152 protein-coding genes, 2 tRNA genes and 2 rRNA genes are annotated in these 207881 nt (G+C 48.9%); 38 read left to right on the forward strand and 118 right to left on the reverse strand.

From position 1 onward, the window contains the following. The 10 genes from B9Y77_RS13625 to B9Y77_RS13670 form a co-directional block, all read right to left on the reverse strand. Nucleotides 1-91, reverse strand: a 16S ribosomal RNA gene (locus tag B9Y77_RS13625); the annotation flags it as partial. A 4-nt stretch (nucleotides 92-95) separates the two neighbouring features. Beyond that, nucleotides 96-392, reverse strand: coding sequence for a hypothetical protein (locus tag B9Y77_RS13630; RefSeq protein ID WP_085492033.1), 297 nt, complete (start codon nucleotides 390-392; stop codon nucleotides 96-98). Between the two features lie 232 nt (nucleotides 393-624). Continuing rightward, on the reverse strand, nucleotides 625-1998 hold the full coding sequence (locus B9Y77_RS13635; protein ID WP_085492034.1) for a diguanylate cyclase domain-containing protein: 1374 nt from the start codon (nucleotides 1996-1998) through the stop codon (nucleotides 625-627). A gap of 89 nt (nucleotides 1999-2087) precedes the next feature. After that, the gene (locus B9Y77_RS13640; protein WP_254900050.1) at nucleotides 2088-5189 is read right to left on the reverse strand and encodes a cellulase family glycosylhydrolase; all 3102 of its coding nucleotides are present in this window, start codon (nucleotides 5187-5189) and stop codon (nucleotides 2088-2090) included. Nucleotides 5190-5329: 140 nt separating this feature from the next. Beyond that, a complete protein-coding gene (locus tag B9Y77_RS13645) occupies nucleotides 5330-6223 on the reverse strand; it encodes a hypothetical protein (protein WP_073425426.1) in 894 nt (297 codons plus the stop codon). A gap of 128 nt (nucleotides 6224-6351) precedes the next feature. Beyond that, on the reverse strand, nucleotides 6352-7062 hold the full coding sequence (locus B9Y77_RS16080; protein ID WP_176221774.1) for a hypothetical protein: 711 nt from the start codon (nucleotides 7060-7062) through the stop codon (nucleotides 6352-6354). Continuing rightward, entirely contained in the window at nucleotides 7062-7811 is a 750-nt protein-coding gene (locus B9Y77_RS13655) for a tetratricopeptide repeat protein (protein ID WP_085492036.1), read from the reverse strand. Before B9Y77_RS13655 ends, B9Y77_RS16080 begins: the two co-directional genes overlap by 1 nt. Before the next feature lie 51 nt (nucleotides 7812-7862). Continuing rightward, nucleotides 7863-9437, reverse strand: coding sequence for a glycosyltransferase family 39 protein (locus B9Y77_RS13660; RefSeq protein WP_085492037.1), 1575 nt, complete (start codon nucleotides 9435-9437; stop codon nucleotides 7863-7865). Beyond that, nucleotides 9437-11173, reverse strand: a complete 1737-nt coding sequence (locus B9Y77_RS13665; RefSeq protein ID WP_254900051.1) for an NPCBM/NEW2 domain-containing protein — start codon at nucleotides 11171-11173, stop codon at nucleotides 9437-9439. Before B9Y77_RS13665 ends, B9Y77_RS13660 begins: the two co-directional genes overlap by 1 nt. After that, nucleotides 11160-12326: an acyltransferase family protein gene (locus B9Y77_RS13670; RefSeq protein ID WP_085492039.1), complete on the reverse strand. Its 1167-nt coding sequence runs from the start codon at nucleotides 12324-12326 to the stop codon at nucleotides 11160-11162. Before B9Y77_RS13670 ends, B9Y77_RS13665 begins: the two co-directional genes overlap by 14 nt. A 118-nt stretch (nucleotides 12327-12444) precedes the next feature. On the opposite strand from B9Y77_RS13670, the gene B9Y77_RS13675 reads away from it, so the two are divergent. Continuing rightward, entirely contained in the window at nucleotides 12445-13596 is a 1152-nt protein-coding gene (locus B9Y77_RS13675; protein ID WP_085492040.1) for an acyltransferase, read from the forward strand. Between the two features lie 22 nt (nucleotides 13597-13618). On the opposite strand, the gene B9Y77_RS13680 is transcribed toward B9Y77_RS13675, so the two are convergent. Continuing rightward, entirely contained in the window at nucleotides 13619-14908 is a 1290-nt protein-coding gene (locus B9Y77_RS13680) for a M18 family aminopeptidase (protein WP_085492041.1), read from the reverse strand. Between the two features lie 66 nt (nucleotides 14909-14974). Here B9Y77_RS13680 and B9Y77_RS13685 point away from each other — a divergent pair, with 66 nt between their 5' ends. Both B9Y77_RS13685 and B9Y77_RS13690 read left to right on the forward strand, forming a co-directional pair. After that, on the forward strand, nucleotides 14975-15967 hold the full coding sequence (locus B9Y77_RS13685; protein ID WP_073425414.1) for an MlaD family protein: 993 nt from the start codon (nucleotides 14975-14977) through the stop codon (nucleotides 15965-15967). Then, nucleotides 15961-16737, forward strand: a complete 777-nt coding sequence (locus B9Y77_RS13690; protein ID WP_085492042.1) for a hypothetical protein — start codon at nucleotides 15961-15963, stop codon at nucleotides 16735-16737. The genes B9Y77_RS13685 and B9Y77_RS13690 overlap by 7 nt, the downstream gene beginning before the upstream one ends. On the opposite strand, the gene B9Y77_RS13695 is transcribed toward B9Y77_RS13690, so the two are convergent. From B9Y77_RS13695 to B9Y77_RS13825, 27 genes are all read right to left on the reverse strand, one after another. Continuing rightward, a complete protein-coding gene (locus tag B9Y77_RS13695; RefSeq protein ID WP_085492043.1) occupies nucleotides 16738-17577 on the reverse strand; it encodes a hypothetical protein in 840 nt (279 codons plus the stop codon). Nucleotides 17578-17584: 7 nt separating this feature from the next. Continuing rightward, nucleotides 17585-18472, reverse strand: coding sequence for an orotidine-5'-phosphate decarboxylase (pyrF, locus tag B9Y77_RS13700; protein ID WP_085492044.1), 888 nt, complete (start codon nucleotides 18470-18472; stop codon nucleotides 17585-17587). Continuing rightward, on the reverse strand, nucleotides 18472-19716 hold the full coding sequence (locus B9Y77_RS13705; protein ID WP_085492045.1) for a TrmH family RNA methyltransferase: 1245 nt from the start codon (nucleotides 19714-19716) through the stop codon (nucleotides 18472-18474). The genes pyrF and B9Y77_RS13705 overlap by 1 nt, the downstream gene beginning before the upstream one ends. Beyond that, complete coding sequence (dxs, locus tag B9Y77_RS13710; protein WP_085492046.1) at nucleotides 19713-21581, reverse strand: 1-deoxy-D-xylulose-5-phosphate synthase; 1869 nt, start codon at nucleotides 21579-21581, stop codon at nucleotides 19713-19715. Before dxs ends, B9Y77_RS13705 begins: the two co-directional genes overlap by 4 nt. Then, nucleotides 21582-22469, reverse strand: coding sequence for a polyprenyl synthetase family protein (locus B9Y77_RS13715; RefSeq protein ID WP_014546321.1), 888 nt, complete (start codon nucleotides 22467-22469; stop codon nucleotides 21582-21584). Nucleotides 22470-22744: 275 nt separating this feature from the next. Further along, nucleotides 22745-24373, reverse strand: a complete 1629-nt coding sequence (locus B9Y77_RS13720; protein ID WP_085492047.1) for a carboxypeptidase-like regulatory domain-containing protein — start codon at nucleotides 24371-24373, stop codon at nucleotides 22745-22747. Beyond that, on the reverse strand, nucleotides 24370-25206 hold the full coding sequence (locus B9Y77_RS13725; RefSeq protein ID WP_073425402.1) for a TIGR02147 family protein: 837 nt from the start codon (nucleotides 25204-25206) through the stop codon (nucleotides 24370-24372). The genes B9Y77_RS13720 and B9Y77_RS13725 overlap by 4 nt, the downstream gene beginning before the upstream one ends. Nucleotides 25207-25304: 98 nt before the next feature. Next, a complete protein-coding gene (locus B9Y77_RS13730; protein ID WP_085492048.1) occupies nucleotides 25305-25676 on the reverse strand; it encodes a hypothetical protein in 372 nt (123 codons plus the stop codon). Nucleotides 25677-25685: 9 nt separating this feature from the next. Continuing rightward, nucleotides 25686-26975 (reverse strand): GGDEF domain-containing protein, encoded by a 1290-nt coding sequence (locus B9Y77_RS13735; RefSeq protein ID WP_254900052.1) that lies wholly within the window; start codon nucleotides 26973-26975, stop codon nucleotides 25686-25688. Nucleotides 26976-27085: 110 nt separating this feature from the next. Further along, complete coding sequence (locus B9Y77_RS13740) at nucleotides 27086-28135, reverse strand: SGNH/GDSL hydrolase family protein (protein ID WP_085492050.1); 1050 nt, start codon at nucleotides 28133-28135, stop codon at nucleotides 27086-27088. A gap of 117 nt (nucleotides 28136-28252) precedes the next feature. Continuing rightward, nucleotides 28253-29089 (reverse strand): PDZ domain-containing protein, encoded by an 837-nt coding sequence (locus tag B9Y77_RS13745; protein WP_254900053.1) that lies wholly within the window; start codon nucleotides 29087-29089, stop codon nucleotides 28253-28255. 44 nt (nucleotides 29090-29133) lie between these two features. Continuing rightward, complete coding sequence (locus tag B9Y77_RS13750) at nucleotides 29134-29547, reverse strand: hypothetical protein (RefSeq protein ID WP_176221775.1); 414 nt, start codon at nucleotides 29545-29547, stop codon at nucleotides 29134-29136. Next, a complete protein-coding gene (locus B9Y77_RS13755; protein ID WP_085492052.1) occupies nucleotides 29507-30445 on the reverse strand; it encodes a hypothetical protein in 939 nt (312 codons plus the stop codon). Before B9Y77_RS13755 ends, B9Y77_RS13750 begins: the two co-directional genes overlap by 41 nt. Nucleotides 30446-30467: 22 nt before the next feature. Continuing rightward, nucleotides 30468-31385 (reverse strand): DUF6345 domain-containing protein, encoded by a 918-nt coding sequence (locus tag B9Y77_RS13760; RefSeq protein ID WP_085492053.1) that lies wholly within the window; start codon nucleotides 31383-31385, stop codon nucleotides 30468-30470. A gap of 198 nt (nucleotides 31386-31583) precedes the next feature. After that, the gene (locus tag B9Y77_RS13765) at nucleotides 31584-33479 is read right to left on the reverse strand and encodes a hypothetical protein (RefSeq protein WP_085492054.1); all 1896 of its coding nucleotides are present in this window, start codon (nucleotides 33477-33479) and stop codon (nucleotides 31584-31586) included. 133 nt (nucleotides 33480-33612) lie between these two features. After that, nucleotides 33613-36330, reverse strand: a complete 2718-nt coding sequence (locus tag B9Y77_RS13770) for a helicase C-terminal domain-containing protein (RefSeq protein ID WP_085492055.1) — start codon at nucleotides 36328-36330, stop codon at nucleotides 33613-33615. Nucleotides 36331-36343: 13 nt separating this feature from the next. Further along, complete coding sequence (locus B9Y77_RS13775) at nucleotides 36344-38113, reverse strand: Ig-like domain-containing domain (RefSeq protein ID WP_085492056.1); 1770 nt, start codon at nucleotides 38111-38113, stop codon at nucleotides 36344-36346. Between the two features lie 8 nt (nucleotides 38114-38121). Beyond that, entirely contained in the window at nucleotides 38122-39432 is a 1311-nt protein-coding gene (lepB, locus tag B9Y77_RS13780) for a signal peptidase I (RefSeq protein ID WP_244536649.1), read from the reverse strand. Between the two features lie 51 nt (nucleotides 39433-39483). Continuing rightward, nucleotides 39484-40248 (reverse strand): LytR/AlgR family response regulator transcription factor, encoded by a 765-nt coding sequence (locus B9Y77_RS13785; protein WP_073425390.1) that lies wholly within the window; start codon nucleotides 40246-40248, stop codon nucleotides 39484-39486. Nucleotides 40249-40260: 12 nt separating this feature from the next. Beyond that, nucleotides 40261-40686 (reverse strand): copper resistance protein NlpE N-terminal domain-containing protein, encoded by a 426-nt coding sequence (locus B9Y77_RS13790; RefSeq protein WP_085492057.1) that lies wholly within the window; start codon nucleotides 40684-40686, stop codon nucleotides 40261-40263. A gap of 45 nt (nucleotides 40687-40731) precedes the next feature. After that, nucleotides 40732-41610 (reverse strand): formylglycine-generating enzyme family protein, encoded by an 879-nt coding sequence (locus B9Y77_RS13795; protein ID WP_139829329.1) that lies wholly within the window; start codon nucleotides 41608-41610, stop codon nucleotides 40732-40734. Nucleotides 41611-41642: 32 nt separating this feature from the next. Continuing rightward, nucleotides 41643-45032 carry a hypothetical protein gene (locus B9Y77_RS13800; RefSeq protein ID WP_085492059.1) on the reverse strand — a complete coding sequence of 1130 codons (3390 nt, stop codon included), beginning with the start codon at nucleotides 45030-45032 and terminating at the stop codon, nucleotides 41643-41645. 144 nt (nucleotides 45033-45176) lie between these two features. Next, entirely contained in the window at nucleotides 45177-45950 is a 774-nt protein-coding gene (locus tag B9Y77_RS13805) for a hypothetical protein (protein WP_085492060.1), read from the reverse strand. A gap of 6 nt (nucleotides 45951-45956) precedes the next feature. After that, the gene (locus B9Y77_RS13810; RefSeq protein WP_085492061.1) at nucleotides 45957-47873 is read right to left on the reverse strand and encodes a tetratricopeptide repeat protein; all 1917 of its coding nucleotides are present in this window, start codon (nucleotides 47871-47873) and stop codon (nucleotides 45957-45959) included. Nucleotides 47874-47893: 20 nt separating this feature from the next. Continuing rightward, the gene (locus tag B9Y77_RS13815; protein ID WP_085492062.1) at nucleotides 47894-48655 is read right to left on the reverse strand and encodes a PASTA domain-containing protein; all 762 of its coding nucleotides are present in this window, start codon (nucleotides 48653-48655) and stop codon (nucleotides 47894-47896) included. A gap of 15 nt (nucleotides 48656-48670) precedes the next feature. Next, complete coding sequence (locus tag B9Y77_RS13820; RefSeq protein ID WP_085492063.1) at nucleotides 48671-49381, reverse strand: Crp/Fnr family transcriptional regulator; 711 nt, start codon at nucleotides 49379-49381, stop codon at nucleotides 48671-48673. Nucleotides 49382-49401: 20 nt separating this feature from the next. After that, a complete protein-coding gene (locus B9Y77_RS13825) occupies nucleotides 49402-50685 on the reverse strand; it encodes an adenylosuccinate synthase (protein ID WP_072829615.1) in 1284 nt (427 codons plus the stop codon). A gap of 211 nt (nucleotides 50686-50896) precedes the next feature. Between B9Y77_RS13825 and B9Y77_RS13830 the strand changes: the two genes are divergently transcribed. After that, nucleotides 50897-51364: a hypothetical protein gene (locus B9Y77_RS13830; protein WP_085492064.1), complete on the forward strand. Its 468-nt coding sequence runs from the start codon at nucleotides 50897-50899 to the stop codon at nucleotides 51362-51364. On the opposite strand, the gene dacB is transcribed toward B9Y77_RS13830, so the two are convergent. Genes dacB through aroA form a run of 3 tightly spaced genes read right to left on the reverse strand, consistent with a single transcriptional unit; the run spans nucleotide 51361 to nucleotide 56447 of the window. Then, entirely contained in the window at nucleotides 51361-53511 is a 2151-nt protein-coding gene (gene dacB, locus B9Y77_RS13835; RefSeq protein ID WP_085492065.1) for a D-alanyl-D-alanine carboxypeptidase/D-alanyl-D-alanine endopeptidase, read from the reverse strand. The genes B9Y77_RS13830 and dacB overlap by 4 nt on opposite strands. A 9-nt stretch (nucleotides 53512-53520) precedes the next feature. After that, nucleotides 53521-55122: an extracellular solute-binding protein gene (locus B9Y77_RS13840; RefSeq protein ID WP_085492066.1), complete on the reverse strand. Its 1602-nt coding sequence runs from the start codon at nucleotides 55120-55122 to the stop codon at nucleotides 53521-53523. Then, complete coding sequence (gene aroA / locus B9Y77_RS13845) at nucleotides 55119-56447, reverse strand: 3-phosphoshikimate 1-carboxyvinyltransferase (protein WP_085492067.1); 1329 nt, start codon at nucleotides 56445-56447, stop codon at nucleotides 55119-55121. Before aroA ends, B9Y77_RS13840 begins: the two co-directional genes overlap by 4 nt. 89 nt (nucleotides 56448-56536) lie before the next feature. Here aroA and B9Y77_RS13850 point away from each other — a divergent pair, with 89 nt between their 5' ends. Then, the gene (locus B9Y77_RS13850; RefSeq protein WP_085492068.1) at nucleotides 56537-57283 is read left to right on the forward strand and encodes an acyl-[acyl-carrier-protein] thioesterase; all 747 of its coding nucleotides are present in this window, start codon (nucleotides 56537-56539) and stop codon (nucleotides 57281-57283) included. Between the two features lie 103 nt (nucleotides 57284-57386). Here the strand turns inward: B9Y77_RS13850 and B9Y77_RS13855 are convergent, their stop codons facing one another. Continuing rightward, the gene (locus tag B9Y77_RS13855; protein WP_085492069.1) at nucleotides 57387-59108 is read right to left on the reverse strand and encodes a beta/alpha barrel domain-containing protein; all 1722 of its coding nucleotides are present in this window, start codon (nucleotides 59106-59108) and stop codon (nucleotides 57387-57389) included. A 166-nt stretch (nucleotides 59109-59274) separates the two neighbouring features. After that, nucleotides 59275-60114 carry a ComEC/Rec2 family competence protein gene (locus tag B9Y77_RS13860; protein ID WP_085492070.1) on the reverse strand — a complete coding sequence of 280 codons (840 nt, stop codon included), beginning with the start codon at nucleotides 60112-60114 and terminating at the stop codon, nucleotides 59275-59277. A gap of 135 nt (nucleotides 60115-60249) precedes the next feature. On the opposite strand from B9Y77_RS13860, the gene B9Y77_RS13865 reads away from it, so the two are divergent. Continuing rightward, nucleotides 60250-60606 (forward strand): hypothetical protein, encoded by a 357-nt coding sequence (locus B9Y77_RS13865; protein ID WP_014546294.1) that lies wholly within the window; start codon nucleotides 60250-60252, stop codon nucleotides 60604-60606. A 92-nt stretch (nucleotides 60607-60698) separates the two neighbouring features. Further along, nucleotides 60699-60772: transfer RNA gene (locus B9Y77_RS13870), tRNA-His, on the forward strand. 86 nt (nucleotides 60773-60858) lie between these two features. On the opposite strand, the gene B9Y77_RS13875 is transcribed toward B9Y77_RS13870, so the two are convergent. The 13 genes from B9Y77_RS13875 to B9Y77_RS13930 form a co-directional block, all read right to left on the reverse strand. After that, entirely contained in the window at nucleotides 60859-62763 is a 1905-nt protein-coding gene (locus tag B9Y77_RS13875; RefSeq protein ID WP_085492071.1) for a SpoIIE family protein phosphatase, read from the reverse strand. 158 nt (nucleotides 62764-62921) lie between these two features. Continuing rightward, complete coding sequence (locus B9Y77_RS16085; RefSeq protein WP_176221776.1) at nucleotides 62922-63098, reverse strand: hypothetical protein; 177 nt, start codon at nucleotides 63096-63098, stop codon at nucleotides 62922-62924. 116 nt (nucleotides 63099-63214) lie between these two features. After that, on the reverse strand, nucleotides 63215-68968 hold the full coding sequence (locus tag B9Y77_RS13880; protein ID WP_085492072.1) for a GLUG motif-containing protein: 5754 nt from the start codon (nucleotides 68966-68968) through the stop codon (nucleotides 63215-63217). Between the two features lie 35 nt (nucleotides 68969-69003). After that, nucleotides 69004-71295 carry a fibrobacter succinogenes major paralogous domain-containing protein gene (locus B9Y77_RS13885; RefSeq protein WP_085492073.1) on the reverse strand — a complete coding sequence of 764 codons (2292 nt, stop codon included), beginning with the start codon at nucleotides 71293-71295 and terminating at the stop codon, nucleotides 69004-69006. 44 nt (nucleotides 71296-71339) lie between these two features. Continuing rightward, the gene (locus tag B9Y77_RS13890) at nucleotides 71340-73694 is read right to left on the reverse strand and encodes a fibrobacter succinogenes major paralogous domain-containing protein (protein ID WP_176221777.1); all 2355 of its coding nucleotides are present in this window, start codon (nucleotides 73692-73694) and stop codon (nucleotides 71340-71342) included. Between the two features lie 49 nt (nucleotides 73695-73743). Then, nucleotides 73744-74616: a TIGR02147 family protein gene (locus tag B9Y77_RS13895; protein ID WP_085492075.1), complete on the reverse strand. Its 873-nt coding sequence runs from the start codon at nucleotides 74614-74616 to the stop codon at nucleotides 73744-73746. 182 nt (nucleotides 74617-74798) lie between these two features. Then, a complete protein-coding gene (locus B9Y77_RS13900; protein ID WP_085492076.1) occupies nucleotides 74799-80252 on the reverse strand; it encodes a M26 family metallopeptidase in 5454 nt (1817 codons plus the stop codon). Nucleotides 80253-80290: 38 nt separating this feature from the next. Beyond that, nucleotides 80291-82177 carry a hypothetical protein gene (locus B9Y77_RS13905; protein WP_085492077.1) on the reverse strand — a complete coding sequence of 629 codons (1887 nt, stop codon included), beginning with the start codon at nucleotides 82175-82177 and terminating at the stop codon, nucleotides 80291-80293. A gap of 18 nt (nucleotides 82178-82195) precedes the next feature. Beyond that, on the reverse strand, nucleotides 82196-83683 hold the full coding sequence (locus tag B9Y77_RS13910; protein ID WP_176221778.1) for a fibrobacter succinogenes major paralogous domain-containing protein: 1488 nt from the start codon (nucleotides 83681-83683) through the stop codon (nucleotides 82196-82198). A 60-nt stretch (nucleotides 83684-83743) separates the two neighbouring features. Continuing rightward, on the reverse strand, nucleotides 83744-85642 hold the full coding sequence (locus B9Y77_RS13915) for a GLUG motif-containing protein (RefSeq protein WP_085492079.1): 1899 nt from the start codon (nucleotides 85640-85642) through the stop codon (nucleotides 83744-83746). 20 nt (nucleotides 85643-85662) lie between these two features. Further along, nucleotides 85663-87240 carry a fibrobacter succinogenes major paralogous domain-containing protein gene (locus B9Y77_RS13920; RefSeq protein ID WP_139829331.1) on the reverse strand — a complete coding sequence of 526 codons (1578 nt, stop codon included), beginning with the start codon at nucleotides 87238-87240 and terminating at the stop codon, nucleotides 85663-85665. A gap of 40 nt (nucleotides 87241-87280) precedes the next feature. Continuing rightward, entirely contained in the window at nucleotides 87281-89620 is a 2340-nt protein-coding gene (locus tag B9Y77_RS13925) for a fibrobacter succinogenes major paralogous domain-containing protein (protein WP_085492081.1), read from the reverse strand. Nucleotide 89621: 1 nt separating this feature from the next. Beyond that, nucleotides 89622-90515 carry a TIGR02147 family protein gene (locus B9Y77_RS13930; protein ID WP_254900054.1) on the reverse strand — a complete coding sequence of 298 codons (894 nt, stop codon included), beginning with the start codon at nucleotides 90513-90515 and terminating at the stop codon, nucleotides 89622-89624. A gap of 195 nt (nucleotides 90516-90710) precedes the next feature. Between B9Y77_RS13930 and B9Y77_RS13935 the strand changes: the two genes are divergently transcribed. After that, nucleotides 90711-91829: an AAA family ATPase gene (locus tag B9Y77_RS13935; RefSeq protein ID WP_085492082.1), complete on the forward strand. Its 1119-nt coding sequence runs from the start codon at nucleotides 90711-90713 to the stop codon at nucleotides 91827-91829. Nucleotides 91830-91886: 57 nt separating this feature from the next. On the opposite strand, the gene B9Y77_RS13940 is transcribed toward B9Y77_RS13935, so the two are convergent. The 11 genes from B9Y77_RS13940 to B9Y77_RS13990 form a co-directional block, all read right to left on the reverse strand. Beyond that, on the reverse strand, nucleotides 91887-93932 hold the full coding sequence (locus tag B9Y77_RS13940) for a hypothetical protein (RefSeq protein WP_139829332.1): 2046 nt from the start codon (nucleotides 93930-93932) through the stop codon (nucleotides 91887-91889). 42 nt (nucleotides 93933-93974) lie between these two features. Then, nucleotides 93975-96200, reverse strand: coding sequence for a fibrobacter succinogenes major paralogous domain-containing protein (locus B9Y77_RS13945; protein WP_176221779.1), 2226 nt, complete (start codon nucleotides 96198-96200; stop codon nucleotides 93975-93977). An 8-nt stretch (nucleotides 96201-96208) separates the two neighbouring features. Beyond that, nucleotides 96209-97066 (reverse strand): TIGR02147 family protein, encoded by an 858-nt coding sequence (locus tag B9Y77_RS13950; protein WP_085492084.1) that lies wholly within the window; start codon nucleotides 97064-97066, stop codon nucleotides 96209-96211. 186 nt (nucleotides 97067-97252) lie between these two features. Beyond that, entirely contained in the window at nucleotides 97253-99688 is a 2436-nt protein-coding gene (locus B9Y77_RS13955; RefSeq protein ID WP_085492085.1) for a fibrobacter succinogenes major paralogous domain-containing protein, read from the reverse strand. A gap of 8 nt (nucleotides 99689-99696) precedes the next feature. Continuing rightward, complete coding sequence (locus B9Y77_RS13960; RefSeq protein ID WP_254900055.1) at nucleotides 99697-100557, reverse strand: TIGR02147 family protein; 861 nt, start codon at nucleotides 100555-100557, stop codon at nucleotides 99697-99699. A 276-nt stretch (nucleotides 100558-100833) separates the two neighbouring features. Next, nucleotides 100834-101994, reverse strand: a complete 1161-nt coding sequence (locus B9Y77_RS13965) for a sodium ion-translocating decarboxylase subunit beta (protein ID WP_014546278.1) — start codon at nucleotides 101992-101994, stop codon at nucleotides 100834-100836. A gap of 14 nt (nucleotides 101995-102008) precedes the next feature. Next, on the reverse strand, nucleotides 102009-102374 hold the full coding sequence (locus tag B9Y77_RS13970; protein ID WP_085492087.1) for an acyl-CoA carboxylase biotin carboxyl carrier protein subunit: 366 nt from the start codon (nucleotides 102372-102374) through the stop codon (nucleotides 102009-102011). Nucleotides 102375-102422: 48 nt separating this feature from the next. Beyond that, complete coding sequence (locus B9Y77_RS13975; RefSeq protein ID WP_085492088.1) at nucleotides 102423-103265, reverse strand: hypothetical protein; 843 nt, start codon at nucleotides 103263-103265, stop codon at nucleotides 102423-102425. Between the two features lie 115 nt (nucleotides 103266-103380). Continuing rightward, entirely contained in the window at nucleotides 103381-105606 is a 2226-nt protein-coding gene (locus B9Y77_RS13980; RefSeq protein ID WP_085492089.1) for a histidine phosphatase family protein, read from the reverse strand. A 20-nt stretch (nucleotides 105607-105626) separates the two neighbouring features. Then, entirely contained in the window at nucleotides 105627-107648 is a 2022-nt protein-coding gene (locus B9Y77_RS13985) for a histidine phosphatase family protein (protein WP_085492090.1), read from the reverse strand. Nucleotides 107649-107811: 163 nt separating this feature from the next. Continuing rightward, nucleotides 107812-109299 carry an acetyl-CoA hydrolase/transferase C-terminal domain-containing protein gene (locus B9Y77_RS13990; protein WP_254900056.1) on the reverse strand — a complete coding sequence of 496 codons (1488 nt, stop codon included), beginning with the start codon at nucleotides 109297-109299 and terminating at the stop codon, nucleotides 107812-107814. A gap of 30 nt (nucleotides 109300-109329) precedes the next feature. On the opposite strand from B9Y77_RS13990, the gene B9Y77_RS13995 reads away from it, so the two are divergent. Next, nucleotides 109330-109746 (forward strand): GtrA family protein, encoded by a 417-nt coding sequence (locus B9Y77_RS13995; RefSeq protein WP_085492092.1) that lies wholly within the window; start codon nucleotides 109330-109332, stop codon nucleotides 109744-109746. 307 nt (nucleotides 109747-110053) lie between these two features. Here the strand turns inward: B9Y77_RS13995 and B9Y77_RS16305 are convergent, their stop codons facing one another. Together B9Y77_RS16305 and B9Y77_RS14005 are read right to left on the reverse strand one after the other, a co-directional pair. Beyond that, nucleotides 110054-112156: an OmpA family protein gene (locus B9Y77_RS16305; protein WP_073425341.1), complete on the reverse strand. Its 2103-nt coding sequence runs from the start codon at nucleotides 112154-112156 to the stop codon at nucleotides 110054-110056. Between the two features lie 19 nt (nucleotides 112157-112175). Next, nucleotides 112176-114296 (reverse strand): polysaccharide biosynthesis tyrosine autokinase, encoded by a 2121-nt coding sequence (locus tag B9Y77_RS14005; protein ID WP_085492093.1) that lies wholly within the window; start codon nucleotides 114294-114296, stop codon nucleotides 112176-112178. A 237-nt stretch (nucleotides 114297-114533) separates the two neighbouring features. Here B9Y77_RS14005 and B9Y77_RS14010 point away from each other — a divergent pair, with 237 nt between their 5' ends. The 3 genes from B9Y77_RS14010 (at nucleotide 114534) to B9Y77_RS14020 (ending at nucleotide 117233) form a co-directional block, all read left to right on the forward strand. Continuing rightward, entirely contained in the window at nucleotides 114534-115313 is a 780-nt protein-coding gene (locus B9Y77_RS14010) for an ABC transporter ATP-binding protein (protein WP_085492094.1), read from the forward strand. After that, complete coding sequence (locus B9Y77_RS14015; protein ID WP_085492095.1) at nucleotides 115310-116515, forward strand: ABC transporter permease; 1206 nt, start codon at nucleotides 115310-115312, stop codon at nucleotides 116513-116515. The genes B9Y77_RS14010 and B9Y77_RS14015 overlap by 4 nt, the downstream gene beginning before the upstream one ends. Before the next feature lie 76 nt (nucleotides 116516-116591). Then, nucleotides 116592-117233: a bifunctional 4-hydroxy-2-oxoglutarate aldolase/2-dehydro-3-deoxy-phosphogluconate aldolase gene (locus B9Y77_RS14020; RefSeq protein ID WP_085492096.1), complete on the forward strand. Its 642-nt coding sequence runs from the start codon at nucleotides 116592-116594 to the stop codon at nucleotides 117231-117233. A gap of 117 nt (nucleotides 117234-117350) precedes the next feature. Here the strand turns inward: B9Y77_RS14020 and B9Y77_RS14025 are convergent, their stop codons facing one another. After that, nucleotides 117351-118220, reverse strand: coding sequence for a GGDEF domain-containing response regulator (locus tag B9Y77_RS14025; RefSeq protein ID WP_085492097.1), 870 nt, complete (start codon nucleotides 118218-118220; stop codon nucleotides 117351-117353). 50 nt (nucleotides 118221-118270) lie between these two features. Then, entirely contained in the window at nucleotides 118271-119092 is an 822-nt protein-coding gene (locus tag B9Y77_RS14030; RefSeq protein ID WP_073425331.1) for a menaquinone biosynthetic enzyme MqnA/MqnD family protein, read from the reverse strand. Between the two features lie 87 nt (nucleotides 119093-119179). Here B9Y77_RS14030 and B9Y77_RS14035 point away from each other — a divergent pair, with 87 nt between their 5' ends. Continuing rightward, nucleotides 119180-119470 carry a hypothetical protein gene (locus B9Y77_RS14035; protein ID WP_015732053.1) on the forward strand — a complete coding sequence of 97 codons (291 nt, stop codon included), beginning with the start codon at nucleotides 119180-119182 and terminating at the stop codon, nucleotides 119468-119470. A 51-nt stretch (nucleotides 119471-119521) separates the two neighbouring features. After that, a complete protein-coding gene (locus B9Y77_RS14040; RefSeq protein ID WP_085492098.1) occupies nucleotides 119522-120595 on the forward strand; it encodes a glycoside hydrolase family 5 protein in 1074 nt (357 codons plus the stop codon). 232 nt (nucleotides 120596-120827) lie between these two features. On the opposite strand, the gene B9Y77_RS14045 is transcribed toward B9Y77_RS14040, so the two are convergent. The 6 genes from B9Y77_RS14045 to B9Y77_RS14070 form a co-directional block, all read right to left on the reverse strand. Then, complete coding sequence (locus B9Y77_RS14045) at nucleotides 120828-121286, reverse strand: hypothetical protein (RefSeq protein WP_085492099.1); 459 nt, start codon at nucleotides 121284-121286, stop codon at nucleotides 120828-120830. Between the two features lie 193 nt (nucleotides 121287-121479). Next, complete coding sequence (locus B9Y77_RS14050; protein ID WP_085492100.1) at nucleotides 121480-122631, reverse strand: glycosyltransferase family 2 protein; 1152 nt, start codon at nucleotides 122629-122631, stop codon at nucleotides 121480-121482. Next, nucleotides 122628-123104 carry a thioredoxin family protein gene (locus tag B9Y77_RS14055; protein WP_085492101.1) on the reverse strand — a complete coding sequence of 159 codons (477 nt, stop codon included), beginning with the start codon at nucleotides 123102-123104 and terminating at the stop codon, nucleotides 122628-122630. Before B9Y77_RS14055 ends, B9Y77_RS14050 begins: the two co-directional genes overlap by 4 nt. Continuing rightward, nucleotides 123101-123433, reverse strand: coding sequence for a hypothetical protein (locus tag B9Y77_RS14060; RefSeq protein ID WP_254900057.1), 333 nt, complete (start codon nucleotides 123431-123433; stop codon nucleotides 123101-123103). Before B9Y77_RS14060 ends, B9Y77_RS14055 begins: the two co-directional genes overlap by 4 nt. Nucleotides 123434-123435: 2 nt before the next feature. Beyond that, on the reverse strand, nucleotides 123436-124356 hold the full coding sequence (gene ftsY / locus B9Y77_RS14065; RefSeq protein WP_085492103.1) for a signal recognition particle-docking protein FtsY: 921 nt from the start codon (nucleotides 124354-124356) through the stop codon (nucleotides 123436-123438). Beyond that, a complete protein-coding gene (locus B9Y77_RS14070; protein ID WP_085492104.1) occupies nucleotides 124356-124937 on the reverse strand; it encodes an ATP-dependent Clp protease proteolytic subunit in 582 nt (193 codons plus the stop codon). The genes ftsY and B9Y77_RS14070 overlap by 1 nt, the downstream gene beginning before the upstream one ends. Before the next feature lie 102 nt (nucleotides 124938-125039). Between B9Y77_RS14070 and B9Y77_RS14075 the strand changes: the two genes are divergently transcribed. The 4 genes from B9Y77_RS14075 (at nucleotide 125040) to B9Y77_RS14090 (ending at nucleotide 127952) form a co-directional block, all read left to right on the forward strand. Beyond that, complete coding sequence (locus B9Y77_RS14075; protein ID WP_085492105.1) at nucleotides 125040-125801, forward strand: type I 3-dehydroquinate dehydratase; 762 nt, start codon at nucleotides 125040-125042, stop codon at nucleotides 125799-125801. A 77-nt stretch (nucleotides 125802-125878) separates the two neighbouring features. Continuing rightward, a complete protein-coding gene (locus B9Y77_RS14080) occupies nucleotides 125879-126343 on the forward strand; it encodes a PTS sugar transporter subunit IIA (RefSeq protein ID WP_073425317.1) in 465 nt (154 codons plus the stop codon). A 136-nt stretch (nucleotides 126344-126479) separates the two neighbouring features. Continuing rightward, nucleotides 126480-126554: transfer RNA gene (locus tag B9Y77_RS14085), tRNA-Val, on the forward strand. A gap of 99 nt (nucleotides 126555-126653) precedes the next feature. Continuing rightward, the gene (locus B9Y77_RS14090; RefSeq protein WP_085492106.1) at nucleotides 126654-127952 is read left to right on the forward strand and encodes a TolC family protein; all 1299 of its coding nucleotides are present in this window, start codon (nucleotides 126654-126656) and stop codon (nucleotides 127950-127952) included. Here the strand turns inward: B9Y77_RS14090 and B9Y77_RS14095 are convergent. Then, entirely contained in the window at nucleotides 127949-129103 is a 1155-nt protein-coding gene (locus B9Y77_RS14095) for an NYN domain-containing protein (RefSeq protein WP_085492107.1), read from the reverse strand. The two genes, B9Y77_RS14090 and B9Y77_RS14095, sit on opposite strands and share 4 nt — an antisense overlap. 197 nt (nucleotides 129104-129300) lie before the next feature. On the opposite strand from B9Y77_RS14095, the gene B9Y77_RS14100 reads away from it, so the two are divergent. Together B9Y77_RS14100 and B9Y77_RS14105 are read left to right on the forward strand one after the other, a co-directional pair. Further along, complete coding sequence (locus tag B9Y77_RS14100; protein ID WP_085492108.1) at nucleotides 129301-130851, forward strand: T9SS type A sorting domain-containing protein; 1551 nt, start codon at nucleotides 129301-129303, stop codon at nucleotides 130849-130851. 245 nt (nucleotides 130852-131096) lie between these two features. Beyond that, entirely contained in the window at nucleotides 131097-132611 is a 1515-nt protein-coding gene (locus B9Y77_RS14105) for a T9SS type A sorting domain-containing protein (protein WP_085492109.1), read from the forward strand. A 120-nt stretch (nucleotides 132612-132731) separates the two neighbouring features. Here B9Y77_RS14105 and glmM read toward each other — a convergent pair whose 3' ends face one another. From glmM to B9Y77_RS14135, 6 genes are all read right to left on the reverse strand, one after another. After that, on the reverse strand, nucleotides 132732-134072 hold the full coding sequence (gene glmM, locus B9Y77_RS14110) for a phosphoglucosamine mutase (RefSeq protein ID WP_085492110.1): 1341 nt from the start codon (nucleotides 134070-134072) through the stop codon (nucleotides 132732-132734). 21 nt (nucleotides 134073-134093) lie between these two features. Next, nucleotides 134094-134426: a cupin domain-containing protein gene (locus B9Y77_RS14115; protein ID WP_015732050.1), complete on the reverse strand. Its 333-nt coding sequence runs from the start codon at nucleotides 134424-134426 to the stop codon at nucleotides 134094-134096. A gap of 60 nt (nucleotides 134427-134486) precedes the next feature. Beyond that, nucleotides 134487-135257 (reverse strand): lysoplasmalogenase family protein, encoded by a 771-nt coding sequence (locus tag B9Y77_RS14120; protein WP_085492111.1) that lies wholly within the window; start codon nucleotides 135255-135257, stop codon nucleotides 134487-134489. 109 nt (nucleotides 135258-135366) lie between these two features. Continuing rightward, nucleotides 135367-136272 carry a bile acid:sodium symporter gene (locus tag B9Y77_RS14125; RefSeq protein ID WP_015732049.1) on the reverse strand — a complete coding sequence of 302 codons (906 nt, stop codon included), beginning with the start codon at nucleotides 136270-136272 and terminating at the stop codon, nucleotides 135367-135369. Between the two features lie 183 nt (nucleotides 136273-136455). Beyond that, entirely contained in the window at nucleotides 136456-137715 is a 1260-nt protein-coding gene (gene lysA, locus B9Y77_RS14130) for a diaminopimelate decarboxylase (protein ID WP_085492112.1), read from the reverse strand. Nucleotides 137716-137803: 88 nt separating this feature from the next. Continuing rightward, complete coding sequence (locus B9Y77_RS14135) at nucleotides 137804-138280, reverse strand: glycogen-binding domain-containing protein (RefSeq protein WP_085492113.1); 477 nt, start codon at nucleotides 138278-138280, stop codon at nucleotides 137804-137806. Between the two features lie 69 nt (nucleotides 138281-138349). Between B9Y77_RS14135 and rpe the strand changes: the two genes are divergently transcribed. Together rpe and B9Y77_RS14145 are read left to right on the forward strand one after the other, a co-directional pair. After that, nucleotides 138350-138997, forward strand: coding sequence for a ribulose-phosphate 3-epimerase (gene rpe / locus B9Y77_RS14140; protein ID WP_085492114.1), 648 nt, complete (start codon nucleotides 138350-138352; stop codon nucleotides 138995-138997). A 233-nt stretch (nucleotides 138998-139230) separates the two neighbouring features. Then, the gene (locus tag B9Y77_RS14145) at nucleotides 139231-140838 is read left to right on the forward strand and encodes a chorismate-binding protein (protein WP_085492115.1); all 1608 of its coding nucleotides are present in this window, start codon (nucleotides 139231-139233) and stop codon (nucleotides 140836-140838) included. Nucleotides 140839-140933: 95 nt separating this feature from the next. On the opposite strand, the gene B9Y77_RS14150 is transcribed toward B9Y77_RS14145, so the two are convergent. From B9Y77_RS14150 to B9Y77_RS14180, 7 genes are all read right to left on the reverse strand, one after another. Continuing rightward, nucleotides 140934-142694 (reverse strand): glycoside hydrolase family 9 protein, encoded by a 1761-nt coding sequence (locus tag B9Y77_RS14150; RefSeq protein ID WP_085492116.1) that lies wholly within the window; start codon nucleotides 142692-142694, stop codon nucleotides 140934-140936. Nucleotides 142695-142898: 204 nt separating this feature from the next. Then, on the reverse strand, nucleotides 142899-143954 hold the full coding sequence (locus tag B9Y77_RS14155) for a glycoside hydrolase family 18 protein (protein ID WP_085492145.1): 1056 nt from the start codon (nucleotides 143952-143954) through the stop codon (nucleotides 142899-142901). Nucleotides 143955-143971: 17 nt separating this feature from the next. Continuing rightward, nucleotides 143972-144616, reverse strand: a complete 645-nt coding sequence (locus B9Y77_RS14160) for a hypothetical protein (RefSeq protein WP_073425298.1) — start codon at nucleotides 144614-144616, stop codon at nucleotides 143972-143974. 12 nt (nucleotides 144617-144628) lie between these two features. Next, on the reverse strand, nucleotides 144629-146809 hold the full coding sequence (locus B9Y77_RS14165; RefSeq protein ID WP_073425296.1) for a hypothetical protein: 2181 nt from the start codon (nucleotides 146807-146809) through the stop codon (nucleotides 144629-144631). Nucleotides 146810-146824: 15 nt separating this feature from the next. Next, nucleotides 146825-149071: a hypothetical protein gene (locus B9Y77_RS14170; RefSeq protein ID WP_085492117.1), complete on the reverse strand. Its 2247-nt coding sequence runs from the start codon at nucleotides 149069-149071 to the stop codon at nucleotides 146825-146827. A gap of 15 nt (nucleotides 149072-149086) precedes the next feature. Beyond that, nucleotides 149087-151372 carry a hypothetical protein gene (locus B9Y77_RS14175; RefSeq protein ID WP_073425293.1) on the reverse strand — a complete coding sequence of 762 codons (2286 nt, stop codon included), beginning with the start codon at nucleotides 151370-151372 and terminating at the stop codon, nucleotides 149087-149089. A gap of 9 nt (nucleotides 151373-151381) precedes the next feature. After that, nucleotides 151382-152125, reverse strand: coding sequence for a carbohydrate binding domain-containing protein (locus B9Y77_RS14180; RefSeq protein ID WP_088641503.1), 744 nt, complete (start codon nucleotides 152123-152125; stop codon nucleotides 151382-151384). Between the two features lie 327 nt (nucleotides 152126-152452). Here B9Y77_RS14180 and B9Y77_RS14185 point away from each other — a divergent pair, with 327 nt between their 5' ends. Then, complete coding sequence (locus B9Y77_RS14185; RefSeq protein WP_073425290.1) at nucleotides 152453-153613, forward strand: glycoside hydrolase family 5 protein; 1161 nt, start codon at nucleotides 152453-152455, stop codon at nucleotides 153611-153613. Between the two features lie 10 nt (nucleotides 153614-153623). Here B9Y77_RS14185 and lpxA read toward each other — a convergent pair whose 3' ends face one another. Beyond that, nucleotides 153624-154391 (reverse strand): acyl-ACP--UDP-N-acetylglucosamine O-acyltransferase, encoded by a 768-nt coding sequence (lpxA, locus tag B9Y77_RS14190; RefSeq protein WP_073425288.1) that lies wholly within the window; start codon nucleotides 154389-154391, stop codon nucleotides 153624-153626. Nucleotides 154392-154425: 34 nt separating this feature from the next. Here lpxA and B9Y77_RS14195 point away from each other — a divergent pair, with 34 nt between their 5' ends. Beyond that, nucleotides 154426-155529: a glycosyltransferase gene (locus B9Y77_RS14195; protein ID WP_085492118.1), complete on the forward strand. Its 1104-nt coding sequence runs from the start codon at nucleotides 154426-154428 to the stop codon at nucleotides 155527-155529. A 13-nt stretch (nucleotides 155530-155542) separates the two neighbouring features. Here B9Y77_RS14195 and B9Y77_RS14200 read toward each other — a convergent pair whose 3' ends face one another. From B9Y77_RS14200 to B9Y77_RS14215, 4 genes are read right to left on the reverse strand one after another with little or no spacing between them, the layout of a single operon-like run. Beyond that, on the reverse strand, nucleotides 155543-156889 hold the full coding sequence (locus tag B9Y77_RS14200; RefSeq protein ID WP_085492119.1) for a CCA tRNA nucleotidyltransferase: 1347 nt from the start codon (nucleotides 156887-156889) through the stop codon (nucleotides 155543-155545). Continuing rightward, nucleotides 156889-157254, reverse strand: coding sequence for a hypothetical protein (locus B9Y77_RS14205; RefSeq protein ID WP_073425284.1), 366 nt, complete (start codon nucleotides 157252-157254; stop codon nucleotides 156889-156891). Before B9Y77_RS14205 ends, B9Y77_RS14200 begins: the two co-directional genes overlap by 1 nt. A gap of 21 nt (nucleotides 157255-157275) precedes the next feature. Further along, nucleotides 157276-159588 (reverse strand): ligand-binding sensor domain-containing protein, encoded by a 2313-nt coding sequence (locus B9Y77_RS14210; protein WP_085492120.1) that lies wholly within the window; start codon nucleotides 159586-159588, stop codon nucleotides 157276-157278. Nucleotides 159589-159617: 29 nt separating this feature from the next. Further along, the gene (locus B9Y77_RS14215) at nucleotides 159618-160265 is read right to left on the reverse strand and encodes an RNA polymerase sigma factor (RefSeq protein ID WP_244536642.1); all 648 of its coding nucleotides are present in this window, start codon (nucleotides 160263-160265) and stop codon (nucleotides 159618-159620) included. 127 nt (nucleotides 160266-160392) lie between these two features. Here B9Y77_RS14215 and B9Y77_RS14220 point away from each other — a divergent pair, with 127 nt between their 5' ends. Further along, a complete protein-coding gene (locus B9Y77_RS14220) occupies nucleotides 160393-162204 on the forward strand; it encodes a protein-disulfide reductase DsbD family protein (protein WP_085492121.1) in 1812 nt (603 codons plus the stop codon). Between the two features lie 86 nt (nucleotides 162205-162290). On the opposite strand, the gene glgA is transcribed toward B9Y77_RS14220, so the two are convergent. The 7 genes from glgA to B9Y77_RS14255 form a co-directional block, all read right to left on the reverse strand. Then, on the reverse strand, nucleotides 162291-163523 hold the full coding sequence (glgA, locus tag B9Y77_RS14225) for a glycogen synthase (RefSeq protein ID WP_085492122.1): 1233 nt from the start codon (nucleotides 163521-163523) through the stop codon (nucleotides 162291-162293). 197 nt (nucleotides 163524-163720) lie between these two features. Next, entirely contained in the window at nucleotides 163721-165028 is a 1308-nt protein-coding gene (locus tag B9Y77_RS14230) for a poly(ethylene terephthalate) hydrolase family protein (protein WP_085492123.1), read from the reverse strand. A gap of 176 nt (nucleotides 165029-165204) precedes the next feature. Continuing rightward, nucleotides 165205-166386 carry a poly(ethylene terephthalate) hydrolase family protein gene (locus B9Y77_RS14235; protein ID WP_085492124.1) on the reverse strand — a complete coding sequence of 394 codons (1182 nt, stop codon included), beginning with the start codon at nucleotides 166384-166386 and terminating at the stop codon, nucleotides 165205-165207. A 125-nt stretch (nucleotides 166387-166511) separates the two neighbouring features. Further along, entirely contained in the window at nucleotides 166512-167078 is a 567-nt protein-coding gene (gene folE / locus B9Y77_RS14240; protein WP_073425275.1) for a GTP cyclohydrolase I FolE, read from the reverse strand. 76 nt (nucleotides 167079-167154) lie between these two features. Further along, nucleotides 167155-167745 (reverse strand): nitroreductase, encoded by a 591-nt coding sequence (locus tag B9Y77_RS14245; protein ID WP_085492125.1) that lies wholly within the window; start codon nucleotides 167743-167745, stop codon nucleotides 167155-167157. A gap of 20 nt (nucleotides 167746-167765) precedes the next feature. Then, nucleotides 167766-169124, reverse strand: coding sequence for an amino-acid N-acetyltransferase (argA, locus tag B9Y77_RS14250; RefSeq protein WP_073425272.1), 1359 nt, complete (start codon nucleotides 169122-169124; stop codon nucleotides 167766-167768). A gap of 102 nt (nucleotides 169125-169226) precedes the next feature. Continuing rightward, on the reverse strand, nucleotides 169227-170024 hold the full coding sequence (locus B9Y77_RS14255) for an FKBP-type peptidyl-prolyl cis-trans isomerase (protein ID WP_254900058.1): 798 nt from the start codon (nucleotides 170022-170024) through the stop codon (nucleotides 169227-169229). 189 nt (nucleotides 170025-170213) lie between these two features. On the opposite strand from B9Y77_RS14255, the gene B9Y77_RS14260 reads away from it, so the two are divergent. The 3 genes from B9Y77_RS14260 (at nucleotide 170214) to B9Y77_RS14270 (ending at nucleotide 172418) form a co-directional block, all read left to right on the forward strand. Further along, entirely contained in the window at nucleotides 170214-170465 is a 252-nt protein-coding gene (locus B9Y77_RS14260) for a hypothetical protein (protein ID WP_085492126.1), read from the forward strand. A gap of 157 nt (nucleotides 170466-170622) precedes the next feature. After that, nucleotides 170623-171462, forward strand: coding sequence for a bifunctional methylenetetrahydrofolate dehydrogenase/methenyltetrahydrofolate cyclohydrolase FolD (gene folD / locus B9Y77_RS14265; RefSeq protein ID WP_085492127.1), 840 nt, complete (start codon nucleotides 170623-170625; stop codon nucleotides 171460-171462). Next, nucleotides 171462-172418 carry an alginate O-acetyltransferase AlgX-related protein gene (locus tag B9Y77_RS14270; protein WP_085492128.1) on the forward strand — a complete coding sequence of 319 codons (957 nt, stop codon included), beginning with the start codon at nucleotides 171462-171464 and terminating at the stop codon, nucleotides 172416-172418. Before folD ends, B9Y77_RS14270 begins: the two co-directional genes overlap by 1 nt. Before the next feature lie 22 nt (nucleotides 172419-172440). On the opposite strand, the gene B9Y77_RS14275 is transcribed toward B9Y77_RS14270, so the two are convergent. Genes B9Y77_RS14275 through B9Y77_RS15825 form a run of 4 tightly spaced genes read right to left on the reverse strand, consistent with a single transcriptional unit; the run spans nucleotide 172441 to nucleotide 176725 of the window. Continuing rightward, on the reverse strand, nucleotides 172441-173427 hold the full coding sequence (locus B9Y77_RS14275; RefSeq protein ID WP_085492129.1) for an SIR2 family protein: 987 nt from the start codon (nucleotides 173425-173427) through the stop codon (nucleotides 172441-172443). Between the two features lie 34 nt (nucleotides 173428-173461). Beyond that, nucleotides 173462-174139: a histidine phosphatase family protein gene (locus B9Y77_RS14280; RefSeq protein WP_085492130.1), complete on the reverse strand. Its 678-nt coding sequence runs from the start codon at nucleotides 174137-174139 to the stop codon at nucleotides 173462-173464. A gap of 43 nt (nucleotides 174140-174182) precedes the next feature. Next, a complete protein-coding gene (locus tag B9Y77_RS14285) occupies nucleotides 174183-174728 on the reverse strand; it encodes a phosphatase PAP2 family protein (RefSeq protein WP_085492131.1) in 546 nt (181 codons plus the stop codon). A gap of 20 nt (nucleotides 174729-174748) precedes the next feature. Then, complete coding sequence (locus tag B9Y77_RS15825) at nucleotides 174749-176725, reverse strand: FISUMP domain-containing protein (protein WP_176221780.1); 1977 nt, start codon at nucleotides 176723-176725, stop codon at nucleotides 174749-174751. Between the two features lie 75 nt (nucleotides 176726-176800). On the opposite strand from B9Y77_RS15825, the gene B9Y77_RS16090 reads away from it, so the two are divergent. After that, nucleotides 176801-176944 (forward strand): hypothetical protein, encoded by a 144-nt coding sequence (locus B9Y77_RS16090; RefSeq protein ID WP_176221781.1) that lies wholly within the window; start codon nucleotides 176801-176803, stop codon nucleotides 176942-176944. Between the two features lie 212 nt (nucleotides 176945-177156). Continuing rightward, complete coding sequence (locus B9Y77_RS14295) at nucleotides 177157-178338, forward strand: acetate/propionate family kinase (protein WP_085492132.1); 1182 nt, start codon at nucleotides 177157-177159, stop codon at nucleotides 178336-178338. Between the two features lie 158 nt (nucleotides 178339-178496). Here the strand turns inward: B9Y77_RS14295 and B9Y77_RS14300 are convergent, their stop codons facing one another. Beyond that, nucleotides 178497-181577, reverse strand: coding sequence for an Ig-like domain-containing protein (locus B9Y77_RS14300; RefSeq protein WP_085492133.1), 3081 nt, complete (start codon nucleotides 181575-181577; stop codon nucleotides 178497-178499). Between the two features lie 92 nt (nucleotides 181578-181669). Further along, nucleotides 181670-183526 (reverse strand): ATP-binding cassette domain-containing protein, encoded by a 1857-nt coding sequence (locus B9Y77_RS14305; protein ID WP_085492134.1) that lies wholly within the window; start codon nucleotides 183524-183526, stop codon nucleotides 181670-181672. A gap of 104 nt (nucleotides 183527-183630) precedes the next feature. Between B9Y77_RS14305 and B9Y77_RS14310 the strand changes: the two genes are divergently transcribed. Then, nucleotides 183631-184722: a BamA/TamA family outer membrane protein gene (locus B9Y77_RS14310; protein ID WP_073442641.1), complete on the forward strand. Its 1092-nt coding sequence runs from the start codon at nucleotides 183631-183633 to the stop codon at nucleotides 184720-184722. A 109-nt stretch (nucleotides 184723-184831) separates the two neighbouring features. Here B9Y77_RS14310 and B9Y77_RS14315 read toward each other — a convergent pair whose 3' ends face one another. Then, nucleotides 184832-185224 carry an NADH-quinone oxidoreductase subunit A gene (locus tag B9Y77_RS14315; RefSeq protein ID WP_073425255.1) on the reverse strand — a complete coding sequence of 131 codons (393 nt, stop codon included), beginning with the start codon at nucleotides 185222-185224 and terminating at the stop codon, nucleotides 184832-184834. A 69-nt stretch (nucleotides 185225-185293) separates the two neighbouring features. On the opposite strand from B9Y77_RS14315, the gene B9Y77_RS14320 reads away from it, so the two are divergent. From B9Y77_RS14320 to B9Y77_RS14330, 3 genes are all read left to right on the forward strand, one after another. Further along, nucleotides 185294-186193: an FISUMP domain-containing protein gene (locus B9Y77_RS14320; RefSeq protein WP_085492135.1), complete on the forward strand. Its 900-nt coding sequence runs from the start codon at nucleotides 185294-185296 to the stop codon at nucleotides 186191-186193. Nucleotides 186194-186290: 97 nt separating this feature from the next. Next, on the forward strand, nucleotides 186291-187694 hold the full coding sequence (locus tag B9Y77_RS14325) for a TrkH family potassium uptake protein (RefSeq protein ID WP_085492136.1): 1404 nt from the start codon (nucleotides 186291-186293) through the stop codon (nucleotides 187692-187694). Between the two features lie 20 nt (nucleotides 187695-187714). Further along, on the forward strand, nucleotides 187715-188374 hold the full coding sequence (locus B9Y77_RS14330) for a potassium channel family protein (protein ID WP_073425250.1): 660 nt from the start codon (nucleotides 187715-187717) through the stop codon (nucleotides 188372-188374). On the opposite strand, the gene B9Y77_RS14335 is transcribed toward B9Y77_RS14330, so the two are convergent. From B9Y77_RS14335 to B9Y77_RS14345, 3 genes are all read right to left on the reverse strand, one after another. Next, nucleotides 188371-188790 carry a Fur family transcriptional regulator gene (locus B9Y77_RS14335; RefSeq protein WP_085492137.1) on the reverse strand — a complete coding sequence of 140 codons (420 nt, stop codon included), beginning with the start codon at nucleotides 188788-188790 and terminating at the stop codon, nucleotides 188371-188373. The genes B9Y77_RS14330 and B9Y77_RS14335 overlap by 4 nt on opposite strands. An 83-nt stretch (nucleotides 188791-188873) precedes the next feature. Continuing rightward, a complete protein-coding gene (locus tag B9Y77_RS14340; RefSeq protein WP_073425247.1) occupies nucleotides 188874-189431 on the reverse strand; it encodes an NADH peroxidase in 558 nt (185 codons plus the stop codon). 226 nt (nucleotides 189432-189657) lie between these two features. After that, nucleotides 189658-190236: a hypothetical protein gene (locus B9Y77_RS14345; RefSeq protein ID WP_073425246.1), complete on the reverse strand. Its 579-nt coding sequence runs from the start codon at nucleotides 190234-190236 to the stop codon at nucleotides 189658-189660. Nucleotides 190237-190340: 104 nt separating this feature from the next. Here B9Y77_RS14345 and aroC point away from each other — a divergent pair, with 104 nt between their 5' ends. From aroC to B9Y77_RS14365, 4 genes are all read left to right on the forward strand, one after another. After that, a complete protein-coding gene (gene aroC, locus B9Y77_RS14350) occupies nucleotides 190341-191423 on the forward strand; it encodes a chorismate synthase (RefSeq protein WP_073425244.1) in 1083 nt (360 codons plus the stop codon). Nucleotides 191424-191626: 203 nt separating this feature from the next. Next, the gene (locus B9Y77_RS14355) at nucleotides 191627-192496 is read left to right on the forward strand and encodes a tetraacyldisaccharide 4'-kinase (protein ID WP_085492147.1); all 870 of its coding nucleotides are present in this window, start codon (nucleotides 191627-191629) and stop codon (nucleotides 192494-192496) included. A gap of 80 nt (nucleotides 192497-192576) precedes the next feature. Further along, complete coding sequence (locus B9Y77_RS14360; RefSeq protein ID WP_073425238.1) at nucleotides 192577-194130, forward strand: hypothetical protein; 1554 nt, start codon at nucleotides 192577-192579, stop codon at nucleotides 194128-194130. 14 nt (nucleotides 194131-194144) lie between these two features. Next, a complete protein-coding gene (locus B9Y77_RS14365; RefSeq protein ID WP_085492138.1) occupies nucleotides 194145-195101 on the forward strand; it encodes a hypothetical protein in 957 nt (318 codons plus the stop codon). A 64-nt stretch (nucleotides 195102-195165) separates the two neighbouring features. On the opposite strand, the gene B9Y77_RS14370 is transcribed toward B9Y77_RS14365, so the two are convergent. The 5 genes from B9Y77_RS14370 to rrf form a co-directional block, all read right to left on the reverse strand. Further along, on the reverse strand, nucleotides 195166-197052 hold the full coding sequence (locus tag B9Y77_RS14370; protein ID WP_254900059.1) for an ABC-F family ATP-binding cassette domain-containing protein: 1887 nt from the start codon (nucleotides 197050-197052) through the stop codon (nucleotides 195166-195168). A gap of 68 nt (nucleotides 197053-197120) precedes the next feature. After that, complete coding sequence (locus tag B9Y77_RS14375) at nucleotides 197121-198260, reverse strand: hypothetical protein (protein WP_085492140.1); 1140 nt, start codon at nucleotides 198258-198260, stop codon at nucleotides 197121-197123. 283 nt (nucleotides 198261-198543) lie between these two features. Then, a complete protein-coding gene (locus B9Y77_RS14380; protein WP_085492141.1) occupies nucleotides 198544-202821 on the reverse strand; it encodes a fibro-slime domain-containing protein in 4278 nt (1425 codons plus the stop codon). Nucleotides 202822-202956: 135 nt separating this feature from the next. Continuing rightward, the gene (locus B9Y77_RS14385) at nucleotides 202957-207321 is read right to left on the reverse strand and encodes a fibro-slime domain-containing protein (protein WP_085492142.1); all 4365 of its coding nucleotides are present in this window, start codon (nucleotides 207319-207321) and stop codon (nucleotides 202957-202959) included. Between the two features lie 470 nt (nucleotides 207322-207791). Further along, nucleotides 207792-207881: ribosomal RNA gene (gene rrf / locus B9Y77_RS14390) — 5S ribosomal RNA — on the reverse strand; the annotation flags it as partial.

Below are 207881 nucleotides of genomic sequence, written 5' to 3' on the forward strand. Positions count from 1 at the left end.
TTCGCCGCTCGGCATTGCTGCCTCGCTCGACTTGCATGTATAAGACACGCCACCAGCGTTCGTTCTGAGCCAGGATCAAACTCTTCATTGATTTTCTAAATAGTCTGTCCTGTTTTTCGTAAATTGGCGATACTTAAAGTATCGCTTAAATCTTCGGCTCGGTCATGCCCAAGCAGGCTTGGTCGCGACTCTCGCCTCTTGATTAATTGACTTCCAAGAAATTTTCTTGGGCCGTCACTAAGCACATCTCCGATTCCTTCAATCTTCCCGAAAGTCTCGCGGGCTTTCGCTTTTTCCTTCGTGACTCGGTTTCGACCTCGTCTCTCAGGAACGGCGCCAATTATAGAATTTTCAGATATCTTTGCAAGGGGTAAATTCGAAAAAAATTTCATTTTTTTCACTTTTTTCGATGAGAACGGGATGAACGCCGCCGGAAATACACAAAGTCAACAACCTATAAACAGAAATCTTTTTTTTCGCCAAAGGAAAGAATTGACTGGACCCTTCACTTCGTTCAGGGTGACGATTGAAAGAAGACAATCCTCAGGAAAAGGGCGATGCCGGAACAGGGTCCGGCATGACAACTAGAGGAAAGCCCAGGGTAACGAATGAAAAACAAACGTTTTACCGGTACTTTAAGCCGGGGAAAGCCTCGTAATACGACTTTTTGTCAGCGTACATGCGTTCATCGGCAAGTCGCATTGCAGTACGTATATCGCTCTCACCATAACAGACTCCGACAGAGAAGCGAACGTCCTCTGTAATTTTCGACAAGTAATGGACTTGATCGACACGACGTCGGACTTCATCTTCAGCGATTTTGGACACAATTATCATGAACTCGTCACCGCCAGCACGGAAGACCTCGCCATCATGGAAAACGCTTTGCAAAATCGAGGCTGCCTTACGCAACATCTTATCGCCCGCAGCATGTCCACGTTCATCATTCACTCGTTTAAGCCCATTTAAGTCCGCAAATAGTACAGCATCCGGCATCGGAACCTGACCTTCGACAATCTGATTGACCCAATTATTCATCACGTTTCGATTCTTGATACCCGTCAGGGAATCTATCGTACTCATGACTTCAAGTTTGTTCAAAAGCTTATAACTTGCAATTTCGGATGCGATAAAGAACGTTGTAAGCTCAAGCGTTTCCTTAATCTTCATGACATCTTCGACATTGAAGTTGAGCGACCACATATAGCCGAGCAACTTTCCACCGTGACGCAACGGGAACAGCACCACTGTTTTAACCCCGGCATAACGAAGAGACGCATGCCAAACAGGATTCCGTTCGCGCAGATTTTCCATATCGCGGTCATCTTTCAAGATGATGCAAGTGCTCCCTGCAAGCGTATCTGGCCACGTTTCCAAAATCGCATAGAACCCCTGTATATAGCGAGCCATCGGGTACAGCCCAGACCCTTCACGGAGAGATTCCGCAAAAATCGAGCAAGTACATTTTTCATCATCGGTCAACAAAATACAGCAATGGTCCGAGCCACAAATCTTGCGGATATCCTCGACCACATCCTGGAACGCGTGCTTGATATTACCCGAGCCACGCAACTTGATGCAAGCTTTCAACACGTCAGCAGCGGTATCCGCAGAAAGGTCCGCCATCGCAGAAGAATCCGCCTTGGGGGCAACGTCATAACAGTAAATGCAATAGCCAATATTTTCTTTGTCCGAATCAAGCGGCAAAAGGAACATATTGAGCCAAAGACCCATCATGTAAAGATTCACGTAGGCATGGAGCGGCTTTCCATCGCGAATGCAACGGAAGCAATGCTCTTCAAAATTCGGATTCTTGGGGAAACAAGCCTCATAGGGGCAACCGGGTTCAAACGGATGATTCAGCGCAGCCATGTCATCGCAATGAGCTTTATTGCCCGCAACTACACGGATATTTCCATAAGTCCCATCTGGGAAAAATTCAACAGAAACAACACAAGCCTTAGCTTTATAGTGCGACAGCAAATCATCAAAGTTCATAACAAATCCCCTATTTTTCGTTTATTAATATAACCTTTTTGGACGGGAAAGTCATTCAGAAATTTTATTTGTACTACCCATTCCAGCCCCTAAGTTCTAAAAATTCGCCATCCTAGGTTTTTCCACAAGTTGCGAATATACTCATCGCCAAAGCGCAAGCGTTGCGGCAATGTCGGTATGCGGTCATAGAGCATTTGCACAAACTCGTCTTTCTGACCCGCGAAATCGAGAATTTCGACCGTATAAACGCTCGGCACTTTGGGGTTGCACGAATGATGAATCGAGACAACAGTTCCCTTGACATTCAAGTCTTTGTTGTCCGTAGAAATTCCAAGCTCTACTTGCTCGCCCAAATAAAGTACATCAACTTCATCGACAAAGACATCCACCGAATGCTCGGTTAGCTTGGTCGTCACGCCTTCCACAAGTTTTCCATCGCCCTTGTGGAGCGCAACAAGATCGGCAGCAAAGACCTTCACATTTTCGCTATCAGAATCACGACCAAAACCAAGGAACAAGCACATCGTGAGGTAATACGAATTGCGCACAAGCCAGAACAGCACCGCCAAAATTCCGATGTATTCAAATGCCACCATCATGTAAGTCATGTGTACAATCCCCGCAAGCGTGAGCACCAAAAGAACCGCAAACGGCAAAAGGCTTCGCTTGTCGATAACTCTACGAACACTTACCTTTTCTTTTTTCGTTACTTTAAACTTGGAAAGCGTTATGCCAAACACCTCCTTCACGACAGGCATCAAGAGGAACGGCATCACGGACGTCTCGTAAATACCGCTCCACTGCGCAGAGATTTTGCCTTGGCTCGTAACGCGGAGTGCAAGGATTTGCAAAATGTGCATCGGCAACCAGAATAACGCAAGGTCCACAAGCGTACACTTGAAAATCGGGATGCAGAACACAGCAAACATCAACGGCGAAATGAGATAAATCAAGTTCTTGATCGGCGAGAACCAGTAAAGCACGGAATTCAAGTAACTCATCTTTTGCGACACATCCAATTTATGGTTACGCAAGAACTTGAGCTGCCTTGCAGTCGCAATCACACCACGCCCCCAACGGGTGCGCTGTTGCACATGTTCCTGGAACGTCGAGGGAGCAACACCCGACGCAAGCGGTTCAGAAAGCCCGAGGCTAACATAACCCGCCGATTCAATCAGCATGCCCGTCGCAAAATCTTCCGTAATAGACTTTGTATAGAATCCGCCGATATCTTCGAGCGCTTTACGGGAAAGGATTGTATTCGAACCACCGTAAATTACGCTGTTCGTTGAAGTTTTTGCAACCTCAATCACGTCATAGAAATAATCCTGTTCATTCGGCACAACGCGCTCGGCATAAAGATTGTGCTGGAACACGTCAGGCGTATAAAAACTTTGCGGGGTCTGGACAAAACCAAGCGCACGGCGACGTTCCTTTGGCAAGCTCGCATTGATGCGCTCGGCATCGACAAAGTACGGAATCGTCTTGAGCAAGAACTTCCGTTGCGGAATCATGTCGGCATCAAACGTTACCACATACGGAGAATTCGTCCGGGCAAGAGCAGCGTTCAAGTTTCCCGCCTTTGCACCTTTGTTATCCGGGCGATCAAAGTAAATCACGCCAAGCTCTTCGGCAAGGGCACGCATTTCCGGACGGCGGTTGTCATCGCACAGGCAAATATGGACTTTGGACTTGTCCGGGTATTCCATGTGCTTACAGCCGATAATCGTCTTGCGCAAAAGTTCCACAGGCTCGTTGTACGTCGAAATGAAAATATCGACATCCGGGAATTCTTCATCTGCAATTTTTGGAAGCGGATGATCGCGCAACTTGAGCAAACCACCGTAATGGACAAATGATTCAAAAAAGCCGAGAACTTCTACAACAAGCAGGAGAAAACTCCCCACCACAGCTATCCAGCCATAAGCATACGGAATCGAGCATGACACACGCCAGCAGAGGTAAACGAGCGTGCAGAGCGTACTAAACAAGAGGAACATATCGCCAAAAATCACCTTGGCTGGGCTCTTATTAAATTTTTTTGCCGCTTCGTCCGTACTGTATTTTAGCAAGTCATCGTAAGAGCGGATAATTTTGTTTTTAGAACGCTTTCTGTACTTTTCCAACGCAAGACACAGAAAGAGAAAAATAAACAGAGGCCCAGCAAACATCAGCCAGACCTTGTGTGGCTTAGAACGGGCTAAAATCTTGAAATTTTCAATCGCGCTATACTCAAGCGTAATTTGATCAATCGGTTTTCCTTGGAATAGCGCCTTTGCAAAACGTCCCGAAATTGTCAAATCACCATCCGTCAAATATTCCACAGCACGGGAATCATCACGGATCATCGAAGATTCTTCTTCTTTATTCGAAAGATTCCAAATGGTATAGCTTATATGCAAGGAGTCAATCAAGCTATACCAAATCCTTACATTTTCAAAATCAATTTTTCCATCACCCGATTCTTCGCAAAGACCACTTTCCGTAATAAATATCGGCGTTCCTCGTTTCATGACATTACGAAGTTTTGCACGAAAGACATAAGTATGCGAAGTTGCATAAAAATGGAACGAATACATCACGTTGTCGAACGGAAGCGGATCCTCTGCCGGGTACTGGATTTCACGAGCATAGTTTGGCGTACCAATGACAATCAGAGCATCAGGTTTGTGCCTGCGAATCACCGGGATAACGACATGCGCATATTCCTTGATGTCTTCCCAAGTGCAGTCGCCATTGGGCTCATTGCAAATTTCAAAAATCACGTTCGGGACATTCGCATATTCCCTAGCCATTTCGTTAAAGAAGGAAATCGCCTCGGCAAGATACACATTAGGATTCTGATCTTCTAGAACATGCCAGTCCACAATAACATACATGTCATTTGCAATGGCGTATTCAACCCCCTTGCGCAAAATTTCCATGTTCTTTTTGCGGTCGCCCTCCACATAGTCCTTGGAGTACATGGCAAGGCGAATGAGGTTCGCATTCCACTCTGTGCTGAGTTGCTTAAACAGTTTGTTATTCACAAACTGCGGAAACCACGTGAGACCATGGGTGCTTGCGCCCTTAAGAACGACGACATTCCCATGCTCGTCGTGAAGCTCCGTACCCACAACATGAAGTTTACCGCTCGTCGATGGACGCGCAACAGGAGTCGCCACCGCAAACGAGACAAAAAACAAAACCAAAAAGAATAGAAAGAAATATTTCCGCACAACCATATCATTAAGATATGAAAATAAACAGAATATTGCAACGTTTATCTTTACACATTAAAAAAGCACCCCACATTTGCAGGGTGCATTGTACCTATTATGAATAGCGTTTATTACTTGCCGTGGCGGAGCTTGGAACCAATAGCGCGGAAAATATCCTTAATCTGTTTTTCGGTCATCGTCGGCGTTTCGGCAGACTTGGCAAGACCCGTCCTATTATGGAAGTTTGTAATCAAGTCTACAAATTCAGCGGAAGCAGAGATGTCCTGATCATAGAGATCAAAATTGAAGAATTCCTGCGTTTCGCCGTTTTCATATTCTTGCTGATAATCCTTAAAAGCCTTTTTACAATCATTTTCGACATACGCATAGCGGAAACCCTGCTTGACGGTGCTAGTCACGCCACCATACGACACCGTATATTCAATGGAACCCTGCGTATGAGAGACATAAGTCATTTCAAGACCTTCAATGCTGAGAGTCTTGCAGCTCATGTTAATAGAGTTCTTCGGAACTTTCGCAATCAAGGAAAGCGTTTCTTGCATTTCGCCAAAGTTTTCGAAAATGCAATCCGTATTGATATAGATAACATCACTGTAATACGGATCTTCGAGAACGACACCTTCAATCAGCGGACTTTTAACTGTCGCGCTCTTATAGAAATTGCCTTCTGGGAACTGTTCACCGGCAGCAACTCTAAATTCATAAGTGTTCTTGCCAGCACCATCACCCAAATCCATTTGAGCCGTGCCGTTGCCAGCATCCGTCAATGCACCATGCTGAGTCGTCTTTTTCCAAACAGCTTCGTTTGCATAATCCGTGCAAGTAGCCTTGGTAATTTCCAAGGTGCCATCGGCAGCATAGCTATATTCACCCATTTCAGAAATGATATAGTCCGTCGGGAGGGCGGCTGGAGTTGGAGCCACGGAGCTGGAATCATCGGAAGACGATACGCAACCCGTCATAGCAAGGGCGACCGCAGGGAGTACGGCAAGAACTTTTTTCATATAAATCCTCATTATTAAATTGTCCTTACTAATGTACAATTTTTTTAAGCTTTACACAAGAAAAAACATGTACAAAGTGAAGATTTATTTACTTGAGTTGTAAAATCGCTAATAAAGGATTATAGATCTTACCAATCCTTAGCCGGGCGAGCTTGACCGCGGACGGGTTTCCAGGGCTTGCGTTCACCGTTCTGTTCGTCAAAGTCCTTGAGGAGCTGGGCCGCTTCTTCAGGAGTCATTTCGCCAGGTTGAAGCGGCTGCTGTTCTGGCTCACCGCCGTTACTATCACTGGAATTCCCTTCGGACTGTTCGGGCTGCTGCTGCTCTCCGGCACCGCCATTGCTATCAGAACTATCGCCACCCTGGCTACTGCTAGACTGACCGTTCTGACCTTGATTCTGTTGATCTTGGTTTTGGTCATTCTGGGCGCTAGAGGAACTCTGGTCGCCATTCTGGTTCTGATTTTGCTGATCCTGGTTCTGCTGATCTTTATTCTGGTCTTGGTTTTGCTTGTCCTGATTCTGATCCTGGTTTTGATCCTGATTATTTTGGTCTTGATTCTGGTCGTTTTTAGGATCGTTCTTCTTATTTTCGTTCTTTTGCTCGTCCTTCGCTTCGTGAATGCGGTCGAGGAGCATCTGCAATTTCTGATCGTTCGGGTAGTATTGCAAGCCTTCGTTGCAAGTGATTTCTGCTGTCGGCAAGCGGTTTTCGATGTACTGGAACGCCGCATCGCCATAGTAGGCAGAAGCCGACTTCGGAGCCGCGAATGCAACGGATGCAAGGAACAAAGTTACAGACGAGAGACGAATGACGAGAGAGGAGAGAGACTGCTTCATTAGATCACCTCCAGGTCGTTGTCGGTGTTGCTAGCGTCAATCTTTGCCTTGGGCTTGCGACCGGCTTTGATTTCGATAACGTCATCAATGCGCTGGACATGGCCGCTCAATTGGCTTGCGGTTTCATCTTCGGCAATCAGATTCTCGAGCATCTGCTTGCCTTCGGCATACTTGCCATCCTTGCAAAGCTGGAGCGCACGAGCCAAAACCTGCTTAGCTTTTTCGCTCAGCGGAGGTTGTTTCTGGTCATTCTGATTTTGGTTCTGGTCCTTGTTTTCTTTTTGCTTGTCGAGTTCTTCCTTAAGCTTACGCTGGACAATTTCAACGTTCTTCTTCGCGTTTTCAAAATCGTTATCGAGGTCAATTGCCTTTTTCAAATAAGCAACCGATTCACGCCAGGCCGCAATGCGCGCACTCGGTTCCTGAGCTTTTTCGCCCACGCGGAAATGCGTATTCGCCAAGTTATACGCCGCCTTCGCCGCCATATTCCTGTCGGGCATGCGCACAGCGCTTTCGAGTTCCTTCTTGGCTTCTTCAAAATTGCCAAGCTTGTATTGGCACGTTCCAATGTTGTAGAACAAAAGCGGATTTGCGGGCTCCGCTTCGCGGGCCTTCATGTACTTTTCAAGCGCACCGGCATAATCGCCAGCGGCAAAAAGCTTGTTGCCATCATTGATTGGTCGGGCAAACGTCGCCACAGCCATAAGCATCGTCAAAGAACAAATCTTAAATACAGTAGAAATTCGCATATTCACACTTCTTATTCTTTTTCGAACACCAATATATCAAATTTCAACTTCTCAGAGTAATTTTGTGGGGTATGCTACAATATATTTTCCAAAATTACGGACTGAAAAGCCGCGCTGTTCAAACCACGAAAGCCTTGAATCCTTGTTTTCCATAAGATAAACGGCTTGCGTATCGGCATTGCCCAAATCAAACGTGAAAACATAGCGGTCAAATTCGTGCACGTAGAGGAACGCGCTCGGGAAATTCGTGTAGCGCACCGTCGAAAGGTAAGAATTCAAGTCCACCTTGCCATAAAAAAGTACTCGCGGGTAGCTCACGTTCGGGTCCACATAAATTTTATCGCCCGGTTTCGACTGCGACTGCGCAAATTCCATGGCATCGCCAATGCCTTCGCAGAACGGATTTGCAATCTGGTCCTTATATACCGTAAAATATTCACGTTCAAAATTGGCAAAGCTCAAGAGGTACGCCACCAACGGAACATAAATCAACTTCGGGTGGATATAGCTAAACGCGATAATAATCCCTTGCGCAGCCATAATTATAATCGGGATAAAAATCAAGTTCACGCGATTGACATTGACATTGATTAAAATTCCAATCGTAAAAGCGGCGAGCAGCCAGACAATCATAAAGAACGAGAGCCCAAGCTTGCGCGACTTTACATCACGCACGACCTGCCAAATGTTTTCGACAAGCCCGACAAAAAAGAACGCAAGTGTCACCGGATAGAAAAGCCCAAAATTGCGGATGCAATTCCACGGGAGTCCATCGGACTGGTTCTTCAAAATATTCCAGAGGTTCATGAAATTTTCAGGGATGCGCTCAAACGAAATTTCACTCTCCCTGAAATAAACAAGCTTCGGGATGCTAATGAACGGCAAGCGGATTTCATTGATGACGCCCTTGTTCACGAACATAAAGAGCATAAGCGGGAGCGCAAGTGCAGCAAGCACGCCAAGCGAAATCCAAGTGTAACGATTGTTGTGAATAGACTTTGTCCAAAGTGCATAAAGCACGTTCAGCAAAATAATGAACGGAACGGCCACCCAGATGGTCGCATACGCATAAAGCGAGAGTCCGTAAAATGCAGCCGAGGCAATCAAGAACTTCGGTTTTTCAAGACCTTTCACAAAGAAGAAAAGTCCGAACAGCACAAAACCCGGCGCCAAGTTCGATTCAAGAGCCCAGCGCGAAAGCATCACATGCCATGGAGAAATCGCAAGCAGAAGTGTTGCTCCCAAAGCAAAGCGTTCGCTCGAGAATCGGCGCACCAAGAAGTAAACCGCCGCAAGCGACAAGAGGCCCACCAAAAGCATCGGCAAACGGATCACCCAGACATGCATCCCGAAGAGTGCCACAAACGGAATCATCAAATACGATTCAAGTGCGTTCATGCCGGAACCCCAAGCAGTCAGGTAAACCGGCAAGCGGTAGCCGTAAGAATCAGCAGCATGGTGTAAAAGCGTATAGGCGTTATAGCCCGCAAAAGCTTCGTCCTGGTTGATATCGCCCGGCACGGAGCCGAACATGTAGACACGCGCAAACGTCCCTAGCAGCAAAATTACAGCAAAGACAAATTGCGCAGCCGTTCGCGATTTCAGCCAAGCAAAAACCTTGTCCATTACTTCCTCTTTGTCACGATGACGTTCAGCCAGTCGGCATGGTCGTAAGCGTTGTCGCCATCGGCATCTGCCTTGAGGATAATCGTCTGCTGACCACCGATATAGACTTTAGCCGATTGCGGCTTTCTATTGCCAAATACAACGTCACCTTTCCAGAGCGTTTCTTCGGGCGTTGCCACAATAAAGCGCACGGAGCCACCGCCACCCGCTTCATCGTCAATGCCCACGACAAATTCGAGCGAATCCGCATCCGCGGGCATCTTGAAGAACAGTTCAGAATTGGCGTGCGTGCCAATGCCATTTTTGTACTGCTGACCACGAACAGTAAGCGTAGCGCCATCGACAGCGCGGTTCACACGAGGCCTCCCGTACTGTTGCGTGTAATGGTCAATCGGCAAATCCGTGAGGTAGAACTGGTTCGATGAAAGTTCCACATTGACCGGCATGAGTCCGACAATTTCAGAAATGAGCATCGGGAAAAGGAACAATGCAAGCACCACGTACGGCGTAAAGCGCGGGAACGGGATGCGAGCAAGCTTTTCAATCAGCGTCGGGAACGCACGCGGGGCAAAGTTGTTCACAACACCCGCAATGAAGATGAGGAGCGCAAGTCCAGAAACCGGCACCCACAAATCGGCACCCTTGAAGCCATTCACCATCGAAATATTCATGGCACAAATGGCAGTCACTAGAATTGACCAGATCCAGGATTTCTTCGTTTCAACCACCATCCACACGCAAGCAAACGGAACGGCGTAAATCAGGTAACGTTCATGCATGCCCGGCAACACAAGGAAGAACGCAAAAGCTTCCCAAGTCGCAAGTTCAAACGTGCGGCGGAGTGTTTTGGCAAAGAGAGCGCACTTCAAAATGTAAGCAGAGATAATCACGAACAGAATCTTTCCAAGCCAGGACGGCGAAAGCAAAAATCCAATGCCATCCGGTGAGAGTCCGAAAAGCGGATTCACGTCACGGCTCGTATTGCCCACAAAGAACATCCAAGTGTTCGCTGCATTGTAAGTCGAGAACGGGTACTGTTCCGTCGTGTTGAGGTAAGCATGCGTGAGGAGCCCCGAGAGGTTCCCTGCAACGATGAAAGGCAAGAACACAAGTGCAATTGCAACCACCATGAGCGGGAGCCCGCGCCAAGACTGCTTATAGCGACGGAGGAAAATGCCACCGAAAATCGGCAAAAGCAAAATCATCTGGAACTTTGCCAAAAGCGCAAGTGCAAAGAACATCGAAGCGTACTTTAAAAGTCCGCGGAAGTTGATGCAGTAAAGAGCGGCAATGCCAAAGATGCAGGGGAATAAATCGACCTGTCCCCAAATCGGGCCGTCGAGCAAAAGCGCCGGGTTCAAGGCCACAAACGCAAGCACGAGATGTGCAGAGTACTTCGGCAACTTGAAGCGCGCCACCAGTCGGCTCGCCAAATCGACAAGTCCTACATGTCCAAAATAAACCGGCCACAAGCAGAAGAACTTGAGAAGGGTTCCCTTTTCTATCGGGATGTTTGCCAAGTTATGGACTTGCGCCACAATCCAAAGCCAAAAAACATAAAGCGGAGGATAGTTGCCGTTAAAGCGTTCAAGCCCGTTATTCGCCAGTTGCTTGACCCAATCCGCCCAATAATTTTGATCTCCACCAAATGCAGCAGCATTTGTACAGAACAAGTTTGCAAGCAGGCAGATAACGCCCCAAATCAAAAAGTACTGGATAGACTTATCGTTTTTCACCAGAAGCTCCAAAATGTTTAAAATGAATATTCACGGAATTCGCTTTCCGATACACAAAACCAAGTCCCTTCCAGAAATAATCCAAAAGCACAGAGGCAATATACGTCATTGCAATAAGCACCAACAGCGACGGGATAGCATATCGCGGAGCTGCAACAATCTTTGCCGGAACATCGAAATAGTAACAGAAGAACGGGTGGATAAGCCACATAAATGTGCTCTGGCGACCGAGATGCCAAAATCCCTTTTTCAGCAATTTCATGCGATTCAGGAGATCCATGCTCGCAACCGTCAAAACGGGAATGAAGAACACATCAAAAATTTCGCCCACTTCATTTTGACGCATGACAATGACCATGCACCAGACGAGGAAATCCGCAAACGGATTCAAGAGTCCATGCTGTTTTGCGGAATCATGCAAGCGGTCGAACAACCCATTACGAGCCACAACAGCGCCCATCCAGAAGCAAGCCGCATACGGTGCAATCTGGCAGAACATGCGAACATACATGTGGCTATTGCCAAGAACGCCAAGTGCAGGGACTGTTTTAAGCCCTGGGAAAATGTGAGCAAACAAAAGCGACACAACGACGACAATAAAAAGATTCACCCTAGCCGAATAGCGGTCGATAATCGCACGAATGAACGGGAAAGTAATCAAGGCAAACGCATAACTTATCAAGAACCACCATTCCCTGTTGTATGTTGAGGTGAATCCCAAAAAGTTCGAGAGCAGTTCTCTTGGCACAAGTTTTTCAAAGCGCGAGTAAATAAAAGGATCAATGCAATACGGAAACTGCGAAGAGAAGAACAAGAATCCTATCGGAATGAAAACGAGAAAAACTTTCCAATAAGCAAAGTAAAGTCTCTTAAGCCTACCAACGATATCATACGACTTTCCGTAACTGCTCTTGTAAACGCCATAGCCGCCAAAGAAGAAAAACATCGGTACGCAAATTTTACCAAAAATTCCCAAATAAAGAGTCGAAGGCATACCAAACAATGTGAACAAGCCCACAACGCCACCACCGGGAATACGATTCGGGAAAAACCAAAGGTGATGCATGAGCATGCAAACAATTGCAATCCCCTTCATAATTTTGGTATCATCGGGCGTTAAGAAATTATCGATTGCGTTTGAACTTTTTTGCATAATATTCTTTTACGTAATTTGATTTGGAAATTATAGAAATCTTTTGGCACATTGCCATTTACATTGTTCCCATTTTATAAATTTAAATGCTAGGATTTACAACGGAGAAGGAACTGTTATGCCCGAAATAAAGAGCACAACGTGTAAAAATCATTCCATAGAACTCATTAGGATTGTGGCGTGCCTGCTAGTGATTATGGCACATAGTCAAATCAGCATCTTAAACAACAATGAACTGATTAGCGGTAGACTCGCCATTTCGACAATCCTCGCCGACGACGTTCCGCTATTTTTACTGGTAACCGGTTTCTTTTTCTTTGGCAGAATCAAGTCCGATGCAGACATCATCCCGACTTTCCCGCATAGAGCAAAATCATTTTTCTCCCGCGTTTATATCCCCACGATTGTCTATATCCTAATCAACATCATTTACCGTTATTACAACAGTCCAACACCACTCAATTCCATTTTAAATGCCGACTGGGATTATCTCGGACGATTCATTTTCAGGTTACTCCCCGGCGACCATTTGTGGTACATTTGTACTTACATGTCGTTTATCTTCTTTTTCCCGATGCTAGCTTTCGTTTGTCAAGACAGCCCGCAAAAGAACAAATTAAGGCAGACTCTTTTGGGAACTGCCATCGGTGCTGCAGTCATTGGCGACGTGCAATATTTTTTCAAGTTGAGCATGATTGATTTCGAAAAATTCCTTTGGGGGTATTGCACTATTTTCCTTATTCTCGGATACGAACTTTCACTGTTCATCTGCAAATTTGAAAACAAGCGGAGCAAGCTTTTTGCCATCGGCATCGTTATTTATCTACTCGGCTTTTTCATCAAGTTTGGCCTGCAATATTACATGTTCACCGAATACGGCGAGAATTACGCGAACAACAGATTCCGTTGGCTCCAGTGTTCGCCTTGCTTTATAACGACTGTGGGAATGTTCATCGCCGTGTACGCACTTGGTACATTAATCAAAGCAAAGGGCATCGTGGCACGCATCATCAATTACGTTGGTTCCTGCACATTCGCGATTTACCTTTTCCATTTCATGGTCATCCTTGAAACGGGAAATTTGCGCAGCACGATTTTCTGGAAAACGGGAGCCGCAATGACATTTTTCAATGCCATCGCGTATTACATCCCTTACGCCCTCGCCGTATTTGGTTTGACTTTGGTTGTGGCGATTGTCTTCAAATACGTTGTCGAAAAGCCCGTAGAGAGACTTTTCAAAAAGGAGATGCCCGTTCAGAGACGGGCATGACAAGCTTCGGCAAGCAAGACTACTAGCAATACAGAGCCTTCACAAGCTTAATCATGTCTTCGTGGTCGCTCGCGGCCATCATCTCGCGGATGCTGTGCATGCTAAGCATAGGTTCGCCAATATCGACCGTCGGGATTCCGAGATTTGCAGAAACCGTAGGGCCGACCGTCGAGCCACAGGGCATGTCGTTTCGCATGATGAATACCTGCAACGGGATTCCCGCCTGCTCGCAAAGCAAACGGAGCTGAGCAGAGCTCATCAAGTCGCTCGCGTAACGCTTTTGTGCATTTGTCTTAAGTACAATACCTTTTCCCAAAAGTGGCGCATGATTCGGTTCGTGTTTTTCCACGTGATTCGGGTGCTCGGCATGTGCCATGTCGATAGAGAGGGCGATACTAGACGAGAGAGGCGCTTGGGCCCTATCGTGCTCGCGCACTCCAGGGTGACAGTCATTCTGGAGCGAAGCGATAGAATCCAAGACACTCTTTAAAAAGTTGCTGGCGGCACCTTCGCGGGTGTTAGAACCGACTTCTTCATTGTTGAAGAAACACGCCACAAAACAATCGTTTTCAGCCGACTTGGCTCCAACAATCGCTTCGGCAATGGCATGGCAACTGCTCAAGTTGTCGAGCCTGCCCGAATAAATCCATTCGTCATTAAAGCCACCACGATTTGCAGGCTGCGCATCAAATAACTGCACATCAAAATCAATCAGGCGAGCCCCCGCAGGGAGCTCCTTTTCAAGAGCCTTCACAAACAAGTTCTTACGATTTTCAGAAGCATTACCTTCCGAAGCGCATGCCCACAGTGCATTGAAATCAATCTGAGGATTGACCTTGAGACCATCCTGGTTCACACCTCGGTTCAAGTGAACCGCCAACTGTGGAATCCTGAAAAGTTTTTCACCGCGGAAGAGCTTCGTTTTGAGCGTTGAATTATCGGCATCGACGTATGCGAGCATCCCTGCATATCCAAGATCGCGGTCGAGCCAGCTCGTGTAAAGCGGAGAACCGTAAACCTCCATATGGAGCGTGCACACACCCGCATTCACGCCATCTGGATTCGGGGAAATCTTAAGCGTCGGAAAGTCCGTATGCGCAAGCGCAATCCTGAACTTCGACGTGTCACACCACTGTTTTGGCGTACGGAACGCAATGACAGAACCTTCGCGGCACACGAAATAGGCTTTTGCAGGCTCAAGACTTGCGCCTAATTCCATTTCAGCAAAAGAATTTGCCTTAAAAAACGACTTCAAAGCGTCTACAGTATGGTACGGCGTCACAGCGGTATTCAAAAATTCAAAAAAATCCATATTTCCTCGAAAAAATTCAATTAAATTCAATTTGACAATATAATCTATTTATATTTCACGCAAGCAATGGCATTTCAAAAGATAAAACAGATCAACTGGATGGAAATGTCCGGCCTCCTGGTCGGCGTTGTGACCACCGTTGCTGTAATGATTTTTTCGCTGACGCTCTACCACTACCTCAATGACAACGGAGTCATCAAGGTCAAAGAGTACACGCTGCACAGTAAGTTCGAAAAGGCTCTCGGCCTTAGACCGGGTACCCGTGTACAGATTAGCGGTGTCGATGTCGGACAGATTAAAAACATGAAGATCAATTCCGATGGCATGGGTGTGCTTATGGAATTTGCCATCCGCCAGGAATTCCAGCCGCTGATTACCGACAGTGCATCAGTCTACGCCATCCGCGACCAGAACATGATTTCGGCTCGAGTCATCAATATTGACATCAGGAACGGCAAAGGAAATATTCTTCAAGACGGGGATACCTTAACGGCAGGCAAAGCTCAAGATATCGAAACCGTCGTGGAAACCGCCAACGAACTTTTGGGCCGCGTAAACCACCTCATCGATGCCGCCGACACGCTTATCGCAATGGCTCTCGATACAGGAACGACCATGGGTGCGTTGTTCGGTTCCCGTGCACTTTACGACAATCTCAACCGTCAATTGTTCCGCCTAGACGAAATTACATTCATCGGCAAGAACGTGCTGAAGAAGACATCCTTCTTGCTCGATACAATGAAGACCGACGTACCGCGACTCGTCAGCCGCGCAAACGAAGTCACGGATAACGTAAGCAATTTGCTTGAAGATTTCAAACCGTTACCGGGTCAGGTCACTTCGCTTTTGAACTCTATGGATTCTACCGTGGGCCGTGTAGACAACCTCGTGACAGACTTCGGCACGGTCACTACCGGACTGCAAGACTTCATGAATACAACGGAAAGCACCTTGCAGAGTGCAGACGACTTAATGAACGGCATGTCCAAGATGTGGCTTTTGAAAGGCAATATACCGAAGCATGACTCTGTGCCCTTTGTCGTGGAGACGCTATGGTAACGAAGGCTTTGAAAATCGCTCTTTGCGTAGCGCTTAGCGGAACCGCTGCATTTGCCACGGAATCCGGGAAAATCGCCTCACGTGCGCAGAAGTCCATTAAGGCAGGGAATTTTGCCAAAGGCTATTCGCAGCTCGAACGCGCTCTCGTTGCAAGCCGTAAAGAAGCGGACCTCAATTCCGAGACTCGCATCTTTATCGCCATGGGTCAAATCCGCACCATGAGTCTCGATTTTGAACTCGCCGATTCACTGTTGAACGTCATCCACGATGATGGCTTGGACCGTTCCACAAAAGCAATGCTCATCAAGTCAAAAGTGACTTTGAAAAACGCAACCGAAAAGTTTAACGAAGCAGTTTCGCTTTGCGAGAGCGTTAGTGAAGAGGAACTGGATAAACTTGCCGACGAATTGCAAGGTTCATTCTATTCGGAATGCGCTATTGCCTATGCAGGCGCCCACCGCGAAGACAAAGCCAAGCAAGCCCTCAAGATGGTCGACAAGCGCCTCGATGACGATACGGGAATTTACTACTGGACGGAAGCCCGCACTAGGGATTTGCTAGGTCAAGACGATGCCGATAAATTCTACCACAAGGCAGAATCTGAATCGGTCAAGTCCAATACACCTTACATGACCGCAAGCATTCTTTACCATCGCGCAAAGCTTATGAGCAAGACAAATCCTGCAGTTGCAAAGGATTTGCTCCGTCGCTGCAAAACATCATTTGAGCTGATGGGTCTCCCCAACAACACTAAACGCTGCGCAGAATAATTATTTCTGTACTAAAGAATCCGCAACACTTACTTTAGCCGTATCAGCGGCAGTAGAATCCACGGCGGGTTCTTCGACTTTTTTCATGGCAAGGAGGCGGTTGTAAACGACAACCGGCGGGATGCGGCCTTCGACCATGCCATCGACAAGGTATTTGACCTTCTGGTAGTTTTCGTCCTTGTCGTAGTCGGCAATCAAGCCCTTGTAACCGAGGAGCTTGAGAATCTTTGTATAAAAGCTTGCACGAAATTTCTTGAAACGCGGTTGCATCACGTCGTTCAAGATTGTTTCAAGCGCAGTCTCGGTCTGCATGGAGTCGAGTTCAAAGCTGCGGTAAATCGTGCGGATGTGATCGGGAATCGTTGTATCCGGACTATCGAAATACTTGCGCATCACGTTAGCGGCTTCGGTCTTGTTGGGGTACGGACCACGAGCGAGGCGGAGTGCAAAGTAAAGCGAAAGGCGCCAGTTTTCAGGATAAACGCGAGTCGCACGGCGGAGTACCGAGAAGTCCGAAGTATCGGGAGCATCTACGGGCGTCACGCCACCGACAAAATAATACGGCGTATAGAATAGCGAATCCAAGCTCGTCGAAAGTTCGGCGACATGGCCGAGATACGCATATTCCTTGCCGGTGAGGTAGCTTTCACCAAGTTCGGTAAGGCCCTTGATCCAAAAGAGCCCCGCTACCGATGCGTCATGCCCTGCTGCCACATAGCGAACAGACGAAGCCTTCGGCAAGAAGGATTCGTCAAAGTTCGTGTCAGGCAACGGCTTGGCGTAATGGAACGCAAGCGCGATGATGGCAATAGCAGTTATAATAGCAGCAAGGAAACGCATAAGTTAATTAAAGCTGGCAAGCCTCTGCGAGTTTTTCGAGTGCATCGACGCAATCGTTCGCGTAGTTTGCCGGCGTATCGTTACGCTGCCAAGCAAAGTTGAGTCCACTGCTCGAGTTGAGCACATGGAACTTGCGCTTGCCGCCACCGTTTTGGATAGCCTGGAGAACAGTCTTGGCATCGCCGCCCTGACCACCCGGCACGCCCGGAATGGACACGCCCGGAATGAGGAACGGGATTTCGTGTTTGTGAGCAACGGTGTAAGCCGTAATCTTCTCAAGTTCTTCCGGGTGGGTTGCACCGACAACGGCACCGAGGTAACCCTTGTCAGCATCCCATTCCATAATCTTGTCCGCTACGGAATAGAACGCTTCGGCAACGTCGCGCGGATCGTCACTGCGAGTAACAGGCAAATCCTGGAAATCGTGAGCGCCCTTGTTGCTTGTGCGGAGGAGCACGTAGGCACCGTTTTCGCTATCTTCGCGAATGAACGGACCGACAGAATCGGCACCCATCCACGGAGAGACGGTCACGGCATCTGCACGGTAAACATCGTAAGCGGCGTTGGCGTAGGCGGCACTGGACTTGCCAATGTCACCGCGCTTTGCATCCAAGATAACCGGGATGCCTGCGCTTCTGTAATCGGCAATGAGCTGCTGCAAAACGAGCATCGACTGCACGCTCACGCATTCGTAATAAGCGCTGTTCGGCTTTACGACAGCCGGCTGCACGTTACGCTTGAGGCAGCATTCCAAGATGTCGGAATAGAAGCGCTTTATGCGGTCTTCGGGAGTGCCTTCGAGCGGGATGAGCTTGAGCACAGGGTCCATGCCCATGCACACCGGGTTGCCGCACTTTGCAATACGCTGTTCAAGGCGATCGTAAAAGCACGTCATTACTTCAATTCCTCCTGAATCTGGGCGGCTTCGTAAGAGAGAATGCCGTGTGCGACAGCCACATTCAGAGATTCAAGTTCACTGCTCATCGGGATCTTCACCGTTTCGTCGGCGAGTTCGATGAAGTACGGGTTCGTGCCAGCACCTTCGTTACCCACGAGGAAAGCCATCTTGCGGAGCTTGTGAGCCGGGATTTCGCGGAGGGACTGCTTAGCATGCAAATCCGTAGCGATGATGGTATAGCCCTTGCTGCGAAGGAAGTTAATCTGGTCCACGAGATCCACGTCGAATTCAAACGGAACACGGAGGAACGTACCCGAGGAACCGCGAACGACCTTCGGGTTGAACGGGCTCACGGTACCACGACCGAGAATCATGCCCGAAGAATTGAAACCAAGGCTCGTGCGGAAAAGCGTGCCGAGGTTACCCGGATCCTGCACGGCATCCACAAGCGTAAGCACGCTGCGGCTCGTTTCGTAGACCGGCTTCTTGCTTGCGATGTTGCAGTAAGCGATGATGCCCTGCGTCGTCATCGTCGAAGAGAGGCGCTTCATCTGGTCTTCGGTAAGAGTGTGGAGCGTAATTTCGGCTTCGTTAATAGCTTCGATGAGTTCTTCATTTTCAAAGCCTTCGACAACGTAAACAGAAATCACGAGTTCGCGGTGGTGCTTCACGAGTTCTTCAACAACGTGAACGCCTTCACCAAGGAACTTGCCTTCGCGTTCGCGACCCTTTTCAGTCGTGCAAGCGATGAGGCGCTTGAACCACGGCGGTGTAGAGCCTGCATCTTCAACGGCTTCAATCTGGGCGGCGCGTGCTTCGAGTGCGGCTTCGTCCAAGTTTTCGTCAACGGCTTCCTTCTGTTCCGGACGCTGACGGTAGACCGGGGCGTTCATGGCACCGCGCGGTCCGCGGTTAAACGGCTTGTCGCCAAAGCGGCGCGGACGGCGATCACGGTCAAAGCGACCACCACCACGGCGTTCTTCACGATTGAACGGACGGCCTTCGCGGTTTTCATCGCGGTTGTCACGGTCGAAACGGCGTTCACCACGGTCAAAGCGGCGGTCGCCGCGGTCACGGTCAAAACGACGATCGCCACGATCACCACGGAACGAGGGCTTGTCGCCAAAGGAACCGCGGTCATCGTCACGACGAGGGCGGCGTTCAGGAGCTTCACTGACTCCGAATTTACGATCCAGCGTGATTCTTACAGTACGCTTCGGTTTGTTTTCTTCTTCACTCATAGTTTTTCCATCAACTGTTTGGCGACGGATTCCCCGTCAATTTCTAAGATCTTGTAGAGAGCCTTGATTTCTCCCTGTTCAACGAATCTGTCCGGAAGACCAAACCGGTACAGCTTCTTGTCCGTATAGCCGAGATCGGACAAAAGTTCCGCAATGGCTGAACCATAGCCACCCACCTTCGTATTGTCTTCGAGCGTCACAATGACATTGTGGCTGTCAAACAGCGAACGGTAGCATTCCTGGTCTAGCGGCTTAATAAAACGGGCATCCACAAGCGTCGGGTTGTATCCGTTTTCACGAAGCACGGCGGCTGTTTTCTTGAGTTCATTTGTCATGAAGCCGGCACCCAAAAGGAGTATGCCGGAGCCCTTCTCAAGAATCTTGGGGCTTTTATAATCGAACAGTCCTTCCGAGGGGACAAGCTCTGCAGAAAGTGCAGTGCCTCTCGGATAGCGGATAGCCACGACACCTTCCATATCGATGGCGGCAGTCAACATGTCGCGCAGTTCATTTTCATTGGAGGGTGCCAAGATGGTCATTCCGGGAACAGTCCGCAAGAACGACAAGTCAAAGGCGCCATGATGCGTCGGACCGTCAGCACCGACAAGGCCGGCACGGTCGAGCACAAGCACCACATGCAAGTTCTGGAGTGCAATGTCGTGGATAATCTGGTCGTAGGCGCGCTGCATGAACGACGAATAAATCGCGACCACAGGCACAACGCCATCGCAAGCCATGCCCGCCGCAAACGTCACGGCATGCTCTTCGGCAATGCCCACGTCAATCACGCGGTCCGGGAGTTCCTTTGCGACGATATCCATGCCGCAGCCTGTAGGCATTGCAGCCGTGATCCCCATGATGCGCTTGTCCTTACGGGCAAGCTGCAAAAGCGTATTGCCAAACACGCTCGTGAGAGACGGGTTCGGATTGCCCGGAGCAAGCGGGAGTCCGCTTTCAGGGTCGAACGCCCCGCAACCGTGATACTTTGTCGGATTCTTTTCGGCAGCATCAAAACCGCGACCCTTCTCGGTCAGCACATGAACAAGGCACGGCCCCTGCTGCTGCTTGACGCGTTCAAGAATCATCACGAGTTCATCGATGTCGTGACCATCAATCGGACCAAAGTAGCGGATGCCGAGGTCTTCAAAGAAGCGACCAGGCTTCACAGCGTTCTTCGCCGCATTCTCGACCTGCAAGAAGAGGTCACGGAAACGAGAACCCAGAATGCCCGGCAAACGATGCATCAGGCGATCCAGGTCCGTACGCATCTTGTTGTAAACCGGATCCGAAATCACGCGGTTCAGGTACTTGCTAAAGCCGCCGATGTTCGGTGCGATACTCATCTTGTTATCGTTCAAGATGATGGTCATGTTCTGCTTGGAGGCGCCAACGTTATTGATAGCCTCGTAAGCCATACCGCCCGTCATGGAGCCATCTCCAATGACAGCAACCACGTTGTTGTTGCGGTTGAAATGGTCGCGCGCAACGGCAAAGCCGAGAGCCGCAGAAATAGACGTCGTGGCGTGGCCCGCCCCGAAGCAGTCGTAAACGCTTTCATTCCTCTTGAGGAAGCCGGAAATGCCTCCCTGCTGGCGCAAGGTATCGAATCGGTCATAGCGACCGGTCAATAGCTTGTGCACGTACGCCTGGTGTCCCACGTCCCACACGATCTTATCGTCAGGTGCGTTGAACACGTAGTGCAGCGCAAGAGTCAGTTCAACAACGCCAAGGCTCGATGCCAAGTGACCACCGTGCTTAGCCACTTGACCAATGATGGTCTCGCGGATCTGCGCGGCGAGATGGTTCAGTTCCTCGACGGAACAGTGCTTCAAGTCCTGAGGCGACTTAACGTCTTTCAGTTCCATTTATTTCACTCGCGTGATGATGTATGCCGCTATAGAACGGAGGATGGAGGTATCGCATGTAAGGCCATCCAAAGCCTTGATGGATTCCTCGTAGAGTTCCCTAGCGCGTTCCCTAGACTTTTCCAGTCCAACGATGGACGGGTAAGTTGCCTTGCCCTTTTCGATGTCAGACCCGGCGTCCTTACCGAGTTCTTCGGTCGTAGAGACAATGTCCAGAATGTCATCCACAATCTGGAAGGCAAGCCCGATGGAGCGGCCGTAGTTGCGGATGATTTCCATATCCTTTTCACTTGCCTTTGCAAGCATCGCACCCACGAGGAGAGAGGCTTCGATGAGGGCTGCCGTCTTGTGGTAGTGAATGTAATCGACAATTTCGAGATCGACAGTCTTGCCTTCGCATTCGATATCGGTCATTTCGCCACCGATCATGCCGTAAGTGCCGAGCAAGTGAGCAAGGAGTTCGATAGCCTTTGCGTTACCGGTCTTGCCCATCATCTCGAAGGCGTGGATGCAGAGGGCGTCGCCAGCCATCACGGCAGTAGCTTCGCCAAACTTCTTGTGGCTCGTGAGCTTTCCACGGCGGTAGTCGTCGTTATCGACACACGGAAGGTCATCGTGGATAAGGCTGAACGTGTGGAGCATTTCGAGAGCGCTCGTTGCAAGCCAAATTTTTTCTCCCTTGCCGCCAAACATGTCGAACGTGGCCTTCGCAAGTCCCGGACGTAAGCGCTTGCCGCCTGCGAACATGGAATAGCGCATAGCCTCGTGCAAACGGCACGGACGGTCCTTTACTGGGGGGAGATGTTCATCAAACTTCGCCTCGGCATCTTTTGCGATGCGGGCGAGATATTCCTGAGCAATTTTTGCTTCTGATTCAATAGACTGCATGTGCACAAAGATACTTAATTCGAGGCGCACTTAAAAGGGCTTTACCACTAAAACTAGAGTTTTAAATCTTTAATTTAAGAAGTTTAGCATGCGGGAGGGGCCCCAGCTCGGAGTTGCGAAGGCCGCACGGGCCCCTCCCTGCACCCTCCCCATCCTTGGCCGACGCTTTTTTCTCTAAACGAGTCCACATACATAACAAAAAAATAACAAGTCCTCGCTTATTACCGAGAAACTTGTTAATTTTAATTTATTTGTAAAAAGTTATTTCTAAATCTCTAGAAAAGAGCGCCATAGAGCACTATATCGTCGAGATAGAATTCTGTTCCATTTCTTACGAAGAAATGCAGCTGGCGGACATCGTCCTTAAGCGTATTCCATGCGATATAGCAGTTGCTTACATCCTGGGCGGTATAGCACAGGTCATCGTATTTCACGACATAACGCGTCCATTTCTGAGAATTCAGGTCCTTCCATTCCGAGGCGGCCTTGAGCGAGAGCCCTGCGACTTCGGATTCACGGGTCCAGTTTTCAAGAGACACGCGAATCTGGCCCGAACCCTTGGCATAGAACGAAATAGAATCGAGCGTGGAGAGGTTCCAACCTTCGTCGCGGAGGAACATGCCGGTCAAAACCCAAGCGTAAATATTATTCGTTCCCACCAGGTTGTACTTTCCGTGGAACACCTTGGACTTGCGCTCGTTATCCGTATCGAACGACTTGGACAGAATCTTGGAGCCAACAGAATCCGTGCTAAAATACCAGTTTCCGGTATCCTTCACGTTTTCGAAGTTCTGCATCACTACATACGGATAGTCGAAATCAGCAGAGCCCTTGGAAGGCGCAATGCGCTTTGTTACATACAAGCTATCTTTAGTAGTGACAACATAGATATCGAGCGAATCGTTCGTCGGGAGCGTCGGGAGTGTGAACGTCCCTTCTTCGTTCGTCTTCGTCAAGACGTCGAGACCATAGACACCCACCCACGCATACTTTTCGCCGGCATGGAGTGTCACACGGCTCATGTAGTTTGCCGTTTCCTGAAGTTCAATCGTATCAAGGGCAGCAATCTGCTTTGCCGAAAGCACCTTGGAATAGGCGGCACCCGACTGCATTACAGTGAGGCGGTAATCGCCAGACTTCAAGGAATCAATGACAAAGAGACCGTCCTTGTCAGCATAAGCATCTGCTTCGGCAATGACGTTACTCACGTGCAAAGAATCAACACGCGCGTCAGCCTTGCGGATTGCAAGCGATGCATACGGAACAACCTTGCCGTCTGCCACTGCCACAAACTTAACCTTCCCGGCGTACGGGTCCGGCTTTTCGGGCTGGAGGTCAACCATTTCCGTTTCGTTCGGCGAGAGCTTTACAGCCAAGTCATCATAGACCGTGTTGTCGTCACCGCGCAAGAAGTACACCTGCAACGAGTCGTTCGATGGCAACTGCGAGAGCATAAAGCGGCCGGTCGAATCCGAGCGCACAAGCACATCCATGCCGCGCACGCCCACCCAGACAAAGTCGCAATCTTCAGGCACATCCGCCAAGCCGCCAAGGGCCGCAGTCGGTTCAAGGTTCACGCTGCCCAAGGTCGTATCGCCCGAGTAAAGTCCAGTGTAGGCAGAACCGCCATACACAATCGTCAAGCGGTACTCGCCTTCCGGAGCCTCGAACGAGAAGTTACCGAGGGAATCCGCGTAGAAGTCCGCGTTCACAAGTTCATTTGTCGCACTATCAGCCGTCGAAGTGTGATCAACACTTCTGATAGCCACACGTGCATAAGACGCCACAGCGCCATTGCCCAAGTAAGCAATGCCGTTCGTCGTTTCGCTGCCGGGGCCACCAGCGACCTTGTCCGAGCAGCTCCAGAGCATAAGAGCTGAAAGTATGCAGGCTAGCCTTTTCATTTTGACTTCTCCTGCAGTTTCTTAGTAAAAGCAAGCGGGAACAGCTGAACATTCAGCTGGAACACCGTATCGTCACCCGTACCATCCTGCGAAAGACGCAGCAAGTCCGAGCGGAACTCCTTGATCTTTTCACGAATGAGCTGGATATCGTTCATGTTGAACGTCATCGTCACCGTGCTGATATCGCGCAGAGGAGGCGCATGCCGTTCCAGCGATTCACCCGCAAGGCGAATCGTCTCCTTCTGGAATGTCCGAACCGCTTCGGATCTCCAGTTACCACCTGTACTCACAAATGTATCATTCACTTTCCAGTACCCGTCCTTACCCTCAGAAATCATGTTCAGGTCATGCAGGAGTTTGATGGCATCCTTTGCCTGCTCCACCGTGATAGCCGGCGTGCAGCATTCGGCAAGACCTTCATAATCATCTTTAAAATTACAAATACCGATAACAGAACGGATAGCGTTGTAGTACCAATGGCGGTAAAATTCAAGTTCTTTTTTGGCAAGGCGCTTTAAGGGAATACCCTTCAAAGCTTGCATCTTCTCGTAATGGTTCAAGGCTTCCTGGTCGCTTTTCGCGCGACCGAAGTACACGAGTTCCGACCAGTAGGCGGTTTCCTTTTCGTCAAGCTCAAAGAACTCTGCCATCGGCTTGATGAAGTTTACAGCGAGGTGGATTTTACCCTGCGAAATACGGAGGAGGTTGCCGGGGTCTGCGCCGAGCTTCATTGCCATGTATCGCCAGGATATAACGGTCTTACGCTTCTTGAAATCTTCAAAAGCATCCCTAATCCATTCGCGATAATCGGTATATTCAAAAATCGGTTTCACAGAAATTCCTCACGGCGAGCTGCCGACACTAGACAATGCGGGCGGTTTGAACCTCTATAAAGATATCTATATATGGTTCAATAGGTTAGGGTACGCCGTTATCGTTCGTTGTGGAATTTTACAACGGACGCCGAACCGCCAGAGCAAGTCGACTGCCAGGAGCACTCCAACAAATCGCTAAAACGAGTGTCGCCACAGCGGCCATCAAACACGAGACCGCCCTTTTCATCTAGCTGGTAAAAGACTTCGTAAGAGATTTCAACGAGCTTGGACTTGAGCACCACCGGATCGCTCATTACCTTCGATGTGATTTCAATCACACATTTGTCTTTGGACTCCGACGATTCTGCCGCTTCGTCAACGGCATTCCAATGGAGCTGAATTTGCTTAAAGCCGTCCACTTCCGGATGCTTGGAGCACGAAACGAGCCACAAGACCGAAACTGCGAGAATAAGCCAAATGCGGATCATCGTGAACCCTTAGTGGTTACGTCTGAACGTTGCGACCGTCACGCGGTTGCGGCCATTTTCCTTAGAAGAGTAGAGAGCCTTGTCCGCACGGGCAATGAGAGACTTCGGATCTTCGCCAGGCACCATCTCGGTCACGCCGAAGGAGCAAGTCACCTGCTGCTGCGTGATAAGCGTCGAAGCTTCGATCGCCTTGCGCAACTTCTCGGCGAGGAACGCGGCATTCTGGATGCTCGTGTCTTCACTCAAGATCACAAATTCTTCGCCGCCCCAGCGCACGAGCGAGTCCGTATTGCGGATCATGCCCTGCACGAGCTTTGCGAGATTCACGAGAACTTCGTCACCGACAAGATGTCCGTAAGTGTCGTTCACGTTCTTGAAATGGTCAATGTCGAAAATCATGAACGAGACCGGAGAACCCGTGCGGTTGAGCTTTTCCTGTTCGCGGAGGAGCACACCGCTGAAGCCTGCGCGGTTGAGACAGCCCGTGAGCGGGTCTTCCTTGCTGGACTTTTCGTATTCACTCTTTTCGATTTCGAGAGCTATGAGGTTCTTCTTGAGTTCTTCTTGCTTCTTCTTGTTCAGAGCGCGTTCACGACTGTAGTCAAAGAATCTGATGATCAAGATGATAAGGAAGGTGACAAACCAGAGAGCGACAAGCGTCGTCACGAGGTCTACCTGCGAAATCTTCTTGCCCTTGAAGCGAAGTCCCTTGATTTCCCAACCGCCATAACCGAGCGGAGCGTTCGTACCAGTCTGGATTTCAATAAGCGGGATATTCGAAAGGTCTACGCGAGCCTTGTGAACGTTGATTTCGTTCTGGGAAACCCACCAGCCAGCCACGCGGAATTCCTGCGGGACAAACACAGCCGGATACGGTTCCTTGGTCGGAGTAAATTCGATTTCGTTAAACTTGAGGGAAGTTTCGTCATTCTTGCGGTAGAGAGCGCTATCGTAACCGCGCATGTAAAGGCGGACGGAACCCTCGTTACGCGGCTTGAGCCACACGAAGATGCTGTCGTAGTTGGAAAGGTCGCGGCCCATGGTCTTGCCATCGCCGAGATAGACCTTGATGCCCACATACGGGTAAGCGTAACCTTCACGGAGTTCATACTCGATGAGGACCGAGCTATCGGTGCGCGTCATGGAAATAGCAGAAGTACCGCCATCCACGGAGTCGGCACTTGCGACCACGTACGGATATTCGCCGAGATTAATCTCCATGATGTCGTCTAAGAAATGCCTATACGCAAACATGGCTACGGCAGTAATTACCAGAAGCACAATAATCAGGAAATTCATCCTGAAAAGGGCATAAACTTTTCTCATAACTTTTGAAGACATAATCACATATCCATTTTTGGCATCAGTGTTTTCTAAATATATAAAAAAGGATTTTTCCCGTGCCTAAATTATCTTGAAAGCCACCGTCCAAGCCGGGCTATTATGGGCCTCAAGGTGTTCGCGAGTTCTTCCTGGGAATGGGTGTCAGGATGTCCATGCAAACCGACATTCGACGTGAGAACGTGTTTATATTCCAAATCCTTGTGACCGGCAGCAATTTGAGCGTCGTAAATCGACTTTATCGTCGGGGCGAGGTCATCATTGGGCCATACTTTCGTGGAAACGAGCAGGAATTTTACGCCGGGGTGCGCCTTGCGGAGCTTATCGAGCAATTTAGCATATGCTTTCTTGAATTTTCCTTTATCTGCATACGGCGGATTACCCTGAAAATCGTTAATTCCTTCAAAAATTACGATGACCTGCGGGTGGAACTTTTCCAAATCCCAGCGTTCCGGCTTCGTATACGAGGTCACGGAGCCCATGACCGTGTAATCATAGAGTCGTTCGTACGTCCATTCGGGTACCATGTTGTCATAGTTGCGCACAAGGCCGCGTCCGCTGTAGGCATTCACCTGATAGTCGGCATTGAAACCGCTCGCAAGGAGGTAGGCGTAGCTCTTGGAAGCGTTCGTCTTGTCAAACTCGGGCGCGTCCTCGGCAGAGGAGCCTTCGCAGCCATAGCCCGCGGTAAAGGAATCGCCGATGAACTCGATGCGGCGATTGGACGGCTTGGGTGCTTCGCCAAATTCACCATCGACGGAAATGCCGTAGAACTTGATTTCGGGAACGCCGCTTTCGCTAATCTTGATGAAACGGTACTTGTGGAAATTGCCATCGTCCTCTACCTTGATGGTTCGCTCTTCCTTGGAATCGACTTCGAACTGTTCAACGGGCTTGCCGTCGCGGTCTAGGCGCCAGCGGGAATGACCTTCGACCGTAAACGTAATCTTTGAAGCCTTGGCGTTGAACGTGATGGATGCGGCAGGCGCACTCGCGCGGCTTACGCCGTTATCATGGGCCCAGCGGCCATTGAACAGAAGGTTTTCCATAGAAGAGGATGCTCCGAAAGAGTACGCGGCAAGCGCACCCAGGAAAAGGAATATGCGGACAAGATTCATTGAAGGAATAGTAGAAATTTAGACGAAAAACGAAATACGACAAAGCCTCCAATTCATAAAAAAGGCCCCGACTTTAACAAATCGGAGCATTCACAATCTAAATAGATTGCAACTTAATTATTTCAGCATAACATTTTTTCCACTAACAGAGCCGTTGTGCTCGATAGTTACCATATAACGGCCACTGAGAACATTCTCCAAATTCCATTTCAGAGAATTATATCCAGATCGAGCGTTTTCATAAACAAACGTTGCAACCACAGAACCATCAGCATTCATAATGGTAATTACAGCATTACCGGCAGATTTCAGTTCAAAACCAACCGACGTTCGACTCAGTTCTTTCAATATCGCCGATACGTTTTTATTTAAATTGGGCCGTTTCACTTTGTGGGCAAACTCGTTCTTTTTTTCGACGTAAACCCCATTTAGCCCCCTAGCAAAAACCGGCGATTCCGACTTTACCAACGTTCCGTTTTGCAACACAGCCACCAGTCGCTTGTCACCTTCAGTCGCACCAGCATAAGTTTCAATCTCCTGAGCATTTAACTCAGACTTATTGCCATACCAAGATTCAATTTGTTCACTATCCAAATCCTTTACCGTAATCTGAGTACGGCGAAGCGTTGTTGAAAGTGTATCACCATTGCTGACGAAAATGATTTCAAGTGGTCTATTTTCCTGTCCACGAAGTTTCGACTTCGACACTTCAATAGACATACCTTTAAGCGATTCTCCATCAACCGCAATGATAATATCTTTTGCTTGTAGCTTTGCCTCTGCAGCGGGTGTGCCGGGGATAACCTCCGCAACTTCAACACCATCTTTTGTTTGACAAATCAAAACACCAATACCACTGAAAGATTCAGAAGCAAAGAGGGATGTCACCGACATCAAGAAACACAAAGGAATTGAATAAAAACAATTCTTCATAAAACCTTCAAAAAAATGCATAAGCACCTCTTTTAATGAAACTGTACCTTTTCTTAAGCAATAATCTACTCTCTAAAAACAACAGTCTTAACAAAAAAACGCTTTCTTTGTAGCACGAGATATTTTGCAAACAGCATATCGTTCGGAATATCCACTTCAACCTCAGCCATGCAACTGCATGACGTACTAACGTCACCTTTCGTTTTCGCATCCACAAATAACGTATCACCATTCATATCAGAATAAAGTGAAAATTCAATATCTCCACAAGAAACCGGAATTTCAATATTCGCATATACCTGACCATTGGCCCTTTTCTCAAAATACACCGTATCATTCGTCGCGGTCTCTTGATTTTCACTATCACTTTTAGACAACGTTTGTACAGGACGATCCTTACAGCGATCCTTTATGCTAAAATTCAAATTGCCTACGTCTTCACTTGCGGAGCACGAACATAGAACCGCTAACGCCGCCATTAGCATAATGAATATGTTTCTTCTTACCATTTTTATAATTCCTCCATGATTTAAGTGAATGCGGAGCATCTATAATTGTAAATACAGATTCCCCATTATCAAGTTCCATAGTTGCAGTATAGGATATACACGGATGCAATTTTATTTTGCCACCATCTTCAACTTCACAATACGCCTCTGCAGCACTATTGGCAACTACAGATTTAACATTTCTTCTTTCATGAGTCTGTCTATTTTCCAAAGAATCAATGGTTGTAGAAACAACCTCACCTAACGCATTTTCATTTTCATCGACGCTTTCTTCTGTTTCAACGTATTCCAACGTTGTTTTCAAATCACTCATCATAATTTCAGCCCATTTGAGCTTACCATCTGAATCTAAAGCAATCGTAAGGTAATCATACGCACTACGAACAATTCTGTTATTATACACTCTTTGATAATTAAAAATGTAGCCTATTTCTTCAGCTTTATCAGAATAAAGATCAAACTGTTGTTCTACATCAAGAGATATAAAATCAAATTGTTTAGCAATAAAATCGGGTAATAGTTTTTTTAGAACTAACTCACTAAACTTCGATTCATTTTTTTTCATCTTATCCATAGCAATACGGAACTTATCATTTTTTATCCGTAACGAATTATCATCATTTTTCAAGACGCTACATTTTCCTTTTAAAGAAAGCATAATTAAAGACTGCATCTTCGACGTTGTATCCACATCTACCACAAACGACTTTCTAGAATCTTTTCGTACTGCTGTAGAAAAACTCATACGGTGACCAGATATCAAATGTCGTTCTTTCAAAAACTTTTTTGCTGATTGATCAAACCTCAAATTTGGTTTTGAATAGGATACGCAAAACATCAACAAAATAGTAACTAAAATTTTCATCATAAGAAATAACCTTCCTCTTACCTTAATAATATTTAGGAGAACCAATAGAAACAGCCTTAAATCTTATCGAATACCCACTAACGCTGCCATCACTTACAGGAGCATCATAAGAAAGTGCGTACGATTCTAAGGACATATCCAACGCATTTCCATTTGTTCCCTGTTTATAGAAATAAGCAATAGCAGGTTTATATCCCGTTATACCAGTACTATAACCTAACGCGCTATCATCTTTAAAGTTTTTATAAACTTTTTTCACAGCAGATACATAAGAGTCCCATATTCCACTTCCATTTTTAATAAAGTATTGTGCAAAATAATTAAAGCGATCTTCAGTTCGCCAACGAGCACTACTATACCAATGTTTTTTAATCGTTCCTTGCCACCCATTTGCATAATTACCCAAAATAGCATGAACCCCATTAAACATACTTGCAATTATAGCCATTTTATTATAATCAATATTTTCATTATCACTCAAGCTAGCACTCAACCGATCACTCTTATTCACATTCAAAAACATACACGCCTCAAGGAAAACCCAACGAGTTTTCCCGCCAAATCTTTTTGTATTGATTCCAAAATTTTGTTGTTTATCATGGAAAAACAGCGTTTGAGGTTCCCCATGCCCAGAAAAGAAAACGATTTCTGAATTATCAGTATAATCCGTCAAAAAGCTATTCGCAGTCGCATTAGCATTTTCCCGATCACGTAAATGTCGAACCGTCGTATTAGGATATTTCGCTTTTATCTGACTAGTCATTTGTTCAACAAATCTATTTTTATCAGCAATTGACCGTGACAAATCATTGCATCGTTCCACCCTTGAATAATCATTAATCGCATACGTAGACATATTCACTTCCGTAGGAGCTCGTAATAAAACACCAGCATATACAGAACAAGCAGCAAAAAGCATCATTAAAGATAATTTCTTCATTTATTCATTCCTTCATTGTTAACCACAATATATACAAAATAAAAATTTAGAACAAGAAAAAAAACTTTACTCAAAATTTATTTATTTATAAACTAAAAAAAATAACTCACCTAGTCGATAGTATTCTTTTATATAAAAAAGACCCCGCAACGGTGTGCGGGGTGACATTGCAAAAGAGCCGAACGGCAAAACAAGCGCTTACCCTTGCGGGGCGGCGGCCTTTTTGCTCAAGACCTTGATTTCTTGAATAAACGAAAGGTCGAGCGAGAACTTTTCTTCCTTGCCACTTTCCTGGATTTCGACCATCGACGGGGATTTCGCGAGGTGGAGCGCATGCACGTAGAACATCTTTTCTTCGAGCTTTGCGTTTCGCTTGGTCTTGTCCATGATCTTGGCGGCAAGCGGAGTGCCAACAGTCTTTGCGTAACGGAGGACCTTCACGAGGTCAAATGTGCTCAACTTCTGATAAACACTACCGTACTTGGTAGAATCCATCGTCGCCTGGGCAGAAGCTTCGTCAGCCTCGTCGCGCAATTCGTAGTCAATCTTCTTTGCTTCAGGCCATGCAATCGAGAATTCAGCCTTCCATTCTTCTTGAGCGGCAGGCGTGCGGTTTTCGGTTGATTCGCCAGCATACGGGAAGAAGCCATAGTTTTCGAGAATTTCGAAAGCACGGGATTCCAGCTCCGGATTCAAAATGAAGCCGTACCCCGGGATGTATTCCTCGGTGCATTCCATGAACTGCGGGAAGCGGGAAAGTTCGCTAAGGACTTCCTTGCTTTCGACCTTGAGGAGTCGGGCGGTGCGAACCTTAGCGCCGTAGAACGAAGCGTTCCATTCAGCAAGTGTCGAAGAGACGTTCTCAGGCGGCTTAAGCCAGCTGCGGAGATTTTCAACTTCGGATTCCGGGAAACCGCTCTTGAGGCCCGCGACGTATGTTTCTTTTTCGAGCGTGAAGCAGAGGAACGTTTCGTCGTTCTTGACTTTCGCCAAGCATGCGAGGGAATAGAGCACACGCGGAGCCATGCCGGTCGAGACGACCAAGTCAAAGTTCGGGAGTGCAGTGAGGTTTGCTTCAGGAATCGAAGCGATAGAAGTTTCGAGCCAGTCCTTGCCGGACTTGCTCACGACAACGGCAGTCACCTTGCCTTGAGCCATGCGGAAATCGACAAGGCCCAAAATCCAGAGTTCGCAAAGCGGACGCGGCAGGAATTCCCACGGCAGCACCTTGTTCTTTTCTTGCAAGCGGTAGGACGGATCCATCACCCAAAAGAGCTGTGCGGCGTCAGCAGCGGAGAGGCCTTCGCCAATGCTAGTAAGCAAGCGGGCGCAAAGGTCGCGGTCGCCATGGAAACGTTCCTTGATCCACCAGGAAATCACGTCTTGATGGAGACGGAAACCGTTCTTGTGGATAAAGTCAATAGCGGATGCGGACGGGAGCAAGAAGGTGTTTTCGCGTTCGAGCCATCCGTTCTGCACGAGGAAACTGAAGATGAGCGAGATTTCCTGTTCGCAAGCCTTTTCAGAAGCGTGGCGGGAAGCGGTAAACACTTCGGCACAGATCTGGCGGCCACGGCGATGGAGCGTTCCGTTCGTGTTGATGCGGAGCTGCTTCTTTTTTGCGTTCGCGAGCACGACGCAAATATGCCAGTCCAAAAGGTTCTGATAAGAAATCAGCGGAGACGTCGTGTCGATTTCGCCTTCGGGCTTGATGTCAAAGCAACCGATAAAATCGCTAAAGCCCATGTAAATCGGGGTGCCACCCACGAAGGAGCGGTAAAGCACGTATTCACGGCACATCGTGAGGAGGAACGTCTGAAGTTCGCGGTTCTTGCTCACAGGAACCGTCAGTCGAAGTTCATTAAACGCAAGGCCTCTGGAGCCGCTATTATAAATCAAGTTCAGGCAGCGACGCTGCCACAATTCCATCTTGGAAACGAGTCCCGCAACGCGTTCCTTGTCGGAATAGTAAGAGAGCGTTTCGGACTGGATGAGAGCATTGTTTAAAAGGCCCTTTTTGCCGAACGCCTTAGCATGGGCGTTACGAAGCAAGGGCTTGGACATTCCATCAAAAAAAGCACTTAAATCAAACATTATGCACCTTAAAATAGGAAGCCAAATATAATAAAAAACGGTCCGTTAGTTAAGGGACTACTCACGTGAACAGGTATGAGAAATGCCCGCCGGTGGCGGGCATGACTAAGTCCGGGGTGACAATGCGCGGGGGTTACTTCACGAAGCGTTCGATGTCGGAGACGGAGCCTGCGATGCGGTTCTTGAAATTCCAGATGCGGGCGAAGGTCTTGCCGTAGCGTTCGAGGACAACGCGGTTGTCCAGGATGAGGACCTTGCCAGAATCGGAATCAGAGCGCAAGAGGCGACCCATGCCCTGACGGAGTTCGATGTAGGCTTCCGGGATAAAGTAATCCTTAAAGAAGTTCTTGTTTGCCGCCTTCATCTCGTTCGTGAGACCGGCGACAAGCGGATCGCTCGGGTTCGGGAACGGGAGCTTCGTAATGACGAGCAGCTTGAGCGCATCACCCGGGAAGTCCACGCCTTCCCAGAGGCTCTGACAGCCAAGCAAGCAAGCGCCGCGTTCCTTGCGGAACATCGCGACAAGGCCATCAAGCGAGCCATCGACATGCTGGCAGAGCAAAAGCTTGTTGCGTTCGGCAAATGCCGGGGCAAGCACAGCTTGAGCCTTCATCATCGTTGCGACACTTGTGAAGAGCACCATCGTGTTTTCTTCGACATTCGGGAGCACCTTCAAAAGCGTTTCGTTCAAGGCATCACCAAATTCCGGAGCCGAAGGCTTCGGGAGGAACTTTGCGACCATCACGGAGCGGCGTTCGTTCACGTCGGACTGTTCCGTATAAACGCGCACGAACGGCTGTTTGCCCAAGCGCAAATTGTCCATGCCCATTTTCTGCAAGAAGTACGTGAGGTCGGCCTGCACAGAAAGCGTTGCCGATGTAAACGTTGCAGACTTGATCCACGGATAGAATTTTTCTCTCCAGACGTTACCGGAGTGGAGCGGGATTGCATGCAGCTTGATGGTATGCGGGTTGAACGGTTCTTCCATGTAGAAGACCCAATCGTTACGGCCCGCCTTTGTGACAAAATCAAAGTCCGAAATGAAGTGGCTGATTTCAGTCATGCGGCTATCGAGATCGCTCACGATACCCTTGAGAGAATCGATGTTTGCAGCGGCAGCGACGAGCTTTTCAGCAAAGCCACGAGCATTATTGTACTGCTCGAGGAACGTTGCCGGATCTGCTTCGTATTCAGCGAGGATGCTGTTCGTGTACGTAAATCCGCTACGGCCATTCTTCTGCTTGGCAAGCTTCTTGCCGATTTTCATGAAGAAGCGGTGCAGAGCCTTTTCGGCTTCGCCCAAAGCTTCGGAGAGTTTGTCGCAGAGTTCGTGGAGTTCCGGCTGTTCTGCCGGGATACGGCTTGCGATTTCTGCAATGAGACCGTCGCCACCCGCCTTGGACGGTTCCAGCGTCTTCGCGATATTTCTGAATCCGAAGAACGAGATAGAACGGCCAAACACCTGATTGCTGATTTCGGGCAAGCGGTGGGCTTCGTCAAAGACGATGTGTTCGTAAGATGGGAGCAAAGCAAAGTCGAGTTGCAAATCCGAAAGGAAGAGCGAATGGTTCACAAGCACCATGTTTGCATTCATAGCCTTGCGCTTTGCAATGAGCGCCGGGCAGTTTTCGTGGTGCGAGTGGTTTTCGCCGTTGCAGCAAGAGGCGCTGCACGAAAGCTTGGACCAAAGCACACGATTGCGGCTCTGGCTAAAGGAATTGCATTCGTTGATGTCGCCCGTTTCGGTCGTAAGTACCCACGGGATAAGCGCCATAAAGGAATCGCGTTCTTCGGCGGAGAGGAGCGTTTGCGGGTGCATCAGCAGTTCTTCGAACTTGCGGAGGCAAAGGTAGTTGTCGCGGCCCTTTAAAATTGCCGGGCGAAGTTCGCCATTGTAAATCTTTGCAATCTGCGGGATGGCTTCGGTCCAGAGCTGTTCCTGCAAGGTGCGCGTTGCCGTACTGATAAGCACGCGTTCACCCGTGATAGCCTTGTTTGCTGCGGTAATGAGGTAAGACAGAGTCTTTCCGGAACCGGTCGGAGCTTCGAGCACACAGAGGCCGCCCTTGTACATGTTGCGTTCCATGACCGAGGCAAAATCCTGCTGGTTGTGGCGCGGCTTGTAATCATCGACGACAAACGAGATAAAACCACCTTCCTTGAAGAATTCGCTTACACGCGGAGCCCTGGATTTGGGCAAAGCTTCCAAAGCAGGGGCTGTAGGCAACTTGTACTTCGGAGGAGAAAGCTTTTCGACGTTCGAAGTGAAAAGCGTTTCGTAGCCAGAACCCTTCGCCACTTTAGAAAGGGCATCGTAAATCCACGGATCCATCGTAGAAATCTTTTCGAGAGCCTTCACAAACAAGCGTCCACAAGCATCGGCATCGGGCAAGGCGCGGTGAGCGCGGCTACGTTCAATGTTCAGTTCCTGCACGAGCGTATCGAGGCGATGGTTCGGCACATCCTGGAACGCAATGCGCGAAAGCGTGAGTGAATCCCAGAACACGTGAGAATCGTAAGAAATTCCGACCTTCGTAAAAGTCTGCTTCAAGAACTTGGAATCGAAAACAGCGTTGTGCGCGACAATCGGGAGGTCACCGACGAAAGAGCAAATCTGACCTGCAATCGTTGCAAAATCCGAAGCACTTTCCAAGTCGGCCTTGTTGATTCCAGTGAGCGTTTCGATAAAGGGGCGAAGCTCTGCAGAAGACGGCTTCACTAGAAAATCGAGATTTTCCTTCGGTTCGCCATTTTCAAAGCGAACAAGCGCGACCTCGATTATTTCGTCTTTTTCAAAATCGAGGCCTGTCGTTTCCAAGTCAAGCGCTACAAATGCTGGAATCTTTACCATCTTAATCCATCCTTTAAGGCAATGCCGGAAGGTTCGGCATCAGTTGATCTAAATCGTTTGGTCCACTCTTGATCTTTAACGTATCAAGCGGAGCGCGCCATGCAGATCCGTATTTGAAAGGCTGCAAGGAACCGCCACTTGGCAAATCCGAGCCTTCCTCTGCATAATAATAGTCAATAATGTAATCGCCCTCAACGAGATCGTTAAAGGCAAACGCCCCATGAGCGGAGCACTTTGCATATTCAAACTTCCCTGTCTCTGCAGACTTGAGGCGAACTATGGCACCACTTTTTGCGCCAGGGATTCTCCCCACCATCGAAGCAAATTTTAACTTGGAAATAGTTTCAAACACAAGCTTGCTCTGGTACTTTGTCTGGATCACCGTATCACGGACGCCATTGCTATCGGCTTTAGCAAGCGTCGTATCGGCATAGCCGCGCAACAAGCTGAACTTGGAATCGGTCGGCCAACGTTCACTACGCTGGACAACATAGCGGATCGGGTCCAGCTTTTTCACTTCCACTTGAGTCGTATCCTTGTTCTCGACAATAAAGAACAAGTCCTTCAAGGAATCGAGCACAGGCTTGTTGTAAATCACGATAAGCGAATCATCCGGGAAAGCCTTTTTCGCCTTGCCTGTAATCTTAACCGTCTGGATAGACGGAGCAAGCGTATCGCCTTCCATTTCTTTCCATTCAATTTCGGCGTAGTTACGGGCAGTATCCAAAGCGCGGTTCAAGGAATCCTTACCGCTACGGCAAAGGAACTTGTACAAGACCTCATCTTTCGGCTTCGGGTCAAAATAGAATCGCGGTGCACTTGAAGTTCCGAGATACACAAATCGCGGGTAAAGCGTGTCGCCATTTGCCGAAGTCATGTAACAGTTAGATGTGTCTGCAAAAACGGAATCAAAATACACATGGCGCGTAAAGTTCGCTTCAAGAATATTGGCATTCGGCTGCGAGAGCGTTCCCATTTCCAAAAGCGACGTATCCTGGTCGGCAAGAGCTATCCACAGCGTGTCCGAAGTCGATTCTGTAAGAACCAAGTCCGAGACCCAGACGCCTGCAAGTTCCGACGACGGTTCAATTTTATGATTGCCGTTGCCATCGACAAAAGCGACAACGCGGTAGCGCCCCGCCTTGAGACCTGTAAACGTGAAGCTACCAATGCTATCCGCAGCCGTGAGGTAAAGCGGTTCTTCCTTCGTGAGCATCGGGAGAGAATCGAGCACCTTCGTAGTCGTATCGCGATACTTTTCAAGATAGCGCTTGGATTCGCGTTCGGAGCCCATCAAGTAAAGCCCGACACTTGGGTAAGCTTTTTTGCGGACAAGGGAATCGCTTACCATCACGCGACCACTCAACGTGAGCGAGTCGATTATAGCCCCCGTCGAGAACACGACCTGGAAAGGCTTTGCGAGAGCGTTTCCGCGCAAGTCCTTGATGCCACCAGCAAATGTCACGGTGTAAGTCGTACCCGTATCGAGTTCAGCACGTGAATAGACTTCGAGCGTCTTGCCATGAACTTCGTAGCGCAACTTCTTTTCGATCGGAGGCGATATGGTAATGGCACCGCGCGGAATCGATGCATTAATCCATTCATCAAATTCCAGTTTCACATAAAGTTCGTTCGGGTGGTTCGCCGTCTTTGGCGCAGGCAAAACCCCAGCCACACGCGGCGGGAGCTTATCTTCGGGGCCGCCTGTCGGAGCCACTTGCGTTGCACAAGCAGCGATCATCAGGCACGACGCCAAGAAATATGCCACACTCGAAAACTTCATTTGCTTCTTTACTTGATCAAGTCAATAATCTTGCCTATGCGAGTGAAACGGATGCGGAACGGGATGCGCCACCAAGTGAGCGGGTTACCGAGAGCAAACTTGGCGTCATCATTTTCGAACGAGAAGTAGATGACAAAAGCCTTTGCGCGGATGTTGCGGAGCGAGACTACACCCCAGTAGCGGCTATCGGCGGAATTGTCGCGGTTGTCGCCCATCATAAAGAACTGCGGGTACTTCACGACATAGCGGTCAATCTTTTCGGAACCGATATAGAGATTGCGCTGGATTTCGAAATGATTGCTTTCGACAACTTCAGTAGAGTCTGTAGAATCCTGGGCAGGCGCCACCACATTCAAGCGTTTCACGTTGCCTTCGAGATCCTGGAGAATAGAGCCTTCAAACGACACATAGCTGACCGGGCGCGTAAAGCCGCTGTTCAAATTCGGATCGTGCGGGTCGATCATCGGCAAGAATCCAATCTTTGCGAGTTCCCTGAAATAGCTGAACGGCATCGCACCGGACAACGTATCGCCCAGCGTAAGGCGCTGCTGGATCATAGTCTGGTTTCTCGAAAGCATCGCATTCAGCAAGAGGCCGCGGTCATTTTCGACCGGGAATTTAAAGTCGTTGAAAACGTAATTGTTGTTTTCACGACCATTGCGCAAAAGCGAAAGTTCCAGACGCACGGAAGAATCCGGATTTTCCTGAGCCACGAGCGAACGCAGCCACCAGAGTTTCACCATCGAGAGGGAATCGACGTACAGCGTATCGCCCACGGACGGCACGACAAATTCTTCGACTTCATCACGCGGCGAAAGCGTGCGCATGCTGGCTGTCCACTTTCCGAATGCCGGGAGCGAATCCTGACGCTTGCCGTTCAAGAAGAGCTTACCGCCATGAACAGCAACCGTATCACCGCTTACAGCGACACAGCGCTTGATGTAATCCTTCGGACCATCGCCATAATGCACAATGTGCGGCTGATCCTTTTCAGGAGAATGGTCCCAATAGTAGTTGCCCAGCATGAGGGCATTGAACAAGTGCGTGTAGCGCTTGGGATTGTTATCGGGATATTCCGGTTCGCCCGGATAGCGGAAGATGACGACATCGCCATGTTTCGGTTCGGCGTATCCCGGGAACTTCTGGTTCGAGAATGGAATCGGGGAACCATAAGTGAACTTGAGACCCAGCAAGAAGTCTCCCGTCTTGAGAGAATCTTCCATGGAGCCACTCGGAATCTGGAACGCCTGAATGACGTACTGGATAACGATCAACGCAAGGACAACAGGGACAATAACTTCACGCGTAAAAGATTTCAAAAAAACTTTTGCTGATTTTTTTTGAGGTGTCTGTTCCATCAAAACTCCAAATTACAAACTCTTAACGGTTTTTACGAAATTACGGCTTACGGTAATCTGCGTACGGTTCTTGTCGCGCAGCACAACGCACAGGCGGCCAGCATCGGTCTTGCGAATTTCAGCGATATAGTCGATTGCCACCAAGTGAGCACGATGAACACGGACAAACTGACGCGGATCGAGTCGCTTTTCGAGTTCCACAAGCGTCTGGTCAATCACGTACTGCGCTGTAGTCGTGTAAGCGGTCGTGTATTTTTCTTCGCTCTGGAAACGGATGACTTCGTCCATGTTCACGAGCAAAATGCGGTCGGACTGCTTGACCTGCAAACGCTGCATGTAGAGCCCGCTCGAGCTCATCAACTCCTTAAACTTGTCCCACGAGAAATCCGCCGGGACACCTTGCCCATTTTCGTGCGGCATGCGCTTGCGGAGTTTGCCCATCGTCGCCTGCAGACGTTCAGGGTCAATCGGCTTCAAGAGGTAATCGACAACGTTCTCTTCGTAAGCGCGGAGTGCAAAATTGTCGTAAGCAGTCGTAAAGACAATAAGCGGGATATCATCTTCATTAAGCGACTTCAGGACTTCGAACGCATCCATGTCGGGCATCTGGATATCCAAGAAAACGACATCCGGATCAAGTTCATGAATTTTCTGGATAGTCTGCGTGCCAGAAGAGGCTTCGCCTAAAATTTCAATTTCGCCCGAATACGCTTCGAGCAGGGAACGCATGCGTACACGAGCTAACGGTTCATCATCGGCAATTAATGCTGTAAACATATTCTCCCGCTCTCACTTAATCTTTTTATAGAATCGAACAAGCACCGCTTTCATGCCATCGGCATCGCGATAAACATCGCCCAATTTCATGAAGGCAAGGTTTCCGACCCTATCGCGTTTGAACGCCCATTGGATAGAATTATCCGAAAGGCTCACCTTTACAATGCTATCGGCAAAGACGAACGTTCCACGGAGCGTATCGACCTGTACAGAATCTTTCAAAGTCATTTGAATGGCTTGGACAGTTCCATCCTTGAACAAGTCCATATCGACACCGCGCTGGTTACAGTCATCGCACGGCATACGGCCTGAATAAAAGCCAAAAACATCCGCAGGGATTTCTACGGGAGGCAAATCAGGAAGCGGTTCCTTCTTTTCTTCGGAACAGCCCACAAAAAGACCGCAAAGCATTGCGGCTAGCACATAGGCATACTTCATGCCAATAATCTAAAAAATTTCAGACAAGGCTAAAGGAACGTTACTTTAAAAACCGGTAGAATAGACCAGTCTAAAGCCAAGGGTAGCCTTGGAAAGAGCTGGGTCATGTTTTTCACGTTCCTTCGGAGCAAGTACGGTTACCTTGTCCGACCAGCCGCCACCACGCACAATGCGATAATCGCCTGATTCCGGACCCGCATAATTGTCGCTTTTATTTTTAGGATAAGCGTCATACCAGTCATTTACCCATTCGGCAACGTTACCTGCCATATCGTAGAGACCAAATTCATTCGGCAATTTTTTCGCCACTTCGTCAGGACCGGAAGTTTGTCCATAATAGGCGTACTTGGAGGCAACATCGACATCCCAATAATAAGTCGTAGTCGTGCCACCACGGGCTGCAATTTCCCATTCGTTTTCGGTCGGGAGCCTAACAGCAATTGCAGAGTAATCAATAGTCAAATCAACTAAGACTGAATCCCCGATAACGGACTTGTAAACGTAAGCCGTATCAAGCCCGGCAAGTTTCGAGAACGCATTGCAGAAAAGTGCTGCATGGAACCAGTTCACATTGGAAACAGGACGCTTATCGCCTTCCTTGGACTGTTTGGGCAGTTCATCCATGACAAATTTATAGACCTTTTGGGTCACTTCGGTTGTCGCCATGCTGAATGCATTGACGCCAAAGGAATTCACGCCACGGGTAATAGAAGATTTAGGGATTTTCACCCAATCAAACAATCCAAAGATATCGGAGTTAACGTCAGGTTCCACCGCACTTGACGAGGACTTGGAATCGGAACTAGACGCTTTACCGCCATCGTTTGGGAACTCGGCATTCCCTTCAACGGGGTCACCGCTTGCTGTACACGCATGAAGCGTTAATAAAGCAAACGGCAGCAACAGATAAAGTATACGATTCATAGTCACGCCCCCTTTCATCCACGACGTTTCCGCTAGCGGACAACACCTACGCGGTAAATTTTCTGCTTCGTCTTGCCACTTTCGAACTTGACCTTTAAGCGAGCCGTATAGACGTCACTGCCAAGATTACGCAAATCGAGATTGGCTTGATTCTTGCCCGCCACACCGTCCGGGATGTTCGTCTTAAACACGCACAAGCCCGTGATATCGTACAGTTCCAGCTTGATGGACTGCGGTTTTGCACCGAGTTCCAAACGCACCTTTGCATCACCGCCGCGAACTGGATTCGGGAAAATGAAGAAGTCCGTAATTTCGTCTTTAGCCTTTGAAGCATTGACATCGCCAAGCTTGGATGCATCGAAGAATCCCGTACGTTCGTTGCCACCTGCCGGGAGCGCCCATGCAGCGGCAGCCTTTTCAGCACCGTTAGCAGCCTTATCCAGGCGGAACGCCGTCACGTTGTTTCTGTGGAATGCATAAAGCTCAGGACCCTTGGAATCCTTCACGGCATCGGTCACATAAATGCTCATCGGAACAAGCTGCGAGAGCGAATCAATCGCTTCGTAACTGCCCGCTGCAATTGGGAAGCGTTCAGAAACGCGCTTGCCCTTGCCCGTGTAAGCGTACACCAAGCCATCACTTGAAGGCACGAGAATTTCAGGAATCTTGTCACCCGTAACATCGACAAGAATCGGGTCGCTATGGAATCCGACGATAGGCGTGCCGCGATTAATCGTTACCGGGAATCCGTCAATAGGGATGCCAAAGCGGTCAAGTGCGTAAACAAGGTTATCGCCAAGGAACACAATTTCCGGATAGCCATCGCCATTGATGTCGCCAAGAGCGATACCAGACGTTTCGTCCTTGAGACCGCTTGTACCACGGGAACCACGCTTGTATTCGCGAGCCCAGATTTCGTTCCCTCCATCCAGAAGATTCGCTCGGACATGTCCACGGCTGCCGACAAAAATCGGTTCCAGTTTTCCGTCCCTATCCAAGTCTGTGCAAGCGACCTTGAAATGTTCACCTTCGCGCAATGACTTACCAACAACAGCTATGGACTTCGGCGATTTACCAGTCTGTTCCTTTATATTCGTCGAGAGCCAACGTCCATCTTCGCCAACAACAACAAGGTTGTCTTCCGACTCGTCCTTGTTCTTGCACACAGCCATATCCTGCGGCTTAAACCCGTTGTACAAATCAAAACTTCCGCCACTGCCAAACACGCCATCCTTGTTTTCGCGAGCATAAGCAAGCTTGGAATCCGTTACAAACCAGACATTACCATTATAAACCAACGGACCTGCCATCGCCTTGTCTGAAATCTTCAACACGTCTCTCTGCGGGATCATTCCCGTAAGGAACTTCGTGCGGATCAAAGCATGTTCATGCAAGCTATACACATAATTACCATCGCTTGCAATCCCGACCAGCGGACCATCGCCAGAAGCTACGCGGTACAACGGAATTTCGCTCTTAGCCTCATTGCGGGTGAGCGACGTTTGCGTCATCACCGTATCAGCCATGAAGAGCGTATCGCCAAGGGCGTTCATCGCCTGGAGCGTTCCGTCTTCGGAAGCAAACACAATCGCCTTGCCCGTCTCATCATCTTCGTAATTGACGAACACCGCACCGCGCACAGCGTTTGCAAGACCAACATTCTTCGGGAACTTCGAATTTTCGATGCTGCCGTCATCGACGCTAATTGTCACGCGAATCACCGGAGATGCAAAACTCTTGACGCTATCGCCCATAAACGCATTCGAAGTCTTTTCGATGCGAGCGTTCTTTGGCACATCTACCGTAATCTTGATGCCCGTATGACCGCCCTGCGTCGTAGCCGTATTGGCATAGCCTGTCGGGAGAATCGTCTTGACAGTATCAAACTTCTTATCCTTTGCAAAACGCAAATGCGGGAGCAGATCCGTGCCGCTACCATAATCGTAAGAATCTTCGCCAATCGCATTCTTGAACGTCTTGCCGATGCTCAGAACGCCATCCGATTCTACAAGAGAAAGACCGTATTGGTGGTCGCGATATTGTTCACCACCCCAAAGATTAGCGGTCCCATATTGGAGAGACTGCCTCAAATACCAGTCATTGACTTTCCAAACGGCAATACCACTTGCCGGGAGCGCCGCATCAAAGCTGCTCACGCCAAGAATCAAGCCCTTCGCCTTCTTTGTATTGCGCTTGCACTTGCCTTTGGTGCAAACACTGTCCTCAAACACGAGATGCAAGCTATCGACAGAAACCAAAATTGAATCGACATCGTCGTTCTGCACAGCTTCGCCACGATAAACAGTGACCATACCGTCCTTGTTCCAGGAACGCTGACGATTTTCAATCAGGATGTATTCGTTTGCGCTCAGAGCGACCTTCACGATTTCTGTACCGAGACCGCTACCCGCCGCCGCAATATCAACCGACACCGGATGGCCCGCCGTCGGACGCACTTCCTTGACCTTAGACCAGCCCATGTAAACGCGTTCCCAAGCCGCAGGCAGCACCGGGAAGAATCCGTTACCCGCATTGTAGCCTGCAAAGTCCATCATATCGAAATAGCCCAAGCGGGAGATGCCCTTGATCACGTCGTACGTGTTCGGCATCCCGAGTTCGCGACCAATCTGGTTCACGACAATACCGTTAATGCCCCAGTTGAGTCCATCCTGCGAAGCCGTTTCACTGACCACCATCATCGACTTGAGCGTGTCAATCGCAGCGCCCTTCAACACAATGCCGTTGTTCAAGGAATCAACCTTGTCAATCACGACACCCGAAAGCGTATCGGGCAAATAAATCCAGTCCGATTGCGAGATATAAATGTCCAAGAAGTCGCCCGGCGTATTGGCGCCCTTTGTGCCCATGCTACCACCATCCACAAGGCGGCTAGCCCCTGCGTGGGCAATCATGAACGCGCGTTTTGTATTCGAGTTTTTCGAAAGCGGAATATTGAACGGGGAATCATCTGACTTGTGAGCAGCCATCACGGCATCGTAAACGAACTGCAAGTAGTCGCGACTGCGGGCTTCATCGTACTCCGCCGTCTTTTCGCCCTTCATCTTCTGAGTGCGATTGTAGTCAATCATCGGCTTGTCAAGCTTGTATGCCTTGCCGTCTTCGGGGAACACCCTCGACTTGATGACAAGCTCACCACCGCTTACCGCTTTGTAATAAGCGTTCGCAAAATCCAAATGCTTTTTCCAGTACGGGATTTTTCCGCGGCTCCCCGACGGATCCAAATCGAACGTCGCCGTATCGGAATCAAAAAGCCCCGTACCCGTCGTGAGCGAGTTGTTCGGAGACTCTTCCTTAAGCTGCACACGCAGCACAAAGACTTCGAGAGTGTCCGCCGCCTGCACGAGAGATGCAAACGAGAGGACCCCTAAAAACAATGCAAAAAACTTGGCATTTAACTTCATGATTATAATTTACAAAAAAGCCGATCCTGGACGGGACCGGTTTTCAAGAATTAGATAAACAAAAGCAACTGTTTTAAAATATATTAAACCAAGTTTATCAACGCAAGCGCGCTCGCCTACATGACAAAAAGTCAATTATTTGGGCTACCCGCCGATGCGCTGGAAGCTTCGCGGGATATTCAGGCGCCAGGTTCCTGAGCCAAACGATTTGCCACGGGATACGCGCTTTACGCGGAGTTCGAGGAATTGTTCCGATTCACGGACAAAGGAAATTTTCGAAGGCGTTTTCACACCGGAAAACTCTTTATATTCTTCAATGTTTAAGCGTTCAGTTTTGCCGTCACGGCCAAGCGTTTCGAGCCAGAGAATTTCGCCATCTTTTTCGGCGTAGATATAATGGCGAGTCATGGCATCTCGGGCTTCGTGAATTTTTATAACAGCGGAATCAGAGTTCGCGGAATCGCGCATGGAAATTTCTTCGAGACCTTCGGGAATCACGCGGCCTTCAAAGAGGCCTGCCACCTGATGGATATGCACAAGCGGGAGCGACGGATCCGTCATGAGCCCGACCATGTAACCGGCGCCGTTCATGTACATTTTTTCAGTCGGGAAAACCATCTGCCAGCCCGATTCAAGCCACAAAAGCGAGGCTACTCCAATGCCAAGGGACCCTGTGAGTTCCATGCGATAGCGTTTGTTCGGAACAGAAAAGAGCACAGCATCCAAATCCTGAGTCTTTCCGTCTGGTGCATAAATGGTGAGCGAAAAAATAGCCTTCAAGCTATCAACGGGAGCCTCGGCGCTCTCCGTAACTTTCGCCGCAGCCTGACGGCCGCCAGTACACCCCGTTAAAAACAAAGTAAGCAGAGCAAGTAAAAAGAGTCCCCGCAAAAAGGCGCCGAATCTAGCCAAGGTCATAAAAACCTACTTCTTTTTGCCAAAGAACTTCAGCACGGCAGGGTGTTTGGGATTGAGCTTCTGCAATCTCTTGTAAGACTTACGAGCTTCCTTTTTCAAGCCAAGAGCTTCCTGAATTCCAGCCATGTGTTCCCAGAAAACATCATCTCGGCTCATCTTCTTGCTATCGATCAGCTGCATCGCCTGATATGCTTCATCATAACGACCTAGGCGGTACAGCCCCCAAGCCTTGGAATCCAAGTAGGCGTCCTTAGAATCACCGTCTTTTTCAAGAGCAAGCGCTTCGAGCACAAGCTTGTAGCCCTTTTCGACTTCAGCAGGCGTGCGGTTTATTTCAATAAGCGAATAACCATAGTAGTTGAGCGTCGATGCTCTTTCACGCGGGCTAAATTCATTAAGCTTGAGCAAGAATTCAAACTGGCGGAAAGATTCATCATAACGCTTGAGGCGTTCCAAGTTCATCGCCATCGAAAGACGAACACGGCTGTACGAGGAATCTTTTGCAAAGAACGTTTCGAGCATGGCTTCGGCACGTGTGCGATTATCCAAGGCATGAGCCTTTTTAGCGGAATCGGCTTTCAAGTCTTTTTCGAGGTCCAGAGCTTCACCGATAAGCGCTCTCGAATAGATGTCGAGCACCTGCAAATACTTGAGCTGAGCTTCGTTCTTCAGCTGCACGAGATTCGTGGAATCCACAACGCCGGGGAGCGGTTTCCAGTTTTCCCAGAATTTCTTGAGGGAATCGAGCAAAGGGAATGCCTTGTCAAACTTGTCCGCAAGCGCATACACAGAAGCAAGCAACATTCGCGTATCGCCGTTCGATACAGAATCGGACTTTTCGGCGTACTTGATAGCCTCGGCGTAATTCAGTTCGCTTGCAAAGATGTTCACAAGACCAAGGAACGCACGGTTTGCATATTTCGGCTGTCCTTGCAATTTATCGACAGAAGCAAGCAAATGGACTTTTGCGCTATCCATCATGCCGACATCGTATTCATACTGACCGATAAAGCAAAGCACCGCAGGCGTCTTGACGCCATCATCATAATATTTCTTCCGTGCAAAAGCGTATGCGCTATCCCCTGCCAAGGAGGGGAGCACCATGATAGTCATTTCTTCATCTTCGGGCTTTGCGCTCGTGAGCGTATCGACAACAGCAACCGCTTCCTTGAAGCGCTTCATCGCCATGAGACCGCGCACTTTCTGCAAGAGCATCTGCTTATCGCCAGTGGCATCGTGAGCTTTACCGAAAAGTTCAACAACAGCAGAATCGCGACCCAAATCCAAAAGGAGCGAAAGCTGGCGCTGGAACAATGTCGAAATGTAATTGACCTTCGGCAAGAGCAAATCATAAACGCGGACAAGTTCCTTCTCGTCACGAACCGCTTCGAGGAACAGGCTGTAGTCATAAAGGAGAGCCATGTCCTGATAGTGCGAGGAATCCAAGCCCATCACAAAATACTTGCGGCAAGAATCAGCTTCACCAGTCTTGACGTAGAGTCGAGCGAGCAACGCATACTGAGCAGCCGTGCGTTTGCCCTTGAGCTGAGATGCTTTTTGCGCTTCGACAAGAGCTAAAGAATCTTCACCCGCAGCCACCAGGCGTTCAGCCACACCAAAGCCCAAATAACGGCTTGTCGGATCTGCCTTGTAAGCCTGTTTCCAGAAGAAATCAGCCTGACGCTGGTCGCCACGCATTTCCATGTTTTTGGCAAGAAAGAAAAATTCATGAGCCGCTTCAAGGTCCACTTCGACCTTGGGCTTTTCGACTTTAGCCTCGACAGCCTTTTTTATAAGGGCAGAATCAGCAGGCGTAAGCGTTGGGGCTGCAACATCGTTCTGTTTTTTTGCAGGTGCAGAGCTACAGGCGCACAAAGCCGCCATTCCCAAAGAAAGCACCCAAGACAAAAAAACATGACGCATTAAAGACTCCCAAAACTGCTCTAGTCAGCAATAATAAAGTTCACGCGCGAACCCGGCTTGAGATAGTCCCCATACTTCGGAGACGTTTCAAGAACAGAACCAGGACGTGCACCATCTTCACTCTTCTGACGCTTTACGGAACCCACCTTGAAACCAAGCCTATCCATTTGCGGATAAACTTCGTCCATCAAGATGCCTTCAAAATTGGGGAGCAAAACTCTACCGGTCGTAGCGCCAGCCGAAATCACGACCTTCACCGTATCACCCACGCGAACCGTATCGCCAGCAAGCGGGATCGTGCGGATCACAGCACCACGCGGGATGCTCTGGTGAGCGCCCTGGATTGTACCGCCGTTGACAAGGCCTGCTCGGACAAGCGAGATATCCGCCTGTTTCTGGCTCTTGCCGCGCAAATCAGGGATAATCACCTTACGAAGCCCGAGGCTCTTTGTGAGTCTCACTGTACGGCCGATTTTTGCCGTGCGGCCAGCTTTGGGCATCTGCACAAGCACCATGCCTGCCGGCACCTGGGAACTGTAACGGCCTTCCTTGATCCATTCGACCTTAAAGCCCGCCTGAGTCAGTGCGGATTCAGCCGCTTTTTCCGAGAGACCTTCAAGGTTCGGCACCGTGCCCGTACTGGCGAAAGCACCTGCAAATGCAGGCATCAAAAGCTTATCGACCATAATGACAAGCGCAATGACAACAACAATCCAAATGACGAAAGCCTTGAAAATGGCGGTTTGCCTAACCTTGTTCCAAAGCGACTTTATTTTATTCATAACAAATTCTTGGGTTTAACCCTTAGTAGCTTTTTCTTGAAGAGCATCTTCGTCAAAGATGACGATATCCTTGCCGGTCATGGCAATGGCGTTTGCCCTTACCAGCAAAGAACAAATACGGCTCACTGTTTCACGCGTCGTTCCGGACATATCTGCAAGCTGCTGCTGCGTCGGACGATTGTGAATAACAGTCACCATGTTTCCGTTGTCTGTATGGATACGGACGCCGCGTTCCTGCATCAAGTTGAGGAGCGTTCCTGCCACACGGCCAGAGACAGACATGGTCGACAAGGAGCCAATCTGCTTGTTTGCCTTACGAAGTCTCTTGCAAAGTTCGCTCATGAGCGCCATGGCGATTTCGGGAGTCTTGCGGATAAGGCTTAAGAAAGATTCACGGTGGATGACGAGCATTTTAGCATCAGTCACCGTACGGACGGAGGCGGATCGGGGTTCGCCGTCAATCAGCGACATTTCCCCGAAAAAGTCCCCGCGTTCAAGGAAAGACAAAATGGTTTCACGTCCATCGATGCCAGTCATGTAGACTTGCACGGAGCCCATGGCGATAAGGTACAGAGCTTGTACCGAATCGTCACCCTCCAGGACCACAGTCTCATCACGATTGTAGTTCTTGACGATTACCAGATTGGCAATCATCCCTAACTGTTCTTCGTTCAATTCCGAGAAGAGCTCGACGCCCTTCAACAAATCAACTGTGGATGTATCCATTCTATTTTCCCCTTTTTATTTTAGTCGAGATCAACGACGATGCTCTGGTCGCGCTTAGCACCGATAGAGATCATACCGATCTTCACGCCAACGAGTTCAGCCATGCGGTCGAGATACTTGCGAGCGTTAGCCGGCAATTCTTCGAGCTTGCGGCACTTGGTGGTATCGCACTTCCAACCCGGCATTTCTTCGTAAACCGGCACGCAACGTCCGACCTTGGAAAGCTGGTTCGGGAAGTTTTCGATTTTTTCACCATCGCATTCGTAGTGAGTGCAAATCTTGATAGTATCGAACGTGTCGAGCACGTCGAGCTTGGTGATAGCGAGGTGCGTGAGGCCATTCACCATGGCAGCCTTACGGACCACCGGAGCGTCGAACCAGCCACAGCGGCGGTTACGACCGGTCGTTGCACCGTATTCGTTACCGATCTTGCGGAGAGTGTCGCCCGTTTCGTCCAAAAGTTCCGTCGGGAACGGACCGTTACCCACGCGGGTCGTGTAAGCCTTGACGACACCGACAACCTGGTTGATAGCCGTGGGACCAATGCCTGCACCGCAGCTAGCGTAACCGGCAACCGTGTTGCTGGAGGTCACGAACGGGTAGGTACCCTGGTCAACGTCGAGGATAGTGCCCTGAGCACCTTCGAACACGAGGCGCTTGTTTTCCTTCAAAGCCTTGTAGAGCATTTCGCTCACGTCGGCAACGAACGGCTTGATCTTCTGACCGAGTTCGAGATAGTCCTTGATGACCACTTCCGGATCGATTTCCGGAACATCGTACATCACCTTGAATTCTTCGTTGTGGACCTTAGCCATAGCTTCGACACGCGGACGGAGTTCGCGTTCGTCCATGAGGTCGCCCACGCGGACACCAATGCGGTTCACCTTATCGCTATAGCACGGACCGATACCGCGACCCGTAGTACCGATAGCGGCCTTGCCAGCCTTCTTTTCCTTAGCCTTGTCCAAGGTGGAGTGGTACGGGAGCACGACGTGTGCATTGTTAGCGATGAACAGACGACCTTCCGGGTTGATGCCCTTCGTGTGGAGGTCTGCAATTTCGTTCAGAGTCTGGATCGGATCGAGCACGACGCCGTTACCGATGACGCAAATCTTGTCCGGGTGCATAATGCCCGAGGGAATAAGGTGGAAGACGAACTTCTTGTCGCCAACTTCCACAGTGTGACCGGCATTAGCGCCGCCCTGGAAACGCACGATGATATCTGCATCGAGCGTTAAGAAATCTACAACCTTGGCTTTTCCTTCGTCGCCCCACTGGGAGCCGATAACAACACGATTTGCCATAAATCCTTCGTTTTATTTCTTTGATAACCGAAACGGTTTCCCCAAGGTACTTCCCTGGAGCCCTTTTTCGCCATAAAGATAGTAAGAGCAACCATAAAAAGCGAACTTTACGCCCAAAATTAGCCCACAATTTACCCCTAAAAACGAGGTCAAATCAAGGCGTTTTACTTTTGCGCGCTCCCGTAAAATACAAATTTCTTATCTTTACGCTATGCCTGAAGAAATTAAATCGCAAATTAAGAGACTTGCGCCGCTCCTCGAAGAAGATTCTGACGTTTTCCGCGAACTCACAACATTCTTTGGCAAGAATGCCAAAATCGAGATGCACCACGGCGACCTTTCCAAGTTCCTTCAGGACAACAGAACGTTCGAAGTCGTGCGCGTGAGCGGCAAGAGCTACAAGGACTGCGTTTACGAGCTTGTGGACAACTATCCCGAAATGATGGATGCAATCGGCATGTTGCGCTACTACAAGGCGCCCGCCGGGAACATCAAGTGGGAAGAGGTCGAAGCCGCCGAAATTGCGATGGGCAATGAACTCACGATGAACGCCTACGGATGGGCACCAGACGCCTGGACAATTTTCGAAAACAACGCATTCGACGAAGCCACCGCGCCAGAAGACAAAAAAGGCGACTACAGCCTTGTGGCCATCGTCGCGCTAGATTCGCTGCTTTAGTGCTGTATAAACTTGAAGAACGTGACGCCGGGGACTTTGCGGGTCTGCAAGTATTCGGCGAGCGGGACTTCGACAACCAGCTTCCTTTGCGATGACGCATGGCGCAGTATCGGCTTTTGCCCCGGATTGAAAATTACAAATCCCGTGTGCGTAAGGTCAATCTTGTCCGACGTTCCGACAATTCCCACGCCAAGAACCTTCATTGCACCCTTGTACGTTTTCTTCGCCATTTCAATCGCCTTGTCCAAAGGCATGTAGCGCACAGTGACAGGCGTTTCCTTGCCCGTGTATTTCAGGTTATGGTTGCTGAAGAATTCCCTCTTGGGCATCGTGCGTTCGACAGAAACTTCATTTTCCATCGGGATGACCTTGGCATACTTGCCTTCGCCAATCCAGTCGTCGAGCAGGTAGTGTTTGCGATTGAGGTAACTCACCTTGCCACCTTTGTAGCGGAGGCGTTGCAACTGGCGATACAGAGACTTTTCGCTCTTGGCCATCGCAAGGGCAACAACATGTTCCAAGTACGTCACGCAATCGACAGAGTCCAGATAAACTAGCGGCTTATCTTCCACCGTGTCCAAATGGCCTTCGCCCATCGGGCCTAACTTATAAGGCGTCCCAATCAGTATTCTGGAGAAGTGGTCCAAACGCTTGTTGAGCCCGCTTATGCCTTGGGCATCGAGCCAAAGCGTTTTCATTTTCAAAAGCGAATTGTTATTGTTATTCGTGTAATTGATAAGGCGCATCCAAAGTGTATCAAGAACATCCTTGCTCTTGTAATCAGGATTGGTATTCGTGCCGTTCAAGTACATCGTTGCGGCAAGCGTATCGCCATCCATCGTGTAGATGTAGCCGACCAATGCATGGACTTCTGCAATATAGCCCGTCTTGAATCGCGTGAGCCACGGGGCTTCAAAATCGACCATACGCTTAGCACCAGAACCTACACCTGGACTTGCAAAACTATTGATGTAATATTCATGTTTCGGATGACGAGCCATCTTCGCCAACATTCTTGCAACAGTCGAAGGTTTGACCTTATTTTCGGGGGAAAGTCCACTGCCATCCCAAACATCAAAATCAGACGGCTTAATGCCCATATCCTGGAGGAACCTGCGTTCCGCCTTGCGACCGCCTTCAACACTGCCCTCGCCTGCAATTTGCGCCCCGAGATTTCTCAATAGAGTTTCGGCATGGAAGTTCTGGCTGCGCTGATTGATTTCGTCAAGGATACTCAAGAGAGGCGCCGCCGAATACGAGAACTTTTTCAGTTCAGTATTGGAAGCAATCGTTGCATCTTCTTTAAAGACAACGCCACGGTTCTTAAGCGCGTACATGAACGCTGCCCTGAAATATCCAATCGGATTGCGGATCGGGAGCACCATACTTGCAGAATCAATATCTTCGCCGATCGTCCCGCCAAGCGTAATGATAGACTTGTCCGGATCAATCGCATACACCCACTTTTTCTTGAGGCCTTTAACCGTCTTTAAGTTGTTTACAACCTTGACGTAGCCCACATCGGGCTGTATCGAAACGACAGCCGTATCGCCACGGAAGTATCCCGGCCAAAAACGAATCGTCACGCAGTTGTCGTTAAAACCTAGCGGACCAATTTCAGCCCCATACCAGGAATCATAAAAGTTTCTACGCCAATTTTCGGCTTTCCACGGACCAGTGTAATAACTCGTATCCAAGTCAATCCGCCCGACAATCGTGTCAATGCCCATCGCACGGATGGAATCCGCCATGTTATTCAAGACATAAAAAGGATCGTCGTAATATCTCGCCGAAATGTTCGGGTCGCCCTCGCCACGGATTTTTAGCGAGCCCGTCAGCGTGTGCCTTTTGGCATTGACATCGCCAAGCACAGTCATTTCAGTTTTCGGTTCGTAATCGAGAGGCAAAAAATGAATCGCGGCAGCCGTTGTCAAAGTCTTGAGCGTACTTGCCGGCGTGAAGAACTCATTGCCATTCACGTTGCCGATTTCCTTGCCCATCTTGACAGAGCGCAACGACATTCCAAAACGCGATCCCGGCAAAAGCGAATCAACGTAACTTTTATAGGAAGCCACGTTCACGTGAGCAAACAACGACGACGCCAAAAAAGGCAACAGCAAAGAAGTAACTTTAAACAACTTTTTCATTGGCTAGAATCACTTTTTTCTTCTTCTAAAGCAAGCGACAATTACGCAAACCACCAAAAAACCGGCACCAAGAGAGGCGAGCAAGTATTTGGAAGAAACAAGCCAGCTCTTAAATTCATCTGCCGACGGGAGCTCACTCCGACCAATGATATTGGCAGAGCTTTTCGGATAAATTTCCCTATAATCCTGCAAAAAGATGTGCTGAGCCCAGTGCATCCTTTCAGAGCCATTCAAGCTATCGGGATAATTCAAAATCTCATTGATTTTGGCATTAGCTTCATAGACCATCTGCGCAAGGGCGGCGCTGCGTTTTTTACGATGCTTCGTATTTTTAAACAATGCCCCCATGTTGTTCGAAAGATTGATCAGGATTTTTTCGACTTCGCCCCACTCCGGGATATTCGGGAAGCTACGGCTGTGCTCGAGTTCTGCGACAAGCTTGGAATAACGCGAATCGCGATTCCAGATATGGAGAATGCTACGGTCCGCAGGCAAGAACCCGACCTGACGCGAGAAAGCATCAATGTTATCGGCTCGGAGCATGTAAGCAAGCAACTGTTCGGCAAGCGCATACTTGGACGTATCCTTCTTGTTGCCAAGCGCCAAGTGGCTACCGCCCATGAACGAGAATTTTCCATGCGGACCCGCCGGGAGTTCCAAGACCTTGATGCCATCCTTTGCAATCGCAGAATTGGCAAGGCCACCGGCTTCTTCCGGATATTCCAGCTGCTTGATCAGTTCCGATGTTCCATAGTGGATTACGCGTTCCGAACGCACAAAGCCTTCGGCATTGTCCGATGAGTTTTCAAACAAGCTATGAGGCGCCATCTGGGCATCGCCCATGATATTGGCATAAAGTGCAAGCCCGACAAGCGTGTTTGAATCCAGGAGTGCGCTGCGATAACCCTTGCCAGCGGGCACTACGAAATCTCCACCATGGCTCCAGACAAACGGCGCCATGCACTGCTGACCCGCCCAGTCATCTTTTCCTGGAAGCGTAAACGGCGTCACCTTGACGCCTACTTCTGTCGTCAAATCCGAACTAGCAATCGTCTTCAAGACACCAAGCACATGCGCATACGATTCAAAATCGGAATCGTCTAAACCGAGTTCGCGCCAAATGCGTTCGTTGACGAAAAAGCCGCGAACATCGATAAACCAAGGCACCGCATAAGTTTCAGGGCGGCCTGCAATATGGGAACTGCGAAGCCCTTCGCCCAAGAATCGCGCTGTATCAATGATCGAAATCATGTTGTCGATAGGGCGAATAGTGCCTGCCGCTGCAAAATGCGGAACCCACGTGGAACCAAGCTGAATCACATCAGGAGCGACATCATTTGAGTCGGCAAACGTGAACGTGATTTTTCTGAACGCTTCACCCCAGCTAAGCGATGTCAGCTTGACCGGGATTCCCGTCTCTCGATAGAACTTTTTCACAAGGCGCTTCATCGCATTTTTCGAGCCAAGACCATTGTCCATGACCCAAATCGAAAGCGTATCTGCCGAAGTCGCCGCCGCAGCGGGGGCAGCAAAAGCGCCAAACACGAGGCCAGCGCAGATCGCGAGCCGTGCATAACTTGTGGCAAGAATCTTCGAGACGAGGCTTATCATTGAGCGAGTCTTCCGAAATCTTCAAAGAAATGGGGATAAGTCTTGTTCACACACGCAGGGTCGAGAATCTTGATGGGCACGCCACCGAGCGAGACAAGGCTAAAGCACATCGCCATGCGGTGGTCATTGTAAGTTTCAATCGTCGCCGGCAGCAATTCCTTCGGCGGTTCAATTGTAATCGAATCCATGTCAGAAGAAACGGTCGCACCGACCTTGCGGAGTTCTGCAACCATAGCAGCAATGCGGTCGGTTTCCTTCACACGCCAGCTACCAATGCCGCGAATCGTCGTCGGAGCATCCGCAAACAAGGCAAGCACAGCAAGCGTCATTGCGGCATCGGGAATTTCAACAGCGCTAAAATCACCAAGGCTGCGCAAGCGGCGATCCTTAGGTCCCTTGCAGATAATGCACTTTTCGCCACTGGGTTCAACGCTCGGAGTAACATCAACACCCATGCGCTTCAGGACATCGATAAAGGCAATATCGCCCTGAATACTGTCTTCACTGATTCCCAAGACCTTCACTTCACCGCCAGAAATAGCGGCTGCAGCAAGAGGATAAGTGGCAGAGCTTGCATCGCTCTCTACATAGTAGTCACCGGGGCTCTGGTAAACGCCCTGTGGCACATAGAAATCCGTCAGGTCATTGTGGCGCACATTCACGCCAAAGCACTTCATCACGTCGAGCGTGAGTTCGATGTACGGTGCAGAAATCAGTTTGCCTTCCACATGGATGTGGAGCGGGGTTTTGCAGTACGGAGCGCAAATCAAAAGGGCCGTGAGGTACTGGCTCGAAATGTTACCACGAACGCTCACATCGCCGCCCTTGAGACCATCAGCCTTGATGCGGACCGGCGGGTAACCTTCGGATTCCAAATACTTGATGTCGGCACCAAGCGTACTGAGAGCCTCGACCAAGTCGCGGATCGGGCGTTCGCCCATGCGTTCTTCACCGCGCAAAATGAACTTGCCCCAGCCAAGCGAAAGTGCGGCCGTCAAGGAGCGCATCGCCGTACCGGCGTTCCCGAGATAAAGCTCAACCGGGAAATTGCCTGCATCAAACGGCTTGCCATGACCTTCAACAACAGCATCCGTATAATCGTCCGAAAAATCAACCTTCACGCCAAGACGTTTTAAAGCCTCGCCCATATAGCGGGTATCGTCGCTACGCAGCAGGTTGTGCAAGCGAGTTGTCCCGTTAGCAATGGCCGAAATCAAAAGCACACGATTGGTAATGCTTTTGGACCCCGGAACACGGATAGATCCACTAAAAGAATGATAAGCGTCAAGCTGTTTAAAACTAGGGCGAAATTGAGAATCGTTCATACAAGAAAAATTATACATTATTATCATACCGTGTTTTTTCGGGTACAGCGAAAGCATGTCGAAAATCACATAACCACGTGAGGAATATCATGGAACCGGAAGTCACTACCAAAAATTTTGAAGTGCGTTTCTCGGACTGCGACCACCACAGCCGACTCAAACTTTCAAATCTCTTCTTGTTCATGGAAGAAACCGCCATCGCCGATGCCGAACAGAACGGCTTCGGGATATGGAAGATGATGAAGGCAGGCTACACCACGGTCATCACGCGACTGAAGATTCGCCTGTTGCACCACCCGGTCTGGGGCGAAAAGCTCTCCATCTCGACGTGGGCAAAGGACATCATCAAGGACAAAGTTTGTCTTAAAGATTATTCCATTCTCGATGCGCAGGGGCATTCCATCGCGCAGGCGACTTCTTCGTGGCTTTTGGTGAACATGAAGACCGGCAAGGCAGAAAACCCGGCCAACGCACCGTACCCGATTCCGCTCATTCAGGGCAAGAACGCGCTCCCCGAAATGATGGAAATTTTGGACCCGCAAGTCGACCCGCAAATTATAGCGACAGAAATTGCAAAGTATAGTGACTTGGACATGAACAAGCATGTGAACCACTGCCGCTATGTGGACTGGGTGACAAACTCGCTCGACCCGCAGGAACTCAAGAGCCGCAGGATCCGTTCAATACAGATAAACTACATTTCACAGATCCCGCTCGGCGGCAAGGTGAACATCGTGCGTTTCAAGAACACGAACCATCACGCGTATATTTTTGGGACGAATGCCGACGACATGACGCAATGTCACTTCCAGGCGCGCATCGGTTTTGCGGACTAGAACATAGTCGGAAGTAGACAGTAGGAAGGAAACGCAATAGGAAACGTCCCGTGTCATCCTGAGCGGAATGCCGCTAGGCATGAAGTCGAAGGATCCAGAACATTTACAACAACGCATTTTTCAGCAAGCGTTCTTCGACCTCGAAGGCGCTTGGTTTGTCTTTGGGCGTGAGGCGTTTGCCTGTGCCGTAGAGGTGCTGCATCATCTCTAAAAGCGTGTATTCGCGATCGAAATAGCCGATGTCCGGGTTCGGGCAAATGGTAACCGGTTCGCGAGTGCGAGCGGGCTGCGAGCCACGAGCGACGGCAACACATTCCGGCTGGTAATGGAGCGATGGACTTTTTTCGCGGATTTCTTCGCGGCCGGCATTCCCAAGGAATCGGCAGATGCATTCACGCGAAAGCGTGACACGGCGAAGCTTGTCGTATTTTTTGCGAATTACCGCCATTGAATTTTCACAAGCATTAGCGGCACTAGATTCTCGCGACCTTTCATGATTTTCATCTGCATGGTGCGACTGCATTTTGCATGCCTCGATATCTTCTTGTTCAAGCTTGTCAATTTCAGCGAGACGGTGCATCACGTACTCGCGAGACGCCATGCAAATGGGATGGTCAAAGCCGGGGATGTTTTGGCAAAGGTAATGCTGGCGACACGGGAATCCGGGCTTCAATTCTGGGCTCCCGGACTTTTCAGATTCTGGAGCAAAGTATTCCTGAATTTTCTGCTCACAAATTCTTGCCGCCGTCGATGTTTGCAGATTCACGAACGGGATGCCAAGCGGTGATGCATGACTGATGCAAACATCTTCGGGCTTTGCGCTCGCAAGCAATCGACGCGTTTCCTTATCGACGCTGGTCGCCTGCGGTACAAGCAAGAACGGAGTCCCCACACCCACGCCATCAATCCCGAGCGACAAGACTTGAGCAATGTCTTCGGGAGCGCAAAGCCCGCCCTGCGCGGTAATCCGCGCAGGCGACGGCGGCGGGAGAATTCCCTGCACTGGGACGTTTGCAGCAATCATCGAGCGCGTGGTTTCAAAAAGTTCTTTGCGCTTTTCGACAAATTCCCGGACAACATCGAGCAACAACTTCTTCGATTCAAAAAACGCATGACCGCCACAATTCACGCCCGATTCAATGCGGTATTCGTAAACTTCCAGGCCCTTCTTTGCCAAATAGCGGCCCTGAATGAGTGCCGAGCGGTAATCCGAGACTTTCAGGATAATCTTCTTTTTCGGAGGTCTTTTGCCCGTCCTGTAAAAGTCCTTGCATTTTGCAATTTCTTCGAAAACGGACAAGTTCACGCCCGCGCTGAGCACAAGTGCTCCCGACACCTTTGAAGCGGCAAAGCCGCGAACCGCATCAAAAGCAGCCTCGTCGTGATTGAGACCGACCATGATATTCGCCTGGATTTCGCCCGGTTCCATTTTCTCGGTAAGAGCCGCCTCGGCTGCAATGCGGGCAAGTCCCGTCTTTGCAAAAATGCCATCGTATTCCACACGGAGTCTGGAATCCAGCGGGAGCATCAGAAAATAAAGGTCCTTGTCGCTACCGCCATCAAAGCGGCACGCACAAAGACGTGTAAACTTGCGTTCTACTTCGTCTGCAACAAAGTCCAAATACGAACGGATGCGCCCAATGCGGGTTGTCTGCGGAGAGCCTAAATCAAGCCCCAAGCGTTCTGCATAAGCCATGCGGTATTCTTCGAGGAGGCCATCATCCACAAGCGAAATCACCGACGTGATTCCCAAATGCGCTACACGAATCGGCGTATCTGCCGTATAGCAAATGCCCATCACCGGGATGTGAATTTTATGAACCATAACCCTCGAAAACCTCGCGAATACCCAAAATGCGATGAAAACAATATAAAAAATAACTGGATCCTTCAGTCACTTCGTTCCTTCAGGATGACGAGTGCGGAATGACATGCTCATTCAGGATGACGAGATGGCGATTCCCGCTCGGTGGCGGGAATGACACATTCCCCTACGGTACAAGCACGCCCATGCTTGGGGAGAGTTCAAAGCGGACGGAACCTTGCAAATCGGTGCGGTAAAGTTTCGTAGAATCCCCAAGCACCAAGTTCAGTTTACGTACAACAGATGGTGCGGGATGCCCATAGCTATTCCCAGCCCCGACACTCACGAACGCATACTTCGGCGACACCTGCGACAAGAAGCTTAGCGTATTGCTCCCCGCCGAACCATGATGCGCCACCTGCAAAAGTTCCGCCGAAAGCGTCGGATTCATCTCAAGCACATGGCGCTCGCCCACCGAATCCAAGTCGCCCGTCAAAAGCATTTTGCTTGCGCCAAACTTCCCGAGCAGCACCACACTCGCGCGATTCTCGCCCACGCGCAAATAGCTCGCCGGCCACAGCACTTCAAAGCCATTACCCCCACCCCCAAAACTTACGTTCTCGCCTCGCAATAGCGTATCCACCGGCGTTCCAAGCGCTCTCGCCACCCGCAACACACTATCACGAAAGAACGCGCCCGCCGTATCCGGCCCCACGTACAGACGCCGCACAAAAACGCCCCGCCCCGCAAGCTCCAAAAATCCGCCAATATGATCCCGATGGTTATGGCTCAGCACCACCCAATCGAGCGTATCGACACCACGCGCCAACAGCGAATCCACCACGCCGACCGAATCGGGTCCGAAATCGTACATCGCATAGCGCCCGCCATATTCGAGGAGCACCGCAAGCCCCTGCCCCACGTCAATCGCCGTCGCATGCATCGACATTTCACCCTCCGCCGACCCGCTCACGTACATGCAGCCGTTAATCACCGCCGCGACAATCAAAATCCAAAAAAGCTTCATAAGCGTCCTTTTTTAACTGTTCCTGCTTATATAACACGCTTTTTTCGCGATTTTGGTCCGAATTTTCTCTCGCAAAATTCAACTTTTTTACAAAAAGACCATTTTTTATTATCTTTACTACTAATTGAGGTCTCTATGCAATTACCTAAGTACAAAAAGAAGAAACGCATCAAGCTCAAAGTCTGCCAGGAACCCGGCTGCGGCCGTGAATTCTGGGGTCACCCGATCGCGAAGTACTGCGAACTGCACCGCGACATCAAGCAGCGCCAAAAGCAAAAGAAGGATATCGAGAACATCGAATCCAAGAACATCATTTTCCGCCACAACTACACGGAAGCCATGGACTTGGAATTCAAGTGCTGCCTCGAAGGCTGCAACAACACGTTCACGATCCGCATGTTCCCGAAGCAGTACGTGTACCCGCGCTTCTGCATGGAACACAGAAACGACTTCAAGCGTGCAAATTTCCTCCGAATCATGCAGAAAAAGTAGTCGCCACGCACTAAAAACAAATTTTTTAGAAAAAAGTTGTTGCCATCCCTTGAAATTTGGGATGGCTTTTTTATATTTGGTCTCGCTACATGGTGGATGTAGCTCAATTGGTTAGAGTCCCAGATTGTGATTCTGGATGTTGCCGGTTCGAGTCCGGTCATCCACCCGAAAAAGACCTTGCGAAAGCAAGGTCTTTTTTCATTTCACGCGCATATTTCGCGAGCTTTCGGGCATCCCGCACCCGCAGCAGCGTCAACCGCCCACGAACTTGAGCGCGAGCATGGTAATGTCATCGAACTGCGGGGCGTCGCCCACAAATTCATCAATCCTGGACTTCACGAACGGGCAAATTTCGGCAGGTTCCAGGTCGCCCGCATCACGGAGCGTCTGCAAGAGCCGCTCGTCGCCAAACAGATTCTCGTTCGCATCCGTCGCCTCGGTCACGCCATCCGTGTACAAGAAAATCGTATCGCCCGGATTCAGCTTGAGCGTCTGGCGCTTGTAACGGGTCCCTTCCATCGCGGCAATCACAAGCCCGGGCTTGCTCTTAGCAAACTCGACCGTACCGTCTGCACGGCGGATCGCCGGCGGGTTATGCCCCGCACATGCAAATTCAACTTCGCCAGTTCGCAAATCAAGAACTCCCATCCAGACCGTGACGAACATGTTGAGGTAATTGCGGAACGCCAAGCGGTCATTCACAACGTTGAACGTATCCACCACCGAAGTACCCGCGAGCAAAACACTCTTGAGCATCGAGCGCGCCGACATCATGAGGAGTGCCGCCGGAACGCCCTTGCCCGACACGTCCGCAATCAAGAAGGCAAGCCTGTCTTTATCGACCTTGCAGAAGTCATAGAAGTCGCCACCCACCGCCTTTGCAGGCAAAATAAACGGAGAAAGCAAATGGCGGGCATCCTTCACGCCCTCGTCATCATCGCTACGCGCAAGCAACCCGAGCTGGATTTTGCGAGCCATTTCCAGTTCGCTCGCCACGCGTTCGGCACCCTTCTGCTTTTCAATATTTTCCTTGAGCGAATCACGCATGCGACCAAACGCATCGGCGAACTCCGCAATTTCGTCCTTGCCTTCAACTGGCGGAATCTCCACGTCAAAGTCACCCTGGCCCAAACGTTTCGCTACCCCTGCAAGCGCCTTGAGCGGTCGCGTCACGCGGCTCGAAATCACGAGCACCAACACAATCATCAAGATATAGCTTGCCAAGCCAAGGATGCCAAGCACCGACGCCATCTTACGTTGTTTTGCAAAGAATTCATCCGCAGGCCACACGACGCCGAAAATCCAGCCGTCCACCTTCATGTGCGAAAAATAGATGCACGCCTTTTCGCCACTAAACGTCTTGCCGAGCAAAAGTCCGCTGCGCAAATCGCGGACCGCACTCTCAAAAGCAGACAAGCCCGCCTCATGACCCTTCGCCAGCGAATGGAGCGATTCCTTGAAAACCCATTCATCGCGCGGATGCGCCACAAACCTACTTTCCGCAGAAAGGATAAACGCATATCCCGAGTTTTCAATATTTATCGAGGAGACCGCATCGCGCAAGAACGAGACAAAAATATCAAGCCCGACAACGCCCTTGAATTTCTTAGAACCGTCGGGAAGAGTCTGGTAAAAAGGCATCGCATAAAGCGCCACCGGCTGGTCCGCATAGACGCCAATAAACGGTTCGTACCACTGGCCCTTGCCCGTTTCGATGGACTGTTTGTACCAAGGCATTTCACGGTAGTCCTTCACCTCCATGAGCTTGCCCTCGAGACCGTGACCCGTGATGCGCATGAACTCGCGACCGTTCCGTTCGGGCTCGTAGGCGATAAACAGCGCAGATGCAATCGGATTTTTCTCATGGGTGCGAACGTATTCTGCCGGTAAAAACTCCTCGATATCCTTCTTGCTCAAGTCGCCACGTTCGAGCATCGCCACAATGTTTTTTACAACCGCGGCGTTATCTTCAAAGATATTGTCGATGGAAGACACGTGCTTTTCACTGATTTCCTGACCACGTGCCATGATGAGTTCCGACATCCTCGAGCTGACCTGCTGCTGAAGCATAAAAATCATCGCGACAAAGATCACCGTGATGCCGAGCAATATCAAAACAGTCTGTTTAAACGCAAGACTGTGAAAATTCAATTTCATCAAAACCCCTCGAATACCCCAATGAGAACCTTTAAGCAAACATATATTTTTTGAGGGGAATATCAACCCATGATTTTAAACCATGGGAGCTATATCACACAAAAAGCAAAAACCGGCCACAAGGACCGGTATTCATATTCACGAAAACGAGTTAGCATTTATGCTTTCGCCAACTCCATATCCTTCTTGATTTCACGAACAAGATACAAAGGGATATCCGTCACTTCAGCGACTTCTTCAGGAGACATATTTCTAGCAAGCATTTTCCTTGCAATTTGCTCCTGCTTGGAAAACACTGCCATAGACTTATCAAAATCGCTCATATCTACAGTCATAAGATACCTCGAACTAAAATTACTCAATTTGACCTCACTTTGCAATATCTTGAAAAAAAGACCCGCAGGTTATTTAACCCACGGGTCTATTGAATCGTCAATCAAAAATTAGCGAACTATTTTTTCAGGAGCATCACTTTTTCGGTCGCCTTGCCGTTCACTTGCAGCACGCCGATATAACGACCACGAGACAGGTTTTCGACGGAGCGAGTTTCAAAATGCGTACCGGCAGAACGTTGTCCAAGATCAAGCAATTTCACCACTCGACCTTGCATGTCGATGAGCGAGAATTTCACCGCAGCAGCCGCAGGGATTTCAAAACGCACGGCGATGTCACCGCCTTGGAACACAGCACCGAGGGAATGCATCACCACGACATTGCGAACGCGAGCACCCGTTGTTTTTTCAATATCGATTTCTACCTTGGCAATTCTGCTCCAGAGCGTATCGGAATCGAAAAGCACACCCACTCGGTAAGAGACGATATACGTTCCGTAAGGAGCTTTTTCGTTTTCCAGAGAATCGAGCAAGACCTCACTTGCAGAATCCAGCTTAAGCACCTTTTTCGCCGCAGAATCCATCACGAAGGCGTTTTTAAGCAGTTCGGCGCGGATATTCTCCGCAAGAGGCTTTTCGCTATAGAAAAGTTCCCCATTTGAAACAACCGGCGGATTCAGCATGTTACGAAGCAGCGGGTAGCTCACGCCCTCGGTGATGTACCAAACCGAGTCAAAGTTGAATGCTGCGAAAGACTTCTGCATTTTCATCTGTGCATCGGACAAACCCTTTCCTGTCATCAGCGAATCGCTGCAGGCTTCGGCTAAATAGTAATACTCATCCGAGGGATTCGTTCTTTTAGGCAAGCCATTGCAGAAATGGATTCCGTCTTTATACGCGCTTCCAGAAGCGTATCCTCTTACCTCTGCATCATTGCCGTTGATTTCGGCAAAGCCAAAACCATAGTACGGTTCTATAGAAAGCACATCACCCGTTGAATAGCAGTCTTCTATTACAGACTGGTTGTTATCGACAAAGCCGCCCGTGCCTTCGACATTTCCTGTAGAATAAGATTGCCGGATGGTTCCATCGTTTCCGCCGACAAAGCTAGCGGCTCTATACGCATTTCCGGTCGCAAACGAGCGCAAAACCAAGCCCTTGTTCTGGCCAACAAAAGCTCCAGAATAGCTGAATGTTCCCGTTCCCTCAGCGTTTCCGGTGGCATAGCATTCCGAAATAGTTGTTTCGTTCAAGCCGACCAAGCCGCCGACATAATGATCTCCAACAACATCAACGGATGCATGCAGTCCCTTCAGTCCCTTGCCGTAAGCCTTAGCAATCAGGCCACCTACGTAGAGGACTCCTTTTGCATTGATAACGCCCGACGCCGTAGAATTATTGACCGTTCCGCTATCGACTGCGACAAGGCCTGCAACGCCTTGCACGTTATAATATACCGAGATTTCCCCACCATCTTCGTAATAAATGGAGAAACCTTCTGAAGATGATTTCTGTCCAGATACATCGACATTCACAGAGCTCTTATCAATCGTTCCACCAGGAGCATTTAACCCGGCAATGCCACCTACGAAGCCAGAGTTTTCCTTTACGTTCGCCTTAACAGAAACATTCTTGATGGTTCCCCAGTTCAGCGCGGCAACACCGGCGGCACTTGCACCCCCAATCCACTGCGCATCGATTTTGGCATTGGCAATGGTTCCGTAATTCAAGTGTGCAAAGCCAGATACGAGTCTGCCACCATTGATTTTTCCTTTAACCGATACATTCTCGATGGAACCATAGTTCCTGAACACGAACCCCGCACTTTGATAAACACTGTCCATCACAATGTCGACATCTACATTCCGGATAGCACCATGGTTCACCGTAGCAACGCCACCTATTTTCATTCCAAAGTCTTCGCGACCGACAGAATAGCCCTTGAAAGACAAACTATCTACGATTGCAGACTGCGCAACAGTATCGATAAATCCAATTGCCTTATGATCCTTATCCCAAAATCCCGTAAACAAGCTGTCGATGCTATGACCGCCACCATGGAATTCGCCGGTAAAAGCACCGGTATCCTGTTTTGCGTAACCGCCAAGGACAACACCGTAACAGTTGCAGAATTCTTCCAACACATCGTACTTACCAATAGGCTTGAATCCTGTTCCACCGACAGCAAAACGTTCATCCGTCCTGGAAGCAGTGGCATCGATATCGTTAGCCAAGCGATAAACGGCCGACAACTTGTATTTTCCGAATCCGATTGATTTCAAGTCTCCGTAGGTCTTGATCAAGAACGGGTCTTTTTCCGTACCGGAACCGGCCATTTTCATCATGGTCTGATCCACAGCCTGATTCGGATAAATCTTTTCCTTCATTGTCTTGGATATATAGTAAGGCTTAGTCAGCCACGACAAATAGGGATAAGTCGAATCTGCTGCGATCTTCCAGGTTGAATCGAAATCCCAGCCTTCGTAGTTTTCCTTCTTGACCATCTCTGTTGTATTGCGGAGATCCCCCGCAGCCGTCGTATTAACATACCAGAGTGTCGTATCATAATAGACCGAGGTGTAGGTCGACTTGTTGTCAGAGCCCGCAAGGCCACCCCATTTAGAATCGCCTACGACTTGACCTGCGGCAAACGAGTTCTTCACAGTCGCATTGTCCGAATAGCCCGCCAAGCCGCCGACATTCTTTGTTCCCACGATATTTGCAATCGAATAGCAGTCCGCGACACTCGCCTCGCCCAAAAAGCCCACGAGACCGCCCACGTTTTCCTTGCCCGAGACCAGGAATCTAGAAGCGCTCCTCACGACAGAGCCTGCAGATTTCTTACCGGCAAGAGAGCCAACGTAATTTTCGCCAGAAACATCATACTTGATAAAGATGTTTTCGACCGTAGCACCATTATCGACACCGGCCAGGACGCCGACATAGTTCTTACCACGGATGGCACCCCTAGTACGCGCAGGTCCATACGAATAGCTTTCTCCAAGATACGAAGCCGTATCAAAGACAACATTGCTTACCTTGGCACCCTTCGCCAGAGCCCGGAAAAGTCCCACCGAATCTTCGTCGGGGCGATTGATATTCAAGCCCGCAATTATCTTGTTGTTACCGATAAAGACACCGCTGAATTTTCCAATCGGTTCAAAGCCCTTACATACAGTACTGTCGGCATTGCAATTTTCCTTGAACGAAGCCGTAGCATTGATATTGCCCATCAGCTTGTAGTAGGCATCAAGGCCGTATTCATATTTGCCGACATACTTGAGATCATCGTATTTATAAATTCTATAGGGATTCGTTGCAGTCCCCGCTCCGGCAAGCACATTGACCGTCCCGTCATCCTTGAGCGTTCCCGGAAGCAGAGGTTCCATCCCCTTGAAGTACGGGTAAGAAACGCCTTCCTGGATAGTCCATACATTTACAAAGTCATAACCCTGGAACGTTCCCTGTTTCAGCATCTCCACGGTTGTCTTGCCATTTCTATCGTAATCAGCAAGAGTGCTATCGAAGAAGCAAGTGTTTGAATCCAAGGAACTGGAAAGCGAAAAGCCGGCAAATCCCCGTCCATCCGAAGCCTTGATCATACTCGCAGAATAGACACGATAGATGCTTGGCGAATAGGAATCGACGAAACCGACAACGCCACCGACACGTTCATATCCCTTAATGACATTGATAGAAAAACCGTTTTCCAACCTAGTAGAAGCATCGCCTATCAAGCCGCCAACATACGTTGTTCCCTTAATGTTTCCAGTAGTGCCAACGACATTAATGCTATCACCTACAGCCACCCCAATCAAGCCGCCAACAGACGACTCACCTTTGACATCGCCATTGAACGACACGACATTATGGATTAAAGACAAGCGTGCTTCGCCAGCCAAGGCGCCCACACACCAAGAGCCGACCACCTTCGTATTTTGCAGAGTCAAGTTTCGGACTGTCGCACCTTCCATATAACCGAACATTCCCGTAAAGTCGCGATTCGGCTCATCAATCGTCAGATTCTTGATAACATGATTTTTACCGTCAAACGAGCCCGTAAAAGCACGTACGCTGTCGCCAATCGGTTCAAATTTCAAACCCGAAGCATCGATATCCTTTGTCAATTCGTAATTAGCTATTAGCGGATAGGCAATGTCATTTCCGATTTTCTGGAGTTCAGCAAAAGTCGAGATTTCAATCTTGTTGGGAACTGCCATATAACTTGAAGTCCCCCAAACCGTATCGCCCTTGTTTACGACACCAATTCGGTAACCGAAATAGAGCGAATCTCTCCTAAGCGTCTTGCTATTCTCAGTAGAATCTATATTATCGCTCCATCTCGCCCAGCCAAGCCATTTACCGACAAGTTCGCCCTCCACATCGAAAAGCGAAGCAATCTTCGGAGTCTCTTGCCATTTCGGAGCTGATGTCGGAACCGCAACCGGAATCGGAGATTTTTTCATAAAAGGATTATTCACCAAGTAGGGGAACGATTTACCTTCATCAATGTTCCAATAGCGAATAAATTTCCCTGTAGGGCTATAGCAATAACCTAAATGCACATAGTAGTCGCAAGTGTCAGTACCGTCAATGACATATTCATCATAACCTAAAGTATCCCAGCCCGCAAACGACGCAAATTTCATCATTTTTGCGGTCGTTAAGCCTGTGCCACCCGCACTCGTATCAAGTCCCGAAATCTCGGTATTCCAGTATGAACCCACAACCGCATCGGATGCACTTCCGACAAGTCCACCAACGTGGCTATTTCCCTGAACGACATTTGCCGCATATGAATATTGAGCCGTTCCGTTACCCACAAGGCCACCCACATATTCATCGCCACGAACCGTACCCATCGCAAAAGAGTTTGCCACCCCGCTACTTCCGCCAATACCGCCAACATAACGTTCGCCTTCGACGGATCCAAGTGCATAAGAAGCGTTTACAAAGCCGCCATTGCCGACAATTCCACCTACTTTATCACCAAAGTAATAAAAACCATAATGCATCAAGTCCATTGTCGAAACACATTCATTGATATCGCCTTTGGAATATCCGACAATACCGCCGACATCATCTACGTCATCCTCCCAAGGAACAATCGTACCACTAGAACGCGACTGATAAACATTACCGGTCAAATATCCGACAATACCACCCACATCCTGATCCAAAATAATGATATTCACATCGGCTTCTGCATGGGCAACATCCATATCTGTTTCACCGACAATGCCGCCAACTCTTTGCGAGCCCTTGATGTCACCTTGGAACGAGACATCTTCGAGAACAGCTTTATCATTGTAGCGTTTCGTACCCTGACCGACAATACCACCCACATAATTTTGCCCTTGGACAAAGCCGTTCGTCACATGCACATTCTTGATAGAGCCCATCTGCTTGGCGGCAACACTTGCTACAAAATTCGATTCTGTTACGCGACCGGTCACATGAATACGGTCGAATTTCAAGTTAGAAACAGAACCACCCAAATAAGAGATAAATGCAACATCATTTTCACACGGGAGCCAAATGGTCAAGTTGTTAATGGTATGGTTCTTTCCGTCGATATTACCCCAGAATATAATGCTATCGGCGGCATCCTTGTTTTTTCCGATGGGAATGAATCCATTGCAGCCGTCTTCGTTGCACATCTCGTTTTTCGAAGCCGAAGCGTCGATATCCTTCGTCAAGACGTAATCCGAAGAATAGAGATAAGCGCCCTTGCCTATCGCCTTGAGGTCTTCGTAGTCTTCGATTTGGAACGGTTTACTTGCGGAACCGTCGCCTTTCATGGTGCCGTTAGCCGCAAAAGAGTGAATCGCAAATAGCGATAAAACAACAGTAAAAATGAATTGCGGTTTCATATTTTTCCTCATAGGTTCAAATAACATAAAAGCTCCTAGTTTTTAAGGCAACGGACCGAATAGGATTCATCCTTTGCTGAATTGAACGTAGTCAGGTTTGCATTCTTTTGATCGTAGCCCAATTCCATGTGGTAGGCGAAAGTGTGATTTTTGGACTCTTCATCTTGAGAGGCACTCCAAAAGAAAGTGCTAAAGCCAACATCATCGAATTCGGAAGACAAGCCCCTCTTACGACCAGCAGGTAAGGCGCTAAAGCCAACAGCATCCGTTTCAGTCACCCCCTTTCCTTGAACACGACCCCAACCGCTGCCATAGGCCTTGAGTAAGTTGCCCGCAATCGAATCACCGCCCACAGTCTCAAGCAAGACATTCCATTCGTCATTATCCGGCAGATGCCAGCCACTCGGACAGACTCCCTGCACTTTCGACGGTAAGGTACATTCTTTCTCATAACCACAATCCAGCGGGTTAATCGGATCACTAACAAGTTTCACCGAATCAATCGCAGCGGCCCATGAGTAAAGGCGACCATACACATCGCAAGTCGAACTATCTTTATTGAAATCCGCTCCATAGCACCAACTTTTACTTTTTACGTTCATGTCTGTGGAATCATAATAGTTCAAATTTTCGGCCATCCACCACTGCTCACCGATTTTAACCGTCTTGTACGTTTGACCATCGCGGTCATCAGTCAAGGTTCCATATTTGCAAGCATCCACAACCTCCGTTTTGCAAAGTGCCGATATAGGTATAGCCACGGAACTCGATGACACGGCGAAACTACTGCTGGACGACGCGCCAACAGGTTCGCCCTTCAAGCAACGGACTGATCCGAAATAGCCTTTGTTTTCTATCGAAAAACCAAAAGCATTGCGGTTGTTAACCCCAAAGTCATAACCATGCAAATCATTATAAGAAGTCGCCGTCCAAAAAACAGCATTATAGCCTTTACCATTATAACTACTGGAATCACCACTTCCGCCAGGCAGAACCGTAAAGCCCAAGGCATCAGTCGCATCCCCACCACCTGTTCCTTGCTCTAGCCAGCCATTCTTCGATCTAATATTTCTGCCCACCTCATCAATTCCCACCACAGCAATATCACCAACGGTCCCATACAACAAAGCATTCCACTCCGTCGTATCCGGTAAATGCCACCCCTCAGGGCACACTTTCATCGCATCAGGCCACGTGTACAGCCGACCATACTTTGCACAATTTTCAGCCGAATCATTATAGCAATAACTGTTTTCCGTTTTGTAGTTCAGGTTTTCCGCCATCCAGGTCTGATTGCCAATCGTTACGGTCCTATAAGTTTTTCCGTCGCGCAAGTCCTTGAGCGTATTCGCGGCTGCATCGTATTCGCTGCCAGCGTTCACCTTTGTGGAACTGCTACTGGATTTAGAATCATTGGATTCTTCGCTAGAGCTCAGAATGACGTTGCTACTACTTGTCATTCCGACCGCAGAGCCGGAAACATACTTCTCGAATTCGGCAACCTTGTCACCATTGTTCATACTTTCAACGTTTTTGCGGATGGTATCGAGTTTACCGTTTTCCTTTGCAGCAGAAGCCCACTCGGCAATTTCTTTCTTTGTCTTGCTATCATTCCACTGGCCGTCTTCTGCAAAATCATCGGCGAACTTTTCCAAGCGCTTTTCAAGTGCGGTCACGTCTGCATCGCCTTGCATCACCACGCTTACGGCCAGAAGAGCTGCGTTGCCGTCGCCTTTTTCGAAGATGTTCAAGTTTTCAAATTCTTGAATTTTGTCCACAGCGCCGTCGTTGACACCAAACGCGACAAGCACTTCTTCTTCAGCCTGCTTTTTCGCTTCGGCAAAAGAGGTTCCCTTTTCCGTCACAAGGAATTTCACGCGTTCATGTTCCAAACTTGTGAGCACGTTGACATTCACGCTTTTACGATTTTTGAGATTTGTAATCGTCCGAAGCGTTATCGGATCCGCCGACCTTTTACCCGTCACTTCATTGAAGTAATAACCGGTCACTTCGAACAAAGCGCATGTCGCCGAGAGGTTCACATCGTCAACGCCAAAGTCGCCCTTGTCGCTCTTGACCGAACCTTCGAAAATTTCTCCAGTCAGTTCCATCGTTTTGCAATCGATACCCTGTACCGTCACCACAGAGCCCTTGACAAAAGGCCCCTTCTGCGAAACGCCTGCCACATCCAAATCCTTGACGGCGTAAATGCCCGCATCATCCGAAGAACCGCCCGCAACTTTGTCGTCGGAGCATGCCCAAAGCATAGCCCCGACAATCAGGGTTTCTGCAATTTGGAACCATTTCTTAACCAACCACTTATTCATACTAATCCTTCTCTTTTTTCCAACACGAATATTTTTAACATTTCCTAATTTTTGATACAGCGAACGGAAAGTCCATCATTCTTGTTGTTGCTATATAAAATTCTTATACTATTGAGGGTGTAAGTCAAACTCGTCGCATACGAAGATTCAGCATCTTCCTCATCATCAGCCCAGAAATGCATGTAGCCACCCGCTTCTAAATATTTTCCAGTATGACTTCTATAACCTACAGGAATAGCAGAAAAACCATAAGTATCCGCATTTCTCGAATTATTATACCAACCAATTTGTGATTTTAACGCAGAGCCCCCAGTGCCATTACTTTCTGCAGTAGCAGATAACGTGAACAGCTCACTTTTATTAGGTAAATGCCAACCTTCAGGACAAATACCCTGCACGACACTCGGAATCGCACATTCATGACCATAACCGCAATCCCTAGCTGCTAGTTGCACAGAATCGATAGCTGCGCTCCAAGTATACAAACGACCAGCAACTTTACATTTTTCAGATTGATCTCCATAGCACCAACTCCGCCCTTTTAAACTTGGAGTTTTTACGCTGTCGGCATAGTTAAGGTTTTGTGCCATCCAAACTTGATTGCTGATTTTTACGGTTTTGTAAACTTGTCCGTCACGACTATCGACAAAAGAACCATATTCAATATTTGAATTTAAATATTTTTCTTTAGAAATACTCCAGTCAAATGTCTCACAGGATTCACGTTCTTCACTACACAACAAAGAGATTGATGAAGCAACCGGTTCATTTCTGACACAACGGACAGCATAATCATCGATTTTTGCACCGTATTGCATGAAGGCTTCATTAGATTCAAAATCCAAGAGCAATTTATACACATAATCGTAAGCTGAATCATCTTCAACATCAGTCGAAGTCCAAAAACCAGCATTCTTGTTTATGTTTTTAAAAGCACCTTCATAATTCCTATTACCTACGGGTAAAGCACTAAAACCAAGTGGATCTGTATTATTTTTATTACCAAACCAGCCATCCTGTGACTTAAGAGCCTCTCCAGCCAAAGTAATATATCCACCACCTGCAATTACTAACATTTCATTCCATTCCGTCGTATCGGGCAAATGCCATCCATCAGGGCAAACCCCCTGTACTGGGTATGCCGGAGAACACACCAAGCCATTTCCACATCCATTTTTAACAGAATCCATCGCAGCAGCCCAAGAATAAAGGCGACCATATTTTTCGCAATAAATCGTACTATCATTATAACAGTAACTATTCTTCGCTTCATAATTCAAGTTCTGAGCCATCCACACTTGAGAGCCAATCTTTACAGTTTTGTAAACTTGTCCGTCACGGGAGTCGGTCATTTCACCGTAATTGATGTTTGGATTCAGGTAAGAGTTTGTCACACTGCTACTGGATTGCTTCGCTTCGCTCGCAATGACGGAGGAGCTACTACTAGATTCCGGGTCAAGCCCGGAATGACGAGACGAACTGCTGCTAGAAGAGGGGAGATTCCCGCTCGAGGCGGGAAAGACAGAGCTACTACTAGATTGCTTCGTTTCACTCGCAATGACGTTACTAGAAGATGATCGGCTTTCACTGCTCAAGGTAACGCTATCGCCATCCGCAAGTGCTTTCACGTACGTTTCGAATGCAGGTACAGAATCGGTGAGGTTCCAGCTTTCGATGTTCTTGCGGATTGTATCGAGTTTACCGGTAGCTGTAGCGTTTGTAGCCCAGTTTGCAATTTCCGTTTTTTCTTTATCATCCAATGAACCATTCTGCGATATTGCAACAGAATATTTATCCAAGCGTTCTGCAAGTTTCGCCTCATTCGCATTTGCCTGCACAAGCACACTCACGGCAAGGAGCGCCGCATTTCCATCGCCATTTTCAAAGATGTTCAAATCTTCGGACAACGCATAATCGCCATTTACATTAAACGAAGCAAGCACTTCCTTTTCAGCTTGCTTTTTCGCATCAGCAAACGACATTTTTTCTTCTGACACGAGATGCATCACGCGCTTGTATTCAAGTTCCGTGAGCATGTTGATATTCACATGTTTGCGGTCGCTCAAATCTGAAATTGCATGGAGAGTCACCTCGTCCGCCGACTTTTTACCCGTCACTTCATTGAAGTAATAACCGGTCACTTCGAACAAAGCGCATGTCGCCGAGAGGTTCACATCGTCAATGCCAAAGTCGCCCTTGTCGCTCTTGACCGTACCTTCGAAAATTTCACCGGTCAATTCCATCGTTTGGCAATCAATACCCTGCACCGTCACCGCAGAGCCCTTGACAAAAGGCCCCTTCTGCGAAACGCCCGCCACATCCAAATCCTTGACAGCGTAAATGCCTGCATCATCCGAAGAACCGCCCGCGACCTTGTCATCGGAGCATGCTGAAAACATCGACAAAAAAGCAAACGCCAACGCGAAAGCAAAAATATCCCCAAAAATTCTAAGCTCGTTTCTTTTCATTTCTCTCTTCCTTATTTTTTAAAGCCTTGTTTGCAACTTCTAAATTTTCGCTTATCGGGAATAGTTGCAAATTCAAACGGTACACGCGCTGCGTTTCGCTATTTTCCGTAGCAATCGCAATAATGCGGCGACGGCATTCCAAAAGTTCCGTCTTGATTTTTTCGTAAGAATCCTGCGTCAGCCCAAGGACAACTCCCGACATGGAGCGTTCCGCAAGCGGCAAGTCCAAAGCCTTCACGGCAAGCTCACCCATCTGGCGCTGCAAATCTTTCGCGGCAATCGGCACCGTATCCACGGAGCCCATCGATATGGACTTGTCCGTCTGTACGTAATTTCCATTACGGTCTTTTTTCAGGAGATTCGCATCTTCCAAAAATTCAAGCGTTTCAACGGCTTCCGCTGTAGAAATTTTCGGTTTACACGCACGGGCCATTTCGGCAGGCCTTGCGCCAGGCATATTCGGGGCAAGCTCGCGGAGCAACGGATTTTTCCAAGACTTGTAGTAATCGAATTCTTCGCCACCGAGAACACGGATCTTATGCGCTCTAGCCAATGCACAGCGTTTTTCGAACGCCGCCATTTTGGCTTCGTCCCCTTTGGCATGGGCGTACGTCACCATCAAAACAAAATACGTCTTTTCGAATCCAGCAAGGCCCATGGCGTTCGCAACAGAACTTGCGGCACTAACGCTCAGATTCTTTTTTCCTTCAGCAACATACTTCAAAAAAATTGCCGATGCGAAACCGGCATTCTGAGCAAACTCACGCCAAGTAAAAGCGGAGTCGCGCTTGCGTTCATCGTAGTAATCCTGGATGAACTTGCGATAATCTGTATATTCAACAATCGCCTTCATGATTACAAATATAGTTTTTCAATAATATTGGAATACAAAAATTGCCGTTTTTAGCCTAATTTTTACGTTTTTAGTCATTTTTAAACGATTTTGCAAAATTTTAGAACACAAGTTGTATCCCTGGAATACAAAAAAAAGACCCGCAACCAAGTGTGGGTCCAAGATTCGCTAGTGCAGGGAACTTACTTCTTCAGCAGCACAGCCTTTTCTACCGGCCTGTCACCGACATGCAAAATTCCGACGTAACGACCGCGAGCAAGTTCCGCAACATCGAGCGTCTCGAAATAGTTGCCCGCAGTACGCTGTCCCAAGTCCGCTGTTCTCACCACACGTCCTTGCATATCGACGAGCGAGAACTTCACGGAAGCGGCTTTGGGGATTTCAAACAGAAGCGACAACCGAGTTCCTTGGAACATGGCAGCAAATCCAAAACCGCGTTTAACCGCAACATCAGGAATCCCGTTCGACTTGTTCAATTTCATCTCCGCTGTCGCCGGTGCACTCCAAAGCGTATCCGAGCTGAGCACAACGCCAACGCGATAAGTGAGATCGAACTTTCCGGAAGGCGACTTCGCTTTTGCAAGCGAATCGACCAAAGCACTGCTAGCAGAATCCAGCTTGAGCACCTTGACCGCAGCCGTATCCAAAATAATCGCCTCGTCAAGCAGCTTGTTACGAACGTTATTCGCCAACGATTTATTGCTTTCGAATGAAACTGCCTCACCCGTAGCCACAGGCATATTCGGCATTCCACGCAACAGCGGATAGGTCACACCTTCTTTGATATACCAGACCGAATCAAAGTCAAAACCAGTAAACGTCTTTTGCCTATGCAAGTATTCAGGAAACCAAAAAAGGCCTTCTCTGTTATGATTCTTGGGATCATATTCGAAATAAACATTGTCCTTAACCACACAAGCAGACAAATCTGTAAGTTTTCGGTCTTCAGCATTTTTTTGGCACGGTCTCTCTGCGATGTAGGAATTTTTAACTACTCCTGTATCCATTTTCACCCAAAACTCGTTTACGCCAATGGCGTACGAGTCTTCAATCAATCCACCATTAACATAAATAAAATAATTATGGCCTTTGCCAAGAGAATACGATTTTCGAATATTTCCCTCATTGCTGTTTGCAAATGCACGCGAATTAGAGGTAGAATCTATAGAATTACCAATCGCAAAAGATTTTTCGATATTTCCCTTATTCGTACTAACAAATCCATAAAATGCCGTTCCCGTAGCAAAGCAGTTTACAACATCTCCAAAATTTTCCTGAACAAAACCAGCTCCATTTACATCAACTGACGCATGCGAGTTGCGAATCACGCCATCTGCATTGACCTTTAAAGCAAAGCCCGCAACATCACGTCCTTTAATAGAACCATTCGCCACGGAATTTTCTATGGTCCCGCGGTTTTCATTAACAAAGCCACTTCCTCCATTATATCTAGCATCAAAAACATCAACCCAAGTCGTGCAAGCCGATATCAAGCCTTTATTGGTTGTAACAAGTCCAGAACCATCTTTTATACTACCCTTAAAAGTACTATTACGTATGGTTCCTTCATTTTCATAAACCAAACCACCATCAACATCAATCGTATCTGCAACAACTTTTACATAATCGACCAAGCCCTTATTTTCAAGGGCAAGTGCGGCGGACATTTTCAACCCCTGAGTTACTTCCATACGCAAACTATCAACAACAGCATCTTCACCAATCGTATAGAACAAACCGCCGATACCTACAGAAACTATATCAATCCGTTTAATCGCGTGGCCCTTTCCATGGAACTTACCTGTAAAAACAATCGTTCCTTCATGTTCATATTTAACGCCAAAGTATGAATCATATTTATAATTTCCAAACGACAAGAATCCACCCTCTTCATTAGAAGCAGAAGCATCAATATCATTTGCCAACTGATAAACAGACGACAACTTGTACTTACCATAGCCAATCGCTTTAAGGTCTTCATAAGTCTTGACTATGAACGGATCTTTTTCTGTACCGGAGCCCTTCATCTGGAATTTGGGATGCAATGTCGTCGGGCACGTATTTCCCATTGCAAACCATGCCAACACAGGATAGCAAGACGAACTTGTCTGAGTCCACGTTGTTTGGAAATCCCAATTTTCATACGATGATATATCCAACATTTCTTTAGTCGTCATGGACTTGCCCACAGAGCTATTGTCGTATTCCCAAACTTCTCCATCGTAGTAAACAGACGTGAATGTCGATTTAGAAGTTTCGCCCATCACATTCCCGGTTTTGGATTGGCCTTGGACATGGCTTGCACAAGCGATATTTTTATATGTAGATGCAGAATCTATCCCAGCAAAACCACCAACATACGAATCGCCGGACACTCTAGCCATGGACCAAGCATTCCAATAAAAAGTCTTTTTAGAACTTCCTACAAAAGATCCCACATATTTTTTTCCAGATACATTCGCTTCAGGATTGATATAGACATGTTTTGCAGAACCGCCTTCTTTTGCCCCTGCAATTACGCCGACATAATTATGGCCACTAATCGAGAGCGTATCCGTCAAAATGCTATCAATTACAGCCCCTTCGTCTAACCCCGCAATAGAGCCTACATAATTTTTTCCAACAATGGTATTATCAAAAAATGCCATATGGGAAATTTCCGATTTCGGATTCAATTTGGTAAACAGGCCAACATAATCTTCCGACGGTCGATTTATCGTCAGATTGTAAATTCCAAACATTTCAGTGACCACTTTTTTCTCAAGTTGATGTTGTTGCTCACCACCAATTAATTTACCACTAAAACCATCCTTTCCACCGATAGGTTCAAAACCAGCACAGACTCCATCAACACAGTTTTCTTCTGCCGATGCCGAAGCATTAATCAAGTGAGTCAGCTTATAGACTTTATCCAAACCATACTCATATTTACCGATATATTTCAAATCCTCGTACGATGAAATAAGGTAAGGTCTTTCGTCCGTTCCTTCACCGTCCAAAATATTGATGGTTCCATCATCAACAAGCTTTCCGGGAAGCACCGCATCCGTCCCCTCGAAATAAGGATACGACTTGCCTTCTTGAATGGTCCATACACCGTCAAAATCAAAATTCTCAAACGAGGCTTGACGCAACATTTCTTCACTCGAAAGCACAGTTCCTTCAGTCACATTCCTATTATAGGCATGGACTATCTGCGTCAGGCCGCCATCATAGTAAAAATTTTCAAATATGCCTTCACTATTGTTGATGTGATCCCCTATAACTCCATTTAGATTGTTTTTAGGACCTTTTAAGATACTAGCAGCATAAACGTTGTACACAGTATCGCCTATTAGCAATCTTGCATTGGAGCCACCGATAGCACCACCAACATCTTCATGACCTTTGACAACACTCACCGCATAGCCATCTTTGAGGTAAGAGGCAAAACAGCCGATAAGGCCTCCAACATTTCTCGATCCTTTAACAGTGCCCGTGCTACCCACCTTGAGAATGCTGTCTTTATACGCGGCACCAATAAGACCACCCACCTGATCATCCCCTTTAACATCACCATCATACGAAACAACATTACTTATAAAAGATTTCTCTATTTGACCGCCAAGCACACCAGCATATTCCCCACCACTAACTTTTGAATTTTTAAAGACAAGATTTTTTATTGATGATTGACTTGCAAATCCGAAAAGCCCTGCATAAAATTGGTTTTGCGTATCGACAGTCAAACCTTCAATAACATGATTATTCCCTTCAAAGGTTCCCGTAAACGGTTTACGTTCTTCTCCAATAGGGGTAAAGTTTGAGGAAGAAGCATCGATATCTTCGACAAGTTCATAGTTCGCAAGCAACGGATGGCTAATGCTATTGCCTATTTTCTTTAGGTCTTCAAAAGTCGCAATTTCAATATGATTTGGCACAGCCATATAGCTGGTTGTTCCCCAAACTGTATCGGACTCATTGGCGTAACCGATTCTATAGCTGTAATAAATGGAATCCTTGGTTTCGTTCAAACGAACAAGTTCCAGCCACTTACCAAACAGTTCGTAACCGACATCTTTTTCAGCGGCAACTATAGGTTTCTCTTGCCATTTCGCCGCTTTTGTGGGGACAGCGACAGCAATAATATTTGCGGTAGCCTTTGCATTTTTACCCAAGTTCGCCAAATAAGGATAAGACTCGCCTTCATCAATATTCCAAATGCGTAAAGAATCTCCCGATATTTCTTCAAAAAAATCACACGCTTCATAAATATGAGACGTATGTCCTTCATATTCAAATTTAAAATTGCATTTTGACATTTCTTCCCATCCAGCAAAACTGGATAAATGCTTCATAGCAGCATCCGAAAGTCCAATACCCACTTCACTCGTATCAATCCCAGCCAAATCAACATTCCAATAGCAACTATTTACAGAATCCCCTTCGCTAAACCCGCTGACATATAAATACGCAGAATCCCTATCATTCGGCAATTCAATTTTCCCGACAGAATAACTCCCATAAATCGATCCCCAGTTACCACCTGCAAAGCTACCCGCATATAAATACTCGTTTCTCAATACTTTTACAGAGCCCATGGCATACGAATATTCAATTTGTCCACCGCGAGAATTTTCACCGACCAAGCCACCAACAGTTCCATATCCCGTAACATTTCCCGTCGCGTAAGCTTCGGATATTTTAGCCTTGTTCAATCCAACAAGCCCACCAATACATTCCGAAAAGTATCCCTGATTAAAAGACATGATATCAACAGAGGCATAGCTCAGCTCAACAAAGCCATCTTCATTCAACCCGACAAGGCCACCAATGTTCGACGCAGCCTTTTCAACCTCAGGAACAATAATCCCCGTAGCATAGCTTTTAGTAATTGACGGGTGTACACGAGAATTACTTTCACCAACAAGACCACCTACATTCTTAGATTCTTTATTAATCCCTACAAATATTTCAACATCGGCAAAACTTTCTTGAACATGACCTTCAAGGGTACCGATTAAACCACCCACATTTCTTCGACCTTGAACAACCCCTTCAAACGATGAGTTGCTAACAAATGATTTATTCGTTTCCAATTGACCAACAAGACCACCGACATAGCGCAAGCCTTCTACATGGCCATCCTTCACATGGACATTTGTAATTTGCCCCTTAGATAAGCCTACAACACCGCCAACATAATCCGAATGAGGAGCGTAATCCGTATCATATCCACCATACACTCTCAAATGTTCGAATTTTAGATTGGATAAAGAACCTTCCAATTGTGCAATAAAACCTACATAGTGAAGGCACGGTAGCCATATACGGAGATTCTTGATAACATGGTCTTGACCATCGATGCTACCGGAAAATGGGATAACAGCAGTCGAGTTTTGAACTTGACCAATGGCAATAAAACTATTGCACACATGACCGTTACAGTATTCATGCTCCGATGCCGATGCATCAATATCTTTTGTCACGATGTAATTTGACGAATAAAGATAGGCGTTCTTGCCAATAGATTTCAAATCTTCATAATCTTCAATTTGAAACGGCTTTGCTATGGAGCCGTCACCTTTCATAATGCCGTTCGCGGCAAATGCCTGAACAGCAAATAAAGCTACTGCAGTTGCAAAAATCAATCTCATATTTTTACCATTCCTTCTCATTTCATCTTATAAAAGCATTAATGTTTATAAAGCGTTGTCTTTTCAAAGACCTTGCCTGCACTATGCAAAATTCCAATGTAACGACCACGAGCAATTTCCGCAGCATCGATCGTTTCGGAATACGCACCCGCGGCACGTTGTCCCAATTCCGCTGATTTCACAACACGCCCCTGCATATCGACGAGCGAGAACTTCACAACACCCGCAGTCGGGATTTCAAAGCGGAGGGAAACAAGCTGGCCTTGGAACTTGGCTCCGAACGTTTGCGTTTTAGCAACAGTTTTTCTACGAACAGCCACACTTTCTTCAGAGACATATATAAAGAAATCTTCAAAATTTACGTTTTCGTTAAAATACGGGTAAGATTTTCCTTCGTCAAACGCCCATACATTTATAAATTTATCCGTTTTGCACAAGCATTCTTCTAATGTATAGAGGTTTACCGCTTCACAGCTTTTCTTTTCGCATGGTGCATACGCATAATACCCAACAGTATCCCAATCTACAAAAGAAGACTTCGTCATCATTTCGCTAGTGGAGAGCCCTTTGCCTGCACTGCCGACACTTAATCCAGAAATTTCCATGTCCCAGTAAGAATTCTCAACTAATTCTTCATTTTTTCCAACTAGGCCTCCGACATCTTCATTTCCTTTGATTGTCGTTGCCGCGTAGCTATTCAAAATGCTTCCATGTATCATCCCGCCATTTAGACCGACAAGGCCACCAACATTTTTTACCCCTTCCACGGAACCTTGAGCGTAAATATTCTGAACATCGCCCGCATTAAATCCAACGGCACCACCTACAGATTCAACACCCTTAACACTCCCATTTGCATAAGAATAAATGATTTTACCATTATTACGGCCAACGATTCCTCCGACATCTTCATCGCCCTCTATATTTCCCGTAGCATGGGAGAGAAAAACTACACCATGAATATTTTCGCCGACAATGCCACCCACCGATTCCACTTCAATTTCCGAAACATCCATTCTAGAGCAAACAGGTTTCAAAATGTCCATCGATGAAACACAATTAATACATTTTTTATAAAAAAATCCATCATAACCATAAAATTCACCGATAACACCTCCAAACGACTCCATCTTTGAAGTAGTCCATCTAGAACACATTGGCGTAATTGTTCCGCTAGAACGACTGTTGATCACTTCCCCACGCTCCATATATCCAACAATACCTCCGGCATTATCACTCGCAACAATATTTACATCAACAGAGGCATTAACAATCGAACCTACATCAATATTAGAAACAATTCCACCTACATACACACCCCCTGTAACATCACCTTGATATGACACGTCTTGAAATGTTAAACCGTAATCATCAAACCTATATGCACCAACAAGACCGCCCACATCACGACCACCTTGAACAAAACCATTCGTCACATGAACATTATTTACTGTTCCACATGCAGCACCAGCCAAACCACCAACCCGCATTCCATTTCCAAACACTGTGAGCTTATCGATTTTTAAATTGGAGATTACCGCTCTTACACTTGAGAAAAGCCCTAAAGAATCACCACGTACTGTATCGCGAATATCCAAGTTGCTGATTGTATGATTTTGTCCATCAAAGGTTCCGTCAAAAAGAATGTTCCCCGCAGCATCCTTGTTACGACCAATCGGCGTAAAGCCCTTGCATACATCGCCATTGCAGTTTTCACTCTTCGATGCCGAAGCATCAATATCCTTCGTCAAGATGTAATTGGACGAATAGAGGTAAGAGCCTTTTCCAATCGCCTTGAGGTCTTCGTAATCCTCAATCTGGAAGGGATTTTCCGCAGAGCCGTCGCCCTTCATGGTGCCATTTGCAGCAAATGCAGGCACCGCAAGCATAGCCAGCAAAACACGAACAACATTTTTAAAATTCATACCATTCCTCACTCAACTTTATTTTGAATCCTTGATGCAACGCACGGAATACGCATTATCCTTAAGTGCATCGCTAAATGAATCTATAGCCGCATACTCGGCAACAATACTACGTGCGTAAGAAGTCGTATCTGGATTTTCCGAGGCTACCCAAAGATAGGCCGTATATCCCTTGAGATTAAAGGTTCCGCCACCATGCCTGAATCCGCCAGGAAGCAGCGAGAAGCCATAATTATCACCATTTTCAAAAGATATCCATCCAGTTTTTGACTTGAGAATTTTACCCGCCTCATTCCAACCGCCCACAGCTTCAACCAAAATCTTCCAATCAGTTGTATCGGGCAAATGCCAACCAGAAGGACAAATTTCCATCGCCACATCCCATGTGTAGAGGCGGCCATACATATCGCAATATGTCGTAGAATCATTGTAGCAATAGCTATTTTCTGTTTTGTAGTTCAAGTTTTCGGCCATCCAAACTTGATTGCCGATTTTAACAGTCTTGTAAATTTGAGCATCACGTTCATCCGTCAGTTCGCTATACTCGCACGTATCAACGCCATCAGTCTTGCAAGGAGCCTCATAAAGACTGTTGCCAGACCCTTCGCCTCCGTTGGATGACGAAGATGAACCATGCGTTGTCGAAGATGACGAAGCCATCAAAGCATCTACAAACATTTCGAATGTTGGGACTTCATCGGTGTATCCCCAGCTTTCAATGTTCTTGCGAATCGTATCGAGCTTGCCATTTGCCGTTGCAGCAACAGCCCATTCAGCAATTTCAGTTTTCGTTTGGCTATCATTCCATTCGCCGTCTTGAACAATGTCATCGGCAAACTTTTCCAAGCGTTTTGCAAGCACGCCCACATCTCCATCGCCTTGCAAGAGAACACCCACCGCCAAAAGTGCCGCATTTTCGTTGCCAGCATCAAAGATATTCAAGTCTTCGAATTTGAGATTTTCATCCATCGCTCCTGCCATACCGAACGACATGAGGACTTCTTTTTCGGCCTGTTTTTTAGCTTCAGCAAAAGACATTTCTGTAGCTAGAACTTTCACGCGACCGTACTCCAAACTCGTAAGCACATTAACGTTCACGTTCTTGCGGTCTTTAAGATTTGTAATCGCTTGGAGCGTTACCACATCCGCAGATTTCGCTCCTGTAACTTCGTTGAGGTAATAACCGGAAACTTCAAAAACGGCACATGGCGAAGATAAGTTTATACTTGAAACATCATAGTCGCCCTTGTCACTCTTGACCGTACTTTCGAAACGTTCGCCTGTCAGTTCCATCGTCTTGCAGTCAATCCCCTGCACAGTCACGGCAGAACCTTTAATAAATGGTCCTTTTTGTGCAACGCCCGCTACGTTCAAATCCGCGATAATTCCCGCATCTTCTGTAGTGCCGCCTGCAGTTTTATCGCCATCGGAACAAGCCCAGAACAAAAAAGCAAATGAAGGAACAGCAAAGAGCTTAATCCATTTTGCAAATAAAATATCACACATATTCAACATTCCTTCGTTTTACATTCTCGTCTTTTTATTGCCTAGGCACTTCCTACGTTTCTACTTTTGGAGCACCACATTTCCGTTCGACTTGCCGTTCACTCGCAGCACCCCGACATAGCGGCCACGAGCAATATTTTCGACATTGAGCGTTTCGAAATGCGAGCCAGTCGCACGATGACCCAAGTCCGCCGATTTCACAACACGTCCTTGCATGTCCACAAGCGAGAACTTCACGGCACCAGCTGTAGGGATTTCAAAGCGAAGAGCAACGAGTCCACCATCAAACTTTGCACCGAAGGAACGTGATTTGGCAAGCGTTTGATTCTGAATGCGAACGGGAGGCTGCTCTGGATTATCTACAGACCTTAAATACTCAGACCATTGATAATCAATCAAATCCAAATTTTTATTGAGGTAGGGATAGGATTTGCCCTCATCTATCGCCCAAAATTTGACAAAAGCCTTTTTGCAATAACATCCATCATCCCAATTTTTTATTTCACATTGTCCTTCCTCGCAACGATCATACATCCAATAGCCCAAAGTATCCCAGCCTGCAAAAGAAGACATCGTCATCATTTTTTGCGTACTCATCCCTGTGCCGCCAGCACTCGTGTCGAGTTTAGACAATTCAGCATCCCAATAAGAATTCACAACAGATTTTTCATTCAATCCGACAAACCCACCAAATATTTTGTTATACGAACTCGAAGTATCCTCTTCAACAGTATTAGCGGCATAGCTCGTTGCGATTACACCACCATTTGAACCAACAAGACCTCCAACATTTCTACGACCGGTCACTCGCCCTTGAGCGTATGACGAATATATTTCCCCATAATCATTACCCCCAACAAGGCCGCCAACATCTTCACTACCAATTACAGAACCAAGAGCGTAAGACACATAAATTTTCCCGTGATTGCAACCCACTAAACCTCCAGCTTCATTCGCTGCCGTAAGGTAATCATCACCAGAATCATGTTCATACATCTCCACAGATCCAAGAGCATACGAAGCAAAAATAATCCCATCATTATAACCAACCAAGCCACCTACAGATCTAGCACCTTCAACGTTCATTGAGGAATAACATTGACTAATGGAGCCCTTAGAATTTTCTCCAACAAGGCCGCCAACGCCATGCACATCACGCCCCGTAACAGTCACTTTACCGCTAGAATGACTATTTCGGATACTTCCATAGTTATATCCGGCAATTCCTCCAACTTCCGAAGATTTGTCGATTAAGGATATGTCTACATCCGCCACAAGGCTATCAACGTCAACTCCAATTATACCAGCAACGCCACCAACTTGCTGGTGTCCACTAACCTTGCCTTGGAACGAAACATTTCTTAAGACGGGTACCATATCTTCGTACCCTTCAACCGGAGCATATCCTTTACCATTGATCGCTTTGCCAACTATACCACCAACACGATCGGAGCCCTTGATATTTCCATTTGTAACATGGACATTTCTAATCGTTCCGACAAGTGCAGCGGCAACACCTCCGGCATCACGAATATCACCTGATACATCCAAGCTATCGAAATTTAAGTTGACCACAGAACCAATTAGTGTTTTAATAAAACCGGCCCCACTGGCGTATCCATTGTTAATGTGCAGATTCTTGATGGTATGGCCACCCCCATCTATACTACCCCAAAAAACCGTACTATCTACGGCATCTTTATTTTTCCCAATTGTCCTAAAACCATAACAGTCGCCATCTTTATAGCAATTATCTTTCTTCGAAGCGGATGCATCGATATCCTTCGTCACGATATAATTTGACGAATAGAGGTAAGAGCCCTTGCCAATCGCCTTGAGGTCTTCGTAATCCTCAATCTGGAAAGGTTTTTCGGCAGAGCCGTCACCCTTCATGGTGCCGTTTGCGGCAAATGCCTGAGCAGCAAATAGAGCCAATGTAGTTACAAAAATCAATCTCATATTTTTACCATTCCTTAAATTTAATCCTTAATACAGCGAACAGGATATCCAGTGTCTTTAAAATGATTTCCAAACCAAACAGATCCCCCAAAGGATACAACAGCATACGCAAGCCGCTTATCATTTGAATCTTCAGAAACACTCCAAAAAAAGGCCGTACCGTTATCACCACTTTCATTGATTTCATCAGGCTCATATAAATCATAATTGGGAGCCCTTTCTCCAACAGGGAACATCGAAAAACCATAATTATCAGTGCCTGTCGAATTTTCATGCCACCCAATTTTGGAAGAAAGTGCAAATCCCGCTACGTTCGGATCATCTGCAACCGTAGAAACCAAAGTCCTCCATTCCGTTGTATCAGGCAAATGGAATCCTTCAGGACAAATCCCTTGCAATTTTTCAGGGAAATTGCAACTTCTCAAGTAACCACACAGTTGTCCATGTTCCGCATCATTCAACAATTTTACAGAATCTATGGCAGCAGCCCATGTATAAAGTCGCCCAGCGATGGCACAGCGTTCCGGCTTGTCATTATGACACCAGCTTTTCTTCAAAAGACTAGGCGTTGCAATACTATCTGCGTAATTCAAGTTTTCGGCCATCCAAATTTGATTACCGATTTTCACAATTTTATAAACTTGTCCATCTCGACTATCGATAATGGAATCGTAACCGATATCTGAATTAAAATGAGTTTCTTTAGGAATACTCCAATCAATTTTACTAGCTTCAGCCGAAGCCATATTCGAAACGTACTCCACAAAATGTATCACATATTTTTCGAACTGGGGAAGCTCATTTGCATAACCCAAGCTTTCAAGGTTTTTACGAACCAAATCCATTTGACCACTCGACAAGGCATTCGTCGCCAAGTTCGACATTTCCAATTTCAAGTCATCATTCCACGTCCCATTTTCTGCAATAGCAGAACTTAAACGTTCCATGCGTTCAGAAACATCCACATTCCTGTTGGAACTATCCGAGACTTGCATTAACACACTCACAGCAAGGAGTGCCGCATTTCCATCGCCCGCATCAAAGATGTTCAAGTTTTCAAATTCAGGAACTTCGCCCGATGTTTCAATACTGAATGCTTTAAGCACTTCTTTTTCAGCCTGTTTTTTAGCTTCAGCAAAAGACATTTCTTTATCAGCTGCAAGGTTCATCACGCGGCCATACTCCAAACTCGTGAGCACGTTGACGTTTACGTTCTTGCGGTCTTTGAGATTTGTAATTGTTCGGAGTGTTATCTTATCCGCAGATTTCACTCCTGTAACTTCGTTGAGGTAGTATCCGGAAACTTCAAACACGGCACATGGCGAAGACAAGTTTATACCTGAAACATCATAGTCGCCCTTGTCACTCTTGACCGTACTTTCGAATCGTTCGCCCGTGAATTGCATCGTCTTGCAATCAATACCCTGCACCGTCACGGCGGAACCCTTTGCAAACGGACCTTTCTGCGTTACGCCAGCCACGTTCAAGTCCGCGATGATTCCCGCATCTTCCGTGGTGCCACCAGCACTCTTGTCGCCGTCGGAGCACGCCCAGAACAGGGAGACGAATATAAGAGTAAACAGTTTATTCCATTTCATACGCATTTCCATCTAATGACCATTGACCAACCACTACTTACTAATTCTTTATGCAACGGATTGAAAACCCGCTATCCTTGAAGTCACCCGTGTAACCGGTACCACCATAAAAAATTCTGAACGAATAACCCAACTGTTTGTCACGCGTATTCTCAGTAATGCTCCAGAAAAAGGCAGTCCGATTATCAGGAGCAAATTCTGAAAAATCATAATCACGATACTTATCCCCAACAGGATACGCTGAAAATCCATAATCATCGGTGCCGTTAGCTTCTTCAAACCAACCGACACGAGAAGCGAGCTTATAGCCAGCTACACTCGCATCATTTGAAACTTGGAAAATCAATGTACGCCATTCCGTTGTATCTGGCAAATGCCAACCTTCAGGGCAAATGCCTTGATACTTCGCGGGGAAACTACAATTCGTTAGGTATCCACAGAATTGCGGATTTTCGGCATCGTTCGCGAGCTTTATAGAATCAACCGCAGCAGCCCAAGTATAAAGTCGTCCACCAAATTCACAATTTTCAGATTTATCGCCGTAGCACCAGTTTCTCTTCAAAAGGCTCGGGGTATTTACACTATCAGCATAATTCAAGTTCTGCGCCATCCAAACTTGAGTGCCGATTTTGACGGTCTTGTAAACTTGTCCGTCTCGTTTATCCACAATAGAATCATATTTAATGTTCGGATTCAAGTGATCTTCTTTAGGAATGCTCCAATTAATGTCACGTGGAGACACATACGCTTCATCGCTGCTACTGCTGCTCAATACAGCATTATTCGAAGAGCTCGACAACGACACCGCAGCAGGTTCATCCCTAACGCAACGAACAGAATGGCCATTGTCCTTAAAGCCACAGGAAAACCAAACAGAAGCATAAAAGAAGTCTGCGGAACAAGAAGTACGATCATCTTTCGATTCTTCAGAAGCTGTCCAAAAATGAACATCTCGGCTATCTTCAAAGAAAGATTGATCTCGATACTTTTCGCCAGCAGGGAACGCCGAGAAACCAAAATCATCAGTACCAGAATCTTCATACATTCCAATATGCGATTCCAGTCTTTCTCCGGCAATATCATCACCACCAGCAAAAGAAATCAGGGTTTTCCACTCGGTCGTATCCGGCAAATGCCAACCTTCAGGACAAATGCCACGCATCTTTTCCGTAAACACACAAGATTCCCCAAAGCCACATTTCTGAGGCTTTTCGGAATCTGTTGCAAGCTTCACCGAATCAATAATAGCAGCCCATGTGTACAAACGTCCTGCGACATCACAGTTTTCGGATTTGTATGCAAAACACCAGCTACGTTTCAAAAGACTCGGAGTTTTCACACTATCGGCATAGTTCAGATTTTGAGCCATCCATACCTGAGAGCCAATCGTCACCGTCTTGTAAACTTGTCCGTCACGGCTATCCACAATGGAGTCATACTTTATTTCAGGATTTAAGTACGCCTCCTTAGGAATACTCCAGTCAATATAGAAACCACTATAATTTACTGAAGGATACTTAACAAGCGCCGTTTCACCAAAGTTCTTTACGTATGTTTCAAATGAAGGTATTTCACTTGCAAAGCCCCAACTTTCAATATTCTTTCGAATCGAATCGAGTTTACCATCGGCAGCGGCTTTTTGAGCCCATTTCGCAATTTCAAGTTTTGCATAGGAATCGTACCATACACCATTCTTTGCAAAAAATTCATTGAATCTTTCAAAATGTTCTTCAAGAGTCGTGTCTTCAAATTCCGCCTGCATCATCACACTTATAGCCAACAAAGCCGCATTGCCATCACCCGCTTCAAAGATGTTCAAGTCTTCGGGTTCGGCAAAATCACCCTTGATATTGAATACAGCAAATATTTCTTTTTCAGCCTGTTTTTTCGCGTCAGCCAAAGACATCTTGTTCACGATAACCAAGTACTTCACGCGTTCGTATTCCAAATGAGTGAGCACGTTGATATTCACGCGATCTCGATTCTTGAGATTCGTCACCGCACGGAGAGTCAGCTTTTCGGAAGATTCCGTGCCAGTAAGCTCACTCAAATAATAACCAGAGACCTCGAACACGGCACATACCGAGGACAAGTTAATATTATCGATTTCATAGTCGCCACCATTACTCTTGACAGTGGTTTCATAAAATTCGCCCGTAAGCTCGAATGTTCTGCAATTAATACCTTGCACACTCACTACAGAACCCTTGACAAACGGCCCTTTCTGGGCAACGCCTGCCACGTTCAACTCGGCGATGATTCCAGCATCTTCCGTAGTGCCGCCAGCGACGCCCTTGTCATCAGAACATGCCCAAAGCATAGCCCCGACAATCAGGGTTTCTGCAATTTGGAACCATTTCTTAACCAACCACCTATTCATATTAAACCTTCTCCTCATTCCTAACATTTTTATTTGATTCCGAAACCACTTCCGCATTTTCGTTGCGGTCAGAGCGATTATCAATTCGTTCGCTCAGCGGGAACAACTGCAAATTCAGGCGGTACACCTGTTCTGTCTCATCGTCCTCACTCGCAATCGCCACAATACGACGGCGAAAATCCGCGATTTCTTTCCTGATTTTTTCGTATGCACGGCGCGTAAGCCCCATGGTAAGCCCCGACATGTCACGTTCCGAAAGCGGCAAGTCCAAAGCCTTCACCGCAAATTCCCCCATTTCACGTTGCATATCGCGAGCCGCCACAGGCACTGCATCGACCGACCCCATCGATAACGACTTGTCCGTCTGTTCGTAGTTTCCGCTCTTGTCCTTCTTCAAGAGCTTAGCGCGTACCAAAAAGTCAAGCGTCTCGGAGACCTCCGCCGCAGAAATCTGCGGCTTGCACTTGCGAGCCATTTCAAGAGGCTTGGCACCAGGCATATGCGGAGCAATTTCGCGCAGCACCGGATTTTTCCACGACTTGAAATAATCGAATTCCTCGTTCCCGAGCACACGCACCTTGTGGGCATGCGCGAGCGCACAGCGTTCTTCGAACGCGGCTCGTCTCGCCTTGTCATCTTTCGCATGCGCATACGAAACCATCAGAACAAAGTACGTCTGTTCGAACCCGGCAAGCCCCATCGCCGCAGCAACGGACCCTGCCGACCCTACACTCAGATTCTTTTTGCCCTCGCAAACGTACTTCAAATACACAGCCGACGAAAATCCCGCATCGCGGGCAAACTCGCGCCACGTAAAAGCCGAGCTGCGCTTGCGTTCATCGTAGTAATCCTGGATGAACTTGCGGTAGTCTGTGTATTCTACAATCTCCTTCATGTGTACAAATATAGACATTTCCGCAGTTTTCGGAATACAAAAATAGCGTTTTTAGCCAAATTTTACCATATTTACAGAAATTACATAATTTTCAGCAATTCAGAACACAAAGTCCGTATTCCAGGAATACAATATTCAACCTATTGACTTTCCAATTAACTTTTGGTATATTACTAAAAGTTAATTGAGGTTATTATGGAAAACCCGTTCTCTCTAGAGCCTTACACAACAAAAGAGAATTTCTGCGATCGAGAACAAGAACTCAAGGACATTATCTCCTTTTTAACCAATGGTTCAAACGTCACATTAATTTCTCCAAGACGCTACGGCAAGACGGGTCTCATTTTCAGAACATTCGAGGACCTCAAGGAAAAACATTACACTTGCATTTACGCCGACATTTTTTTGGCGCAAAGTCTAGACGATTTTATCAAAATCTTGTCTGAAGCCATCGTCAGCTCCATAGCAAACGAGTCACTGATAAAAAAATTCTTCATTGCGCTCAAGAACGTTCGACCGCTTCTTAGTTATGACTCCATGTCAGGCAGCCCTCAAGTTACATTCACCTTCCAACTAGATGAACAAAAAAAGCTGACTTTAAAATCAATTTTCGACTTTCTCGAAAAACAAGAAAAACAAATTATCCTCGCCATCGACGAATTTCAACAAATCAGAGAATTCAAAGAAAAAATTACCGAAGCCTTACTACGAACATACACTCAGCAAATGCATCATGTAAAATTCATTTTCTGCGGTAGCAAAAAGCATTTGATGGCAGACATGTTTACCAACGCAAAGAAGCCCTTTTACGAAAGCTCCAGAACAATTCACATCGACCGTATCGATTCTGAGAAGTATAAGGAGTTTATTACACATCTATTTCAAAGAGCAGAAAAAAACATTGACGAAGATGCAGTTGATTTTATATTAGATTGGACAAAGCGGCATACCTATTACACTCAGTTTGTATGCAATAGAGTATTTGCAGAATCTTCAAAAAATATATCACTAGAAGATGTCAAAAAAACTATATCCAGCATTTTACGATTTGAAGTCCCAAACTTCATTGAACGCCGCAACCTGATTACCGACAAACAGTGGAAATACCTTATCGCCGTTGCCAAGGAAGGCTCCGTAAAGCAACCAACAGCAAGCGCCTTCTTGATGAAATATGGCATAGGAAGCAGTGCCACCGCTAAAAAGATTCTTTCAACCCTTGTCGAAAAAGAACTATTGCTAGAACAAAGCGATTTAAGCGGCAAATCCTACAGCGTCTATAATGTATTTATGTCCCGCTGGATGGAAACACTATAAAAAGAAGAAATGCCTCCGCCATTCTAGGCGGAGGCTGCTCTCTCTTCTAACAGTTATTTATTCAGGCTTGCTCTTGTAGTAGACGTGGACCTCGAATTCGAGCACGCAGATATACCAAACGGTAAAATCTCCCCTAGCACTAACAGCCCCGTAAGTATACACGCTATACTTGGCCTTCTCCGTTTCTTTCTCATAAATAGTCCGGTGGTACAAACCATCAGCCGATTGCGTACCCCAAATACCACGATAATTATGATACACTGGCACGCTATCCTCCCCCACAAGGGCAAAGCCGTTATCCGCAAAGACCTGCCTAATAGAATCCGCACGCGCTTCCACTTCAGCCCTTCCCAAGGAATCGCAGCCAACAACATCTTTACACGATGGCGACATATCATGCCCTATGGTCCAAACCGACGTCAGGGAATCATCATTCCAAGCCCCATGCTGCATATTGCTTCCATATCCGTCAAGGAAGCGAACCTCTTCGGGTAATTCCGTTTCAAACCGGAGCGAGTTACGGTTTACGCTCGGAATTTCTTCAGCACCATCTTCAAGGATAACGATTTTTAAATCGTACAAATGAGTGCCCAAAAACATGTTGCGTTCCCACCATTTTGTAATGGACACCTTATATACCAGGCCATTCAACTTTCTCTCATAAACATACGCCGAATCCTCATAGACAGTGTCTACAGTATTTACAGAATCACACGCCACTTTGCCCTTATACGCAAACCCTCTTAAAGCAAGGGTATCCGCCAAGACTGCAAGCAGGGAATCTTGATTACTAGAGTAAACCCCGGTATTTTTCTTTACCACAAACCAATCCTTCTGGCTACTGCCCTCGAATTCCAGGTATCCCCTGTATTCGTCAAAGAACCGTTCCAAGAAAGAAACCTCTTTCGGCAATTCCGGGATGGAATCGTACGTGACCGGGCGGGAAGAAGAACTGAACGGATTCACGTAGGAACTCGAGGACTTCGCCTCAGAAGAACTCGACGAAGCAATGCTGGAGGAAGATTTTTCCTTGCCGCTAGACCCTTCGACAGGCTCAAGGCCCTTCGAAGAACTACTCGACTGCGGCGTGACGCTGGAAGAGGACACGCCCTTTTTGCTAGATGACGATTTGGCAGTTTCTTCTTCCGGAATCACCCACCGTCCTTTTTCGCACACGAAGTATTCGTTGTACAGTTTGCTCAGCTTGTTCACATTACGCTTGGTTTCGTTTTCGCGTTTTGCGTTGCAAACACCGAGACCGTAATTATCCCACCAGAAGTCCGTCACGTACTTTTCGAATAAAGGCACGGAATCCGCATATTTCCAGCCCTCAACATTTTTGCGCACATTCGCAAGAGTTCCCTTAAGGTCTACATCGCAAGCCCAATCCGCAATTGCGGTTTTGGCATCGGCATCATCCCAGCTGCCGCCTTCCGCAAGCGCAATGCTGAACTTGCCCATGCGTTCGGTAAGCCCCGCCACATCGACATCACTCTGCATGAGCACGCTGATGGCAAGGAGTGCTGCGTTCCCGTCGCCCGACTCAAAGATGTTCAAGTCTTCGGATTCTGCAAAGTCGCCCTCGATTCCGAACGTCGCGAGCACTTCCTTTTCGGCCTGTTCCTTCGCTTCGGCAATGGACTTTTTCTTCTCGGTCACGAGGTACATCACGCGCTCGTATTCCAGGTGCGTGAGCAAGTTAATGTTCACCGTTTTGCGGTTGCTCAAATCTGTCAGTGCACGGAGCGTCACCGTACCCGAAGATTTCTTGCCGGTGATTTCATCGCGGTAATAGCCCGATGCTTCAAGAATCGCGTACTGCGATTCAAGATTGATATCCTTGATGGCAAAATCACCCTTATCGCTCTTGATAGAGCCCTTGAAGCTCTTGCCCGTCTGCTTGAGCGTAATGCCATCCAGTTCCTGCACGGTCACCGCAGAGCCCGTGACAAACGGACCCTTCTGCGAAACACCCGCCACTTCCCAGTCCTTGACCGCGACAACTCCTGCATCACCCGAAGAGCCTCCCGCGACATTATCGCCAGTACAGCCCCAGAACAATACTCCAAGCGTAAAAATTGGTAAAATTCGATTCAACATCATATTCACTTATCCTTATTCAAAAATTAACTTATTTGTTCAACCCTAGTCCTTGACGCAACGAACACTCAGTGCATAGTGTTTGTAAAAAGCGTTCTTCTGATTTACTTCATCAGATGTAACTGTAAATGCGTATGAATTCTTTGTAACATTGCCAACCGGATTGCCCAACGACTCTTCTGTCGAGCTCCAAAATGCAGCAGCAACATCAAGACTTTGGTAATTGCCAACATAACGGTTGCCTGCAGGAATTGCCGAAAAACTATAAATGTTCGTAGCATTGGACCATTTTTCATACCCTTTAGCTTGAATCACAGACGGAATCTCACCCACAGATTCATATAATGTTCCCCATTCTGTCGATGTCGGGAGATGCCATCCATCAGGGCAAACGCCTCTCACAACATTATTAAAGGATGAATACGACGATTCGTAACCACACCCCATGCAGTTTTGGCTGAACAAGGCAAGACTATCAACCGCAGCGGCCCAAGTATACAAACGGCCATACTTTTCGCAATATTCAAGAGAATCATTGTAACAGAAGCTAGAGGAATCCAAACCATCCGACGATTTATAAGCGTAATTCAAGTTTTCTGCCATCCAAATCTGATTACCGATTTTCAAAGTTTTGTAAGTTTGACCATCACGTTCGTCAGTCAACGTTCCTGCACTAATCGACGCAGCCCCTTTAATGCAGCGAACAGCTTGACCTCCAATAACATTATCACCACCCATGAGAGCCTCATCCGTTGTACGATGAAGTCCCATACCATAAGCACTAGTAGTACCAACAAAGTAAGAACTCCAAAAGAAAGCATAATCACCCCCATCAAAAAAGTCTTTGTTATACGCAACCCAGCGACCAGAAGGTAATGCCGAGAATCCATAAACATCATCGCCATTTCCACTTTCGTCTTTAAAGTCATTCCATCCACTCGTCGCCTTAAGCGCTTTCCCAGCAGATGATGAATCACCCGTTTCGGCAATCAAGATTTCCCATTCTTCCTTGCGAGGCAAATGCCAACCATCGGGGCAAATACCTTGAAAAACATCATCTCCCAAACGGCAATACGAATTATCCGCATGAACGCCGCAATCTCTTGGATTCAATGAATCCGTAGCCAAGGCAACCGAGTCCATCGCCGCCGTCCATGTGTAAAGTCGGCCGTACTTATCGCAATATTCCGAAGAATCCTTGTAGCACCAACTTTTACCTTTTAAACTCGGCGTTTTAACGCTGTCGGCATAGTTCAAATTCTGCGCCATCCACAATTGATTTCCAATTTTCACCGTTTTATAAACTTGTCCATCACGGGAGTCGACAATAGAATCGTATTTGATTTTGGGATTCAAGTAAGAGTCCCTTGTACTGTCACTAGCCCCGGTTGATGAGCCAGTCGAATCATCACTAGAACTCTTAACAGCAGAAATAATCGATTCAAATGCAGGAACTTCATCAACGTAGCCCCAGCTTTCGATGTTTTTGCGAATAGAGTCAAGCGTTCCATTTGCCGCAGCAGAAGTAGCCCAATCCACCATTTCCGCTTTTGAGCCCTCATCAAGCGAGCCGTTCTTTGCAATTGTAGCAGAGTATTCATCCAGACGTTCTGCAATATTTGCATCGCCAGCGTTCGCCAGCATCATCACGCTTACCGCCAAGAGAGCAGCATTGTCGTCACCCTTCTCAAAGATGTTCAGGTCTTCAAACTTTGAGGATTCCCCCTCGATATTAAACGCAGCAAGCACTTCTTTTTCGGCTTGTTTTTTCACATCGGCAAAAGACATTTCTTTGCCAGCCGCAAGGTTCATCACGCGCCCATATTCCAAACTTGTGAGGACGTTAACGTTCACGCTATTACGATCCTTGAGATTTGTCAGCGTACGCAACGTCAACTTTTCTGAAGACTTTTCGCCAGTCACTTCGTTTAGGTAATAGCCCGTCACTTCAAACAATGCGCATGTAGAGGAAAGCGTCACATCGTCAAAAGTAAATTCGCCCTTGTCACTCTTGACAGTTTCTTCAAAGAATTCGTCTGTAAGCTTGAGTGTTTTGCAGTCCATGCCCTGCACAGTCACAGTGGATCCCTTAATAAACGGTCCCTTCTGCGCCACACCCGCCACATCCAAGTCCTTGATGGCGACGATGCCTGCATCTCCCGAAGCGCCACCAGCGACACCCTTGTCATCAGAACTGGAACATGCTGCTAAGAACGTCATAGAAGCAAGCGCACAAATTGACACCAGACGCGTTCTTAAATTGCGATTCATCACTCTCCTCATTTCATTTCTCCCTTTTTATTCGTCTTCTCGTTTTTAGATCCCAGCCATTCACTCAACGGGAACAATTGCACATTCAGGCGGTAGACCTGTTCCGTTTCGTCTTCCTCCGTCGCAATCGCCACCACGCGACGGTAATAATCTTCGGTCTCTTTCTTGATGCGTTCGTACGCACGGCGCGTAAGGCCAAGCGTGTATCCCGACATCATGCGTTCCGCAATCGGCAAGTCAATGGACTTAAGGGCAAATTCACCCATCTGGCGTTGCAAATCGCGTGCCGCCAGCGGCACGGCCTCTATAGGCGCCATCTTGATTGCCTTATCCGTCTGGTGGTAATTGCCGTCGCGGTCCTTTTTCAAAAGCTTCGCCTTTACCAAAAAATCGAGCGTCTCGGAAACCTCTGCCGCCGAAATCTTCGGTTTGCAGGCATGGGCAATTTCCAACGGCTTTGCGCCAGGCATGTGCGGAGCAAGTTCACGCAGCACCGGATTTTTCCACGACTTAAAATAATTGAATTCATCGCTCCCCAGCACACGCACTTTGTGTGCATTTGCAAGTGCATAGCGTTCCTCGAACGCAGCCTTTTTAGCCTCGTTGCTTTTTGCATGCGCATACGACACCATCAAGATAAAGTAATCGTACTCGAAACCGACCAGCCCCATCGCGGTCGCCACCGAGCCCGCCGACGCGATACTCAGATTCTTTTTCCCCTCGCACACATACTTCAGGTACACATCCGACGAGAAACCCGCCTTCTGGGCAAACGCGTGCCACGAAAACGCGGAACAGCGCTTGCGTTCATCGTAGTAGTCCTGGATGAACTTGCGATAATCTGTATATTCAACGATTTCCTTCATGTCTACAAATATACCTTTTCCAGCACTTTTAGAACATAAAATTGGCGTTTTTAGCCAAATTTTACCATTTTTCGCCAAAATTTTAAAAATTTCAATATTCTAGAACATGGTTGTATGTTCTGAGAACATGAAAAATCCCCGCGGCATATTGGCCGCGGGGAATTTTTCTTTACTTAAAAGTTTTATTTACTCATCCTTCACGCAACGGACACTTTGTCCATAAGTTTTTGAGCCTTGGTACAAATAGAATTTGGTATAAATGTTGTTTATATTCGAATACTGGGCTTCATACGCATCCTCTTCTTCGGAGGTCCAATAATAGACATTAGAACCAATGTTACTCCAATTAGTTGCAGAGATTCGTCTTCCAGTCGGGAGTGCCGTAAATCCATAAGCATCCACGCCGTTATTGTCTTCCGTTCCGGCATAATCCCATCCGGTCAAAGCCTTGAGGGTATCACCGGCCACGCCAGCATTCCCTAAGTACACGCTCAACCAGCCCCAATCATCACGGACCGGCAAGTGCCAACCGTCAGGACAAATTCCCTGTATCTGACGATTGCCAAGCTCGCAAGTTTTGCCATAACCGCAATCCAGCGGTTCCTTTGAATCATTCGCCAAAGCGACCGAGTCAATCGCCGCAGCCCAAGTGTAATAGCGACCGCTCACCTCGCAATATTTCGTGGTATCGTGGTAGCACCAGCTATTACCCTTCAAACTCGGCGTCTTCACGCTATCGGCGTAGTTCAAGTTCTCCGCCATCCACACCTTTGAATAATCCTTTTCTTTCACTTCGATTTTCACAACTTTATACACACGCTTATCGCGAGGGTCAACCATTGAGTCGTATTTGATATTCGGATTAAAACGCAATTCCTTAGGCACGTCCCAGCTCCATTCTTTCGTCACAACATAGCTACTGCTAGACACAGCCGCACTGCTACTCGATTTTGCAGAACTGCTGCTAGACTTCGTTTCGCCAACACTAGAACTTGAAGAAGATTTAATCGCTGCAGTCGAAGGATCACCCTTGATGCAACGTACACTCTGTCCATATTTTTTTGAACCTTGGAACAAATAGAATTTAGTATAAATGTTGTTTATATTCGAATATTGCGCTTCATACGTACCATCCTCTTCGGAACTCCAATAATAAACATTAGAACCAACATTGCTCCAGCTAGATGTAGAAACCATCCTTCCGGTCGGAAGCGCCGCAAATCCATAGGCATCTACGCCGTTATTGTCAGCCGTTCCGGCGTAATCCCAGCCAGTCAGCGCCTTGAGGCTATCTCCGGCCACGCCAGCGTTCCCCAGAGCTACGCTCAACAATCCCCATTCATGGAGCGTCGGCAAATGCCAGCCGTCAGGGCAAATTCCCTGCACTCCGCGATTAATTCCACACGTCTTGCCATAACCGCAATTCAGCGGATTCTTTGAATCGTTTGCCAAAGCCACAGAGTCTATCGCCGCCGCCCAAGTGTAATAGCGACCGCTTACCTTACAATTTTTCTCATCATTATTGTAGCACCAGTTTTGGCCTTTCAAGCTCGGCGTCTTGACGCTATCGGCATAGTTCAGGTTTTCGGCCATCCACACCTGCGAATAATCATGCTCCTTCACTTCGATTTTTACAACTTTGTACACTTGCTTGTCGCGCGGGTCGATTATCGAGTCGTACTTGATATTCGGATTAAAGCGAGCTTCCTTCGACACATCCCAGCTCCACCCATCTGTCTTGACGCTGTCGCTATTTTTTTCCTTTGAAACATTAGTAGCAAACGCATCGACCGCCGTTTCAAAATCGGGAACTTCATTTGCGAATCCCCAATTTTCCATATTCTTACGAATGGAATCCATCACGGCTTTAGCCACGGCATTCGCAATCCAGTCGGTAATCGCTTTTTTCGTATCATCATCGTTCCACTTGCCGCTTTCTGCAAAGGAATCATTGAATTTATCCAGACGTTTCGCAAGCGTTTTCACATCGGCATCGCCTTGCATCAACACGCTTATAGCAAGGAGCGTCGCATCCGCATCGCTTGTTCCAAAAATATCCAAATCTTCAAATTCGGCCGATTCACCAGCCATCCCGAATGCGGCAAGCACTTCCCTTTCAGCCAATTCCTTAGCCTCGTCGAAAGTCTTGCCCTTTTCAGTCACATAGTACATCACGCGCTCGTATTCCAAGTTCGTAAGCAAGTTGACATTCACATGCGTACGATCCTTAAGATTCGTTAACGCACGGAGCGTCATTTTATCCGAGACTTTTTTCCCCGTCATTTCGCTACGGTATTCGCCTGTCACTTCAACAACAGCACAAGCCGTAGACAAGTTCACCTTTTCAACAACAAATTCACCCATGTTATTTTTGACTTCACCCTCAAAAACTTCATCCGTGAATTCCATTGTCTTGCAGTCGATTCCCTGCACCGTCACCGCGGAGCCCTTCACGAACGGGCCCTTTTGGGAAACGCCTGCAATATCCAAGTTCTTGATGGCGTAAAGGCCTTCGCTCTGTTCGTCCGTACCGGCCGTCTTATCACCAGAACAAGCCCAAAAAGACGTCCCAAATACAAGAGCCGCCAAAAGATTCCATTTTGTCATTGTTTTAGTGAGCATAATTCTAGTCACTCCCCTCTATTTTTTGATAACACATCCATATCGCCATATTCAATCTTTTCCGTCAGCGGGAAAAGTTGCATATTCAAGCGGCAAACTTTTTCAATCTTTTTGTCGGCAGAAACAATCGACACAATGCGCTTGCGGAACGCCGCAATTTCATCCACAACCTTCTTGTAGCTTTCGGCTGTCATGCCCATCGTGATGCCGCTAAAGTGGCGTTCCGAAATAGGCAATTTATCCAAAGCGTCAAGCGCAAACTCGCCCATCTGGCGCAACAGCGAATGCACCGCCACGGCCACCACATTCAAATTTCCCGTCGAAAGCGAAGTACTCGTCTGGTGATAATTCCCTTTGATATCGCGAGTCAAAAGCCCAGCCTTGAGCAAAAAGCGCAAGCTATCACTGACATCCGCAGCAGAAATCGCAGGCTTGCACACTTTGGCAATTTCGTTCGGCTTTGCGCCCGGCATAGCCACAGCCAATTCACGAACAACAGAATGCTTCCAAGTCTCGTAGTAAGTGTACATCTCGCTGCCGAGAATTTTCACGCGATTCGCTTCACCAAGCGCCTGCATTTCCTCAAAGCACTTCTTCTTTTCCTGTTCCGTCTTTGCTCCCTCATAACGTACCAGCAAAACGAAGTAATCCAATTCATAGCCAAGCAAGCCCATTGCAAGTGCAGTCTTTTTCGCTCCTTCTTCGCGAAGACGCGTCTTGCCATCACATACAAGTTTCAGGTACGAACCCGACGCAAATCCAGCCACCTTCGCAAATTCTCGCCACGTAAACGCAGAACAACGCTTGCGTTCCTTGTAGTAATCGAGAATATACTCGCGATAGTTTTTGTATTCTGTAACCGTTTTCATGATATTAAAAATAGAAACACTGGATTAAGCATGCAATAGCATTTAATATTTTTTCAAAAACAAAAATGGCGATTTTAAGCATATTTCAGCACTTTTCAAAAGATATTAAAGAAAATTCAAAAACATAAAACAAAAATTGAATTCTATAGAACAAAAAAAATCCCCCGGCAAAAGCCGAGGGAATTTAAAGTTTTCATTTCGTCATCCTGAACAACGTGAAGGATCCAGTAAAATCTTGGGATTGCTTCGCGCTGCTCGCAATGACGAATCAGTAAACTAGCTCAAGCGGCTGATCATGTAACCAGCGCAAACTGCCGTACCAATCACGCCAGAGACGTTCGGGCCCATAGCGTGCATGAGGAGGAAGTTCTGCGGGTCATACTTGGCACCTTCAACCTGAGAAACACGGGCAGCCATCGGCACAGCGGAAACGCCTGCGGAACCGATAAGCGGGTTCACCGGGTTCTTCGGAGAGCACTTGTTCATGATCTTTGCGAGGAGCAAACCGCCGAAAGTGGAGAAGCCAAAGGCAACCACACCCATAGCGATGATCATGAGAGTCTGCGGCTTGAGGAAGATGTCAGCAGACATCGTGAGACCCACGGACGTGCCGAGGAAGATCGTCACAATGTTCATGAGTTCGTTCGAAGAAGTCTTCACGAGGCGTTCAACGACACCAGCTTCCTTGAAGATGTTGCCCATCATAAGCATGATGATAAGGGCAGAGGCATCCGGCACGACGAGCACGCAAACGATCATCACCATCACGGCAAACACGATGCGTTCGGCCTTGGAAACCTGGCGGAGAGCCTTCATGCGAATCTTGCGTTCAGCGTCGTTCGTCATAGCGCGCATGATAGGCGGCTGAATGAGCGGCACGAGAGCCATGTAGGTGTAAGCAGCAACGGCGATGGGGCCGATGAGGTGCTTAGCAAGCTTGTTCGCAGTGAAGATGGACGTCGGACCGTCAGCACCACCGATGATACCGATGGAAGCTGCTTCACCGAGCGTAAAGCCACCGAGAGCGACAGCTGCAAACATGGTCATGAACACGCCAAACTGTGCGCCACCACCAAGGATGAGCGTACGCGGATTAGCGATAAGCGGTCCAAAGTCCGTCATGGCACCCACGCCCAAGAAGATGATGGGCGGGAAGAGTTCCAGATGGATACCCTGGCTGATGTAGTAGTAGAGACCGCCAGTCGGGCTGAACATACCTTCGATGCTCCAGCCACCGTCGTAGAACGCGACGGACGGGATGTTCACCGCAAGTGCACCGATAGCAATCGGCAAGAGCAGAAGCGGTTCGTATTTTTTGACAATCGCAAGGAACATCAACACGAAGCTCACGATCCACATGATTACCATCGGAACGGTAATCTGCGCGAATCCTGTGCTCGAGGCGAAGTCCGCGACTGAGTTAATAATTCCACTCATTGACTTTTACCTCATTAGGCAATGGTCATCAAGACCTGGCCATCAGTAACAGTGTCGGTTTCCTTGACGGAGATAGAGGTAACCTTGCCTGCGCACGGAGCGACGACCGGGTTTTCCATCTTGAGGGCTTCGATAACAGCCACTTCCTGGTTGGCAGCAACAGTGTCACCAACGTTAACCTTGAGCTTGAACACAGAGCCAGCGAGCGGGCTCTTGACTTCGGTGCCACCAGCGACGGCCGGAGCGGCTGCCGGAGCAGCAGGAGCCGGTGCCGGAGCGGCAACCGGAGCAGCAGGAGCTGCAGCAACTGCGGAATCAAGAACTTCTACTTCGACGTCGTAGGTCTTGCCTTCGAAACTGATACGGACTGTTTTCTTCATTTTTATTTTTCCTGGCTTAAAAGCCTGTTAAGTTTTAAAAGTTGAACCTTACTTGACGATCGTCCAAGCAGGGGAGTTAATGTTTCTGTAAGCGGTCACGCGGCAGGGCTGACCAAGAGCCTGCGTTGCAGCAGCGGTAGCGATCACGAGGAACTGTTCGTTTGTAAGTCCCGGATGTTCTTCGAGGGCGGCAACGGCGGCAATGCCAAGGAACGCCTGGAGCTGCTTGTTGGTGAATCCCGGATGGATGCTCTTTGCATTCGGGTCCCAGTCGCAGTGAGCCGGAGCACGAACCGCAGGAGCCGGAGCGGCAGCAGCGGCAGCGGCCGGAGCAGCCTTCTTAGCAGGAGCCGGAGCCTTGACCTTGTCCAAACCGAGCTTCTTCATGATTGCGCTCATGATAGTGCAGAGGACGAGGAGGCCAATGATCACAGACATCACGACGATGAGGCCTGTTGCCTGGAATTCGACGAGCTTGCCAAGGGTGAACTTCTGGACTTCACCATGGCACTTGCCACCTTCCATCTTGCCCTGGCAGTATTCGCTACCGAGCTTTGCCTTAGCAATCGGGAGCACGGCCGTACCGTTGGCATTTTCAACGGAATCGCGAATATCGCGGGCGCGAACGGACTGTTCGTATGTCTTATAAAGAATGGAATAGCCACCACCGTGAGTTTCCACAATCTGGAAAACAGTAGATTCATCCATCCACTTGAGCTGTTCCTTGATCGGGGCAGCAATGGAGTCCGGCATCAGAGCAATCTGCTCGTCAAAACGGCCAACCTTTGCAGCCTTGGAAGCAGCAGGTTGAGCTACGATTTCAGACGCGAAGGCACCGGAAACCGTTGTCACCGCGGCAAAAAGCATAGCTTTCTTTAGTGTATCATTCATATCGGAATGCGTCCATGTTTAATTAAGTGAACTGTTTGATAAAAATCAACGCGCGTGAATATAGCAATTTTAAAGACTAGTCATTAGTCATTGGTCATTAGTTACTGGCTATAAGCTACATCGTCATTGTGCCGGAAGAAAGACCCTTCACAGGCTCATAACGGAGGGTGCCGTCGGTCCCCAAGATGATCGCCACACCAGCGAGGTAATTGATCCACTGCTTCGTGTCGAAATAGCGGAGATTTGCCTTGCCGTTCGTGCAGAACGCCGTCAGCGGCACAACCATCATGTCGTGGGAAATCCACACGCCTACGCGGTTAACCTTCGCAAAGCGGGGCTTCACAATCTCGGTCATGAATTCTTCGCCACGGGACTGTAACGGATAGTAGGCATCGCTATAGCTTCCTTTATATGCATATTCCGAAGCCACGACCCAGCCACCGCCATTGCCGTTCTTGTACGTTTCAAACTTGTTTTCGTCCTTCACGAACCAGTCACCATCGAGTTCCGGCAACGTGTCGTTACCCATGCTCGTGATGCCCGCACCTGCAGCCACGTTCTCGCAAGTTTCGTAGCTACGCGTGTACGTCGAATTCACAAAGTAAATGCTTTCGCCCTTGAGCTTAGCGCCCACCGACTGCGACTGAGTCTTGCCATTAGCCGTCAAGTGACCGTTTTTACCCGTATCGTCCGTACGTTCCGCATGGCGCAAGATAAAGATGACCTTTTCGCCAGGAGCAAGCTTCTTCATGACTTCCTCGACATCGACAAATTCCTGGATATCATCCGAGGTTGCCGCACGCCAAGACTTTTTGCTCTGTTCGTAAACGTAGAACTTATCGGCATTGATTTTACCGTTCTTGATTTGTCCATCGTAATCGCCAGCGCCAAAGCCAACTGTATCCTTTTCAATATCGGTAGCCACGCGCCAAGCCTTGATGGAGCCATCGCAAATGAAGCGGATACGCGGGCCTTCAGGCTGTTCATAGTAAGAGACAAAGTACTCGCTCTGGCTATTGCCCACATGCTTCACCATTCCATTGGTCATCGCATTGCAAGATTCAAAGCCATGCGTACTCGTCCAGAAATTGCGCACATGCTTTTCGAAGTTCGGCACATCGCCAAGCTTCCAGCTTTCCATGTTCTTGCGGATTTTTTCAAGGCCGCCTTCAGCATCAAGCGTCAAGAGCTTGTCAGCAAGCTTTGCCTTCGAAGAATTGTCTCCCCAGTTGCCATCGCCCTGGATGTCTGCAGCCACAAAGTCCGCAAACTGGAGCATGTCTTTCACCGAGCCAAAGCTCTGCATCATGACTGAAACCGCAAGGAGCGCGGCACTATAATCGTCATCGCCAAATATCGTCAAGTCTTCTGCCGACTTGCTTGTAGACGTTGTCTGAGTACCACGGTTCCATCCGCCAAAGCTAAAGCCACCCGTACTAGAACCGCCAAGGCTAATGCCAAACGAAGAAAGCACATCGCTCAGCGCACGCCCGCTTTGGCTCCCAATTGGCTGGTTGTTGCCCGCATCCTGCACAAGCTTAAGGACTCGCGGAGCCGCCATATGCGTAAGCATGTTCACATTAAACGAATCGCGCTTGGACAAGTCCACGACCGCATTGAGCTTTATAAGCGACGACGAAAGTCCGCCTGTCAACTCGTCTTTATAAAAACCATTCGCTTCCACCCTCACATACGGCGAAACGAGGTTGACACTCCCAAAATCAAACTTTCCATTCGATGAAGTAATGCAGGTCTGATGAGTCCGTTTGGAATCCGCAAGGCGCATCACGCTATCGAGTTCCACAATTTTCACGGAAGTCCCGTAACGGAACGGCCCCTTTTCAGCAAAGCCCGTAACCGTGACACCCGCCCTGCGATAATCCGCCGCATCAACAGAATCTGCAACAGCCACAGATTCTTCCAATTTCAAAGTGCCATCACTGCATGTAACGTCAAACAATTCCTGAACGTTCTTTTCCCAATTCCCTGCAATGCAAAAATAAAGAGCATCCTCGCCAGTAACCATGAAGGATTCTCCTTCATTCGACGAGTTGCAAGCAGGCAATGATTTTGCATCCGCTACAGTGGTCGTATCGACAACTTCAACGGTATCGGGAACATTGGGCTTATCCTTGTTATCCAAGGTATCCTTCTGGTCGGGCTTGTCCTTAGACGGATTTTTACTCGAGGAACTTCCGTTCGAAGAATTTTCCTTTGAATCAGAACTAACCATATCCAAAGACGCCTCGCAATCATCGCCCTCGCACGGCACAGAACCGTAACGGACGGAATCGCAAGACGTCCAGAACAAAAATGATAAAGCTAATATCCAAACCCGCATAGGTTGAATATTAGTAAAATCTAGTTCGCGTACCCAGACTTGAGACCGCGAATAGCGACATAACGGCGATTTCCATCCTTATCGATGATAATCGCAACACCTGCCAGGTAATTAATCCATTTGCCACCATCATATTTCTTGAGTTCAATCTGCAAGTTTGAGCAGTAAGCGACAAGCGGAACCATCAATTTGTCATGCGAACTCAGCAAAACGAACTTTTCTGTCGGGTACTTCTTGACAAGAACATCTTCGATAAGTTCAACGGAACGTTCTGCAAGATCGTAATATGCGGCATCGGCACCTGTAGAATAAGCACCCGTATAGGCATACTTGGAAGTCACTTCCCAGCCACCACCGCATTCATTCTTAGCCTTTTCGACAGCTTCGCTATTCTTAGAATACCAGTCATCGTTCAGCTGCGGGATCGTATCGCGCTTGTCGTAAGATTGTCCACGACCCTTCGCAATGGATTCTACAGTCTGGTGGGCACGCAAGAATTCAGAAGCACCAAGTACAAAGTCTTCCTTAAACTTCGTGAGTCGAGCGCCAACTTCTTCGGACTGCTTTTTACCGTTATCCGTAAGCGTCCCGCCCTTGCTTGTATCATCACCACGTTCAGCATGGCGGAGCACAAAGATGACGCGTTCATCGTCCTTGATACTTTCGTAAACATCCTGGATATCCACAAATTCCTTTGCGTTAGACTCCAAGACAAAATAACGATCTTTTTCAACAGCAGTAGCCTCACGCCATTCCTTCTTTGCTCCATCGTACGTAAAGAATCTGCCCGAGTACGCACCACGACGGACTTCGCCATCTTTGGCGGGCGTTTTATCGCCAATGAAGTCCTTCAAGCTATCCGGGATGAGCTCCCAGCCTTTCTTTTCATCACAGACAAAGCGGTAAAGTGAATGTTTCTGATCGTCATACGATTCTGCATAAAAAAGACTACTAGCCTTATTCTTGACAAAGAATATTTCCCCAGCAGAACTGCCATCGCATTCCGGGAACTCCAATTCCGTCAAGGCGAAGTTCGTGAGGTACTTATCAAAGTTTTTATTCTTAGGGAAACGTTCTTTGACGTATGCGAAAGTGTTTTCATAACCACCAGATATTTTCAATCCAAGTGCATAATCGGCAGCTCTCAAACGAGTCTTTTCGTCATCCCACTTACCATCCTTTGCGACATCGGCAACTATAGACTTAAACGTTCCTACAAAATCGTAATTTTCTAGCAAATCAGAACCAGCAGCAAGCTGCAACAAGACTGTAGCCGCCACGAGAGCAGTCCCAGACTCACTAGCCTTAGAAACATCAATCGTTTCGGTCTGGTCAAAGTCAAGAGATTCCAGGTGGAACATATTCCACACATCTTCAGCAGCCTTGCTCTTTGCCAATTCAAAAGAAAGCTTGTCCTTCCCCGCCAGGAGTACACGAGCACGTTCCGTTTCAAGAGTCGTCAAGAGCCCCAAGTTGAACTTTTCATTCGAGGAAACATCCCCCAGAGCAGAGAACGTAATCGGAAAAGACTTTCCATCGCTAGGACTTGTTAAGGTTACTTCAGCGGAGACCTGAACAAAAGGCTGAACCAAGTTGACTTTCTTGAATTCATAAGCGCCATCCTTGCCTATCTCTGCCGAAAAAACGTTTTTCGTTTCATCGTAGTCATCAGCGGAATCCAGCTCCACCATTTTGACATTTTTGGCACTGGTATAGCTATCCAAACCAACAACACCCAAAACGTTACCATCCCAAACGGAATAGATAACATCGAGGCCATCTTCTACTTCATCATCATCAGAACTACTGGATGAGGATTTCTTATCGCTAACACTGCTCGAAGAAGTTTTTTTAGAAACAGAACTCGAAGAGGACTTTGAATCATCCGCTTCGCTGGACAGTTCCGTATCTTTACCCGATAAATCCGGACTGCTACTAGAATCGTCACCGCACGCCACCAAAAGTGACGTCAGCAAAGCCGAAATCAAAAATTGGGAGCTTAAAGCATGGCCCTGAAAAATTTTCCGAGAAAAAATTCCCATAGAAAAACCCCTTACCTTCAAGTTTTAACACACTTAAACACCCCGTAATCAAAATATAATTATTGCATAAATTAAGCAAGAGCAGATACAAAATAAAGCACCTCAAACAAGGTGCTTTTTAAACAATCTGTACCGACTGTACAAACAAGAATTGGCAAAACTTTTACAGCATCTTGCCAGTATCGAGGAAGCGGGTATGCATTTCAAATGCGCGGGAAAGTGCAAGTGGCAAATGGACACCCTTTGCATGCTTGAGACCGTACTCCAGGACATCCGTAAGTGCATCACGGTAATCCGGATGGGCACAGTTCTTGATAATCAGGCGGGCGCGTTCCTCGACAGGCAAACCGCGAAGGTCTGCAAGTCCCTGTTCCGTCACAAAGATCTGCGTATCGTGATCGGTATGGTCCACATGGCTCACGTAAGGCACAATGCTCGAAATCGCACCGCCCTTTGCCACAGACGGCGTAAGGAAAAATCCGAGAGCGCAATGGCGCGCAAAGTCAGCCGAACCGCCAATGCCGTTCATCATCGCCGAACCGCACACAAGCGAACTATTCACGTTGCCAAAGATATCCGCTTCTAGAGCCGTGTTCATAGAAATCACGCCCAAGCGACGAATCACATCAGGACTGTTACTCACTTCTTGCTGGCGGATAATGAAATGCTTTTTCCATTCCGCGCTATTTTCAACAAACTCTTTCTGTGCTGCCTGCGAAAGCGTCAAAGCCGTTCCAGAAGCAATGCCAAGCTTGCCCTTCTTCAAAAGCGGGAGCACCGCTTCCTGAATCACTTCAGTAAACAAGTCAATTTGTCCCAAGCGGTCATCGTCTGCCATAGCACAAAGCACCGCATTAGCGACCTTGCCCACACCGCTCTGGTACGCAAGTCCCTTCGGGAGCCTGCCATGCGATTCTTCGAACCGGATAAAGTCCAAGATGCGTTCGCCAATGTTTTTAGAGACTTCATCAGGTTCCACAAAAGGAGTCACTTCGTCATACGCTTCGTTTTCGACAATCGCAATGACCTTGTTCGGGTCAATCTGAACAAATTCACCACCCACGCGGTCACCGGCGCTATAAATCGCAAGCGGCCTTGCATGCGGCGGGAGTTCCGGGAGAGCGTTATCATGCATGCCAATGCAACTATCGCCCAAGCGTGTGTTCAGTTCCAAGATGATTTTCGGAGCCATTTCCAGATAGCAAACGGAATTACCGCCCGAAGTCGAGAGGCAAACGCGGCCATCCGGCAAAATCGCAGAAACTTCAATAATCGCAACCGTCGGCGCAGGGACAGCCCCCGTGCGAACAAGGTAACCCATCTTGCCGAGGTGTGCATCAATGTAACGGATACTGCCGTCGTTAATTGCCTTGCGCAAACTCGGATTGGACTGATAAGGCATACGGAGGGACAACGCCTTTGCGCGAGCAAGAGCCCCATCACAACTATCGCCTGTCGAGGCGCCTGCAAACAACGTTACCTTAAATTCCTGACCTGCTTCGTGCAATTTTTCAGCGCGCGCAGCAAGCGCCAAGGGAACCGCTTTGGGGTATCCTGCCAAAGTAAATCCGGAAACCCCGAGAACATCGCCATTACGAATCATATCTGCAGCGCTGGCAGCACTGCATTTCTTAGTTGTAATCCAGGTCATATCGTAGCAAAAAATAGTATTTTTACCGCCGTGAAACATTTTATCAAATACAACGCTATCGGTGTAATGAACACCGCCATTACATTCTTTACAGTCTGGCTTTTGCACGAAGTTTTTGACTGGGACGTGGTTCTTTCAAACTTTTTGGGATTTGTCGCCGGTGGGCTCAACAGCTACATCATGAACCGCATCTGGAATTTCAAGAGCACAAACAAGAAGCGCGCCGAAGTCATAAGATTCATCGTTGTATTTCTCTGCTCGTATCTCGTAAACTTGGTAGTCCTCAAAGGGTGCATTTACGTGCTCGAAAACGCCGCCTGGTGCGCCAGCTTCACAGAATTCGTTTCAAAGTTCATGAAGCCGACGACATTCGCAAGCTTCGTCGCCAACGTCGTCTACGTGCTTGTCAGCTTCACGCTCTATAAGAAGTGGGTATTTAAGAAGTAGTAGGCAGTAGGAAGTAGGAAGTTAGAAGTGATTAGTGTTTAAGGATTGTCATCCTGAGCGACCCCAATAGGGGGAGTCGAAGGATCCAGTTATTTTGGGCTAGCAGAATTTAAAGTTTAGTTACTGAGCGACATAGCCGCAGTTACTAGTTATTAGAATTTAGAAAGGCGCATGGATTATCCGTGCGCTTTTTTTTGCGCTGTTTCTTCAATTACGCCGCACATTCACTGCAACTAATAACATTCAGCATATACAAAAAGGGCGCCCTTGCGGACGCCCCTTTTTAGTTCTCAGTTAAGATCGAAGATTACTTTTCGAACGGAACGAGTTCAACACGGCGGTTGAGCTTGCGGCCCTTCTTCGTCTTGTTATCAGCGATCGGCTTGTCAGAACCGTAACCGACTGCGCGGAGACGTTCGCTGTCAATGCCCTTCTTGACGAGGTACTTGACAACAGCCTGTGCACGCTGTTCGGAGATCTTCTTGTTCTTTTCTTCCTTACCAGTGTCATCAGTGTGGCCCTGGATTTCGAGGTTGACAGCCGGGAGCTTCTTGAGCAACTTAGCGATGTTGTTCAAGGTCTTGTTGCTGCTTGCAGTGAGCTTAGCAGAACCGGACTTGAACTGGATACCCTTCTTGAGCTTGTCGAGATCCTGGTTCTTGTTCGGGCAGCCGTTCTTATCAACTGCAACGCCGACGAGGGTGTTCGGGCACTTGTCGAGGTGATCGGCAACGCCATCCTTGTCAGAGTCAACCGGGCAACCAACTTCGTCAACAGAGACGCCAGCCGGAGTGTTCGGGCACTTGTCGAGAGCGTCAACAATGCCGTCCTTATCGGTATCCGGGCTGCAACCATCAGCGTTAACCGGGAGACCAGCCGGAGTGCTCGGGCACTTGTCGAGGTAGTCAGCTACGCCGTCATTGTCAGAGTCAACCGGGCAGCCCTTGCCGTCAACAGCAATGCCAGACTGAGTATTCGGGCACTGGTCGAGGTAGTCAGCAACGCCATCCTTATCAGAGTCGATCGGGCAGCCGTTAGCATCGATAGTAGCGCCAGCCGGGGTGCTCGGGCACTTGTCGAGGTAATCAGCAACGCCATCCTTATCAGAGTCAACCGGGCAGCCAGCAGCGTCAACAACAACGCCAGCCGGAGTTTCAGCGCACTGGTCAATGCCATCAGCAACACCGTCATTGTCGGAGTCAACCGGGCAGCCAGCAACGTCAACAACAGCACCAGCCGGAGTTTCAGCGCACTGGTCGAGACCGTCGAAGACACCGTCATTGTCGCCATCAACCGGGCAGCCGTTAGCGTCAACAACAGCACCAGCCGGAGTGCCTGCGCACTGGTCAATGTTGTTTGCTACGCCATCGTTATCTTCGTCAGCACCACGGACGTTACCGAAGCGCCAGACGATAGCGGCAGAACCTGCATAGCGCGGAGTCGGGGTGTAACCGTACTGAACCTTCTTGCCGTTCTTATCAGTGTAGTAGAGCTGATAGAGTTCGGCACTGTGCATTTCGTCCTTGTACTTCCAAGTGAAGTTGGAGAGAGCACGGATACCCACATCGAGACCGAGGGCGATGTCGACGTTGGCCGGGAGGTGGAAACGGAAGCCCGGAGTAAGAGTGAACGGATCGTAACCCGGGTCACGCGGATAAGAACCCTTTTCGACGCGGAATTCACCGTTTGCTTCAACGAAGAAGTCCATCCAGTCAGTCGGGAGGAAGTTGATGCCACCACCGTAGACGAGAGTGTTGGAACCCTTCGTCACAGTACCGACGAAACCGACGTTACCGTTGAAGCGGAGCGGAGCGCCAACCTTCTGGAGGTCGAGAGTGAGGATCAATTCACCGCCGAAAGCCATGTTGCGGAGGCCGTACGGATGGGTTTCACCACCGTTGGCATGCAAATACCAGGCATGACGCGGACGAACACCGACGGACTTGTCGCCAGTCGGGAAGTAGAACTGAGCAGCAACTGCAGCATTGAAAATGCCATCAGTCATTTCGTCGAGCGGAAGCTTTGCCTTTGCCCAGAATTCGAGGTCACCACGGCTAGCCTTCCACATGTCGCCTTCACCGACCTTGTGAGCATTGGCATGGTCGTAGTAGAGCGGAAGCACGAGGCCGAGGTCCAAGAACTCGGTTGCACCACCAGCAACGCTGACATAACCCGTAAGGCTACCATCATTGCCGTGGAACGTATCGGACTTGCCACCCTTAGAGAACTGGCCACCGCGGGAGAGGGACCAAGAATCGTAAGAAACCTGGCCACCGACACCGACAGCAAAGCCACCCTGACCGAGTGTTTGAGCAGTTTTCTGATTAAGACCATCAGCACCGCCCATCTGGCCGGACTGCGCGAAAGCGAAGGTACCAGCCAAGAGAGACATTGCGACTATTTTTTTCATCTATTCTCCTTGTTATTGGTTAATATTTCTTGTGATAGCCATAATAGCCATAACTACCATAGCCATACCCCGCATGACGTTCACACTTGTTGAAGACGAAAGCCTTCGGCAATGGTGTTTCCGTACTGCGATCAAAAGTATTCAAGGCATCTTGGATGCTTTCAATTGTATGAGCTGCATGCTTCAAGACACACAACAGGTAATCCGCATGCTTTTCGACAAGCAATGCGTCACTGCACTGGAATACCGGAGGAGTATCCAGAACAATCAAATCATACTTGTCCCTGAACGAATCAAGGAAAGCGCTAAATCTAGAGCTGTTCAAAAGTCCACCCGGATTGACAACGCGGGCGCCTGAACCAAGGACATGGAAGTTGTCGGTCACCTTAACCACATATTCATCCGTGTAGTTTTCCTTTTCCAGCATTTCGCACAAACCCTTCTGGGTGTGCTTAAAGAAATGACCACGACGAAGATCCATGTCAACAAGCAAAACCTTCTTACCGGACATGGCAAAGGATGCCGCCAAGTTTGTAGAAACAAAAGACTTACCGACGCCCTGCACAAGACCAGACACCATCAAAATTTTCTTGCCATCAGAGAAGACGGAAAATTCAAGAGCCGTACGGAGGGCGCGAACACCTTCCGCAAACGGATCATCCGGATTCGTCGACACACAAGGCTTTGTAACATCGTTCTGCGTCCTTCCATCGAGCATCGGGAGCTTTCCATAAACGCCAATGCCTGTCGCCTGTTCCACTTCGCTACTGCTGCAAACGCCATTCGAAAGAATGCGACGGATATAGACAATGAAGCAACCCAAAAGCAAGAATGCAAAGACAACACCCACGAACACGAGCTTGCGCTTCGGCTTGCTCGGTTTGAGCGGAACGTATGCCTGGTCCACGATACGGACGTTACCAACTTCGCCCGCCTGCACCACTCGCAACTGCTGGATGTTGTTCAACAAATTCGTGTAGAGCTTGTTGTTGACTTCAACTTCTTCCTGCAAAGAAAGGACTTCCTGCTGCACTACCGGCAAGCTTGCGGCAGAACGTTGCTGCTTTGCAATTTCGCGACGAAGCTTGGACTGCTGTTCTTCAATCGTTCGCACCGTCGGGTGTTCAGCACGGAACAAGCGCAAGGCTTCTTGCTTCTTTTGTTCAAGTTCAAGCAAACGCTGCTGCAAGGAAACATCCTTTTCCAAGTGAACTCTTGTTTCACCCGTAAGGTCGATCGTTCCATTGGCATGGCGGAAAGACGTCAACTTCTGTTCTGCAGAATCAAGTTTCGCCTTGACACCCGGCAACTGTTCTTCAAGGAACATCAAAGTCTTCTTGGCTTCGGCACTGCGCATTTCGATGTTCTGCTTCAAGTACGTATTCGCAATAGTGTTCAAAATAGCAGCAACACGGTCGGCATAACGATCTTCAAGCGACACACGAATAATACCGGAATTCTTACCTTCCTCAGAAATACCAAGCCCACTGAGGAGATTATTTACAGCAATCTGCGGATGAACAGCAACAAGCAAGAACGTCTGACCAACAGTAGCGGTCATGGACTTAACACAAATGACTAAAGTATCACCCGCAAACGGCTTACGGTAAGTTTCGCCAACCTTACCAGACAGCACGACCTCGTCCTCTAGTCCGAGCACTTCGTACGCACTAGAATCAGCAGTGACACGAGCGATAAACTTTCCGTCAGCTTCTTCAAATGCGCGCGGGATACTCAAAAGTTCAATATCCATGCGGCCTTCTTTATGCAGAAGGCGATCCTTCTTATTCAGCGGAATGGCGGAATAACAAAGCCTTTCGTCCTGAACAACCTGGTCAAGAACGCCACGGCTCTTGATAAGTTCCATTTCAGCTGCAGACGGAGTAGAGACATCTAGCAAGGCGCCCATTTCACCAAGAGCAAGTCCTTGCTTATTGCCTTTTACATTTACCTGAAGAAGAATGTCACTTTTATACGCCGGGCGGATCCACATCGAAACAAGACCGCCAAAAACAACGCCCAAGAACAAGAAAATGAGCAAGAATTTCCACTTGCCTTTCAAATACACCAATATCTCAAGAATATCGATTTCGTCATCTGCTGACGCATTCGAAACATTCTGAGTCATCTTCTCATTCATTAAAAATCTCCAAGGACGCAAGAACCAACCACCAAGCGTGGTCCAATTCGGAATATAAAATAAAAAAAAAATTAACGTTTAAGTCCAGCAACATAGTAATCGCATGATTTTTCGATGTTTTTTAGAGTTTACTCACATTCTAAATGCTCAAAAATCAACAACTTACGATGTAGAGGCAATGTAAAGGCAACCAAATCAACAGGTTAGAGCATCTAAAGAATCGAGAAAAAGGTCTTTATGCAAACTTCTAAACCGATACTTTCTGTCCAAAATTTGCGTCGTGATTTTAAAATGGGCGACGAAATCGTACACGCATTGCGTGGAGTCAATTTTGACATCTACCCCGGTGAATTCGTTACCATCATGGGCACATCCGGTTCCGGCAAGTCTACCATGTTGAACATTCTAGGATGCATGGACCGACCGACTTCAGGACACTATATATTAGATGGGCAACATACCGAGACATTGAAGCGCGACGCGCTCGCCCGCATCCGGAGCCAGAAGCTCGGGTTCGTTTTCCAGAGCTACAACCTGCTCAGCCGCACGACCGCCATCGAAAACGTAGAACTCCCCCTATTATATAATTCAAAGATTTCCGCCGAGGAACGCCGCCACCGCGCTATCGAAGCGTTAAAGATGGTCGGACTCGAAAGCCGCATGAACCACTTGCCAAACCAGCTCTCGGGCGGTCAGCAGCAGCGCGTGGCTATTGCACGCGCCCTTGTGAACGACCCCGTCATCATTCTTGCAGACGAAGCGACCGGCAACCTCGACACCCGCACGAGCTACGAAATCATGATGATATTCCAGGAGCTACACAGCCAGGGAAAAACCATCGCCTTCGTGACACATGAACCCGACATCGCCACTTTCAGCGGGCGCACCATTACCCTCCGCGACGGATTACTGAAAAAAGATGTCATCAACGAAAACGTGCAAAACGCAAAAGTTGCATTTGAAATGCTCCCGCCACCAGAAACATTTGAAGACGATGATGAAGGAGAAGTGGAATGAATCCGTTTACCTTAGCTAAGATCGCTCTCCGCGCATTGCTCCGTAACCGCATGCGCACATTCCTCTCCGTACTCGGCATCGTCATCGGCGTTGCGGCCGTCATTACCATGGTCGCCATGGGCGAAGGATCCAAGAAATCCATCAAGGAACAGATGACCGCGATGGGTACAAATGCCATCACCATCATGCCTAACCAAAGCCGCCGAGGCGGTGTCCAGACAGAATCAACCGAAACGCTTGAAGAAGAAGACGTCATCGCCATCCGCGAAAACGCAACTTACATCAACGGCGTATCTCCCATGGTCACCGTTGGCGGTCAAGCTATAGTCGGAAACAATAACTCACCCACGACACTCTCCGGCGTTTCTGCAGACTACCTCAAAATCCGCAACTACGAAATCGCCGACGGCGTGATGTTCGACGATGAAACGGACCGCATGTCAAAAGTTTGCGTTATCGGACAGACCGTCGTCAAAAACCTTTTCCCGGACGCAGACCCCATCGGCAAGACCATCCGTTACAAGAGCATTCCGCTTAAAGTCATCGGCACATTAAAAGCTAAAGGCTCTGGCGATTTCGGGCAAGACCAGGACGACGTGATTTTCACTCCGTACCAGACGGTAATGAGGAGATTCTCCGCCACGACAAGCATCCGTCAAATTTACGCGAACTCCATCGGAGAAGGCTACGCCGCAAAAGCGACCGAAGAAATCATGACCATTCTAAAGGAACGCCGCAACTGGACAAAACCGACCGACCCGTTCCGCGTATTCACGCAAGAAGAAATGATCCAGATGGTCACAAGCACCTCCGATATGCTCTCGCTCGTGTTGACCGCCATTGCAGGAATTAGTTTGTTTATTGGCGGTATCGGCATCATGAATATCATGTACGTGTCAGTCACAGAACGCACAAAGGAAATCGGCCTTCGCATGGCTATCGGCGCCCGCGGTCGCGACATCCTTTTACAGTTTTTGTTCGAATCCGTGATTATCAGCTTGCTCGGTGGAGCGATCGGAATCGCTCTCGGCATAGCCGCTTCAGAAACTGTAAAGATTGCGATGAACTGGCCCATGAGCGTTTCCGTCACAAGCGTCATCGTGAGCTTTGGCGTATGCTTTGCCACAGGCGTATTCTTTGGTTGGTACCCCGCCCGCAAGGCAAGTAGGCTTGACCCGATTGAAGCGCTCAGGTTTGAGTAAAAAAAATGAAGAATGAAAAATGAAGAATGAAAAAAAATATTATTCACTTTTCACTTTTAATTTTTAATTTAATACCATGAGTTTCCTTGAATTTTTAAAACCGATGCCGGTCGTGGGCATTCTCCGCGACATTCCTCAGGGCGCCGAAGAAGCGTGTGTGAACGCGTCTGCAAAGTGCGGGCTCAAGGCGATTGAGGTCACGATGAACACCGCAGCAGCAACCGAAATTATCGCAAAGCTCAAGTCGATTGCAAAGCCGCTTGGAATCAAGGTCGGCGCAGGTACGGTCCGTCACGGGAGCGATGTAGAAAAAGCAATTTCTGCAGGTGCAGAATTCATCGTCACGCCGAACACGCGTCACGAAGTCATTCGACTTTCGAATACGGCTGGCATCCCGATTATCCCGGGAGCACTCACGCCGACCGAAGTGCAGAAGGCTTACGACCTGGGCGCAACCGCCATCAAGATTTTCCCGGTGAACTGCGTAGGCGGCCCGGAATACATCAAGGCATTGCGTGGTCCGTTCCGCGACATTCCGTTGATGGCATGCGGTGGCGTGAATGCAGAGAATGCAGCAAGCTACCTCAAGGCTAGCGCGAACTTGCTTTCTTTTGGCGGGAGCATCTTCAATGCAGAACTGATGAAGGCTGGCGACTGGACGACCATCGAAGCAAGGATGCAGAAGCTGTTGGCTGCCGTTAAAGCAGCGATTGCATAACTAGTCCAGTGAGACAATTTTGAATAATGCGAAAACGCCGCGGTTTTTTCCGCGGCTTTTCTTTTTGCGGCTTTGCCGCCATACTTAAACTAGCAACTATTAACTAATCACCAGTTACTAACCGCGTTCCGCGCGCATCTTGCGTTTGCACTCGTACATGGAAGCATCCGCACTGCGAAGCATCTCGTCCATGTCCTTGTAATCCTCAGCTGAGCTTGCAGTTCCATACGCAAAGGCTACCGTCTGATCTACAATCGTAAGCGACTTCACCGCCTCTTGCATTCTCTCGGCACAGACAAACGCACCCTTCAAATCGGTATCCGGGCAAATAACCATGAACTCGTCACCGCCCATGCGGAATAGCATATCCGATTCGCGAAGCAGCTTGTTGCAAGCGTTCACGACAGAACGGAGTAACAGGTCGCCAGCCAAGTGACCATGCTGGTCATTGATTTTTTTGAGACCGTTCAAGTCAAAATAAATCAGCGAGAAATTCGTACCATAGCGCTTGCTGCGGGCAAACAATTCTCGAAGCGAACAGATGGCATGCCTGCGGTTGTAGGCGCCCGTCAAATCGTCCGTCAAAGAAATCTCACGCAAGTTGCGAAGCGAACGCGCCAATCGCAGATGCACTCCGATTCGAGCGAGCAGAATATCAGATGCCGCAGACTTGCAGACAAAATCAGAAGCACCAGACTGGAACCCTTGCGTAACGCTTGCTTCATTTTCCTGATTCGTGAGGAATATAATCGGCAAGTCATCCAACGGGAACTGCTTGCGGATATTCAGGCAAACATCGTAGCCATTCATTCCCGGCATATTGACGTCGAGCAATACAAGCTCTACAGGATTGTTGTTCAGGTACTCCAAAGCTTCGGCGCCAGATCGGCAACCGATTACTTCATAACCAACCGCCTTCAAGATATCAGAGTCAGCTTTTAATTCGACTTCATCATCATCGACGATTAGGATTTTTTCCTCTACCATTTTGTTCTCCTTACCATCCCAACACTCATTCCAACAGCTATAAAATAAAATTACTCGAGGAACTCTATCGGAGGCGCAGATTCAACTAGCCCCATTTGAGCCGCCAATTTGAAAAACAGTGATAACGATTGTTTACGTTCATCGGTAAAATGGTAATCGAGCACACTAAAGTAATCCTCAACGAGAGGGCGCGGCAAATTCACTGGGTACTTCGCAAGCCACACATCCAACGCCTGCGACGGATTTTTGCGGAACTCGCGAATGCTTGTTTCCAAGCGCAACATGTAATCATCGAGAACGGGGCGCAAGCGAGTCGACAGAGCATCCTTCGAAATAAGCCAAGCACCAAACACAAAAGGGAGACCTTGCCATTCCTGCCAAAGAGTCCCCAAGTCATAGCTATACGCAAAGCGGTGGCGTTCATTTTCTTCAAGCGCCAAGTCGCCAATCAAGAGGCATGCATCATCGGTTGATTCAGCAGCAAGCCCCGGCACATATTCCGGACGAAGAGCATATCGATTTTCAAGGAGAATCCGCAATAACGTAACAGAAGTCTTGCTCTGCGATGTCATGCGGATACGTTTGTACGAAAGTTCCTCAATCGGGTAACGTGAAAACAGCTTGACCGACCGCACCTCAAAGGAGCACGACGTGCAAAGCACAGGCGACAACACAAAGGCGCCCGGCTTTTGCGCAAACGTAATCGAAGACGCTGGTGAAAGGTGGATTGAGCCGTCCTTGAGGCCTGCACTATGGGCACTCGGCGGGCCATCGACAAACGCCACCTCGGGAAATTCATTTTCGCGCCCGACAGAATTGAAGAAAAACGGCGCACAGACCAAAAAAGGGATTCGACCAACACGGAGAGTCATGTAAAAAAGTTAAATTTTTACACGTGGCAAGATTGTATGCCACATCAAAACAAACCGATTAATTTAAAAGTTAATGGCTAAAGAATAATGGCTGTATTTCACGTGAAGAAGACCTCGCTCGGCGAAGACCAGACAAGTCTGGTTTTCAAGGGCAAGATTGTAGAAGGCCCGATCAGCAAGGGTATGACCATCGAAATTCCTGTGACGCAGGAAGCTGTCGTCAAAATGAAAATTTACGACGTCGTCCAGTTCGACAAGCAGAAGGACGAAGACAAGAAGGTGGGCCTGGTTGTAGATTTTTATAACCTTCCCGACGATATGGAAGTCATCATGGACCTAAACATCGCCGACGAAGATTTGAACATCGTAAACGAATAACCTATTCATTCAAACCGGCTGCCCAGGCAGCCACAATATGGGATGGCACGCATGAAGAAAGAAAGATTGCGCGGAGTGAATTTGGGCGGATGGTTCAGTCAGGTTGACTGTATCGAAGAAAAGGACCCTGTCGGTTTTCCGGGGGTCGTAGGTCACATCAAGACGTTCCTTGGAACAAGCGATTTCAAGCGCATCCACGATGCGGGGTTCAACCACGTTCGCTTGCCGGTCGACTACTTTAATTTATTTAAAGGTGACGATCTCAAGCCAGACGAAGAAATCTTTGCGCTCTTGGACAAGGCTCTCAAGGACATCCAGGATGCAGACCTGGACGTGATTCTCGACTTGCACAAGTGCCCGGGTCACGATTTCCACCTCGCCAGCAATCACGAACAAGCTTTCTTTGCCGATGCGAACGCCCGCAAGGACACGCGCAAGATCTGGGCTTTCATGGCCGAACGCTACAGCTCCATGCCGCGCGTGATGATGGAACTTTTGAATGAACCGGCCGCAAGTGATTCCAAGGTTTGGGATAAAGTCAAGGACGAAATCTTCTGGGAAATCCGCAAGCACGCTCCGAAGAACACGATTGTCGTAGGCGCCAACAAGTGGAACAGCGCAAGGGAATTCGAATTCTTGACACCGCTCGATGACGACAACGCCATCTATAGTTTCCATACCTACACGCCGGTGACGTTTACGCACCAGGGCGCCGCATGGATCGACGATCCGTTCTTCAAGATTGAACGCCCGTGGCCAGGCGATTACGCCGCCCCTGAAGTTGGCGGCACAACGCGTTTGAACGTGGAATTCGGCAAGTGGGACAAGGCCAAGTTGCAGGCAAGCATCCAGAACGCCCTCGATTTCCGCGCCAAGTACGACTTGCCCGTAAGCTGCAACGAGTTCGGCGTTTACGTACAAGTTCCTCGCAAGTATCAGCTTGCCTGGATGCGCGACTTCCTCGACATCCTCCGCGACGCCGACGTGGGTTACAGCTACTGGAACTACAAGAATCTGGACTTCGGTCTCGTTTCGAAGGGCGAATCACTGCACAACAATCTGGAGCAGTACAATAACCCCGAACGCCTCGACACTGAACTCATGGAAATGATCGCTAAGGGGTAATGACTACTTCGTCATCCTGAAGCAAAAGGCGGAAGACTACTTAGAAGGCGAGTATGCCCTAAGGCGAATGCCGCAGTTGTGCTTGCACAAATATGGCTGAGCCGTTTAGCAAGACGCGAAGCGTCAATGTTGCGCCCATGCTTGCATGGGCATAACCGAGCCAAAGAGTTGGGGCTTGCCTCATCCAGTTAAATTTTAATATTGCAATGCCCGCCACAAGCGGGCATTTTTTTTACATCTCGATGAGAATACCGGCTTGCAAATACCAATAGCCGTAGCCAGAGTGGTTCAAGAACTGGTAGCCGCTCGAAACGATAATTGACGTGCGGTCACCGTTTTTAATATCAAGCCCTGCACCTGCACGCCAGAACATTTGAGAGTCCTTACCGAACATGTAACCGAAATCGCCAGTAGCAACCGGCAACACCGTGCGCCCTATCGGGAGTCGCACCCAGAGGCTTCCAGACACGGGCACATATCCAACGTTGTCAAGTTCCTCATAGCCAACGCCCACGCCCGCAAAAACCATCTGGTCAATCGGATACCACAAATGTCCATAAAAGCTCATGTTAAAATCGCGCAAGCTGCTTACGCGATTGCAGAAACCGCCCTGAGCATCCATCGTAAAAGCGCTCGCCGGAGTGACGACAAACGCAAGCGCGAAAAGTAATGTTATCAAAATTTTCTTCATATCTCGACACTCTAATATATAATTTCTATTCACTTACGAGATGGCGATCCCCGCCTACGCGGGAATGACAACTCGGTACAAGACGTTACTGGATCCTTCACGCTTCGCGTTCAGGATGACGCGAGCGAAAGTCCCCAGGATGACTCTATCCTTCCGTCTCTCGCCTACCAGCGTAGCGGTCTTTCGTCTGATACTACTCGTCGCTGCGGGCTTCACGTGCCCAGCCACCACTGCGTTCGCGCTTAAACGCGAGGAAGAATCCCTTGAGCATCGCGAGGTTCATGAGCAAGAAGTAATAGGCACTTGGCAAAAGCTTTGTCACTGCGACAATGAACGCAAGCGTCATGCATCCAAAAGTCACCTGATAGAACAAGCCCTTCGCCAAAAGGAGCGCATTCGCTACGTACAAAAGAATAATGATATGCGGCGAGAACCAGCGCACAATCTTATGCGAGAAGAACAGGTAAGCCAACAGCGGGCGGAACGGATTCAAAAGCGGCAAGTAAGAGAACAAATAGTTGAAGTTTGCACGGCCAATGCGCACCTTGCGCCTGTATTCACCGCTTGATTCCTTCGAAGTCTGCTCCGTACCAATTGCGCTATCCACGAACGTACAGAAATAACCCTTCTGCAAAATCTTCGTCGTCACAAAAAAGTCGTCCATGACGCTCTTCTTAATCGGGAGTTCCGTATAAAGTTCACGGCGAATGGCATAAAGGGCGCCGTTGCCGCCAATCAAGCGGTCAAGCACACCTTCGAACTTCTTGATTTCAGATTCCAGATCCCAGTAAGAGCTTTCGCCCTTGCCAAGCACACTTCCGCTCTTGTCCGAAAGAATCAAGTGACCGCAAGCGCAACCAATCTTCTTGTCCTTGAACGGGTCCACGAGCTTACGTACCACATTCGGGAAGAACATCGTATTCGCATCGCAGAACAACAAAATATCGTTCTTCGCAATTTTCTGCAAGCGGTTCAGCATGGCAGCCTTGCCTGCATTTTTCGGAGCCTTGACCAAGGTGATTCCCTGGTCCGCATAGCGGGCGACAATTTCAGCCGTCTTATCCGCAGAGCCATCATCGCCAATCAGGACTTCCAGCTTTTCCTTGGGGTAGTCAATTTCAAGAATATTGTGGATCTTGCGTTCAATCACCGCTTCTTCGTTATATGCCGAAATCAAGATAGACACGGTCGGAAGTTCGGAGGCGCCATCCACCGGCTTCTTTTTGCGCTTGAAGATTTCGCTCACAAACGGGAGCGTCATCGGGAACAACAAATAGCAATGAACAATCAAGAACAAAAGAACCCAGAATGCAATCTGAGCATAAAAGAGGACATTTTCACTCATTTCGAAATCCACTCCTTCTCTTTCTCGAGAATTTGATAAAGCAAGTACTTCATTTCTTCAGCAGTAAATGAATCCTTTATCGTCAAAATCGAAAGCCCTTTCGGGGCAATAAGGACAAATGCAGGCAACACGTTCAAGTTCCAGACATCAAAATAGCAGCGTTGCACCGTCTTGCGTTTTCCATCGCAAACAATCGTATCCTGAGAATCGGCATCAAGCTTTACCGGAATAAACTTTGTATTCAGAATCGATGCTACCGTCGGATCCGAATACGTGTTTGCATCCATGATTCGGCAAGGTACACACCAGTCCGCATAAAGATCCACAAAAATAAGCTTGTTTGAATCTTTCGCCTTTTCCAAAGCTTCGGTATAGTTCATCCAATGCACAAGCTGAGGCTTCGGCGGAGGAGCCGCAAATGCGGACAGCGCAATGCTCAGCACCAGAACAACCCACAAACTCACTTTCATCATTTTTTGCCTTTCTTCTGCACCGGGATGACTTTGGGAATCCCGAGCAAGGAATCAACACGGTCCGAAGCAGCCATCTGGAAAGGAATCCAGCCGGCTTCATTCTCAAGAACTTTGTCACAAGCCTTGAGAAACTCTTCGCGAGTGTAGCCGTACTTATTCAGAATTTCCCGACGAACTAGACGAGCCGTAGGAGTCTCACCGCCATAGAGCTGTTCTGCGGCACGCATTTCTACGTACGCGGCAACAAAGCGTTCATCGGCTTTCGGAGCAGAATCCGAACAAGCGCAAAACGCCAAAGCCACTACACAGAAAAATGCGAACCGTTTCAAGACTACTCCCTGTTTTCCAGAGCGTTCTCAAAAAGACCGTCAACGTAATCGCGCTTGTTGAATTCCACGAGCTGGTCGATGCGTTCGCCCATGCCGACCCAGCGGATCGGGATTTGCAACGAACTTGCAATCGAAAGCACGGAGCCACCACGCGCGGTTCCATCGAGCTTTGTCACCACAAGACCGGTAAGCGGGAAACTCTGGTTGAAAATCTTCGTCTGGTTGATGGTGTTCTGTCCAGTGTTGCCGTCAATCACAAGCCACATGTCATGCGGCATGTCCGGGCTCACCTTCTTGATGACACGGACAATCTTCTTGAGTTCTTCCATCAAGTAGTCTTTGTTGTGTAAACGGCCTGCGGTATCGATCAAGACAACATCGCAACCGCGGGCAACCGCAGCACTGCATGCGTCGTATGCCACAGCAGCCGGATCGGAACCTTCCTGATGCTTCACGAATTCAGCACCCGAGCGTTCGGCCCATGTTTCAAGCTGGTCAATAGCGGCGGCACGGAACGTATCGCAAGCGGCAATCATGACCTTCTTGCCTTCGTTCTTGAGACGGGCGGCAAGCTTACCGATTGTCGTTGTCTTGCCCGCACCGTTCACGCCAATCACGAGCACCACATGCGGCTTGCCCTTAAGTTCAAACGGCGGCGGGTCCTTGAGCAAGCGTTCCGCTTCGTTACGCATGATGTCGAGCACCTGCTCTGTTGTAAGCGACTTGCCCAAAGCGTTTTCGCGGAGCGCATCCGTCAGAAGGAATGCAGCTTCGACACCGACATCAGCCTTGATGAGATGCTCTTCGAGTTCTTCGAGCGTCTCGTCCGTAATCTTACCGGCACCGACAATACCCTTCAATTCGCCAAGCAAGGCGTCACGGGTCTTGGCAAGGCCACTCTTAATTGCAGAAAATAAACCCATTAGATAATACTCTCGACTTTATCCACGAGACCGTAAGACTTAGCCTCTTCGGCAGACATGAAGTTGTCGCGTTCGGTATCGCGGTCAATCTGTTCAATCGTGTGTCCAGAAGTTTCGGCAAGAATCTTGCCCGTGATGCCACGGATGCGAAGCATTTCTTCAGCCTGGATCTGGATATCGCTTGCAGGAGCCACAATTTCGCCGTGAATGAGCGGCTGGTGGATCATGATGCGAGCGTTCGGCCATGCACAGCGCTTGCCCTTTGCACCGGCAGTGAGGAGCACAGCGCCCATAGAGGCGGCCTGTCCGCAGCAAACCGTCACGACATCGCTCTGGATTGCGTTCATGCAGTCGTAAATGGCAAGGCCGGAGGAAATCACGCCACCCGGGCTATTGATGAAGAAAATAATGTCTTCGTGATTCAGGGAATCCAGGTACAGGAGCTGCTTCACAATGCGTTCGGCACTTTCGTCATCGACACCACCCCACAAGAAAATTCTGCGCTTGGAGGCGAGGTATTCCTCAGCCTTCTTGAGCATGTCCGGGGTCTGCTTTTCTTTGTTTTCGTTACAATCTGCCATAAATAATCCTTTTGTTCTATTATAATGTAGAAAATTCAATATATTATCGTTCGTCATTGGTCATTAGTCAACTGTTATTAGAGAGTTGCTAAATTTACAGCCATGCCAACAGATTCTCAAAAATACCTGGTCGGACTTGTAAGTCCCGAAACGCTTACTGCCGCCGAGAGCGAAGAACTCCACCCGGCGCGCATTGACTTTGAAAGCTGCGACATCCTCGAAATCCGTTACGATTTTTTTGACGAATCCGAATGGCAAGGACTTTCAGCAAGAATCCGCAAGCTCGTCCCAAAGGCAATACAGCTCGGCACCATACGACTCAAACGTGATGGTGGCACATTCCCCGACGCACGAGCCATCGAGCGCCTCGGACTTTTCGAACAAATTCTCAATGCATTGGACGTCCCAGAATGGCTGGACCTCGAACGCGACTGCCTACACGACTACGATAAGCTCCGCGAACTCACTGCCCCGAAAGCCGTGAAAATCCTCATTTCCGAGCACAATTTTACCCGCATCCCGAGCGACCTCGAACTCAAGAACTACCTCACCGACGTCAAACGGGTAAAGGCAGACGGGATTAAAATCGCCGCCATGAGCAACTCCGACGACGACTGCGCACGCCTCTACAAGTTCGCCAAAAAAGCCAAAGGGTTCAAGTTCATCGCCGCATTCGGCATGGGCGAAACCGGAAAAATTAGCCGGATTTGGTCCCTCAAGGAGGGGGCAAACCTCACTTACGGTTCCATCGGAAAAGCCGCCGCCCCCGGTCAAATTGACGTCGCACTCATGCGAAAAGCCATCGACAGGCTCGAAAATACCTCATCACAGATAGAATTATCTTCTTTTTTAAACATATTTTAGATATAAATCTTACCAAACCGCAATAATTATTCTAAAATACTTGTTTGACAGATACACAAAAAGGAACATTATAAATCATGCGACTTTCTGAAAGATTTGTAGATAATTGCATCTTGATTAACTCTTCCAGCGAAACTAAGGAAGCCATTCTTAACGAATTGGTTGATACTCTTTGCAGCGCCTACAAACTTGAACACCGTGACGAAATCTTCGAAGCCATCTGGTCGCGCGAACAGAGCCGTTCCACGGGCATCGGTTGCGGACTTGCCGTTCCGCACGCCAAGATTGACTACGTCGACCGCATGTGCATGGTCGCCGCCACCATCGAAAAGGGCCTCGATTTCCAGTCCTTTGACGGCGAACCGGTATACCTGCTCATCCTCATCGTGAGCCCGGGCAATACCGTCGGTCCTCACCTCAAGGCTCTCTCCTCCGTGAGCCGTCTCCTCGCCGACGGAAACGTTCGCAAGGACCTCATTGCCTCCAAGACTCCGGCAGAATTCCTCAGCATCCTCCGCGCCGCCGAAGACAAGTTCCTTTAATGCGGCTTCGCCGCAGTTACTAGTCAATAGCTACTAGTTAATAGAAACGAATTTATCTAGTAACTAGTAACTCAAAACTAATAACTCAACATCACTTGACAATCTTCAATAGCTTTTCTATATTTGCTCTCACCTCGGACGGTTAGCTCAGTTGGTTTAGAGCGCTGCTTTCACACGGCAGAGGTCACTGGTTCAAATCCAGTACCGTCCATTCGAAAAGGCTTCCGCAAGGAAGCCTTTTTGTGTTTGTACAAATTTGCTATCTTAAAATTTAAGCAACCAAAATATATAGCTGGGGCATCTAAAAGGTATGAATTACAGAAAAGCAATCGTTCTCGGTATTTTTGCGTCAGCATCGCTCGTTTTCGCTGATGGTTCCTGGACCTTAAGCGCATGCCTCAAGCAGGCGAAAGAAAAGAGCCTCAAGCTCGAATCCGCAAAGCTCCGCGAACAGAAAGCAGATGTGAGCCTCGAACAGGCTAAAGTCGGGAACTACCCCACGCTTTCGGCGAGCATCGGCAATACCCTTTACGATTCCCCGTTCAGAGATGGTCCGCAGGACCATTACCGCTTAAGCGCAGGACTCAGCGCTTCTTACACGCTCTGGGACGGCGGTTCTACAAGACTTTCCATCCAAGCTAACGAAATCAACAAGGAAGCTACGCGCCTTTCGACAAAGGAAACCGAACGCTCCGTGCAAGAAAGTGTCTTGAACGCGTACATGAACTTGCTCGCCGCGATTGAAAAATTGCACACCGCAGATGCAACCGTTGAACTGGCCAAGGCTGAATTCGAACACTACAACACGCTGTTCGAAGCAGGCTCCATCACCAAGAAAGACTTGACACAGTCGCAGGCAAACGTGCTCCAGAAAGAAGCATCACAGCTTGCCGCACAGTTGAGCGTGAACACCGCAAAGACGACGCTCCGCCAGCTCTTGGAACTCCCGGAAAGCGAAGCGTTCGATGTTTCGGCACCAGAATCCGAAATCCAGACGCCAGACGCCCTCACACCGATTCCGACACTCGATGCACTCCAGGCTACAGCCACGGAAACAAATCCAGGATTAAAGTCCGACAGCCTCGCCATCCAAGTGGCAAAGAAGAATACCGAAATTGCAGGCAAGGGCAAGTCCATCAAGGTTTCCCTCGGCGCAAACGCAAGCACCGGTCTCCAAGCCTGGGAATCCAAGAAGTACGGAAGCCAGCTCAAGAACGGCTACCAGCACAGCGTTTCGTTGAACATCAACATTCCAATCGTCGATGGTGGCGCCACTGAGAACAAAGTCTTGCAGGCGCAGATTAGCGAAACCGAAAGTCAAGTTGCATTGAAGGAACAGGCAAAGACGCTTGAAAACAATATCGAAAAACTTTACTTGAACGCGCTCAGCGCCGACATGCAGTGGAAGGCAGCAATCCTCCAAGTTGAAGCAGAAAACGAAGCCTTGCAGGTCGCCGAAGAACAACGTAACGTAGGCGCCCTCACGTACACCGATTACTTGACGCAGAAGAACCGCCTCGAAAGCGCACAGTCCACGCTCACGAACGCCAAGTACACAAGTCTCTTGGCACGCAATCTGCTGGACCTGTACCAAGGAAAGCTGGATTAAACCAATTTTTCGGCTTCGCCGTCAGCGTACTTTCCGTACAAAATAGATACGATATCTTTCTTGGGGACTTTTTGACCTGTCTCCTTAAGGCTCACGCGAAGCCTGTCGAGCATGGCCTTGTCAATTTCTTTCCAGTACTGATTCGTTTCGGTGACAGTCCAGAGCTTGTCATCGCCACCGCTGATAGTCACGAGTTTTGCCTTGAAGAACGTACTCAACGCGCGATTGATAATGCTGCTCGTCGTACCGGCAATATTCTTTGCGACAATTTCCTGAACCAAGTCTTGCTTGTTCATCGGAACAAACGAAGTGAGGTCGCAAGCTTCGGCATAAATCTTCTTGAGCATATTGCGCGGGAACATGTCCCAGCCCTTACGCTTAAGCGCCTTTGCCAAAACCATCTGCGCATCTTCTTCGACAGCGACTTTCTGCTCGGCAAGTGCGACCATGTAAGAACCGCCACCCACGTCCGTCATTTGTACAAAGTCAGCAGACTTTACGAAGTCCTTGAACGTCTTGAAACCAAGGCGTTTTTCGTTAAACGCGTTATCGAGACCAAGCATCTTGGGCTTGATTGCCGCGAGTGCAATCGGGCCATCTTCTTTTTGCAAAACGCTACGGAGCATTTCCATGGAATCGATTTTCTCGGAAACAATCAGGTTTGCGCGTTCCTTGGCATCGGCAACGTCATCGCCAGAATCGTCATCTGCTGCAGTTGCATCGTCCGTGTAAATATAACGGGAGCAGGAATTCTTGACACATTCGCTCAGCGGAGACTTGGGACCCACACCAATCACTTCCTTGCCCTGTTCACGCAATTTGCGGAAAAGTGGCGAAAAGTCGGAATCGCCCGTAGCAAGCACAATCCACTGCACCTGGGAATCGAGCGCCACTTCCATCGTATCGACCGTCATCTTGATGTCCGTCGAATTCTTGCCGCTCACCGGGTGGAACGTGTGTACGAGTTCAAAGCCATTTTCGTTGAGCGCGGACTGCAACGGGATCAGCTGCGGCGTAGACCATTTGCCATAAGCCTTGCGCACGACAATCTGCCCAAGCGGCAAAAGCTCATCCATGAGCGACTGTACACCGTTATTTTTGACCCAGTTGGTCAAATTCTCTGCGTCGATAAAAATTGCAATGTGGTTCATGAGTGTATATATAGAATTTAACTTGACCCGTCCAAAGTTTACAAATTTCTTACAAAATCAGTTCTTTGTCCAAGGTCCTTGACAAAATGTCCATAACAATATATTTACATTATTGATTATTTTCCTTTCGGAGAATAAATTAGGATTGGGTTAAGAGGTCCAGAGAGAAATTTTTGGATTTCAAAAAGGAGTGTTCGATGAAAGCGAAACGTCTTTCGTTCGTTACCGCAGCATGCGTTGCGGCTTTATGTACCACATCATTCGCCTACACGATTAGCGGAACCGTTTCCGACGATCAGGGTAATCTTCTCAAAGACGTCGATGTCAGCCTACTCAAAGAAGGCAAAAACACAAAGACTGACGATCAGGGTAAATTCACCATCCATGAAGATGAAGAAGAAGTGGGCATCAACCCAAGCTTCAAAAACGCCGTCGGTTACATTGGCGTCAACAAAGGCATCCTCTCTTACTCCCAGAGCAGCACCTCCCCTGTTCAGGTAAAGATTTACAACTCGCTCGGCAACCAGGTTTTCAATAAGACATTGCAGGGCTCCGGCACGTACGACTTGAGCAAGGGTCTCAAGGCTCGCGGCACCTACTTCGCACAGGTTTCCGTTGGTTCTGCTACGCAGAGATTCAAGTTTACGACTGACGGTAGCTTCAATAGCTCACTCGGTTCACAAGACGCAAGCGCTCTCATGAAGGACGCTCAGGCAGGTGAAGCCATCCGCTTTGTCGCCAAGGACTACGACACGCTCACCATCGCACTCAACACGCTTGACACAAACCTCAACGTGAAGCTCACGAAGAGCGTACCGGCAGAACAGACCTTCAAATTCGGCTATGCCCTCAAGAACGAACCGCGCAAGAGTAAAGGGTGCGGCAAGGCTTCCAGCTTGAGATCCAACAGAAAGGTCGAAAATGGCGAACAGTTCTCCATTAACGTTGGAGGAAAGAATCGCACATTCTTCATCACCTTGCCAAACAATTACGACAACACCAAGCCACACAAGCTCCTCATCGCAAACCACTGCATGGGCTCTAAGGCTGAAGACTTTGTGCACCATAATCCGGACTACGACCATCCGACTCCGTATTATGGCCAGCAGAAACTGGACAAGAACGGCGACTACATCTTCGTAGCACCTCAGGGTAACGACAACGGTACTTGGAACGGCAAGGAAGACCACCAGTTCGTTGACGAAATGATTACCGCGATGTTCGACAACTACTGCGTTGACACCACCCGCGTGTTCGCCACAGGATTTAGCTTCGGCGCCATGTTCACGAACTCTCTCGCTCAGGACTTGCAAGAAAGACTCCGCGCTGTAGCCGTCTACGCAACTGCAGACTACAACATTTGGCTCCCGTCTGCAGGATCGGGTCGTTACGACGCCAAGAACTTGCCTATCGCCTGGATGGGCGTACACGGCAAGAGAGACGGTATGTGCAACTACGACCGCGCCAAGACCAGCGCCCTCCCGAGAATCCTCAAGCGTAACGGCAAGGCCGACGCCAATGGCAACTTCACCGATGCCAGCAGCGAAAAGCCGCAAGAATTCAATGGCACAGCGGGTCACCTCTGCTACGATTTCAAGAATGTTGACGAACGCTTCCCGGTCAAGTGGTGCAGCTGGAACGGCGAACACCAGTGGACAGCACATGACGGCCCCAACACGGGTACCGGACAGGGCTGGCAGAACACTTGGGTTCCTGAAGAAGCTCACAAGTTCTTCGAACAGTTCTAATCATAAACGAATTTCATAAATCAGCTCTCTACCCAAAAAGCGGTTCCTCCCCCAGGAGCCGCTTTTTTTGTCATGCCCACGCATTCCGGCCCTTCGGCATCGCCAACCTTAGCGGGACTTGTAAAAATCATTTTATAGACAATTAGTCCATAGGCTTAGGGCTTTGAGATGTAACATTCATCACATCTAGAATTAGATTAGTTTATAGTGAGGTGTGTCTTAGGAGTTTGGTAAAAGGAGTACGTATGATTAAAGCGCCTAATCTATTTACGGCCGCGTGTTTTGCCTTGTGCGGAATCGCATCGGCATACACAATCACAGGAACAGTTTCTGACAACGACGGCAAGGCTCTCAAAGGAGTCTCTGTCAATTTGCTCAAAGAAGGCAAGACCGCCACGACAGACGACAAGGGTAAATTCACCATCCAGGAAGACGAAGTGGGCATCCATCCGGGTTTCAGAAACGCCGTTGGCTATATCAGCGTAAACAAAGGCATTCTCTCTTACTCCCAGAGCAGCACCTCGCCTGTTCAGGTAAAGATTTACAACTCGCTCGGCAACCAGGTTTTCAAAAAAACATTGCAAGGTTCCGGCACGTATGATTTAAGCAAAGGACTCAGCGCACGCGGTACTTACTTTGCACAGGTCTCTGTCGGTAATGCCAAGCAGAATTTCAAGTTCACGACGGACGAAAGTTTTACCAGCTCCTTCGGCTCACAGGCTAACGCCCTCATGAAGGATGCCGCCAAGGACGAAGCACTCCGCTTTACATTCGAAGGCTATGACACGCTCACCGTGCCGCTCGGAACGCTCGACACGACCGTTGATGTGAAGCTCAAAAAATCTGAACCTACATACAAGTTTGGTTACGCCTTGAAGAACGCACCGACCCCGAGTAAGGGCTGCGGCACCAACTCCACATTGAAGAAAGTCAAGAGCGTTGAAAACGGCGACCAGTTCCAAATCAAGGTCGGTAACGACACCCGCGATTACTTTATCACCTTGCCGAAGAACTACGACAACAAGAAACCGCACAAGGTTCTCTTCGCCTTACACTGCTACGGTAGCCGCGGTGAAGACTTCGTGCATCACAAAGCAGACTACGACCATCCGACTCCGTACTACGGCCAGCAAGTGCTCGACAAGAACGGCGACTACATCTTCGTTTCACTCGACGCTATTGGCGGTGTATGGACCAAGGGTCAGGGCGACCACGACTTCTTCGCTCAGACACTCACGACTTTGAACGACAACTACTGCATTGATACAAGCCGCGTGTTCATTACAGGCTTTAGCTTTGGCGCCATGTTCAGCTACTCACTTATGCAAGACATGCAGAGCCGCGTCCGCGCCGCAGCCACCTACGCAGTCGCAGACTATAACATTTGGCTCCCCGAAGGCAACAACATGAAGAACTTGCCGATTGCCTGGATGAACGTTCACGGCAAAAACGACGGCAGATGCGATTACAACCGCGCCAAGACTAGCGCCCTCCCGCGAATCCTTAAGCGCAACGGCAAGGCCGACGCTGACGGAAACTTCACCGACGCAAGTAGCGAAAAGCCCAAGGAAGTAAGCGGTAACACCGGACACGTTTGCTACGACTTCACGACTGTCGACGAGCGCTTCCCCGTCAAGTGGTGCAGTTGGCCGGGTGACCACCAGTGGACCGCACACGACACCGGTAACATGGGCGTCGGCTGGAACTGGGAACAGACATGGGTTCCTGAAGAAGTCCACAAGTTCTTTGAACAGTTCTAAAGATTTCCTATACACTCTCTAATATTCAAGGGCTCGCCGGAAACGGCGAGCCCTTCTGATTTAATTTAACAGGATCCTTCGCGCTATCGCGCTCAGGATGACGTTACCGTCTACTTTCTACTAAATGAGTTTTTCCACTTTAGAACAAAGCGATTCGGCTTCCTCAGCAGTCGGAGCTTCGGCAATCACGCGGATCACAGGTTCCGTGTTGCTAGCGCGCACATGCACCCAGGACTTTTCACTCCCGAGCCAGAGGCCGTCGCGTTCATCCATCTTCCAGCCGGCAAATTCAGCCTTGACCTTCGGGAGAATGTCAGCAACTTTCTTGTCGCCGAGTTCGAACTTTTTCTTCGGCATCACGTAGGCCGGATTTTCTGCCACGAACTTTTCCGGGCCGCCATTGTGGTGGGCCATCCAGCTAAGCACAAGTGCGGCAGCCACGAGGCTATCGCGACCGTAATGGAGCGCCGGGAGAATCACACCACCGTTACCTTCACCGCCGATAACGCAACCGTTTTCGATCATCTGGAGGCTAACGTTGATTTCACCGACTTTGGCGCGGCTAAATTCGCAACCGTACTTGGCAGCGACATCTTCGTTCATGCGGCTCGTGGAGAGGTTCACGCAAACGCCACCCTTCTTCTGGGCAAGCACTTCGTCCGTTGCAATCGCGAGCGTGTATTCTTCACCGATACTTTGTCCCAAACCATCGACGAGAGCGCAGCGGTCTGCATCCGGATCCACGGCAAAGCCAACTGCGCAGCCGTTATCCTTGACAGCCTTGCGCAGGTCACCGAGGTTTTCAGGAATAGGTTCTGCACCGCGCGGGAACGTGCCATCCGGGCTGCAATGAACGCGAACAACTTCGCAACCGAGCTGTTCCAAGAGACGAGGCACAATAAAGCTACCGGCACCGTTCACGGCATCGACAGCGACCTTGAAATGCTTAGCCTTGATGGCTTCGACATCCACGAACGGAATCTTGAGCGTACCATCGATATGAATGCCATCGGCATCCGGAGCAACTTCGTACTTGCCCATCGTGCGGTAATCCGGATAAGCAAACTGGTTTGCATCAGCGAGAGCAAAAAGCTGCTTCACATCATCCGGACCGAGGAAAAGTCCCTTGTTGTTGAGGAACTTGAGAGCGTTCCATTCGAGCGGGTTATGGCTTGCAGTAATGATGATACCTGCATCAGCCTTGAAATGCGTCGTCAAAAGTTCCACGGACGGAGTCGTCGAAAGGCCAACATCCACGACGTCCACGCCAGAAAGGCGGCAAATGCCAGCGACAAACTGAACGATGGCATCACCTGTCGGGCGGCTATCGCGGCCAATGACCACGCGCTTAGCCTTCGTGATTTCGAGGAATGCACGCACATGGCTCTGCAAAACCTGCGGAGTAAGGGTATCGCCAACGATTCCGCGGATACCAGAAATAGAACGCATTAATTTAGACATATTTTCTCCATTAAATTAAACTTATCCGAGTTCCGGGACCGTCGCATAAAAGACGAGATCTTCCGGACCTTCGTTAATCAAGCTGTGGGAATGGCCCTTCGGGCAGAAATGGCACTGGCCAGCTTCAACATATTCCACGCCATCATCAAAAAGAACCTTGCCTTTCCCCGAGACAAAGAACATAATTTCGCTGTTAGTTTCGTGCTTGTGGTAACCGATAGATGCACCAGCTTCGAGTGTACCGTGCATAATACGCGTCGTGCCGTCAAAATACATCTTCGCCTTGTATTCTTTTTCGCCACCCTTAAAATTCGGGAGAACAGTCGTCTCCATACCTTTCAAATCAATAATCATTATGACCTCTTTGAACGAGGTAATAATAGAATTTTAAGAAAAAAGAACCAACCATATAGGCTAAACGTTGCGGCGATATCCGCTCAAAGCGAGGAAAATGATAGCCGGGACGTAGAACAGCCAAATAAAGTTATTCGACACAACTGCCAAAATTTCGCGGGTCGAATGGTCCGCCCCCGTAAGGAGTGAAATTCCTGTAAGCGCATCACAGCATGTAAAGCAAATCATCCCGATCATGATAAAGAATGAATTTGTCTCTGGGAAAAAGCCTAGCGTTGTCGCTCTGCATGCCATGTAAAGCGAACACAAAAGCGTCGGTGCGTACGCTATAACCGCCATGAGCATCACGGATTCAAGGACCTTGAAATACGCAAGGAAAAGCATCGCAATCACAGCCGCAAACGGGATGCAGTAAATCCACGGGAACGACCAGTCTGTATTCTTTGTACGCGAGTGCCGATAAATTAAAATCAACTGTGCCATGAAGAAAAAGCCGATGCCAAGTGTTATAAAATTTTCACGAGTGTCAGGCGTGCCAAAATAATTGTACAGAATTTTAAAACAAAAGTCAGCACAAAGAATCATCAAAAAACTCATCTGTAAAAAGAATCGGTCGCGCTTGGTCACCGAACGCCTACCAATCGTAAACGCAAGCAGCGTAGCAATACAAGTTACAATAAACTTCGTGATGTTCTGAAAATCGCTGGTGGAATCTAGACACGACTGTACTGCACCGCACTCATGCAGCACATACCAGTCACGCACAAAGAACGACACAAAAAGGATTGCCACAAAGGCAATCAAAGTAGAGACCAGCTTCGAATACACCATGTGTATAAATATAAAGCGGTCGTAAGCAAAAAGTAAAGAAAAGTTTAAAAATTTTCTTGTATGTGATAATTGACAAACTTTATTTTGTCATATCCGCGCAAGCGGTGTTCTAATTATCTTTCTTCGGCTTGATTTTTGCGGTCATGTAACTGAGCACAAGGTTCTGCCATACAACGTAGCAAGTCGGAGCGAGAGCCACCACCGGGCCAGCGTAAAGGCTAGAAACCCAGATAACAAGCGTCGTATTCTTTTGCCCCATGCTCTGCGAGCCTTCAATCGGACGGCGACCGCGTTCGCAAACCCAGCCAAGCCAAAACTGCAAAAGGCAAAGCACAAGCGAAACCGCAGCCATGAGCGGGAGCTTTCCGCTATTCCACAAATCGGCAAAGCCCATTTCGCGAATGTCGAAGCTAGCCTTGGACAAAATAATGAACACCGAGAACGTCCACACGAACATCGTATACTTTTGGTATTTCGCGGCACGGTCGGCAAGTTCCGGGTAAAAGTTACGGAGTCCAAACGCAAACGCCAGCGGGATGCTGATAATCGGCTGGATCGTATTGAAAATCTTCATCGCGATTTCGGAAAGGTCCGCTTCGGCGCCCGTCAAATAGCCAAAGATAATCGGAATGCTAAAGCACGCAATCAGGTTACCGCTGAGGAAAATCTTGAGCGCAAGGGATGCGCTGCCGCCAAGCATTTTCGCCATCGCAGGGGCCGCATTCGCAGGCGGGCAAAGCGCAATGATGGCACCGCCCAAAAGCACTTCGCGCGGCAAGTGGAAAAGCTCCACAACGCCCCAGAGGGCGGCGATAATCACGAGACTTGCGATAAACGCGCGAGCTTCTATCTTGAACGTGTAACCATGCGTCTGCGGCGGAATTTTCGTCACGAACGTAAGGAACATCATGATGCCGATAGTGAACGGCAAGAGCGGCGACAGAAAGTGCGCCTGAGGAATGAGGATGCCAGCGAGAATGGCGACCGGCATGAGAATAGCGCGTAAGTTACCCATAGTCTTATTTCCGAGACCAAAGATAACAATTTGAGTATGGCCTTGGCTATAAAAAAGGAGATCCCCGCTCGTCCCCGTCAAGCGAGGACAGGTAGGCGGGGATGACAGGGTACAAACGCCGGGGTGACGAATGCAAAGGAAATGTGGCGATGTCGGAACTGTGTCCGGCATGACATCCAACGCTTATAATTCGATAATGCGATCGTTTTGCAGCAATTGTTCAAAAGTCTGGCGTTCACGAATGAGCTTGATTTCACCCTTCGTGTACATCGTTTCAGCAGCGTAGCGACGGCTATTGTAGTTGCTGCTCATGGCGGCACCGTAAGCACCGGCATCATGGAGAATCAGCAAATCACCAACCTGAGCCTTCGGGAGCTTGCGCGTCACAACAAAGCCGCCTTCTTCCTGCGTGAACACGTCACCGGATTCGCAAAGCGGGCCAGCGACAACAGCGTCAACAGTTTCGTTCAGTTCACGACCGTCACGGGCAACCACAGAAATAGCGTGGTAGCTACCGTAAAAACTCGGGCGAACGAGATCGGTAAAGCCAGCGTCGAGCAAGTAGAACAAATTATTTCCCTGTTTCTTCACGGCGCGAATTTCTGCAACGAGGTAGCCGCTTTCTGCAACAAGGTAACGGCCCGGTTCCACTTCGAGATGGACATCGTGACCAATGCTCTGCTGGATACGCTTGCGGGCGTTATCCCACAAATCATAGTAAGCCTTCACGTCAATGCGGTTGCCCTTTTCTTCTTCGTGATACGGAATCGGGAGGCCACCACCAGCGCTAATCGTGCGGAGGTGAGAACCGAGGTGACGGCTAGCGTCGACCATAGCATCGCAAACCTGGGCCAAGTGTTCAAAATCCGTGCCGGAACCGATGTGCATGTGCAAACCGGTAATCCACATGCCGTTGCTCTGGGCGAGCTTGATGCAGTCCTTAATCTGTTCGTGCCAAATGCCGTGCTTGGAAAGGTCGCCACCGGTATTCGTCTTGCGGGAGTGACCATGGCCAAAGCCCGGATTCACGCGGATGGTGAGTTCAGACTTCACGCCGAAATCAGCGAGCTGCTGGATCATATCCGGAGAGCCCACGTTCACGGCGATATCGTACTTCTTCACGAGTTCGAGTGCATCGCGGTCAAAGATATCGGCAGTGTAGACAATTTCAGGAACCTTGCCCTTCTGCTGTCCACCCTTGAAGCCGGCCTTGAGGGCGCGCACAATTTCACCAGCGGAGACGGCGTCGACAACGCAGCCAAGCTTGCGGATGAGCGAAACCACGGAAAGGTTCGGGCATGCCTTCTGAGCAAAGCGCACAGTGTCAAAAACCTGCACGTCCTTTACAGCACGTTCAATCGTCGCACGGTCATAAATCCAAAGCGGGGTGCCGTATTCACTGGCCGCTTTCAAAAGCACTGAATCAGGGATGGAATATTTCATACGGGGGCAAAGATAGTAATTTGGTAGGATATGAAAAACGCCGAGCGTTATGCCCGGCGCATTTTCAATAGTTTTTCAATCAGAGCAATTATACGTGCTTGATCTTATTGTCGCCTGCATCCCAGTTTACACCGTCACAGACAAACTTGTATTCGTAGTCGCCCGGAACGAGGGAAATCTTTGCAACCCAAAGACCCGTCTTCTTGTCCTTCTTGAGCATGTCGGCATCGACAGTCCAGTTGTTGAACGTACCAGCAACAGAGACGGTTGTTGCAAGCGGGCAATCGGCAACGAATTCGACAGCGACCTTCTTCGGGGCCGCAGCCTTCGGAGCCTTTGTTGCAGCTTTCTTTGCCGGGGCCTTGGCGACCTTCACTTCAGCTTTCGGGGCTTCAACTTTTGCAGCCTTAGTAGCCTTAGCCGGCGTTTCAGCCTTCGGAGCGGCCTTCTTGGCAGGAGCCTTCACGGTTTTTGCGGCGGACTTTTCTGCAGCGGGTTTTGCCGCAGCCTTCGTCGCAACTTTCTTTACGGGTTTTGCAACCACAGTCTTAGAATTCTTGGACATAATAATCTCCTCTTATTTCTTAGTGTCCTAAATTTAGTAAAAAAATTTTTATTTTGCTATATTTGAAATATGCTTAAACAAATCATCGCTCCAAGCGTCTTGAACGCAAACTTCCTCGAACTCGGCAATGGTCTCAAGGCCATTGAAAACGGAGGCGCAGGCCTCGTTCATTTGGACATCATGGATGGGCACTTTGTCCCAAACATCAGCTTTGGCCCGGGCATTTCTGCCTGCGTCAAGAAGGGCACCAAGCTCCCGCTCGATTGCCATTTGATGATCGAAAATCCGGAAAACTACGTGGGCGAATTTGCTAAAGCTGGCGCAAGCATCATCAGCGTGCACGCCGAAACCACAAATCACCTCGACCGTTTGCTACACCAGATTGCAGAACTCGGCGTCAAGCCCGCAGTCGCCATCAACCCGGCAACTCCGCTCGAAAGCATCAAGTACGTGCTCGACATCGTGGACATGGTACTCATCATGTCTGTGAACCCGGGATTCGGCGGTCAGAGCCTCATTCCTTACTGTCTCGACAAGATTCGCGAACTCCGCGCCCTCAAGCCGGAACTCAACATCCAGATCGATGGCGGCGTAAAGCTCGACAACATCCTCGCCTGCAAGGAAGCGGGCGCAAACATCTTCGTCGTCGGAAGCGCCATTTTCGGCAAGCCCGATCCAGAAGCCGTCTGCAAGGAATTTGTGAATTTAGTTAAATAAACTCGCGAATCAAAAGCAAAAAAGGTCCCGCGAGGGACCTCTTTTTGTTACATCGGCGTCGATGCTGCAGAAGCAAAGAGGGCCGACACAAAAATTATAGAGACAACAATAAGAAAATACCAGTTTTGCATGTCAGTAATATATACTGAAAATGTGAAACAGATCACTCATTTGCAAAAAGTTACAAAATTACTACAAAGTAACCATTTTTGTAACGATAGATTAACAAAATCATGCAAATATACGCAAATAAAGTATTCAACACACCCATCGAAACCATTGAGGCATTCTCCCCCAACGAAATCAAATCAACATTGGACAGGCTCGAAGTCCTGCAACGCCAAGACTATTACCTTCTCGGCTACATGCGCTACGACCTGAAGAATATAGCAGGCGACGCACCCCTTATCTACTTTGAAGCTTTTGACTCGTTCCAGCCGTTCGAAGAAAAAATCCCCAACTACAAAATCGGCACCATCGTAAAACCGCGCCTATCCAAAGAAGAATACACGCAAAAGATTGACTACATCAAAGAGCAAATCAAGAACGGGATTACATACGAAGTCAATTACACATACCCTTCAACGCTCAGAACAAACGCTAGTGAATTAGACTTGTACCAGTTCCTATTGCAAAACCAAATGACCCCTTACAACGCCTTTTTGCAAAACAAGTACGAGACCATCTTATCGTTTTCGCCGGAACTGTTTTTTGTGAAGCGCGGCAACAAGATTTTGACAAAACCCATGAAGGGAACGCTCAAACGAGGAAAGACTTCCGAAGAAGACAATGCGTTGCAAGAATTCTTGCACAACGACTTAAAGAACCGCACCGAAAACGTCATGATTGTAGACCTGCTGCGAAACGATCTCGGGAGAATTTCAAAGCCGGGAACCGTCCGCGCCGACAAGCTATTCGAAGTCGAAAAACACAAAACCGTTTTCCAGATGACTTCCGAGATTTCATCGGAACTGAAAGACGGCACAACGCTTTACGACATCATCAACGCGATTTATCCATGCGGTTCCATCACGGGTGCGCCCAAAATTTCTACAATGGAAGTCATCTCAAACGCAGAACCGTTCCCGCGAGAAGTGTACTGCGGAGCCATCGGCTACATCCACGGCGACGAAATGATTTTCTCCGTACCCATCCGAATCTTGCAGAAAAAGCAAGGCGAATCGGAATACAGATACGATGCCGGCGGCGCCATCACGTGGGCATCTACCGCAGATGACGAATGGAATGAAACAATGACCAAAGCAAGTTTTTTAAATACCGATTTTTCGCTGATTGAAACAGGCATCACCGATTTCGAGATGCATCTTGAACGTTTGAGAAATTCCGCAAACGCGCTCGGCTTCACTTGGAACAGCGACCTTGAAAAAATCAAGTTCGATAGTTCTGTCGTGAACAGAATTGAGCTTTTTAAAGACGGTCATTTTGAACTCACGACAAGACCAATTCCCGCACCCAAGCAAGATCCAAAAGTCAAAATCGTACACAAAGTAAATTCATCCAATCCGTTCCTGTACCACAAAACGAGCATCCGCTTGCCATTCCCGAAAGACGTCTTTGACGAAATCTGCGTGAACGAGAAAGGCGAAATCACCGAAGGCACATTCACGAACATCGGCATTCTAAAAGACGGCATTATTTACACGCCACCTATCGAGTGCGGGCTTTTAAACGGCATCACAAGACAAAAACTTTTAAACGAAGGCAAAGCCAAAGAAAAAAATCTGTACCCGAGTGACCTCAAGACCGCCGAGAAAATCTACTGTTTCAATTCCGTCCGCGGCATTGTGGAAGTGACGCTCGACGAACGAGAACATAATTGAAATTGTGTATACCGATGCCGGAATAAATCCGGCATGACAAGTAAAAAGGCGGGCACAAGGCCCGCCTAACCCTAAACACACAACCTAGCGCAAACTTACTTCACAACCGCATTGGCGTGGCCTACGTAAATGGCCTGCAAGGCGCCAGCGAGATATGCAAGCGGAGCGTTCCAGTTGATGGCCACTTCGTTTGTCGCATAGCTGCAGCGGTTATCGATGTAAGCAAGTGCCGGCTTGTCTGCAACAGCGTAGTTCGGGCACTTCCAAAGTTCCTTGCCATCGAGGTTGATGTCCTGCTTGCCCAAGTGCGGACCGCCCACGAGCATGCCCGGGACCGGATCATCGACAAAGTCAGATTCGCTCACGCGATGGTGCGGGTTGCGCGGGCTTCTGTAGCCAAAGCCAGTCACGTACGTCATTTCAATCGGGTTCTTGCCCAAGAGGTAATCGAGGCACTGCTGGGCGCCATCCAAGTAGCTCTTGTCGCCCGTGATGTAATAAGCATGCAGCAACACGATTCCGTTGTTTGCCATGGCACTGTTACTGCCCCAGTTCCAGCTCGACGGAAGAGCCGGGAGTCTGTAAGCGCTCGTATCGCCAACCGCACGGAGTTCGTTTGCAGCGGCAAGCAAAGCCTTGCGAGCAGCACCACCGAGCTTTGCGCCAAAATCAGCAGAATCTAAAGCCACATGGTAAACAGCGAGCATGTTCACATCGCCCCACCACGGTCCATCGCTTCTGATCTTGTAAGCGCTTAAGTCGTTGAGGTAATTCTTCTTCTTTGTGGCGCGGAAAAGTTCTGTTGCCGCAAAGGCAAATTCATCCTTGCCGTCTTCGCCGCCATACGTATAGTCACCTGTCTGCACATCGGAAGGCTGCTTGTACAAAGCCTTCGGATTGTGCTTAGCCCAGTAATAGGCGGCACCAGAAGCCTTGAGCATGCGGTCTGCAAAAGCCTTGTCGAACGGAGCATACACGCGAGATGCCTGAGCCATCACTGCAGCAAAGTCAAGCGTTGCAGTCAAGCTCTTTTCAATCGCATAACGCTTGGCGCCATCAATTTCAGGCATCGTGCTAGAGCCAAACTTGAGCGACGTGAGCTTGTGATAAACGGCACCATCCTTGTCCTGCATCGAAAGCATCCAGTCCAGATTCCAGCGGATTTCTTCGAGGAGTGAAGGCATCTTCGGAAATTCACGCGGGATGTTCCACTGGAGCGTATCCATGAAAGCCGGGAAGTGTTCATAAAGTTCCAAGAGCGTAAACACAGTAATGCCCGAGTTCACGATGTACTTGCCATAGTCACCGGCATCGTACCAACCACGCTGCGACTTGATAATCTTCGGGTCGGCCTTCTTGGGAGCGGGCTTGCCCTTGGACTGAGCAACGACCGTCGCCGTCGGCAAATCTGTACCGTAAACAGTCACGCTATCGTCGATGTGGCCTGCCGCACGAGCCCACTTGCCTGCATAGCGCGTATCGAGAGCCATACCTGCACGCTGGTAGTAGAACCACTTGAGGGCGGCCTTTGTCAAATCTTCGTAAACATTCTCGCCTATCACGACCGGATTACCGATATAGCCGTCTCTGTACAGGCGGTACGTACCCGGTTTCTTGATCGAAGAAATATCATAGGTCTGGACTTCTTCGCCACTATAGTCCCAATCGTAAACCATCGGAGCTTCGAGCGTAAGCACCGTGTTGCCCGCCATGTCACGGACTTCGAGCGGGTTCGCATCGTTACCGGGAATGACGACCGTCTTTTCGGATTCGGGGGCAAAGCCAAGCTGGTTCACCAGGGGGATAGCCATTGTCGGCACAGCAAACGCTAACGCAGCTACTAGATGTTTACGCATAGAAAACCTCATTTTTGCTTAAAAAATACCTTTTCTTTTGTAAAAGCGTACCTCCACCACCCATTTTAATGTTTACTATAGGCAACGCTAAGTGTATCGAGTGTAGCGGGCGGACTCGCCGTAGTACAAAAAATCCTCGGCGCGGATGCGTCGAGGATTTTTAAAAGCGTTTGCGAATCTTGCGATTCTCGCTAATTCCGAGAATTACTTCTTCTTACCCGGCTTGTAGTTCACGCCCGGACGGAGTTCGAGGCCAACCGTCACGAGGAGCGAAACGATCGGTTCGTAGTGGTCCTGAGAGAGGTCGTACACGGCAACGCCTGCCATGCCTTCGCTCTTTACATGCTGGGCAACAGCCTTCACAGACGGGATACCCATGAACACGATAGATTCGGTTTCGCTCACAGCCACTTCGGACTTGGAAGCTTCATCGAATGTCACCGTGTAATCCGGAGTGTCGAAGCGGTTCATGAGTTCAGCATACGGGAGGTAACCTTCGTTACCGCTGCCCACCCCCTGATGGCTCGTGCCGAGGCCCTTTGCACCTGCAAAGGACTTACCATACATGAACACCACCGGAGCAAGGAGGTCCTTGTTCACACCAGCAGCTGCAACAGCGTCAAGCGTTTCCTGCACAGAGTTTGCGCTCTGGTTCGGAACGAGGCTGCTTTCACTTTCGGTCATGAGGTCCGTCATGAACACGTCCACGTAAGCGAGGCGGTTCAAGGCTTCGGCCTTGTAGGCATCCATGCCGGATGCCGGGTAAATCACGGCAGTCACCGTCGAGCCCGAAAGACCGTCGACCAAGGCGTTCACCATCTTGGCGTAATCTTCGGAATCATCCGTCGTGAGGTTCTGCCAGTCGAGTTCAACACCGTCACCACCGTTCGTTGCAATCCAGTCCTTCACGTTAGAGACGAAGGAAGAAAGCGTTTCGTCGGAGGAGGCGATAGCCTTGAGGCTCGATTCCGCTTCCATGCCGCCCACGGAAACGATGAGCTTCACACCGTTTTCCTTGGACATGGTAGCGAGGTTCTTGAAGTTGTCGGCATCGTATTCGTCGGCAAAGGCAACCGTACCTTCTGCACTCGGAGTGATAGACATGTAGTGAATATCAGTCACGAGATTGTAGCGGATGTCCTTGGCGTAGAACTGGGAATACTGACTCCAATACGGATAGAAGCCAATCACTTTGTCAGCAGCAGCCTGGGCCATAGCAGCGCCCATAGCAAGAGCCAATGTAATAACTTTAAAGTTCATTTGATAACCTCTCATCCTTATTGAATCAGACGATCAACGCCATTGGCGTCACGGCAATACAAGTTGTAATCCGGAACAAAATCTTCGGCATACTGGACACCTTCAAGCTGCTGACCGGCAATCGGCAGTTCAGAGCGAGGAGTACCAAGTTCCGTCGGAAGGCAATAACGATATGCCCAACCATGGATTCTGCCATACATGTTGAAGTGCTGGCTAATACCCATGTAATCCACAGGAATAGCGGTCAACAAGGCAAGGTCATTGTCAACGCCTACATAATTGTAGCCGTCAGCCAAAGACTGGAGCTTGGTTGCGTCAGCAGAGAAGGTTTCCCATCCTGCTTCCGTTCCACCGCCCATGTACGGGTCCAGATAAATGGCTTTCAGAGTCTCAAGGTTTGTCACGAAAACAGCATCTTCTGCAGCCTTCAGTTTATTAAAATCAGGGAGCTTAAGTCCCGCATTTACCCTGAACTGTTCGTTATAGTCCGCCACCGTTTCCCTGATCTGCATCATGCGCAATTCCGGATGCAATTTCATGTACACTTCCGAATTGAAGTCTGCAGGGAAGCTATCGACATAGGGATCATCAACACTCATCGAGGAGCAGGCGCCCAAAACACCTGCCAAGAGAATCATCGTGTACTGGTGAAGTTTTTTCATTTTCAGCACCTCTTAGAAATTCACCGTCACATCGGCGGAAAGTATGTTCTTGGTGATGGAAAGCTTGTCTTCGCCCGCAACAGCACCAGTATTATAAGAATACTGAAGTTCGTTGGTAAGCATGCCATACTGCAAGGACAAGTAAGAAATCGGAGCAAGTTTCACACGGACACCAGCCATGATCAAGCGTTCGTTAGTTTCCTTCACGTTAAAGAGGAAGGGAGCTTCTTCGGTGCCGCCGACAAACGGGACGCCACCTCTGTCAAAGACCTTCTTATACTGCTGGAAACCGGCGAGCAAGCCGAACGGACCCCAAACATCGGCGGTAATACCGGCAACGATGCGAGTAGCCTTACGCTTGAGGTAAGCGTTTTCGGAAGCCTGCGAGAAAGAGCCCTGAACGAGAATCTGGCGATCGAGAGCGGCGAGTGCACCAACATCGACACCAAGACCCGCAGCAAATTCCGTAAACTTGTTCTCTTCAATTACCGGGATACCAAGACCTGCCCATTTGCCATAGTTGGCATAAGTTTGAGTCAACAGGTTGACACGGCCATTGAAGAACACCTTGTCTTCCCAGTTCACATCGACCTGGGCGACAATACCCTTACGGTCAGGAGTAGCCATGCCGAACGGCAATGCAAGACCGACAGACGGATCGATATCCATCAAAAGGTCCTGTTCGGCTTCGAGCTTCTTCGCAATATTACCCGTGTAACCGTTGCGGTAGAAGTGGCCATTCTTGTAGTTGTTGTCCAAGCGAGAATACATGTACTTGCTTTCTTCATCGTTAGACAAGGTATTCGTGCTGTTCGAGGTCATCAAGTTGCTTGCATTCAATGTCGTGGAATTATAGACATTGAAGTAGAGATTTTCGAGGCTAGAAGCTCCGAAAGTCGACATGATGGCTTCAGTAACCGGAGTACCGTAGAAGGAGTTCGAATTGAGGATCACCGAACGTCCATGATAGATCGGAGAAGATGCCAGTTCAGACCAGAAGCTGGAATCCGTCTTGAGGTAACCGGCCTGAGCATTGAACTCAATACCACTAATGTCACCCTTCACAAAGAGGTTGGCATAGAAGCTGTTACCATCCTGATCGCGGTAATCCTGGTTCGTATAGACATTCGCATCAGAAACTGAGTTCTTGACGTAGACAATATCCTTGCCGTCCACATTCTTGGACATGATGGTATATTTCGACGTCTTTTCCGTCGTCATGTAGTCACGATCGACCTTCCACTTGGACATGGCAAATTCGCCGTTCAAGCCAAAGGTAACCGGAAGTTCCGGGAGCACCTTCTTGGAATCGAAAGCGAGGTCAGCAGAAATGACCATGTTGTTGTCGTAATAGATCGTATCGGCATTGTCGATCGACTTCGAGCGGCGAGTCTGCTTGCGGTCCATCAAGTTGACGAAGTTCACGCCAAGATGGGCTCCATAAGCATCGGCACCGGCACGTGCACCGAGGAGGTAACGGTCAGAGAAGTCGAAGTCAAAGAACACCTGGTCGGTCTTCTTACCCGTGTTGCGAAGACGGGCACCCGTGAGCTGAGCGGTGATATTATCGACCGGACCCACATTACCACTCTGGTAAGCGACATTGAGACCCTGCAACAGGCGGCGGCTCGTGGTATCGAGGTTACGCTTTGCAAGAGCTTCGCGACGCTTTTCCGCAAAGATTTCCGGTTCCTGGAGGATTTCGGTCTGCGGAGTGTAAATGGTGAGCGGGGTATAACCGACACGCATGTAACCCAAGTTGAAGTCCACATGCTTATTGAGGATCGTACCGTCGTAGCTGAACCAATGACCGATAATCGGGTTGTTGTTTTCGTCGTAAGCGCTCTGCCAATCCTTGTGCAAGCGCAACTGGACGTCAATCATGGTTTCAGAACTCGGACGAGCGGTCAAGCGCAGGTTCACATCCGTGAAAGCCTGGTTTTCCTGAGTCGGAGATTCCGGAACGCCTTTTGCAAACTGATCGGAAGAAGCGAAGGAAGCGAGAGCGCCAGCCTTTGCCGTACCGTTAATCTTAAGTCCAAGAACTGCTGCATTGAGAGAATCCAGCTTTTCCAACAAGGACTTCTGTTGCGTCACAACCTCAGCCTGGTTTTCAGCAGCAAAAGCAGATGCGGCCGAGAAAGCTACTGCGGAGGTCAGTAAAAATTTGCGCATGTTCATATTGAAATTCATTCTAGTTACCTCCCATTAAAATTCCACATTAATGGAAGCTTCAAAGATAGACTGACTAAACTTATGCTGGTAGGTTCCCGTTACACCATCAGCCTTGCCCTTCTTGGTATTGCTGAAGTAATCAGGCAGATTACGCGGCGTACCGGTAACGGTAGCGGTGTTATAGTCATTCGTCACATTGATCATGCCGTAGTTGATAGCGAGCCATGCATTGTCGGCGACCGTGTAGTCAAAGCCAACCATCCACTGCATCTGCTTGCTCTTCATGAGAGGAATGTCAGCACCGACTTTCGTTTCGACATTGCCGACACCGTAATCGGAATTGATCATCTGGAAACCAGCCGTAAAGCCGAGACGCGGCAAGAACTGGGCGCAGAGGCCAGCGTTGATGAAGTCGCTCTTAAGAGTGCCGACCACACCGCCGTACATCATGTTGTTCTTGCTTTCGGAATGCTTGTAAGAACCGGATACTTCCAAAGCCTTGCTGAGACCAGCAATCTTGGCGATATCAACCTTGGCGCCACCGCCGAATTCCATGTAGGAAACCTTGTCCAAGCCTTCAATTTCAGGCTTGACCTGATTGAAGATGCTCACGAGAGCCTGAGCTTCAACCATTCCCTGCCAGTCGCCCTTGATAAGAGCGCGGACACCCATGCGGTTTGCAGTGGCAAGACCGTTCGGCAAGGCAAGCTGAAGAGCCGGATCCATCATCAAATTGAGGAGAGCGAGCTGTTCAGCGGTATAGACGTTAGAACCCCAGGAGTTCTTGTTATACGGAGCGATGTTGTAGCTCTTGGACTGACCGTCCCTAATCTTATCGTCGTTCGTACCGAGAGAGCGGGTCATCGGAGAGAACTTCGGAGAGTAGTTGTAGAGAGCGTCAAAGGTGGAGTAAAGCGGAGAGTTCACGCCGTACTTGACCGTTTCGCCATCCTTATCGGAGTTCAAGATGCGCTGAGCAAAGAAGCTCGGAGACTGGGCGAGGTTGTTGAACCACTTTTCATCGTTGCGGATGAAGTCGAGGGCAAGACCTGCACTCCAGCTATTGTCCACCTTGTAACCCACGTTCAAGTTAGCAAGAATTGCAGAACCGTTAGCAGATTCTTCGGTCGTAGGAAGGGTAAGCTGGGTATAAACTGTTTCACCAGTTTCAGGATCCGTCAGTTCTTCACCAGTTGTAGGATCGATAGCGGCCGGGCCCTGGACAACCTTGCTCAACGTCTTCGTCTTGTTCATGGACATGGCGTATTCAGCAACAAGGTCAAGAGTCAGGTTCTTGTTCTGCATGAGGGCAGCCACATCGGCACCGACGCGAGCGCTCAGCACGAACGTATTCTGCAAAGCATCATCGTACGGATTGATCTGCTGCATTTCGTAAGGGTTAGCCTTATCTCCAGGAACGAAGCCCACCGGGTCCCTGTTCACATGGCGGTAAGTATAAGAGTTGGTGCTCTCGTTATCGAAAATGAGCATCGGAGTCACGCCGACAAAGATATTCTTCTGCATCGGCAATAGTTCGATGTTGCCACCGACAAGCCACTTGTCCGTTGCAGAGGCAAGCGACGTACCATCGACTTCATCACCCGGAAGGATGTTGCCTTCGGCACCGGTAAAGTCAAGCACCGACACGCGGTTCACGCGGGCGAAGAATGCTTCGGCACGGAGTTCACCAATCATCGGGTCGATTTCCTGACGGAACTGGAGATTCACACCCTGGAGGTTGCGCTTGTTGCCTTCGAGGAGCTGTTCCTTCTGGGCCATGTGGCGTTTACGGGCGAAAATCGTCGGTTCGTACATGATGTCGATACCCGGATTGTAGATCGTAAGCGGAGTGATTTCCTGACGGAAGTCACCGACAACCCAGTAGAAGTTCTTGCCGATATTGCCTTCGACATTGAGCCACTTGGCTTCGAGAGTCTTAGATGCAGCAGCAAAGTATTCCTGCATACCGCCGCCAAGGCGCATCGTCACGTTGGCGCGGACAAATTCGTACGGACGGAAACCGAAGTTCAAGTCAGCACTGACGAATTCGTTGCGTTCCACATCCGTCATGTTGTTGATACCGGTCGGATCGTTATCCGTAGAGAAACTGGAGCGCTGTGCTACAGCACGGATGCTACCGCCAATTTCAACGCCACGCTTGGCGTTTGCACTATCAGCCTTGGCCTGCAAAGCCTTTTGATTATCCGCAACAGCGGAAGCCGATGCGGCAACCGAGGCAGAAAGAAGGGCGATTAAAAGTCTTTTCATTTTCATATTCATCTTTAGCATCCTCCCTTAGAACCAAGCCTTGGTTTCAGCAGCGATGTAATGGGAATGCCAATTATTTTCAGAAACGGTTTCGTCAGAGTGCGTCATGAACTTGTAGCGGAAGTGGAGACCCACACGGTCGGAGAAGTCCCAGTCAAAGCCAAGGCCAATAGCGAAGTCCTTGTAGTTGATCGGAGCCTTTTCATAAATGTAGGTACTGACTTCGTTAATACGGCTCTTGTTCTTTGCCGAAGCAGACCACTGAGGCATAGCCTTACCGGTTTCACGGGCGACATAAGCCTGGCTAGACCTGAACGTTTCGAGACCGAGGATACCCACCATGTGGAATGTCGGAGTCACGGCAACAGTCGGTTCAAACTGACCGTAGAAACTCGTCATGAGCATGTCGAACGTGTTTTCGGAAACGGCGATCGGGGCAAACGAAGTAGAAACACCGGAGAGAGCAACAAAAGCGGTCATCATGATGTTGCGGTCGGTACCGAACCAGTGACCAATATCGTAACCACCCATGAAGGACATGTAGCTAGACCACTTGGCGTGTTCCGGAACCTGTCTGAAAACAGCCTGTTCACCGTTTTCATAAGCGGCGAAAGATTCCCACATTTCCCAAGTACCACCATAAAGACCACCATGCTGGCGATACATCTTAACGCCATCAGCAGCAATCTTTTCGACACCGACACGGGAAACATAGGACGTACCGGAGCTGTTACCGGAGTCAGCCACGAAAAGCGGCTTGTGCTTGGTCCAGGAGTTGGTGCTTTCCCAAATGTTGCGGCCGTTCAAGCGGTAGTTGAACGAAATCACGTCCTTGCCTGCTTCGATCTGGCGATGCTGAGCATACTGGAAGTCAAAGTAGCCACGGTTGAAGCTCGGTTCCAACTTGAAGTTGATACCAGCCATGTTCGGGGAGTAGCGGAGAGCACCACCGTTGAGGTAGAATTCATCCTTGCGCCAGCCCGGGAAACGGGACGGGTTCGTAAGAGAGTACGGAGAATAGAAGCCCGGCTGGAAGAACACGAGTTCTGCAGTCATCGGCCAGCCTTCGATATACTTGCTCTGAGCCTTGACATAGATACCGATCTTCGGATCGCCAACGCTAGATCTCTTGGTATCAACAGAATAACCAGAAGACTTATTGGTTGCCTTATAGTCATCAATGACTTCGGACTGGTAGAATGCCGTAGTATCAACAATGCTCAAGCCCAAGTCAGCCATCAAGAAGAGCTTCGGTGTAACGTTGCCCTTGACATCGATAGAAGCCACGTGGGTATTGAGGAGTCTCGGAGTTGCATCACCGGTACTCTGGATACCATAGTTAAGCCACTGGTCACGGAATTCATCTTCGCGGATGATACCGTCATCATAAGTGACGCCCAAGTAGTTCACGCCAACGGTCAGGTTGTCGGCAATCTTTTCCTTGGCGATACGGCCATGAAGGATTGTACCACGGAAATCGTAGCCACCCATCATTTCGAGTTCGCCCGGCTGGCCACCGTACATACGGAGACCGTCACGAGTTGCCACGTCGGCATCCATCGGCTGGGACACGAGGAACTGAGCCTTCAAGTCATACGGGAGCTGGTAGACGTTAGCAAAGACGCCACCGAAGGAGCGGTTCGTCCAGAAAGCACGACCACCTTCCTTGACCGGCTTGAATGCCTTTTCCTTATAGTAGGTAGAAACGGTCTTTTCGTCTTCGAAAAGTTCGTACTGCCATACGAAACGCGGGTTCGTTTCACGTTCCCACATGGTAAGCGGGGAAGCGTTAGCCCAGATAACACCGCCTGCGGTAATGTAGGCGCCGAACACACCTGCACGGATATCGACACCGACGTTCAATTCTTCATTGATGGTCGATGCATAGTAGTCCGTAGAGTGATCGTAAAGGACGCGTTCATCGTAATAGGCAGGAGTCTGAGTCGGGTGCTTAGCCAAGTCGTTCGTAAAGATACCGCTCAAGTCGAACGGGAACGAGAGGTTCGTAAACAACGTAATGTAGGAGTTCGGCATGGCGACGACGTTCACATTCAAGACTGCATCGACGCTTGTACGTGCCTGGTCATCCTTGACCCACGGGCTCTGTTCAGAATAGTGGAAATTCTTCAAACGGAAAGCCATGTAACCGGAGACTGCCAGTGGCAGATCGTCCTTGCCGAGAAGAGTCGATTCCATGTTGTTGGAAAGAGTATCCAACGAAGCGTGAAGGGAATCAAGCTGCAACTGCGGAGGAAGAGCCCACGCAGCACCGAGGCTAGACGCTAATAAAAGGGAAGAAACTGTTTTGCGCATAAAATCCTCTTAAATCTCGTTGCGGAACGGATAATGAGCCGGGCCTTCGTACGGCTTGCCATGCTTCTTAATCACAATATCATCGATCCAAACTTTGAAGGATTCGTTTTCATCCTTGCGGACTTCGAGACGGAAGCCCTTGAAGTTGGACCATGCGAACGGGAGCATCACTTCGCGCGTGTTCTTCGCATCCCAGTACACACCGGTATTGCCGAAGAGCTTCAGAGGAATGCTGAAGTGCTTCCATTCGGTCGTAATTTCACCAAGGCTCTTGGAACGGAGCTTAACCTGGAGGGATTCGCCGTTGCTCTTCACGCCATCGTCAACGAGCACGAACAAGGCGTTTTCGCCACCCTGGGCACCTTTAAGCCAAAATTCGAGAACACCTTCTTCCAAATACGGAGTCAGGTCCACGGAACCCGCAATACAAATGGCGACACCGGAATAGTCGCTCGCGATAAGTTCGATTTCCATGGAGAGAGCACCTTCCATAGCGTACTTATCCGTGAGTACCGGTTCGGGGTTTTCACGCGGATACTGGTAGGTATAGCCACCACCACGCGGAATAGCTTCACGCATGACAACGGTGACAACTTCCTTATCAGGACGGAACGGCTTAGGATCCTTCATGACAAAGTGGGACTGGTCGCGGTCGCGGTAATCGCTAAAGCCGTAGCCAGCAAAAGAAGATGAAGCAAGAAGCATCGCCGCTAGAGCGGACTTCCAAATGGCTTTTTTTAAGTTTCCATTCATAATAGGTACAATTCTCCAAATTCGGATCATCTACAATATAGCTTGTTTTTGGGAATTTTCGATCCAGTGTTTTGCAAAAAAGGCTTTGCAAAGCTAGATGTATCAACGAAATACCGCTTGCTAAGCCACATAAACGCTGGACTCAAGCGTAAACGGAAATTTTTTCGTTTGTAATGTTTCTTAATGTTTACAAATTAAAAATTTTGACGGTGCTCACAATGGACTCAAGCGTAAACATAAGATAAGCATGTTTTTAATTTTCTAATTTTTGTTTTATATAGATTTTGAGAACACGCATTTAAGTATCATAACCTTTTGGGGGTTACCATGATTAAAAAGATTCTTTCTGCAATGGCAATCGGATGCCTCTTTTGCGCATGCGACAACGGCACCGCTCCTCCGCCGGCCGCATCATCCAGCAACAAAAGCACAGCCGTTCCCGTAGACTACACCGCCGGAAGAACCATGAACAAGATTCTTGGCCGCGGCATCAATCTCGGTAACTCCTGGGATTCCGATGGAAACGATGACAGCGGCTGGGGTAACCCCATCCGCGATACGGATTTCGCCATCATCAAGGCAGCGGGTTTCAACTCCGTCCGCATCCCGGTCCGCTGGCAGAACGGTTCCGACTATACCAACCATACCGTTAATCCGGATCGTCTGGCAGGCGTCCTCGAAGATATCCGACTCGCCATCGCAAACGGCCTTGCCGTTGTCGTGAATTTCCACCATTATACCGACCTGAACTGTGCCGGTGGCGGCGGAACCGGTTGCACTTACAACGCCGCCGAATTCGAAGCCGAAAAGACACACTTCCTCATGATGTGGGCACAGGTGGCACAGGCTATGGGTGAATTTCAGGATAACCAGGTCGTTCTCGAAATCTTGAATGAGCCCATCATCCCGAACGCAACGCTTGTGGACCAGCTGATGCTTGACGCCTACACCGTCATCCGCACGTACGCTCCGGGCAAGACCATCATGTTTGAAACCTACCATGCCGCAAAGTTCGAAGACCTCGAAAGCCTGCACTTGCCGCAAGACGGAAACATCATCTTTAGCGGACACTACTATCAGCCATACCAGTACAGCCATCAAGGTCATCACGGTAACAAGTGCCTTGGCGACGGTGCCTTCGCCAACACGGCAGCATCCGACATGCAAATTTACAAGGCTCTCGCCCGCCGTCTTTATCCCGACATCAACGGTACCGATCACGTCCCTTTGAACATGGGTGAATTCGGTGTCGCCGGCGGTAGCAACATGGGACAGTGCGTATGGTACAATCAGAACGGAGATCCGGAACAAGGCGTTTGGCCCACAGACCAAAATAAAGCCGCATGGGCTCAAAAGACCGCTCAGGCAGCCATATCTAGCGGGATGTCCTTCCATTATTGGGGATTTGGTCAGACAGGCGGATTTGACGCCTACAACGTATATAGCGAAACCTGGTATCCGGGATTCCCGCAGGCACTGTTACAATAATTACGGAATATTACGGGCGAACGAGAGAACCGCCCCAATGTTCATCAAAGAAGGCTTGGAACAGAGGTTCCGGGCCTTTTTTCAATTCTTCGATGACTTCAGCCGTCGGGCGTTTGCCACGGTAAAGTTCGCGGAAGGCTCGTTCGAAAAATGCAATGCGTTCGGGCGGGAATTCATCAGCATGCAAACGGAGCGCATGGAGGTTGAGGGACGCAAAGCGAAGCGGGTTCCCGAATGCACGACTGCAAGGGGGAACGTCATAATCGACCTTGAGCGTGCCGCCCACAAAAGCGTAGGCGCCCACCTGATTACGTTGCTGCACCGCGGTAGTGCCACCGAGGGTGGCAAACATGCCGATACGCACGTGGCCGCCAAGTTGGCAAGCGTTCGCAATGACAGCCCCCTCGCCAATTTGACAATCGTGCCCCACATGGGCATAAGCCATAATGAGGACGCGTGGCGCAATGCGAGTGCAACCGCCGCCCTGAACCGTGCCACGGTTGAGCGTCGTGTATTCGCGGATGATGCAATTTTCGCCAATTTCCAATCGAGTTGGCTCGCCCGCGTACTTGAGGTCTTGAGGAGGCGCCCCGAGAATAGCCCCATCGTAAACGTGCGTATTCGCCTTGATGGTCACGCAGCCGTAAACGCGCACGCGCGATTCGAGCACCACGTTTTCACCAATTTCCGCACCTTCATCGACAACGCACCAAGGGCCGATAACAGCAGACTCGTGAACGTTGGCATTCGGATGAACAAAAGCGGATGGATGGAGCATAGCCGTAATTTAGTAATTTCCTATATTTCCCCACATGGGTGGCATTATTCTCGCATGCCTGACTGCGCTTTATGCGCTACTGTTCCTATTCTTTATCATAGGACTGTTAAAGACGCATCGTTATAAAGGCCCAAAGGCCACCCCGAGTGTTTCGGTCGTGATCCCGATGCGCAACGAAGAGGAGTTTGCCGAACGCACACTCGAAGCGGTCGCTGCCCAGGACTACATTGGCGAATGGGAAGTGATTTGCGTCGATGATCGTTCTACGGACCGCACGCGCGAGATTCTCGAAAAGTTTGCCACCACGCACCCGCGATTCCGCGTTTTGAGCCTTCCGCAAGACTTACCGCAAATCGCAAGCCCCAAGAAGCGCGCACTCGAAAGCGCCTTCAAGATTGCGAAAAACGAAGTGCTCTTGACGATGGACGCCGACTGCATCCCGCGCAAGAGCTGGATTACCGCCATGGCCGGGCGATTTGTCGATGGTATCTGCATTGTGCAAGGCCCCAAGCAGAACAACGGTTCGCGTTCAATGCCGCACCTCTACCAGAAACTCGAGACTCTCGGCTACACCGCGATGGAAGCAGCGGGCTTTAGCCTTGGCCGCCCGATTGTCGCCAGTGCGGCATGCCTAGCGTACAAAAAAGATCTGTTCTTTAAAGTCGGCGGATTCGGAGACCTCATCAACCTCTCGAGCGGCGATGACGACATGCTCATCCACAAGATGATGAAAATCCCGGGAACGAAGGTTTGCTACAATCTCGACAAGGATGCTGTGATCGAGACCGCCCCGGTGCACACGTGGAAGCAACTTTTCAACCAGCGCGCCCGCTGGAGCAGTAACGGCACGAACTACGAAAGCAAAGCCTACATCCTTTTGCTCACGCTCATTTACACATACTACATCTGGATGTTCGTGAGTCCATGGTGCGCTATATTCCTCGACTTTCCGTGGCAATGGTGCGTATTCAGCATTCTGCCCAAGATTGTCGTGGACTTCGTATTCTTGAGCATTGCATCCTGGAAACTCAAATCCAAGCGCCGCATGCTTGCGTTCTTGCCTGTAGAGCTTATCCAAATCCCAATGATTGTGTTCTGCGTCCCCGCAGGAATCTCGGGAATGTTCCGATGGAAATGATTTAGACGAGAGACTAGAGCCGTTCTTTCGTCTGACTCCGGACCCACTCGATTGCTTCTTCGGCGTTCTTGATTTTGCCATCGAGCTGGAGCTCAAAGCTTTGCTTGATGGTCTCGCCCATTTGCTTGCCCGGCTTGAATCCCATTTCCATAAGCATTTTGCCCATGAGGAACGGCTGCGGAGCTGCATTGAGCAAGTCGAGACTTGTAACAGCCTGCCATAGCTGTTCCGGGAATTCCGGGGCGCCGGCGGCGGCGTAATACTTACGCGGGGTGGCTTTCACAAGCAGGCACAACAGCTTTAAGCCACCCAGCTTCACCGCCATGCGGCGAAGCGCCGGCGCATCGCTTACAATTGCAAAATCAAGCGTGCTATAAGCATTCAAAAGCAGCGGAACATTCTTCACCAAGTGCGATTCATTCGTAATGCGTTCGAGGAACTTGAGAGATGTTTCCGGACTCCCGCTGAGAAATGTAGCAAACGCAAATTCCATCACCTGATCGTCCGAAAGTGCGGTGCACTTGGCGTCACCAACAGCTCCACTAGCCGCTTCAGCATTCGCAAAGTTCCTGCGCAAGCTCTCCATGTTGTCAAGCATTTCGCCTAGGTCTTCCCAGGAGCCATGCAGTGGCGAAACTTCCGGGAAAAATTCATTCAGCTTGATGTCCAAAAACGCGCGCAATCCAAGCGATGGCTTGCCCGGCTTCAAAAGCCACTTCTTGAATTCTTCGAACAAGCGTTCGATAGAAAGGTCTTCGAGCGAAAGCGTCTGGCAAAGTTCAATCGTCTCGGGTGCAAGCCTAAGCGCAAAGCGACTTGCAAACTGCACACCGCGCAAAATGCGCAGCGAATCTTCGACAAAGGCAGGGCCCACATGGCGCAACAAACCTTTCTTCAAGTCGTCAATGCCGCCGTACGGGTCACAAAGCGTGAGTTCCGGAAGTTCCATGCCCATCGCATTGATGGTAAAGTCTCGGCGGAGCGCCGCTTCCTTAAAAGAAAGCTTTTCGTCCGTATGCACCACAAAACCGCGATGGCCATAGCCAACCTTGCTTTCGGTACGCGGGAACGAAAAATCGAGCGAGAGCCCCTTCATTGCCAAGTGGATCACGCCAAAAGCTTTCCCGACAAGATTCGTGCGACCGTACTTCTTTAAAATCGGAATAAGTTCATCTTGCGTGAGGTCGTACACTTCAACGTCATAATCACGGCAAGTCCTGCCAAGGAGCGCATCGCGCACCCAGCCGCCCACCAAGAAGGCGCGACCACCCGCTTCACGAATTTCGCCCGCAATAGAAAGCAGACGGTTCGGCAAATCCGGTTCAAACGTCTTGCCTGCAAGAGTTTCGATACTCGGCATTACTTATCCGCCTCGACAGACTTGTAGCGGTCGTAAATGCTCATCGTCTTTTCTTCAGAAGAATCCTGCAACAACGTAGAAACCGGGATTTCAACCTTAGAAGAATCCCCAGTCGTTGCACTTTCCGTATTGGCATAGCGGTCATAAATACTGCCACCAGTCGGACCCGATTCATTTTTCTTTTTAGATTCATCTTCGCGGCAAGTGCGGAGTTCGTTTTCCATATAGGCGCGCTGATCCGGAGAATACGTCATCGTATTCAGGCGATATTCAATTTCTTCACAAACAAGTCCTTGACGCTCGCCAGCACAACCCACCAAGAGCATAAAAACAGCTATAAAGGCAAAACCGATAACTTTATTCATAGAATGTCCTCAACTCAAAAATCAATGGATGACCAGGAGTTTTCCTTTTTTAACCTTGGATTTTCCACGAATAATATACTGATAGACACCTGGAGCCACAATATTTCCATTATCCATCCGGCCATCCCATTCGGCACGACCACCGACAACGCGTTCATTGGCAAGTGTCGCCACCAGTCGACCACCCCTATTGTAAATGTTGATGACAGCATCATCCGAGATGTTGTTGAACAACACATACTGATGTCTATTCGGGCGGAAGGGATTCGGGAATACCTTGACTTCTTCACGGGCAGCATCGGTCATGTTGCCTTCCGTACTGCGCAAGTCATTCCTCGTGTAACGGGTAACACCGTTATCATGAGCAAACCAGACATAACCGAGCAGCGAGTCAATAGCCACATCCTGGACTCTATCGCTCAGAAGACCATGCCATGTCGTAAAATGGGTTACAGACAATGTATCCGGATTTGTCACTCGCGGAGTCAAGCGGTACGCTCCGTTCGTCGAAGTTCCAACCCAGAGGTTTCCACGGCTATCCACATCAATACTTGTAAAACTTGCACTTGTAAGGCCGTTTGTAGAAAGCGGAGTTCTCAGAGAATCCTGCTCTTCGTTCCAATATGCAAGCGAAGACGCCGTTACTATCCAGAAATAATCCGTCTTCGGTTCATAAACCATGTCCAGCGGAGTGGATGGCGTTCCGTAATAGTTCTTTACCTGAATCTTTGACTTTTTCAACTCACCGCCCATCTGTTTTGGAGGTGGGAACGTAAATACATCCAAGCCACCATCGGCATCCGTCGTCAGCTCCTTACGAGTACCGACATAAACTTTCCAATCGCCAGTTTCCTTGTCAATGCGGGCGACCATCGGTCCACCAAGCATTGCACTGCCGATATTGTTTGCGCAAGAGATATTGCCGTTCAGGTCTACATAGATGAGGCTGTACCCACTGTTCGAGCCCGACGTCGTAAGGAATCCATTGTTATCCGGAGCGGGGATCGTCCACACCGCCACAGTGTATGGCGTCTTGGGATTTTCCAGAATGTTGTCCATGCAAAGACCTTCTGTCGCCATAAAGGACGTTTCCAGAGATTCGCCCCACTGGGAATACATGAAATAGCCCTGTCCCCAGATATGGTAGAATACCGTACCATCAGGAATGACCGACAACGTTTTCATATTGTGACCTAGAGCATCCGTGTTATTGCCAATAGCACTAGGCAAAGCGAGCTTAGGTTCACTCCATTCGTTACCAAAATTACGCGAGAAAAGACCTTTCTTGGAAGCAGCTAAGACTCCTCCTCCCGGAAGTACCTGAAGTTCGTAGGCGCCTCCAACGGCAAACTTCTTGTACTCGATCAATTCCGAAAGCTTGCGACCATCGTAATAGAATATATCGTTAGGCCCTGCCAAAATTGCCTTACCCGAAGGCTGCAACGAAACCCAACAGACTTTAGACTGTAAATAAGGATGACGTATCGTATCATTCTTGATAATTTTCACAGACTCCTTTTTTTCATACAAGACCGAATCTTCCAACGCATGTCCACGGAGAGTGACTAGCGGAGCATCCGACGAAATCACAGAGAACGTATCAAGAGCGACAACCGTCTCGCCATCCTTGTCCCAAATTCTCATGCCTTCCGAAGGGAACGTCATGAGCTTACCATTCTTCCATGCGATATCCTTAATGTCATAGCCTTTGTTAGATGCAGATTTTACGACACTCCAGGAATCCTGATTATAAAGCTGCACATCCGATTCCAGATTTTCCCAGTCCATCTTGCGCACGTAAAGAGATTGACCGACAGCGACAAACAGGGAATCCCCGCGAACCTTCATGGCACTAATAGATTCCGACGTCAAGCTCACATCCGAAATACGATCCACAGTGATAATTGACGTCAACGTCTTGAGGTTAAAAAACGAGAGGCGGTTTTCGAACGCAATCGTCAAAACGGAGCCGGACAAACAAACCATGCCAGGGATCACATACACTTTGTTGCTTGCGTAGGAACGGCTAAGGACTTGCCAGTAACCGTTTACCATCGTCGAAATGATACCGAAGTCGCTCACGGCAAAGATTTCATTTTCCGAAACGACCACCGCACTTATGGACTGGTCGCCAAGACCATTCGACGTCGTGTACAAGTCATCTGCGGTATTCGTCCTGTAACGGACGCCGCCACCCGTTGCCATCAGCAAGCCGTCGCCATAAGGCGCAGCCGACTTGATCGGAAGCGGGCTTGAAAAATTGAGCCAGCCATCAACGGCAAAAGCGGTTGTGGCGAGAGCGAGGATACAGATAAGCTTTGACAATATTTTCACATTCTAAAATTACAAATTTTAAAAACTTTTCAACCGGCATATTCAATAATTTCTCGCAATGAGGCGTCCCGACCAAAAACCATTTTTAACAATTCCTTTTGTTGGACCATCTTTTCCCGCATTTTTTCAAACGCTTTTATTCGGCGCCTTGTAATTCCCGTTCTAGAAAGTCCTATCAAGTTACTCAATTCATCTGTATTATAGCCTACAATCGAAAGTTCCACGATCATCTTTTCTAGCGGACTCAATACCGAAAGCAGGCTTGAAAGCTCCCCTATAATAGCGCTGACGTTAACATCCTCATCGGGCAGCGAATGCTCCAAGTTTTCAGATGCCGTATAACGCTCCATGCGGTCGTACAGAATCGAAAGCGGAATTTCCCGGTTCCATCCCCTTTTCCGATAGCCGCTATAATGGCAATTCAACAGAACCGTCTGAAACCATGGCAACAAATGGACTCCGTTGTTCAACTCACTTGCCTTTTGGCAAAAACGGAGCGCCACCTCCTGAAACAAGTCGTCCGCCTCGTCTTTTAAGCCGCACTTTTTCAAACACAATTTGTATATTCTGTAGGAATATTTTTTCCAAACACTACCTACCCAATCGCGGGGTTGGTCACAAAGGAAACCCGTATATGACATAAATGTTTTATTTCCAATATTTTCTACTTCTTTCAACGGGACTTAATTTATGAAAATTTTAGACAAATTTAAGGAATTTGGAAATTTTGCAAACAACCGTTTGCAAAAAACGTCATTTTGCATGCTATTGTTTGCAACGGCTATTTTTGCGGAAGAGTTCAACATGAACAATATGCCGCCTCCAGAAGCTGGCATGAAGTATTCTGTGGGGGCTTTGCAGAAAGGTTCGAGCGTTACTGTTGAAATCGAAATTCCGGATAACTGGCATGTAAACGCAAATGTTGCCGCCGATGAATTTTTAAAACCCTCGTCTATCGAGATTTCGGCAAAGGGCATTCACTTTGGAGAGCCCAAATGGCCAGAACCGATCAAGGAATACAGCGAAGCCTTGGATCTCGAGAATCTCGTGTTCAAAGGACTCTTCCAAATCACGCTCCCGGTCGATAGCGTCGAAGATGATTACGACAGCTTGACGACCAAGGCAACATTCCATTACCAGGCATGCGACAATTCGATTTGCCTCGCTCCATCGCAAGTGACATTTGGACTTGGACCGCTCGGGTTTACAAAAAAAAGCGCATCGCGAGATGATGCAACTGCTCCTGGAGCCAAAAGTGCTACAAACTCTACAGTGAAAACGGGCGGAAACGCCGCTGCAAATGCCACCGGGAATGTGATCAATGCGCCAAGCGCTGCTGGGAATACCACAGAAGGTGCCGCCGGAACGTTCATTTTGCTTTTGTCCGCACTGTTCGGTGGCTTAATTCTGAACTTGATGCCGTGCGTGCTTCCCGTGCTTTCGCTAAAGCTTTTCAGCTTGATCAAGCAGTCTCGTGAGAGCCGCCGGCGCCTGCTTATGCTAGGCGCCACGACAACCCTCGGGATACTTGTGAGTTTCTGGACGCTCGCCGGGGTTGTCGCCGCCGTCAAGGCGGGCGGCGGAAATGCAGGCTGGGGCATGCAATTCCAGAGCGCTGGATTCATTGCATTCATGGTCGTGATTCTGAGCGCCTTTGCGATGAGCTTTTTTGGAGTCTTTGAAATTTGGCTTCCCGGAAGCGCCACCACCAAGATGGACAAGGCTGGGCACAAGCAGGGCTTTTGGGGCGCATTTTTCACAGGCGCACTCCTCGTGCTTTTGAGCACACCGTGCTCTGCACCGTTTCTCGGTACAGCGATGGGTTTTGCATTTACCGCATCGACCCCTGTGCTGTTTTTGTTTTTCACCGCAGCAGGCATCGGGCTTGCACTCCCCTACATGCTCGTAAGTGCGTTTCCGAAAGTCCTGAAAGTTTTTCCGAAACCGGGCGCATGGATGGTCACGCTCCAGAAAATCATGGGCGTTCTTTTGCTCGGCACAGTCGTATGGCTCTTGTGGGTTGTGCATGAACAAGCCGGAAACGTCGGCGTAGGCATCTTCGCCGCCATTTCACTTTTGAGCATCGCCATGAGTTTTGCGATAGGAAACATCGCCCCACCGGGCGTCGCGTTCTTTCGCGAAGTGCTCTCCGTTGGCGGCGCCGTTGTAATCCTTGCCATTATCTGGTTTGCATTTGCATCGCCAAAGTTCGAAGCCGAAGTCGATGCAATTTTCAAGGCAAGGTCAGTACAGCTCGTCACCGAAGATGGCTGGTACCGCTACACGCCAGAACTCATCGAAGAATTTGCGAAGTCCGGTCGTACCGTATTCATTGACGCCACCGCCGACTGGTGCCTCACTTGCAAGGCAAACGAAGCTGCCGTCCTCAACCGCGATGATTTCAAGCACGCCATGGACAGTCTGAATGTCGCCCGCGTCAAGGCTGACTGGACTCGCGAAACACCCGAAGTCACAGCGCTCCTGCGCAGCATGGGCAAGTCCGGCGTCCCCGCCTACGCCATCTACCCCGCAGGCGATGCAAGCAAGCAAATCGTTCTCCCAGAACTCCTTACGACAAGCGCGATTGTGGAGAAGATTGTAGACGGTAGACTGTAAAATTGATAGTGGTCAAAAAAAAGGTGGCTTGAAGCCACCTTTTTTCGCTTTACTGGCGAAGCCGGAATAAATCCGGCATGACAACATTAAACGCGCTTGCCTTCACGCTTGTAGCGTTCGATGCATTCCTGGTAGAAGTCGAATGTCTGCTTGGCAATCGTCTTCCAGCTGAACACGTCAATGGCGCGCTTGCGGCTGACTTCGCCCATCTTCTTTGCAAGTTCCGGATTCTCGAGAATCTTGTTGAGCTTGTTCGCAAAGTCCGTCTGGAAAGTCTTCGGATCAGCAGGTTCAAAGATCTTTTCGGAAACCGGCTTGAGCGGCACGAGGTAACCCGTTTCGCCATCGACGATGATTTCCGGAATGCCACCGACAGCAGAGCCAACGACCGGCGTTCCGCAGCTCATGGCTTCGAGATTGATAATGCCGAACGGTTCATAAAGAGACGGCGTCGCAAAAACGGTTGCATGGCTATAGAGCACGCGAAGTTCCGTATGCGGCACAGCGTCCTGAATCCACACGACTCCATCACGTGTCTTCTGGACTTCTTCAATCAAGCGCTTGCATTCATCGGCAAGTTCCTGCGTGTCCGGCGCACCGGCGCAAAGCACCACCTGAGCATTCTTGTCGATCTGCGGGATTGCCTGAATGAGCTGGCTGATGCCCTTCTGGCGCGTAATACGGCCCACAAAGAGCACGAACGGACGCTTCGGATCCACGCCCCACTTCTTCAAGATTTCTTCATCGAACGTCGGCTTGTAAAAATCCGGATCGATACCGTTGTAGATAACCTTCACGCGATCTTCCGGCACGCCGTAAAGCTTCATCACATCGCGCTTCATGCCTTCGCTCACGGCAATCACGCCGTCAGCAGCTTCGTAAGCGGTGCGTTCAATCCAGCAGCTCATGTTATAGCCGCCGTCACCGAGCTGTTCCGCTTTCCACGGACGGTGCGGTTCGAGCGAGTGCGTCGTCAAAATAAGCGGGCACTGCAAAAGGCGACTTGCAACCACGCCACCGAAATGGCTGTACCACGTATGGCAATGAATCACATCGATATCCTTGAGCGAGGACATCCACTGCAAATTAATATCGAGCGGCTTCAAGATTTTCTTGAAACGTTCATCAGCCGGATTATGTTCTAGCTTCTGGCTAAAACCAATGGCTCGGATATTGTCTGCATCGTCGTTCTGCGGACCAAAGCAGCGTGCTTCGATGTGGCAGAGCTTGGAAAGTTCTTGGCTCAGGAACTTGACGTGGATACCTGCACCGCCATAGATTTCTGGCGGAAACTCATTAGTAAGGATAGCAGCGTTCATAATACAGCAAACAGTGTTTAGTGGACAGGGGTTCGGTAAATGTCCGCAAACTGTTTTCGTGAATAATTATAAAAAATTGTATAAGGAGATGCCCTATCAAGTCTGGCATGACAATAATATTTGCGGGCATGACAAGCGTAAAACAAACACCTCGACCATGAAGATCGAGGCGCTTGGTGTTTGGAGTGTTTAAGAGATTAGAAGTTCTTGCACTGGCCCTTCCAATTGCCGCGTTCGCCAACAATCGGGCCATTGATGTACTTGCCACTAGAGCCAACGAAATCAGCCTTGCGGTTGTCTTCGCCACCGAGGTGCCAACGCATCCATGCAACCGTTGCAGCCATGCCGCCCCACGGACCAGAACCATGGCCCCAGCCGCATTCACCCTGCTGGCATTCATTGCCCTGACCGCCCGTCATCTTGATGAGGCATGCCGGAGCCTTGACGCCCCGGTTGTTATAGTCAGCTTCGGCGTTCGGGCGTTCCATGCCGCCTTCGCCATAAACAATACCGATAGTCTTGCTTGTAGAAACCTGAGACATAGCCGTATGTCCGAGGTCACCACTATTGTTGAGCATGGCGGTAATCACACGGTCGTCCTTGATGAGGGCCTGTTCAGATTCGAGACCGCCCATGGAGTGACCGGAGCAACCGACCTTCGTCATATCAAGCTTCTGGTACAGAGGATCATTCGGATCCTTGTTCTTCTTTTCGAGCCAGTTGAGGGCAGGAATTGCCTGGGTTGCGTTACCCGGAGATTCACGGAGTGCTATCACGACAAAGCCGTGAGAAGCGAGACGACGGATAATACCACCGTATGCACCCGGTTCCGTGCCGCCACCCGGACCCCACACGACAACAGCGTGCTTCTGGTCGTTAGAAAGCTGTTCCGGATAAGCAAGGATTCCACCGCCATCGTGACCGGTGCGTTCAATGTACTTGACCTTCAACTGGTCCTTCGTCTCGTCCGTGCCTTCGGCAAGGAAAACACCCTTCGGCTTAGCTGCTTCGCTGGAGCTCGATTCGACCTTTTCTTCAGAACTGGAGGAGCTTACAGCAGGAGCCTTTTCAGAACTAGAACTTACAGCCGGTGCGGTAGCAGAGCTCGATGCCGGAGCGTCACCGCAGGCGTTCGGCAAGCTAGAAGCCAAGCACTTGTCATCAGAACTAGAGCTTGCAGCAACATCTGCAGAAGATTCTGCGCCCGGAGCAGCTGCGCTGCTGGATCCTGCCTGCGGCCCAACATCCGCACTAGAACCCGGAACAGTTGCACTGGAGCCAGCTTCAACAGTCGTACCAGAAGTCGGCTGAGCGGCATCAGAGCTAGAAATTTCTGCGCCAGCAGACCACCGAGAGTCAGAACTCGTGCCCGGCTGAACTTCTCCGGCAGAGCTAGACGACAAGCTGGCAGTAAAATCGCTAATTGCAGACGTGACATCGTCACCGCAATTTAGGAAGACCAAAGAACTGGCCAACACCACAGTTTTTAAGAGTTTAGATTTCATTTTGTTCTCCTATTTTTCCCATAACCTGTATAGAAAGTACCTTATAATATCATCGAAATTTCATGTTTTGAACAAAGTCTCGTGGATAAAAAGTCCAAAGGTAAACAAAAGAAAACGCCTCGATCGTAATGACCGAGACGCTTGGTTGTTGGAGTGTGGAAATGATTATGAATTAATTAGAAATTCTTACATTGGGTTTTCCATTTGCCCTGCTTACCGATGATGCTTCCATCGATATACTTGCCAGTCGTACCCACAAAATCTGCCTGACGTTCGTTTTCGCCACCGAGCTGCCAGCGCATCCAGGCAATCGTTGCCGCCATGCCGTCCCAGGAACCGGAACCATGGCCGTAACCGCCTTCGGAATTGTTCTTCGGACCGCCCGTCATTTCGATCAGGCAAGACTTGATATCCGTTGCCGTTTCGTAATCCTTGATGGCGTTCGGCTTTTCCATGCCAACTTCACCATAAAGCACCGCAGCCGTTTTTTCTTTCGGGAAATTCTTGATGACACCGCCATTCTTGTCACCGCTATTGTTGAGGAATGCGGTAAACACGCGCTTGTCCTTGATGGCTGCCTGCTCCGATTCCAAGCCGCCCATCGAATGCCCAGAGCAACCGACCTTCGTCAATTCAAGCTTCTGGTAGAACGGGTCGTTGGAATCCTTGTTCTTGTTTTCGAGCCAGTCAATCGCCTTGGAAGCCTGCGTTGCATCGCCCGGCGAAACGCTCAAGGCAATCACGACAAAACCATGCGAAGCGAGTCTGCGGATCATGCCTTCGTAAGCGCCCGGTTCCGTGCCGCCGCCCGGCCCCCACACGACAACGCCGTGTTTCTGGTCGCTAGAAAGCTGTTCCGGATAAGCTAAAATACCCTTATTATCCCAACCCGTATTTGTCTTGTAAACGACCTTCAGCTGGTCCTTTTCTTCTTCCTTACCGCTCGCAAGGAAAATGCCCTTTGGAGCTTCGCTCGAACTAGAAACCTGTTCGCTGGAACTCGACTGAGCCTCGGAAGAACTGGACGCCACATCGCCTGAGCTAGACTGCACATCAGAAGAGCTGCTCGGAGCATCTGCCGAACTCACCGGAGCTTCGTCGGAACTCGATGCAGGCGCAATTTCGGAGCTAGAGGTCGGTGCAATATCAGAACTAGAGACCGGCGCATCACCGCAAGCGTTCGGCAAACTTGATGCCAAGCACTTGTCATCAGAGCTGGAACTTTCAGCCGTAGATTCTATGCTTGATGAAGAAATATCACCAGTAGACGATAACGGAGAAGTTGCAGAATCGTCCCCGCAGTTGATAAAGGCAATGGCACTTGCCAAAATCACACCCTTAAAAATCTTTGATTTCATTTTAGGCACTCCTTTTTTTACCAAGACCTTAATCCCATCCTTCAATAAAATACCCCCAAAAAAGCCCCGTGATCAAAATCACAGGGCACGTTTCGTTGACAAAAAGTCCAAAGCTAAAAAGGAGATTAACGCGGGGCGTAGATGCGGGACATGAATTCGGCGCGAGTCTTTTCGTCCGTCTTGAAGCGTCCGAGGAGCTGCGTCGTGACCATCATGGCACCCGGCTTTTTCACACCACGCATCGTCATGCACATGTGCGAAGCTTCGAGAACCACGGCAACGCCCTTCGGCTGGAGCACTTTTTGAATAAGTTCTGCAATCTGGCGCGTCATGCGTTCCTGAATCTGCGGCATGCGAGCGTAATATTCCACCACGCGCGGGATCTTCGAAAGACCGACCACACAATCACCCGGAATATAGGCCACGTGAGCCTTGCCTGTAAACGGCAAAAAGTGGTGTTCGCACATGCTTGCAAACTGGATGTCCGGCACGATAATCATTTCATCGTACTTTTCGTGGAAACGCGTCTTGAGGATGTCTTCGGCCTTCATTTCACCCGTAAGGCTAGTCATGAGCTCGGCGTACATCTTTGCAACACGTTTCGGCGTATCGATAAGGCCTTCGCGGTTAGGGTCTTCGCCCATGCCTTCCAGAATCATCCGGAAGCCGTCTTCCATTTTCTTAAAATCCATAATGTACCCGCAAGCGATGAGGTATGAAGTCGGTTGCCTTCGGCATCCGTCGAGCGCAAAGATAGCAAAAAAGAGCTTACACGAAAACGACTTCGTTGCCTGTGCGAGGAGTTTCCGCGCGGTTCGGGAGTCCTGATTCCGTATCGGCATAGCCAATCGCCACAGAAGCGTAAACGCGTTCATCTTCCTTAAGACCAAGACCGCGCAGGTATTCCAAAAGCGTCGGGTCTTCATTCAGCCACTTGAGCTGATTGATGTAGCAACTGCCAAGGTTGAGTTCATTCGCGGCAAGCATCATGTTTTCGACAGCGCAGGCGACATCCGCCATGTTGTTGCCATATTCTTTTTTATTCGCAACGACGATAAGCACAGGCGCAGTATAGCAGAAAGAATAATTGCCCTTGCGCGAAAGCGTGATAGAATTCTTGAGGCTCTTGTAAAGGTCTTCGCGAAGTTCCATCGCTGCAAATGCGGACTGCACGAGTTCCTTGAGCTTTGCAATCACCGCCGCATCCGAAATCACGAAAAAGCGATTACCTTGCGCGTTACCGCCGGTCGGTCCGAATTGTCCCGCTTCGGCAATCAGTTTTAACTTTTCGATTTCAACAGGTTGCGCCTTGAACTTGCGCGTGCTGCGACGGGTCTTTATGGCTTCAAGTGTATTCATAATAAATCCTTCGAGACTCTTTACTTGTCAAGCGGGAGCATCAAAATTCTAGACTTGCGTTTTTGATTGTAGTGTTCACGCTTGGATGGCGGCAACTCATCAACAGTGCCATCGACAAACCCAAGCTGATAGAACCAATCGAGCGCCTGCGTTGTAAGCAAGAACAAAGTCTTATAGCCCTTCATACGACCAAGCGAAATCAAGTGGCGTACAATCGCATCGCCAATACCCGATTTGCGGTAGTTCGCACCGACAGCAATGCCAGCAACTTCAGCCATGCCATTTTCAAACGCATGGAGAGCACCGCAACCGTGGATGCTGTTATCGATGCTGTACACCACGTAATCAGCAAGCTTTTCAGAAATGGAGTCCTGCGTACGCGGCACCAGGTAACCCTTCGCAATATAGTCTTGCATAATGCGCAAGATATCCGGAATGTCTTCGATAGTCGCCGGGCGGATACAGGAGTACTGGTTTGCATACACCATGGTTCCGTCACCGCGAGCAGAGAACACTTCCTGCAACACGCTGCCCTGAAATTCACCGCTCAACAAATGCACACGGTTCGCACCCGCTTCGCAAGCGTTGATGGCATTCATCAGGTAATCCATTTGTGCAAAGTCGAGCACATCGGAATTGAGTTCCAGAAGTTCCTTCGCCTGGTCCACGTCCATTGCAGAAATAAGCCCGTTGTCCGTCGGTTCAAGATACTTCGTGTTCTTGCCCGTCACGAGACCTTCGAGCTTGATGCCGCTTTGGCTACCGATGAAGAACAGCTTCCCAACCTTCAAGTATTTGCAAAGTTCGGTAGCAAGTTCTGTACTAGAAATATTGTAGGCATGTCCAATCTTGTTCCAGCCAATCGGCGGGATAATCGGCACAAACTTCTCGTTCATGAGCTGTTCCAAGAGGTCGCGCTGGATGCGTTCAATGCGACCGGTGCGCATGTAGTCGACACCGTTAATCACGCCCATGCTGCGCGCCAAGATCCAGTTGCCTTGAATGCCACTGAGACCGCTCGCCGTGAGGTGGCTCATGATGCGTTGCGCAACACCCAAGGACGCCTGTTCCACAAGCGGAAGCGCCTCTTCGTTCGTGAGTCTCACGCCGTTATGGAATTCTGTCTCAAGGTCCCACGCCTTGAGCTGAGCATCGATGCTATTTCGCGTACCCGGCACGATAATGATTCGGATACCCGCCTTATGCAACAAAGCGATATCGCGCATCAGCACGGGGAACATCGGATGGTCCATCAGGCTATCGTCAATTTTCAGAACGAAAAGCTGACCTTTAAACCTATCCATATAGCCAAACACTTCACGGATGAAACCGGCTACTTCGAAGTGCTGAGAATAAAAATCGGACGCTGCGTTATTCATGGGTTAAAAAGTAGCAACAGAAAAAGCGAAGGACAGAACATCCTTCGCCATTTGAACAGAAAAAAGCCTTTTTTTGCGTGGCGTTCCGCGCATTTCGCGAAACTACTTCGCCGGGAATACCTGCAACAGCTCCACCTCGAACACAAGGAGCGCATTAGGCGGAATTAAAGGCGGAGCACCGGCTTCACCATAGGCTAAAGCACTCGGGATCCAAGCCTTTACCTTTTCACCGACCTTCATTTCCAAGAGCAAATCCTGCCAGCCTTCGATGACAGAAGTCACCGCAAATTCCATCGGGGCACCGCGCTTGACGCTATTGTCAAATTCCGTTCCGTTGAGAAGCGTTCCCACGTAATGGACTTGCACCTTGTCGGTCAGCTTCGGCTTGATTCCGGTACCTTCCTTAAGCATTAAATATTGCACGCCTTTTTTCGTGACCCAGATTCTCGGATCCTGAATATTCTTCGAAAGGAACGCCGCCTGGTCACTTAAAGCCTTACGTGCAGCAGCGGCCTCATCAATATCCTTTTGCATTTGCATCTGGTTGAGCAAGTCCTGAAGCGCAGCCTCGGACTGGGAATCCGTCATAAGGATCTCGCGAGAGGAATCTAAGACATCTCGCATGGCATCCATAAGGACATCCAGCTTAACAGGAACATTAATATTCGAAACAGCCCTGCCGAAGTCTACACCAAGCGCATAACTATAACGGTCAACCGCATTGTCCAAAAATACTTTTTGTTCCTGAGGTTCAGTTGGTTCCGGAACAGGGGTCAAATCAGGTGCACTAGAGGCTTCTTTAACCTCTGCAGGCGCAGGAACCGGATTTGAATCAACTGCGGGAGCAGATTTACTACCTCCGCAAGCCACAAGAGCGCTCCCCACAAAAAATATTGGCAAATAACGAAAAATTTTCATAAAAACGGATCCAATCCTATTTTTTATCTCTAAAAATACTTTTTTTGGCGAAAAAACGCAAAAAAATGTGAGTTTTATCTCTAATTTACTATAAATGTAAAGAAAATCACACACTAACCCTTTAATTTTTCTTACTTTTTTGCTATCTTCGCGTTGAAAGGAAAATTTACAATGAAAAACAGCTTTAAGTGTTATATTGATTCTGCAACAGCTCAAAAAAAGCTGTTCGATGAGTCTATTGATAACGTTAAAGGCGCCTTGGTTAAAGTTGTATCTGAATCCATGGTGCATAGCGATAGCGAAATGCAGGTTTTCAAAAAGCAGGAACCGGCTTATTCGACTACGGGTTGGCTCAAGGGCGCCCTTTCTTACCCCTGGGCAATCGTAAGCATCGTTATCCCATCGATTCTCGAAAACCTGTAATTCTGAAACGCCCGCCTCAAGCGGGCTTTGCTTTTTTAAGAATAACGCCTCTTTTTACTTGTCATGCCCGCCACCGAGCGGGCATCTCCTTTTTTAAAGAAAAAACACCTTTAGCGGCGAGTCTAAATTTTTTATTTTTGCAAAAAACGGAGATTTTATGGCAGCACTCATTCTCGATGGCAAGGCTCTTGCCAAGACTACTGAAGAAGAACTCAGCGCCCGCGTGGCAAAGCTCAAGGAAAAGACCGGCAAGACCCCGATTCTTGCAACGATTCTCGTGGGCGACGATCCGGCTAGCGCCACTTACGTCAAGATGAAGGGCAATGCCTGCGCTCGCGTGGGCATGGAAAGCATCCGCGTGGTGATGGACAAGAACACCACGACCGAAGAACTCCTGGGCAAGATTCAGGAACTCAACGAGAACCCAAACGTGCACGGCATCCTTTTGCAGCACCCGGTTCCGCGCCACATCGACGAACGTGCCGCCTTCGAAGCCATCGACGCCCGCAAGGACGTGGACGGTGTAACCTGCCTCGGCTTTGGCCGCATGTCCATGGGCGAGCGTGCTTACGGCTGCGCAACGCCGGCCGGCATCATGCGTCTCCTCAAGGCTTACAACATTCCGCTTTCTGGCAAGCACGCCGTGGTCGTTGGCCGCAGCGCCATCCTCGGAAAGCCGATGGCCATGATGCTCCTCAACGCGAACTGCACCGTGACCATTTGCCACAGCAAGACCGAAAACCTTCCGGAATTTGTGAAGCAAGCTGACATTTTGGTCGGCGCCGTCGGCAAGCCGGAATTCATCAAGAAGTCCTGGATCAAGCCGGGTGCAGTCGTCGTGGACGCTGGTTACCATCCGGGTGGCGTGGGCGATATCGAAAAGGGTCTCGAAGAAGTCGCCTCCGCATACACTCCGGTTCCGGGCGGTGTAGGCCCGATGACCATCAACACCCTCATCTACCAGAGCGTGGAATCCGGCGAATCGTTGATTAAGTAATGTTCAACGTCACGCGACAGGTAAAGCATTTGAAAGGCGCCCTCGTGGCGCTTTTCGCTTTGTGCGCCTTCAGCGGAGCATTCGCATCAGAACTTCAAAAGCAGATGCTGCGCGACATGAAGAAATGCGGCAGCACCACCGAAGAAGTCACTTGCGTTGTCGAAGGCAAGGACGGCTGGCTCTTTTTGCAAGAAAGCCTAGTGAACGCCACCAAGCGTTGGAACGACAACACGCCACAGATCATCGCGTTCAAGGACTCACTCGAAGCACGCGGCATCAAGCTCATCGTCGTACCCGTTCCAGACAAGCTCCTTGTCGCACCCGAGCAATATTCCGATAAGGCAAAAAAAGGAATCAAGCTCCCACAATACAATAAGTGGGTCGAGAAGCTCCGCAAGCATAACGTGACTGTCATCGACGCGCTCGGCAAGATTAAAGAACTTCACAAGAATCTTGGCACCGAGACGCCCATGTTCGAACCATACGAAAGCCACTGCACAGGTCCCGCAAGACTCGTACTCGCCAACATGGCTGCAGATTCCATCGCACCGCTCCTCTACGGCATGAACCGCAAGCGCTACCCGTTACGCGACACCATCGTCGATGGCACCGGGAACCTCTACGACTTGCTCCACGGCGAAGAAATTGAATATAAAATAAAAGAACAGAAAGTTTTGGGCACCGACGGCTACAAGTATCGCGGTTCCAAAAAAGCCCCCATCGTCATCATCGGCGATAGCAATGTAGGTCAAGGAAAATCCTACGGCGCACAAATCGGCGCATACATCGCAGCAGCAACAAGCGTCGAAACATTCACTATCAGCAAAGTCGGCGGCGGCAACATCGGCCCGCAAATGTTCAAAGGCAAGTCCAGTTTTTTGGAAGGCAAAAAGGCAGTCGTCTGGGTATTCGACGGTCGCGAGCTCTATGGGCATTTTAAAGCTCCGGAATTTTAAATTCCACAAACCCGACCAACAGCTACTTCAGCTTCTCTAAAAATTCCTTAGCGTCGCAAGACTCGACGAGACTTTCGCCAAGCAGTTTCTGCAAGCGTTGTAAGTCATGGCTGCCATCGTGTTCAAAGATGACCACCTTCTTGAAGCGGTCTCGATGACGCAACAGGAACTCCAGATTGTTGATGTCCGTCTTCGGGAAACCGTAACCGATAAAGTAAATCTCTTCGGCATTTTTCAGGTAGTAATCGGCCTTAGACCAAAGCAAGTTGAAAAGACTCCCGCGCAAGAAAGATTCCTTGGCATGCGCCATCGGAATGAAGATGGGCGTGTCTTCGCAGTAGATGGGGAAACTGCGGTCCTGCGGTTCGACTTCACAGACGTTTTTCAAATCGAGTTCGTCACTTGCGCCCTTGACGGGGAACCAATTGAGCGAGCCGTGCAGTTTGATAAGGTCTATAGTGCGGTTGGATTTGCCACGTTTTGCCGAACGGTCGGCAGGGTCAATTTTTACGCCATAATCGACGGAAACTTGTTCGCTAAGTTCCTTATCCTTGGCAATTGCAGTTTCAATAAGCGTGTCGTAATTGAACGAAAGCAACAGCGTCTCGCGAGAACCTGACGCTGAATCGTTTTCGCAAGACACCAAAAATTTCTTGAGAATCGCAGCAGCAGATTCATCAAGCACATCGTTATCGCGACGGATGACGCTTGCAATAAAACGCAACAGTTCAAAACGGAGCGATGCATGGTAAAGGCGTTCACGCTCGCCCGGGAAAATCTGCGCCGAAAGAATAGACGTTGCCAAAGGCTCAATGCCCAAATAATCGCTATCGCCGTTGCAGAGCGTCAAAAAGCGCTTGCAATAATCGCGAAAATGCGGAAACTCGTCCGGGATTCCAAAAGGGATAAGTTCGTTCAAGTCGCGGAGCGTGGGCATCTGCGGCGAGAAGGACTTGCTAAAACCAGAACCAAGTACAAAAATACGGCGATAACAATTCGATTGCATCATACCGTTAATGTATAATTTTTAAGCGAAAATGAACTTAAAAATGAAGCCAGCCCGTTTCCATGGCTGTGATGGGTGTGACTTTCACGTTACCTTTTTCAGGGCGTTCAAATGCAAGGCCCGTCAAGAAGTTCATCCAGCATTTCGGCTGGAACTTCAAATTACAAAAGTGCGAGAGGCACGGTACAATCCAGGCATCATGTGTCACGAAGATGTTAAAGCGGGAATCGCCTTTTGCAAACATCATCTCGCGCATCTGTTCGGCGCGTTCATGCAATGGGAAAAAAGCATCGTGCTCGCCGGAATCAAGCCACTCGCAGATACCTTCGTAAAAACCTTCTCGCAAAGTCTGCTCATATGCAGGCACATCACGGACAAAGAAATCGCCAAGTTCATTCAGCGGCGTGACATTCACCGAGGCACCTGAGCAAACTCCAAAGCCCGCAAGCTTGCGACCTTCACCAATGCACTTCGCCGTTTCCACGCAACGCCCGACCGGGCTCGAAAAGTACACCGCATCGCCAATCGCAGGAATCACTTTCCCAAGCGCTACCGCCTGGCGACGCCCACAATCCGTAAGCCCCACATGCGCACCAAAGTCCTTGTCGTCGGGCGTGATGTGGTTGCGTTCAGCATGGCGCAACAGCAGATAAATTTTAGAGTTCCAGTCAACCTGGGCAAAAAAATCTGAAATTTGTACGAAGTCGTTAGTCATAGGTTAGTAAAGGAGATTCCCGCTCGGAGGCGGGAATGACAAATCAAGCGCCAATAGCTGCAGAAATCGGAATCCACAAAGCGTGTCCGAGCACAAAGCTCAAGATACCAAGCAAGAATCCGCAGATAATATCCGAGAACCAGTGCACACCAAAGTACACGCGCAAAAGTCCCCACGTGAGCGGCAACAGCATCATGATCCATCCATACTGCGGCACGCAATAGAACACCGTGCTTGCCACCGCCAAGTTGTTCATCGTATGGCCCGACGGGAAGCTGTATTTGTCAAGCGGCGGGACCTCCGCCTTGATTTGCGGGTTGGCGGCAAACGGGCGCGGACGCTTAGTGCTGAGCTTGACGCCCTCGTAAATGAGAAGGCTCATCGCAAGCGAAACAAGAGCCTGCCACAGAATCGGCAAAAAACTATCCCAGCTCGTTCTCCAAATCAAAAATGCTATGAACAGAGCCCAGATATAGCCATCACCAAGGCGCACGTAAAACTTGAGGAACTTCGTCGTCTTCGCAGAAAAATGCCGGTTCGTCCAATAAACTGACACGCGATTGTCAAAATCAGAAATCTTACGAAACATTGTTATGAATTTAGTATTTATCAATTTTTCAGGCAACGCACCGAGAAGTGGTAACCCTTTTTCGTGACATCGTATTCCGGGAAAGCATCATCTCGTGCCGTAAACTCGATGTAAATATTCGAATTGTGGCTATACTGCGATTTATGGAAATTAGGGTTGTCGTCATATTCCAAATGCACCTCGGCAATCCAGAACGCAGCACTTTCTTGGTTGAAAGTCCAGCCCTTTGACGGCAAAACGGAGAAACCGGTTTCATTCGTCGCCAAGCCCTCTTCCCAACCATTCTGGGATTTCACGAGACGACTCCCCAGCAAACCAAACTTTTCTGGATAGAGCTCTGCAACTGTCGTTTGCAATGTATAGAAATCATCGAACGAAGGCATATGCCAGCCGTCCGGACAAACGCCCCGGATGCGCGAAATAGACGGAATTGTATCCTTGCTAAAATCACAATCCTCGTCATACGAGCATTCACTCATACTTTTTCCCACAGCCGCATTCCAGGTGTAAAGGCGCCCATACATCTCGCAAAAAGCAGGATCGCCACCATCGCAAAAGCTAGAATCCGCCTCGTAATTCAAGTTCTGTGCCATCCATTCCTGCTTACCGATTTTCACAGTTCTGTACACTTGATTGTCACGAGCATCCAGCAGTTCCCCATATTCCACATCAGGGTTCAAGTACGCCGTCGTAACGCACTTGTACTTGCTGCAATCGTACTTGATTGCAGGGATTGTTGTAAGCGGCTTATCGAGAGAGCCTTTCACATACTGAGAATCGGCGACAGCAATATCTTCTATTTCCAGGGACTCGGAATTTTTATCGGCATCCGTCAAGACAACATCCACAGAAAGCTTTGCTTTAGAATCCGTATAGCTGAACTCATAGGCAAGGTGGAGCGAATCTTTTTCCTGCTCGACATAATCCTGATAAGCAAGTTGTCCATTTACAAAGAACGAGACCATCAAAGTCTGGCTTTTACGCCCTATCAAGTCTTCGTATGCGTCAAAGTCAAGGGAATACTTGCGTTCATGCTGTGTCCCGTTTGACTTGACGGAATACTTCGCATTATTGACCGTAACGACCTTCGGTGCCGTATGGTCAATAAACACATCCGAATCCAGGCGCATCCCGGCAACACCCTCACGGAAGTTCCCGGCAGAATCAAGAGAAAGCGCCCACAGCAGGGAGTCGTTTCCAAATTGAGCCTCGTTCACGGCATCATGAAATTCACTGCCAGCAGCAGACCTACGCACGGCCACCATGCTTATAATATAATGCCCTTCCTTCAAGGTATCTAGAATGTCGTAGACTTTACAACTCATGTAGTCCCAATATTTAGAGCACTCCACGAGAACGGCGTTTGCCCCTGTACTATCGTATAAATAGACTCTAGCCGAAAAGTAACCCTTATATTCCGTGCCATAATGCACGCTCGCATACTTGTTTTTTACACTCACATACCATTCCATTTTCGGGAATGTCCTTATCAGGGAAAAATTGACATTGAAACCTTCTCCCCAGGCAAGCCTGTATTCTCCATCCGGAAGAGCGGGATTATCGAGACTGCTCAAGTCCGCCTCATATTTCCATTTGGTTTCCCACCTTTCGGTATCGGTTGTATCACTCAGCAGGGTTGTCTTTATAGGGACCGACCCGACTTTTTCCTTCGCGGTGGAATCAGCAGAGATCTTTACAAGCCTGTATAATGTCGCCTCGACCTTTTCCATATTGTAATGGCACCCCACATCGCTTCCGTAGGCATAGAAGCCTTTCAACGACGAAATATAATCCAAATCGATCGGCCAACCTTCCCGATAATACGGCTTGGTATCGCAACCCGTTTCTTGCTCGGAACTGCTCGATTTTTCTTTTTCGCTAGAAGAGCTACTCGTCGTTTCGGGTTCATCTATAATCGGTGAAGAAGGTTCATCATCGCCACACGCCACCAACAAGCAAAGGGCAAATAGCAATTCAAGGGAGAGCCAATTTTTCATATTCATCCTCCTAAGCACCAAAAGAAAATTACGCCTAACGTAATATACAAAAAACGCCAATTTTGCGAGCTTTTTTTGAAGAAAGACGGTATCGGTTTTGACGGCTTATCTTTCGAAATCGGCTGGCACACCCATGGCAGCGTGATGATCGTGGTGCCTTACAAGGAAATTCTGCCCTATATGGAAACTTGGGCCCGCAGAATATATGGTTTCAATTGACGCATTCGTAATCCGCCTTAGATCCCCCCGCGCCAAAATACTATTATTTAGAAAAAAGAACGGGGCAAAATGTCCTATAGACCAAAGACGATCAATCGATTAGATTCTTCGACTTCGTCCTACGGACTCCGCTCAGAATGACACCTCTATCATGTTCTGCCAGCTGAGCCGAAGGCTCCCTAATCACTAACCACTAACCACTGATTACTAAAATGCGCGTACTCGTCCTCAACTGCGGCAGCTCCTCTGTAAAATTTGCTGTCATCGATACAAAGACCCAGGAATCCATCGCTAGCGGCCTCGTCGAAAACATCGGCGTGAACGGTCACACCAAGGCCAAAGGTCCTGAAGGCAAGATTGACTTCAACTTCGACTGCCCCACGCATGCCGAAGCTGTGGACCAGGTCAAGAAGTTCCTTGACGCCCAGAAGCTCACCTCCACGATCGAAGCTATCGGCCACCGCGTCGTGCATGGCGGTAAGTACATCAAGAGCGAAAAGGTCTCTCAGGAAGTCATCGACTACATCCGCAGCATCACGCTCTTTGCCCCGCTCCACGAACCGGCACACGCAACCGGCATGGAATGCGCTACCAAGTTCTTCCCGGGTCTCCCGCAAGTCGCCGTGTTCGATACGGCTTTCCACCAGACCATGCCACAGAAGGCTTACCTCTACGGCATCCCGTACAAGTTCTATGAAAATGACGGCATCCGCCGTTACGGTGCTCACGGCACAAGCCACCGCTTCGTGACCGCCGAAGCTTGCAAGGTTCTCGGCACCAAGCCCGAAGAAACCTGCCTCATCACGGCTCACCTCGGCAACGGCTCCAGCTGCTCCGCCATCTTGAACGGCCAGTGCGTCGATACCACGATGGGCTTCACACCGCTCGAAGGCCTTATCATGGGTACCCGTTCCGGTAGCCTTGACCCGGCAATCCTCTTCTACATCGCTAAGAAGTACGGTGAAGAATACGGCACCATCGACAAGCTCGACCACCTCGTTAACAAGGAATCCGGCTTGCTCGGTCTCTCTGGACTTTCTAACGACATGCGTACTCTCACGCAGGCTGCAAGCGAAGGCAACAAGCAGGCACAAATCGCCCTTGACGTCTTCTGCTACCGCCTCACCCGCGAAATCGACGGCATCGCCATGGCTCTCCCACGCATTGACGCCATCGTCTTCACGGGCGGCATCGGCGAAAACAGCTTCTACGTCCGCAAGCAGGCTCTCGACAACCTGAAGCTCCTCGGCTACCAGGTTGACGAAGAACGCAACCTCAAGAGCGGCAAGGAATCGAACCACCTCATCACGAAGGATGGCACGCCGAAGGCAATCGTCGTTGCAACAAACGAAGAACTCCTCATCGCTCTCGACACCGAAGCACTTGTCAAGTAACGCAAAGCAGAATAGTGAGCAACAAGTCCCATGCGTTAAGCTGGGACGGTTGCGAGAGTGAGCGCCAGCCCTGCACATGTTTTGCAGATTCTAGCGCGAACGGTCAGAAAAAGGCTCCGCGATGCGGAGCCTTTCTTTTACGCTTATGCAAAGTGAGCTTACTTAATCGTCCATGTCTGGTTGTTGACGCGGAGGATCTTGCGTCCCTGCACCTGGGCAGAAGCGTTGAGCACTTCAGCCGGGTTCACCGGAAGCTTAGCACTCCAGACCACGCGACCCTTCATGTCCATGATCTTTGCCGTACCGCGCTTTGCCATCACAGCATTCTGCCAGTTCATCTTCGGCTGAGCAAGCTGCGGTTTCAAGCCAATCGGTCTTTCACCAATGATAACATACAGCGGAACCGTCACATTCAACTTATCCGGATCGCTAGCCTTCACGCCAATCGCAAGAATCTGCTTGTCCTTGAACTTGACGCCTTCATTAGCCTTGACCGTAATCACGGAACCCTTCATCGAAATCGAAACGTACTTCAGCAAAGCGTCAGTCTCGTTCGGGGTATAGGTCAATTCATCGCCATCGACATCCGTCACAAGCGTATCCAAATCCCATTTGACTTTCCAGTCGGACTTTTCGGATACATAGATGGTATCGCGATGCAACAGCACAGGCTTGTCGTTTACCGGAGTAATCGTCACGCAGAATTCAAAGCTCTTGGAGCCAGACTTCTTGTCTGTTGCCGTCACGACCACATAAGCCTTGCCCGTAGAATCCTGAACGGAGTTGATTTCAAGGATTCCCTTATCCGTAATCTGAACCTTGAGCTTGCCATCCTTGCTCTTTGCAGAGTAGGTCAGCGGGTCGCCTTCCGGATCCTTGAACCAGGAGGCAATCACAGAACTCGTGTACTTCAAAGTTTTCGAAGTCGGGAAGTCTTCGGTCACAGTCGTATCGAGAGTGCTGGACTTTACGACAATGGTCGGGAGCAAGTTGCGCTTTTCGACCACAATTGTCACGATAGCGGCTTTGGACTTCGTCCCCTTGACAACGGCATAGTAACCAAAGTAATCGACACCTTCATAGCCTTCTTCCGGCACGTACTTGAAGCTACCGTCCTTATTGAATGTCAACGTTCCATGAGCAGGCTTCTGAGCAAGTTCAGCTTCCATACCCTTCGTCACGCCTTCTGGATACTTGTCGTTAGCAAGAACACCTTCCTTGGCATCCACCGTAAGAGTGCTATCGTTAAACGTGGTGTACTCGTCCTTTACAGCCTGGGCGACATCCTTCGGAGAGACAAGCTTTGCATAAAGCTTCACACCGACGGAATCCTTGCCATCCGAAGCATAGAAGAAGATAGTTGCAAGACCCGTTGCACTAGCCACCGGCTTCAGAGAAATAAAGTAGGTGCTTGTAGTCACGCTATCGACTGTAGCAATAATCTTTGTACCTACAGCCTTATAAGTAAACTTCTGCGTGCCTTCGGTAACTTCACGATCCTTAAAGACCAAGGACTTTGTCGGAATCTTGATCTGTTTTACGGTATCTTCGTCGAAGTCCATATCGAGAACAAGCGTATCCTTCAGGAATGCACTATCGGCAACCGTCACGGTCGGCTTGGCGTTGATCGGCACCACGTGGATGACCACAGTACCCTTGTTACTAATCATCGTATGATTTGCAGTTTCCACAAGCACGTAAGTCAACGTGTCATCGCCACGGAAATCCTTTTCCGGAGTATAGACGAACGAACCCAACTGGGAGAATTCCGTCAAAACGCCATGCTTGGTAGAATCCACCGGCACAACCAGGAAGTCATCGCCATCCGGATCCGTGTTCATTGCAGCAAGACCGCGCACAATCGGAACAATCAAATCTTCGCCTTCGTTCACTGTATACGACGTATCCAAAGCCACCGGCGGTCTATTGGCATCCTTGATTGTCAAGGCGTACTGGACAAAGACAGATTCAGACTTTCCATCCGTCGCATAAATCGCCACATTGATACTCGTATCCTTTTTAATACCGGTCGGAGTAAAGCGAAGGGTATCATTCAACGTAGCCTTGTCCATCGGAGTCAAGATGGAAATCAACGGAGCAGACATGTCAACGGCAAAAATGAGCTTGTCATTGTCTTCGTCTGCAAAAAGATCTACCAACGGAACTTTGACTGTATCCGTTTCATCAATCTTCAGCACAACGACTTCATCATAAGGAGCAAGCACCGTTGTCGGGTGATTTTCTGCAGGAGGATCATCCGGGCATTCCGGGTCACCCGGGCAAACCGGATCAGGTCCCGGACCTTCAGCATCAGCCGTAATGATAACGTTAAACTGAGCCTTTACAGAAGTTCCTTCGCTACTCAAAGCAAAGATATTAAGAGCTAATGCTGTATCGCGTTCAATATTCCTAGAAACAAACACAAGAGTGTCCGCCAAAGTCGGCGCATCAGCCGGCTTGATCTTCGTCAAGATATTGGCAGGCATCGAAGTCGCAATCGTAATCTCTTCATTTTCGCCCGCAGTAAAGACCTTCGAAAGAGGAATCTTCAAGGAATCCGTTTCCTTCATCGTCACGGTCTGAGCCTTGTTATACGGTTCAAGCACCGCAAGAGTCGGCTTTTCTACGACCGTTTCGCATTCACCGAGAGAAATGGAAGCAACCGTAATGACGTTTTTATGCCTATTGGCGTCACTTTCTTCAAGGTTTGCAGCAATGCCCGCCTTGTAGCTAATCTGAACAGCTAGCTGTTTTGCCAAATCCAACGAGGCAGTCTGGCCCCAGCCCGCTTCTTGAGCGAAATTCTGGAAATCAAGGTACTTCGCCGTAAATTCGGTTGCAGCCGGGAGGTTCACGCCATAATAGTTGTAGTCCGTAATAGTAGACTGCTTCAAGTCAAAACGGAACGGACGATCCGCCTTATAGGTAAAGCAAAGGCCAGAATGAGCAGAAAGATCTACATCCGTTTCCTGTCCACCAGAAGATTTCCACGAAAAACCAAAACCTGCAACACTATACTCTTCTGAATTGAGATCCAACTCTACAGAAAACTGCTTATACCCATCATCGGTATCGGAAAGAGTACCCTTTGTATTCGGTTGCGGCTGGGCATAGGAATACCACCCAGCCGGCTGCATGTCATTGCCTTTCTGTTTATCAAAACTCCAAACCGTCGTGCCGGCGAAACCCGTCGTCGCGCCAGCCAACGCCATCACCAAAGATAACGATAGCGATTTCATTATAAAAACTCCTCTAAGATTTCAACACCAAGACCCATCAGGGTAAATCTATATTATCCCGTGAGCTTTGTCACTAGGGGAGCAAAAAAAAATCATCCCAAATTGTCAAGGGCTTCGAAGCGCTCGTAAGCCTGTTCGAGCAGAGCCTCGTCATCGGCAATCTTTTTCTGGAGTTCCACGATGAGGGTTGCGTTCGTGTAGACTTCGGGCTTGGAAAGTTCCAGCTGGTAGTCGGCAATTTCCTTTTCGAGCTTTTCGATTTTTTCGGGGAGGGCGGCGTATTCGCGCTCCTCGTTGTAGCTGCGCTTTTTCTTTTTCGCAGGCGCGGGGGACGCAGAGGCGGCGCCGGCGCCAGCGTTAGAGCGAGCTTGCTTTTCGGCTTCGCGTTCGGCGGCCAGGCGGGCTGCCTGGGCGGCTTCCTTGTCGCGGAGCTTCTTGTTCGCCTCGTAATCGGAGTAACCGCCAACCGCTTCAAAGACATGACCATCTTCTTCGATGGCGAGGATGCCCGTCGCCACGGAATCGAGGAAGGCACGGTCATGACTGACAGTCAGGACGGTGCCGTTATAGTCCGCCAAAAGTTCCGCCAGAAGGTCGAGGGTTTCCATGTCCAAGTCGTTCGTCGGTTCGTCAAGCACCAAGACGTTGCTCGGGTGGCTAAAGAGGCACGCGAGCAAAAGGCGGTTGCGTTCACCGCCACTAAGCGCACTGATCGGACCACGGGCGCGATCCGCCGAGAACAAGAAGTCTTGCAAATAACTTAACACATGGCGTTTGACACCGTTCAATGTGATATAAGCCTGACCGTCACCGATGTTCTCGATGAGCGACTTGTCTTCGCGCAGGCGGGTACGCATCTGGTCAAAATAGGCAATATGGAGGTTACTGCCCAAGCGCACTTCACCCGATTCCGGCTGGAGTTCGCCAAGAATCAAGCGGAGTAATGTCGTCTTGCCGGAGCCATTCGGCCCCACAATGCCAATACGGTCGCCACGGCTGATTTCGGTCGAGAGGTCGCTAATGAGCGGACTCCCGTCATAGGAATAGCTCACATTCTTGAGACGCGCAACGAGGCGCCCGGAACGGTCGGCTTCCGTAATCTGCATGTTCACATTGCCTGTACGGGAGCGGCGGGCCGCGCGTTCTTCGCGCATCTTGATGAGGGCGCGGACTCGCCCCTCGTTGCGCGTACGGCGGGCCTGGATGCCCTTGCGGATCCAGACTTCTTCTTCGGCAAGCTTCTTATCGAAAAGTGCATTTGCCTTTTCTTCTTCGGCAAGCGCCTGGTCCCTAAACTGTACAAACTTGTCGTACGGGAAATCCCAACTGCGCACACGACCACGGTCAAGCTCAAAAATACGTGTTGCCGTACGGCGGACAAAAGCACGGTCATGGCTCACAAACATCACCGCACAATTCAAGCGCGTCACAATCCCTTCCAGCCACTGGATCGCGGGAATATCCAAATGGTTCGTCGGTTCGTCGAGCAAAAGCAAATCCGGATCTTCAGCCACGGCACGAGCAAAAAGCACACGACGCTTCTGACCACCGCTCAAGCTGTCGTAAGGCGCATCCGCATCGATGCCCGTCTTCCCGAGAATCGCCTCGGCAGTCGCATTGTGCGCGCCATCGTCCAGAATCTTCTGTGAAATCACAGAACCGCCGCTTACCACGGACACGCGGCCCATCACAATGTCGCGGACAGTCCCGTCGAGATGTGCGGGGATTTCCTGGATCATGCGGGAGACCTTAAGCCCCGTCTTCTTTACGATTTCGCCGGAATTCGCTTCCATCTCACCGGTCAGCACCTTCAAAAGCGTGCTCTTGCCCTCGCCATTACGACCCACAAGGCAAATGCGGTCGCCAGCCTCAATATCGAACGAGACATTATCCAAAAGCGGCGGACCGCCAAAACGCAGCAAAATATTATGAACCGACAAAATGGGCATAAAAACCTACTTCTTTTTCACAAAAATAAAAATCTTGCGTTTAAAACTTTTAATGCAAACTTTAAAAAAAAGGAGATGCCTTTAATTATCTAAATTTGGACGAAATGCGTTTTTTGTCTAAAAAGCTACTAGCACTAGCAGCCTTCGCCGCACCAGCATTTGCAGGAGTTGAAGCCGATTCCACGGACGACTTCCAGCGTTTTTCCGTCGTTCCCATTCTTGGCTATACCGAAGAAACCCGGTACCAGTTCGGGGCAATGGCTATCATATTCTTCAAACCTGAATTTACCGGCGGAAACTCCACCGAGCTAGACCTTTCCTTTTACGGCACAACACGCAAGCAGGTCACGGGTTCTGTATCACCCAAGTTCTTCTTGTTGAACGATCGAATTTCAGGAGATGTCGACCTCCATTACGAAAACTGGGTCGGTAATTACTTTGGTAGAGGCAACGATCCCGACATCGACGACTACCGCAAGTTCGACCGCCACACATTCTATTTTACATCCTTAACCGAAGCCAATTTTGGTACAAAGCAATGGCTTCCGGACTTCCGCTACGGGCTATTTTTCGAGATAAACAGCACCGAGATTGACCTCAACCGGTACAATTACCACGGGACTCTCAATCGCCCTGAAAACACAGACGGCTGGAGAAACGGCGTAGGCTACCATCTTTCCATAGACTCCCGCGACAACACCAACTGGGCTCGGCATGGTTACCTTGTACAATGGGGACACTACTTTTATAACAAAGCCTTAGGCGACTACAATTTCACCCATCAGGAACTCGATGTCCGCGGCTATACAGAATTCATCTGGAATACGTCCATGGCTGTCGGTTTCCTCTGGCAACGCATCGACGGAGACGCTCCTTTTGACAAACTTGCAGGCTCGGACGGGCTCAAGCGGTTCCGAGGCGTCGAAAAGAACTTCTTCTACGGCAACCAGGCGATGTTTTTACAAGTAGAATTCCGCAAGAAACTGTTCTGGCGACTCGCCGGTGACATTTTCTTCGAAGGCGGAAAAACGGGCGATTACTTTAGCGACCTTATGCGTAACAAGTGGCATAGGAGCTTGGGCTTCGGGGGGCGGTTGGCGCTCAACCAGAAAGAAAACCTGTATGCCCGCTGCGAATTTTCGTGGGTCGATTTCAAGCACCTCGGCATGACGATGTACGTCCGCGACGCCTTCTAGTGGGTAGTCACTAGTCAATAGTTATTAGTTTCTGGGGATAAAAAAAGCGGATGCAAACCCGAGAGCCTGCATCCGCCATTTTGAGATAGAATAATCAACGGTTTAAGGATTAGTCCTTAACGCTGTTCCAGTCCAACACACCCTTCTTCAAGAGGTAGATGTAACCGGCTTCGAGAATCAGGAGGAAGCCAAGGAGGATGAACAGCAATTCCCAGCCGCCAGCGAGGAACTGGATGGTCCAGGGATAAATAAAGGCGACTTCGAGGTCAAACACCAAGAAGAGCATAGCCACCATGTAATATTTTACCGGATAGCGCTCGTTTGCCGTACCGGAAACGTGAGCAAGGCCACATTCGTAAGCAGAACCCTTAATAAGGGTATGCTTGATCTTGCCCGGGTGCAAAACCCAGTTGGCGACGAGAAGAACTGTGGGGATGCAGAGAGCCATGATCACAAGGATCGTCATGGCGAAGGTGGTGTCGAAAATTTCAACATTGCTCATAGTGATTCCAAAGATAGTAAAAAAGTTTTTGCTACAGCAAACCATTTTTGTAAACTATATTTGGTAATCATGAAGAAAAATCTCCTTTCTTTCGTTATTGTAGGGGCCTCCACCCTCTTTTTCGGCTGTTCGGACGATCCAAGTCCAATGGCACCTCCTGTCTCCATCACTAGTTCTTCCTCTGTCGTTTCGCCAACATCGTCCTCCATTTCCAATCCGGGAGATTCTACGATTGTCATCGGCGTCAGAGACACAACTGAAAAGCACCAGACAGTAACCGTTCCCAGTCAATCGAGCGTCCAGCACCCTGACATGGTGGACGAAAGCCAGACGTACTGCATCTGGACCGCAGGTTGCGAAGCTACGGTGAAGCCGCCTTCATCCTCCTCCAAGGCAACACCGGTTGCAAAGAGTTCCTCCAGCAATAACGGCATTACCATCGACACGCCCGAAAACAAGGAACCCGTCGTCCAAGGTCTCCAGATGACCGACACGCGTGACAACCAGACTTACACCCTTATTCAAGTTGGCACAAAGCTCTGGATGGCACAGGACATCAATTACGCTATCGCCAACAGCGAATGCTACAACGAATCCGACGCCAACTGCGCAACAAACGGAAGACTTTACACATTCAACGGCGCCCAGAAGGCATGCCCGACCGGTTGGCGCCTTCCGAGCCGCGAAGAAGCTCAAACAGCTATTAACAACGAAGCTATGCCTTGGAGCTATAGCGGACGCTGCAAGGACGGCGACTGCAACTTCATGGGTGACATGGGCTTCCACTGGACATCCGGAACTCCGGAATCCGGCGACAAGAAATTCGACGAAAACGGCGGAACAAACGGAGCACTCATCATCGTGGAGAAATCTCCCGAATATGTCAAGGACAAGGAAGGCGAAGATAGATTGTTCTTCCAGGTCGACTCCAAGACAAAGCGCTTCAGCGTCCGCTGCGTCCAGGATTAACCAACGATTTTCCTCCTTACAACAAAGACTCCGCGCGAGCGGAGTCTTTTCCTTTTTCAGCAAGAACCGCCCCCTCAACTTTACTAAATTCCCTCTTATGCTACGTTCAAAGTACCAGATGCTCACGGACTCGCTTTCCGAGAACATTTTCAAGACGAGGACCCAGGCCAACCCGATCATGCTGGTGGTGCTCGCCTATCTTCTACTCATTGCGATTGGCACCGGGCTTTTAAGTCTCCCCGCATCCACCACTCGCCCCATAGATTTTATCGAAGCCTTTTTCACATCGATGTCTGCCGTCTGCGTCACCGGACTTTCCGTTGTCGACATTTCTTCTACATATACAGATACAGGCCACTGGTTCATCATCGTCCTCATGCAGCTTGGCGGACTCGGTATCATGACCGCATCTACAACACTTATCTTGCTTGCCGGCATGCATCCAGGATTTAGCCACCAGTCCGTATTCTTCTCCGAATTCACGCAAGAAGGAAACATCGACGCAGGTCGCATCCTCAAGGCAGTCATCCCATTTACATTTGTTCTGGAACTCATCGGCGGCACCGTCTACTTCACGCAGTTCGAATCTATGGAAATGTACGACCGCATTTTATGCTCTGTTTTCCAGGCAGTCAGTTCATTCTGCGGTGTAGGATTTACGTTGTTCCCCAACTCGCTCGAAGGTTTCCAGTACAACCCCGTCATGAACATCACCACCTGCATCCTCGTACTGGCAGGCGGTTTCGGGTTCCTTGCCATTGCAGAGCTGCGCTACATCTTCGACTTCAGCCACAAGGAAATCCGCCGCGTTTCTTTGCACACCCGCATTGCGACTTACGGCACCATCATCGTCATCGTCGCAAGCATTCTCGTCTTCTCGTTCACCGAATGGAACAACCTCTTTAGCGGACACACCATAGGCGAAAACGCACAATCCGTATTATTCATGGCGTTCACAAGCCGCACGGCAGGACTCAACTCCTTGAACATTCCTGACCTCACGCAGGCATCGCTCTTCTTCTTTATCATCATCATGTTCATCGGCGCAAACCCTGGTAGCTGTGGGGGTGGCATCAAGATTACGACCGCAGCAGTCATCGGGCTTTTGGGCATAAACAGACTCCTCGGCAGAGAAAAGACTCAAGTCATGGGTCGCACCATCCCGAACAACACCGTCGATAAGGCAATTCGAATTTTCGTCGTCGCCATGGTTGTGATTGCTGCGGCAACGCTCATTCTCCTCTGCACCGAAATTCCCTCCGGCACAGCCTACTCCGCCAACAGCACGCCATTCCTCAAAATTCTGTTCGAAGTCGTGAGCGCTTATGCCACATGCGGACTTTCGATGGGACTTACCGAAGAACTCACCACGGTCGGGAAAATCGTCATCTGCTGCGTGATGTTCATCGGACGAATGGGACCATTGTTCCTGATTTCGGCAGTCGCAGGCAAGCTTCAGGACACCGCTTATTACGCCGAAGAAGATATAATGGTCGGTTAACTTAATACTATATTTAAATTATGGCTTCTAGACAATTCGTGATTATCGGTCTTGGGAATTCGGCAAACTACCTTGCCCGTCATTTGACGTCGCTCGGTCATGACATCATGGTCATCGACTCTCATCCCGAAAAAGTCCAAGACTTCGCCAGCATGGTCTCGCAAGCCGTTGTCGCCGACAGCACCCGCAAAAAGCAGCTCGCCTCCATCCCGTCATTAACCAAGGCGGATAGCGTTATCGTCTGCATCGGTAGCAACCTGGAAGCATCCCTCCTCACCATCCTGAACCTAAAGGAACTCGGAGTCAAGCACATCATCGCAAAGTCGAGCAGTGCCGAACACACGAGCATTTTGGAAAAGCTTGGCGTTACAGATATTTTCCACCCGGAACGCGACGCTGCCATAAGCCTTGCCGAACGCTTGAACCGCCCGAACATGGTCGACTTCCTTCCGTTCATGGAAGGCTATTCCATCGTGGAACTTGTCTGTCCCAAGCAATTTATCGGTAAAACTCTTAAGACGCTGTCGCTCACGCACAAGTACGGCGTGCAGGTGATCGCCATTCGCGATCCGCAGGAGCCAACGCCTAAAATCGGTAACATTGCAGATGTCATCTTGCAAGAAGACGACGTGCTGTTCATCATCGGGCCAAACGAAGCTCTCGACAAATTAAAGGACTAGTTTAATCCGCCTTCTCCGACCGCGCACTTGTCGCACAGTCCAAACATATAGAGCGAAGTTCCCTGCAAGGTAAATCCGGAGGGAATCATCTGTGTGCAATCTGGCGGCGCTATAAAGATATCATAGACCTTGCCGCATTTTCTGCACTTGAAATGGCTATGCGGAGAGCAGTCCGCATCGTAGCGCAAGAAGCCGTCGCCAAAATCCAGCGAAATCGCCAAGTCATTTTCGAGCAACAGTTCCAATGTATTGTAGACCGTCGTGCGCGAAAGCGACGGGTATTTTGGCAAAAGCGCCATATAGATTTCATCGACCGTCGGGTGCGTCTTGACTCCCCGCAGGTAATGGTAGACACAAACCCTCTGCAGCGAAGGCCTTATGCCGTGATCCTTGAGTATGCTTGCTGTATCCTGCATATCACACCCCTTTTCCTCAAACATTCCATAAAAAAGCGGCCCCGCACGCCCTGAGACGTCCGGAACCGCACCACACTCCAATCTTACTTGAAGTAGCGACCGAGCAAGCCCTGGAAAGCAGAGCCGTGACGGGCCTCGTCCTTACACATTTCATGAACAGTGTCATGGATAGCATCGTAACCGAGTTCCTTGGCGCGCTTTGCAAGAGCAAGCTTGCCTTCAGTTGCTCCCGCTTCGGCAGCAACGCGAAGTTCCAGGTTCTTCTTGGTGTCGGCATAGACGACTTCGCCCAAGAGTTCTGCAAACTTGGCAGCATGTTCAGCTTCTTCGAAAGCGATGCGCTTGTAAGCTTCAGCCACTTCCGGGAATCCTTCGCGGTCCGCCTGACGGCTCATCGCAAGGTACATGCCCACTTCGGTACATTCACCCGCGAAATTTTCACGGAGGCCCTGCACCACTTCGGCATCCAAGCCCTGAGCGACACCGACCTTGTGTTCGTCAGCCCAGACAATCTTCCCTGCAGCAGGCGTTTCCACCTTTTCGAAGAACTTGCTCTTCGGAGCGTGGCACTGCGGGCATTCTTCCGGAGCTTCCGGACCCATGTGAACGTAACCGCAAACTTTGCAAACCCAGACCTTCATATCTTCTCCTTTTCCGCTATGCGGAATTTGATGAAATATTACAAAAACTCATTTAATTTTGTTCTTGTTTTTGTAACAATTAAAAATATATAATTATTTCAACAAAAGTCAATAGCTTGAAGAAAAAAAAATTAATCATCGCATTTCGCCAGATTCTACCAAATCGACAGCATAAAAAAAAACGACCCGTTCGGGTCGATTTAGCGCTTTTAGCTTTTTTGGAATTTTAGAAAGCAGCCGCTTCCGGAGCTTTTTCGCGAGCACGCTTGGCTTCGCTTTCCGTAGCGAGCTGGCGGTGCGTTACAGAACCTACTGCATAATAGCGATTACCCTTCTGGATCACCGCGGTATAAGCATCGAGAGCCTTCACCGAGAACCATTCCTGGTAGAGATTATGCACATTTTCTTTAAGGTTCGAAAGTTCGCTAATAGCCGGCGCACCAGATGCCTTGCCATACTTGAGCGTAAACTGGTCAGACATATAGGCAACAGCTTCAAAAGTCTTGCTCAAGCGAGCACGTTCGACACGACCTGTACGGATTTCAAAGGCATAGAACTTATCATTCTTATTGAAAATGAAGTCAACCTGAACTGGCAGTTCGCCGAACATATAAACAGGAATCACCACGCGTTCGCCAATGCCCGTCTGACCGTAAGGTTCGTAACCTTTTTTCATCATTTCTTCGATAACGGTTTCACGAGCGGCCCCAAATGGAATGCCAGCAAAATTATTCTGAGACTGTGCTTGCACATGAAGCGAAAGCACAAGAATCAAAAAAGTTATGACAATTCCGAACTTGGACACGATTGACTCCTCTAGATATTGTAAAAGATAGTAAACTTTTTCTAAGTAAGCAAAAAATTTTCATAAAAAAAAGTTTTTTTGGTCCAAAATTTATATTTGGTCACATGTCAAGCACGTTTGGAAAGATATTTTCTGTCACAACATGGGGTGAATCCCATGGTCCTGCTGTCGGAGCCGTCCTCGATGGATGCCCCGCCGGCCTCCCAATCACCGAAGAAATGATTCAGGCAGAACTGAATCGCAGGCGCCCGGGCCAGGGCAAACTGACGACTCCCCGTAACGAAAAAGATACGGTGAAGATTCTTTCTGGCGTTTTCGAAGGCAAAACAACTGGCACGCCCATCTCGTTTGTCGTATTTAATGAAGACCAGCATAGCAAGGACTATGCCGACATCGCCAAGTGGTACAGACCGGGGCACGCAGACCTCTGCTACGACCTCAAGTACGGGTTCCGCGATTACCGAGGCGGAGGCAGAAGCTCTGCCCGCGAGACCATCGGTCGCGTAGCCGCAGGCGCCGTCGCGAAAGCATTCCTCAAGACCGTCGCAGGTACGGAATTTCTCTCGTGGGTTTCTTCCGTCGGTACAGTCGATGGAACTACGCCCGACTTGAACACACTAACGCTTGACCAGATTGAAGCTTCCCCCGTCCGCTGCCCGGATGCTGACGCCAGCGCCAAGATGGAACAGGCTATCCTGGAGGCGAAGTCCAAGGGCGATAGCATCGGTGGGACCGTAGCGCTTCTCGTGAAAAACGTTCCGGCAGCCCTCGGCGAACCGGTATTCGACAGGCTTGACGCCCTCCTTGCTCAGGCAATGCTTTCCATACCGGCATGCAAGGGATTTGAAATCGGCAGTGGCTTTGCTGCAGCACGCATGCACGGCAGCGAGCACAATGATGAAATTTACGTAGAAGGCAACACCTACCACACGCGTACAAACAACGCGGGTGGTAGCCTTGGCGGCATCTCTAACGGTGAACCGATTTACTGCCGCATGGCATTCAAGCCGACCGCCACGATTTCGCAGTTGCAAAAGACCGCCGGCCGCGGTTACGAGAATGGAGAACTTGCCGCCAAGGGAAGGCACGATCCTTGTGTTGCCGTCCGCGCTCCCGTGATTGTCGAAAGCATGGCAGCCCTCGTCCTTGCCGACCTCTACCTGCAGCAAAAACGCAACTGCTTGTAAAGCTATGTGCAACTTCGGCTTGTCCCCCCGGACTGTCATCCCGGATTTATTGTGCAAGCACAAGGCCCTTCGGCTCAGCTATGTCAAAGATTAAAATCTTTGACGCAGCGTTCGCCTCGTTCGCCTTTCCGGGGTCGCCATCTCGCTTATGAAAAGGCGATGCCGGAACGGAGTCCGGCATGACATGCATCGAGGCACTGCTAATGATATACACAACGAAGCCTTTCCGTCTTGCAGCAGCCGCAATCTACCGGATTGCGTACAAGCTACACCACAAATTATTTTTGCGGCCACAACCGCCCATTAAGACTCCCGTCATCATCGTCGGGAGTTACCTAGCAGGCGGTGCCGGAAAGACTCCGTTCACCATCTGGCTTGCAAAGCGTCTTCAAGAACAAGGTAAAAAAGTCGCGATTCTTTGCCACAGCGCCGCATGGGACGAATTCATCATGATGCAGCAGGAACTCGACAACGTATTCGCGACCAAGAACCGCTACAAGACCGCCAAGGAAATTCAGGACAAATTCGATATTATCCTTTGCGACGACGGCTTTGAAGACTCGCGTTTTACAGGCGCCCACTACATCTGTCTCGACTGGCAAGAACCACCAACATCATGGAAAAGCCTTTTGCCAAGCGGCCCTTTTCGCAGCCTAAAACAAGACCACGACGAACGCCAAATCACCCATCTCCGTTGTTTCGATTCATTCATCCAAGCACCCGACATCCAGTTCGCCATTAAATCCATAACAAATTACATTCCGGGTAAGCCATTCACCGCCACCATCATTTGCGGACTCGGATCCCCCAACCGCTTTATCGACGACATCCGCTCATTTGCAACGCCCTGCGGTATCCAAATCAACAAAATAATTACACGTTCCGACCACGACAAACACTTCCCAGTAGTCGTTCAAGCAGAGCTTTCGCAAGACCACGATATTATTATTTCTCAGAAAGACGCCTGCCGTCTGCCACAAACAGTCCTCAACCACGCCAAGCTCCACATCGCAATCCAAAAAATCGAAGTTTCCCCAAAAGTTCAAGGATTGGTTGCCACAGTAACCACCTAACAAGGCTTTCTTAATAAATAATCGTAAACTTTTCCCTTTTTTATTGTATTTTTAAAAGGTAAGAACTAGGGAGAAAAAATATGAATTTGCGTCAGCGTTTTGCCGAACTTCTTCAGATCATTACCAAAGACATTCCAGAAAGAGAATACTATGTGCAGTTGGGATTCCTCACCGCACTCATTCAGGAACCGTTCTACTTGTACGGTCGCCCCGGCTGCGGAAGCTCCCTCTTTATCCGCAGAATTTCGAGCGCATTCAAGGACGCCCGCGTTTTGAAGCTCGGGAAAAAGCAAAGACAGCTCCCTGACAACATCAACGATTTCAATCTGATTATCTTCGATAACTTCACGCCCAACGACGAACAGAGCAAGAGTAATCTCCAGATTGTCATCCACGATCACGAAAAGAATTCCATCATCATCTCGGGTGACCAAAAGCCGGAATCCGCATTGAGCAGGTCCGAAGTGAGCGACCAAGTCACGCTTACCATCATGCTCCCCGACAGCATTTCTTCGGAAGCCCTTTGCAAGCTCCTGCAAATTCACGGTACAGACAGTAACGTCAACGTTCCGCCCGCAATTGCCATCAGCGCCGAAGAACAGGCTCAGTGGATTCAGGAAATCAGCAAAGTCACGCTTTCCCCGAACACGCTCGCCGTCATCGGCAAGGTTGCAGAGACCTGTGAAAAGAACTGCGTTTACGTGCCCATCCGCAGATGGCTCGCCCTTTCGAACATGATCAAGGCAATCGCATACCTCAACGGGCGCTCCGAAACCAAGCTTATCGATACATTCTTCCTCGGCACATCCATCTGGGGACGTAGCGCATCTAACACCGCCATTTCCGAAAGCTATAAGCAGATTCTCAAAGAGCAATTATATAAGAACACGCCGAGCCTCCTAGAAACGCCTTATGACGCCAACAGCCTGCTCATGCGCGTGAACCATCTTGTCCACAGCTCCAACAACCTTTACGAAACCAAACCGTTCAACGGCGAGAAATGCCTCGCCTACCGCATCACGATTGCAGGCGAATCCGTACCGCTTTACGCGCCGCTCAAATACATCGAAACAGATGTCAGCTTCAATCCGTACAACGAACTCCGCCAAATCGAAAAGCGTGTTGTCTGCAATTACCACGGTACTTCGAACTGCACTATTTCCATCGATCCACAAGTCCGTACAAGCGGGCTGCGCAGTTCCGTGAACCAGTCCAATGCCGCTTGCACAAAGTTCGAAGAATTCGGTACACTCCCGACATACATCTTGAGAGAAAACGCGCCAGAAATCATCGAAGAGAAAAAAGTTCTTCGCGACACGCTGAATGCCGAAATCAAGGAATCCATGGACCGCGAAACGGCAAACCTAGTCGCCTTGCGTAACACATATAAATTATTCAACGAATCGAAGGACGACCTTTTCTGCTTTACGCAGATGTTCAACGCCGTCCAAAGCGATATCAAGGCACAGTTCGACAACACCGCAAACATCATCAAGACCATCAAGAAGGCAAGCGAAGTCATCGCATCGTTCTCAAATAACATGCTCAAGACTCCGAACCTCGTCGGTAAGCCGCAAGCCAAGCCACAGGCGCAGGCACCACAGGCGGCTCAGCCTTCTAATGCCGAAAAATAACGTATATTGAGGGCGTGAACTTAATTCTCCTCTGGGCGGGTATCGCCATCATTTGGCTACTATGCATCTGCATGACCAAAAAAGGTTGTGCAGTTATTCGCATTCTCTGGAGGAGCATCAAGGTAAAATTAACCATCATTGTATGCGCACTAGGCATTGCCGCCATCACGACCGCTTACGCTACGCACCCCGAAGAAGCCCCACGCCCAACAATTGACGAGCAGCACGAATACCAAAAATACGCGACTTCCGCCATTCAAAAGCTCTGCGACCAAGGCGAACTCATTATCGACATGAACTGCAACCTCGACAGTGCGGCTGCAGAACTAGCCTACATCCTCCCCACCGTCATCAACAATTACAATCTCGTCGTCACGCGACCCACGACACCGATTCTCGAAAAAATCAAGGACACGCTCCAAATCAAGATGATCGGCTACAAGAAATTCAAGAACAGAGGCATCCGACTCACAAAAGCGCTGCAACGCGATCTCGGCATCCGCTACGATATCGAAATCATTTCCGAAGACACGGACCACACGCTGAAAATCACATACAACGGAAAGCGTTGGGACAGCGAACACCTTTGCAACCTCCCCGTTCTCGAAGCATGCCTCCGCGAACGCACAGACCCCGCCGTTCTCATGTCCATCATCCAGCACACTTCCGGATTTCAGATGAACTATCAGGGCAAAAACAACACGTCCGGATTACTCGCACTCGATACTGGCAAGGGTTTAGAACAAATTGACATAGGCGCCCATCGCCTCAAAAAAGTTCTAGCGACATCACCCACGCTCGCCGACGCCGTTGCGCAATTCTACCCCGATGCAGAACACCGCAACAAATTCGAGAACTGGCGCAAAGACCCGCAAAAGCATTACTGGGTGGGGCAAGTCCTTACGGACATTCAATACTACCGCAGCAACGGCATGACGCTTACCCCGCGCAAACGTCAAAGAGCGGAATAATCCTGTCATGCCTGCCACCGAGCAGGCATATCCCTTCTACGAACTAATAACTAACGACTATTGACTAGTCCAGCTTATACTTGTCTTTCGCGGCTTCGAGTTCGGCACTCGCCTTTTCCCAGGCGGCGTAAAGTTCTTCGGTCAGCTTCTTGTTTTCGTCCATATCTTTTGCAATGGACGTAATCGCATTGCCGTCGCCAGATTCCGAGGCAGCCACAAGTTTTGCTTCAAGTTCACCGCCGATAGCTTCGGCCTTCGCAATTTCTGCTTCGAGGCGAGCGGTCTCTTTTTCGAGCGGCTTGATGACCTTGCTGCGTTCGGCAATGTAGTCTGCTCGCGCCCTGCGGTCTTCCTTGGTGCGCGGCGTCGAACTCACGGGCTTGTCGTCCGTGACGTCGATATTCGAGACCTTGATGTTTGCGGAGTTTGCGCCGCCCGGCTTCTTTTCAGAAGCCCAGCCAACCTTTTCAAGGAAGTCCGCGTAAGTGCCTTCGAAGATACGGCACTTACCACCGTCAAAGACGATGAGGCGCGTCGCAAAAGCATGCAGCAGTTCTTCGTCATGCGTCACGACAAGTGCGGTTCCATCGTAATCTTCGAGCGCATCGATCAAGCTCTCGATGCTTTCCATATCCAAATGGTTCGTCGGTTCGTCTAGCAAAAGCATGTTGCTTTCGTTCGCCAAAATCTTCCCTAACAGCACACGGCTGCGTTCACCACCCGAAAGCACCTTGACCTTCTTCATGGCAGTGTCACCGCTGAACATCATCACGCCAGCAAGGCTACGCGCACGGCTCTTCTGCGACACATCCGCAATCGCACTTGCAATTTCTTCTTCAACCGTATTTTCAAGATTCAGACGGTTGATGTTCGTCTGTCCAAAGTAATTTATCTTCAGGTTCGGGTTGTAATTGATTGAACCCTGGGTCGGTTCAAATTCTTTCGCAATCAAGTTCAAGAGCGTCGTTTTACCGCGACCGTTCGGACCGATAATCGCAATGCGGTCGCCCTTGAACACTTCCATCTCGAGATCCGAAATCAGCTCCGGACCGTAACCGTTTTCGTTCTTGTACGCAAAGTGCAGCCCGTGAATCTGGAGCATGCGCTTGCCCGGGAATTCCGCATTCTTGAAATTGAAATCCAGGTTGCGTTCATGCGTGAGGCGCTCGCCCGTTGCAAGCTTTGCCGCAGCCTTAATCTTCGACTGCACCATCGCCGCCTTCGCCGCCTTGTAGCGGAAGCGCTCGATGACTTTTTCAAGCTGTTCCTTTTTACGCTGCTCGTTTTCTTGCGTGCGCATTGCCACTTCTTCTTCTTCGGCAATCGTCTCGCGGAGCTTTTCGACCGTTCCCTTGACCTTGCGCATCTTGTGGCGGTGAATCCCCACCGTATGTGTGCAGACCTCATCCATAAAGTGGTGGTCATGCGTAATCAAGAGCACTTCGCCCTTCCACATGCGCAAAAAGCGGCTGAGCCAGCGCATGGAAACAATGTCCAAGTAGTTCGTCGGTTCGTCCAGCAAAAGCATGTCCGGTTCCGACGCCAAGACCTTCGCCAAATTCAAACGGATCTGGAAACCACCCGACAAAAGCATCGGGTCTTTCTGCATGCTCTCTTCGTCAAAGCCAAGACCAAAGAGAATCGCCTCGACCTTGTGTTCTTCGAGCCAGCCGTCCTCATTCACCTTGAGCACGCTACACGCTTCTTCGTGAACCGTCGGGTGCGTGAACTTGATGTGCTGTTGCAAATAGCCAATCGTATAGCCCTTCGGGATGTCGATGTTACCGCCATCGAGACATTCCTGCCCGAGAATCATCTTGAAAAGGGTCGATTTGCCGCAACCGTTGCGACCTACAAGACCGACACGTTCATGGTCGGCAACGAGCATGCTAGCGCCGTCCAACAGGACCTGCATGCCAAAAGACTTAGATACATTCTGAATTTGAATCACGAACCCAAAGATAAAAAAAAGCGACCCCCACGCTAATGGGAGCCGCTCCTAAACTCAACAGAGCGAGATTACTTCCAGTCGAGAACTTCGCGGTTCCAGGAAACCGGAGAACCCGTCATGATCAATTTCTTATCAAAGCCGCTGCCATTGCTCATCTGCTTTGCAATAAAGCCAGACTTGTACATGGTAGCCTTCTTGCCGTCCTTGTTCTTGCCGTCATAGACAATGTCAAAGCCAACCCATCTGTAAAGGACAAAGCCGAAGAAGTTTCTGCGGTATTCCCAAGAGTCACTCGTGATGATGAGCTTCTTCACCTTGTAACCCTTCACGAGAGCCTTGAGTTCCTTTTCAATCTTCGGACCCTTCCAGGTCTGCTTCGGGAGGTCAGCCATCTTGACCGGAGTCGGGCCACGCTTGATAGCATCCTGCACTTCTTCAATCGGAGACTTGCCCACGATTTCCTTGAAGTCAGTCACTTCAACTTCGTAGAACTTTTCCGGGAAGGCAACGCCCTTGTAAACGCCCTGGTCGATATAGCCATATCCTTCCGGCACATAGAAGAACTTGCCACCCTTCTTGTAAACGAAAGCCATCGCAAAAGCGTTCTTGTCGTTGTACTTCATGATGGAGCCAAAGCGGTAAGCACGCACGAATTCGCTTTCACCCTGTTCCTTGTCAGACGGGCCAATCCAGCGGGACTTGAGATTTCTGATGTCGTTGTCCTTCGTGATCATGTAGACTTCAGCCGGCAATTCGCCTTCGACCATCGTCTTGGTGGTATCGTCGATTTTCTTCGGATCCCAGTCATACACGAGAGCCTTCGGGGTATTCGGGGTCGGGCCATCGACAACCGGCTTGCCAAAGCACTTGACGCACTTTGCAACGTGATCCTTCCAGAACACGACATTGCTATCGGCGTCCCTGTAAAGCACGTCGTAGTTCAACACGTCCGGTTCGCGTTCTTCGGCAAGTTCATCCGTGTGAATGAACACCTTGATGATACCCTTTTCCTTGTTGTCCTTCCAGTGGTAGAAAACGCGTTCGAGGTAACGGTTAGAAATATCGGCGCCCACCGGGAGTTCGCTTCTAGCCATCGTCGGCTTGTCAGAAGCAGGTGCAAAAGCAGCATCAGCAGGGACATCATCCTGAGCATTCGCCATAGAGAAGGCGAAAAGCCCTGCAGCAAGAGTCTTAAAAATCAGTTTCATTCCATTCGGCTTTGCGGGTTCCAAGTGTCAGCGACATTCTTGGCGAACCCACATTTACCAAAAATGCGCATTTTTTAGGACAATGTAAATAAAAACGATACATTTGGCAATAAATTATCACGAAATTACTACAAAAAAACTTCAAGCGTTCAACAATCTTCAACATCTATCAACACCCATTGTAAATAAAATTCAGGCATAAAGAAAACCCCGCGTGTAACCCGTTAAGTTTCAAAGAGTTACTTTCCGCGAGGTCTATTCTTAAGTTGTTGATAAGTTGTGGTTATTTCTTGCCGTGACGGCGAATGCCCAAAGTAAACGTTTCGTCGACACTCCCAGCCACATTACCATCCGAGAATATCTTGAACTTGAGCTTGGCAATATACACGCCCGTTCCGACCATGCGGCCCTTGTTGCTATGGCCATCCCACATCAAGAATACGTTGCCCGGATTATCCACGCAGTCCGTTCCAAAGACATCCTTGTCGCTACACAGCACTTCGCCCTTCAGCGAATTGACATAGTGCCCAAGACTCGAGAAGTAGCTAACTTCCCACTTGATTTTCGCCTTCGAAAGCACGACTTCTCGCGGTTCATCCGAATTCAGCAATAGCGACTTACCCACTTCGCTCAAGTCAAACTTGATGAGTTCACCCGGAAGTCCACGTTCCGCAATAACCTCCTTGAGTTCTTTTGCAACATCAACACGAACCGGAGCGACATCATCCTTGTACGGCCACTTGTCTGGAGTCCAATCCGCAGGGTTGATGCCCACAACACCCGGAGTTTCCACTTCCACTCGCTGTTCACCTTCAATGCGGCGCCACGGGTTATTCACATGCGGCGTATTTCCGTTCAAGTCCGGCAACACACCCGGAATCAAGCGCACCATAAAGCCCACATCCGGAACAACAGTATTTTCGCTCTTCAAGAACATCACATCATAGTAATTGCTCTTCTTGGTCGGTGTCACAGAAACCACGGACAATCTTGACGGATCCACCACTTCACCAGCCTTGTCCTTGAATTCAAGGAACTGCACGCCGTTCAACAAATCCATCTGGGTCGCTTCGCTAATATACACAGTCAGCTTGTTCAAATTATCCGAGACAGGCTTCACAATCGGCTTATCCGTAAGGATAGCTCCCATGCGGTCTTCAATGGCAAGCCCATCCAAGCTGAGCTGCGTCATCTGTCCCGTTTCCTTGTCCATATAAGTGTAATGATACCTGAAGGAGCCCTGGTAAAGTTCCTTGGCACCACCTGTAAACACCTTATCCTGCATTCCTTCGTAAGCAATCGCCAAGCTCTTGTCATCCTGCATCAGCATGGCAACACTCTGCGTCGACGCCACTGTATTCCAGTCATCGCTACCGAAAGACCAGGCAATCGTATCCGGGATAGTTTCATCAAACGGCTTGTTGAACACAATAGCAATGCTATCGAGCACACCATCGCCATTGCGGTCATACGCTTCGCCAAGATTGGCAAACGGCACAGGCGGTTCCTTAAAGTGGATATTACTCCAGGAAATCACGTTCGCGACACTTTCACCCGAGATTTCAAAGCTCGCATTCGTCACCGAGGAATCGCCAACAACATAGAACTTGACCGTTCCCGTCGAATCTGTAATGAGCTTGTCCACTCTCTGCTTTTTCTCGTTCAAGAAACTGATCGGGAATGCCGTCTTCAAGTCAAGCACGGCAAAGCAGTCCTTGCAAAGGTTTGCAATGTAGAACACGCCCACCTGCAAAGGAATCGTATCCGGGTAAGCCACATGAGTCAAAAGCGTATCGTTAGCAGAGCCGTCAAACGGGAGTCCGCGCAAGCTAATGCCCGTCGGGTCAAACGCCTTGATAGAATCCGGGCTGTTAAACACATCGATAAATGCAATGTCTGGAAGCGGGTATGCCGGCACCGAGAAGTACACTTCGCTAGACTGCGTCATGTCGCTAGCCAAGAAGAACTGCAACATGTAAGAGCCTGGGGCAAGAGAACGGTTACGCACAATTTCCACCGTATCGATTACGAAGCCCGCCATGTTCTCGTCAATGTTAATGCCAGCGATCGTACCCGGCAAAATGTCCAAGCCTTCCGGCGGAATTCTCCCATCATCGCCAAACAGCACAAACGAGGACTGAGCCGGCATTGTGTCAATTTTCGATGTACTCGAAACATCGCAACTGATCGATTCATCCATCAACAACTGCAAAATGGAGAACTTGATCGTTCCATCGGTCGTCTTTTCTTCGACCGGGTAATATGTCTTTTGCGTCTGCAAGTTGATGGACGTACGCATCTTGAAGTTCGAGCCCGTCGCATTACGTTCCGAGAAGAAAATGTGGAACGGGTATTCACGACCTTCGACAAGCTTTAACGACGGGTCATTCTGTCCAATCGTATCCAAGTTCACGCCACCTTCCACAGGGCTATGGCATCCACCGATATCCACAACAAGACGGTTGTTGATAAACACCCACACGTCATCGTCACCGCGGAATTCAAAGTACTGGCCTTTCACGTACTTGAACTGAGCCGAAACCTTCATCGCAAAGCTGTAGTTATGGCGGCAACCCTGAATGTTCCAGTCGAATTTCGGGTTCAGCACCGTCTTTGCCGAATCGAGGTACTGCAAGTCGTCAATCGGGTAAAATCCCGGATTAATCGTATCGTTGCAATCACCTTCTTCGTTCGTAAAGTCCGCCTGCCAAAAGCCTTCTTCATCCAGCGAGAGGCTAATATCACGGCAAACCCCATTCTTGTATTCATTGCCGGCGGCATCCTTCGCCACCACCTGCGGGATAAACCATTTCTCGATTTCATGAGCGGCAGAGCACTGAGCCCACGGATAGACAAGCGAGTCCACACGTGCAGGGGCTCCATTCACAAGCGTATCCTGTACCATGCCCGGCACATGTCCTGAGCAAGTTTTAAATTCTGCAGCATCTCCATTCTGGTCAATGCCCATAACGGTTGTGTACGCATTACCGCCATAAATACCGCCAAAGTCCACGTCAATGCTATCCGCATAGGATTCACCTGCCCAGTCCAGCACAAGAGCAGAAATCTTAAGTGACGGGCAAATGCCAAGGAATCCCGGATACTGCGTCGTATCACTCGGTTCATAGCTATGCTTCGGGTTCGGATACACCCAGACCGTATCATTTTTCGCCATGACCGTATCCAGCGAAATCAGGGAATCCAGTTCATCCATTTCTGCGACAATGCCCTTGCCGCCATAGCGTTCCATGCCAAAAGTCTGCTTAAAGTAAACGCGCCAATCTGTCGCATGCTTGTAAACTGTACCCGTGTACCAGCCACAAGTATCCACAAGCGGTCCCATCTTGATGACATCGCCAGTCGATTCAATCACCATGGACGGCGACTGGTTTTCCCACGGGCTCTTGAGGCGAACAACCTTAGGCTCCGGCGGGTAGAACACCAGATCCAATGTTTCAAGCGAAGTCGAGGTATACATCCAGGTTTCATAAATGCCAGTCGGGAAAAGTTCGCCAGCACGCGGGCGGGACGCATCCGGGAAATACGGATGTTGCGGCCAGTCGTTACTGCCACGCAAAATCTGGACAAAAGCCCCTGCAGAATTCCACTGCGAAGACGCCACAAGCGTATCTGCAAAATCAATATGACGCCAATATTTGTACTCGCCTTCGGAACTCAACCCTGTAGGCGCATTCAAGATGTTGTTGTCAATCTTGATATAGAACGTGCTATCACGGAATGTCGTGTTCGTACGCCACGGATGGTAAATATGCAGACGACGAGTCGGGTCAAAACATTCGCCCGGCGTCCCAATTTCAGCAGAAGCCACAGGATTTGCCACCGTACCATCCACAAAAATCGTATCCTGAGTTAGGAGAATAGTCCCCAAGTCCACAAAAGCGTCCTTATCCGCTGGCACAACATACCACGGCGCCTTGTAGCGCACGAAATAGCCGGTCAAAAGCGGATTCGCCTGCACCATCGCAGGTGTCAAAGCACCATAGAACCAACCACACTTGTCCTTGTCGCCTTCATCAAAACGCATCAGCACGGAATCCGCGCCAAACACCATCTGCGGCAAAACCTTGTTGCCCCACGGGCTCTTGAACCATACGATCTTGGAACCCGGAGCCATGAATGACTTTTTATAGGACTTGTCCGTCGCATCCGTATAAAGCCAAATTTCCGTTTCACTACCGAAAAACGCGGACATTCTAGTCTTTCCGCCTTCAGTCCAAGAAACGCAATTGTTGTTATTGTAATTATAGTCGTCTGTATTGGGGCAAGCCTTGAACTCAAAGTCCTGCCAATCCTGGAAATCGGCAACCGTCTTGCCTTCCCAAGTATAGACGTACCAGTCATCACCTTCACTCTTCATCATTGTCCGTGAAGTAGCGCCAAAACCCGGATTGTAGTCCGTCACGCCACCGACAATATGCGGAGTATAACTAGAAGCCGTCGCATCATTGCGAAAAGGCGACTGTAAGTGAATTGTCAAATCCGCCCACGCAGAGACAGCAAGCATCAATGAGGCGGCAATACCCAAACAACAGTGTTTCATTCAACACCCTCTTTATTCTGCCCACACTTTAATCAAAAGATATATTCAATTATCAAAAATTCAAAATGCTATAAGGAAAAAAACGTAAAAAAAGCCCCGCACAAAGGCGGGACTGATTCAATACTTTAGGACAACTTACTTGATAATCTTGGCATTGCCCTTCTGTCCACCGCTTCTGTATTTTTCATTGCGACGGATACCGAACGTGAACGTTTCTTCGCCCTTGCCCACGATTTCCTTATCCGAGAAAATCTTGAACTTGAACTTGGCGATATACACACCCGTTCCAACAAGACGCTTCTTATCGCTCATTGCATCCCATTCGAAGAACATGTTACCCGAATTCTGGATACAGTCAGTACCATAAATGTTCTTGTCGTTACAAGCAAACTCGCCCTTGACCCAGTTCACATACTGACCCAAGCTAGAGAAGAATTCAATATCCCAGTGCACCCTGACCTTGCTCAGAATTTCATCCCTGCTGGCATTATCGGAGCCCAGCAATATGGTCGTCGCATAGTCATTCAGCTGGAACTTCACCAAGACACCCGGCAAGCCTTCTTCCTGGATAATTTCCTTCAATGTGAGTTCCGGATCGACTCGAAGCGGAATAACATCGTTAGTATCGCCCGGCCACGGAGTTTCGTCAAACATACCCGGCCAAATCGTCACGACCTTCGGACGTTCCGTTTCAAGCGGCTGTTCACCTTCAATTCGACGCCACGGGTTCTTTTCATGCGGTGTATTGCCATTCTTGTCCGGCAACACTCCCGGAAGCAAGCGGATCTTAAAGCCAACCTCAGGAGCCGTGTATTCAAGACTCTTCTGGAAAAGCAAGTCATAGTAATCGCTTTCGCCCGACGGTTCAGCAGACAGCACATTATATTTCGACGGATCGAGCAAATTATCGTTCTTATCCTTCAATTCGATAAAGCGAGTCGAAGAAAGACCTGTCGTGTTGCAACCTTCCGAAAGCTTTACGGTTACCTTGACCACCTTGTCCGAGACAATCTTAAGCATCGGCTTTTCAAGCATGATGGCACCAATCTTATCCACAATCTTCGTGTTGAGGACATCGGATTCCTGAGTCGAGCCCGTCGCTTCATCCGTATAGATATAGTGGTAGAGGAAGCCGCCTTCGATTGTCGTCTTCGAAGCACCCGTCAACACGGAATCAATCAAGCTATCAGCCGTAATGACGACGCTAGAATCACGAACAATTTCATCAATCTTGTCCATGGAATAACCATGCCAGACCGTGCTGCCAAAGCTCCAAGCAACAGTATCCAAGTCATGCTTTGCAAAAGCGTTATATTCGAACGGCACATAGATACTGTCCGGGACACCATCGCCATTGCGGTCATGAATTTCGCCAATCTTTGCAAGAGGCACTTCAGGATCCTTGAAGTTGATGTTTTCCCACTTGAGCGTGTTCTTGACACCGCTTACGCCAATCACAGCAAAAGAGGCACCCTGCATCGAACCGTCACCCACCACATAGAAGCGGGCACGACCCGTTTCATCCGTTTCCACAGTGTAAATCTGCTGGTCGAATTCATTATAGAACATCATGTGAGGATCACTGGCTTTCAAGTCCAGCACCACAAAGCAGTCCGTGCAAATTTCACCTCTGTAAGTCACCATGATTTCAAGGTACGTCATTTCCGGATAGCGCACATGAGTCATCAACGTATCATTGACACCAGTCTCAATCGTTTCACCTCTCAACGTCTTGTTCGTCGGGTCAAAAGCCTTAGGTGTATCGCCAGCAACAGCATTGAACACATCGACGAATGCAATTTCCGGTGTATCAAAAGGCGGAACCGTAAATTCACAAGCATCGCTCAAGCCCATATCGCTTTCCAGGAAGTAATACAGGACATACGTTCCCGGGCTTAACGAACGCTGCTTCACAATTTCTTCGATATTGATTTCAAAGCTGGACTTGTCCGGATTGATAAGGATACCGGCAAAGTTGAGACCCACGCTCAATTCCTTAGCCTCAGAGAGGTTACCACCATCGAGATAGAAAATAGACGGAGCATCAGTCGTATCGGCCTCGCCCTTGGCTCGCGGATCGCAGCTGATTGCCTCGGCATCCATCTTGAGTCTCAAGATGCCCTTAATATCCATCGTATCTTTCCTGTCGATCGTAGCAAGGTAAGTGTTCTGCTTCTGCAAGTTGATCGATGTACGCATCTTGAAGTTCGAACCCGTCGCATTACGTTCCGCATAGAAGATATGGAACGGGTATTCACGACCTTCCTTCAAAGCAAGGGTAGCGTCATTTTGACCAATCGTATCGAGATTTACAGCGCCTTCGACCTTTTCATGAATACCGCCGATATCCACGACGAGTCTGTTATTAATAAAGACCCACACGTCATCGTCACCACGGAATTCGAAGTACTGTCCCTTCACGTACTTGAAGCTTGCAGAAACTGCCATTGCATAGCTATAGTTGTGCTTGCAAGTATCCAAATGCCAGCCCGTACCGGTGTTGACGTAACCTTCAACATCCCAGTCAAACTTCGGGTTCGGAACGAGTCCTGCAGAATCGAGGAACTTAAAATCATCCAGCGGGAAGAATCCCGGGCTATCCGGGTCATTGCAGTCACCGGATTCGTTCGTGTAATCTGCATACCAGAAACCTTCGTCATCAAGCTGGAGCTCAATATCCTTACATACGGAGTTCGTATATTCCTTTCCACCCACCTTGGCGACAACTTGCGGCTTAAACCACTTGTCAATTTCATGACCCGCAGCACACTTTCCCCACGGGAACTTCGTAGAATCAACTCGAGCCGGATAACCATCGACTAGAGTACTCTGCACCATGCCGGTAATCTTTTCACCGGAATTGCAAGTACTGTCATTGCCAACCCTCGTAAAGGAGTTACCGCCATGAGTATGGCCAAAGTCAATATCAATACTGTCGTGATAGCTTTCGCCCGCCCAGTCCAAAAGCATTGCAGAAATCTTCATGCTCGGACATTCACCAAGACGCCCAACAGGGAACTTGGACGATGCATCCGGGCGGCTATAGCTCTTGTTCTTATCGGATGGATAAACCCAAGCCGTGTCTCCCTTGCTCATCAGGGAATCCAAGTCAATCAGGACTTCGACATCGTTACCTTCCCTGACAACTCCCTGCATCGAGTATTTTTCAAGACCAAAGCTCTGCTTGAAATAGATTTTCCAATCAGAAGCATGCTTGTAATACGTGCCTTCGAACCAGCCACAAGTATCCTTCGAGAACGCGGACATTCTCACTACATCGTCATTGGCATCGACAATAAAGGAAGTCGGCGTATTCTTCCAAGGGCTCAATAAACGCACAACCTTGCGTTCAAGCGGAGCAAAGGAAATATCAAATTCTTCCATCGTAGAACTAGTAAGGAACCAGGCTTCATAAACGCCAGACGGGAACAAGTCACTTGCAACCGGGCGATTCTTTTCACTAAAGTAATGGATCTTAATAGTTTCGTTGAAGCTACGAGTTACCTGAACCTTTGCATCAGCCGACTTCCATGCGGTCGTCGAAACGAGGGAATCCGGGAAAGTCACGGAAAGCCAATATTTGTAGCCCTTGTCAAAAGAAAGCGGAGTCAGCGCCGGACCACCAACAGTCGTATCAGCACCACGGATTGAATCCTGTCTCACACCATCAATACTGATGTAAATCGAGCTATCGCGATAGACACTATTGTTGCGCCACGGGTTATAGACATGCAGGGTACGGCTCTTATCAAAGCATTCCCCAACAGTTCCCATGTTTGTCCCGACAGAAGGTGTTGACAAGGTACCATCCACATAGATAGTATCCTTTTTCTTTTCGAGAGCGGCACTCAGTTCAATAATTCCCTTCTTGTCGGCAGGGACACTCAGCCAAGGAGCGTTATTGCGATAGAAAACAGCTGTACGGAGAATATGCTTTTCCAGCATCTCCGGAGAAAGACCAGCATAGAACCAGCCGCACTTCGTCTTGTCATCAGAGAAATGCATCAAGACAGTGTCTTGACCAAAGACCATCTGCGGCAAAGCCTTATTGCCCCACGGACTCTTGAACCAAACAACCTTAGAGCCCGGAGCCACAAAGGACTTCGTATAAGTTCCAGTAGCTTCGTCTGTATAAATCCAGACTTCCTTGCTACCATCAAAGAAATCTCTGTAATTAAAGTCGTCGCCTTCCGCCCAGTCTACGCAAGTAATATTACTCGTCGCAGTCTCCGGACAAGCCTTGATAGAAAACGTCTCGGAAGCCTTAAAATCCGAAAGAGACTTTTTCCATGTGTAAGAAAACCAGTTCTCTCCCTCATCCTTCATTGCTGTTGAAGACGTCGTTCCAACATCCGGCTTCGCCGAACTCGCAACAACATGAGGAATATACTTTGATGCGGCTGCAACGCCAAAAGGAGACTGTAAATGAACAGTCAAATCTGCGAAAGCCGATGACGCCAACGCGCCCAATGCACAAAAAGCCAAATACAGGTGTCTCATACAACACTCACCTTATAGTTATTCCACACCCGTAATTGTAAATTTACATCATTTTTTTTGTAAAAAAACAAAAATATTTAAAAAAAAAGAAATCTTTTTAACCGAAATTATATATAGGAAATCATTTTTCCAAAAAACGTGAAGAAAATCCCCAAAATATCGCAAAAACGCACAAAATAAGTACAGATAAAATAATAAACCTATATTTAAAACAAATTCATTTTCAGCATTAAAAAACAATCGAACATCAAATTTCATCCATCAAAAGCACACAATCATTAAGATTGTCTTTAGGACAAATGCAATTTATATGGATTTGGGGAGCGCTACAAAAAACGCACTTGCTTGGGAGCTGCATGCCTGGAGCGTGTATGCCGCTGCGAATGACAGCGCCGCTGCGAGATTCGGGGGCGCGGACGGCATAAAACGAAAAAGCCCCCTCGGCCGTCTGTTCGACCAAGGGGGCGTGAATCCAGCGGCGACCTACTCTCCCGGGCCCGGGGGCCAGGTACCATCGGCGATCTGAGGCTTAACTTCCGTGTTCGGGATGGGAACGGGTG

It is taken from the genome of Fibrobacter sp. UWB13 (genome assembly GCF_900177805.1).
Taxonomy (GTDB): Bacteria; Fibrobacterota; Fibrobacteria; order Fibrobacterales; family Fibrobacteraceae; genus Fibrobacter.

Excerpts from the sequence above, each read along its gene's own strand:
- B9Y77_RS13775 (WP_085492056.1), bottom strand. The coding sequence starts at position 38,113 with ATGAAGTTTTCGAGTGTGGCATATTTCTTGGCGTCGTGCCTGATGATC.
- B9Y77_RS14165 (WP_073425296.1), bottom strand. The coding sequence starts at position 146,809 with ATGAATTTCAATATGAACATGCGCAAATTTTTACTGACCTCCGCAGTA.
- B9Y77_RS16085 (WP_176221776.1), bottom strand. The coding sequence starts at position 63,098 with ATGACTGTAGATATGAGCGATTTTGATAAGTCTATGGCAGTGTTTTCC.
- B9Y77_RS13965 (WP_014546278.1), bottom strand. The coding sequence starts at position 101,994 with ATGAGTGGAATTATTAACTCAGTCGCGGACTTCGCCTCGAGCACAGGA.
- B9Y77_RS14235 (WP_085492124.1), bottom strand. The coding sequence starts at position 166,386 with ATGAAATCAAAGATTTTTAAGGGTGTGATTTTGGCAAGTGCCATTGCC.
- B9Y77_RS13635 (WP_085492034.1), bottom strand. The coding sequence starts at position 1,998 with ATGAACTTTGATGATTTGCTGTCGCACTATAAAGCTAAGGCTTGTGTT.
- B9Y77_RS13690 (WP_085492042.1), top strand. The coding sequence starts at position 15,961 with ATGGTAACGAAGGCTTTGAAAATCGCTCTTTGCGTAGCGCTTAGCGGA.
- B9Y77_RS14100 (WP_085492108.1), top strand. The coding sequence starts at position 129,301 with ATGAAAGCGAAACGTCTTTCGTTCGTTACCGCAGCATGCGTTGCGGCT.
- B9Y77_RS13940 (WP_139829332.1), bottom strand. The coding sequence starts at position 93,932 with ATGATGTTGAATCGAATTTTACCAATTTTTACGCTTGGAGTATTGTTC.
- B9Y77_RS14070 (WP_085492104.1), bottom strand. The coding sequence starts at position 124,937 with ATGGCAGATTGTAACGAAAACAAAGAAAAGCAGACCCCGGACATGCTC.
- B9Y77_RS14050 (WP_085492100.1), bottom strand. The coding sequence starts at position 122,631 with ATGAGTGAAAATGTCCTCTTTTATGCTCAGATTGCATTCTGGGTTCTT.
- lysA (WP_085492112.1), bottom strand. The coding sequence starts at position 137,715 with ATGAAATATTCCATCCCTGATTCAGTGCTTTTGAAAGCGGCCAGTGAA.
- B9Y77_RS13950 (WP_085492084.1), bottom strand. The coding sequence starts at position 97,066 with ATGAAGGAAATCGTTGAATATACAGATTATCGCAAGTTCATCCAGGAC.
- B9Y77_RS13655 (WP_085492036.1), bottom strand. The coding sequence starts at position 7,811 with ATGCGAATTTCTACTGTATTTAAGATTTGTTCTTTGACGATGCTTATG.
- B9Y77_RS14300 (WP_085492133.1), bottom strand. The coding sequence starts at position 181,577 with ATGAAATCGCTATCGTTATCTTTGGTGATGGCGTTGGCTGGCGCGACG.
- B9Y77_RS14285 (WP_085492131.1), bottom strand. The coding sequence starts at position 174,728 with ATGTTTCGTAAGATTTCTGATTTTGACAATCGCGTGTCAGTTTATTGG.
- B9Y77_RS14175 (WP_073425293.1), bottom strand. The coding sequence starts at position 151,372 with ATGCGCAAAACAGTTTCTTCCCTTTTATTAGCGTCTAGCCTCGGTGCT.
- B9Y77_RS14025 (WP_085492097.1), bottom strand. The coding sequence starts at position 118,220 with ATGGTAGAGGAAAAAATCCTAATCGTCGATGATGATGAAGTCGAATTA.
- B9Y77_RS14010 (WP_085492094.1), top strand. The coding sequence starts at position 114,534 with ATGCAAACTTCTAAACCGATACTTTCTGTCCAAAATTTGCGTCGTGAT.
- B9Y77_RS14275 (WP_085492129.1), bottom strand. The coding sequence starts at position 173,427 with ATGATGCAATCGAATTGTTATCGCCGTATTTTTGTACTTGGTTCTGGT.
- B9Y77_RS13915 (WP_085492079.1), bottom strand. The coding sequence starts at position 85,642 with ATGAGATTGATTTTTGTAACTACATTGGCTCTATTTGCTGCTCAGGCA.
- B9Y77_RS13735 (WP_254900052.1), bottom strand. The coding sequence starts at position 26,975 with ATGAATTTCCTGATTATTGTGCTTCTGGTAATTACTGCCGTAGCCATG.
- B9Y77_RS13795 (WP_139829329.1), bottom strand. The coding sequence starts at position 41,610 with ATGAATCGTATACTTTATCTGTTGCTGCCGTTTGCTTTATTAACGCTT.
- B9Y77_RS13980 (WP_085492089.1), bottom strand. The coding sequence starts at position 105,606 with ATGCGGGTTTGGATATTAGCTTTATCATTTTTGTTCTGGACGTCTTGC.
- B9Y77_RS14015 (WP_085492095.1), top strand. The coding sequence starts at position 115,310 with ATGAATCCGTTTACCTTAGCTAAGATCGCTCTCCGCGCATTGCTCCGT.
- B9Y77_RS13715 (WP_014546321.1), bottom strand. The coding sequence starts at position 22,469 with ATGCAGTCTATTGAATCAGAAGCAAAAATTGCTCAGGAATATCTCGCC.
- B9Y77_RS13745 (WP_254900053.1), bottom strand. The coding sequence starts at position 29,089 with ATGCATTTTTTTGAAGGTTTTATGAAGAATTGTTTTTATTCAATTCCT.
- B9Y77_RS14305 (WP_085492134.1), bottom strand. The coding sequence starts at position 183,526 with ATGCCCATTTTGTCGGTTCATAATATTTTGCTGCGTTTTGGCGGTCCG.
- pyrF (WP_085492044.1), bottom strand. The coding sequence starts at position 18,472 with ATGACGTGCTTTTACGATCGCCTTGAACAGCGTATTGCAAAGTGCGGC.
- B9Y77_RS13720 (WP_085492047.1), bottom strand. The coding sequence starts at position 24,373 with ATGAAAAGGCTAGCCTGCATACTTTCAGCTCTTATGCTCTGGAGCTGC.
- dacB (WP_085492065.1), bottom strand. The coding sequence starts at position 53,511 with ATGAAAAAGTTGTTTAAAGTTACTTCTTTGCTGTTGCCTTTTTTGGCG.
- B9Y77_RS13685 (WP_073425414.1), top strand. The coding sequence starts at position 14,975 with ATGGCATTTCAAAAGATAAAACAGATCAACTGGATGGAAATGTCCGGC.
- B9Y77_RS13975 (WP_085492088.1), bottom strand. The coding sequence starts at position 103,265 with ATGAATGATACACTAAAGAAAGCTATGCTTTTTGCCGCGGTGACAACG.
- B9Y77_RS14340 (WP_073425247.1), bottom strand. The coding sequence starts at position 189,431 with ATGAAGGTCTGGGTTTGCAAAGTTTGCGGTTACGTTCACATGGGTCCG.
- B9Y77_RS13805 (WP_085492060.1), bottom strand. The coding sequence starts at position 45,950 with ATGACCTTGGCTAGATTCGGCGCCTTTTTGCGGGGACTCTTTTTACTT.
- B9Y77_RS13755 (WP_085492052.1), bottom strand. The coding sequence starts at position 30,445 with ATGATGAAAATTTTAGTTACTATTTTGTTGATGTTTTGCGTATCCTAT.
- B9Y77_RS14330 (WP_073425250.1), top strand. The coding sequence starts at position 187,715 with ATGGCTTCTAGACAATTCGTGATTATCGGTCTTGGGAATTCGGCAAAC.
- B9Y77_RS13825 (WP_072829615.1), bottom strand. The coding sequence starts at position 50,685 with ATGGCAAATCGTGTTGTTATCGGCTCCCAGTGGGGCGACGAAGGAAAA.
- B9Y77_RS14380 (WP_085492141.1), bottom strand. The coding sequence starts at position 202,821 with ATGAAACACTGTTGTTTGGGTATTGCCGCCTCATTGATGCTTGCTGTC.
- B9Y77_RS13785 (WP_073425390.1), bottom strand. The coding sequence starts at position 40,248 with ATGTTTACAGCATTAATTGCCGATGATGAACCGTTAGCTCGTGTACGC.
- B9Y77_RS14080 (WP_073425317.1), top strand. The coding sequence starts at position 125,879 with ATGCGACTTTCTGAAAGATTTGTAGATAATTGCATCTTGATTAACTCT.
- B9Y77_RS13630 (WP_085492033.1), bottom strand. The coding sequence starts at position 392 with ATGAAATTTTTTTCGAATTTACCCCTTGCAAAGATATCTGAAAATTCT.
- B9Y77_RS13970 (WP_085492087.1), bottom strand. The coding sequence starts at position 102,374 with ATGAAGAAAACAGTCCGTATCAGTTTCGAAGGCAAGACCTACGACGTC.
- B9Y77_RS14260 (WP_085492126.1), top strand. The coding sequence starts at position 170,214 with ATGAAAAACAGCTTTAAGTGTTATATTGATTCTGCAACAGCTCAAAAA.
- B9Y77_RS14040 (WP_085492098.1), top strand. The coding sequence starts at position 119,522 with ATGAAGAAAGAAAGATTGCGCGGAGTGAATTTGGGCGGATGGTTCAGT.
- B9Y77_RS14115 (WP_015732050.1), bottom strand. The coding sequence starts at position 134,426 with ATGATTATTGATTTGAAAGGTATGGAGACGACTGTTCTCCCGAATTTT.
- B9Y77_RS14270 (WP_085492128.1), top strand. The coding sequence starts at position 171,462 with ATGTTCAACGTCACGCGACAGGTAAAGCATTTGAAAGGCGCCCTCGTG.
- folE (WP_073425275.1), bottom strand. The coding sequence starts at position 167,078 with ATGGATTTTAAGAAAATGGAAGACGGCTTCCGGATGATTCTGGAAGGC.
- B9Y77_RS14125 (WP_015732049.1), bottom strand. The coding sequence starts at position 136,272 with ATGGGTAACTTACGCGCTATTCTCATGCCGGTCGCCATTCTCGCTGGC.
- B9Y77_RS14280 (WP_085492130.1), bottom strand. The coding sequence starts at position 174,139 with ATGACTAACGACTTCGTACAAATTTCAGATTTTTTTGCCCAGGTTGAC.
- B9Y77_RS13960 (WP_254900055.1), bottom strand. The coding sequence starts at position 100,557 with ATGAAAACGGTTACAGAATACAAAAACTATCGCGAGTATATTCTCGAT.
- B9Y77_RS13930 (WP_254900054.1), bottom strand. The coding sequence starts at position 90,515 with ATGAAGGAGATTGTAGAATACACAGACTACCGCAAGTTCATCCAGGAT.
- B9Y77_RS14135 (WP_085492113.1), bottom strand. The coding sequence starts at position 138,280 with ATGTCCAAGAATTCTAAGACTGTGGTTGCAAAACCCGTAAAGAAAGTT.
- B9Y77_RS13985 (WP_085492090.1), bottom strand. The coding sequence starts at position 107,648 with ATGGGAATTTTTTCTCGGAAAATTTTTCAGGGCCATGCTTTAAGCTCC.
- B9Y77_RS14220 (WP_085492121.1), top strand. The coding sequence starts at position 160,393 with ATGAACAATATGCCGCCTCCAGAAGCTGGCATGAAGTATTCTGTGGGG.
- B9Y77_RS13865 (WP_014546294.1), top strand. The coding sequence starts at position 60,250 with ATGCAATTACCTAAGTACAAAAAGAAGAAACGCATCAAGCTCAAAGTC.
- B9Y77_RS13840 (WP_085492066.1), bottom strand. The coding sequence starts at position 55,122 with ATGATAAGCCTCGTCTCGAAGATTCTTGCCACAAGTTATGCACGGCTC.
- dxs (WP_085492046.1), bottom strand. The coding sequence starts at position 21,581 with ATGGAACTGAAAGACGTTAAGTCGCCTCAGGACTTGAAGCACTGTTCC.
- B9Y77_RS13680 (WP_085492041.1), bottom strand. The coding sequence starts at position 14,908 with ATGGATTTTTTTGAATTTTTGAATACCGCTGTGACGCCGTACCATACT.
- B9Y77_RS14035 (WP_015732053.1), top strand. The coding sequence starts at position 119,180 with ATGGCTGTATTTCACGTGAAGAAGACCTCGCTCGGCGAAGACCAGACA.
- B9Y77_RS14325 (WP_085492136.1), top strand. The coding sequence starts at position 186,291 with ATGCTACGTTCAAAGTACCAGATGCTCACGGACTCGCTTTCCGAGAAC.
- B9Y77_RS13935 (WP_085492082.1), top strand. The coding sequence starts at position 90,711 with ATGGAAAACCCGTTCTCTCTAGAGCCTTACACAACAAAAGAGAATTTC.
- B9Y77_RS13645 (WP_073425426.1), bottom strand. The coding sequence starts at position 6,223 with ATGAAAAAAGTTCTTGCCGTACTCCCTGCGGTCGCCCTTGCTATGACG.
- aroA (WP_085492067.1), bottom strand. The coding sequence starts at position 56,447 with ATGAACGATTCTCAATTTCGCCCTAGTTTTAAACAGCTTGACGCTTAT.
- B9Y77_RS14185 (WP_073425290.1), top strand. The coding sequence starts at position 152,453 with ATGATTAAAAAGATTCTTTCTGCAATGGCAATCGGATGCCTCTTTTGC.
- B9Y77_RS13740 (WP_085492050.1), bottom strand. The coding sequence starts at position 28,135 with ATGAATCTTGTCCGCATATTCCTTTTCCTGGGTGCGCTTGCCGCGTAC.
- B9Y77_RS14020 (WP_085492096.1), top strand. The coding sequence starts at position 116,592 with ATGAGTTTCCTTGAATTTTTAAAACCGATGCCGGTCGTGGGCATTCTC.
- B9Y77_RS16080 (WP_176221774.1), bottom strand. The coding sequence starts at position 7,062 with ATGAAGCAGTCTCTCTCCTCTCTCGTCATTCGTCTCTCGTCTGTAACT.
- B9Y77_RS14310 (WP_073442641.1), top strand. The coding sequence starts at position 183,631 with ATGCGTTTTTTGTCTAAAAAGCTACTAGCACTAGCAGCCTTCGCCGCA.
- B9Y77_RS13855 (WP_085492069.1), bottom strand. The coding sequence starts at position 59,108 with ATGGTTCATAAAATTCACATCCCGGTGATGGGCATTTGCTATACGGCA.
- B9Y77_RS13875 (WP_085492071.1), bottom strand. The coding sequence starts at position 62,763 with ATGAAATTGAATTTTCACAGTCTTGCGTTTAAACAGACTGTTTTGATA.
- B9Y77_RS13765 (WP_085492054.1), bottom strand. The coding sequence starts at position 33,479 with ATGTTTGATTTAAGTGCTTTTTTTGATGGAATGTCCAAGCCCTTGCTT.
- B9Y77_RS14205 (WP_073425284.1), bottom strand. The coding sequence starts at position 157,254 with ATGAATAAAGTTATCGGTTTTGCCTTTATAGCTGTTTTTATGCTCTTG.
- B9Y77_RS14355 (WP_085492147.1), top strand. The coding sequence starts at position 191,627 with ATGATATACACAACGAAGCCTTTCCGTCTTGCAGCAGCCGCAATCTAC.
- B9Y77_RS13800 (WP_085492059.1), bottom strand. The coding sequence starts at position 45,032 with ATGAAGTTAAATGCCAAGTTTTTTGCATTGTTTTTAGGGGTCCTCTCG.
- B9Y77_RS13990 (WP_254900056.1), bottom strand. The coding sequence starts at position 109,299 with ATGACCTGGATTACAACTAAGAAATGCAGTGCTGCCAGCGCTGCAGAT.
- B9Y77_RS14315 (WP_073425255.1), bottom strand. The coding sequence starts at position 185,224 with ATGAGCAATGTTGAAATTTTCGACACCACCTTCGCCATGACGATCCTT.
- B9Y77_RS14005 (WP_085492093.1), bottom strand. The coding sequence starts at position 114,296 with ATGAATGAGAAGATGACTCAGAATGTTTCGAATGCGTCAGCAGATGAC.
- B9Y77_RS14030 (WP_073425331.1), bottom strand. The coding sequence starts at position 119,092 with ATGACTCTCCGTGTTGGTCGAATCCCTTTTTTGGTCTGTGCGCCGTTT.
- B9Y77_RS14320 (WP_085492135.1), top strand. The coding sequence starts at position 185,294 with ATGAAGAAAAATCTCCTTTCTTTCGTTATTGTAGGGGCCTCCACCCTC.
- B9Y77_RS14145 (WP_085492115.1), top strand. The coding sequence starts at position 139,231 with ATGCAAATATACGCAAATAAAGTATTCAACACACCCATCGAAACCATT.
- B9Y77_RS13920 (WP_139829331.1), bottom strand. The coding sequence starts at position 87,240 with ATGAAATGGAATAAACTGTTTACTCTTATATTCGTCTCCCTGTTCTGG.
- B9Y77_RS14150 (WP_085492116.1), bottom strand. The coding sequence starts at position 142,694 with ATGCGTAAACATCTAGTAGCTGCGTTAGCGTTTGCTGTGCCGACAATG.
- B9Y77_RS13910 (WP_176221778.1), bottom strand. The coding sequence starts at position 83,683 with ATGTGTGATATTTTATTTGCAAAATGGATTAAGCTCTTTGCTGTTCCT.
- B9Y77_RS13820 (WP_085492063.1), bottom strand. The coding sequence starts at position 49,381 with ATGGATACATCCACAGTTGATTTGTTGAAGGGCGTCGAGCTCTTCTCG.
- B9Y77_RS14090 (WP_085492106.1), top strand. The coding sequence starts at position 126,654 with ATGAATTACAGAAAAGCAATCGTTCTCGGTATTTTTGCGTCAGCATCG.
- B9Y77_RS14095 (WP_085492107.1), bottom strand. The coding sequence starts at position 129,103 with ATGAACCACATTGCAATTTTTATCGACGCAGAGAATTTGACCAACTGG.
- B9Y77_RS13815 (WP_085492062.1), bottom strand. The coding sequence starts at position 48,655 with ATGAATAAAATAAAGTCGCTTTGGAACAAGGTTAGGCAAACCGCCATT.
- B9Y77_RS14105 (WP_085492109.1), top strand. The coding sequence starts at position 131,097 with ATGATTAAAGCGCCTAATCTATTTACGGCCGCGTGTTTTGCCTTGTGC.
- B9Y77_RS14335 (WP_085492137.1), bottom strand. The coding sequence starts at position 188,790 with ATGCAGGATACAGCAAGCATACTCAAGGATCACGGCATAAGGCCTTCG.
- B9Y77_RS13890 (WP_176221777.1), bottom strand. The coding sequence starts at position 73,694 with ATGTTTTCAGCATGCTCCGATGACAAGGTCGCGGGCGGTTCTTCGGAT.
- B9Y77_RS13830 (WP_085492064.1), top strand. The coding sequence starts at position 50,897 with ATGCCTGAAGAAATTAAATCGCAAATTAAGAGACTTGCGCCGCTCCTC.
- B9Y77_RS13770 (WP_085492055.1), bottom strand. The coding sequence starts at position 36,330 with ATGGTAAAGATTCCAGCATTTGTAGCGCTTGACTTGGAAACGACAGGC.
- ftsY (WP_085492103.1), bottom strand. The coding sequence starts at position 124,356 with ATGGGTTTATTTTCTGCAATTAAGAGTGGCCTTGCCAAGACCCGTGAC.
- B9Y77_RS13675 (WP_085492040.1), top strand. The coding sequence starts at position 12,445 with ATGCCCGAAATAAAGAGCACAACGTGTAAAAATCATTCCATAGAACTC.
- B9Y77_RS13955 (WP_085492085.1), bottom strand. The coding sequence starts at position 99,688 with ATGCTCACTAAAACAATGACAAAATGGAATCTTTTGGCGGCTCTTGTA.
- B9Y77_RS13925 (WP_085492081.1), bottom strand. The coding sequence starts at position 89,620 with ATGAATAGGTGGTTGGTTAAGAAATGGTTCCAAATTGCAGAAACCCTG.
- B9Y77_RS14160 (WP_073425298.1), bottom strand. The coding sequence starts at position 144,616 with ATGAAAAAACTTCACCAGTACACGATGATTCTCTTGGCAGGTGTTTTG.
- B9Y77_RS14245 (WP_085492125.1), bottom strand. The coding sequence starts at position 167,745 with ATGAATACACTTGAAGCCATAAAGACCCGTCGCAGCACGCGCAAGTTC.
- B9Y77_RS13900 (WP_085492076.1), bottom strand. The coding sequence starts at position 80,252 with ATGAGATTGATTTTTGCAACTGCAGTAGCTTTATTTGCTGTTCAGGCA.
- B9Y77_RS13905 (WP_085492077.1), bottom strand. The coding sequence starts at position 82,177 with ATGAATTTTAAAAATGTTGTTCGTGTTTTGCTGGCTATGCTTGCGGTG.
- B9Y77_RS15825 (WP_176221780.1), bottom strand. The coding sequence starts at position 176,725 with ATGAAAAATTGGCTCTCCCTTGAATTGCTATTTGCCCTTTGCTTGTTG.
- B9Y77_RS14375 (WP_085492140.1), bottom strand. The coding sequence starts at position 198,260 with ATGAAACTGATTTTTAAGACTCTTGCTGCAGGGCTTTTCGCCTTCTCT.
- B9Y77_RS14120 (WP_085492111.1), bottom strand. The coding sequence starts at position 135,257 with ATGGTGTATTCGAAGCTGGTCTCTACTTTGATTGCCTTTGTGGCAATC.
- rpe (WP_085492114.1), top strand. The coding sequence starts at position 138,350 with ATGCTTAAACAAATCATCGCTCCAAGCGTCTTGAACGCAAACTTCCTC.
- B9Y77_RS13945 (WP_176221779.1), bottom strand. The coding sequence starts at position 96,200 with ATGAATCGCAATTTAAGAACGCGTCTGGTGTCAATTTGTGCGCTTGCT.
- B9Y77_RS13760 (WP_085492053.1), bottom strand. The coding sequence starts at position 31,385 with ATGAAGAAATTATCTTTAATGATGCTTTTTGCTGCTTGTTCTGTATAT.
- B9Y77_RS14195 (WP_085492118.1), top strand. The coding sequence starts at position 154,426 with ATGGGTGGCATTATTCTCGCATGCCTGACTGCGCTTTATGCGCTACTG.
- B9Y77_RS13895 (WP_085492075.1), bottom strand. The coding sequence starts at position 74,616 with ATGAAGGCGATTGTTGAATATACAGATTATCGCAAGTTCATCCAGGAT.
- B9Y77_RS13850 (WP_085492068.1), top strand. The coding sequence starts at position 56,537 with ATGGAACCGGAAGTCACTACCAAAAATTTTGAAGTGCGTTTCTCGGAC.
- B9Y77_RS14385 (WP_085492142.1), bottom strand. The coding sequence starts at position 207,321 with ATGAGACACCTGTATTTGGCTTTTTGTGCATTGGGCGCGTTGGCGTCA.
- B9Y77_RS14180 (WP_088641503.1), bottom strand. The coding sequence starts at position 152,125 with ATGAATGGAAACTTAAAAAAAGCCATTTGGAAGTCCGCTCTAGCGGCG.
- glgA (WP_085492122.1), bottom strand. The coding sequence starts at position 163,523 with ATGAACGCTGCTATCCTTACTAATGAGTTTCCGCCAGAAATCTATGGC.
- B9Y77_RS14055 (WP_085492101.1), bottom strand. The coding sequence starts at position 123,104 with ATGATGAAAGTGAGTTTGTGGGTTGTTCTGGTGCTGAGCATTGCGCTG.
- B9Y77_RS13670 (WP_085492039.1), bottom strand. The coding sequence starts at position 12,326 with ATGCAAAAAAGTTCAAACGCAATCGATAATTTCTTAACGCCCGATGAT.
- glmM (WP_085492110.1), bottom strand. The coding sequence starts at position 134,072 with ATGTCTAAATTAATGCGTTCTATTTCTGGTATCCGCGGAATCGTTGGC.
- lpxA (WP_073425288.1), bottom strand. The coding sequence starts at position 154,391 with ATGCTCCATCCATCCGCTTTTGTTCATCCGAATGCCAACGTTCACGAG.
- B9Y77_RS13730 (WP_085492048.1), bottom strand. The coding sequence starts at position 25,676 with ATGATCCGCATTTGGCTTATTCTCGCAGTTTCGGTCTTGTGGCTCGTT.
- aroC (WP_073425244.1), top strand. The coding sequence starts at position 190,341 with ATGTCAAGCACGTTTGGAAAGATATTTTCTGTCACAACATGGGGTGAA.
- B9Y77_RS14295 (WP_085492132.1), top strand. The coding sequence starts at position 177,157 with ATGCGCGTACTCGTCCTCAACTGCGGCAGCTCCTCTGTAAAATTTGCT.
- B9Y77_RS14200 (WP_085492119.1), bottom strand. The coding sequence starts at position 156,889 with ATGCCGAGTATCGAAACTCTTGCAGGCAAGACGTTTGAACCGGATTTG.
- folD (WP_085492127.1), top strand. The coding sequence starts at position 170,623 with ATGGCAGCACTCATTCTCGATGGCAAGGCTCTTGCCAAGACTACTGAA.
- B9Y77_RS13880 (WP_085492072.1), bottom strand. The coding sequence starts at position 68,968 with ATGAAACCGCAATTCATTTTTACTGTTGTTTTATCGCTATTTGCGATT.
- B9Y77_RS16305 (WP_073425341.1), bottom strand. The coding sequence starts at position 112,156 with ATGAAAAAAATAGTCGCAATGTCTCTCTTGGCTGGTACCTTCGCTTTC.
- B9Y77_RS14075 (WP_085492105.1), top strand. The coding sequence starts at position 125,040 with ATGCCAACAGATTCTCAAAAATACCTGGTCGGACTTGTAAGTCCCGAA.
- B9Y77_RS14230 (WP_085492123.1), bottom strand. The coding sequence starts at position 165,028 with ATGAAATCTAAACTCTTAAAAACTGTGGTGTTGGCCAGTTCTTTGGTC.
- B9Y77_RS13810 (WP_085492061.1), bottom strand. The coding sequence starts at position 47,873 with ATGCGTCATGTTTTTTTGTCTTGGGTGCTTTCTTTGGGAATGGCGGCT.
- B9Y77_RS13705 (WP_085492045.1), bottom strand. The coding sequence starts at position 19,716 with ATGAGTGAAGAAGAAAACAAACCGAAGCGTACTGTAAGAATCACGCTG.
- B9Y77_RS13750 (WP_176221775.1), bottom strand. The coding sequence starts at position 29,547 with ATGGCGGCGTTAGCGGTTCTATGTTCGTGCTCCGCAAGTGAAGACGTA.
- B9Y77_RS13860 (WP_085492070.1), bottom strand. The coding sequence starts at position 60,114 with ATGAAGCTTTTTTGGATTTTGATTGTCGCGGCGGTGATTAACGGCTGC.
- B9Y77_RS14170 (WP_085492117.1), bottom strand. The coding sequence starts at position 149,071 with ATGAATATGAAAATGAAAAGACTTTTAATCGCCCTTCTTTCTGCCTCG.
- B9Y77_RS14360 (WP_073425238.1), top strand. The coding sequence starts at position 192,577 with ATGAATTTGCGTCAGCGTTTTGCCGAACTTCTTCAGATCATTACCAAA.
- B9Y77_RS13695 (WP_085492043.1), bottom strand. The coding sequence starts at position 17,577 with ATGCGTTTCCTTGCTGCTATTATAACTGCTATTGCCATCATCGCGCTT.
- B9Y77_RS14155 (WP_085492145.1), bottom strand. The coding sequence starts at position 143,954 with ATGAACTTTAAAGTTATTACATTGGCTCTTGCTATGGGCGCTGCTATG.
- argA (WP_073425272.1), bottom strand. The coding sequence starts at position 169,124 with ATGAATAACGCAGCGTCCGATTTTTATTCTCAGCACTTCGAAGTAGCC.
- B9Y77_RS13885 (WP_085492073.1), bottom strand. The coding sequence starts at position 71,295 with ATGAATAAGTGGTTGGTTAAGAAATGGTTCCAAATTGCAGAAACCCTG.
- B9Y77_RS13660 (WP_085492037.1), bottom strand. The coding sequence starts at position 9,437 with ATGGACAAGGTTTTTGCTTGGCTGAAATCGCGAACGGCTGCGCAATTT.
- B9Y77_RS14045 (WP_085492099.1), bottom strand. The coding sequence starts at position 121,286 with ATGAAGAAAATTTTGATAACATTACTTTTCGCGCTTGCGTTTGTCGTC.
- B9Y77_RS13790 (WP_085492057.1), bottom strand. The coding sequence starts at position 40,686 with ATGAAGTATGCCTATGTGCTAGCCGCAATGCTTTGCGGTCTTTTTGTG.